Raw genomic sequence first — 215,799 nt, forward strand, 5'->3', positions numbered from 1 at the left:
GGAAGCCGACAGCCTGGCCCGGCTGGGCGTTCCCATGCCGGCCGACTTCATCGACCGCGCCCACGCCCAGCGCTGGGACGCCTGCCAGAGCCGCCTGACCGAGGTGACCGGCTGCGCGCGGGCCGTCGCCGTCCTGACCCTGCCCAAGGCGGTCGCCAGCTCCTCCGGGGCCAGGTTCCTGCGTGAGAAGCTTAAGCTGGCTGGTCTGCTCGAAGCCTTCGACCCGCACATCTATTCCGCCGACCTGGTCGCCCGCGCCAAGCCGCATCCGGACATCTTCCTGCACGCCGCCAGCGCGCTCGGCGCCGATCCCGCCCGCTGTATCGCCATCGAGGACAGCGTCAACGGCGTGCGCTCAGGCCTGGCGGCCGGGATGACCGTCTGGGCCTTTTCCGGCGGCGGCCATATGGACGGGCCGGCAGGCCGCCGGCTGATGGAAGCGGGCGCGGCGCGGATGGTCGGATCGTGGGAGGAGGCGCGGGCCCTCTTCCAGGGGCTGGCCTGAGCCCCTATACCGCACCGCATCATGTTTGAAGGTCTCTCCCCCCTCGCCCGCGACGCCAAGGCCTGGCCGTTCGAGCAGGCGCGCAACCTGCTCTCGCGGGTGCTGCGCGTGCGCCTCACCGACGGCGAGCGCGATCTCGCCGTCACCCTGATCAACGCCGGCAAGACGGACGAGGCGGTCAAAACCTTCGAAGCCCTGCAGAAGCCGGTGTTGCTGGAGACCGGCTACGGCGCCTCGGGCCTGCCGCACATCGGCACCTTCGGCGAGGTGGCGCGCACCACCATGGTCCGCTCGGCCTTCCGCGCCCTGACCGATGATGCGATGCCGAGCCGCCTGATCAGCTTCAGCGACGACATGGACGGCCTGCGCAAGGTCCCGACCAACGTTCCGAACCCCGAGATGCTGGCCGAGGATCTCGACAAGCCGCTGACCGTCGTGCGCGACCCGTTCGGCGAGTACGAGAGCTTCGGGGCGCACAACAACGCCCGCCTGAACGCCTTCCTCGACAGCTTCGGCTTCGAGTACGACTTCTATTCCTCGACCCAGTGCTACCGCTCGGGCCGGTTCGACGAGACCCTGCTCAAGGCGCTGGAGAAGTTCGACGCCATCCAGGCCATCATGCTGCCGAGCCTGGGCGAAGAGCGGCGGGCCACCTATTCGCCCTTCCTGCCGATCAGCCCGCGCACCGGCAAGGTGCTGCAGGTCCCGACCCTGGAGCGGCATGTCGACCGCGGCACCATCGTCTTCCGCGACGAGAACGGCGAGCTGACCGAGGTTCCGGTCACCGGCGGCGGGGTGAAGATGCAGTGGCGGCCCGACTGGGCCATGCGCTGGACGGCGCTGGGCGTCGACTACGAGATGTCGGGCAAGGATCTGATCGACTCGGTCCGCCTGTCGAACCAGGTTTGCAAGGTGCTGGGTGGCGTCCCGCCCGAGGGGTTCCACTACGAACTCTTCATGGACGAGCACAATCTCAAGATCTCCAAGACCAAGGGCAATGGCCTGTCGGTCGAGGAGTGGCTGCGCTATGGCGCGCCCGAGAGCCTGGCCTACTACATGTTCCAGTCGCCCAAGTCGGCGCGGAAGCTCTACTTCGACGTCATCCCCAAGGCCTCGGACGAGTATCTGCAGCAGCTGGACGCCTTCCCGCGCCAGGAGCCGGCGGCCCAGGTCAACAACCCCGCCTGGCACGTCCATGGCGGCCGCCCGCCGCAGTACGGCTCGCCCGTATCGTTCTCGCTGATGCTGAACCTGGTCTCGGCCGCCGATGCGGGGACCAAGGAAGTGTTGTGGGGGTTCCTGTCGCGCCACATCCCCGGCGCGACGCCGGAGAACCAGCCGCTGCTCGACCGCCTGGCCGGCTATGCGCTGAACTACTACGAGGACTTCGTAAAGCCGACCAAGGCCTTCCGCGCCCCCACCGACCAGGAGCGCGCCGCGATCCTGGACCTGCGCGCCCGGTTGGCGGCCCTGCCGGCCGAAGCGGACGCGGAGACCATCCAAAACGAGGTCTATGCGGTGGGCAAGGACGCCGGGTTCGAGCCGCTGCGGGCCTGGTTCCAGGCGCTCTACGAGGTGCTGCTGGGCCAGAGCCAGGGGCCGCGGTTTGGGTCGTTCGCGGAGATCTTCGGGCTGGACCGGACGATTGCGCTGATCGACGAGAAGCTGGGCTGACGCCACTAAACTCCTCTCCTCGTTAGAGGAGAGGTCGAGAGACAGGCGCCGACAGGCGCTGTCTCCGGGTGAGGAGATTCCCACGGTGGCCGCCGCAGGCGGTTCGGCTTGGCGCGAGCGAGGGGGATCAGGTACCGGCCGGCGTGGGAATCTCCTCACCCGCTCTTCGTGCTCGCGCACTCAGAGTCGACCTCTCCTCTAACGAGGAGAGGAGGCGGGTTTGGACGGCCTTCCCCGATCACAGGCGGCAAGCGATAGTGTTTGGGTAAGGGGGCCGCGCATGACAACCATCGATCTGGCAAAATCCCGTCCCGCCCCGGCCATCTGGTTCAAGCGTGCGTTCGGCGGCGGCCTCTTCCTGCTGACCCTCGCCACCCTGGTCACTCACGAAGCCTACGTCCTACGGCCGAACGACCCGCTGCTCATCCACCTGGCCCCGATGAAGTGGTGGCTGATCCCCCACATCCTCGGCGGGACCATCGCCTTCCTGGTCGCGCCCCTGCAATTCTCCACAACAATCCGGCGCGCTAACCCGGCCCTGCACCGATGGCTGGGCCGACTCTACGTGGTGTCGGTCATCATCTCCTCGATCCTGTCGGTCTGGATCGTCCTGCGCTTCGAACTTCCGGCCAACTGGGCGGTGATGGGAACGATGGGCGGGCTGTGGCTGCTGACCACGGTGTTCGCCTGGTTGGCCATCCGGAGTCGCGACATTCGCCAGCACCAACTGTGGATCGGCCGCAGCTTCGGCCTAACCTTCACCTTCGTCCTGACACGGATCATCCCCGACTTCGTGCTGCCCCACATGGACTATGTCGGAGTCACCGCCCTCTACTGGGGCTTCATTGTCGCCAGCCTGGTCCTGCCCGACATCATCCTGAATGGCCGCGCCCTGTTGCCTTGGCGCTCGAGAACCCGATGAAACTGCCTGTCTCGACATTCGCTGCCCTCCTCATGATGCTTGCGGGCGGCGGCTTCGCCTCCGCGACCGGACCAGCCGATCAGGCCGCCTCGGCCAGGGCCGGGCCGGCGAACGTCAAGCTGGACTACGCTGCCATCAAGACCAGGGAGCAGGCCGAGGCGCTCGCCGGGCAAGGCCGATTGGTCCGGGTGCTGCTATTTCCCGTCGATTTCGGCGGCCCCGACATACCGCAGAACGTTACCTACATTCCGTCCCAGTTCGCAGAGGCCGAGGCGCGGATCGTCGCTACCATCGTTGAGGCTGTGGAAAAGGACGAGGTGGACCGCCTCGACGTGAAGCCGGAATATCGCGGCGACAGCTTCATTCCGGCGCGGCTGATCTTCCGGGCCTGGCACAGCCGCAAGCCCGGCGAGATTCAGCAGACGCTCGAACTGTGGTGACCCGGGTGACGGGCCCGTTTGGCTAGGGCGCCGGAGATGCAAGATGCCGCTGGGCGCCGACCGCATAGGCTTCCGCCAGCCTGCCTCTGAACCAATCGTCGATCTGGCCTTGGTCTGTCAGCGAAAAGGCATGCAGGTGATTGCGCGGCGAGAAGGTTTCGATCCGGGTCCAGCGCGGGTCCTCGACCCGCTCGGCCAGCACCAGATGGCCGCGCAGGCCGTGGTTGCGCGGCATGACCGCCATGAAGCTCATCCGAACCTGGAAGGCGATGCGGGTCTTTTCCGGCAGCACGATCACCGGCCCGCAGGCCCGCGCCGCCTCCGTCAGGGCGTCGAACAGCGCCCGCACCGCCGTTGGCCGGCGGGCGAAGTGGTGGTCGAGGTCGTGCAGGCCGGCGCAGGTGTGGACCTGATTGCGGTTAGCGAAACCGCGGCCGCAGTCGGGGCAGGTCCACAGGCTCATCGTCCCTCCAGGCCTAGCGAAGGTGGGGCGTCACGCGGGTTTCCAGCAGCCGGATCAGAACCGGGTCCATGAACTCGTAGTCGTCGGGAATATTGAGGCAGATCACCCGCGCCGTCTTCAGGCTCGAGCGGAAGCGGCTGGACAGCTTGTTGCGGTGGGTTCGCTCCATGACGAAGATGACGTCGGCCCATTCCACCAATTCGGCCGTGACTGGGTTGCCGCAATGCGGGTCCAGCCCGGCCGACATCACCTCCAGATCGCCACGCAGGCTGAAGATCTGCTCGGCCGTTGGGCTGCGCAGTCGGTTGGCGCTGCAGATGAATAGGACGGCGGTCATGGCCGGCCGATAGCAAATCTAGACGTCGGTTGGGAAATTCCCGCTTGTTGACGTTGACGTAAAGGGGAGTAATCTTCTCCCAACGACAGCCTGCAAAAAGCCAGGGAGGATATCATGGCAAGCGAACTGCGGCGGCCTGAGCGGACCTTCACCATCCGCCAACTCTGTGTCGAATTCAAAGCAACCCCGCGCGCCCTGCGCTTCTACGAAGACAAGGGCCTGCTGTATCCGGCCCGCGAGGGCATGAACCGGGTCTACAGCTACAAGGACCGCGCCCGGCTGGTGCTGATCCTGCGCGGCAAGCGGGTTGGCCTCTCCCTCGCGGAAATCCGCGAGATCCTGGAGATGTACGACCATAGCGACAACGCCATGGCCCAGAACGCCCACTCGCTGAAGAAATTCCGCCAGAAGATCGTGGTGCTGGAACAGCAGCGCGAGGACATCGACCACGCCATCGACGAGCTGCGCACCGCCTGCGACCGGCTGGAAGCGGTGCTGGCCGAGAACCGTCCCGACCTGCTGCCCCGCGCCGCCGACTATGACCAGGTCATGCGCTCACGGGTCGATGGCCATCACGCCGAGGCGGTGACGGCCAAGTAAGGCCGTCTCCCACCTCCTCTTCACTGCTCCCTTACCTCCAGACCCTGGGATTCCCATGGCCTATCAGCCGCCTGTCCGCGACTACACCTTCCTGCTGCGCGATGTTCTGGACATCGAAAAGCATGCCAATCTGCCTGGGTTCGCCGACGCCTCGATGGACGTCGTCGAGCAGATTCTCGACGGCGCCGCCGCCTTCACCAGCGAGGTTCTGGCCCCGCTGAACAGCGTCGGCGACAAGCAGGGCTGCAAGTGGTCCCCGGACAACACGGTGAAGACGCCGGACGGTTTCAAGGCCGCCTATGACCAGATGGTCGAGGCCGGCTGGCTGGGCCTTTCAAGCGATCCGGCCTGGGGCGGCCAGGGCCTGCCGCGAGTGCTGAGCCTGGCCTACAACGAGATGTCGAGCTCGGCCAACATGGCCTTCTCGATGTATCCAGGTCTGACCCACGGGGCGTCGGAGGCGATCAACTACGGCGCTTCCGAAGAGCTGAAGCAGCGCTACCTGCCCAAGATGGTCGCCGGGACCTGGACCGGCACCATGAACCTGACCGAGCCGCAGTGCGGCACGGACCTGGGGATGCTGCGGACCAAGGCCGTGCCCCAGGCCGACGGCACCTATCGCATCACCGGCCAGAAGATCTGGATCAGCGGCGGCGAGCATGACCTGGCCGAAAACATCGTCCACCTGGTCCTGGCCCGCATCGAGGGCGCGCCGGCCGGGGTGAAGGGCATCAGCCTGTTCATCGTGCCGAAGTTTCTGCCCAAGGACGACGGCACGCCCGGCGAGCGCAACAGCCTGGTCTGCGCCGGCCTGGAAGAGAAGATGGGCATCCACGGCAACGCCACCTGCGTCATGGCCTATGACGACGCCAAGGGCTGGCTGGTCGGCGAGGAGAACGCCGGCCTGAAGATCATGTTCGTGATGATGAACGAGGCGCGGCTGGGCGTGGGTCTGCAAGGCGTGGCCCAGGGCGAGGCCGCCTACCAGGCCGCCGCCGCCTTCGCCAAGGACCGCATCCAGGGCCGCTCGCTGACCGGGCCGAAGAACCCCGACGGACCGGCCGACCCAATCATCGTCCATCCGGACGTCCGGCGGATGCTGCTGGATTCCAAGGCGGTGATCGAGGGGGGCAGGGCCTTCCTGTTCTGGACCGCCCTGCACGGCGACCTGGCCCACAGCCACCCCGACGAGGCCGTCCGCCAGAAGGCCCAGGATTACATGGGCCTGATGACCCCGGTGCTGAAAGGCTACCTGACCGACAAGGGCTTCAAGGCCTGTGTCGATGGCATGCAGGTGCACGGCGGCTCGGGCTTCACCGAGCATTTCCCGGCCAGCCAGTATCTGCGCGACTGCCGCATCGCCCTGATCTACGAGGGCACCAACGGCGTTCAGGCCCTGGACCTGGTCGGCCGCAAGCTGGCGGCTAACGGCGGGCGGGCGGTGATGAGCTTCTTCGCCGAGATCGACGGCTTCCTGGCTGAAAACGAGGGTAATGCGCAATTAAAGCCATACCTCGATGGCCTGGCCGGGGTGAAGGCCCAGCTGCAGGAGGCGACCTTCTGGCTGATGCAGAACGGCCTCTCCAATCCCGACAACGCCGGCGCCGCCTCGACCGACTACATGCATCTCTTCGGCCTGACGGGCCTCTCCTATATGTGGGCCCTCATGGCCAAGACGGCCCAGGCCAAGATTGATGGCGGCGACGCCGATCCCTTCTATGCCGGCAAGCTGACGACGGGCCGCTACTTCCTTGAGCGCATCCTGCCGGACGCGGGGGCGCACCTGACCAAGCTCAAGGCTGGCTCCGACGCGATCATGTCGCCCCCCGTGGAGTCGTTCTGATGCCCGGCGTCGCCGTTCCCAAGCCCGCCTTCATGGCCGAGGAAGACATCGTCATCTTCGAGGACGCCTGCGGCCGGTTCTTCGACGAGTTCGCCCCGGAATCCCGCACCGCCAAATGGCGCGAGGACGGCATCGTCGAGCGGGTGATGTGGAACCAGGCGGCGGAGGCGGGCCTCTCCTGCCTCTCCATCCCCGAGCAGTACGGCGGCATGGGCGGCGACTACCGCCACGAGGTCATCCTGATGGAGGCCCTGGGCAAGAAGGGCGTCGATGGCTTTGGCCTGTCGCTGCACAACGCCATCGTCGGCCACTACTTCCTCAACTACGGCACCGAGGCGCAGAAGCAGCGCTGGCTGCCCAAGATGGCGACCTGCGAATACGTCACCGCCATCGCCATGACCGAGCCCGGCGCCGGCTCGGATCTGCAGGGGATCAAGAGCACCGCCCGGCTGGACGGCGACGAGTACATCCTCAACGGCTCCAAAACCTTCATCACCAATGGCCAGACCGCCAACCTGGTCATCGTGGTCTGCAAGACCGACGCGACCCAGGGCGCGCGCGGCACCTCGCTGCTGGTGGTCGAGACCGACGGCTGCGCGGGCTTCGAGCGCGGCCGCAACCTCGACAAGCTGGGCATGGAGGCGGCCGACACCTCCGAGCTGTTCTTCAACGATGTCCGGGTGCCGAAGGAGAACCTGCTGGGCGGCGACGAGGGCCAGGGATTCTTCCAGCTGATGGGCCAGCTGCCGCAGGAGCGGCTGAACATCGCGGTCCAGGCGATTGCTTCGATGGAACGCGCGATCGACCTGACCATCGACTACGTCAAGCAGCGCAAGGCGTTCGGCAAGGCGCTGATCGACTTCCAGAACACCCAGTTCAAGCTGGCCGAATGCAAGACCGAGGCGACCGTGGCCCGGGTCTTCGTCAACCACTGCATCGAGCAGCACCTGGCCGGCAAGCTGGACGCCGCCACCGCCTCGATGGCCAAATACTGGACCACCGATCTCGAGAACAAGATCATCGACGAGTGCCTGCAGCTGTTCGGCGGCTTCGGCTACATGGCCGAATACCCGATCGCCCGCATGTATCGCGACAGCCGCGTGCAGCGGATCTATGGCGGGGCGAACGAGATCATGAAGGTGCTCATAGCCAGGACCCTCTGATGATCGACCACCTCTCCCTCGCCGTCCGCGACCTGGCCGCCAGCGCCGCCTTCTACGAGGCCCTGCTGGAGCCGCTGGGCTACCGCCGGCTGGTGGAGCGGGAGGCGACGGTGGGGTTCGGCAAGCGCTATCCGGAGATCTGGCTGAACCATCGGCCGGGCCGCGTTCCCGAGCCGGACGGCACGGGCCTGCATGTCTGCCTGCGGGCCGCCAGCCAGGAGGCCGTGCAGGCCTTCCACCAGGCCGCGCTCGACCGCGGCGGCAAGAGCGACGGCGCGCCAGGACCTAGAACGGCGGCGATGACCGGCTACTATGCGGCCTTCATCCTCGACCTCGACGGCAACAAGCTCGAAGCCGCCACCTTCCCAAAGGTTCCCGAGTAATGGCCCACAGCTATTTCGCCACCATCGACTGGAAACTGGCCGAACCGCCCGCCGACTTCCTGACCGGCCGCTACAGCCGCGCCCACACGCTCAGCTTCGACGGCGGGGCGGTGGTGCCGGGCTCACCCTCGCCGGGGATCGTGCCGCTGCCCTGGTCGGACGCCAGCGCGGTGGACCCGGAGGAGCTGTTCGTGGCGGCCCTCTCCAACTGTCACATGCTGACCTTCCTGCATAAGGCGCGGGAGGCCGGGTTCGTGGTGACGGCCTATCGCGACGAGGCCGAGGGGAAGATAACCCGCATCGCGCCGGGGCGGATGGCGGTGACCCACGTGGCGCTGCGGCCGGCGATCGTGTTCGAGGGGCGGGCGCCGACGGCGGCGGAGCTGGATCATCTGCACCATGCGGCGCACGAGGACTGCTTCATCGCCAATTCGGTGAAGACGGAAGTGGTGGTGGAGCAGGCACTCTAGAACTCCCTTCCTCCTCGATGGAGGAAGGGTTGGGGATGGTGGTGGTGGCACAGCGCTTCCGGAAGAACGCGGGGAGGCGTGGTCGCCACCCTGTGCCTCACGCTTAAGCTCCGAGCGCACACCACCAACCCTGCCCTTCCTCCATCGAGGAGGAAGGGTTCCAGAGCTAGGCCTGCTTCACCGCGTTGTGCTTCACCTGCGCCGCCCCGCGCTCGTCGAGATCCTGCCGCGTGGCCTTCAGGCTGATCGGCCCGCCCAGCGTGGCGTTGACCTCGTCCATCCCCGCCGTCACCCCCGGCGCCTTGGCGTAGAGATACCGCAACGACAGCCGCTCATTGTCCGCCGCGTCGGGCTGCGTCCCGTGCAGGGTGCAGGCGTGCCACATGGCGGCGTAGCCGGCGTCGCCGGTCAGCAGGTGCTGGCGGCAGAGCATCTCGCCGCCACGGCCATCCCCGTAGCGCCAGCCGGCGGCCTCGCGCTTCAGGTCATGCGGAAAGACGGTCGCCCCGAACTTGTGGCTGTCTTCCAGCAGGAACAGAGGCGCGTCATGGGCCCCGACCGGGTGCAGGTAGATGTAGAGGGTGATGAAATCGGCCTCGCGGTCCTTGAAGTCGATCAGGTCCTGGTGGAAGTCGATGCCGTAGAAATAGGTCACATCCCGGTATTCCGGCCGCACCCAGGCGCCCAGATTGTTGACCGGATTGCCCTCGATCCGCGCCTTCAGCCAGGCGGGAACCGCGCTGGCCGGCACGCCGCAGACCACCTTGCGGTTCACCAGCTGATAGCCCTCGCCCAGCATCGCGCCGAGGGCTTCGACGACGCCCGGATCGTGCTCGACGAAGCCCAGTCGGTCCTCGAACCGTTCCAGCAGGTTGCGGCCGGGCATGGGATTGACGCCGGTGTATTGCGGGTTGGCGTCGAACTCGGCCTCGCTCAGGAACAGCGAACCGTCGAAGGCCCGGTCGGCGCGGATGTCGGCCAGCAGGGCGCCGGCGGCGCACCTGTCGACCCCGTCCGGGAACACGTGGAACCCGTGCTCGATGAAGGCGCTGACCGCCGGATGGCCGCGCCGGGACTGCAAGGCGCTCATGGCTGCTTCTCCCAATCGACGGCAGACTCGGCCGCTTCGGTTAACGAAGCAATTCCAGCGATTGCGGCGGCGCTCGAAAATCCTCGTTTTTTCACTGAGTCTTAGGACGGGTCCGGCATTCTCACGCAAACGGGGGAGACCTCATGTCCACGGACGTTCAGGATCGGTTTGGCCTCGCTGGCGCTGTCGAGATGCGCCGCCGCCATGCCCGCGCCCGGGCGCTGACCGCCATGCTGATCGCCTCGGGCCTGACCATCGGCCAGGGCTGGTGGGCGACCTGGATCTGGGCCGGCGTCTTTATCCTGGTCCAGCATCTGGAGATGCGGTTCGCGCCGCGCGTCCTGGCCAATCCGCCCAGGACCGCCTCGGGCGCCGCCAACGCGGCGCTCTGGCTGTTCACCCCGTCCGCCATCGCCTTCGGGGCGCTGTCGCCCATCCTCTGGACCTATATCGAGCGCTACGGCCCGGCCCTGGGCGTGACCCTGATCGCCGGGGCGATGACCAACCTGGTCAGCCTCAGCCGCGGCAGCCGCGTCGCCTTCGCCGTCTCGGCCCTGCCCTATGGTCTCTATCTGCTGGTCCTGCCGTTGCTGGACGCCGGCCAGACCGCCGGGCCGCTGCTGGTCACCATGATGATCGCCGTGGGCCTGGTCATGCTCAACGTGGTCGGGGCCTGGATCACCACCGAGGACGCCCGCCGCACCCAGGACGAAGCCCTGGCCCAGGCCGAGGAAGGCCGCCGCGCCGCCGAGGCCGCCACCGCCTCCAAGTCCGCCTTCGTCGCCATGATCAGCCATGAGCTGCGCACCCCGATCAGCGCCATCAACGCCGGGGCCGGCGAGCTGCGCCGCGAGGCCAGGGACCGGGGCGCCAAGGCCCACGCCCAACTGATCATCGACGCGGGGGCGATGATGCGCACCCTGCTGGACGACCTGCTGGACCTGGCCAAGCTGGACGCCGGCCGCATGGAGGTCGAGGCCATCGCCTTCGATCCGCGCCGCGCCGTACTGGACGCCGTCCGTCTCTGGAAGCCCCAGGCCCGGGCCAAGGGGTTGCGGTTGGGCCTGTACGGGGCCCGCGCCCTGCCGGACTGGGTGGTCGGTGATCCGACCCGGCTGCGCCAGGTGCTCAACAACCTGTTCTCCAACGCCATCAAGTTCACCCGCCAGGGTTCGGTCCGCCTCACCGTGTCGGTGGACGGCGAGATGGTGAGGCTGGCCCTGGCCGATACCGGGCCGGGCATGACGGCCGATCAGATCAACCGCCTGTTCACCCCCTTCGACCAGCTCGACGCCTCGGTGGCCCGCAAGCACGGCGGCTCAGGCCTGGGCCTGGTGATCAGCCGCCAGCTGGCCCGGCTGATGGGCGGCGACCTGGTGGCCTCCAGCGCCCCCGGGGCCGGCGCGACCTTCATCGTCACCCTGACCCTGCCGCCGGCCGAGCCGGCCCTGGTTGAACCGGCCCAGCCGCTGGGCCCGCCGCCGCGGCTGCTGGTGGTCGACGACCACGCCATCAACCGCCAGGCCATCACCCTGGTCCTGGCGCCGCTGGGCATCGTGCCGGAGACCGCCGCCTCGGCCGAGGAAGGGCTGGAGCGCCTGGCCGCCGAGCCGTTCGATATCGTGCTGATGGACGTCTACATGCCCGGCATGGACGGCCGCGAAGCCACCCGCCGCCTGCGGGCCCATGCGGGGCCGAACCAGAACACCCCCGTCATCGCCATCACCGCCTCGGCCACCGCCAAGGACTGGGAGGCCTGCCTGGCTTCCGGCATGAGCGGCCACGTGGCCAAGCCGATCGAGCCGGCCCAGCTCTATGCGGCGCTGGACCAGGCGATCTCGGCAGCTAGGGCGGCGGCGTAAACTCCTCACCCGTAGGGGGAGGACGACCGCGCCAGAGCGCGGTCCGGAGGGGGTCTTCGGGCAAGGGCGCTCCCGTTGCCATCGGCCCTCGGGTGTCCTGCAATCCGCCCTGCCAAGCCGGCCAGCCCAGCCCTTGCCCGAACACCCCCACCTGGCCGGCCACGGGCGCGCTGCAGGCGCGCCTCGGGCGGGCCGTCCGCCCCCTACGGAGGCGGAGTTTGTTCTCCCAGCAGCCCGGCAAGCCGCGTCCTTAGCGCCGCCTCGTCCTTCAACTCGCACTCCCACACCGTCTCGACCCGCCAGCCCGCCGCCTCCAGCGCCGCGCGGCTGACGACGTCCCGGTCCCGGTTTCGCCCCACCTTGCCCAGCCAGTAGTCGCGGTTGGCTTTCGGGACCCGCCCCCCCCGCGCGCAGTCATGCCCATGCCAGAAGCAGCCATGCACGAAGATCGCCAGCCGCCGTCCCGGCATGACGATGTCGGGCTTGCCCGGCAGGTCGGCCCGATGCAGCCGATACCGCACCCCAAGCGCCGTCAGCAGCCGCCGCACCGTCCGCTCGGGCCCGGTGTCGCGGCTCCTGACCCGGCGCATCACCGCCGAGCGCTTCTCCGCACTGTAGACGTCCGTCAAAGGCCCTCGAACAGCGCCGTCGACAGATAGCGCTCGGCGAAGCTGGGGATGATCACCACGATCAACTTGCCGGCCATCTCGGGCCGCGCCGCGATGCTGAAGCCGGCGGTCAGGGCCGCGCCGGACGAGATGCCGACCGGGATGCCTTCGATCGCCGCGCAGCGCCGGGCCATGTCGAAGCTGTCGTCGTTGCTGACCTGGACGACCTCGTCGATGACGCTGCGGTCCAGGATGCCGGGGACGAAGCCGGCGCCGATGCCCTGGATCTTGTGCGGACCGGGCGCGCCGCCCGACAGCACGGGTGAGTTTTCCGGCTCCACAGCCACCATCCGCAGCGACGGCTTGCGGGGCTTGAGCACCTGGCCGACGCCGCTGATCGTGCCGCCGGTGCCGACGCCCGAGACGACCACATCGACCTTGCCGTCGGTGTCGTTCCAGATTTCCTCGGCGGTCGAGACCCGGTGGATCAGCGGGTTGGCCCAGTTCTCGAACTGCTGGGGCATCACCGAGCCGGGGTTTTCCGCCAGCAGCTCCTGGGCCCGGGCGACGGCGCCGCGCATGCCCTTCTCGGCCGGGGTCAGTTCCAGCCGGGCCCCCAGGATCAGCAGCATCTTGCGCCGCTCGATCGACATCGAGTCGGGCATGACCAGGATCAACCTGTAGCCCTTGGCGGCGGCCACGAAGGCGAGCGCGATGCCGGTGTTGCCGCTGGTCGGCTCGACGATGGTGGCGCCGGGCTTCAGTTTGCCCTCGGCTTCCAGGGCCTCGATCATCGAGACGCCGATACGGTCCTTCACCGACGACAGCGGGTTGAAGAATTCCAGCTTGGCGACCACCTCGCCGACCGGCCTCAGCTCGGCCGACAGCCGGGGCAGGCGGACCAGCGGCGTGTCGCCGACCAGATCGAGCACGGAATCGAAGATGCGGCCACGGCCGGCGCGCTTGTAGCGGGCGGCGTCATAGGCTTGCGGCATGGGGGCGGCTCTCATGTGGGGAAGGTGTCCCCAATCTAGGCCGCCGCGGGCTTCCTGTCAGCCTCGCCGAGCAGGGGTTCGAGCAGGTGCTCGGCCAGCCAGCGGACGACCGGCACGGCCACTCCATCGCCCACCACCTGCAGGGCCGCCGTCTGGCTGGCGGGGAGGCGATAGCTGTCGGGCAGGCCCATCAGCCGGGCCCCCTCGCGCCCGGTGAGCAGGCGCGAGCGGACCTCATCGCCTTCGGCCACCACCAGGGTCTGGCGGGATGAGCCGCCGGCGGGCGTGCGCAGGCAGCCGGCCAGGCCGTCGAACCTGGCCTCGGCCCGCTGATCGCCGCCGCGCATGCGCCGGAACACCGCCCCGACGGCGCGGCCCTTAGCGGCGGCGGTCTTGAGGCGGTCGTAATGCGTGGGATTCATCAGGCCGAGCAGCTTGCCGGTCTGTTCGGGCGTGCGCCAGTCGACCGCCGCGTCGGGCTCGAGCAGGGCGGCGAGGGTCTGATTGCGCAGCGGCGGGGCGGCCAGGCGCCACCACAGCCAGTGGCTGCGCTGCTCCATCGAAAGGTGGCTGAAGGCGGCCCGGACCGCGCGGGTATGGAAGGGGCTGGGACCGATCAGGTTGGCGGGGACCGCCTCGCGGGTGGCGATGATGAACACTCGGGGCCGCGACTGGGGCAGGAAGGCCGCGGCGTCGATCTCCAGAGCGCCGAAGCGATAGCCGCGTGAACTCAGCGCCTCGGTCAGGGCGGCGAAATCGGTGCCGCCGTGTGAGGTCATCAGGCCACTGACATTCTCGATGACCAGGGCCCGGGGCGCGCGCGCCTCGTCATCCAGGGCCTCTATCAGCCGCCAGAAGCCGAAGAAGGCCGAGGACTTGCCGCCGGTCAGTCCGGCCCGCGCGCCGGCCAGACTGAAGTCCTGGCAGGGGCTGGAGGCCCAGGCCAGGTCCGCGCGGCCCGGCAGGTCGCTGCTGGTCAGGGCCCAGACATCGCCCTCTCGCATATGGGCGTCGCCGAAATTGTCGCGATAGACGGCCGCCTTGACCGGGTCGAAGTCGTTGGCGAACAGGCAGCCCCAATGCTCGCCCAGGCCCAGCCGGGCCATGCCCCCGCCGGCGAAGAATTCATACAGGCTGAAGGGGCCGTTTCGACTCATCGTGAAAACAAGTCTAGCCTGAGCCGGACCTATTGGGAGACCTACCGATGCGCCCCATCGCCGCTGTCTTCGTTTCAGCCCTTCTGCTGGCCGCCTGCGACCAGTCCCATGACGGCCAGGACGGCCCTCCGGCCGGTCCGCCCGCCGATGCTCCGGCCCCGCCGCCGACCACCACACCACCGGCCGCCGCCTATCCGGCCGACCTGGACCTGGCCGGCACCGAACCGTTCTGGGCGGTGAAGATCCGCGGAACCGCCGTTGAGTTCTCCGAACCGGACGCCCCGGCCCAGGCCTTCGCCAACGCCGCCAAGGCCGAGGCCGGCGGCGCGGCGACCTGGACGGCCAACAACGCCACGGGTTCGATCGTGGTCAAGGTGACGGCGGGACCCTGCTCGGACGGCATGAGCGACCGGGTGTGGACCTACACCGCCGAGGTCACGCTGGGGACGCGGGTGCTGAAAGGCTGCGCGGCCGTTCCGTCAGCGCCGGGTTCGACGCAAGGGTAGCCTAGCCCTTGCCGACTTCCATGGTCGGAATCTGCGAGTGGGTAGCGTCCGGTTTCGATTGACCCGGCAGCGGCATCAACAGTCCGACGGCGATCGCCAGGGCGGCGGCGGCGGCCAGCAGAATCTTGACGGCTACGGTGGGGTCTCCGGTGTGGTCGTGTCGCATGGTGTTCAAACGGTTGCCGACGATGGGAGTTGCTCTCCCCCATACGTAGGAAGCCGTGCTTCGGATTGCTCAAATGATAACGGCGGCGAGGTTGCCCCCGCCGCCGTTTCGTCTTTCGGGCCGGTGAACTGGACCTAGAAGATCTCGAACAGCCCGGCCGCGCCCATGCCCCCGCCGATGCACATGGTCACCACGCCCAGCTTGGCGCCCCGGCGCTTGCCCTCCATCAGGATGTGGCCGGTGCAGCGGGCGCCGGTCATGCCGAAGGGGTGGCCGATGGCGATGGAGCCGCCGTTGACGTTGTACTTCTCCGGGTCGATGCCCAGGGTGTCGCGGCTGTAGAGGCACTGCGAGGCGAAGGCCTCGTTCAGCTCCCAGATGTCGATGTCGTCGACCTTCAGGCCGTGGCGTTCCAGCAGGCGCGGCACGGCGTAGATCGGGCCGATGCCCATCTCGTCCGGCTCGCAGCCGGCGACGGCGAAGCCCTTGAAGGCGCCCATCGGGGTCAGGCCCCGGCGCTCGGCCTCCTTGGCCTCCATGACCACCACGGCGGCGGCGCCGTCCGAGAGCTGGCTGGCGTTGCCGGCGGTGACGAAATTGCCCTCGCCCTTGACCGGCTGCAGGCTGGCCAGGCCTTCCAGGGTGGTGTCGGGGCGGTTGCACTCGTCCTTGTCGACCACGTAGTCGACGATGGACTCTTCCTTGGTGGCCTTGTCGATCACCTTCATCTTGGTGTTCATCGGGACGATCTCGTCCTTGAACAGCCCGGCCTGCTGGGCGGCGGCGATGCGCTGCTGGCTGCGCAGGGCGTATTCGTCCTGGTACTCGCGGCTGACGTTGTAGCGCTTGGCGACGATGTCGGCGGTGTCGATCATCGCCATCCACAGGGCCGGCTTGATCTTCAGCAGCTTCTCTTCGGTGATGCGGAAGGTGTTCATGTGGCCGCCGCCCTGCACCAGGGAGATCGACTCCACCCCGCCGCCGATGGCGACATTGGCGCCCTCGTTCTTCACATAGTGGGCGGCCGAGGCGATGGCCTGCAGGCCCGAGGAGCAGAAGCGGTTGATGGTGGTGCCCGAACTGGTCACCGGCAGGCCGGCCCAGATGGCGGCGTTGCGGGCGACGTTCATGCCGGTCGCGCCTTCCGGCCCGCCGCAGCCGATGATGACGTCCTCGACCTCGGCCCCTTCCAGCCCGGCCCGCGAGACGGCGTGCTGGATGGCGTGGCCGGCCATGGCCGCGCCGTGGGTGTTGTTGAACCCGCCCCGGTTGGACTTGGCCAGGCCCGTTCGGGCGTAGGAGACGATGACGGCGTCGCGCATGGGCGGTTCCTCTTGTGGGATTGAGTCAAACGCTAGTTTGAATTTTCAGGATTGACCCTAGGGGAGAGTTCCGCCTCGCGCCAGATGCCGCTAGCGTCAACCTTGCCCCGACTCTTGCAAGCCCACCGCGGGCTGTGATCCCTTGGCGGGCATGAAGACTCTGCTCCGCCTCACCCCCCGCCTATTCTTCACGGCCGCCCTGCTCCTCGCCCCCAGTCTCGGAGGCGCCCAGGATCTTCCGCCAGCGCCCAACGGCGGCGCCTGGATCGAGTGCAACATCACAGCCATCTCGGCCTATCGCGACCATATCGGCCTCACCTGCGCCGCCCCGCCCGGCGTCGGCCTCTCCGGCCAGTCGCCCGAGGACACGCCGCGCCAGTTCGCCGTCGAGATGACCAACGCCCTGGCCGACGCGGTTCTGCGGCTCAGCCAGCAGGCGGTGACCCTCAAGCGCCCGCTGCGCCTGCTCTACGTCATCGCCCCGGAGGGCAATCCGTCCGGCTGCCCGGCCAAGACCTGCCGGGGGATCGTGGGCGTGGAACTTCGCTAGGTCGTATCGATATTCAGGTGTGGCAGCTCCAAACCACCCTTCAACCGTCATCGCCGGGCTTGTCCCGGCGACCCATAAACACCGGCAATGACGGTTAGCGGCGGCGCTGTCCGAGAGCGGCTTGACGCACCGAGTCTATGGGTGGCCGGCACTTCGGCCGGCCACGACGGAATTTAGGTGGGAGTGTGAATCTCAGAGATCGATGAATGTCGATCGGCCCTAGCCTGTTGACGTGCGGGGAAGGCGGCGCGACATTTCCCTGAACAACGATAACTCAAGGGAGCGAGCGCCATGGAACGCGCCTATGATCTGGTCCTGCGCGGCGGGACGGTGGTCGACGGCTCCGGCGAGGCTCCCTTCCAGGCCGATATCGGGGTCAAGGACGGGCTGATCGCGGCCGTCGCGCCAAACCTGCCGGCCGGTGTGGAAGAGATCGACGCCACGGGAAAGCTGGTCACGCCAGGCTTCGTCGATGTGCACACCCATTATGACGGCCAGGCGACCTGGGACGAGCGCATGCAGCCCTCGTCCTGGCACGGGGTCACCACCGTGGTGATGGGCAATTGCGGCGTCGGCTTCGCTCCTTGCAAGCCGGAGGACCACGACCGGCTCATCAGGCTGATGGAGGGGGTAGAGGACATTCCCTTCCCGGTGATGACCCAGGGGCTGCCCTGGAACTGGGAAAGCTATCCCGACTATCTCGACGCCCTGGCCAAGCTGAAGTTCGACATCGATATCGGCAGCCAGCTGCCCCATGCCGCCTTGCGGGTCTTCGTCATGGGCGAGCGCGGCGCCAACCGCGAGCCGGCGACGCAGGCCGAGATCAACGCCATGGCCGCCATCGCCAGGCGGGCCATGGAAGCCGGCGCCCTGGGCTTCTCCACCTCGCGCACCCTCAACCACCGCACCAGCGACGGCCAGCCGACCCCGACCCTGACCGCCAGCGAGGACGAGCTGACCGGCATCGCCCTGGGCCTGAAGGCCGCCGGGCGCGGGGTGCTGCAGTTCGTCAGCGACTTCGCCCCCGACCCCCTGGCCGAATTCGCCATGCTGCGCCGCATCGTCGAGGCCAGTGGCCGGCCGCTGGCCTTCACCCTGGCCCAGAACCACCGCAACACCGTCTCCTGGAAGAAGCTGCTGGCCGCGTTGGAAGAGTCGGTCGACGCCGGCAACCCGATGAAGGCCCAGGTCTGCGGCCGTCCGGTCGGGGTGCTGTTCGGGCTGGAACTGACCCTGCATCCGTTCAGCCAGCACGAGGCCTGGAAGGAGATCGCCCACCTGCCGCCGGCCGAGCGCCGCGAGAAGCTGGCCGAGCCGATGACCCGCGCCCGGCTGCTGGCCGAGGACCTCAATGTGAAGGGCCCATTCGCCGGCTCGGCCCTGCAGGCCTGGGACATGATCTTCCCGCTGGATCCGGTCGCCCCGGACTATGAGCCGACCCAGGACAAGACCCTGGCCTCGCTGGCGGCCGCCCGGGGCGTCACGCCACAGGAAGTGGCGCTGGACCACATGCTGTCGAACGGCGGGCAGGGGATGCTCTACCACCCGTTCCTGAACTACGGCGACGGCAACCTGGACCCCAGCTTCGTCATGCTGCAGCACCGCGACACGGTGCCGGGCCTGTCGGACGGCGGCGCCCATGTCGGCACCATCTGCGACGGCAGCTTTCCGACCTACATGCTGACCCACTGGACGCGCGACCGCACCCGCGGGCCGAAAATCCCGATCGAGGCCATCGTCCGCATGCAGACCCTCGACACCGCCCGCTCGGTCGGACTGAACGACCGGGGCCTGATCGAGGTGGGCTACCGCGCCGACCTCAACGTCATCGACTACGAGACCCTGACCCTGCATTCGCCCAGCATCGCCTATGACCTGCCGGCCGGCGGGCGGCGGCTGCTGCAGCGGGCGGACGGCTATGTGGCCACCATCGTGGCGGGCCAGGTCACCTACCGCGATGGCCAGCCGACCGGCGCGTTGCCGGGCCGGCTGGTGCGTGGGCCGCAGGGCGCGCCGGTGTCCATGGCGGCGGAGTAGCTACTCCCCGAACCCTTCGCCGGGCTCGACCGGGCTCATGCGGATCAGCCGGCTGTCCTCGACCCCGGCCTGCCGGTGCCTGACCACCTCGCGATAGAGCGGGTCGGTGACCATTTCCAGGAAGGCTCCGGCGCTGGGATATTCTGCGATGAAGGCCAGGTCCCAGCGCTCATCGGTCGGGCCTGTGACCACGGTCTCGGGCTTGCCGACCCAGACCTGTCGCCCGCCGACCCGGCCGAACACCGGGGCGCTCTCGCGGCCATAGGCGCGATAGGCCTCCAGCCCGCTCATCCCCTTGCCGTGGTTGGGGTGATCCTCCGGATAGTCGGCCAGCGGCCTGAGGCGGACCAGGTTGAGCATGTGGATCGGCCTGTCGCGCGGCAGGGCCTTGAAGGCGTCGAACTGGGCGCGGGTCGGGTCGATGCTGCTCATGTCGTCACATTCACGCCGTCACGGGGCGGTCGGGCAGTTCGTTGGGGTTGCCGGCGGCGGGCGGAAAATGGGCGGCCAGGGTCTCGCCGGCCTTCTGGACGGCGACAACAAAGCCGTCGGCGGGGGCGCCGCGGCCCATGCCCTCGGTCAGCCGTTGCGCCACCTCGCTCCAGACCGCCTTGGGCGCCGCCTCGTAGATGGCCTCGTCAGCGATGACCTCGGCCCGCCGCTCGGCCACGGAGGCGAACAGCAGCACACCGGTCCGGCCCTCGGTCATGTGCAGGCCCTTGGCCAGGAACTCGGCCATGGCCGCGCGGCGCACCCGCTCGGCCTTCAGCCCGGCGGGGGTCAGCGCGCGCCGCACCGCCGGCTGGGCGACGATCAGCGCCGCCAGGATGAAGATCACCGCCTGGACCAGCACGAAGGCCGACAGCGCCGCCGACACCGGCTCGCTGGTCCACAGGGATCCCAGGCCTGCCAGCGTCCTGGGGCTGAAGACCGCGAGCAGGCCGGGCGCGACGATCGCCGCCCCCGCCGCCCAGGCGATGGGCGTCTCGCGGTAGTCGGAAACGTGCGGCGCCAGCACGCAGTAGATTTCACCGGCGGTGGTCGCTTCGGCAGCCGCCACGGCCTGGGCGATGCGGTCTTCGTCGGCTTCGCTCAACGTCATCTCACCAGCTCCCCGAGGCGCCGCCGCCCCCGAATGACCCACCGCCGCCTCGATAGCTGCTGCGGCCGCCGCTGCTTCCGCCGCCGCTGAACAGTCCCCCGCCAGAACTGCGGCCCCCGCCTCCGCCGAAGAGGCCGCCGCCGCCGCGCCCGCCGCCGCCGCCGAACCAACTGCCGTTGCGGATGCGATTGGCCAGCAGCATGCCGCCAGCGCCGGCCCCCGCCCCCATGATCAGGCCTGGGAGAACACCGCCACCGCCGCCGCCACCGCCACCGGCGTTACCCATGCCATTGTCCATGGCGGCGCCCATGATCGGCGCGCCACTGGCGTCGACCGCGCCCGCAACCGGAACCCCGGCCTGGGTCATGGGCGCGCCGGGCATGCCGGCATAGACGACCTGGGTCTTGCGGCCGCCGCCCAGCATCCGGACCAGCAACGCGACCACCACGGCAATCAGGATGACCGTTCCCAGGGAAACGCCGCCCGAGGCGGGAGCCGTGGGCGCGCCCGCCGCGCCGGCGGATGACAGCGGGCTGGCGCCGGCCGCGGCCGGTGGCGGCGAGGCGGAATCGATCTGCTTGATGATCGCCTCGGCGCCGGCGCTCACGCCGCCGTCGATGTCGCCGGCCTTGAATTTCGGGACGATGGCCTGGGTGATGATGGCGCCGGCGTCGTCGTCGGTCAGCACCGATTCCAGGCCGTAGCCCACCTCGATCCGCACCTTGCGCTGCTTGGGGGCGACCAGCAGGAGGACGCCGTCATTCGCGCCTTTGCGGCCGATACCCCATTTGCGGCCCAGCAGGATGCCGTAGTCCTCGATCTCCAATCCCTGCAGAGACGGCACGGTCACCACCACGAACTGGTGACCGGTCCGGGTTTCCAGGCCTTCCAGATCCTTCGCCAGGGTCGCTTCGGTTTCGGCCGAAAGCACCTCGGCCTGATCGACCACCCGTCCGGTCAGTTCAGGGAAGGTCGGACCGGCCAGGGCGACCTGCGCCGTGAAGGCCAGCATCAGCCCCAACACAAGTCCGCGCAGCGTTCCGCGTATCATCCGTCCCCCTGTGAAGCCGCTTGGCGCCATGCGGCGCAAACGGACTTTAACCACGGCTGGGGAGAGGGCTAGAGTCTAAAAACGGGCCTCAGGGCAACTCCACCAGCCGGTCCGGCAGTTCGTTGGGGTTGTCGGGTCCCGGCGGCACGTGCGCGGCCAGGATTTCTCCCGACCGCTGGATAGCGGCCACGAAGCCGTCGGCCGGTTTCCTGCGCTCCAGGCCGGCGATCAGCAGCTGCACCACCTCGTCCCAGACGTCTTTCGGGGCGGCGGCGTAGATGCCTTCGTCGGCGATCACCTCGGCCCGGCGCTCGGCCAGGGAGGCGAACAGCAGGACGCCCGTGCGGGCCTGGGTCAGGTGCAGGCCCTTGGCCAGGAACTGCTCCATGGCCGCCCGGTGCACCCGCTCGGCCTTGAGGCTGGCCGGGGTCAGCAGGCGCCGGACCGGCGCGGCGGCCACGATCAGGGCGGCCAGGCCGAAGACCACCGCCTGGCTCAGCCCATAGACCGCCAGGGCCGCGAAGCTGGAGCCGGAGTCATGGCCGGCGCTCCAGCCGTTGATCAGGTTCAGCAGGGTCGCAGGCCGCCAGCCGGCCAGCACGGCGAGGGCCGGCAGCACCAGGGCCGCCACCGCCGCCCAGGCGAGCGGCGTCTCGCGATAGTCCGACACCTTGGGCGCCAGCACGCAGTAGATCTCGCCGGCGGTTTTGGTTTCCGCGACCGCCACGGCGGCGGCGATACGGTCGTGTTCGGTCTCGCTCAGCGCCATCTCACCAGCCTCCCGAAGAACCGCCGCCGCCGAACGAGCCGCCGCCGCCGGAGAAGCCTCCGCCGCCGCCGAACCCGCCACCGCCGCCATCGCCGCCGCGCCAGCCGCCGCTGCTCATGCCGCCCAGGATGATCCAGGGCAGCGCTCCGCCCAGACCCCCGCGCCGCCGCCGGCCGCGCAGGCTGGACAGCACCACGAAGAAGACGACCAGCAGGATCAGGAAGGCCAAAGGCGGCGGGCCGCCGCGGGACTTGGTCTTGGCCTTGGCGGCCACCGCCTTGGCCTGGTCGTCGGGCAGGTTCAGTTGCTGGACGATGGCGTCGGTCCCGGCGATGACGCCGCCATTGAAGTCGCCCGCCTTGAATTTCGGCAGGATGGCCTGGTTGACGATGACGCTGGAGAAGGCGTCGGTCAGCACCGGCTCCAGGCCATAGCCGACCTCGATCCGCACCTTGCGGTCGTTCGGCGCGACCAGCAGGACGACGCCGTCATCCTCCTTCTCGCGGCCGATCTTCCAGGCCCGGCCCAACTGGTAGCCGTAGTCCTCGATCTCCAGTCCTTGCAGGGAGGAGACCGTGGCCACCACCACCTGATGGCTGGTGCGGCTTTCCAGGTCGGTCAGGTCCGCGTTCAGCTTCGCCTCGGTGGCGTCGGACAGGATGTTCGCCTGGTCGACGACATGCGTGCCGTTGGGCGGCGGGAAGCTTGGCGCGGCCCACGCAGCCGAGAATGGGGCCAGTTGGGCCGTGAAAGCCAGGGCAAGCCCCAGTATCACGGCCCGCGCCCGGTGCGGGATGAGCGTCACGGGTCTAGTTCGTCGCGGGCGCTGGGGTCGGAGCAGGAGCCGGCGCGGGCGCCGGATCGAAGCTCACGGTCGGCGCGGTCTGGCTGCTGGCCGTGGCCTGGAAGATCTGCGCCGGCTTCTGGCCGCCGTAGAGGGTCTTGGCCCAGATCACGCTCGGGAAGGTCCGCAACGAGGTGTTGTAGACCCGCGCGGCCTCATTGTAGTCGCGGCGGGCGATGGCGATGCGGTTCTCCGTCCCTTCCAGCTGCGACTGCAGGGCCAGGAAGTTGGCGTTCGACTTCAGGTCCGGATAGTTCTCTTGGATCATCATCAGCCGGCCGAGCACGCCCGACAGCTTGTCCTGGGCCGCCGCGTACTGCTGGAACTGCGCCGGATTGGTGATGGTCGAGGCGTCGACCTTGACCTGGGTGGCGCTGGCCCGCGCTTCGGTCACGGCGGTCAGCACCGCCTTCTCCTGGGCCGCATAGCCCTTCACGGTCGAGACCAGGTTGGGAATCAGGTCGGCGCGCCGCTGGTACTGGTTCTGCACCTCGCCCCAGGCGGCCTTGGTCTTCTCGTCGTTGGTCGGAATTGAATTGATCCCGCAGCCGGACAGCACAACGGCCACGGCCAGCGCCGGCAGCAGCCGGAGCACGGAGGTCAGTCGATTCATCGGGTCTTCCCCTTCAAAGGCGCCGCCCTTTGGCGCCCGTTGGGGGAATATAGGCACACCTGGGCGGCGGCGTGAGTGATCTGCCGCAAAATCGCGCGAGTCCGGTTGCTCCCTGGCGAGGCTCACCCTACGAAAGGGCCAGCAGGGAGCCTTGCATGTCCAACCCCTTCACCGACCATCCCAACGCGGTCAACGAGACCTATGGCGAGCATATGGGCGTGGCCTGGGGCGTCGGCGCCTCGCTGTTCGTGGCCAGCCTGGCCTGTTTCGCCCACGGCCTCTTCCCCTTCCTGTTCAAGACCACCGGCAGCCGCGCCATCGTGCGGCTCTACGGCAAGGTGACGGGCCGCAAGCCCGATGGGGCCGGGTTCGGCGACTGGTCCGGGGCGGGCGTCTAGAACAACTCCGCCCCCGGCGGGGGCGGACGGCCCGCCCGAGGCGCGCCTGCAGCGCGCCCGTGGCCGGCCCGGTGAGGGTTTCGGGGCCGTGCGGCGGTCGGCGACAGGTTTCCCCGGCTATTGTGCTTGGCGCCTAGCCCATGGGCTTCAGGTAGCTACATCTGACCACCACACGGCCTTGAAACCCTCACCGGACCTCGCTCTGGCGAGGTCGTCCGCTCCCGCCGGGAGCGGAGAGAACGAGTCGCCGCGCGGCGCGTTAGGCCGGGGCAACCCGGAGTTCCATGATGGCCGCGCGTCCCACCTGGCAGGGCCACCTGCGCCTCTCCCTCGTCTCCTGCCCCGTCGCCCTCTACACGGCGACCTCGCGGTCGGGCGAGGTGCATTTCAACATGCTGCACAAGAAGACCCACAACCGCATCCGCATGATCCCCACCGATCCGGAGCTGGGGCCGATCGAGCGGTCGGACATCGTCAAGGGCTTCGAGATTTCCAAGGACCACTATGTCGTGGTCACCCAGGACGAGATCGACAACGTCCGGCTGGAAAGCACCCGCACCATCGACATTGACCGCTTCGTCGACGAGAGCGAGATCGACCGCCTCTACTGGAACGACCCCTACTACCTGGTCCCCGACGGCAAGGTGGCGGTCGAGGCCTTCAGCGTCATCCGCGAGGCGATGGAGAAGGCCGGCAAGATCGCGCTTGGCCGGGTGGTCATGCACCAGCGCGAGCGGCTGCTGGCCATGGAGCCGCGCGACCGGGGCCTGCTGGCCTATACCCTGCGCACCCATGACGAGGTCCGCGATCCGGCCGACGTGTTCGGCGACATCCCGGCCGTGCGGCCCGACAAGGGCATGATCGACATCGCCGCCCGGATCATCGATCAGAAGGCCGGCGACTTCGACCCCAGCGATTTCAAGGACCACTACGAAAACGCCCTGCGCGACCTGATCAAGGCCAAGCAGAAGGCCCACGGCAAGACCGTGGCGGTCGAGGCGCCGCAGGAGGCCGAGGTCATCGACCTGATGGAGGCGCTGCGGCGGAGCCTGGGGCAGAAGGGTGGGGCGGGGAAGAAGCCCGCCGCGCACAAGAAAGCGCCGGCCAAAAAGCGCGCCTGAGCGGTCTCGGACCCATCCATCCGCTCATCCCCGCGAAAGCGGGGATGAGCGGAAGTGAGGGGACTGCGCTAGCGGCTCGGTTCGATGAACCTGAGCGATTTGAACAGCCTGTGCAACTGCACCACGCCGGCATAGCCATTTGAGCAGGCGTTGATCGCCAGTTTCAGGCCTGGCCGCTTCTCCGGTTCAACCCACACATAGGCCGAGGTCTCGAAGGTGCAATTCTCAACGCCCTCGATTGGCCCAGTGAAGATCACGGCCTTTCTGCCGTCGATAACCGTGTCCTCGGCGTCATAGCCGGGCTTGGATCGCAGGTAATCCATACCGGCGGCATAAAGGCCGTATTCGAAATCGAACCCAAACCTCGCACTTTCATAGTGCCCGAAAAACCCATCCTCGCTCTTGACTGGAAGAAGCTGAATGTCTGCCGGCGCCTCGAAGGTGAAGGCGTTACCCGCCTTGACCGTTATCCAGCCGTCGTCCTGCGCGAGCGCCGCCCCGCCCAACAGGCAGAGGACCAGGGCGATGGGGAGGCGGCTTTTCAGGATCGATTTCAAAGCCGCCTCCTTCATTTCCTACGCCGCCAGCGCCTGGCCGCCGGCTAGGAAGTCCATCTTGCCCAGCGGCACGCCCTGAGCGCGCAGGATGGCGTAGGCGGTGGTCACATGGAACAGGAAGTTGGGCAGCGAGAAGCCGGTCAGGAACTCCGTACCCGTGAAGGTCATGGTGCGGTTCGGCAGCTTCAGCTCGATGGTCCGGCCCTCGCCGCCGTCGACGTCCTCGCGCTTGATCGAGGCCAGGAAGGCCTGGGTCTTGGCGATGCGCTCTCTCAGTTCGGCGAAGGTGGTCTCGGTGTCGGGCATGCTGGGCGCTTCCTGTTGGGCGAAGCGGGCGGCGCCGCCCTTGGCCGCGTCGCTGGCCAGCTGGATCTGGCGGGTGAAGGAGGCCATGTCGTCGATCAGCTTGGCCTCGGCCAGGGTTTCCAGGCCGGGACCGCCGGCCTTGGCATGGGCCTCGGCCTTGTCCAGGAACGAGGCGAGGTTGCCCAGCATGCGCTGGTACACAGGGATGGAGACGTCGTAGAGGGAGAGGGACACGGGCGTTTCCTTAGTCTTGATTGAGGATGCAGGGCAGATAGGTCCTGCGCCCAGCCGCCGCCAGTGGCCGTAAGGAATTCAGCCGGCCGCCACCTCGCCCAGCCGGAAAGCCTGCAGCGCCCGGGCCAGCTTCTCGGCCAGCTCGCCGTCGACGAAGGGCTTGTGGACGATGTGGTCCTCGCTGGCCTCGACCAGGGCGCCGGCGTCGGCATAGCCGGTGGCGAACAGGATCGGCACGCCAGGGCGGCGGGTTACGATCTCGCGGGCGACCTCGGCGCCGTTCATGCCGGGCATGGCGAAGTCCAGCAGCACCGCGTCGATCCGCTTGCGGCTATCCAGGGTCCGCAGCGCCGCCCCGCCGCTGCCGGCCTCGACGATCCGGTAGCCCAGGTCGCGCAGGATGCCGGCGGTGATCTCACGCACCGCCGCGTCGTCATCGACCACCAGCACGGTCGCCCCGTCCTTGGCCCGGATCGGCGGCGGTGGCGGCGAGGCGGAGGCCTCCTGCCGGCAGGCGGCCACCGCGCGGGGCAGATAGACCCTGACCGTGGTGCCTCGGCCGAGCTCGGTGTCGATCGCCACCCCCCCGCCGGACTGCTTGGCCAGGCCGAACACCTGGGAGAGGCCCAGGCCCGAGCCCGCCCCGACGGGCTTGGTGGTGAAGAAGGGCTCGAAGGCCTTGGCGAGCACGTCTTCGGTCATGCCCGAGCCGGTGTCGCTGACCGCCACCATCACATAGTCGCCGGCGGCCGGCTCCTCGGACCGGCGTGGCTCGCCCAGTTGGCAGTTGCCGGTCTCGACGGTCAGGGTCCCGCCGACCTCCATGGCGTCGCGGGCGTTGATGGCCAGGTTCAGCACCACCAGTTCGATCTGGGTCGGATCGGCCATGGCCGGCCACAGCGCCTGGCCCAGCCGGGTCTCGATGCGGGTCGATCCGCCCATGGTCGATTGCAGCAGGTCGCGCATGCCCCGGACCGTGTCGTTGAGGTCGACGACCCGCGGCTCCAGCTTCTGGCGGCGCGAGAAGGCCAGCATCTGGGCGGTCAGCTTGGCCCCCCGCTCGGCCGCCTCGGCCATCATCGACAGGCGCCGCAGGGTGGCGGCGTCGGCAGTGGTCTTCTGCATCTGGCGGATGTTGCCCAGCACCACCATCAGGAGGTTGTTGAAGTCGTGGGCGACGCCGGAGGTGAGCTGGCCGACAGCCTCCAGCCGCTGGGCCTGGCGCAGGGCTTTTTCGGCCTTCTCGCGTTCGGCGATCTGGTCGGCCAGCTGGCGGTTGGCCGCTTCCAGTTCGGCCGTGCGCTCCTCGACCCGCAGTTCCAGCTGGGCCTCGGCGCGGCGGATTTCCTCGATGCGCTCGCGGGCCTCGTACTGCCGCAGCCGGCCGCGCAGGGCGGTGCGGACGACACTGACCAGGGTGGTGGGGTGGAAGGGCCGCTCCAGGAAGCTGACATTGCCCAGCGCCGTCGACAGCCGCTTGGCCCCGGGATTGCGCTCCAGCCCGCCGCCGCGCTGGGCCAGCAGCACGAAGGGAAAGTCCGACCAGGCCGGCTGGTTCTCGATCCAGCGCGACAGGTCGGTCAGGTCGCCGCCGCTGAGGGCTTCCTCCACCGCCACCGCCACCGCGGCCCCCCGGGTCAGTTCACGGACCAGCTCGGGCAGATCTGCGCAGATGGTGGCGTACAGGTCGGCTTCGCGCAGGATGGAAAGGGCGATAGCGGCGTCGCGGCCGGTGGGAGCCAGGACCAGGGTCCGTTCCGAAAGGGGTCCGCCCCTGCTCATGCCGAGGCGTCACCCATCAGCCCCGAACCCTGGCCAACGAAGTTGGGCACCCCGCGCAGCACCCCCTGGAAGCCGTCCAGAGGCTCGCCCAGCGACAGGCCGCGCTGGCTGATCTCGTATTCGCGGATGGTCTTCTCGTGCTGGCCCGCTCGCTTCTTGATCACCGAGACGGCGCGCCGCACGCTGCCCATCGCCTCGAAGTAGCGCAGCAGGACGACGGTGTCGGCCAGGTAGGTGACGTCGACCGGAGCCTTCATCTCGCCGACCAAGCCGTGCTGGGCGACGGTCAGGAAGGTCGTGGCCCCCTGGCGGTTCAGATACTGCAGCAGCTCGTGGATGTGCAGGACCAGGAAGTTCTCTTCCGGCATCGAGGCCTGGTAGCCGTTGAGGCTGTCGATGACGACGGTCCTGATCTTCTCCTTGTCGACACAGGCCCGCACCCGGGCGGTGAACTCACCGGGCGACAGCTCGGCGGCGTCGATCTGCTCGATGATCAGGTTGCCCTGGTCGCGCAACGCCTCGATGTCCATGCCCAGGTCCCGCATGCGGTCGAACAGCAGGCCCAGTTCCTCGTCGAAGACGAACAGGGCGGCCTTCTCGCCACGCCCGACCGCCGCGCAGGCGAAATGGATGGCGAACAGCGACTTGCCGGTGCCGGCCGGCCCCAGGATCAGGGCGCTGGAGCCGTGCTCGACGCCGCCGCCCAGCAGGGCGTCCAGCCCGGTGATGCCACTGGTCGTGCGGCCCCGCTCGAAGGGGGTGCGATGCTCGGCGGCGACCAGCCGCGGATAGACCTCCAGCCCGCCGGTCTTGATGTTGAAGTCGTGGTAGCCGCCCCGGAAGCGCCGGCCGCGATACTTGATCACCCGCACCCGCCGCCGCTCGGCGCCGTATTCGGGGGCCAGTTCCTCCAGCCTGACCACGCCATGGGCGACGCTGTGGACGGTCTTGTCCAGGCTGTCGGTGGTCAGGTCGTCGAGCATCAGCACGGTGGCGCCGTGCTTGGCGAAATAGTGTTTCAGGGCCAGGACCTGGCGGCGATAGCGCAACGAGCCCTGGGCCAGCAGGCGAATTTCCGACAGGCTGTCGATTACGACGCGGCTGGGTCTGTGACGTTCCACCGCCTCGAAGATCATCCGGGTGGTCTCGCCCAGTTCGAGGTCGGAGGAATAGAGCAGGCTCTGCTGCTGCTGCTCGTCCAGCAGGCTCTCGGGCGGCACCAGTTCGAAGACGGTGATCCCGTCCAGCGTCCAGCCGTGCGAGGTGGCGCTGGCCCGAAGTTCCTCCTCGGTCTCGGCGAGGGAGATGTAGAGACAGGCCTCGCCGAGCGCCGCCCCGGTCATCAGGAAGCTGAGCGCCGCGGTGGTCTTGCCGGTTCCCGGGCTGCCTTCCAGCAGATAGACCCGATCGCGCTGGAAACCCCCGCTGAGGATTTCGTCCAACCCGGCCACGCCGGTGGCCGCATCCTTGATAAGGTCCATCAGCCGGCTGTCGTGCATGGAAGGTTCCTGTCCGCCCCGTGTCTGGCCGTAACGCCGAAACCCGGGAACCCGTTCAACAGGAGGGAACTTTTTACGGTTCGATCGCCGCCAGGGCGCCGGTCATCGCCGCCTGCAGCACCGGCCGCAGACGCCCCGCCCGGGCCGGGTCGATGCGGGCCGGCGGGTCGTCGGCCAGGTGGGTGTGCTTGCACAGCTCCATCTGCAGCGCGTGAATCCCCCAGCCCGGCCGGCCATAGTTGCGGGTGATGAAGCCGCCCTTGAAACGGCCATCCAGCACGGCGGTAAAGTCCGACGCCTCACAGGCCGCCCAGGCCGCCGCCCGGACCAAGGGCCCGCAGGCCTTGCCGTCGGCGGTCCCCAGGTTGAGGTCGGGTAGCCGCCCCTCGAACAGCCGGGGCACGACGCCGGTGATCGAATGGGCGTCCCAGAGCAGGGCGTAGCCGTGCCGCTCGATGGAGGTCGCCAGGGCTTCGCTGAGCGCCTCGTGATAGGGCCGCCAGAAGGTTTCCAGCCGCTCGGCGGTCTCGGCCTCGGTGGGGGGATCGGCGTAGATCGGCGCGCCGTCGAAGGTCTCCAGCGGGATCAGGCCCGTGCCGTTCTGGCCGGGATAGAGGGGGGCGTTGTCAGGCGGGCGGTTGAGATCGATGACCAGCCGCGACCAGCGGGGGGTCAGGGTGGTGGCGCCCAGTTCGGCCACGAAATCGTAGAGGGCCGGCTGCTCGAAGTCGGTGTCGTCCAGCTTCAGGGCCTCACCGCTCATCCGCGCGGCGATGTCGTCGGGAATATCGGTTCCCACATGCGGGAAGCTGACGACGAGCGGCGAGGGGCCCTGGCGGACGGTGACGGTCATGCGGCGAACGCTCCCTTCAGCACCAGGCTCTGCAGCGCCGACAGGTCCGGCGCCATGTAGCGGTCGCGATCATAGCGCGGCGCGGCGGTGCGGATCAGGGCGTGGGCCGTTTCCAGGGCGTCGGAGGAGCGTAGCGGGCGGCGGAACTCGATGCCCTGGGCGGCGCAGAGCAGTTCGACGGCCACCACCCCGGCGGTGTTCTGGGCCATCATGGTCAGGCGCCGGGCCGCCCAGGTGGCCATGGAGACATGGTCCTCCTGGTTGGCCGAGGTCGGGATGGAATCGACGCTGGCCGGGTGGGCCAGGCCCTTGTTCTCGCTGACCAGGGCGGCGGCGGTGACCTGGGCGATCATGAAGCCGCTGTTGAGGCCCGGGTGTTCGACCAGGAAGGCGGGCAGGCCGCTCATATGCGGGTCGACCAGCAGGGCGGTCCTGCGCTCGCTGAGCGATCCGATCTCGGCCAGGGCCAGCGCGAGAATGTCGGCGGCGAAGGCCACCGGCTCGGCGTGGAAGTTGCCGCCCGACAACGCCTCGCCGGTCTCGGCGAAGACCAGGGGGTTGTCTGTCACCGCCTGGGCCTCGATCAGCAGGGTTTCCTCAGCGCGGTTCAGGAGGTCGAGGATGGCGCCCATCACCTGAGGTTGGCAGCGCAGGCAGTAGGGATCCTGCACCCGCTCGCAGTCGCGGTGGCTGTCGCGGATGGCGCTGCCGGCCAGCAGGCCGCGCAGGCGCTCGGCCACGGCGATCTGGCCGGGCTGGCCGCGGGCGGCATGGATGCGGGGATCGAACGGGGCGTCGCTGCCGGCGGCGGCGTCGACGCTCATGGCCCCGGCGGTCAGGGCGGCGGCGAAGGCGCGGCGGGCCAGGATCAGGCCCTTCAGGGCCAGGGCGGTGGAGACCTGGGTGCCGTTGATCAGCGCCAGGCCTTCCTTGGCGCGCAGGGTCATCGGCTGCATGCCGATCAGGGCCAGGCCTTCGCGGGCGGTGACCACCTGGCCCTCGACCTTGACCGAGCCCTCGCCGATCAGCACGGCGGCCATGTGGGCCAGCGGCGCCAGGTCGCCCGAGGCGCCGACAGAGCCCTTCTCGGGGATGACGGGCAGGGCGTCGGCTTCGAGCAGGCCCACGAGGCCCTGGATCAGTTCGGGCCGCACCCCGGAGAAGCCGCGCGCCAGGCCGGCGATCTTCAGCAGCAGGATCAGGCGGACCACATCGTCCGGGAGCGGATCGCCGAGGCCCGCGCTGTGCGACAGCAGCAGGTTCTTCTGCAGTTCGGCCAGTTGCTCGTGCGGGATCGACTGGTTGGCCAGCAGGCCAAAGCCGGTATTGACCCCATAGACGGTGCGGCCATCGGCCAGGATGGCCTCGATGGCGGCGGCCGAGGCGGCGACGGCGGCGCTGGCGGTTTCGTCGAGCACGACGCGGACAGGGGCGGCCATGACCGTCTCGATGTCGGCCAGGGTGAGGTCGCGCTTGCCGAGGAGGATCGAGTTGATCATCCGGCAGTCCTCCCCCGGAGGGGGAGGGGGACCGCGCCGAAGGCGTGGTGGAGGGGGTCAGCCACTACATCCACCTCGATCCAGCGAGTCTCAACCGATCCGCCGCGTTCTATTCTGACGCCTGCATGTAGGCTCAAACCCCCTCCACCATGCTCCGCATGGTCCCCCTCCCCCTCCGGGGGAGGATTGTATGAGACGGTGTTCATCGCGAACCCTCCAGAGACGGCAGGTCCAACCCCTTCTCCCGCGCGCAATCGATGGCGATGTCATAGCCGGCGTCGGCGTGGCGCATGACGCCTGTGCCGGGGTCGTTCCACAGCACCCGCTCCAGCCGGCGGGCCGCGTCCTCGGTGCCGTCGGCGACGATGACCATGCCGGCGTGCTGGGAAAAGCCCATCCCGACCCCGCCGCCGTGATGCAGCGAGACCCAGGTGGCGCCGCTGGCGGTGTTCAGGAGGGCGTTGAGCAGCGGCCAGTCGGAGACGGCGTCGGAGCCGTCGGCCATGGCCTCGGTCTCGCGGTTGGGGCTGGCGACCGAGCCGCTGTCCAGGTGGTCGCGGCCGATGACGATGGGGGCTTTCAGCTCGCCGGCGGCGACCATGCGGTTGAACTCCAGCCCGATGCGGTGGCGGTCGCCCAGGCCCACCCAGCAGATGCGGGCGGGCAATCCTTGGAAGGCGATGCGCTCCTTGGCCATGTCCAGCCAGCGGTGCAGGTGTTTGTCATCGGGCAGCAGGCGTTTGACCGCCGCGTCGGTGGCGGCGATGTCGGCCGGATCGCCGCTGAGCGCCGCCCAGCGGAACGGCCCCACGCCCCGGCAGAACAGCGGGCGGATATAGGCCGGCACGAAGCCGGGGAAGTCGAAGGCGCCCTCCAGCCCCTCCTCCTTGGCGACCTGGCGGATGTTGTTGCCGTAGTCGAGGGTGGGGATGCCCATGCGGTGGAAGTCCAGCATGGCCTGGACGTGCGGCACGATGCTGTCGCGGGCGGCCCGGTCGACGCTGGCGGGGTCGGCCAGCCGCGCCGCCTCCCAGCGCTCCAGGCTCCAGCCGCGCGGCAGGTAGCCGTTGAAGGTGTCGTGGGCGCTGGTCTGGTCGGTGACGACATCGGGCCGTACGCCTCGGCGCACCAGCTCGGGGAAGATGTCGGCGGCGTTGCCCAGCAGGCCCACCGACACGGCGCGGCCTTCTTGTTTGGCGCGGTCCAGGCGGGCCAGGGCGTCGTCCAGGTCCTCGGTCGCCTCGTCGAGATAGCGGGTGGCCAGGCGCCGCTCGATGCAGCGCGGCTGGCACTCGACGGCCAGCATCGAGGCCCCGGCCATGGTCGCCGCCAGCGGCTGGGCCCCGCCCATGCCGCCCAGGCCCCCGGTCAGGATCCACTTGCCGGCCAGGTCGCCGCCGAAATGCCGGCGTCCGACCTCGACGAAGGTCTCGTAGGTGCCCTGCACGATCCCCTGGCTGCCGATGTAGATCCAGGACCCGGCGGTCATCTGCCCATACATGGCCAGGCCCAGCTTATCGAGCTCGTGGAAATGCTCCCAGGTCGCCCAGCGCGGCACCAGGTTGGAGTTGGCGATCAGCACGCGCGGGGCGTCGGCATGGGTGCGGAAGATTCCGACGGGCTTGCCCGACTGCACCAGCAGGGTCTCGTCGGTCTCCAGCCGGCGCAGGGCGGCGACGATGTTGTCGAAGGCCTCCCAATTGCGGGCCGCCTTGCCGATGCCGCCATAGACCACCAGGTCCTCGGGCCGCTCGGCGACCTCGGGATCGAGGTTGTTCATCAGCATACGGAGCGCCGCCTCCGTGACCCAGGACTTGCAGGTCAGTTCCGTCCCTCGTGGGGCGCGGACGATGCGGCTGTTGGAGGCGCTCATGAGGGTCTCAATCGGTGAGGGCTTGGAGGGCGGAGCGGTAGCGGGCGGCGACGGCGTCGCGGGCGATGTGGCGGCCATCCTGGACCAGGCGCTTGCCGCCGGCCCAGACCTCGCGCACCGCCCCCTGACCGCTGAACACGAAGCTGTCGAGGATCAGGTCGTCGGCGCGGCCGGCCAGGGTGGGATGGTCGGGGTCGAGGACGACGAAATCGGCCCGCGCGCCCACGGCGATTTCGCCGACGGAGCGTCCGGTCGGGCCGGAGCCGGCCTTGGCGGCCTGGGTCCACAGCCAGGCGCCGACATTGCCGCCTTCCTCGCCGCCAAGCGTGCGGTGGCGGGCCTGCAGGCGGCGGCCGTATTCGAACCAGCGCAGTTCCTCGGCCGGGTTGGTGGAGACATGGCTGTCGGTGCCGATCCCGAACCGGCCTTCGGCGGCGAGATAGGGCGCGGCGTTGAAAAAGCCGTCGCCGAGATTGCCCTCGGTCGAGGGGCAGAGCACCGCCGTGGCGCCCGACCGGGCCAGGCCCGTGGCCTCGGCGTCGGTCATGTGGGTGGCGTGGACCAGGGCCCAGCGGCTCGACAGATCCTGATGGTTCAGCAGCCATTCCACCGGCCGCTGTCCCGACCAGGCCAGGCAGGCCTCGACCTCGCCGGTCTGCTCGGCGGCGTGGATATGGATGGGCAGGTCCGGGACGGCGGCCAGGACGGCGGCCATCTGCTCGGGGGTCACGGCCCGCAGGCTGTGGAAGGAGAGGGCCTCGGCCTTGGTTGTATCGATCAGCCTCAGGAAGCCGTCGACGTCGAAGATGAAGCGCTTCTGGCCATCGGTGGGCGGGGCGCCGCCAAAGCCGCTGGCGGTGTAGAGCACCGGGGTCAGGGTCAGGCCGATACCCGTGGTCTCGGCCGCCCGGCGGATCGCCCAGGCCATCTCGGCGGGATCGTCGTAGTGGCCCCCGTCCGGGGCGTTGTGCAGATAGTGGAACTCGCAGATCCCGGCATAACCCTGCTCCAGCAGCTCGACCTGCAGCTGGGCGGCGATGGCCTCGACCTGGTCGGGGGTCAGCCTGCCGAGGAAGCCGTACATGGCCGCCCGCCAGGCCCAGAAGTCATCCACCCCCGCCCCGCCGCGCTCGGCCAGGCCCGCCATGGCCCTCTGGAAGGCGTGGCTGTGCAGGTTGGTCATCGCCGGGATGACCGCGCCGCTGACCCGCTCGGCGTCGCCCGGCGCCGCGCCGGTCTCGACGGCGGTGATCTGGCCGTTCGCCACCGTGACGAGAACGTCTCGCGCCCAGCCGCTCGGAAGCCGCGCCTGTTGAAAGAAGAGGTTCACGTTGTCGTCGCCCTTTGCGGGCGCTAGCTAGGCTGCCCCAGGGGCAGGAGGCAAGTGGTTACGATGGAAACGATCGACCTGTTGCTGACCGGCTGCCACGCTGCGGCCATGACCGCCGGCGGAGCGCCCTACGGGGCCATCGAGGACGCCGCCATCGCGGTGTCGGACGGCGCAATCGCCTGGATCGGCCCGCGCGCCGACCTGCCCGCCGTGACGGCCCGCCAGACCCTCGATCTGGACGGCCGCTGGGTGACGCCGGGCCTGATCGACTGCCACACCCACCTGGTGTTCGGCGGCGCCCGTATCGCCGATTTCGAGCGACGGCTTGGCGGCGCAACCTATGCCGAGATCGCCGCGGCCGGCGGCGGCATCCGTTCCACCGTCGCCGCCACAAGGGCCGAGTCCGAGGCCCAGCTTACCGCCTCGGCCCGCCGCCGGCTGGAGGCCTTCATCGCCGAGGGCGTCACCACCATCGAGATCAAGAGCGGCTATGGCCTCGACCCCGAGACCGAACTGAAGATGCTGCGGGTGGCCAGGGGCCTGGCCGATCATCGCGTCTCGGTCGTCACGAGTTTCCTCGGCCTGCACACCCTGCCGGCCGGCGTCGACCGCGCCGCCTATCTCGACCAGATGATCGACGAGGTGCTGCCGGTCTGCGGCGCCGACATGGTCGACGCCTACCTGGAATCCATCGCCTTCGACGAGGCCGAGGTCGCCCGGCTGTTCGACAAGGCCATGAGCCTGGGCCTGCCCGTCCGCCTGCACGCCGACCAGCTTGAGGATGGCATGGGCGCGGCCCTCGCCGCCCGCTTCAAGGCCCTCTCGGCCGACCATCTGGAATTCACCTCCCACGCCGGGGTCCAGGCCCTGGCCCATGCCGGAACCGTCGCTGTTCTCCTCCCCGGCGCCTTCGTCACCCTGGCCGAGACCCAGAAACCCCCCGTCGCCGCCCTGCGCGCCGCCGGCGTCCCCATGGCCGTGGCCAGCGACTGCAACCCAGGCACCTCGCCGCTGCTGAGCCTGCGGGCGGCCATGCAGCTGGCCTGCGCCCAGTTCGGCCTGACGCCGGAGGAGAGCCTGGCGGGCGCGACCCGCAACGCGGCGCGGGCCTTGGGGCTTGGCGATGTCGGGACGCTGGAAGCCGGCAAGGCGGCGGACCTGGCCTGCTGGGATATCGAGCGGCCGGCCGAGCTTAGCTACTGGCTGGGAGGGGCGCTGCTGCACCGGTCGTGGAAGGCTGGGCGGTCGGTGGTTGGATGACTGGTGTAGGATGAGCAATGGCCGAGTCTGAACCGCCCCCAATCGACGATGATGCTGCCGATGCTCGCGCCGAGGCGGACTATGTCGCGGGGCGAATTGTCAGCCACGAGGCGGTCATGCGTTGGATAAAATCGTGGGGGTCGCGCAACCCGCTTCCGAGGCCGCGATTGGGTGACTAACGGCCGACCGCTCCAACTCCGCCCCCGTAGGGGGCGGACGACCGCGCCAGCGCGCGGTCCGGTGGGGGTCTTCGGGCAAGAGCTCGCACTTCGCCGTTAACGCTCGGGTGTTTTGCAGACAGCCCTCTCGAAGTCGGAACAGCCCCAGCCCTTGCCCGAACACCCCCACCTGGCCGGGCCACGGGCGCGCTGCAGGCGCGCCTCGGGCGGCCGTCCGCCCCCTACGTGGGCGGAGTTCTAGTGCCCGCCGACGAAACTCTGGCTGATCCGGTAGGCCGCCGGGATCATCAGCACCCCGATCAGACACGGGAAGATGAACAGGATCAGCGGCACCATCAGCTTGGCCGGCAGGGCCATGGCCTTTTCCTCGGCCCGCAGCATGCGCTTGGAGCGCATGTCGTCGGAGAAGACGGCCAGGGTTTCGCCCAGGCTGGTGCCCATCTCCTCGGATTGGCGCAGCATGGTGGCGAGCGAAGCGGCCTCGTCGATGCCCAGGCGCTCGGCGAAGCTGCCCCAGGCGTCCTTGCGGGAGCGGCCGGCGCGCAGTTCCAGGGTCAGGAAGCGCAGGTGGCCGGCCAGGTTGGGATAGCGGCGGCCCATCTCGTCGGCCACGCGGGCTACGGCGGCGTCGAGGCTGAGGCCCGCCTCGACCGAGGCGACCAGCAGGTCGAGCATGTCGGGGAAGCCCTCGACATATTCCAGGGCCATCTTGCGGCGGCGGGCCTTGACCACCTGGTCGGGGCCCAGAATGGCGGCGATGGCGAAAACCCCGGCCGCGCCGATGGCCGCCGGGCCGCCGATGCCGCTCATCGCCCAGGGGACGGTGAACAGGGTGGCCCCGGTCGCCAGGATCAGGGCGAAGCCCCGGGCCCCCAGGTAGAAGGCCACGGCTTCGCGGCTGTACCAGCCGGCCTGGATCAGGGTCTGGCGGATGGCCGAGATCTGGGCCGGGTCCTGGATGGCCATGCGGTCGCCCAGCCGCTTGACCGTGCTGACCACCGTGGAGACCGCGGCGCTCTCGCCCGCCCCGCCCTGGACCACCCCGCCGGGGTTAGAGAGCCGGGCCCGCCGCTTGGCCCCGAACCGGGCCTCGCGCAGCCACAGGAAGCCGCCGCCGCCGACGCCCAGGGCGATCATGCCGGTGGCGGCCCAGGTCAGCCAGGTTTGCAGTTGCGCAGCGTCCATGGCGTCAGATCCGCCCCACCTAAATACGCATGTCGATCATGCGCCGCATGACCATGTTGCCGAGGAACATCCAGAAGCCCAGGCCCGCCAGGCCCATCTGCACCGGCTTGGCGTGGATGACGTCGCCGTAGAAGTGCGGGCTGGCGACGGTCAGGATGGCCAGCACCCCGAACGGGGCGGCGGTGAGGATCAGGGCCGAAGCGCTGCCCTCGGCCGAGGCGGCCTTGATCTTGAGCCGCATCTTGTGGCGCTCGCGCACCGCCTTGGCGTTCATCTTGAGGAGGCCGGTCAGGTTGCCGCCGGACTTTTCCTGCAGGCGGATGGTGGCGGCGAAGAGGTCCATGTCCGGGTGGCGGCAGCGGTCGGCGATGCGGCCCACCGCCTGTTCCAGGGTGGCGCCATAGGCGATCTCGTCGCCGGCCATGCCGAATTCCGAGCCGATCGGATCGGGCATCTCGCGGCCGACCAGAGAGACGGCGGTCGGCACCGGGTGGCCGGCCTCCAGGCTGCGGATGATCACTTCCAGGGCGTTGGGCAGCTGCTCTCCCAGCATCTTGGCCCGTTTGCCGGCCTTGAATTTGAGGAAGAGCAGCGGCAGCACGATGCCGGCCACCGGGCCGACGCCGGCGGCGATCAGCGGGTTGTGGGCCAGCATGAAGATGGTCAGGGAGATGCTGACCGCCAGGCCGATACAGATCAGGGCCCAGCGCCTGGGCTGATAAGTGACGCCCGAGCGGAGCACCAGTTCGGAAAACCAGCGAACGCCCCGCCGGTTGCCCTTCTCGTCCAGCCCGCGCTGCTTGCGCAGTTCGAGGACCAGGTCGGCCAGGTTGCCGATCTTGTCGGCGGTGGCCAGCCGCTTGTTGACCTTGCGCTTGGCCCCGGCCACCCGCACCAGGCCCGAGGCCGCCTGCGCCGCGGTGAACACCGCCGCGGCGACCAGGATCAGGAACACCCAGCGCGGATCGATGCTCATCACGCCAGCTTCTTCTGCGGGTCGAAGTTGCCGGTGTCGTAGTTGATGCCCCGCCGCAGCAGTTCATCCAGGCATTTGGGCCGCAGGCCGCTGGCGCGGAACTCGCCAAGCACATTGCCCTCGGCGTCGGTGCCGGTGCGGTGGAAGGCGAAGATTTCCTGCATCTGGACCACCTGGCCCTCCATGCCGGTGATCTCCGAGACGCTCATCACCTTCCGCTTGCCGTCCGACAGGCGCATGACCTGGACGATCATCCCCACGGCCGAGGCGATCTGGCCGCGGATGCTCTCCGGCGTCAGCTTCAGACCCCCCATGGCCACCATCTGCTCCAGGCGGGTGATGGCGTCGCGCGGGGTGTTGGCGTGGATGGTGGCCATGCTGCCCTCGTGGCCGGTGTTCATGGCCTGCAGCATGTCGAAGGCTTCCTCGCCCCGGACCTCGCCCAGGATCACCCGGTCGGGGCGCATGCGCAGGGCGTTCTTGACCAGTTCGCGCTGGCGAATCTCGCCCTTGCCCTCGATGTTCGGCGGTCTCGTCTCCATACGGACGACATGCGGCTGCTGCAGCTGCAGTTCGCAGGCGTCCTCGATGGTGATCAGCCGCTCGCCCTCGCTGATGGCCGCCGACATGGCGTTGAGCAGGGTGGTCTTGCCCGAGCCGGTGCCGCCGCTGATCACGGTGGAGACCCGGGCCCGGATCGCCCCGTGCAGGAACTCCGCCACGCAGGCCGGCATCGCCCCCACCCCGACCAGCCGCTCGAAGCTGAGCGGCTTCTTGGAGAACTTGCGGATCGAGACGCAGGCGCCGTCGACGGTGATCGGATAGATGGCGGCGTTGACCCGGCTGCCGTCGGCGAGGCGGGCGTCGACCATGGGGCTGGACTCGTCGATGCGGCGGCCGACGGCGGCGACGATGCGGTTGACGATGCGCAGCAGGTGGTCGTTGTCGCGGAAACGGACCGGGGTCAGCTCCAGTTCGCCGCGCCGCTCGATGTAAACCTGGAACGGCCCGTTGATCAGGATGTCGTTGATCGAGTCGTCCTTGAGCAGGGGCTCGATGGGGCCGAGGCCAATCATCTCGTCGAACACCTGGGCGCCCAGCTCGTCGAGCTCGGCGCTGTTCAGCGCCATCCGCTCGTCGCGGGCGAATTCGCCGACCAGCTTGCGGACCTGCCGGCGGATTTCGCCCTCGTCCAGCTTGTCGAGGCGCGAGAGGTCCAGCTCCTCGATCAGCCGGCCGTGCAGGCGCAGGCGGATGTCCAGCATGTCGTCGGTGGGCGAGGCGTGGGCCTGCGGCTCGGGCGCGACGGCGACGGCGACCGGCGCGGCGGGGGCCGGTTCCGGAGCAGGGGCGACGGCCTTGCGGAGCGAGAAGCGGCTCATCAGGCGGCCGCCTGGCTATCGGCCCCACGGACGCTGGGCTGGGCCAGCAGGCGGTCAACCAGTTCCTCGACGTCCTTGACGATGCGCGACTTGGGCCGGTGCTGGCGGATCGGCCCGCCCAGATTGGCCGAGGCGGCGGCGGCCTCCCAGTCGGAGGTCACCCCACCGTCGCATTTGCGGCCCAGGGCCTTCTCGGCCTCGCCCATCGAGGGGGCGGGACCGAACACCCGCTTGGCCAGGCGGTTGAGCACGATGCGCGGCGGCGGGCCGGCGCCCAGGTCCTGTTCCAGCTCGCCGGCCAGGGAGCGGGCGGCCAGCAGGGCCGGGACGGTCAGTTCCGAGACCACCAGCAGCTCGTCCGAGCCGGACAGCACGTCCAGGGTCCAGGGATGGCGGTGGCGGGGGGCGTCGACGACCACGAAGTCGTAAACCTGGCAGGCGACATCCAGCATACGGATGATCACCTCGGAGGGGGTGTTGGCGAAGGCGCGGGGGTCGCGCGGCCCGGACAGCAGGTCGAAGCCGCCGGGCGCGGTGGAAGCGAAGGCTTCCAGCATGGCCGCGTCGATGCGCTCCGGAGACTGAGCGGCTCTACTCAGCAGCATGTTCGACGGCGCGCCCAGATAGGCGGCGGCGGCTCCGTCGGCGAGGTTGAGATCGACCAGGCAGACCCGGCCCTGGCTGCCCTTTCGCTCGGCGAGCGCGCAGGCCATCTCGATGGCGAGCATGGTGGCGCCGGCCCCGCCGACGGCCCCCATCACCGCCCAGCAGTGGCTGGTGGAGACATGCGGCACCACGTCCTTGGGGGCCAGCAGGGCCCGGGCGGCGTCGGCCAGGTCCTGGGCCGAGAAAGGGGCCTCCAGCACGTCGGAATGCGGCAGCTTCATCAGCGCCCGCACCAGGGCGGCCGGCAGGGCGTCGCCCGCCAGGATGGCCGGCGGCGGGGTGGCGGCCCGGCTCAGCGCCCCGATGGCGGCGGTCAGCTCCAGGGGATCGGCCGCGGCGGCGTCGATCAGCACCAGGTCGGGGGTCTCGCCGAAGGTCCAGCGGCTCTGCAGCCGCTCGGCCCCGCCCACATCGAACTGGGCGCCGACGAAGGCTTCCCGGGCCAGGGACTCCAGCCCCGGACCGACCACCAGGATGCGTCTTGCGAAACTCAGGGTCATGACGAACTCACACTCATTGCGTCACCAGGGCGGGCTCAGGCGCCGGGCTCTGGCCGACCGCCGGAGACATCGGCCGGTCCTGGGCGATGCCCTGCAGGATCATGTCCAGGGCGGTCGGCTCGGTGGTGGCGATCAGCGGCTGGGGGGCCAGCAGGCGGCTGTCGGCGGCGGTGGTCATGCGCGGGGTGACCAGGATGACCAGCTCGGTCTCCTGCTTGCGCCAGCGGGCCGAGCGGAACAGGGCGCCCAGCACCGGCAGGTCGCCGGCCCAGGGGATCTGGCGCACGGTGTTGGCATAGTCCTGCTGGAAGAGGCCGGCGATGGCGAAGGTCTCGCCGTCCTTCAGCTCGATGGTGGTGGCGGCCCGGCGGACCAAGAGGCTCGGCAGCTCGAAATTGCCGATCTTCACCGCATGGCTGGAGTCGAGCGAGGAGACCTCGGGCGCGACCTTCAGCCGGATCAGCCCGCCGTCCTGCACCGTGGGGGTGAACTTCAGGGTGACGCCGAACGGCTTGAACTCGATGGTGACGCTGTCCAGGCCGTTGGGCACCGGATAGGGGAACTCGCCGCCGGCCAGGAAGGTGGCCTCCTCGCCGGAAATGGCGGCGAGGTTCGGCCGGGCCAGGGTGCGGATGACGCCCTTTTCTTCCAGGGCCCGCAGCGTGGCGTCCAGGGACAGGGTGCCGACATTGGTCGAGATGCCCAGGGTCCCCTGGGCCGGGTTGTTGCCGACCAGGCCCGTGCCGGTGGCCAGCGTGAAGCCCGACAGGTTGTGGACGTCCAGGTTGACGCCCAGGTCCTTCAGCGAGGAGCGGGTGACCTCGATGATCCGCACCTCCAGCATCACCTGCTGGGCGGCGCGCACGGTGACCGAGGAGGAGACGTTCTGCGGCGCATAGCGCTCGGCGATCAGCTTGGCGCGGGCGGCGACCGAGGTGGTCGAGGCCTCGCCGGTCAGCATGACGCCGCCGGCCATGGCCTGGGCGCGGATGGCCTCGCCGGGCAGGGCGACGCCCAGGTCCGACTGCAGCGAAGCGATGTCGTAGCCGACCTTGACGTCGATGACCTCGGCCAGGCGGTGGTTGACGTCATAGATCAGGATGTTGGTCACCCCATAGGCCTTGCCGCGCACATAGAGGTTGCGGTCGGTGTTGGCGACGATCTCGGCGATGTCGGGCTGGGCGACGACGATCTGGCTGGCCGGGACGCTCAGGCGGAAGGCCGCCGACTTGTCCTTGGCGACCTGGATCACCCGGCTGGCCACCGAGTCGGTGGAATAGCTGAAGTCCTGGTCGGCGCGGGCGAAGACCGGCGCGGCCGGCACGCTCGCGGCCAGCAGGGCCGCCATGAAGATTGCGATGGGTTTTTTCACCAGCGGGCTCCCGAACGGTCGGTGGGCACACTCACAGTGGTGGCCTTGCCGCCTTGGGTGATGGTCAGGGTCGAGCCGGCCGGAGCAGTGGGCTTGGCGGGCGAGGTCTTGCGGGCGGGGCGGCGGGCGGCGAGGCGCGGGGCGTTGGGATCGACCAGCTTGAAGGGGCCCAGATCGGCGCTGCGGACCGGGCCGACCGCATCGACCCCGGCCGAGCCGATGCGGCGCAGGGCCAGGCTGAGAATGCCGGCCTCTCCGGCCACGGACAGTTTCTCGGCGTCGGTGACCGAGACCTCCAGGGTGGCGGTCTTGGGCAGGGCCTTGTCGACCGAGGCGGGGTCGGCATTGAGGTCCATGCCCAGCACCCGCACATCCTGGATGATGACATAGGCGACCATCAGCTTGGCGGGCGAGCCCTCGACCTTGCCGTCGCCGACCTCCTTGGCCATCAGCACGTCGACCCGGTCGCCCGGCAGGATATGGCCGCCGCCGCCATAGGTGTCGTTGACCTTGATCGTATAGGCCCGCATCCCCGGCGAGATCACCGCCGACAGCGAGGCCCGGTTGGCCCCGCCCGACACCTTCGAGGGCAGGATCGGCTCCTTGGGCGAGAACGAAGTCAAGGTCACCGCCGAGCCCTGATCCAGGCGGATCACCTCGTCGATGGTGTGGAAGGCCCCGGTCGGCGCGGCGTCGGCCGGCATGCGGACCAGCATCAGGTCTTTCGCTTCCAGCTTGTGGCCGAATGGAATGGCGGCCTTGGCGGCGACCACGGGCGTCAGGGCGATGGGCGCGGCGGCCACGGCCTTGGACGGCCCGGAATTGGCCGGCAGCCAGACCTTGGCGACAAACAGGGCGCCCACCCCCAGAACCGCCGAAGCGCTCAAGCTGACTATGGTGGCGAGACGCATTCTGTCCCCGCTCCTTCTCGTGCGCCAGTTGTTGGCGGACCCCCGAATTCAAGGGGGAGGATGCGGGATGAGGACTTGCGATATGTTCAATGAAGACAGTGAAGGGGGGTTAAGGGTGAGTGTTCAGGGGGCGGTAAGGGTAATGGGGGGTTACGGTTTATAGAATATTGGGTCGGGCCCGAAACAGACCCCGGCCTCATTCGCCCAGCGTTACAAAATCCCTGGAGAGCCACCAGGCCTGATATCAGGCGGTTCGATTGAACCGAGAATATCCTCTCGGACAGATACGAAAAGGCGGTCGAGGTTGTTCGCTACGTTCGCCGCCAATTCGCGCTGATCGGGAACGTCGCTCAGCCTCAACAGTCTGTTGTCCGGGAGAGACAACACGGCCACATCATCCGGGGCAGATCCATCCGTATATGCGGCGGACACCAGCGCGAGCGCTGCGTAGGTCATCCGCGCCGACAGTGGGACCGTCGCGGTATTCCAAACATGCACGGCCAAGGTTTGGCCTCCCAACCGGTAGCCAAAATCGGGAAGGAAGCTGATTTTGAATTCTTCGGAGGGTGAAACGTAGAGCGCCGATTGAACTGCGAGTACTTGGCCTGGATTGGCGACCCTCCAGGCGTCCAACTGTCGCAAACCAGCCTCCAAGGACCGCCTCTCTGCGGGATTTCCGAGATCGGAAGCCTCGTCAATTAGCGCCTGAAGTTCTTCGCCATCGATCATCAATCGGGCTGACTTGAGCCGAAGACTGCGATGGAAATCATACCCGCCCGTGGACGGTGAAAGTCGAACGCGCACTTCGCGCCGCTGTGGGCGCGGGTTCAGTGAAAGAAGTTTCAAGAACGCCGAGAAGCCGAATGTGGGCATAGCCATTCCTAGGAGAATGCGAGCGGGGACGCTTACTCAGGGAATCGTACGGTTCACATTTTATTCCTCACCGACCATCAGATCGAGTCCAAGCTTTGGTCGGGACTATTTTGCGCACATAGGACACCAGGTCAGCTCGCTGCCCGAGAGTGCGCGCCGACCTCCAATGACCCGCGACTCAAGCAAGTCGGGCAATCAGCACGCGGCGGCACAGGCGCGCGATAGATTGTTTCTGGTCTAAACGGGGTCAAGAATATCTGCCGCTCAGCCACCGAGGGTAAGTCGCCAACAGCTTGTCTGGCCAAGTAGACGGCGGAAATTAGCCCAGCCCAAAACGATACGCACGCTTGCGTGGGAATCAGTCCCTCAGCCGGGTCATCTTCATAGTGAAGGCATTGTGCGCAACCACTTCCGTTCGCATGGAGTGACGCCATCGCAGACCAGTGGGTGGTCGCACCGACCACAACGCGTTCCGGCCAAGCCTGCTGAACCAGCCAGCGCGTCGGAATGTGATCGACACCAACAAGGACAACTCGGGCGAATGGAGCAATCTCATCCACCGTCGAGGAATCATACCGCCTGCGGAGGGCGCGGAAATGCAGTCCGCCCCCGACCAACGTCTGCGTCAAATCTGTAGCCTTGCTCACATCACGCCCAGAGCGAAGGAGGAGCATGTAGCGGTTTAGATTCGATAGATCGGCCGCCTCTGGTTCAATGACCCGCCCCCGTCCGTTGACGCCAGGAATTCGGGCAAGGCAGTAGAGTGCCGCGTTGCTGATCGCACCGCCGCTTACGATGTCCACCTCACCCAAATCGCGGCAGAAGGGCGAATTCACGGGCGCCAGTCTCAAACGGATCGAATCGGAATCGGCGAAACGATCAGAGGTGTTATCCCGGTCTAGTGCATACGGCAGGAGCTTCTGCATGGCGGCCTTGAAGGCTTCATTCGCTGCAAGCCCGGCTGCGGCCAAGGCGCCCATCGGCCAGAAATGAACTCCCCAAGGCCGAGTCGTATCCTCTCCAGAGAGGATGCCCGCCCAGGCCTCAGCGTTGATCCAGATGCGGCGGCGAGCCGGAATTGTAATTGGAGTGTCGCCGAGGCCTATGGCCAGATCGATTTCATCGGTGGGCTCCCCTACGCCGAACTCAACGCCTGGAATCAGGTTCAATCCAACAGCGACCAACTCATCGATCAAACGCCCGGGAGAGAGCGGCGGTTGTGGACCGGACATTCTGATGTTGGGGGCTGAAAGCCACACCTTATGCCCGGATCTGGCCATCAGCGTGGCCGCGGTGACAAAGGCCGTCTGCGCGGGAGGGGAAGCGATATTTCGGCCATCGGCGACGAGCACCACGCGCGTGCAGGTGAGGGCGCTTAAAAGGACTTCGTCGGCAACCTCTCCCCCCACTTCGTCCCTCATCAACAAGAGGGTGCGACTGAGGCACTCGGCCAAGTCGTTCATATCAGAGCAATCCGCTCGCCGATGCTGATCCGCCGCCAGCACCCGTCTTCCTGGATTTCCGTCAGGTAGGCGTCCTCAAATCCCACCCGCCCCAATCCGAAGTTCGGAATCACCAGCGACAGAAATCCCACCGTATGAATAATGGGGAAGGCGTCGTCGGTCGGGGAATGGAACGCCGCTCCCGGGTGTGTGTGGACCTGAAAGCGAATTCCCAGGTTCTCGCGCGCCAATGACATCCAGAAATCATTGAGCCATCGGTCGTCGAGCACGAAGGCGGCCGCATGCGCCGTATGCTTTGGATGAACTACCTTCGTAATCGTCTGAGGCGTATCCCACGGGCTTAGCCAAAGAGCCTGACACTCTCGCCTTCCGCCGCCACAGCCGCGAAAGTGCGAGAATGTCTCCTCAAGGATAGACCTCGGCAGGTCAAAGGCGGCCATTAGCCACCCCGGACCTGGCTGGGGCGCATCAGCAGAATATCGTGGGGCGCCACGCCGGCCTCGGCGATCGTCTGGTCGTCCTTCAACTCGGCGCCATGCTGGTTGAAGAGGCCGAGCAGGTGAGCATTCGGGATCGGCCCGAAAGCCTGTTTGGCCTGATCCAACAGGCGCGCGACGGGTTCATCACGCCGCACCTCAAACGGCTTCTGGACGCCGTTATAGGTCACGATCACCTTGAACGCGTGCGGCTGCTCCTTTTCCTTGAGCGCCTCTTTGATGTCCTTCTCGGCCTTTTGGATGTCGTGCAGGGCCTTGTCCAGTTCGCGCTCGGCGTCAGCCAGCTCGGACTCGGCCGCTTCCAGTTTTTGCTCGCCATTCATGGCGCGCCTTCCTTTCTCTTCGTGGCCCTTCGGCCTGGTGGATTGCGACTTCGCAATTGGTTTGATATCTATAGAGCGGGGAATGCAATTGCAATATCGCAATCGCGTGATTAATCGCAACTGGAGACCGTGTGACGACAGACCGCTTCGAAACGGAATCGTTCTACGCCGCGCTCAACGCCGAGAGGCTAAGTCGGCAAATGACCTGGAAGGATGTTGCGGAGGAGGCCGGTGTGGCCGCGTCCACTCTTTCGCGTATGGGCCAGGGAGCAAGGCCAGATGTTAATGGCCTAGCAGCGCTTCTTGATTGGTCTAAATTGAAAGCCGAAATGTTCATACGTGGAGGCAATGGCAACGAAGGTGACGCAGAGCCGATAGCAAAGATAACGGCGCTGCTTCGCGCAGATCCGAAACTTACGCCCGACAACGCTAAGTTAATCGAAGATATTGTGGTCAGTACATATTTTAGGTTGAGGGGAAACTGAATTGGAATTTCGGCGAGGATTTAAGGCCGAGGCGAACCGTATTGCTGTTCGAGTTCGTGAGCGGATGGGCTTGGTGCCGTCTGCTGCCATCGATCCTTGGCTAATCTGTGAACACTTCGACATTGGCGTTTTGCGCCTAAGCGAAATTGATATCGATTGCTCTCAATTCTTGACCTCTGAACGCTCACCGTTTTCGGCGGTGACCGTTCCCTGCGGGCCGGCGATCGCTATCGTCCACAACGACATGCACCATCCTTACAGGCAACGAAGTAACATTTGCCACGAACTGGCCCATTGTTTTCTTGGTCACAAGGCGGTGCCTCCGCTCACCGAGGAGGGGGAAAAGAATCACGATGGGGGCATTGAGGCGGAGGCCAACTTCCTTGCAGGCTCCCTTTTGATAACGAATGAGGCCGCAATCTTCATTTTGAAGAGTGGGCTGAGCCACCAAGCTCAAGGCATCTACGGCGTCAGCCAACCGATGCTTGATTATCGGCTGAGGGTGAGCGGAGCGATGACCCGTTTCCGCCGAAGCATGGTCGCCTAATAGTCTCTGGGGCAGAAGAGGGGTCAGACACATTTCCCCCTTCCGGCAATGCAACCGCCCGGCCATCCCAGCGGCAAACCAGTCCCCCCTCAAAGATTGGCCCTGAAAAACCTGACCAACTCCCCATTCAGCCGCTCGTGAAACGCCGCCCGGTCGAAGCCCGGTGTGGGGGTGCAGATCATCGGGGCGGCGGCGGCGAGCTCGGGGGAGCAGGGCGGCAGGAAGTCGAAATGGCCGGCGCCGTCGACCCGGATGTATTCCGGCTGGCGGGGCAGGGCGTCGCGGACCGGCTCGGCGTAGAAGGGCGAGGGCAGGATCTGGTCGCTGCCCGCCTGCCACAGCTGGACCGGCTGGGTCACCCTGGCCAGGCCTTCCCGGGTGAAGGTGAAGCCCAGGGCCGGGGCGGCGATGGCCAGGGCCTTGAGGCGGGTGTCGTGCGGCAGGCGCGGCGCGACCCGGATGGCGCTCATCGCGCCCGCGAACCGGCCCACAAGGCGGCAATCGAAGAAGCCGGGATGGGCGCGGCAGTGATCGGCCAGCCGGGTCAGGTCGGGATCGCCGCCCGCCGCCGCCAGCACGGTGAAGCCGCCGGACGAGAAGCCGAACGCCCCGATCCGCTGCGGGTCGATCCCGGCCCGTCCATCCCATTGGCCCAGAATGTAGTCGATCAGCACCGACAGCTGGCGGGCGCGGCCCGCGACATCGGCGGCGCGGCTCTGGTCGCGCCAGTTGTCGCCGGTGTGGGTCAGGGTGGCGACGATGAATCCGGCCTTGGCCAGGGCCCGGGCGGTGTCGATGTGGCTGCGGAAATCGCCGCCGTTGCCATGGGAGATGACGATCATCGGCCGCGGCGCCGTGGCGCCCTGCGCCGGATACCAGACGCCCGCCTCGATCGGGGGCTGGTCGCCGTCCGTCACGGTCAGGCGGACGAAGACCACGCCGTCCCGGATCGACGGGCCGACCTGTCCGGCCGGCGGCGCGGCGGTCTGAGGCGGGCCAGGGATGGCCGGCGCCGCGGCGGCGGCGAAAGCGGCCAGCAGAACGGATGCGGTGGCGAACAGGGCGGCGGTGGACATGGCGGGGACCTTCGGCTGCGGTTGTTGGGGCTGTCTGAGACGGCCTGGGGCCCAGGCGCCAGTCCGGATGGGCGAACGGGCGAACGGGTTCGTGGCCGGGCGAACGGCTGCAATCGCCCGCGGGCCTTGCTAGGGTGGCGGCATGGCAAGGGGCGGGGCGAAGACCGGACGATGGCGCGGACTGATGGCGGGGTTCGCCGCCGCGACCGCCCTTGGCCTGACCCTGGGGGCGCTCGGTCCGTTCGGCAGCTATCTCAACGGCGCCCTGCCGGTGCGCCTGGCCTATTGGGTGGCCTGTCTGTGGGGCGGATGGCTGGTCTTCGGGGTCAGCCTGCCGATCCTGGGGCGCTGGGCGAGCGGCCGGGGTATTGCGCCCTGGCTGTGGGCGCCGCCGGCCGTCGCGGCGCTGAGCCTGCTGACCGCGACCGGCAGCCGGATGCTGGCGGTCCGGCTGTGGCCCGTGGTCGGCCAGGTCGGCTGGCTGGAATGGTATGGCCAGAACCTGGTGATCGGCGCCCTGGCGACCCTGGGCATGCTGTGGGCGACAGGGTCCCGCCGGGCCGGCCCCGCCGGGCCCGATACGGCATCGGCCGACCCGCGGGAGCGTCTGCCGCCCCGCCTGGGCCGGACCATCCTCTGCCTGCAGATGGAGGATCACTATGTCCGGGTGCACACCCCGCTGGGCTCGGCCCTGGTGCTGATGTCGCTGTCCCAGGCGATGGCGGGGCTTAAGGACGTGGAGGGCGTGCAGACCCACCGCTCCTGGTGGGTGGCGCGCGCCGCCATCGCCGGCGTGGTCGAGGACGGCCGCAGGCTGCGGCTGCGGCTGACCGGCGGCCTGGAGGCGCCCGTCTCGCGGGCCCGGGTCGGGGCTTTGCGGGAAGACGGCTGGCTGGCGGCCGCCCCGACGGCCTGACGTCGACCGCCCGCATGCTCGAGGTCCAGAACGCCATCGGCGAGGTCTTCACCGCATCCGGCTGGCCCTCCACGTCCTCGACCTCGCCCCGGCGCGGAGATCGGCGAGCGCCCCGACAGCCCCGTCATCCTGTGCGGTCCCTAGACTGACGGCCGGTATTCGAACTCGACCAGATAGACGTTCTCGCCGGGGCCGTGCTTGGCCACCTTCAGGAGATCGACCACCCCCAGGAACCCCGAGCGCCGGGCCAGGTCCGGGGTTATGTCGGCCAGGCTGATCTGGCGGATGGCGGTGACGTGGATGGCGCCCGCCCCCAGCGGGTAAGCGCCGCCGACCTTCACGCGCGGGCTCTGCCAGATGCGGACGCTGCAGGTGATCTCGCCCTGGACGACCCTGTCCCGCAGCTGTTTGGCGAACATCATCGAACGACCCCTGAGCCAGGCGCCGCAGCCTAGCCGCCATTTTGCGGTTTGACTCATTTAGCATGTACGCTAAATGTTGAGCCATGGAGGCGGCGCCCAACCCCGATGCCTATGACCTGCTGTTCGCGGCCCTGGCCCATCCGGCGCGGCGGCGGATCCTGATCAGCCTGAACTTCGCGGGCGGGACGATGAGCGCCGGCCAGATCGCCGAGCTGTTCGGCCATGCCTGGCCGACCACGACCCGGCACCTGCAGGCCATGGAGGCCGCCGGCCTGCTGCGCCATGAGCGGGTGGGCCGGACCCGTCTCTACCATCTGGACACCAGCAAGCTGGCCCTGGGCCGGGGATGGCTCGACTGGTTCGAGCGGGACCCGGTGCATGGCGGACCAAGACGGAGCAACGACCTTGAGCGAGAAAACCACGACCCCGGCGCTGTTTCGATTGAACATCGAGGTCGGCGATCTTGAGCGCGCCGCCGCCTTCTACGAAGAGCTGCTCGGCCAGCCGGGACGGCGGCAGGCGGGCGCGCGCTGCTATTTTCAGGCCGGGGCGGTGACGCTGCAGGTGGTCCAGACGCCCGAGCCGGTGCGCTTGCCCAAGGCGCTGTATTTCAGCGTCGGCGACCTGGACGGGACGCATCGGCGCGCCGCGGCGCTGGGCTGCCTGTCGGCCGAGGCCGTGCACGGCGCGCCGGCGGGGTCGCCGGTCGTGCGGCCCTGGGGCGAGCGGTCGTTCTATTGCGACGACCCCTGGGGCAACCCGCTCTGCTTCGTCGAGGACGGGACGATCTACGCCGGGTGAGTCCTAGGCCCGCTGGTGCGCCAGCCGCCCCATCACATAGGTCCGCTCCACCGCCCGGTCGTCGGCCAGCATGATCAGGGCGAAGAGCCGGCTCATCAGGTCGCCGCCCCTCTGGCTGCTTGGGGCTGTGCGGCGGGCCAACAGCGGGGTGGCGGCGGGGTCGAGGACCAGGAAGTCGGCTTCGCGGCCGGCCTGGAGGCTGCCGATGCGGTCCTGCAGGTTCAGGGCCCGCGCGCCGCCCAGGGTGGCCAGGTAGAGGGCGCGGAAGGGGTCGAGGTTGCTGCCGCGCAGCTGGCCGACCTTGTAGGCCTCGGCCAGGGTGGCGAAGAGGGAGAAGCTGGTCCCGGCTCCCACGTCGGTGCCCATGGCGACCCTCAGGCCGTGGGCGTCGCACCTTGCCAGGTCGAAGAGGCCGCTGCCCAGGAACAGGTTGGAGGTCGGGCAGAAGGCCACGGCGCTGCCGGCGGCGGCCATGCGGATGACCTCGCGGTCGCGCAGGTGGATGCCGTGGGCGAAGACCGAGCGGTCGGTGACCAGGCCGTGGCGGTCATAGACGTCGAGATAGTCCTTGGCCTCGGGGAAGCGCTCGGCGGTCAGGCGGATCTCGGTGGGGTTTTCCGAAAGGTGGGTCTGCAGCCAGACATGGTCGTGGGCGGCCAGCATCTCGCCCGCGCCGGTGAGCTGCTCGCGGGACGAGGAGAGGGCGAAGCGGGGGGTGATGGCGTAGCCCAGCCGCCCACGCCGGCTCCAGTCGCGGATCAGGGCCTCGCTGTCGGCCCGGCCGCTGTCGGGCGCATCCCGCAGGCCCTCGGGGCCGTGGTCCATCAGGCACTTGCCGGCGATCAGCCGCATGTTTCGCGCCAGGGCGGCGGCGAACAGGGCGTCGACCGAGGCCTTGTGGACGGTGCCGAACACCATGGCCGTGGTGGTGCCGTTGCGCAGCAGCTCGTCCAGGAAGACCTCGGCGAGGCGGGCGGCGTGGGCCGGGTCGACGAAGGCCTGCTCGGCGGGGAAGGTGTGAGTCTTCAGCCAGTCTAAGAGCTGGGCTCCATAACTGGCGATGATGTCGGTCTGCGGGAAGTGGATGTGGGTGTCGATCAGGCCGGGGATCAGGATGCGGCCGGGCAGGGGCTCGACCGGGACGCCCGGGTCGCCGGCGTAGGGTCCGGCCGAGACGATCTGGCCGTCCTCGACCAGCAGCAGGCCGTCCTCATGCCAGGCGACGGCGTCGGGGTTGGTGCGGGGATCGTCCAGCAGGGTGAGCAGGCTGGCTCGGAAGGCTTGCGTACTCATGCCAATCCTCCCCCGGAGGGGGAGGGGGACCGCCCGTAGGGTGGTGGAGGGGGTTTGAGCCTACATGCAGGTATCAGGACAGAACGCGGCGGGTCGGCTGAGTTTCGCCGGACAAAGGTGGATGTAGAGGCCGACCCCCTCCACCACGCCTTCGGCGCGGTCCCCCTCCCCCTCCGGGTGAGGATTCCAGGGGGGCTAGACATCCACAACCCACTGCTGATCGTCCGCCAGCTCCACCTCATCGAGATTGTCGCCGGGGCCGCCCCGGTCGACGACCAGGAAGTCGCTCACCGCGTCCAAGGCGAGGGAATAGTGGTGCCAGGTCCCGCGGGCGTAGTTCACCCCCTGGCCGGGGGCGGCGATGAAGGCGCGGATGGCGTCGGGGTCGAGGTCTCCCGGCGGGGCGACGACGACCAGGTAGGGGCGGTCCGACAGCGGCATGAAGGCCTGGCTGGAGACGGGGTGGCGCTCCATGATCTTCACACGGACGGGTCGTTCGATGGGGCTGGAGCGGAAGATGCTGATCAGCGGTTCGCCGCTGTCCTCGGCCACATCCACTTTGGCCAGATCGTGGAAGCGGGTGGTGGCGCCGTAATTGATGGCCCGCTGCTCGGCGGCGGGTCCGGCCTCGATGACGTCGCCGAACGGGGCGAAGGCCTGCGCGGTCAGGGGTTGGGGCTTGAGCGTGCGGGTCATTTGATCTTGGCGCCCTGGTCGATCCACGCGCCGAGCTTGGCCCGCTCGTTGGCGGTCATGCCGGTCTCGTTGCCGAGCGGCATGGAGGTCGACAGCACCGCCCGCTCCTTGATCCGGGCGGCGTATTTCTGCACGTCCGCGGGGCTGTCATAGACGACACCGTTGGGCGGGGCGGTGAAGCCGTCATGGGTCGGGTGGGCCGAGTGGCAGGCAGCGCAGTGCTTCCTCACCAGCGGCTGGATGTCGGCGAAGGTCACGGTCCCGGCGGGGAGGGGCTTGGGCCGTCCGAGGTCGGAGGAGGCGATGCCGGCCACGACCAGGAACAGCGCGATGCCATAGGCCCAGAAGTCGTAGCGTATCTTGCCGACGTGCTTGAGGTTGAAGAAGTGGCGGATCGAGACGCCGGCCAGGGAGAGGATGGCCAATAGCAGCCAGTTCAGCGGGTGGCCCGTGACCAGCGGATAGTGGTTGCTGATCATGATGAAGATGACCGGCAGGGTCATGTAGTTGTTGTGCACCGAGCGCTGCTTGCCCTGTTTGCCCAGGTTCGGATCGGGGGCGCGGCCGGCGGCGAGATCGGCGACGACCTTGCGCTGGTTGGGGATGATGACGAACAGCACGTTGCCGACCATGGCCGTGCCGATGATGGCCCCGACATGGATGAAGGCCCCCCGGTCGCTGAACACCCGGGTCAGGCCCCAGGCGGCGGCGGTCAGGGCGGCGAACCAGGCGACGGCGAACAGGCGCGGCCGATTGCCCAGCGCCTTGCACAGCACGTCATAGGCCATCCAGCCGACGGGCAGGCAGGCCATGCCCAGCAGCACCGCCTCGGCCTGGCTCATCGGCGCCTTGGCGGGGTCGATCAGATAGACGCTCGCCTGGGCCCAGTAGAGCACGGCCAGCAGGGCCGTCCCGGAGAGCCAGGTGGTGTAGGCCTCCCATTTGAACCAGTGCAGGGTCTCGGGCATCTCGCCGGGGGCCACCAGGTATTTCTGGCTGTGGTAGAAGCCGCCGCCGTGCACGGCCCAGAGCTCGCCGTGGACGCCCTTGGCCCCGGATTTCGAGGGTTTGAGGTTGTTGTCCAGCCAGACGAAATAGAAGCTGGCCCCGATCCAGGCGACGCCGGCGATGACGTGCAGCCAGCGGATGGCCAGGTTCAGCCAGGCGAGGATGTCGATGCTCAAGCCGGGATCTCCGAGCGGGCGGGGGTCTGGACCAGCAGCAAGAGCTGCGCGGCGACGCCGACGGCGATGACTTCCGGCGCCTTGCCGGTCAGGGCGGTGAGGCCGATGGGGCAGGTCAGGCCCGTGTCGTCGAGGCCCTCGGCCTTGAGGCGCGAGAGGAAGCGGGCGCGCTTGGTCCTGGAGCCGATCAGGCCGCAGTAGCGCGCGTCGCCCCGGCGCAGCACGGCGCGGGTCAGGGCGTAGTCCAGGGCGTGGCTGTGGGTGAAGATCAGGTAGAGGCTGGCCGGGGCGGCGAGGCCGATGGCCTCGAACTGGGCAGTCTCGTCCGCGAGCGTGGCGGGCAGGGCGAACTCGGGGCGGCTGTCGAACCAGGCGAGGTCGAAGGGCAGGGGCGCCAAGGCCCGCGCCACGGCCTGGCCGACATGACCGGCCCCGAACATCAAGAGGCGCGGGCGGGCGATGGCCTCGCGCTGGACCAGGGCCCCCACTTCCGTCGTGGGCGGCCGGGCGGCGCCGAGATAGCCGCCGTCGCGGGAGAGGGCGCGGACCGCTTCGCTTTGGCCCAGGTCCGGGCGGACGGTCTTGGCGAGCTGGGGGCCAAGGTCGGTTCGGATGGTGAAATCCTGGCCAGCGGCCTGGAACGCCAGCGCCGCCTCCAGCCAACCGGTGTCGACGACCCGCTCGATCAAGAGGCGCACATGGCCGCCGCAGCATTGCGACAGGAAGGGACCGAGCGGCCAGTCTTGCAAAGCGTAGTTGGCCTGCAGGGCGTGGCCCGCTTCGCTGGCCAGCAGCTTGCGGGCCTGGTCGATGGCCTGGTGCTCGAGGGCGCCGCCGCCAATGGTGCCGAAAGTCTCGGCGGGGGTGACCACCATGCGGGTCCCGGCCTCGCGCGGGGCCGAGCCCTGCACGGCGCAGACGCTGACCAAGGCGACCGCCTCGCCGCGCCGGGCCCGCTCCAGGGCAAAGGCGGCCCAGCCGGTCATGTTGCGGCGGCCCGGCGGCGGACGTCCTCGACAGCCAGCAGGATGTGCTCGGGCGTCGCCGGGGCGTCGAGGTCGGGGAAGACCTTGTGGTCGGCGGCGGCCGCGACCGCCTGGGTCAGGGCCGAGAACACCGAGATGGCCAGCATCAGCGGCGGCTCGCCCACGGCCTTGGAGCGGTGGATCGTGGCTTCCGTGTTCTCGCCGTCCCAGAGGTCCAGGTTGAAGATGGGCGGCCGGTCCGAGGCGCAGGGAATCTTGTAGGTCGAGGGGGCGTGGGTGCGCAGATTGCCCTTGTCGTCGAAGACCAGTTCCTCGGTGGTCAGCCAGCCCATGCCCTGGATGAAGCCGCCCTCGATCTGGCCGTGGTCGATGGCCGGGTTCAGCGAGCGGCCGACGTCGTGCAGGATGTCGACCCGCAGCACCCGGTTCTCGCCGGTCAGGGTGTCGATCACCACCTCCGAACAGGCCGCGCCATAGGCGAAATAATAGAAGGGCCGGCCGGTGTGGGTGGCGCGGTCGTAGTGAATCTTGGGCGTGGCGTAGTAGCCGGTCGAACTCAGCGAAATGCGGTTCAGATGGCAGAGGCGGGCGACCTCGCCGAAGGTCACGTCGTGTCCCGGCCCCCAGACCCGCCCATCGGCGAAGTGGATGTCGTGCGGGATGCAGCTCCAGAGGCCGGCCAGCAGCTCGACCATCCGTCCACGGATTGTTTCGCAGGCCGCCAGGGCCGCCATGCCGTTGAGGTCGGAGCCGGAGGAGGCGGCGGTGGCCGAGGTGTTGGGCACCTTGTCGGTGGCGGTGGCGCTGATCTTCACCGCCTCCAGCGGCACGCCGAAGGCGTCGGCGGCCACCTGGGCGACCTTGACGAACAGGCCCTGGCCCATCTCGGTCCCGCCATGGTTCAGCAGGATGGAGCCGTCGGCATAGACGTGGACCAGGGCGCCGGCCTGGTTGAGGTGACTGGTGGTGAAGGAGATGCCGAACTTCACCGGCGTGAGCGCGATGCCCTTCTTCAGCCAGCGGTTCGTGGCGTTGAATTCGGCCACCGCCGCGCGGCGGGCGGCGTAGTCGCAGCGGCGCTCCAGCTCGCCGATCAGCTGGGGGGCGACGTTGTCGGTGACCATCTGGTGATACGGCGTCGTGTCGCGGCCAGGGCCATAGAGGTTGGCCTTGCGCACCGCCAGCGGGTCCAGGTCGAGATGCGCGGCGATAGCGTCCATCACCCGCTCGATCCCCACCATGCCCTGCGGTCCGCCAAAGCCCCGGAAGGCGGTGTTGGAGACGGTATGGGTCCGGAACCGGTGCGAGACGATCTCGGCGGCGCCCAGGAAGTAGCAGTTGTCGGCGTGGAACATCGCCCGGTCGTTGATCGCCCGCGACAGGTCGTTGGAGCAGCCGCAGCGGCTGGCCAGGTCGAAGGCGACGCCGTGCAGCCGGCCGGTCTCGTCGAACCCGGCGTCCCAGGAGATCTCGAAGTCATGCCGCTTGCCGGTCATGATCATGTCGGCGTCGCGGTCGGGGCGGCTCTTGGCGGGCCGGCCGGTCTTGACCGCCGCCAGGGCGGCCACGGCGGCGAACAGGGCGCCCTGCGTTTCCTTGCCCCCGAACCCGCCGCCCATCCGCCGCACCTCGACCACGACCGAGTGGCTGGGCACATGCAGCATGTGGGCGACCAGGTGCTGCAGTTCGCTGGGGTGCTGGGTCGAGGAGACGATGCGGATCTCCTCGGCCTCGCCGGGGAGGGCCAGGGCGGCCTGGCTCTCCAGGTAGAAGTGCTCCTGGCCGCCGATGGCCAACTTTCCTTGCAGCCGGTGTGGGGCCGCTTCGAGCGCGGCCTTGGCGTCGCCCAGGGTCATGACCTGGGCCGGCTCCAGGGTCAGGCCGGCGGCCCGGGCCTGCGCGATGGTCAGGGCGGCGGGCAGGTCCTCGTATTCCACCACCGCCAGGGCGGCGGCGGCCCGGCCGGCCTCGCGGGTCTCGGCGGCGATGGCGAACAGCGACTGGCCGACGTAGATGACCTCGGCTTCAGCGAACACCGGGTCGCCCTTGAATACCGGACCGACATCGTTGACGCCGGGAATATCGGCGGCCGTCAGCACACAGACGACCCCCGGCGCGGCGCGCACCGCCGACAGGTCCATGCGCAGGATGCGGGCATGGGCCCGCGCGCTCATGCCGATGTGGACATGCAGCAGGCCAGGCGGTTCGGGCAGGTCATCGACATAGAGGGCCGAACCGGCGACGTGGCGCTCGGCGCTGTCATGGGCCAGGGATTTGTGGACGACGGCCGTGTCACGCATCGACCAGCCCTCCGGTCCCGACCAGGCGGATGGCCTGCCCTTGGGTTTCCGCCCACAGCTTGCGCAGCAGGCCCCGCGCGGCGGCGGCGCGATAGCCGGCCGAGGCCCGCATGTCGCTGATCGGCGCGAAGTCGCCGTCCAGGGCGGCCAATGCCGACTCCAGGGTTGCTTCGTCGAAGACCTGGCCGATCAGGGCGGCCTCGCAGGCGCCGGCCCGCTTGGGCGTCGCCGCCATGCCGCCGAAGGCGATGCGGGCGCTGGCGATCCGCTCGCCGTCCATCGTCAGCTGGAAGGCGCCGCAGAGGGCCGAGATGTCCTGGTCAAAGCGTTTGGAGATCTTCCAGGCCTTGAAGACGGCGCCGGGCTTCGGCTTGGGGATGCTGACCGACAGGACGAATTCGCCCGGCTGACGGTCCTGTTTGCCGTAGGCGATGAAGTAGTCTTCCAACGGCATCTGGCGCGTCGTCCCGCCCCGGCGCAGGGTCAGCTTGGCGCCCAGCGCGATCAGCAGGGGCGGGCTGTCGCCGATGGGCGAGCCGTTGGCGATGTTGCCGCCGATGGTGCCGCTGTTGCGGATCAGGGTGGAGCCCAACCGCCGCAGCACCTCGCCGAAATCGGGCCAGAGCTGAGTCAATCGTCCGTATGCGTCGGAATAACGGGCCCCGGCGCCGATCTCGATGGCGTCATCGGTCTCGCGCATGGCCCGCAGATCGGCCGCCTCGTTCAGCGACACCACCACATCTAGCGAGCGATGCTGCTTGGTGACCCAAAGCCCGACATCGGTGCCGCCGGCCAGGACCGTCGCGTCCGGATGAGCCATCAGCGCCTGGGCCAGCTCGTCGGCCGAGCGCGGCGCCAGGTAGCGCCGGCGGGCGCCGCTGAAGCGGTCGGTGAAGTCCAGTTCCAGCATGGCCTCGCGGCGCAGGGCCTCGAGCTGTTCGGCGATCTTGGCGTCGGCCGAGGCGTCGGCCCGGCCGCCCATGGCCTGGGCGGCGGCGATGATCGGGCCATAGCCGGTGCAGCGGCAGAGGTTGCCGGCCAGGGCGTCGTTGATCTTCGCCGCATCCTGCTCGCCGCCATTCAGCCACATCGCCATCAGGGTCATCACGAAACCCGGCGTGCAGAAACCGCATTGCGAGCCGTGGGCCTCGACCATGGCCCGCTGCACGGGGTGCAGCTCGCCGTCCTTCGACAGCCCCTCCACCGTGATGATGGCGCGGCCGTCCAGAACGGGGAGGAACAGGATACAGGCATTGACCGCCCGCCAGCGCACCGCGCCGTCGATCAGTTCGCCGACCACCACGGTGCAGGCCCCGCAGTCGCCCTCGGCGCAGCCCTCCTTGGTCCCGGTCCGGCGGGCGTCCTCGCGCAGCCATTCCAGCAGGGTGCGGGTCGGGTCGGCGCCGGCGACCTCGCGGAGCCCGCCATTCAGCAGGAAGCGGATGGTCCCGGACATCGCTAGCTGCCCCGGTAGGTGGAGTAGCCGTAGGGCGAGACCAGCAGCGGCACATGATGATGCGCCGTGACGTCGCTGATCCCGAAGTCCAGCCTGACCACGTCCAGGAAGGCCGGCTCGGCCAGGTCGACGCCCTGAGCGCGGAAATAGGCGGCGACCTCGAACTCCAGCCGGTATTTGCCAACCCCCAGCTCGGCCAGCAGCGGCGCGTCGCAGCGGCCGTCGGCGTTGGTCGTGGCCGTGCGAAGTTGCTGGCCATCGCGGTAGAGCCGCAGGGTCATGCCGGCCGCCGGGCGGCCGTGGGCCAGATCGAGGACGTGGGTGGTGAGGCCGCTCAAGGACTTATCCGGCTTGAAGCGCGTTCGGCGCGGCAAGACAGAATCCCGAATTGAAAGAGCAATTGCAAGGCTTTGCCGTCGGTGAGGCCAAGTCTGCCCAATCGCGCGGCTTGCATCCGTCCGCGAATTCCGGAACGTGGCGGGCAATGAGCCCCGACTACCCCCGCGACCTCGTCGGCTACGGCCCCAGTCCGCCCAACCCCGCCTGGCCCGGCGGCGCGCGGATCGCCGTGCAGGTGGTGCTGAACTACGAGGAGGGCGGCGAGAACTCGATCCTGCATGGCGACGCCGGGGCCGAGAGCTTTCTCTCCGACATGATCAACCCGCCGGCCATCCAGGGCGCGCGGCATATGAGCATGGAGTCGATCTACGAGTACGGATCGCGGGCTGGGGTGTGGCGGCTGCTGCGGCTGTTCGAGGAATTCAGGCTGCCGGTGACCGTGTTCGGCGTCGCCTCGGCGATGCAGCGCCATCCGCGGGTGGTCGAGGCTTTTCTCAAGGCGGGGCATGAGGTCGCCACCCACGGCTTGCGGTGGATCAACTACCAGGACATGCCCGAGGCGACGGAGCGCGAGCACCTCGAGCAGGCCATCGACCTGCACCGCCAGCTGACCGGCGAGCGGCCGCTGGGCTGGTATCTTGGGCGGACCAGCCCCAACACCCGGCGGCTGGTGGCCGAGGAGGGCGGCTTCCTCTACGACGCCGACGACTACAGCGACGACCTGCCGTTCTGGAGCCAGGTTGTGGGCAGGCCGCACCTGATCGTGCCCTACACGCTGGAGGCCAACGACATGCGCTTCTCCGGCACGGGGCTGAACACCGGCGAGCAGTTCTACAGCTATCTGAAGGACGCCTTCGACGTGCTCTACGCCGAGGGGGCCGAGGCGCCGAAAATGCTGAGTATCGGCCTGCACTGCCGCCTGGCCGGCCGGCCGGGAAAGATCGCTGGCCTGGCGCGGTTCCTGACCTATGTGACCGGGCATTCCGGCGTCTGGTTCTGCCGGCGGATCGACATCGCCCGCCACTGGCGCGAGCGCTTCCCGTATTCTGGAGTCTAGAATGAGAGCCTTCTTCGCCGCCGCCGCCGCCGGCGTCCTTCTCGTCGGCAGCGCCGCCCAGGCGGCGAAACCGCCCGCCTCGCCGATGCCCTCGCCCGCCGACCAGGCCCTGGCCCGGGACATGCTGGCCGAGCTGATCGCCATCAACACCGTCCATCCGCAGGGCACCCGCAAGGCCGCCGACGCCATCGTGGCGCGGCTGAAGGCGGGCGGCTTCCAGGACAGCGACATCCAGGTCCTGGCCCCCAAAGGCCAGGAGGCCTGGGCCAATGTGGTGGTGCGGCTGAAAGGCAAGGGCAAGGCCCGGCCCATCCTCTACCAGGGCCATATCGACGTGGTCGAAGCCAAGCCCGAGGACTGGACCCTGCCGCCGTTCCAGCTGACCGAGAAGGACGGCTGGTTCTATGGCCGCGGCGTGCTGGACATGAAGGGCGACGACGTCGCCATCCTGCTGAGCCTGATCCGGATGAAGCGCGAGGGTTTCGTCCCCGACCGCGACATCATCGTCGCCCTCACCGCCGACGAGGAGGACGGCGACGCCAACGGCCTGGACTTCCTGCTCAAGCAGCACCGCGACGTGATCGACGCCGAGTTCGCGGTCAATGTCGACGCCGGCGGCGGCGCCTATCTGAAGGGCAGGCGGATCGCCTACACCATGCAGACCAGCGAGAAGACCTACGTCACCTTCCAGCTGGAGGTGACCAATGCCGGCGGCCACAGCTCGCGCCCGCCCAAGGAGAACGCCATCTATCGCCTGGCCGCGGCGCTGGGCCGGCTGCAGGGCCTGGAGTTTCCCCTGAAGACCACGGCGACGACGCGCGGCCTGTTCACCGCCCAGGCGGGACGGGAGGAGGGCCAGCGCAAGGCCGACTTCCTGGCGGTCGCCCAGGACGCCCCCGATCCGGCCGCTGCCGCCCGGCTGGGCGAGGACCCGTTCTGGAACGCCATGCTGCACACCACCTGCACCCCCACCCTGCTGGCCGGCGGCCATGCCGAGAACGCCCTGCCGCAGCGGGCGACCGTCGCCATCCAGTGCCGGATGATGCCGGGCGACACCGAGGCCCAGACGATGGCCGTCATCGTCAAGGCGGTCGACGACCCCAAGGTCGTGGTCACGGTGATCAACCCCGCCCAGAACAGCGCCGAATCGCCGCCGACCCCGGCCCTGATGAAGACCGTCCAGGGCGTGGTCTCGGGCCTGTGGCCGGGCGTGGTCCTCAACCCGGTGATGGAGACCGGCGCCACCGACGGCATCTACAGCCGGGCGGCGGGTATTCCCACCTACGGCCTGTCGGGCATGTTCAGCGACCTGGAGGACAACCGCGCCCATGGCCGCGACGAGCGCATCCTGGTCAGCGCCTTCTACGAGGATGTCGAGTTCTCGTACCGGCTGATGAAGGCCCTGAGCCGCGCATGACCCGGGCGGAATTCCTGGCGGCCTATGGCGCGGTCTACGAGGCCTCGCCCTGGGTCGCCGAGGCGGTCTGGCCGCCGTCCGGCGATCTCGCGGCGGCGATGCGGGCCGCCGTCGATTCCGCGTCTTATGAACAGAAGCTGGCCCTGATCCGCGCCCACCCCGAGCTGGCCGGCCGCACCGCCATCGCCGGCGAAATGGCCGAGGCGTCCAAGCGCGAGCAGTCGGGCGCGGGCCTGGACCGCTGCACGCCGGAGGAGTTCGCCCAGTTCCAGCGGCTGAACGGCGCCTACAACGCCCGCTTCGGCTTTCCCTTCATCATCGCGGTGAAGGGGCTGACCCGGGCCGATATCCTGGCGGCCTTCCGCGCGCGGCTGGACAATGACCCGCAAACCGAGTTCGACACGGCCCTGGAACAGATCCACCGCATCGCGGGCTTTCGGCTCGCGGACCTGCCGGAGCCCAAAGCGTGAGCGATTTCTCCCCCGTCGGCCTGATCGACCTGGCCCAGCCCCGGCTGGGCGCCGAAGTGGTCTACGCGACCGACGACTTCTTCGCCGACAAGAGCCGGCTGATCGATCCGGCCGAGCCTGTGTTCATCCCGGGCAAGTATGACGACAACGGCAAATGGATGGACGGCTGGGAGAGCCGCCGTAAGCGCGTTCCGGGCTACGACTGGGCCATCGTGCGGCTGGGCGTTCCGGGCCGCATCGCCGGCTTCGAGATCGACACCCGCCACTTCACCGGCAACTACCCGCCGCGGGCCTCGATCGACGGCTGCTACTGTCGTGAGGCGATTCCGCCAGGGGACACGGCCTGGACCTCCCTGCTGGGCGTCACGGATTTGCAGGGCGACAGCCGCCGGCTGGCCGCCGCCGAGACCCCGGGGGTCTGGACCCATGTGCGGCTGAACATCTTCCCCGACGGCGGGGTGGCCCGGCTGCGGGTCTTTGGCCGGGTCGAGGTGGACTGGAGCGCCATCGGCGACCGCCGGGTCGACCTGCTGGCCCTGGAAAACGGCGGTCGCGGCCTGCTGGCCAACAACGAGCATTACGGCCGGGTCGAAAACCTGACCGCGCCGGGCCGGGGCAGGGACATGGGCGATGGCTGGGAAACCCGGCGGCGGCGCGAGCCCGGCCATGACTGGGCGGTGCTGGCGCTGGGTCACGCCGGCCGGATCGAGGAGATTCTGGTCGACACCCGCCACTTCAAGGGCAACTACCCCGACCGCTGCATGATCCAGGCGACGACGGAGGACGCCGGGCCGCTGGAAACCCTGGAGGCGCGGTCGGCCGCCTGGCCGGTGCTGCTGCCCGAGGTCAAGCTGCAGGCTGACGCCGAACACCGGTTCGAGGTGGCGGACTCAGCGGCAATTCGATTTGTGCGGCTGAATATCTTTCCGGATGGCGGGGTCAGCCGCCTGCGGCTGTGGGGCCGGCAGGCCTGAGGTCTGTCGCCTGAACGACGTTTACTGTCTCCGGTTGACACAGTTTCCGGCCGGAATTCGCGCCTGAGGCGAAACCCCCGTTTTTGGGGTCTCAAACCCCATGGACGAAACGTCGCAGGCGAATTAGGGTCGTGGAACGATGTTCCAATTGGGGAGGGGTGTGTCGGCCCCCTACCCATGTCTCATATAAGCCAACCTGAGGGGGTTCGCCCAATGTCTGCTTCGTCCAGCCGGTATGCTCGCCGTCGTCTGTCCCTGCTCGCCAGCTCGTCGCTGGTGGCCGCCACGCTGATGGCGGGGGTCGGCGGGGTCGCCACCCTGGCGCCCAGCACCGCCTTCGCCGCCAACGAGTGCGGCGATCCTTCGGTGAATGCCGGAGGGGCGGACAACTTCACCTGCGCTGGCGCTTATCCGGCGGGCGTAACCTATACGACCGACGGCGTTCTGACGCTCAACCTCGAGGACGGGGTCGCCATCACCGGCGGTCTGGCGGTGAACAGCGGCGCCCCGGGCTCGAACGTGACGATCTTCGCCACGACGAACGTCGCCAACTCGGGCGACCCCGTCATCGTCAACGCCGCGGGCTATGCGATCGACGTCCAGGTCGGTGACGCCGGCGGCATCGACATCGACCTGCGCAGCAACGACTTCGGCGACGCCGGGATCTCGATCTCCGGCGGCCGCGGCATCCGCGCCGACAACGGCACGGGCAATTCGCAGGTGCGGATGAACGAAGGCTCGGTCAATGCAACGGCCGGCTTCGGCATCTTCGCCGACGGCGGCATCGGCACCACGGGCGTCTTCCTGCTCGGCGGCGCGACCGTGACCTCGACCGGGACGGCGGTCTTCTCCCGTTCTACCGCGGGCAATTCGCAGGTCATCACCTCGGGCCTGATCACCAGCACCCTGGGCGATGGCATCTTCGCCAGCGGCCAGCAGGGCGTCAATGTCAGCACCGGTGCGGTCTCGGCCGCGGCCGGCAACGGCGTCTCGGCGACCTCCAGCCAGGGCGACGTTCTGGTCGTCACAGGCGGCGCGGTCAGCGGCGGCCTCAGCGGCATCACCGCCACGGCGGCGACCACCCACTCCGTCGTCGTCATTACCGGCGACACCGTCAGCAGCACCGGCGGGACCGGCATCGCCGTCAGCACCGCCCAGGGCCAGGCGACGGTCGACACCACCGGCGGCGGCCAGGTTACCGGCACGGTCGGCATCAATGTCACCACCACCGGCAATGGCGCCATCAACCTCGACACCGGCAGCGTCACCGGCACGGCCGGCTCGGCCATCGCCACCACCACCAACGGCTCTGGCCTGACCGACATCGATGTCGACGGGGCGATCAACGCCACCGGCGGCAACGGCATCACCGCCGGCGCCAACGGCAGCGGCGACATCGAGATCTCGCTGACCGCGGCCAGCACCATCAACGCCACCGGCGGGGGCATCTTCGCCCTCAGCAACAGCGGCAACGTCACGGTCGACGGCGACGGCGCCATCACCGTCACGGGCGGCTACGGCATCTACGCCAACAGCAACACCGGCAGCGTGGTGGTCAACACGGCCGCCGGCAGCACCATCGACGCCGACAACGGCTACGGCATCGCGGCGGGCGTGTTCCAGGCCGGTGGCGGCAGCGTCACCGTGGTCGCCGACGGCGACGTCGGCGGCGTGGGCAACGCGGTCGGCGCCGACGGCATCGTCGGGGTGATCTTCAACGCCGGCAACAGCTCGAACGTCAACGTCACCGTCAACGGCGATGTCTATGCCGACGGCACGGGCATCCTGGGCGCCGGCGTCGGCGCCCGGACCAGCGGCACGGGCGACGCCACGGCCACGGCCAACGGCACGGTCGTGACGACCGGCAACGTCGGCGTGCTGGCCCAGATCAACAACGGCCTGGGCGCGGGCGACGCCACGGCCACGGCCGGGGTCGGCTCGAACGTCACCGGCGGCAACTATGGCGTCGTGGCGACCACCTCCGGCACGGGCGACGCCACGGCCACGGCGGCGGCGGGTTCGACCGTCGCCGGCGGGATCGGCGGCGTGTTCGCCAATGCGAACACGGGCGACGCGGCGGCCAATGTGGGCGCGGGCGCGACCGTCACTGGCGGCCAGTTCGGCGTGTCCGCCGTCTCGGCGGGCGGCGAGGCCAGTTCGACCATCGGCGATGGCGCGATCATCGATCCGGACGACTACGGCGTGAACGACACGGCGGCGACCGACGCCACCACCACGCTGGGCAACAACGTCAATATCGACGTCAACAACACCGACGCCGACACCATCGCCATCGGCATCAACACCCAGAGCAGCGCGGCGGCCGACACCGGCGTGGGCGATCCCTCGGTGGAAGTGATGGCCGGCACCGGCCTGGTCATCAGAGTCGATGACGGCGCGGGCCTGGCGGCGGACGGCGGCATGGGCATCCGGGCCGTCAACACCGGCGGCGGTACGGGCAGCGTCTCGGTCGATATCGGCGACGGCGCCGACATCGCCGTCGTCGGCGACGGCACCGGCGGCATCGTCGGCATCACCGTTGGCTCGGGCGACGTGACCATCGTCACCGGCACCGGCTCGATTATCACCGGCTTCCCGGACGACAATGGCGTCGACACCGCCGGCAACCTGCCGGCGACCATCGGTATCTATGGCGCCTCCACCAGCGGCGACGTGTCCATCACCACCAACGCCTTCGTCAGCTCCAACGGCACGGGCGTCCCCGGGGACGTCGAAACCTACGGCATCCTGGCCACCACCGGCGGCGCGGGCACGGTGACCGTCAATACCGGCGGCAGCATCGTCGCGGCGGACGACACCGGCATTCGGGCCGTCACCACCAACGGCAATATCGACGTCACCGTCGGCGCCGGCGGCGTGCTGGGCCAGAACGAGGTCGGCGTCTCGGCCGCCAGCAGCGGCTCTGGCATCGTCACCGTCACCAACAACGGCGCGGTGAACGCCGGCACGGTCGGCATCGCGGCCAGCACCGGCAGCGGCCAGTCCAACGTCAATGTCAACGACACCGTCAATGGCGCCATCGGCGTCACCTCGACGGCCACCGCGGCCGGCGGGACCTCGACCGTCATCACCGCGGCGGGCGGCGTCGTCACCGGCAGCGCCGGCGACGGCATCCAGACCAGCACGGTGGACGGACTGAACACCGTGACCACTGGCGATAACGTCTTCGCCACCGGCGGCGACGGCGTCGACGCCTCCAGCACCAGCGGCAGCCTGGCTCTGACCCTCAACGGCACGGTGGTCACCGCCACCGGCGGCGTTGGCGTGCGGGCGGTCACCGGCGGGGCCGGCGATGTCGACATCACCGGCAGCGCCGACATCAGCGGCACGACCGGGGTCCTCGCCACCAGCGCCTCCGGCGACATCACGATGAACCCGTATTTCGGCTCCATCACCGGCACCGCCGGCGACGGCATCACCGCGACCTCGGGCTCGGGCAACATCACCCTGAACCTGTTCGACGCGACCAGCGGCACGGTCAACGGCATCAACGCCAATTCGACCAGCGGCAATATCGTCATCAGCACCGGCTTCGATCCGACCACCGGCGTCACCGGCGACGGTGTCAATGCCCTGACCGGCGGCGCCGGCTCGGTGCAGATCTTCACCTTCGGCGCGACCAGCGGCGTCATCGGCATCGACGCGGAGACGACCGGCACCGGCCTGATCCAGATCGAAACCCTGGGCCTGGGCGCGGTCAGCTCCACCGCCGGCGACGCCATCCAGGCGACCAGCAACAGCGGCGCGATCAACGTCATTCTGCGTGACGCCGCCAATGCGGTCGGCGGAGACGGCATCCATGCCACCTCCAATTTCGGCAACATCGACATCACCACGCTGGCCGCCGGCGACATCGCCGGCACGGCCAACAACGGCATCGTCGCCCTCACCGCCGGCGGCGGCGCGATCACCGTCAACACCCTCGGCGACATCGGTTCGGCCGGCGTTGGCAACGACGTCTCGGTCGACGGCATCGACACGACGATGATCAGCGGCTCGGGCGCCACCACCATCACCCAGGGCGGCGCCATCTGGGCCAACCAGATCGGGATCGATGTCTTCTCCAACGGCTCGGGCCTGACCACCGTCAACGCCAACGCCAACATCACCGCCGCGACCAATGACGGCATCCAGGTCACCTCCGGCGGCGCCGGTACGGGCGGCATCACCATCGTCCAGGCGGCCGGCACGACCATCACCGCCAGCAATGACGCCATCGAGGCTTCCGTCGGCAACGCCGCCAGCGCCGGGCTGATCGACGTCACGGTCAATGGCGCCCTGGTCGCCGACACCACGCCCAGCAGCGGCTACGGCGTGTTCGCGGTGAACGGCGGCACGGGCGGGATCACCGAACGCCTGACGGCGACCGGCTCGATCGCCGGTTCGGCGGATGTCGGCCTCTATGCCGGGGTCACCGGGACCGCCGGCGCCATCACCATCACCAACACCGGGGCCATCGGCACCGTGGGCGACTCGATCGACAACGTCGGCATCTACGCCAACCAGTCGAACGTGGCCGGCACGGGCACGATCAACATCCAGTCGACCGGCGCCTTCGGGATCTTCGCGGTCAACTCGGGCATCTACGCCACCAACTCGGGGAGCGGCTCCACCCAGGTGTTCACCTCGGGCGGCAGCGCCATCACCGTCACCGGCGTCGGCTCGACCGGCATCACCGCCATCGGCAGTGGCGGGCTGGTGCAGGTGGCCAACAACGTGGCGATCACCGCCACGACCGGCGCCGGCTCGATCGGCATCAACGCCTCCAACGTCAACGGAACGCTGTCGGTGGGCACCAGCGGGGCGGTCAGCTCCACCGGTGACGCCATCCACACCGTCAACACCGGGACCGGGACCAGCACGGTCTTCACGGTGGCGGGCGGCGTGCTGACCTCCTCGACCGGCGACGGCATGGATGTCAGCGGCGTCAACGGCCTGATCGACATCGACACCGCGGCCAACGTCACCGGCGCCCTTAACGGCATCCTGGCGGTCAACAGCGGCACGGGCGCGATCACCGTCGACACCACCGCGGCCTCGGGCGTGACCGGCAACGGCGGCGACGGCATCCATGCCCAGTCGGCCGGCGGCGCGGTCACCGTGACCACCAATGGCGCGACCGCGGGCCTGAGCGACGGGATCGAGGCTTCCTCGACCGCCGCCACCGTGACCGTAACCAACAACGGCACGGTCAACGCCACCAACGCCAACGGCATCCTGACCGGCAACACCGGCGCGGGCGTCACCAACATCAACGTCAACGCCAACGTCACCTCGACGGGCGCGGGCTTCGCGGCGGTCAACGCCGTGACGACCGGCACGGGCACCATCACGGTCGCCAGCGCCGCCAACCGCACCATCGTCGACGCCGTCGGCAGCGCGGTCCGCACCACCTCGGCGGGCGGCACGGTCAACATCACCACCAACACCGGCACCACCCTGATCGGGGCCGGCGCGGGCGTGAACGGCTGGGTCGTCGATCTGAACAACCTCGCCGGCGGCACCACCACCTTCACGGTCGGCGCCAACAGCGTGGTCCGTTCGACCGACAACACCACCACGGGCTACGACGACCTGGCCATCCGGGGCATCGGCGGCAGCGTGGTGATCAACAACGGCGGCCGTATCCAGGGCCGGGTCCTGTTCTCGGGCCTGACCGGGAACGTGGTGTTCAACAACACCTCGACCTTCTCCTGGCACACCACCGGGGCCAGCACCTTCAGCCCCGGCGCCGACCAGCTGAACAACAGCGGCATCATCTTCACCAACGCCGGCGCGGCGGCCACCTCGTTCGACTTCGGAGCGGGTGCGGACGTCTTCGCCAACAGCGGCGAACTGATCGTCGGTGAGCCCGCCGAAGGCGCGGCGACCCTGACCATCACCAACCTGGAGACCTGGAACAACTCCGGTCGGATCGTGTTCGGCTCGTCCGGAACGACCCTGACGGCGGCGTCCGACGGCTTCACCAACGACCGCATCCTCGCGGCCGGGACCACCTTCAACGGGACCGGCTCCAGCCGCCTGGTGATGGACGCCAACCTCGGCGCCACCGTCCAGACCAGCTGCGCGGTCCTGACGGCGGCCGACTGCTTCAGCCTGACCGGCGGCACCACCACCGGCAGCACCCTGGTCCTGGTCACCGACAACAGCCCCAACGCCTTCGGCGCTTTCAACCCGGGCGGCATCGTCCTGGTCGACGTCTCCGGGGCCGGGACCACGGGGGCGACCCACTTCGGCCTGGATCCGAACTCCGAGCACTGGCGGGCCGATCCCAGCTCGCCGGACGGCGTGCTGGACAAGGGTCTGTTCATGTATGACCTGATCCTGAACCCGACCAAGCAGCACCTGCTGGTCGGCGTTCCGGACGGCGAGGCCTTCGAGTTCACCACCCTGGGCCAGGCCGCCCAGTCCGTCTGGTATCAGACCACCGGCACCTGGGCCGACCGTCAGGCCGACATCCGCGATCAGGTGGGCGACATCAGCGGCAACAGCACCGGCGTCTGGGTGCGGATCACGGGCGCCAACGCCGATCGTGACCTGACCTCGACCTTCTCGCTGCTGGGCACCACCTGGACCTTCGACACCAGCTACGAGCAGAACACCTCGGCTCTGCTGACCGGCATCGACTTCGTGACCTCGACCAGCAACGGTGTGTGGCTGTTCGGCGGCATGGTCGGCTATGTCGACTCGGACGTCAGCTTCGACGCCTCGACCACCGTGGCGTCGATGGAAGGCTACGACATCGGCGGCTACGCCACCTACCTGTCGGACGGCCTGTTCCTCAACGCGATCGTCAACGCCAACAATCTCGACCTCAGCTGGCAGGCCACCAGCCTGGCCCCCGCCGGCTCGAACATCTTCCGTTCGCAGCTCAAGTCGCTGGGCGGTCAGGTCGAAGGCGGTTGGACCTACAAGCTGGGTGAGCAGGGCTTCTTCGAGCCCCTGGCCAGCCTGGCCTATGTCAAGACGGACATCGACGATGTGACCGTGCCTGGCGCCGTGATCGATTGGGACGACACCACCAGCTTCCGCGGAAGCCTGGGCGCCCGGATCGGCATGAACAGCTCCATGGACACGTTCAACGCCAAGTTCGCGCTGACCGGCCGGGTGTGGGACGAGTTCGACGGCGAGAACAACCTGACCATCCACAGCGCCGGGCCCGACCTGCTCCTGGGCGACGACTTCTCCGGCACGTTCGGTGAAATCCAGGGCAGCGTGAACCTGTTCAGCACGGTCAACGCCTTCTCGGCCTTCGCCACCGTCGGGGCCAAGTTCAAGGACGACTACCAGTCGACGGAAGGCAACGTGGGCTTCCGCTGGCGCTGGTAGGCCAGACCGGATTAAGGTGGTGGGCCGGTCGCAAGACCGGCCCACTGTCGTTTTAAGGGGTCCTGCAAGAGACCCTGTTTCCAGGAATGGGGGTTGCTGAATGCCCAGGCTCGCCGGCGAAGACATCGACCTCACCTATGAGGATCGGCCGGAACTGCTCGAAACCTTCGCCGACAACGTCCAGCGGATGAGTTTCGACGGCCGCACGCTGCGGATCGAATTCTGCGTGGCGCGGCTGGACGACCCGATCCCCGCCAAGGGATCCAAGCCCGCCAGGCGCGTCGGCAAGTCCCGCCCGGTCTGTCGACTGGTGCTGGACCTGGACGGCGCGGTGGACCTGTTCAACAAGATCAACACCCTGCAGGCCGCCATGGAACGCCAAGGCGTCATCCAGACCGGCCGCAAGGACACCTGACCCGCGCCGTCTCCGGCCTGATCAGTCTCAAGGAGTAGAAAGCCATGCGTATCGTGATCATGGGGGCCGTAATGGCCATGTTCGGCGTCGCCGCCCCGTCGGCCCAGACGCCTACGGCTCCAGCGGCCAAGCCGCCCGTCGCGCCGGCGGCCGTGGCGCCGGTCGGCCCGCCCAAGGGCCTGCCCGGCTACAGCCAGCCTGAAATCACCGCCGCCTATTGCCGCAATATCAGTCCGACCCAGACCAGCTGCACCCTGCCGGCCATGACCGCCGGCCGCTATGTGGTCCAGGCCACCGGCACCTCGACCGCCAGCGGCGCCGGCGCCGCCCAGGCGCTGGTCATCCAGGTCGGGGACCGCACCTGCGGCCGGGCCGACCGCAAGCCGGTCCCCCCGCCCAACGCCTGGACGGCCGGGGCCAAGACCATTGCCCTCAACTGCGAGCTGGTGGTGATGGCCGACAGGCCGCTGACGGTTTCCGCCCTCTATGCCGATGACAAGGCGGTCAAGGACCCCAAGGGCCCGACCCTGATCATCACCCGCGCGCCCTGGGAAGGCGTGCTCAGCGTCACGCCGTTCGCGCCGCCGCAGCAGTAGAAAACCCGCCCAGGAGGGCCTGAGATGATCAGCTTCCTGCTCCGTATCCTGTTCGCGGGCTTTGGTCTGTGGATCGCGGCCCATTTCGTGCCCGGCATCAGCTACACCGGCGGCTGGCCGACCCTGGCCATCGCCGCCTTCCTGCTGGGCATCGTCAACGCCATCGTGCGGCCGGTGGTGTTCTTCTTCACCCTGCCGATCACCGTGGTGACGCTGGGCCTGTTCCTACTGGTCATCAACGCCGCCATGCTGGGCCTGGTCGCCTTCTTCCTGAAAGACCTGACGGTGGACGGCTTCGTGCCGGCCCTGCTCGGCTCGCTGGTGATCGGCGTGATCAGCTGGTTCGGCCATATGATCCTTGGGCCACACAAGCCGCCCGAACCGCGCTAGAACAGCCCATCTTCCGCCCTAGGCGAGCCACCCCGTCGCACGGGGTGGCTTTCGTCGCACGCCTCGCGTAAAAGCGCCGCCTCCCCAACCGCCGCCAGAGCCCAAGGGGGCTCTTGCTGTCCGCCGTCCGAAAGCCCGTCCGCATGTCCTTGCGAAACATCGCCATCATCGCCCACGTCGACCATGGCAAGACCACCCTGGTCGATCAGCTGCTCGCCCAGTCCGGCATCTTCCGCGCCAACGAGGCCCACGCCGAGCGGGCCATGGACTCCAACGACCAGGAACGCGAGCGCGGCATCACCATCCTTGCCAAATGCACCAGCGTGCTCTGGCATGGCGAGGCGGGCGACACCCGCATCAACATCATCGACACCCCCGGCCACGCCGACTTCGGCGGCGAGGTCGAGCGGATCCTGGGCATGGTGGACGGCTGCGTCCTGCTGGTCGACGCCGAGGAAGGCGTCATGCCGCAGACCAAGTTCGTGCTGGGCAAGGCGCTGAAGATGGGCCTGCGTCCCATCCTCTGCCTCAACAAGGTCGACCGGCCGCACGCCGATCCCGACCGGGTGCTGAACGACGCCTTCGACCTGTTCGCCGCCATCGGCGCCACCGACGAGCAGCTGGACTTCCCGCATATCTACGCCTCGGGCAAGAACGGCTGGGCCACCCTGGACATGGCCAAGCCCAACGACACGCTGGCCCCGCTGTTCGACCTGATCGTCCGCCACGTGCCCGAGCCCAAGGCCATCGCCAAGGCCGACGGGCCCTTCCAGATGCTGTCGGTGCTGATCGAAAGCGATCCGTTCCTGGGCCGCCTGCTGACCGGCCGCATCGAGAGCGGCAAGGCCGTGCCCGGCATGGCCATCCACGCCTTGTCGCGCGACGGCAAGGAAATCGAGCGCGGCCGCATCACCAAGGTGCTGGCCTTCCGCGGCCTCAAGCGCCAGCCGATCGACGACGCCGAAGCCGGCGACATCGTCGCCATCGCCGGCCTCAGCAAGGCCACCGTGGCCGACACCCTCTGCGCCATCGACGTGACCGAGGCCCTGCCGGCCCAGCCCATCGATCCGCCGACCATCTCCATGACCGTCTCGGTCAATGACAGCCCCCTGGCCGGCCGCGAAGGCGACAAGGTGCAGAGCCGGGTCATTCGCGACCGCCTGATGAAGGAGCTGGAGCAGAACGTCGCCATCCGCGTCACCGAGACTTCCGAGAAGGACGCCTTCGAGGTCGCCGGCCGCGGCGAGCTGCAGCTGGGCGTGCTGATCGAGTCCATGCGCCGCGAGGGCTTCGAGCTGTCGATCAGCCGCCCGCGCGTGGTGTTCAAGACCGACGAGGAGACCGGCGAGAAGCTGGAGCCGATCGAGGACGTGATGATCGACGTCGACGACGAGTTCAGCGGCATCGTCATCGAAAAGCTGTCGGCCCGTAAGGCCGAGCTGAAGGACATGGGCCCCTCGGGCGCGGGCAAGACCCGTCTGACCCTGATGAGCCCCTCGCGCTCGCTGATCGGCTACCAGGGCGAGTTCCTGACCGACACCCGCGGCACCGGCGTCTTGAACCGGGTGTTCAGCCACTACGAGCCCTACAAGGGCGCCATCGAGGGCGGCCGCAAGGGCGTGCTGATCTCCAACTCCGACGGCGAGACCCAGGCCTACGCCCTGTGGAACCTGGAGGAGCGCGGCTTCATGTTCGTGGGCGGCAACGAGAAGACCTACCAGGGCATGATCATCGGCGAGAACGCCCGGATGGACGACCTGGACGTCAATCCGATGAAGGCCAAGCAGCTGACCAACGTGCGGGCCTCGGGCAAGGACGAGTCCATCCGCCTGACCCCGCCGCGCCGCCTGACCCTCGAACAGGCCATCGCCTATATCGAGGAGGACGAACTGGTCGAGGTGACGCCCAAGTCGATCCGCCTGCGCAAGAAGGTGCTGAACCCCAGCTTCCGCAAGCGCCGCGTCAAGGACGAGTAGGGCCCGCCCCTTTCCTCCAGGCCCGCAAGCGCCCTAGACTTTGCCCATGCCGGGTTCGTCCACGCCTGCCGCCGAAACGAGCCCGAGCCCGAGCCTGAGCCTGTCGCCGGGCTTCGCGGCCTGGCTGCATGGGCGGGGGGCCAGCATCGCCCTGACCACCTACCAGGCCGGCCGGCTGTTCTTCATCGGCCTTCGACCCGACGGCCAGGTGCGGGCCCATGAACGCCGCATCGACCAGTGCCAGGGCCTGTGGACCGACGGCCAGTCGCTGTGGACCAGCGACCGGGCCCGGCTCTGGCGGTTCGCCAACACCCTGCCGCCCGGCCGCGCCACCGCCAGCGGCGCCGACCGGCTGTTCGCCCCCCGCGAGGCCCGGGTCACCGGGGCCGTCGACTGCCATGACATAGGCCTGGGCGCGGACGGGGCGCCGGTCTTCGTCAACACCGCCTTCAACTGCCTGGCGACGATCAGCGACAGCGACAGCTTCAGGTCCCTGTGGCGGCCACCCTTCATCTCGGCCCTGGTTCCGGAGGACCGCTGCCACCTGAACGGCCTGGCCATGGACGGGACCCGGCCGGCCCATGTCACGGCCGTCAGCCGCTCGGACCTCGCCGACGGCTGGCGCCAGCATCGCCGCGATGGCGGGGTGGTCATCGAGGTGGCCAGCGGCGAGATTGTCGCCAGCGGCTTTTCCATGCCCCACTCGCCCCGCTGGCATGAAGGACGGCTCTGGCTGCTCAACTCCGGAACCGGTGAGTTCGGGACGCTCGATCCCGCCGACGGGACGTTCACCCCCATCGCCTTCTGCCCGGGCTATGCGCGGGGCCTGGCCTTCCTGGGCGGCTGTGCGGTGATCGGCCTCTCCCGGGCCCGCAACAACCGGGCCTTCGAGGGCCTGGCGCTGGAGGACCGGCTGGACGCCGACGGGGTGCGCGGCGGCCTGCTGATCGTCGATCTGGCCAGCGGCGAGGCGGTCCACTGGCTGCGCTTCGAGACCGTCATCGACGAGCTCTATGACGTCGCCGTCCTGCCGGGCGTGCGCCAGGCGGAGGCCATCGGCTTCCTGGGCGAGGACATCGAGCGGGTCTTCTCGATCGAAGACCCCTAGGGATCTCGCTCCGCCCGGCACGGCGCTCGAGGTCGAGCGGACCCTCGGGCTTGATCCAGGCCAAGGCGCGCGCCTGTCGCTGCGGCGAGACTGGGGCTCCAGGCTGGAGCGCGGGTCATGCGGCCATTCGAAATTCTGCTGCTGGCGGCGATGGCCGCCGGGGTGGCCGCCCTCGCGCGGCCCTGGCTGGCTCGTATTGCGGTGCTGGCCATGGTGTTCACCCTGTTCGGCCACCAGCTGGTCGACCTGCCGCGCTGGCAGATGTTTCCGGCCTATCTGCTCTGCCTGATCCTGGCCGCCGCCGTTCTGGTGCGGCAGGGGCGGCCGGCCCCTATCCCGCTGGTGATCGCCGCCGGGCTGGGCCTGGTTCTTTGCGCCGCGCCGCCCATCGCCTTCCCGGTCTTCAGCCTGCCCGCGCCGGACGGCCCCTATGCCGTCGGGACGGTGAGCTATCACTGGGTCGATGCGGACAGGGCCGAGATCTTCACCGCCGATCCCGCCGACCGCCGGGAACTGATGGTCCAGGTCTGGTATCCGGCGGCGCCGACGACCGACCCGCGCCGCGCGCCCTATGTGCCGGACACCCGCGCCCTGGCGCCCATGGCCCGCCTGCTGCGGCTGCCGGCCTTCATGATGAGCCATCTGGGCCTGATCCGCACCAACGCCGTCCCCGACGCGCCGGCGGCGGCGGGACGCTTTCCGGTGCTGGTCTTCGCTCACGGCCGGGCCGGCTACGCCCAGCACAACAGCGTCCAGGCCGAGATGCTGGCCAGCCACGGCTATGTCGTAATCGCCATGGCTCAGCCCTATGCGGCGACCGGCGTGGTGTTTCCGGATGGCCGTCGGGCCGCCTTCGACCGGCGGATGATGGACCGCCGGTTCATCGACCAGGTCATCCCGTTCCTGGCCGGGGACGCCAGCTTCGTGCTGGACGAGCTGGCCAGGCTCGACCGGGCCGACCCGGGGGGCCGCCTCACCGGCCGGCTCGACCTGTCGAGAGCGGGAATGTTCGGCCTGTCGCTCGGCGGGGCGGTGACCGCCCAGGCCTGCCGGGACGATCGGCGCTTCAAGGCCTGCCTGCCGATGGATGTCTTCATGCCGGCGGCCGTGGTGCGCTCAGGCCTGAAACAGCCGACGATGTGGCTGAGCCGCGACGCCGCGCTCATGCGCCGGGAGGGATGGGCCGAGGTCGATGTTCTGGAGACCCAGTCGACCATGCGGGCGGTGTTCGACCGCCTGCCCGGCGAGGGCTGGATCGTGCGGGCGCCGGGCTTCTATCATCAGGACTTCTCGGACATGCCGATGTTCCTCAGGCCCCCCTTGGGCCGCTGGCTGGGGCTGGATGGGCCGGTCGAACCCCGCCGGGCCCGGGCCATCGTGAACGCCTACAGCCTGGCCTTCTTCGACCACACCCTGAAGGGCCGGCCCGAGCCGCTGCTGGACGGGCCCTCATCGGCCTGGTCTGACGTGCGCCTGGAGCGACGTCGCTAGAGCGGCATCTCCATCCACACATCGCACCGCGCATAGTCGGTGCCCCGGGCCGGAATGTCGGTAAAGCCCATGGTGCGGTAGAGGCTCAGCGCCGGCCCCAGCGCCGAGTTGGTCTCCAGATAAAGCCGCGGCGCCCCGACCTCGCGGGCGCGGTCGATGCAGGCCTGCATGAGCTGGCGGCCCAGGCCCGTGCCGCGCGCCGCCTCGCTGACCGTCATCTTGATGACCTCGAAGCCGCCGTCGTCCATGGCCTTCAGCCCGCAACAGCCGATCGCCACCCCGTCCTGCTCGCCGATGAAGATGTGGCCGCCCTTGGCCAGCACCTTGCCGACCGGGTCGTCCAGCACCTGGCGGTCGGCGTCCTCGATGGCGAAATGCCTGGTGATCCAGGCCTCGTTCAACGTCTTCCAGGCCTGGGCGTGGCGGGGCTGGTAATCGAGGATCTCCATACGGTGATCCTAAACAGTGGCGCCGCCGTCCGCGACGACGGTCTGGCCGGTGATGAAGCTGCCGGCCTTGGAGGCCAGGAACACCGCCGCCCCGGCGATCTCGTCCGGCTCACCGATGCGGCGCAGCGGCACCCCGTCGGTGGAGCGCTTGAGAATCTCGGGATTGTCCCACAAAGCCTTGGCGAAATCGGTCTTCACCAGGCCGGGGGCGATGCAGTTGACCCGCACATTGTGCGGCCCGTACTCGACCGCCAGGTTGCGGGCCAGCTGGAAGTCGGCGGCCTTGGAGATGTTGTAGGCGCCGATGATGGGCGAGCCCCGGAGCCCGCCGATCGAGGAGACGATGATCACCGCGCCATCCTTGCGCTCGATCATCTCGGGCACGACCATCGAGATCAGCCAGTTGTTGGCGATGACGTTGTTCTCGAGAATCTTGCGGAAGGCGTCGTCGGTGATGCCGGCCAGCGGGCCGTAATAGGGGTTGGAAGCGGCGTTGCAGACCACGATGTCGACCTTGCCGAACGCTTCCCGGGTGGTGTCGACCAGCCGCTGCAGGTCTTCCTTGGACGAGATGTTGGCCGGGCAGGAGATGGCCGTGCCTTCGCCGTTGGCCGCATTGATCTCGGCGGCGACCTCGTCGCAGGGGCCCGCCTTGCGCGAGGAGATGGCCACCTTGGCGCCATGCTGGGCCATGCGCTCGGCGATGGCCTTGCCGATACCGCGCGAGGAGCCGGTGATGATGGCGACCTTGCCGGTCAGGTCGAACAGGTTGCCTTCAGCGGCCATGGCGTGCTCCTCCAAACAGTTGTTTGATTTCCAGCCAAACTGACCGGGGAGGTTCCCTACGTCAAGGCAGGATCAGGCGCACTTGGCCCAGCCGCCCATGTCCAGATGCAGGTGGTTGGCGTGCTCGGCATTGTAGTCTGGGGAGAGGACGGTGATGAACACCTGGCAGGCCCCGTCGCGGACCCTGTGCAGGAAGGCGCCCCTGGGGCCCGGATCGTTCCAGTCCTTCTCGACGCTGATCTGCGTCCCGTCCGCCAGACGAAAGCCGGCGACGTCCAGGGCGTTGGCGCTGGCGTGCTCGCTGACCGGCCCCTCGGCGCGGTCATAGATGCGGCGGCAGGCATAGCTGCCGTAGTGGTCGATGGCCACCACCCCCTGGCCCAGGGTGTCGAAGGCGGCGGCCTGCACCACCTTGCGCTCCCAGATGGTCACCGCCAGGGCCTCCTTGCAGGTCAGGACGGGGCGGGCGGGTTTCAGCGGCGCCAGGCCGGCGGTCAGCTCCAGGGCGTCGTGCACGCGGCAGAACTCGCCGGACGCCTGCTCCGGGGCGGCGACATAGTCCACCCCGCCCTGAGTCAGGATGGCCCGACAGGCGGCGGCGTCCTCGCCGGCCCGGGCGGCCTTGATCTTGGTGGCCAGGCCGACCGGATCGATGACGCTGAGGGTCTTCCAGGGCAGGTGCTGGGGCGGGATCACCCGGTCGGCGACGAACCCCAGGGTCAGCACGATGGCCCACAGCAGCAGCACGCCGATCCAGCGGGCGGCGCGGGTCTGGCGGCGCGCGGCCTTCTGGTTATGCGGATGGGGAACGCGGTAGGCGGCCATGGCCGCGCTTTACCATGTTCGACGGGTGGAAACTTGACCCATGGCGTCGCGCCCCGCATGAGCCAGCCATGATCCTGGACTTCAATCCCGACGCCGCCGTTGGCCCCGAGCAGCGGCGCGACATCACCGCCCGCCTGGCCGCCCTGGCGGCGGAGGAAGGCGCGCGCGTGTTGCTCTGCGTGGAGTCGGGCAGCCGCGCCTGGGGCTTTCATTCGCCCGACAGCGACTATGACATCCGCTTCCTCTATGTCCGCCCGGCCGACGCCTACCTGGCCCTGCGGCCGCCGCGCGATGTCATCGAGCGGCCCATCGTCGGCGAGATCGACATCGGCGGCTGGGACCTGGGCAAGGCGCTGCGGCTGATGGCGCGCGGCAACGCCATTGTCGGCGAGTGGCTGACCTCGCCGATCGTCTATGCCGAGGCGCCGGGGTTCCGTGAGGCCTTCACCCCGCTGGTCCAGGCCTGGCGGGGCTCGTTCGGCGACGTCGCCCACTACTACGGCCTGGCCCGCCGGCAGTGGGGCAGCTTCATCGAGAACCGCGATGAGGTGAAGCTGAAGAAGTATTTCTACGTCCTGCGCCCGGCCATCACCCTGGACTGGCTGCGGCGGCGGCCCGGCGAGCCGGCGCCGATGAACCTGCCGGCCCTGGTCGAGGGCCTGGACCTGCCGGCGGCGACGGCTGAGGCGCTACAGGCGCTGCGTGAGGCCAAGCAGGCGGCCGGCGAGGGCGTGGGGATCGGGCCACGGGTTCCGGCCCTGGACGCCTATGTGGGCGAGGTGCTGGGCTGGGCGCATGGCGCGCGTCGGCGAGGGCCGGACGCCGAGAGCGAGGGGTTGTGGGCCCGCTCGGACGCGATGTTCCGCGACTGGGTGCGGTTGGCTGGCTAGCTAGCTGGAGCCGCCGGTCCCTTACGGCGGCTCGTCGGGCAGGGTGGTGACGTCTAGCGGCGCCACCAACCCGCCGTTCTCCGGCTGGCGGATTTCGGTCGTCGGGCTGAAATGCTCGATCTGGGCGATGAAGGTTTGCTGGCCGACGCGGCTCAGGCCATGCACCAGGGTCAGGCGCCGTTCGGTCCGCGCCACCACCGACAACAGGACCGAGACATCGGCCTCTGGCGTCAGCACCACCCCCGCGCCGCCCTTGTCGCGAACAAAGCCAACCTCGACGCGGGCGATAGACGACCAGGGCAGACGGCCGAGGATCTGGCCTTCGTGGGCGATCCCCCGCTCACTCATCTTGATCTCGGTGCTGGGGGCATAGGCCATCCAGTCGCTGTACCAGGCCAGGAACAGGTCGCGGGCCAGCAGGATCACTGGCCATTTCCGCCATTCGATGGCGAGGCGCCTGGCCGGACTAGGCTGGCCGGCGGGGCGCGGCTTGGGCGGTGGCAAGGCAGGTCTGGCGCCGACCACGCCATGGTCCTGCCGGCGGCCGAACAGCCGGCGCAGGGACGCCCAGCGGTCTTCGGGTTCTTCGATCAGCATTGGTCCCGCCGCCGCCCTAGCCTGGCGCCATGTTGAACGCCGCCTGGAACTCCGGTTCGCGGATCGTGGTCTCCGGGCTGAAGCGCTCCACGGCCGCAACCAGCGCCCGGCCCGTAGGGCCGTGCCGTTGCGGCGTCAGCAGGATATGCCGGTCGGCCAACACGACCTTCGCGCCATCCTGGAGCGCGGCGTAGCCGGATTCGATGGCCTCTATCCTTGACCAGACGAACCGGCGCCCGCCGATTTGAAGTCCGTCCGCTGTCACCCGCACCGAAACCCCGTCACCGAGGGCTGGACGCAGATGGGCCCAGGTGAGCGCCGCCGTCATCCCGAGCAGACCCGATACAACCATGACGTCGAGTAGGCTTTCGGTCTGGAACCAGGGCTGGATCGTGCCATACGACGGCAAGGCGCACAGGGGATAGAACGCGCCCTGGATCAACTGGGCAATCCGGGTCGGCAGGCTCATGGTCCATAGAATGCGTGTCGGTTTCTCCTCTCGCCGCCAGCGCGGCAGAAGATTTCCGAGCAGCACCGCCCCCAGTCCGATGGCGAAGATCGGCACGGCAAAGACTTTGGGAATCGTCGTGATCAGGGTGTGGGTCCCTGTCCGGCCCAGCACCAGGGAGAGCAGGCCCAGATAGGCCGCCGCCCACAACCAGGGGACCGCCCCGCGCGCCAGCCTGTTCACCCCACCCATCATCATGCGAGCCTATCGCGGAAGCGCGCCAAGACCCAGCAGGTTCTAGGCCTCCGTCAGCGCCGCCGCCTCGGCCAGCTTGACCACATCGCCCATGATGCCGGTCAGCTTGAAATCCTTGGGCGTATAGACCCGCGCCACGCCCATCTGTTTGAGGATCAAGCTGTCCTCGGGCGGGATGATGCCGCCGACCACGACCGGCACGTCGTCCAGGCCCTCGGCGCGCATCAACCGGACCACCTCCTGCACCAGGTCCAGGTGCGAGCCGGACAGGATGGAGAGGCCGACGACATGGGCGCGGCTCTCCTTGGCGCGGGCGACGATTTCGTCCGGCGTTGAGCGGATGCCGTCATAGACCACCGCCATGCCGACGGCGGCGGCGCGGGTGGCGATCTGTTCGGAGCCGTTGGAATGGCCGTCGAGGCCGGGCTTGCCGACCAGGAAGGTCAGGGTGCGGCCCAGCGCGGCGGAGACCCGCTCGACCTCGGCCCGCACGGCATCCTCGTCCTCGCCGCCCTCGGAGGAGATGACCAGGGCCACGCCCGTCGGGCCGCGATATTCGCCGAACACCTCGCGCAGGGCGCCCGACCATTCGCCGGTGGTGACCCCGGCCTTGGCGGCGGCGATGGAGGCCTCCATGACGTTGCGGCCCTCGGACGCGGCGGTCTTCAGATCACGGAGGGCCGCGTCGGCGGCGGCCTGGTCGCGGGCGGCGCGCCAGGCCTTCAGGCGGCCGACGACTTCCGCTTCGAGCTTGGGATCGACGGTCTCGATGGAGCCTTCGCCGGCCGACAGGGGCGAGGTCTCGGTGTCGGTCCAGCGGTTGACCCCGACCACAGTCAGGTCGCCGCTCTCCACGGCCCGCACCCGCGCGGCGTTGGCGCCGACCAGGGCCTGTTTCATGTGGCCGATGGCGCCGGCCGTGCCGGCTCCGCCCAAGGCGTCGATCTCGGCGAGCTGGGCCAGGGCGCCGGCCTTCAGTTCGGCGACCTTGGCCTCGACCACATGGCTGCCGGCGAAGAGATCCTCGTATTCCAGGAGGTCGGTCTCATAGGCCAGCACCTGCTGTAGCCTGAGCGACCACTGCTGGTCCCAGGGCCGGGGCAGGCCCAGGGCCTCATTCCAGGCCGGCAGCTGCAGGGCCCGGCAGCGGGCGTCCTTGGAGAGGGTGACGGCCAGGGCCTCGATCAGGATGCGGTAGACATTGTTCTCGGGCTGCTGCTCGGTCAGGCCCAGGCTGTTGACCTGGACGCCATAGCGGAAGCGGCGGGCCTTGGGGTCCTTCACGCCATAGCGATCACGCAGGATCTCGTCCCACAGCTGGGTGAAGCTGCGCATCTTGCAGAGCTCGGTGACGAACCGGACGCCGGCGTTGACGAAGAAGCTGATCCGCGAACAGACGACGTCGAAATCCTCGTCCGGGACCTGGCCGCCCGCCTTGACCGTGTCGAGCACGGCGATGGCGGTGGCGAGCGCGAAGGCCAGCTCCTGCTCCGGTGTCGCCCCGGCTTCCTGCAGGTGGTAGCTGCAGACGTTGATCGGGTTCCACTTGGGCGTCTCGCGATAGCACCAGGCCACCATGTCGCCGATCAGCCTAAGCGACGGCTCGGGCGGGAAAATGTAGGTGCCGCGCGACAGATATTCCTTGATCAGATCGTTCTGGGTGGTGCCCTGCAGCGTGCTGCGCGGCGATCCCTGCTCGTCGGCCAGGGCGACATACAGCGCCAGCAGCCAGGCGGCCGGGGCGTTGATGGTCATCGAGGTGTTCATCCGGTCCAGCGGGATGGCCTCGAACAGGGTGCGCATGTCGCCCAGATGGCCGATCGGCACCCCCACCTTGCCGACCTCGCCGCGCGCCAGGATGTGGTCGGCGTCGTAGCCGGTCTGGGTCGGCAGGTCGAAGGCCACCGACAGGCCGGTCTGCCCTTTGCCGAGGTTGGCCCGGTAGAGGGCGTTGGACTTGGCCGCCGTGGAGTGGCCCGCATAGGTGCGGAAGATCCACGGGGCGTCGGGGGCGTGCTGGAAGTCGCTCATTGGCGGCGATAATGCGCGGGAGTCTTGTGCGGTGCAACATTGCCGCCAAGCCCCCTAATATCCGCTCATCCCCGCTTTCGCGGGATGAGCGGATTTAACAGGGTCTAACGCCGCCGGAACACCGGCTGCCGCTTCTCGGCGAACGCCGCCAACGCGTTACGATGATCCTCGCTCTCGGCCAGCGTCGCCAGTTCCTCGGCGACGATGCTGAGGGCGTCGTCCGGTTCGGTGTCGAGGGCCAGGCTGACGATGCGCTTGGTGGCCTCGACCGACAGCGGGGCGCGGGAGGCGATGCGGCCGGCCAGGGTCAGGGCGGCCTCCTGCAGGCCCTCGGGCGAGTGGGCGGCGGCGACCAGGCCGAAATTGACGGCCGAGACGGCGTCGAACGGCAGGCCGGTGAGCAGCATGGTGTTGGCATGGGCCGGGCCGATCAGCCGGGGCAGGCGGTAGGCGCTGGCGATGAGGCCGACATTGACGCCCGAGCAGGTGAAGCTGGCGTTGCTCGAGGCCAGGCGGATGTCGCAGGCCAGGGCCAGCTCCAGCCCCCCGCCCATGCACCAGCCATTGACGGCGGCGATGACCGGCACGCGCAGGGTCTCGATGGCTTCGTAGAGGGCGGCGAACTGGTCCAGGCTCTCCAGGGCGCCCTCGCCGCGCTCGGCCGCCTCCTTGAGGTCGTCGCCGGAGCAGAAGGCATTGCCGCGGCCGGTGATCACCAGCGCCCGGACATCGGTGTCACGCTCGATGGCGTCCAGCTCGGCCAGGAACCGGCGGCGGATGGCCGTGCCCAGGGCATTGGCCGGTGGCGCGTCGATCTCGATCAGGGCGACGCCGTCGTTGGGGCGGGAGACATGGAGTTCTGCGGTCATGGCGGACTCCTCGGCTCAGGCGTCGGCGGCGTCAAGCTGTCGCGCTTGCTGCGCTGCACAAGAATCCGCTTGCCAGTTTCAAACGCTTGTCACACGATCCTGCCCTCACGTCGGGTGATGGCGGGCCCTCAGGGGCAGGGATTTGCTCGCGCGAGGGGAAAATCGACGAATCGACGGTCAATTCACGCGCGAAAAGACCCAACGAGGCGCGAGCCGGAACAGAGTCCGGCGCTGCCGCATTGCAACAGGAACGCCGTCCGGACCCCACCCATGAGCACCGCAACCCTCGACAAGACCCCGGTCAAGGACCTCTACGAGCTGGGCGAAATCCCGCCCGCCTTCCATGTGCCGAAAAACATGTACGCCTGGACGGTGCGCAAGGAGCGCCACGGCCGGCCGGCGACCGCCATGCAGGTCGAGGTGGTGCCTACCTGGGACATCGGCGAGGACGAGGTGCTGGTCCTGGTGATGGCCGCCGGGGTCAACTACAACGGCGTCTGGGCGGCGCTGGGCGAGCCGATGAGCGTGCTCGACGTCCACAAGCAGCCCTATCACGTGGCCGGCTCCGACGCCTCGGGCATCGTCTGGAAGGTGGGCTCCAAGGTCCGCCGCTGGAAGTGCGGCGACGAGGTGGTCATCCACTGCAACCAGGATGACGGCGACGACGAGGAGTGCAACGGCGGCGATCCGATGTTCTCGCCCAGCCAGCGCATCTGGGGCTATGAAACCCCGGACGGCAGCTTTGCCCAGTTCTGCCGGGTGCAGTCGCGCCAGCTGATGCCGCGGCCCCAGCATCTGACCTGGGAAGAGAGCGCCTGCTATACCCTGACCCTGGCCACCGCCTATCGCATGCTGTTCGGCCACCAGCCCCATGAGCTGAAGCCCGGCCAGAACGTGCTGGTCTGGGGCGCCTCGGGCGGGCTGGGCGTCTTCGCCGTGCAGCTGGCAGCCGTCACCGGGGCCAACGCCATCGGCGTGGTCAGCTCGGAGGACAAGGTCGACTATGTGCTGAGCCAGGGCGCCAAGGCGGTGCTGAACCGCAGCGACTTCAACTGCTGGGGCCAGCTGCCGACCGTCAACGGTCCCGAGTTCGGCGACTACATGAAGGAGACCCGCAAGTTCGGGAAGGCGATCTGGCAGATCACCGGCAACAAGGACGTCGACCTGGTGTTCGAGCACCCGGGCGAGGCGACCTTCCCGGTGTCGGTCTTCCTGGTCAAGCGGGGCGGGATGGTGGCCATCTGCGCCGGGACCAGCGGCTACAACCTGACCATGGACGCCCGCTTCCTGTGGATGCGCCAGAAGCGGGTCCAGGGCAGCCACTTCGCCAACCTGATGCAGGCCTCGGCGGCCAACCAGCTGGTCATCGACCGGCGCATCGACCCCTGCCTGTCGGAGGTCTTCCGCTGGGAGGACATCCCGCTGGCCCACGAGAAGATGCTGGATAACAAGCACCTGCCCGGGAACATGGGTGTGCTGGTCTGCGCCCAGCGGCCTGGGCTGCGGACCTTCGAGGAAGTGCAGGAGCTGTCGGGGACGCCCGTCTAGAGCTTGCGGAGGAAGGGTGTCGGCTGGGCGTAGCTGAGCCGCCGCCAGACCCACTCCAGCGGGCCGTAGTGGAAGCGGGCCAGCCACAGGGGCGACCAGATCAACTGGGCGGTCCAGACGGCCAGCACGACCAGGGCGACCTGGGCCAGACTGAGCTGGCCGAACAGGCCCAGGCCCCGGCCGCCCCAGAGCAGCCCGGTCATGATCAGCGACTGGGCGATGTAGTTGCTGAACGCCATCCGCCCGACCTGGCCCAGGGCCCGCATGGCGCGCGGGACCCAGCCGGCCTTGAGGACCAGGACCACGGCGGACAGATAGCCCAACGCGACCAGGGGGGCGGCGAAGGTGTTGATTACCCAGGCGGCGGTATCCAGGGCGTCGGACCGGAAGCCGCCAGCCGCCAGCATCAGAGAGGGAATGGCGATGGCGGTCAGAGCCAGGGCGCCGACCGCCAGGCTGGTTCCATAGAAGGCGGTCGAAAGACGGCCCGCCAGGGCGCCGGTCTTCAGGAGCGCCATGCCGATCATCATCAGGCCCAGGGTAATCCAGCTGTAGAACAGGCCCATCTGCGCCCCGATCCCCAGCCAGAATTTGAAATTCATGGCCTGGGTGTGGGCGAGCCCGCCATGGAAGGCGGCGAGGCTGTGCGCCAGGGCCTTGGCGGTGACGAACCGCTCGCCGGGCTCAGCCGGCTCCAGGGCAGTCATGGTGTCGAGGGTCATGGTGAGGAGGCACAGCAAAAGCCCGCCAACCAGCAGCCAGCGCGGTCGCCAGCCCCGCACCAAGTAGGCCACGGCGCCGCAGATCGCGTACCAGAGCAGGATGTCGCCGTACCAGACAATCGCCCCATGGATCAGGCCGAACACCAGCAGCCAGGCCAGCCGCCGCCGGGCGATGGCGTTGCGGGCGCGGTCCTGGCCTTCGCCGCCGACCAGCAGCAGCGAGGCCCCGAACAGGGCGCTGAAGATGGTGACGAACTTGCCCTCGAACAGGATGGTGGTGATCAGCCACCAGGCCTGCGAGAGCGGATCGACGGGTCCCGCCGCGACCGGATTGCCCGCCAGGGAGAAGGGAAAGGCGGTCAGCAGGATGTTGACGGTCAGGATGCCCAGCACCGCCACCCCGCGGATGACGTCGATCTGGGCGATGCGTTCCGGTTGATTCATGCCGCCTCCCGAAAATCAGCCTTACGCAGTAAGGACGATATTGGATCAGTCTTGCGGCTTGCCGAAGAACGACAGCAGCAGGGCGGCCAGGCCGGCCAACAGGACGATGGGCACGGTCGCGGCGGTGACCTGGCCGGCGCTGGCGCCTGCGGTCAGCAGCTGGCCCGCCGCCAGCGGTCCCAGGGCCGAACCCAGTCGTCCCGCCGCCACCGCCGCCCCGACCCCGCGTCCGCGCACCGGCAGGGCGTAATAGTGGGGGCCGATGCCGTAGAGGCCGAACTGGCCGCCGACCAGCAGACCACCGGCGACGAAGCCCATCAGGGCGGTGGGGGCCAGGCCCACGGTGGCGCCGGCCAGGGCCTGGATGACGCCGGCCAGGGCCAGGAAGACCACGGTCAGCGGCCAGCGGCCGCCCAGGCGGTCGATGCTAAGGCCGATGAGCAGCGAGCCGGCCGCGCCGCCCAGGTTGAACAGCATCGACACCAGGGCCGCCTCGTTCTTGTCGAAGCCCCGGGCGATCAGCAGGGTCGGCAGCCAGTTGAGGAAGAGGTGCAGCACCAGGGCGGTCGCCGTATAGCCGATCCAGAGCAGCAGGGTGGTGGGCAGGCGCTCGGGCGCGAACAGCACCTTCAGGGCGTTCTGGCGGGGTGGGTCGGCGGCGGCCGGCTTGACCAGGGTCTCGGGCATCCACCACCACAGGGCAGGCGCGATGGCGATGGGCGCCAGGCCGCCGACCACGAAGATCATCCGCCAGTCCGCGCCCAGGCTGGAGCGGGCCAGCAGCCCGACCAGGGCCCCGCCCAGCGGCATGCCGGCGGCGATCAGGGTGACCATGAAGGTGCGGCGGCTGGCGCTGGCCCGCTCGGCGGCGATGGCGATCAGCATCGGCATGGCCCCGCCCAGGCCCAGGCCCGTCAGCACCCTGGCCGCGACCAGCAGCGGGTAGGTCTGGGCCGCCGCCGTCGCCAGCGAGAACAGGCCGAAGATCAGGGTGGCGGCGATCAGAACGGGGCGTCGCCCCAGCCGGTCGGCCAGCCAGCCGCCCCCGGCCGCCCCGCCCATCAGGCCGAACAGGCTGGCGCTGAACGCCCAGGCCATCTGGGATTTCGAAAGCGCCAGGGCCTTGGCGAGGCTGGGTCCGGCGACGCCCATCGACTGGATGTCGAAGCCCTCCAGCATCGAGGCCAGCAGGCAGAGGCCGATGACCAGGGCCGGGCTGGCAGTGGGACGTTGCATGGCGCTCCCCCGAGGATGCTGGGAGCGAGGCTAGGACGCTTCGCCGCCCTCAGGCAAACCGCTTGATCAGCTGCAGCGCCAGGGTCTGGGTCGCCTTGGCGCCGCCGCCGACGTCGGCGTTGGCGGCGGTGATGACGGCCAGGCCGCGCTTGGGGCCGACCGCGGCGAAGGCGTGCCAGAAGGTGTTCGAGCCCTCATGGGCCAGGGCCGGACCCTGGGCCCAGGCGCGCTGGGCGAAGGTGATCCAGCCCAGGGCGTAGCTCTGGTCGCCCGGTGTCGGCGGGGCGGTGAGATGGGCGATGGTCTCGGGCCCCAGCAGCTTGCCGCCGTCGGTGAGGAAGAGGCGGACGAACCTGGCATAGTCGGTCAGCGACATGTGCGCCGTCCCGGCCGGGCCCAGGGCGGCCGGATTGTCCGAGGGGCCATTGGGGTCGAGCGGATTGAGCATCACGCCCAGATACTGGTGACCCCAGGGCTGAGCCCCTTTTGGCGCGCCGAAGCCGGCGCTGGTCATGCCGAGCGGGTCGAACAGCTCGGCCTTGATGGTCTCTTCCCAGGAGCGTTGGGCGATGCGCTCGATGGCCGCCCCGGCGATCATGAAGTTGGCGTTGGCGTAGGCGAACTGGCCGGGAACGCCGCCGGGCCTGGCGGTCAGCGCCCTGGCGGCGAACTCGGCCCGCTGGACGGTGAGGGAGCGGGTATCGGCATGAGCGGCCCGCAGCCAGTCGCCATTGACCAGCCCGCCGTCGGAAACCCCGGCCCGGTGGCTCATCAGCGTCTCGATGGTCGCCGTGGCGAAGGCCGGGTCCAGCTTCAGGTCGGGGAACAGGCTGGCCAGGGTCGCGCCCCACCGCGCCTTGCCCTGCTCGACCAGCCGGCCATAGAGGGCGGCGGTCATGGCCTTGGTGTTGGAGCCCAGGTGCCATTTGTCGTCGGTGGTGACGGGATCAGGCTTGCCCTTGCGCCGCACGCCGGCCGCCTCGAGAAAGGCCAGACCCTCGCGCGTCACCACCGCCCCGGCCAGGGCGGGCGTTCCGGTCTCATCGACAACGCGTTGCAGGCTGCCCTCGGGCGCGTCCGAAGCCCTGGCGCAGCCGAAGCCGACCAGGCTGGCGGCCGAGGCGGTGAACATCATTCCGCGGCGATGGACTGTCATCAGGCTGTCTCCCCGACCGAAAAACCGACTAGTCTCGCGCCATGAGCTCAGATGCCCCCTGGTGGCGCGGCGCCACCGTCTATCACATCTATGTCCGCAGTTTTTATGACTCCAACGGCGACGGCCAGGGCGACCTGCCCGGGGTCCTGGCCAAGCTCGACTACATCAAGAGCCTGGGCGTCGACGCCATCTGGCTCTCACCCGTGCATCCCTCGCCCAACCGCGACTGGGGCTATGACGTCAGCGACTATAAGGGCGTGCAGCCCGACTACGGGACCGAGGCCGACCTCAAGGCGCTGGTCGACGCCGCCCACGCCAAGGGCCTGAAGGTCCTGCTGGACGAGGTGCTGGCCCATACCAGCGACGAGCACGCCTGGTTCCGCGACGCCCTGGCCGGCGGCGAAAAGAGCGACTGGTATGTCTGGGCGCCGCTCAAGGACGACGGCACGGCGCCGAATAACTGGCTGGCGGTGTTCGGCGGCCCGGCCTGGGCCTATGCGCCCGGCCGGCGGCTGGCCTATCACCACAAGTTCCTCAAGGTGCAGCCCAAGCTGAACTGGCGCAATCCGGACGCCAAGGCCGCGGCCCTGGCGGTGCTGGACTACTGGCTGGGGCAGGGGATCGACGGCTTCCGGCTGGATGTCGCCAACGCCTTCCTGCACGACGACCGGCTGCGGGATAACCCGGTCGATCCTTCGAGAGGGGGCCACCGCTGGTCGGCCGCCGCCAATTTCCAGCTGCACTACAACGACGCCAACCTGCCGGAGAACATCGCCCTGCTGGATGAGACGCGACGGGTCGTCGATCGCCACCCCGACCGTTTCGTGTTCGGCGAGTTCTCGGAAGAGGCCGAGCGCTGCGGCGGTTTCGCCTCGCCGACCGAGGGACTGCACGCCGGCTACAGCTTCCCCCTGCTGATCGCCCACAGGATGGGACCGGACTTTATCCTGAAACACTTCGCTGACCTGGCGCGCTACCCCGACCACTGGCCCTGTATCAGCTTCTGCAACCACGACATCCCGCGCACCGCCAGCCGCTTCGGCGACGGCTCCCCAAACTCTGAAAAGCCGGTCGCCAAGTTGATGCTAGCCCTGCTGCTCAGCCTGCGGGGCACCATCCTGGTCTATCAGGGCGAGGAGCTCGGCCTGCCGGAAGCCGACCTGACCCGCGAACAATTGCGCGACCCGGTCGGCGACCTCTACTGGCCGGTCCACAAGGGCCGCGATGGCTGCCGCACGCCTATTCCCTGGGGGCCGGGCGAGAACCTGGGCTTCAGCACGGGCCAGCCCTGGCTGCCCGTCGCGCCGGAGCACGAGGGCCTGACGGTGGCGGCTCAGGAGGCCGATCCGGACTCGACGCTGGCCTTCTCGCGCGCCCTGCTGGCGGCCCGGCAAGGATCGGACGCGCTGCGGCTGGGCGACATCGTCTTTCGCGAATCGCCCGCCCCGTTGCTGGCCTTCGAACGCAGCCATGGCGGCGAGCGCTGGCTCTGCCAGTTCAACATGAGCGGCGAGGCGACGGCGGCGTCCTCCGAGGGGGAGACGGTGCTGGCGACCGGCGAAATCACCGAAGGGCGTTTGGGCCCCTATGCGGCGCGCCTCTCGCGGCTCTAAGTTGCGGCAACGAAAACTCGGGGAGGGCGCGGCGATGAGCCTGGCCAGCAAGACGGCGCTGACGGCGCTGGGAGTCGTGGCGCTCGGCGTCGGCGTGGTCGCGGTCCGCACGGCGACCTACAAGCCGCCGGCCCAGGTGGACTTCAGTCAGGTCAAGCTGGCCAGCGCCCCGGCCATCGACCAGGCCAAGGCCGCCCAGCACCTGGCCGAGGCGGTGCGTATCCAGACCATCAGCCACCAACTGGTCACCGACAACGACTACAGCCAGTGGGACAGGCTGCACGCCTGGCTGCAGGCGACATACCCGGCCGCCCATACGGCCATGGCCCGCGAGATCCTGCCCAACAAGGCGCTGATCTACACCTGGCAGGGTTCGGACGCCTCGCTGGCCCCGATCATCCTGATGGCCCACCAGGACGTAGTGCCGGTGACGCCGGGCACCGAGAAGGACTGGAAGCACGCCCCCTTCAGCGGCGACATCGCCGACGGCGCCGTCTGGGGCCGGGGCAGCGTCGACGACAAGGGCTCGCTGGTGACGATGTTCGAGGCGCTCGACGCCCTGGCCGCCTCGGGCTTCAAGCCCAGGCGCACGGTGATCATCGTCAGCGGCCAGGACGAGGAGGCCGGCGGGACGGGCGCGGCGGCCGCCGCGGCGCTGCTGAAAGCCCGCGGGGTCAAGGCGGCCTGGGCGCTCGACGAGGGTCAGGCGACGGTCAAGGACTACCCGCTGACCGGCAAGCCGGTGGCGCTGATCGGCATCGCCGAGAAGGGCTACGCCACCCTGGTGGTCACCGCCCCGGCCAAGGGCGGCCACTCCTCGGCCCCGCCCAAGGTGACCGGGGTCACCACCCTGGCCCAGGCGGTGCTGAAGATTGCCGGCAACCCCTTCCCGCTGAAGTTCAAGGGTCCAGGCGCAGACTCGATCCGGGCGCTCGCCCCGCAGGCCAGCCTGATGACCCGCATCGTGGTGGCCAATACCTGGCTGTTCGGCGGCGCCCTCAAGGCCCAGATCGCCCAGAGCCCGGCCGGCGCCTCCAGCCTGCACACCACCATCGCCCCGACCATGCTCAAGGGCAGCCCCAAGGAGAACGTCCTGCCGCAGGACGCCTCGGCCTGGATCAACTACCGCATCGCCCCCGGCGACAGCTCGGCCGACATCATGGCCAGGGCCCGGGGGGCGACCAAGGGGCTGAACGTCACCTTCCGGTGGGACAAGCCGCCCCGCGAACCCTCGCCGGTCTCTTCGACCAGCTCGGACGGCTGGAAGATCATCGCCGCCCTGGCCTCGGACGGCGGGACGACGCCGGTCGCGCCAGGCCTGGTCACCGCCGGCACTGACAGCCGCTCGATGAGCATCGTCACCCCCGACGTCTACCGCTACCAGCCGCTGCTGGCCTCGCTGACCGACTTCGAGATGATCCACGGCACCAACGAGAAGATGACCTTGGAGAACCTGGGGCGGATGACGAAGTTTTACGCGGTGCTGATCGCGACGTCGGCGGGATAAGCTCGATCACTGGATAGAGGTTCAAATTAGAATGCGATCAGCGATCTTCGCGACCTCGCTGCTGTTGGCTGGGTGCGGAAATCCGGCAACGAGCGCCCCGACGGCTACGCACGCTCCGGCAGCGGTCCCCAAGCAGTTTCAAGGCGAGTGGAATGCTGACCTTGCCGATTGTGGAACAGGGTTCAACGAAACCAGACTCATAATTCGCGAGAGCGAGGTTCAGTACTATGAGAGCGGCGGCCCTGTGTTAGCCGCCGTGCCTCGCGGTCAGTTCGAACTAGCCCTTATCCTGGAGTTAACTGAGGAAGGATCGTCGTGGATGACGACCGCTCACTTCAACCTCTCGTCGGACGGCAGTCGCCTCACGGACGTGGCCCACCTTGCCGACGGCCGGAAGCTGGTCCGCTACCGGTGCCCTGCCAAGCCGTAATCGAGGAGTCATTCGGTGAATCCCGGAGTTGGGATGGCGCCAAGTTCGCGCTAAACCCACTGCATGGCTGACGGCGATCCCAAACCACGCACGACAACCGTGGCCCCGGCGCGTTTCGGGACCGGCCTCTTGCGCGACTGCTGGTATTTCGCCGCCCTCTCCAGCGAGGTGAAGACCGCCGGCCTCAAGCGCTACGAGATGCTGGGCGAGCCGGTCCTGATCGGCCGCACCCGCAAGGGCGAGGTCTACGCCCTGCGCGATGTCTGCCCGCACCGCGCCGCGCCGCTTTCGGCCGGCAAGCTGACCGCCGAGCCGGACGGGCGTGAGAGCGTCGAATGCCCCTATCACGGCTGGCGGTTCGGGACGGATGGAGGCTGCACGGCCATTCCCTCCCTGGTCGACAGTCAGGACCTCGACATCAGCCGTATCAAGGTGCGCCGCTACCCGGCCGCCGAGAGCCAGGGCATGGTCTTCGTCTGGTTCTCCAGCGATCCGCGCGGCGAGGGCGAGCCGGACGAACCGCCGCCGGTGTTTCCGGGCGCCGTCGGGGCGCCCAAGATCGTCGAGCGGATGGTGTTCGAGACCCATATGGACCACGCCGTGGTCGGGCTGATGGACCCCACCCACGCGCCCTATGTGCACGAGGCCTGGTGGGCCCGCTCGGCCAAGCGCCAGCACGACAAGGAAAAACACTTCGAGCCCGGCCCGGCCGGCTTCGTCATGACCCGCCATCCGCGCTCCAAGGCCAACCGCATCTACGACATCCTGGGCGGCCAGCCGGAGGTGGAGATCAGCTTCCGCCTGCCGGGGATGCGCTGGGAGCATATCCAGATCGGCCGGCGCCAGGTCCTGGCCCTGACCTGCCTGACCCCGGTCACCGACAGCTCCACCATCATCACCCAGATCCTGTGGTCGGATCACCCGGCCTTCATCCTGACCCCGATCATCAAGCCGTTCGTGCGGGCCTTCCTCAAGCAGGACGGCGACATGGTGAACCTGCAGAACGAGGGGCTGCGCTACGACCACAGCCTGCTGTGGATCGACGATGCCGATCGCCAGGCCAAGTGGTACCAGGCCCTGAAACGCGAATGGACCGCCAGCCGCGCCGAGGGCCGGCCCTTCGTCAACCCGGTCGAAGCCGCGACCCTGCGCTGGAAGAGCTGACCATGAACCGGGTGGCCATCCTTGGCCGCTCGGGCGGCGGCAAGTCGACCCTGACCCGGGCCTTGAGCCAGAGGCTGGGCCTGCCGGCCGTGCATCTGGACGTCCTCTACTGGCGGCCCGGCTGGGCGCCCAGCGAGACAGAGCCCTTTCGCGAGCGGCTACAGGCCGCCACCGCTGGCGAGACCTGGATCGCCGACGGCAACTTCATCACCCATGTCTCGGACCTGACCCTGGGCCGGGCGGACACCATCATCTGGATCGAGCAGCCGCGCTGGCTGTGCCTCGCCCGGGCCCTGTGGCGCGTCGTGCGCGAGCGCGGTCCCAACCGGCCGGACATGGCGCAGGGCTGCGCCGAGAAGTTCGACCCGCAGTTCCTGGCCTATATCTGGACCTGGGACCGCCTCACTCGCCCCAGAGTCGAGGCAGCCATCGCCCGGCATGCGCCGGATATCCCGGTGATCCGCCTGCGGAGCGACGCTGAGATCGCCGCCTTCCTGGCCAGGGCTTGAACAACAGGCCGACGCCCGTCACGGTGTCCGTAAAATCATCACCCTCGGGGGAGGAGACGATGAGCCGGAGCCTGCATGGCTGAGTTCATCTCCGATGGCGTCCCAATCGTCTTCGACGACCTGGGACCGCGCGACGGCCGGCCGGCCCTGCTGGTGCACGGGTTCTCCTCCAATCGCAACGAAGCCTGGAAACGCACCGGCTGGTACGCCGCGTTCGAACGGCGCGGACAGCGCGTCATCGCGCTGGATCTGCGTGGGCATGGCGAAAGCGGTAAACCGCACGAAGCCGAAGCCTATGGCCGGGCAAAGATGGTCGGCGATGTGCTGGGGCTGATGGACCACCTGGACCTCGGCCGGGTCGATCTGATCGGCTATTCCATGGGCGCCCACCTGTCGCTGGGCCTGGCGCTCAGCCACCAGGATCGGCTGAACCACCTGATCCTGGGCGGGGTCGGCGGGCGGATGTTCGAGCCGCGCGAGGAAGGGCCGTCGATGGCCGAGGCGATGCGGGCCGACGATCCCGAATCGATCGGCGATCCGATGCTGCGCAGCTTCCGCCACTTCGCCGACGAGCAGGGCGAGGATCGCCTGGCGCTGGCCGCCTGCACCGAGGCCGTGCGCTCGGTTCCGGACCGCGACGACCTCTTCGCCATCTCGGTCCCCACCCTGGTGGCCGCTGGCGCCCGGGACGAACTGGCCGGCGACCCGCACGGCCTGGCCGACGCCATCCGCGGGGCCAAGGCCATCACCCTGGCCGGCTGCGACCACTTCAACGCCATCCCCCACGCCCTGCTCAAGGCGGCGGTGTTCGACTTCCTGGATGGGTATCTGGACGAGCCTTTCGGCTAGAGCCCGTCAGGCGAAGTGTGAAGCGGTTCGCCGCCTGGACGGGCTCCAAGCATCAAGCGCCCAGCGCGTAGGGCCCGCCGCGTTCCAGCGCCTTCTTCCAGGCGGGGCGGGCGTGCAGCCGCTCGATCCAGGCCTGCATCGACGGATATTTCGGCAGCACCCCGAAGGCCTTGGCCACCTCGGCGACGAAGCTCATCTGGATGTCGGCGCCGGTCAGGCTGTCGCCGACCAGGAACTCGCGGCCCTTCAGCGCCCCGTCGACATAGCCCAGGTGATTGCCGACCTCGCTCTCGATGCGCGGCTTCAGCGGCGCGCCGGCCTCGCCCAGCCGCATGACATACATGTTGAGCATCAGCGGCAGCATGGCCGAGCCCTCGGCATAATGCAGCCACATCTGATAGCGGTCATAGTCGGCCGTGGACGGGTCGGGCGCCAATCGTCCGTTGGCGTGGCGGCGGATGACGTAGTCGATGATCGCGCCCGATTCGTAGACCGTCAGGCCGTTGTCGGTGATCACCGGTGACTTGCCCAGTGGATGGATGGCGACCAGCTCGGGCGGGGCCAGCCGGGTCTCGGCGTTGCGCTGGTGGAAGACGATGTCATAGGCGAGGCCCAGCTCCTCCAGCAGCCAGAGGATGCGCTGCGAGCGCGACTCGTTGAGGTGGTGGACGACGATCATGGGCTCAGCTCCGGTTTCGGCTCCATTGGAGCATGCGCAAATTCCTGCCCGCAAGCTCGCCGATTGTTCGCAGGCGCGGAATATCTATACTGCGGCGCACCATATTTTCGAGGGGAACTTGCGTCCATGACCGCCGTGCTGCCTGATCTCGTGCTGTCTGGCCTGACGACGCTGCTGCGCGGCGCGGCCGATGGGGCCGGGGCTTTCGTGCACGAGGCGCGCGGGGCGGTCCGGGCCAAGATCACCGTCGGCGGCAAGGTCGACCGGGCCGCCGCCGACCGCGAGCAGCAGGCGGTGCATGGCCTGGGCTGGTACGCCTCCTATGCCGAACTGATGAACCAGGTGGCCGGCTGGGCCGAGCGGCTGTCGGCAGAGGGATCGTTCGGCGAGACCGAGGCCCTGCTGGCCCAGCTCCTCTTCGCCGAATACGCCGCCCAACTGGTCGGCGGCATCCCGATGAACCTGGGCGAGATCGTCCGGCCCGCCGACCTGACCGACTCGCGCGAGACGATGAACCGGCTGTTCGCTCCGGCCCTGGTCAGGCTGATGACCGAGGGCGGCGGCCAGGGCGTCAAAAACCGCCTGGCGACCCTGCTGGCGTCGGCTCAGGGCCATGCGACGGTCGAGAAGACGGGTCTCGACGAAACCTTCGAGATGATCCGCGACCAGTTCCGCGCCTTCGCCGACGAGAAGGTGGTGCCGTTCGCCCATGGCTGGCACCTGCGTGACGAGCTGATCCCGATGGAGGTGGTGCAGGCGCTGGGCGAGCTGGGCGTCTTCGGCCTGACCATCCCGGAAGACTATGACGGGGCCGGCATGGGCAAGACCGCCATGTGCGTGGTCTCCGAGGAGCTGAGCCGGGCCTGGATCGGGGTCGGCTCGCTGGCCACCCGCTCGGAGATCGCCGCCGAACTGATCCTGACCGGCGGGACCGAGGCGCAGAAGGCCGAATGGCTGCCGCGCATCGCCACCGCCGAGATCCTGCCGACCGCCGTCTTCACCGAACCCAACACCGGTTCGGACCTGGGCTCGCTGCGCACCCGCGCGGTGCTGAACGGCGACCTCTACAGCGTGACCGGCAACAAGACCTGGATCACCCATGCGGCCCGGGCCGACGTCATGACCCTGCTGGTCCGCACCGATCCGGCCACCAGCGACTATCGCGGCCTTTCCATGCTGCTGGCCCCCAAGCTGCGCGGCGACGAGACCCAGCCCTTCCCGACCCCTGGCATGAGCGGCGGGGAGATCGGGGTGATCGGCTATCGCGGCATGAAGGAGTACGAGATCGGCTTCGACGGCTTCACCGTGCCGGCGGCCAATCTGCTGGGCGGGGTCGAGGGCCAGGGCTTCAAGCAGCTGATGGCCACCTTCGAGAGCGCCCGCATCCAGACGGCGGCCCGGGCGATCGGGGTGGCGCAGCGCGGACTGGAACTGGGGCTGGCCTACGCGCTCGACCGCAAGCAGTTCGGCCAGGCCATCTTCGAATTCCCGCGGGTTTCCAACAAGCTGGTGATGATGGCCGCCGAGATCATGGGCGTGCGCCAGCTGACCTATTTCGCCGCCCGCTCGAAGGACGAGGGCAAGCGCTGCGACCTGGAGGCCGGCATGGCCAAGCTGGTGGCGGCGCGGGTGGCCTGGGCGGCGGCGGACAACGCGCTGCAGATCCATGGCGGCAACGGCTTTGCCATGGAGTACGAGATCAGCCGCGTCCTGGCCGATGCGCGCATCCTCAACATCTTCGAGGGGGCGGGGGAGATCCAGGCCCAGGTGATCGGGCGGCGGCTGCTGGAAGACGGGCCGAACGCTTGAGCCATGCTCCCCCAGAGGGGGAGGATGAAGATCACCTAGGCTTCAGCCCGTTGAACAGCAGCAGGATCTGCCGGTCCATCAGGTCGCTCATCTCCTGGGCGGTGGCGCGCCGCTGGGCGGCCAGGCGGTAGTTCCAGCCGTAGGCGGCCATCAGCGAGGTCAGGGCCAGGTCCAGGTCGATGCTGTTGCAGACATCGCCGCGCGAAACGCCGCTCTGCAGGGTCTCCAGGATCATGCCCCGGAAGCGGGCGTTCTGGCCGTAGGGGATGACCCCTTCCTCCAGGTTGGGGCTGAAGGCGGCGGCGACATGGGCCAGGAACAGCTTGTCGCGCCGGGTCTCGAACTCATAGTGGATGGCGAAGATCGAGCAGAGCCGGTCGGCGGTGGAGCCGCGCAGGTGCGGCACGACTCGCTGCAGTTCATGGAACAGCAGGTCGACCCGGTCCTCCATCACCTGGCTGAGCAGGTGAGCCTTGCTGGAAAAGGTGGTGAAGACGCTGCCGACGGACACGCCGGCCCGCTCGGCCACCGCGCGGATGGTCGTCTCGTCGAAGCCGATCTCGTTGAACAGGTCGCGCGCGGCGTCGAGCACCTTGCGGCGCGTCTCCTGTTTCTGGCTCTCTCTTACCCCCAAACGCCTACCCCCAGCGTCCTCTCCACCCCAAGTCGGCCGACTTAAGGGGCCTCACCCTAAACGTGGCTAAAAACCGTCGCAGCCGGCGGACATACCCGAATCGGGGAATCGCTCCCGATTCGGCCGGCCCGCCGGCCGCGCCCGGACCTAAGCCCGCAGTCCGGCCAGGATCAAGGCGACCTGGTCGCGCAGCAGAGTCTGCAGATCGTCGCTCGACCAGCCATCGAACACCGCCCGGCGATAGCTGCGCACGTAGGTGTCCCAAAGCGTGCTGGCCACCAGGCGCATGTCGTGGCGCTCGACCAGCTCGCCGCGTTCGACTCCGGCCCGCAGCTGTTGCAGGATCAGGTCGCGGATCGGGCGGACGGCTTCGCGGTTGCGCTGTTCGGAGGACTCCGTCCAGGTCCAGGACACCGCCACGCCGGCCGCGAACAGCGGCAGCTGCGGATAGTGGAAATCGTAGCCGGCCTTGAACATGGCCATCAGCGCCGAATCGACCGTGGTCTTGCCCTGAGCCGCATCGCTCATGGCCTCGGTCAGGGCGGCGTGGTCGGCGGTCAGGATGTCGCCGAACAGTTCCGACTTGTCGGCGAAACTGGCGAACACCGCGCCAGTCGACATGCCGGCGGCGCGGGCGATGTCGCGGATGGTGGCGCCTTCATAGCCGCGCTCGGTGAAGAGTTGCCGCGCGGCCAGCAGGACCTTTTCCCGAGTCTGCTGTTTGGCGAGCGCCCGGCGGGTAATCTTCGCCGGACGTGTAGAAGCTGCAATTACGCGCATGGGCACATGGTTCACTGGACCGCCTCCAATCTGACGAGGGCGGCTTCTGCACGCTTCTCGAATTCCACGCAGTATTCGTCAACGACGTTCTGCAAAATCTCGGCATATCGCTGTGCGAGGTGACGCCCGTCCTGGGCGGCGTCGCGCAGGTCGGAAATCAACTGACGCACTTCACTGATAGTGTCTTCCCGATCCGCCGCCCCGGAGGCGGCGGACATCGGCTCGGCCTGGGCGACCATGCGTGCTCCGTTTCTGCCTCCCCGCGTCGAATAGGTGTTGAACAGACCCGCGGTGAGGTGTCGATCATGTTCAACGAACTGACTTCATGGAGCCAGGGTCGGGCGCAATACAGGCTGCGCGAAACTGACGCAAGCGAAAAAATAGGGCAAAAACACGGCTTTTGGAGCAGGATACCGGTAGCATCCACTCATTTCGGGGACCATGCGACAAGACGTCTCGCCGAACAGATTCGATGAACGCGCTCGTTATGGTGCAGTGCAAACCCATGTGGCGTAAGGGATTGCGGCGGACTAACCTCAGCCGATGAACCTAACGATCAATCTGGCCATAACCGTGGCGCTGGCAGCCGTGGCCACCGTTCTGGCTTTCGGCATCTACGCGCTGTTCAGGGGCGGGGATTTCGGGCGCAGCTGGTCCAACAAGCTGATGCGGCTGCGTGTAGTGCTGCAGTTCATCGCGATTCTGGTGCTGGTGGCCGCCGCCTGGTGGCGTTCGCAGGTCCACTGAGGATGGTGACTCTCAACCGCATCTATACCCGCACGGGCGACCAGGGCCTGACCCGGCTGGCCACGGGCGAACCGGTCAGCAAGGCCTCGCTGCGGGTCGAGGCGTATGGCGGGGTGGACGAAACCAATGCCTGCCTGGGCGTGGTCCGGCTGCATCTGGCCGCCGATCCCTGGCTGGACGCCGTGATGAGCCGCATCCAGAACGATCTCTTCGACCTGGGCGCGGACCTGGCCACCCCCGACACGGGCGAGAAGCCGGCCTGGGAGCCGCTGCGCATCCTCCAGGCCCAGGTCGACCGGCTCGAGGCCGAGATCGACAGAATGAACGCCGAGCTTTCCGCCCTGACCTCGTTCGTGCTGCCGGCCGGATCGCCGGCGGCGGCGTATCTGCACGTCGCCCGCACGGTCTGCCGGCGGGCCGAGCGGGCCTGCGTGGCCCTGGCGGCGGCAGAGGGGGAGGTGGTCAGCCCCGAGGCGGTGAAATACCTCAACCGCCTGTCCGACCTGCTGTTCGTCGCCGCCCGCTGGACCAACGACAAGGGCGGCGCCGACGTCCTGTGGACGCCGGGGGCCAACCGCTAGCTACCCCGCTCATTCCCGCGAAAGCGGGGACCCAGGCTTTTTGCTGTTTGGGGCGGTTCTGACAGGTCTGGGCGGCTGAAAGCCCGCTACGAAAAACGCCCGGGTCCCCGCTTTCGCGGGGATGAGCGGTATTAAGAGAGCTACTTCTTGGCCTGAGCGGGCGCGGGCGCGGGAGAAGGCGCCGGCTTGGCGGCGGGCTGAGGCGCCTTCGTCTGCGGGGGCGGCGCGTAGGGGTCGGCCGAGATCTTGCCCTGGACCAGCCGTTCGGCCTGCAGCCTGGACCAGGCCTCGCGGCTCATCCCGGCCGGCCGGCCGGTTATGCTGGGAATAAAGATGGGCATGCCGCAGACCCGCGCGTGGCTGTCCCACCAACCCCCGGCCTTGGCGCAGTCATTGGCTGGCCAGACCCAGAACAGCTGGTAGCCCCAGATGGCCACCACGGCGACGGCGAAGATGCCCATGAAGATGATCTTCAGGCGGTTGATCGATGCGTTCATGGGCCGCCCTCTACCTCACGCTTCCCCAGAGGGAAACTTGCAATGCTGGCTCAAGCCTGTATTGCCCTGACTCCGCATACTTTTCGCAACGCACAATAGGGCGGTAAACACCCATGAAGCTGCTTGTCCCGGTCAAGCGGGTGATCGATTCCAACGTCAAGGCGCGGGTTAAGCCCGACCAGACGGGCGTCGACCTCGCCAACGTCAAGATGGCGATGAACCCCTTCTGCGAGATCGCCGTCGAGGAAGCCGTCCGCCTCAAGGAGAAGGGCGTCGCCACCGAGGTGGTGCTGGTCTCCATCGGCCCGCAACAGGCCCAAGAAACTATACGAACTGGCCTGGCCATGGGCGGCGACCGCGGCATCCTGATCGTTTCCGACACCGACCCCGAGCCCCTGGCCGTCGCCAAGCTGCTCAAGGCGGTGGTCGATGAGGAAAAGCCCGACCTGGTGCTGATGGGCAAGCAGGCCATCGACGGCGACAACAACGCCGTCGGCCAGATGCTCTCGGCCCTGCTGGACTGGCCCCAGGCCACCTTCGCCTCCAAGGTCGAGATCTCCGGCGGCAAGGCCGCGGTGATCCGCGAAGTGGACGGCGGCCTGCAGACCGTGGAAGTGCAGCTGCCGGCGGTGATCACCGCCGACCTGCGCCTCAACGAGCCGCGCTACGCCTCGCTGCCGAACATCATGAAGGCCAAGAAGAAGGAAATCGCGATGAAGACGGTCGCCGATTACGGCGTCGACGTCGCGCCTCGCCTGAAGGTCCTCAAGGTCGCCGAGCCGGCCAAGCGCTCGGCCGGGGTCAAGCTGGAAACCGCCGCCGATCTGGTTGGCAAGCTGAAGAACGAAGCGGGGGTTATCTGATGGCCGTTCTCGTCGTCGCCGATAACGACAACGCGCACCTGCGCGATTCCACCAACAAGACCGTGACGGCCGCCCTGGCCGTTTCGTCCGACGTCGATGTCCTGGTCATGGGCCAGGGCGCCAAGGCCGTCGCCGACGCCGCCGCCAAGATCGAGGGCGTGCGCAAGGTGCTGCTGGCCGAGAGCGCCGACCTCGGCCACGCCGTCGCCGAAGCCCAGGCCGCCACCGTGGTGGGCCTGATGGGCGGCTATGACGCCGTGCTGGTCCCGGCCACTGCCGGCGGCAAGAACTTCGCCCCGCGGGTCGCCGCCAAGCTGGACGTGGCCATCATCTCCGACGTGCTGGCCATCGTCTCGGCCGACACCTTCACCCGGCCCATCTATGCCGGCAACGCGCTGGAGACGGTGCAGTCCTCCGACGCCAAGAAGGTGCTGACCGTCCGCGCCACCGCCTTCAAGGCGGCCGGCGAAGGCGGCTCGGCCAGCGTCGAATCGGCCTCGGCCGGCGCCGACGCGGCCAAGACCAAGTTCGTCTCCGAAGAGATGGTCAAGTCGGACCGTCCGGAACTGACCGCCGCCAAGATCGTGGTGTCGGGCGGCCGGGCTATGGGTTCGGCCGAAGAGTTCCACAAGGTGATCGAGCCCCTGGCCGACAAGCTGGGCGCCGCCGTGGGCGCCAGCCGCGCCGCCGTCGACGCCGGCTATGCGCCCAACGACTACCAGGTCGGCCAGACCGGCAAGGTCGTGGCCCCTGAGCTCTACATCGCCATCGGCATCTCGGGCGCCATCCAGCACCTGGCCGGCATGAAGGACTCCAAGGTCATCGTGGCGATCAACAAGGACGCCGACGCGCCGATCTTCCAGGTCGCCGATTATGGCCTGGTGGCGGATTACAAGAACGCCGTGCCTGAGCTGATGGACGCGCTCACCGCGATCGGAAAGTAGACAGCAAAAAAGCCGGGAGGCCGGTTTCCCGACCTCCCGCAGTGCTCGGAGCTTTGAAGAGATCTAGCGGCCGTCGGTCTTCGCACCGGCGGCCGCGATCGTTTGCGGCTCGCCCAGCCTGAAGGTCACCTTGCGACCCAGCAGTTCGTCGGGCGGGCTGGCGAATTTCAGGCCCTTGAGGGCGGCCCCGGCCGCGGCCTGGTCGTCGCGGTTGCCGCCGGTCAGCTGCAGGGCGTAGCCGCGCGGGTCGGTCGACACCTTGATCTGCACGGCGACGGGGTCGGTCAGGCCGGCGGCGGTCAGCCGGGCCTGGATCTGGCCGCGGGCCCCGGCCAGCCATTGGTCGGCGGCGGGCGAGGCGTTGGCTTGTGAGAGACTGACGACGGCGGCGAGCGCCGTCGCCGCCAGGAGAAGCGGGCGGAAGGTCATGGTCGGGGTCTTTCGGTGTGAGGGAGGAAGCGGCGCCGTGAGGAGACAGATGCGCGCTCCGACCTCGAATTACGAACGATAGCTTTTGCAGGTGCTTGTGAGTCCGGCTAACATCTCACAATGAGCCGGCTGCCGCCCTTCATCGCCCTGCGCGCCCTCGAGGCGGCGGCCCGCCATCAGAGCTACAGCCGCGCCGCCGACGAGCTGGCGGTGACCCATGGCGCGGTCAGCCAGCAGATCCGCCGGCTGGAGGAGGAACTGGGGACCACCCTGTTCGTGCGGCAGGGCAACGGCATGGTCCCCACCGCCTCGGCCCTGACCCTGGCCGGGGAGGTGTCACAGGCTCTGGCGACCCTCAGGCGCGGGGTCGAGGCGGTGCGGGAGCAGTGCAGCGGACCGCTGGTGCTCTCCACCGTGCCGGCCTTCGCCACCCGCTGGCTGGCCCCCAAGCTGGGCCGGCTGACCGCCGAGATCGACGAGACCGAACTCTTGCTGCGGGTCGAGATGCGGATGGCCGACTTCGTCACCGATGGGGTCGACGCCGGCCTGCGTCACGGCGAGGGAAACTGGCCGGGCCTGGAGGTGGCGCCGCTGTTCATGGACCGGCTGTTCGCGGTGGCGACGCCCGACTTCCTGGCCAGACACCCGATGACCTCGCCCGCCGACCTGGCCGGCGCCCCGCTGCTGCACCACACCATCTGGCCCTGGCGGCTGTGGTTTGAGCGAATGGGACTGGATCAGGCGCCGCCGGCCCGGGGGCTGGTGTTCGAGGACTCGGCCATGCTGCTGGACGCCGCCGTGCAGGGCATGGGCGTGGCCCTGGCCCGCAGCGGGCTGGTGGGTGAGGATCTGCGTTCAGGCCGCCTGGTGCGGCTGTTCGCCGACGAGCTCTGCGCCGACATGGGTTATTTCCTGGTCTGGCGCAGCGATAGTCCCAAGCTCGCCCGCATCCACCGCCTGCGCGACTGGCTGCTCGCCGAGGCGGCGCGGGAGGCGGACGGGGTCTGAGCTCCGGAAGACGTCCTCCAGTCGGGGCTGTTCGAAGACGAAGCCCAGCTCGGAAAGCCGGCGCGGCAAAACCCGCTGGCTGGCCAGGAACAGGTCGGCCATCTCGCCCATCGGTAGGCGCAGGGCCAAGGCCGGGGCGGCCAGGAAGCGGGGCCGCTTCAGCCAGCGGGCCAGGCGGTCGGCGAAGGCCTTCTGGGTGACCAGGTCCGGGGCCACGGCGTTGACCGGCCCCCGCCAGCGCGGGTCGTCCAGGGCCGCCAGCACGATGCGGATCGCGTCATGGCGGCCGATCCAGGGCGTCCACTGCCGCCCCGTTCCCATCACCATGCCCAGCCCGAACCGGAACGGCAGGCCCATCAGCGGCAGCGGGCCGCCGCGCCAGTCGAACACCATGCCGAGCCTGAGCAGACAGACCCGGATGTTCAGTTCCGAGGCCTTCACCGCCTCGGCCTCCCAGCGCCAGCACAGTTCGCTCATGAAGCCGCGCGAGGGGCCGCTGGCCTCGCTGAGCCCTTCCTCGGCGCGGTCGCCATAGTAGCCGGTGGCCGAGGCGCTGATCAGCACGGCGGGCTTGCGCTCAAGCCGCTCGGCCAGGGCCAGCAAGGCGCGGGTGACGTTGAGGCGGCTGCCCAGCAGGGTCTCGCGCCGCCCCCTGGTCCAGAGGCCGCCGATGACCGGCGCCCCCGCCAGGTTCACCAACGCATCGATGCGGGTCTCGGCCGGGAGATGATCGAGGCTCTCCAGCACCAGCACCCGCTCGCCGAACCGGGCCCGGGCCGACAGCCCGTCCCTGGTCAGGGCCATCACCCGCCAGCCGGCCGCCAGCAGGGCGTCGATCAGGGCCGGGCCCAGGAAGCCGGTGGCGCCGGTGATCAGGACGGTGCGGCCGTTGGGCGCCGCCGGCGGCGCGGCGGCTGGACTTTTCGCGCGGGCGGCCAGGGTGTCCCGCACGGCCCAGACCAGCACGCCAGCGCCCATGGCTGTCATCGCCCAGGAGCCGAGGCCGTGGTTCTGCAAAGCCAGCCCGGTCGGCAATTGACCCCAGGCGGCCAGCACCGGCGCCAGCACAGCCAGCACCGCGCCGAACACCAGGGCCATGACGGTGTGCAGCACCCGCTCGCTGGGCGGCAGGCGGCGGGTTCGGTCCTCCAGCAGGAAGTCCTTCAGGGTGATGACCACCTCGACGGCCATGATCGCCGCCAGGATCAGGGCCCAGACGCCCTGGAAGGCCAGCCAGGCCAGGCCAAGATAGACCAGGCCATAAATCCATTCGCGGGCGCCATGCAGCGCCAGTTCCGCCCGGGCCTGCGGTTTGCCCGGCAGGCCGGCCGCCAGTTCGTGATGGGCGAAGGTGTCGTAGGCGCCCAGCAGGCCCTGCAGCAGCATCAGGACGATGACGGCGGTCATTTAAAGCACTCCCTCCGGCGGGTCCCGGAACAGGCCGTCCTGGAACAGGGTCTCGCCGAACAGCGGGTGGGTGAAGATCAGGGTGAAGCGGAAGGTCCCGCCGCCCATATCGGTATGGATGACATGCGCCCGGCCCGGGCTGGTCAGCAGGGGCAGGGGGAGACGGATGGGACCGAGCGTGGCGAAATAGGCCAGGCTGCGGAAATGCAGGGCGCGGTCCTCGACCGTGACGGCCAGGGTCATGCCAAGGCCCCCGCGCACCACCTCCATCAGGGCGCCGCTGGGGCTCATCAGCTTGGCGGAGGAGACCATGACCGGCCGGTGGCCGGCGAAATCGTAGGTGCGGTCCCAGGCCAGGCCGCCGCGTTGGTCCAGATGTACGTCCACCCGCACCGGCACGTCCGCGCCGCGCCAGGGGGCCAGCGGGGTGCCGATCAGCCGGCAGACCTGGGCGAACAGCCAGCCGACCGGGTTGGCCCGCACGACCATCTCGCCGCTGTAGACCACAACGCGGTGATGGCTGGCGGTTCCGAACCTGGCCTGCACGGCCGTCGGCAGGTCGTTCCAGGCTCTACCGAGGAGTCGGGCGAAATCGGGAGTCGTTGCGTGCCTGGGCCTTGCCGGGGTCCAGGGTGGGGCCAGATCCAGAAAAGCCATCGCCGCGCTCCTCGCAGGCTATTTCTTATATTTCTGTTATTACAGAAATAGCAGCAATGCTTCGCTGTCGCAAGAGAGTCACACCTTGTTCGTTGCGGTGCAGCAAACGCTTTCCGTCGGTGGGGTTTGTCGTGTTAGAAGGTCGGCCTGTTGCGGCGAGCCCTCAGGTCGGGCGCGCCAAATCGCCAAGGAATTGGGCCGAATGGTGGATATCAGGACGGTCGGCGTCATCGGCGCGGGCCAGATGGGTCAGGGCATCGCGCATGTCTGCGCCCTTGGCGGCTATGACGTGCTGCTCAACGACATCGAGCCGGACAAGATCAAGGAAGCCCTGGCGATCATCGACGGCCATATGAGCCGCCAGGTGGCCAAGGGCGTCATCACCGACGCCGACCGCGAGGCGGCGCTGGGGCGGATTCGCTCCGCCGACCTGGCCGCCACCGGCGGGGCAGACCTGATCGTCGAGGCGGCCACCGAGAACGAAGAGGTCAAGAAGGCCATCTTCCGCTCGCTGCATCCGCACCTCAAGGCCGACGCCCTGCTGGCCTCCAACACCTCGTCGATCTCGATCACCCGCCTGGCCTCGATCACCGACCGGCCCGAGCGGTTCATCGGCCTGCATTTCATGAACCCCGTCCCGCAGATGAAGCTGGTCGAGGTCATCCGCGGCATCGCCACCGATGTGGCCACCTACGAACAGGCCGTGTCCTTCGCCCGCTCGCTGGGCAAGATCACCACCAACGCCGAGGACTTCCCAGCCTTCATCGTCAACCGCGTGCTGGTGCCGATGATCAACGAGGCCATCTACACCCTGTATGAGGGCGTCGGGACCGTCGAGGCCATCGACAACGCGCTGAAGCTGGGCGCCAACCACCCGATGGGCCCGCTGGAACTGGGCGACTTCATCGGCCTGGACACCGTGCTGTCGATCATGAACGTGCTGCACGACGGCCTGGCGGACAGCAAATACCGCCCCTGTCCGCTGCTGGTGAAGTATGTCGAGGCCGGCTGGCTGGGCAAGAAGGTCGGCCGCGGCTTCTACGACTACCGCGGCGACGTGCCGGTTCCCACCCGCTAGGGGCCTCGCGAGGCGGCAGCGCGCACAAGCCGCAGCCGCAAAGCTTTAATCATTTGGACACCATGATCGGACGCAGTCGATAATCCTTATCGATTCGTCTGGTCAGGACCCGATGCAAAGGCTCACCCTGGCGCTGTTTGGCGCCGCCTACTTCTGTATCGCTCTGACCGTGGCCGTCCTTCTGGGCCAGGGGGCGCTGCCGATTGGCGCCGCCCTGTTCGTGGGGACCCTGGCGGGGCTGGTGGCTATTCACGGCCTGATCCTGCGCGGCTTCGAAAGCGGCGCCCTGCGCGGCGAACTGGAAAACCTGCGCGAAGCCCAGCTCATTCTCGCCGGCCAGCTCGAGAAGATCGACGCCCGCATGAGCGAGCTGGTCGAAACCGTCACCGACGACGCGCTTCGCCGTTCAGAAGCGCTTTCCAGCGAGGTCCATATGCTGGAGGACATCGTCCAGCGCATGGGCGAGCGGCTGGAGCACAACCTGACCCACCAGGTGCAGGTGGCCCGTCCCGCCGCCGGACGCTCGGCCCAGTCGGCCGCCCTGCTCGACACCGTCCGCGACGCCCTGGCCGAGGGCCGGGTCGACCTCTACCTGCAGCCGGTGGTCAGCCTGCCCCAGCGCCGCACGGTCTTCTATGAGAGCTTCTCGCGGCTGCGCGACGACACCGGCCGGGTGATGATGCCGGCCGAATACCTGGCCGTGGCCGAGCCCGAGGGGCTGGTGGCGGCCATCGACAACCTGCTGCTGTTCCGCTGCGTGCAGATCGTCCGGCGGCTGGCCAAGCAGGACCGCAAGGTCGGCATCTTCTGCAACATCTCGCTGGCCAGCCTGGCCGACGAGAACTTCTTCCCGCAGTTCCTGGAATTCCTGTCCGGCAACAAGGACCTGGCCGGGGCCCTGATCTTCGAGCTGGGCCAGGCGGCCTTCGAATCGCGCGGCGCGGTCGAGGCCCGGCACATGGCCCGGCTGGCGGACCTGGGCTTCCGCTTCAGCCTCGACAAGGTCATCGACCTGGACCTCGACTTCCAGGACCTCAGCCGCGCCGACGTCAAGTTCGTCAAGGTCGGCGCCCAGATGATGCTGGACCAGCTGGAAGAGACCGACGGCCGTCTGGTCCTGCGTTCGCTGCCGGACCTGCACGCCTCCGACTTCGCCCGCCTGACCCGCCGCTACGGGGTCGAGGTGATCGCCGAGAAGGTCGAGAGCGAGCGCCAGATCGTCGACATCCTCGAGCTCGACATCGCCTTCGGCCAGGGCCACCTGTTCGGCGAACCCCGCGCCATCCGCGACGCCGTCCTGGCCGAGGCCGACCCGCCGGCCGACTTCATGCGCACCAGCCTGCTGCGTCGGGTGGGGGCGCGGTAGGGCCTTGAACCGGCGCGCGCTGCTGGCCCTTCCGGCGATCCTGACGGCCTCCTGCGCCAGCGTAGGCGGCAAGACCCTTCCCGAGGTTCCGACACCGGACTGGATCGGCGTCCGCTATACGGGCGATCCCAATGCGGCCTACGCGCCGCCGTTCGATCGGGCCAACCGCATCGACGATCTTGCCACCCGGCAGGCGCTGGCCGACTTTGTCAATGCGCGGCGCGACCGCTTCTCCGTCCCCTGGGCCGGCGCCCCGATTCCGGAAGTGACGCTGTATTTCTACCGCGGCGACAAAGATCTGATGATTGGCTTTGGCATCGGCGCGAGCTTTTTCCAGCGGGCGATCTTCGAGACCCGCCAGGCCTCGCGGGCGGAAGTGATGGAGGCCCTGCGGTTGGCTCGGATCGACCTGGCGCGCCTCAAATGGATCAAGGTCGGAGCCGGGTAGTTTTCCGGTTTGCATAGCAAGCATCGGAATGCTTCCCGGCCCGCCTGGCCTCATCATCTCCCCATCGCAAGGAGAGATCCGATGACTCAAGAAACCCTTCGCTACGCCACCGGCCGCACCGATCTCGGTCTGGTCCTGGCCGCCGTCTCCGAAACCGGCCTGCGCCTCGCCATCCTGGGCGATGACGCCAAGGCCCTGGCCGCCGACCTCGCGGCCCGCTTCCCCGCCGCTCAGCTGGTCGAGGACAACGCCGCCCTGGCTCCGGCGTTGAAAAGCCTGGCCGCCCTGGTCGCCGAGCCCGGCAAGCCCGTCGACCTGCCCCTCGATGCGGCCGGCACCCCGCTGCAGCAAGAGGTCTGGACCGCCCTGCGCGCCATCCCGGCCGGCTCGACGGCCAGCTATGCTGAGGTTGCCGCCGCCATCGGCCGGCCCAAGGCGGCCCGGGCGGTCGCCCAGGCCTGCGCCGCCAACCCTCTGGCGGTGATCACCCCCTGTCACCGGGTGGTGCGGGCGGATGGCGGGCTCTCCGGCTATCGCTGGGGCGTCGAGCGTAAGCGGGCGTTGCTGGCCCGTGAGGCGGCGCTGTGATCGATCCAGCCGACCTCGACTGGACCCGAATCGGCGCCGAGCTGGACGAGCGCGGCTGGGCGCTCACCGGCCCGGTGCTGGACGCCGCCGACTGCGAACGGCTGGCCGGCCTCTATGAGAGGCCGGCCGGCTTTCGCAAGACGATCGTCATGGCCCGGCATGGCTATGGACGGGGCGAGTACCGCTACTTCGACTATCCGCTGCCCGACCTGGTCCAGCGCCTGAGGACCGGCCTCTATCCGCAGCTCGCGGTAGTGGCCAACCGCTGGGCCGAGCGGCTGGGAACGGCGGGCGGGTTTCCGGACACTCATGAAGCCTACGCCGCCCGTTGCCATGCGGCAGGACAGCTTCGTCCGACGCCGCTGATGCTCACCTATGGTCCCGGCGACTACAACTGCCTGCACCAGGACCTCTATGGCGAGGAGGTCTTCCCCCTGCAGGCCGCATTCCTGCTCGACGAACCGCGCGCGGACTTCGAGGGCGGCGAGTTCGTGCTGGTCGAGCAGCGGCCGCGCCAGCAGTCGCGGCCCGAGGTCGTGCCGCTGACCAAGGGCTGCGGGGTCATCTTCGCCGTGCGCGACCGGCCGGCCGAGGGCAGCCGGGGGGTCCATCGCCGCATCCTGCGCCACGGCGTGGCCACCATCCGCGCGGGTCGCCGCCGGACGCTGGGGGTCATCTTCCATGACGCCACTTGATTGACGCATCGCAACATAGCCGCTACCCGCCGGGGCCATGACCGACCTCCCCGCCGGCCTCTCCGAACTCGCCGACCGCTACGACGTCCTGCTGTCGGACGTCTGGGGGGTGATCCACAACGGCCGCGAGAGCTTCCCTGTCCCCTGCGCCGCCCTGGCCAGATGGAAGGCCGAGCGCGGCCCGGTGATCCTGATCTCCAACGCCCCGCGCCCCTCCAGCGACGTGCTGCCCCAACTGGATGCGCTGAAGGTGTCGCCCGACGCCTGGAGCGCCTTCGTCTCCTCGGGCGACGCCACCCGCATGCTGCTGGCCGAGCGCGCGCCCGGTCCCGCCTGGCGGATCGGCCCCGACCGCGATGCGCCGCTCTACGAAGGCCTGGGCCTGACCTTCGCCGATGAAGCGGACGCCGCCTTCATCTCCGTCACCGGCCCCTATGACGACGAGGTCGAGACGCCCGAGGACTACCGCGCCCGCTTCATCGACGCCGCCGCCAAGGGGCTGCCGATGATCTGCGCCAATCCCGACCATGTGGTGCAGCGCGGCTCCAGGCTGATTTATTGCGGCGGCGCCCTGGCCGACCTCTACGCCCAGCTGGGCGGGCCGGTGCAGATGGCCGGCAAGCCGTTCCGGCCGATCTACGACCTGGCTCTCACCGAGGCGGAAACCTTGCTGGGCCGCCCGCTCGATCCGGCCCGGGTGCTGTGCATCGGCGACGGGACCATCACCGATGTGAAGGGCGCCCAGGACCATGGGCTGGACTGCCTGTTCATCGCCAAGGGCATCCATGGCGAGGCCGCCATGGGACCGGACGGCAAACTCAACGCCGACGCCGTCGAGGCCCTGCTGGCCGCCGAGGGCGTCAAGGCCCGCTACGCCATGGCTGAACTGACCTGGTAAGAAGGAGAGCGCCGTGAAGGGCCTGTTTCTGGAAGAGCTGAGCGTCGGCCAAAGCGCCGAACTGGTCCGCACGGTCGACGAGCGGGCCATCGAGTTGTTCGCCGAGGTCACCGGCGACAACAACCCGGTCCACCTCGACGCGGACTACGCCGCCGGCACGCCGTTCAAGGAGCGCATCGCCCACGGCATGCTCTCGGCCGGCTACATCTCGGCGGTGATCGGCACCAGGCTGCCGGGGCCGGGCGCCATCTACATGTCGCAGCAGCTTTCCTTCCGGCGGCCGGTGAAGATCGGCGACGAGGTCACCGCCCGGGCGACGATCACCGCCATCGATGCCGACAAGGCCCGGGTCACGCTGGAGACCGTCTGCCTGGTCGGCGGCAAGCCGGTGCTGTCGGGCGAGGCGCTGATCATGGTTCCCCGCAAGAGCGCCTGATGAGTTTCCGCATCATCCACGGCTGGAAGCATCTGGGCCCCGACGACCGCGGCGCGGCCGTGGCGCTGGGCAATTTCGACGGCGTGCATCTGGGCCACCAGGAGGTCATCGCCGAGGCGGCGCAGGCGGCCCGCAAGCTGGGCGCGCCGCTGGGGGTGATCAGTTTCGAGCCGCACCCCCGCCGGCTATTCCAGCCCGAGGAGCCGGCCTTCCGGCTGATGACCCCGGACCAGCAGGCCCGGGCGCTGGCGGCGCTGGGCGTCGAGCGTTTCTACGTCCTGCCCTTCGATTTCGAGATGGCCAACTTCACCGACCGGGGCTTTGCCGAGTCGGTGCTGGCCGGCGGGCTGGGCGTCAAACACGTTGCCGTCGGCTTCGACATCTCCTTCGGCAAGGGCCGCACGGGCAGCCCCGAGGCCATGGCCGAGTACGGCCGGGAGCTGGGCTTCACCGTCTCGGTCGCCGAGCCGGTCGGCGAGGAGGGCCACAAGTATTCCTCCACCGCTATTCGGCAGGCTTTGCGCGACGGCCATCCGGACGAGGCCGCCGCCATGCTGGGCCGGCCGTTCGCCATCGAGGGGGTGGTGCGGCGCGGCCAGCAGCTGGGCCGCAAGCTGGGCTTTCCCACCGCCAATGTGATGATCGCCGACTATGTGGTGCCGCGCCTGGGCGTCTACGCCACCCGCACGCGCCTGCCCGACGGCCGGGTCTATCCGGGGGTCGCCAACATCGGCAACAACCCCACCACCGGCGAGGTCGAGACCCGGCTGGAGGTCTGGCTGTTCGACTTCGACGAGGACCTCTACGGCCAGGTCATCGAGACCGAACTGGCGGCCTTCCTGCGGCCGGAGGAGAAGTTCGGGTCCATCGAACTGATGGTCGAGCAGATCCATCGGGATGAGGCGCAGGCTAGAAAGCTTCTCGGAGCCTGAAGGTTGGCGACCCTTCCTCCTCGATGGAGGAAGGGCAGGGTTGGTGGTGTTCGCTTGGAGCCTGGGCGAAAAGCTCAGGGTGGCGTGGTCGCCTCCCCGCGTTCCTCCGGAAACGCTGTGCCACCACCACCATCCCCAACCCTTCCTCCATCGAGGAGGAAGGGAGCTTATGAGGTGGCTTCTCCCCTGAGAGGTGAAACTTCGCCCCCGACCCTTGCCGCCCCTCCCATCCCGGTGTTCCCTGTTAACCAATCCAGGCGGGGGCCGACGTGAAGGGCATCAAATACCGGACTTTCGCCAAGGCCCGCCGGCCCGTTCGGCGGCGCAGCGCGTCGCTGTCCTTTCCGCCCGAGGCCAACTTCGTCTTCGATTCCCACGATGAGGCGCCGCCCCGGCCACCGACCGACCATGACCTGCTGGACGCCTATTCCAACGCCGTGGTGCGGGCGGTCGAGATCGTCGGGCCGGCGGTGGTGCGGGTCATGCCCATCACCCCCGACCAGAGCCTGATCGGCGAGGGTTCCGGCTTCGTGGCCTCGCCCGATGGCCTGATCCTGACCAACAGCCACGTGGCTCAGGGTTTCACACGTTTCGTCGTCATCACCGCCGAGGGCCGGGCCCTGACCGCCCGCATCGTCGGGGACGATCCTGACACCGACATCGCCCTGTTGCGGCTGGAACAGGGGGTGAAGCTGCCCCACGCCAGGCTCGGCGATTCCAAGAAGCTGCGGCGGGGCCAGCTGGTTATCGCCATCGGCGCGCCGCTGGGTTTCGAGGCGACGGTGACCACCGGGGTGGTCTCGGCCCTGGGCCGTTCCCTGCGCGGCGAGCGCGGCCGGCTGATCGAGGACCTGATCCAGACCGATGCGGCCCTCAACTACGGCAACAGTGGCGGACCGCTCGTCAACTCGGCTGGCGAGGTGGTCGGGATCGCCACAGCGGTGATTTCCGGCGCTCAGAATCTCTGCTTTGCGGTGGCCTCCAACACCGCCTCCTTCGTGATGGCCGAGCTGCTGGCCCATGGCCATGTGCGGCGTGGCTCCATCGGCCTGGTGGCCCAGCAGACCCCGATCCCGCCGGCCATGGCCCGGGCGGCCGGCGTGGACCAGGCCTACGGCATCTGGGTCGCGGCGCTGGAGGCCGGCGGACCGGCCGCCAAGGCGGGCCTGGCGGAGGGCGACCTGATCGTCGCGGCCGACGGCAGGCCGATCACCGGCCTGGACGATCTGCTGCGGGTGCTGGACCACCACAGCATCGACCGCCCGACCCGCTTCGACATCATCCGCGCCGGCAAGCTGATGACCGTTACGGTGACGCCCAAGGCGCGGCGCAAGAGCTAGACCTCGACGCCCATCGCCTTCAGTACCCGCGCCGGCTGGGCCTGGGTGTTTTCCAGCCGAACCTTCACGCCGTGCTTTTCGCAGCGCTCGGTGAACTCGCGCAGCACCCCGACTCCGCTGGCGTCGACCAGCGGCACGTCGGTCATGTCCAGCCGGAAGGTCCTGGGCAGTCCGCTGCCTGAGGCCAGCAGGCTCGTCAGAAGCTCGCTCAGGCCCGAGGCGGCGCCGAAGAACAGCGGCCCGCGCAGGCGATAGGTGCGGGTTTCGCCGGCCTGCTCGGCCAGGACATGGTCGTCCTCTTCCTCCTGGCCGCCCAGCGAGACGCCCTGCTCGACCCCGGCCAGCTCGGCCATGCGGTGCATGAACACCACCGCCGCCAGCACCACCCCCACGGCTATGGCCACCGTCAGGTCGACCGTCACGGTCAGCAGGAAGCTGGCCAGCAGCACCACCCGGTCGCCCATCGGGGCGCGGAGCAGGCGGCGGAAGCGCGGAATCTCGCTCATGTTCCAGGCCACCAGCACCAGGATGGCGGCTAGGCTCGCCAAGGGCACGAAGGTCATCCAGTGGCCGGCGACCAGCATGAAGACCAGCACGAAGACGGCGTGGGCCATGCCGGCGACCGGCGAGCGGCCGCCGGAGCGGACGTTGGTGGCGGTGCGGGCGATGGCCCCGGTGGCGGGCAGGCCGCCGAACAGGGCCGAGGCGAAATTGGCCGCGCCCTGGGCCACCAGCTCGGCGTTGGAGCGGTGGCGGGTGCCGATCATGCCGTCGGCCACCACCGCCGACAGCAGGCTCTCGACCCCGGCCAGGAAGGCGATGGTCAGGGCGCTGGGGGCCAGCTCCCGCAGCCGCGCCAGGCTGATCGCCGGCAGGTGGGGGGCGGGCAGGGCGGCTGACAGCTCGCCGAAGCGCGAGCCGATGGTTTCGACCGGCAGCTGGGCCAGGGCCGCGATGACCGAAGCGCCGGCGACGACGATCAGGAAGCCCGGCAGCCGCGGCGCAAACCGCCGAAACAGCACGATGGCCAGGAGGCATCCGGCCGACAATCCCACCGCCCAGGGGGTCAGGCTGTCCCGCGCAGCCCAGAAGGCCGCCCATTTGTCGAAGAAGTCGGCGGGGACGCCGGTCATGCTCAGGCCCAGCAGGTCGCGGACCTGGCTGGAGAAGATGATCACCGCGATGCCGGCCGTGAAGCCGGTGACCACCGGCTCGGGCACATAGCGGATATAGCCGCCCAGCCTGGTCCAACCCGCCACGGCCAGAATGGCGCCGGCCATCAGCGTGGCCAGGATCAGGCCGTCATAGCCGTGCTGCTGGATGACGTTGAACACCACCACCACGAAGGCGCCGGTCGGCCCGCCGATCTGCACCCGGCTGCCGCCCAGGGCCGAGATCAAGAAGCCGGCGATCACCACGGTGATCAACCCCTTGTCCGGCGTGGCGCCCGAGGCGATGGCCAGGGCCATGGCCAGCGGCAGGGCGACGATGGCCACCGTCAGCCCGGCCAGCAGGTCGGTGCGGAAGGGACCCCAGCCGTAGCCGGTGGTCAGGGTGGTGTAGAGCTTGGGAACCAGGCTGGCTCGCGCCCTCGTGGGCGGAGCGGCGGGGGAGGGCAGGTCGGTCATCGCGGAATCCGAATCGGCCGGATCGACCGGTCGGGCAAGCTTCGCGCCGTAAGACCATGTCGGGCAAGGGGTCTTTCCGTCGCGCTCAGGCGACCTTACCCACATAGATGGTGCAGCTGGACGAGCCGCCGGTCAGGGGATTGTCGAAGGTCACCACCTGGGCGCTGGGATCGAGGAAAACCTGGGCCATCAGGACCATGAAATCGGCGTCCGGCCCCTCGTCCGACCACAGGGCGAACACGCCGCCGGGGGTCAGGGCGGCCCCCATGCCTTGCAGGCCCGCCGCCGAATAGAACCGGGCATGGGCCGGGTTGAGCAGGCTGCGGGGGGAGTGGTCGATGTCCAGCAGGATGACATCCAGGCTGGCGGGCTCCAGGTCGAGGGCGAAGAAGTCGCCCAGCTGGAATTTGCAACGCGGATCGGCGCTGAGCTCGGCGCCGAGCGGGACCAGCCCTTGCCGGTGCCAGTCGACGACGGCCTCCATGGCGTCGACCACCACCACCGAGGCGGCGCGCGGATCGTCCAGGGCCGCCTTGGCCGTGTAGCCCAGCCCCAGACCGCCCACGAGAATGCGCAGCGGCCGATCCGGCGCGGCGGCCAGGCCGAGCGTCGCCAGGGCGATCTCACCGGCCGTGAACAGGCTGGACATCAGGTGCTCGTCGCCGAGCAGCACCTCATAGACGTCGGTCTCTATGGAGAGGATATGCCGCCGCCGCAGCGAGATCGGCCCCATCGGGGTCTGGCGATAGTCGATCTCTTCGAACAGCCGGCTCATGGGCCAGCCTAGGCCGAATTTCAGGGGGCGCCTAATCCGAGGGACCGTGCGTGCGGCCGCCCACGCCCAGTCCTATCGGCTGGCGCGGCAGCGGCGTTATTTCGGTGACAGTTTACTTTATTCGCTCCCGTGGCTCGCTGGCCGCCGGAGGGGGCTCAGGGCGAATAAAGTAAACTGTCACCGAAATTGCTGGCTCTTCCGATCACGCCATCTGGGCCGGGTCGTAGAAGAACCGCTCCTCGACGATCCGTTCGCCCTCCCAGCGTTGCCAGGCTACCTCCTCCAGCGTCCGGGTCTTCCCATCGATACCGGCGAAGGTCCAATGCCACTGGGCCGCGACATGGTCGCCGTCGTGCAGGACCGGGCCGACCAGGCGGCCGACCACCGAATGGGAGCGGGTCAGGCTCTTGCGTTCGTGCTCGATCAGGTTGGCCAGGCCAACCCGGGGCGGGGCGAGGTTTTCGCGCATGGTGGCGTGGTCGGCGTAGAAGGCCTCCATGGCCTCGACGAAGCGGCCGGCTTCGACTTCGGCAATGAAGGCCTTGAGGGTAGCGGGGCTGGGCATGGCGGACTCCAAATACCGACTTCAGGTCGGTATTTACCGGCCTTCGGTCGGTCTGTCCATCCTGTGCTAGGAGCAGGGCATGGCGACTCAGGCGCAGAGACGGGAGGCGACGCGGGGGGCGATCCTGGCCGCGGCGGGCGCCCTGTTCGCCGACGCCGGCTTTGCCGCGACCTCGGTGGACGACATCGCCCGGGCGGCGGGGGTGGCCAAGGGGGCTGTCTATCATCACTTCCCCTCCAAGGAGGCGGTGTTCGAGGCGGTGTTCGAGGCCGCCTCGCGCAGCCTGATCGGGCCGGTGATCAAGGCGGCGATGACCGCGTCGGACGAACTGGACTCCATCGTCGTCGGGACCGAGGCCTATTTCCGCGCCTGCGCCGACCCGGCCTTCGCCCGCATCATCCTGCGCGACGGGCCCGCCGTGCTGGGCTGGCAGCGCTGGCGCGAGATCGACGCCCAGCATTTCGGCGGCATGATCCCGGCCTCGCTCAAGTCGGCCATGCGCGATGGCTTGATGGCCGAGCAGCCGGTGGAGCCACTGGGCCGGCTGCTGGCCGGCGCGGTGACCGAGGCCGCCGTCGCCTGCGCCGCCGCCGAGGACCCGATCGCCACGGGCCTGGCCCATGTCGAGGCGCTGCGTGGCCTGTTGCAGGGGCTGCGCAAGGCCTGACGCCTTCCCCAGGCGGCAAGGCTCTGCTACAGCCCCCGCCATGGTCTCGATGCGGAAAATCTCGCGAATTATCCGCCCGGCGTAGAGCCGGGTTTGCTCCCGCATGCGCCGGGTCTTTTTGAGCCCGCACCTTTTACCGAGCCGGATGATAACGCCATGGCCGACGACGCAGCCCGCGACTACCGCGACACCGTCTTTCTTCCCGAAACCCCGTTCCCCATGCGGGGCGGCCTGCCCACCAAGGAGCCGGAGATCCTGGCCAAGTGGGCCGAGGCTGACCTCTACAACGCCATCCGCGCCAAGCGGCAGGCTGACGGCGCCCCGCTGTTCGTCTTCCACGACGGCCCGCCCTACGCCAACGGCCCGATCCATATCGGCCATTCGCTCAACAAGATCCTCAAGGACTTCATCGGCCGCTCGCGGTTCGCGCTGGGCTACGACGTCGACTTCGTGCCCGGCTGGGACTGCCACGGCCTGCCGATCGAGTGGAAGATCGAGGAGGCCTACCGCGCCAAGGGCCGGCGCAAGGACGACGTGCCGGTCGGCGAGTTCCGCGCCGAGTGCCGCGCCTATGCCGCCCACTGGATCGAGGAGCAGGGCCGCGAGTTTAGGCGCCTGGGCGTGCTGGCCGACTGGGAAAACCGCTACTCGACCATGGACTATACGAGCGAGGCGGCCATCGTCGCCGAGTTCCACCGCTTCGTGGCCTCCAACCAGCTCTACCGCGGCTCCAAGCCGGTGATGTGGAGCCCGGTCGAGCGCACCGCCCTGGCCGACGCCGAGGTCGAGTACCACGACCACAACAGCCCCACCGTCTGGGTGAAGTTCCCGGTCGTCGAAGGCCCGGACGTCGCCGACGGCGCCTCGGTGGTGATCTGGACGACCACGCCCTGGACCATCCCCGCCAACCGGGCGGTCTCCTACAATCCCGACATCGCCTATGCGGTCTATGAGGTCGAGGCGCTGGAAGAGGGGCTGGAATTCGCCCCCTGGGCCAAGGTGGGCGAGCGCTTCATCCTGGCCGAGAAGCTGGCCGCCGATGTCTTCGCCGCCGCCAAGGTGGCGAAGTTCAAGGGCGTCGACACCATCGACTGCTCGGGCATGGAGCTGGCCCATCCGCTGGCCAACCTCGACAGCTATTACGGCTTCGCCGTCCCCATGCTGTCCGGCGACCATGTCACCGACGACGCCGGCACCGGCTTTGTCCACACCGCCCCCGGCCATGGCCAGGACGACTATGTGGTCTGGCTGGCCCACGGCCATCGCGAGATCCCCGAGACGGTCGATCCGGACGGCGCCTACTACCCGCATGTCGCCCTGTTCGCAGGCCTCAAGGTGCTGGAGACCGAGGGCAAGAAGGTCGGCAAGTTCGGCCCGGCCAATCCGGCGGTGATGGACAAGCTGATCGAGGCCGGCAATCTGCTGGCCCGGGGGCGGCTGGAGCACAGCTATCCGCACAGCTGGCGGTCCAAGGCCCCGGTGATCTTTCGCAACACCCCGCAGTGGTTCATCCGCATGGACGAGCCGCTGGAGGACGCCGCCCACGCCGGCCGCACCCTGCGCGAAACGGCGCTGGAGGGGATCGAGTCGACCGCCTTCTATCCCGACGCCGGCCGCAACCGCATCCGCGGCATGGTCGAGAGCCGGCCCGACTGGCTGATCAGCCGGCAACGCGCCTGGGGCGCGCCGCTGGCGATGTTCGTCGACAAGGAAACCGGTCAGCCGCTGCACGATGCGGACGTCAACGAGCGCATCGTCACCCTGATCCGGGCCGAGGGCGCCGACGCCTGGTTCACCCGGCCGTCCGGCGACTTCCTGGGCAACCACGATCCCGAGCGCTACGAAAAGATCGAGGACATCCTCGATGTCTGGTTCGACTCCGGCTCGACCCACGCTTTCACCCTGGAGAACCGCCCCAACAGCCATTGGCCGGCCGATGTCTGCCTGGAGGGCTCGGACCAGCACCGCGGCTGGTTCCAGTCCTCGCTGCTGGAGAGCTGCGGCTCGCGCGGCCGGCCCTCCTACAAGGCGCTGGTCACCCATGGCTTCACCATGGACGAGCAGGGCCAGAAGATGTCCAAGTCGATCGGCAACACGATCGAGCCCCAGACCATCATCAAGGAGAGCGGGGCCGAGATTCTGCGCCTCTGGGCCGCGGTGGTCGACTATTCCGAGGACCAGCGGATCGGCAAGACCATCCTGGCCACCACCACCGACGCGTACCGCAAGCTTAGAAATACGGTTCGATATCTGCTGGGCGCCCTGGCCGATTTCGATGACGCCGAGCGGGTGGCCTTCGCCGACATGCCGGCCCTGGAGCGGCATATCCTGCACCGCCTGGCGGTGCTGGATGTCCAGGTGCGCCACGCCTACGAGACCTACGCCTTCCAGGAGGCGCTCAAGCCCATCCTCGACTTCTGCCAGGCGGATCTGTCGACCTTCTTCTTCGACGTGCGCAAGGATTGCCTCTATTGCGACCGGCCTGACAGTCTAAAGCGTCGGGCCTATCGCACGGTCCTGGACCTGGTCTTCGAGCGGCTGACCATCTGGCTGGCCCCCCTGACCCCCTTTACCATGGAGGAGGCCTGGCTGACCCGCTTCCCCGAGGCCGGCTCCAACTGCCTGCGGGTGTTCCCTGAGACCCCGGCCGACTGGCGCGACGAAGCGGCGGCCGGGCGCTGGGAGAAGGTGCTGAAGGTCATCGGCGTCGTCACCGGCGCGCTGGAGATCGAGCGCCGGGAGAAGCGGATCGGCGGGGCGCTGGAGGCCGCGCCGGTCGTGCACATCGCCGACGCCGACCTGCTGGCTGCCTTCGAAGGGCTGGATCCGGCCGAGTTCTTCCGCACCAGCCAGGCCACCCTGCTGGCCGGCGAGGGGCCCGCCGGGGCCTTCCGCCAGGACGAGGTCAAGGGCGTGGCCGTTGAGCCGCATAAGGCGCAGGGGCGCAAGTGCGCGCGGTCCTGGCGCATCCTGCCGGAGGTCGGCGGCGACTCACGCTATCCCGACCTTTCCTTGCGCGACGCCGACGCCGTGGCATGGTGGGACGCCCGCCATGCCGGCGCCGGCCAGGAGACCGTGGCTTGAGCGACCATTTCGACATCGATCCGACTCCGGCCGAGCCGGAGCTGCCCCATCTCTCGGAGGCCAACGCCGCCGCGGCCGCGCCCCTGCCGGAGCGCCGGCAGCTGGCCCCGGCCATCTATGCCCTGGCCCTGGCGACCATCGTGGTCGACCAGTTGGTCAAGCTGTGGATCGTCGATTCCTTCCACCTGCCGGCCCTGGGCTCGGTGCCGCTGCTGGGCCCCATCCATCTGAGCATGGTCTGGAACAACGGCATCAGCTTTGGCCTGCTGCGCCTGGACTATCCCTGGATGCGCTGGGTGCTGGCCGGGTTCGCCCTGGCCGTCGCCGCGGTGCTGGCCAGCTGGGCCCGCAAGGTCGAGCGGCCGCTGCTGGCCGCCGCGGTCGGGCTGATCATGGGCGGGGCGCTGGGCAACTTCATCGACCGCATCCGGCTGGGCGCGGTGGCCGATTTCATCGATGTCACCCGGCTGGGCTTTCCCTGGGTGTTCAACGTCGCCGACAGCGCGCTCAGCATCGGCATCGTGCTGCTGGTCCTGGATGCGGTGCGCAGCGAACTGGCCATGCGCCAGAAGGCCTGACCAGACGCCTAAAAAGCGCCTTGCTGAAGGGCGACATTCCAGCCTGTTGGCGCCCGCGCTGGTTTGGCGTATCGAGATTGCCTGAAATTGGCCGGGGGCGGCCGCTGGAGCGTTAACTCATGAAGTCCACCCACGTCATCGCCGCTGTCGCGTTGCTCGCCGCCGCCGGTCTTGGTGGTTGCCAGTCGACGTCCAAGGCGCTGGGCATGGCCAAGGTCACCCCCGACGAGTTCCGCGTGGTCACCAAGGCGCCCCTGGTCGTGCCGCCCGACTATAGCCTGCGCCCGCCGGCGCCGGGCGAGGCCAAGCCCTCGGAATTGCAGCCCGACAGCGCCGCCCGCGCCACCGTGCTGGCCCAGGCCGACGCCGTGCAGCGTTCGGACGGCGAAAAGCTGCTGGTCGCCCGGGCCGGCGTCGACAAGTCCGACCCGCTGATCCGCTATGTCGTCGACGACGAGTTCGGCGACATCGCCCACAAGGACAAGGGCTTCGCCGACACGGTGATGTTCTGGCGCAAGGACAAGCAGGAAACCCACCAGGCCGCCGTGGCCCAGGCCGGGGGCGGCATCGCCATGACCCCGCTCGACGCCGCCGGCGAAGAGGCCCGCCTCAAGGAACTGACCGGCGGCAAGGCCATCATCATCACCCGCGACAAGGGCGGGTTCGTGAAGCTGCCGGGTCTCTAGAACCTCGGCGCTTCGATATCGAAACGACGGCAAGGGCGCGGGATCATCCGCGCCCTTTTCCGTTGGGGCCCTGGGTTCCCGCCCTGACTCGGCCTAAATAGGTCCCATGCCCATCCGCCGCCTGCCCCCGGAGACCGTCAACCGCATCGCCGCCGGCGAGGTGGTCGAGCGGCCGGCCAGCGCGGTCAAGGAGCTGGTCGAGAACGCCCTGGACGCCGGGGCGACCCGGGTCGAGATCGAGGCCGACGGCGGGGGGCTGACCCGCATCCTGGTGGCCGATGACGGCCAGGGGCTGTCGGCCGACGACCTGCTGCTGGCGGTCGAGCGGCATGCGACCTCGAAACTGGCGCCGGCCGAGGACGGGACCTGGGACCTGCTGCACATCTCGACCATGGGCTTCCGCGGCGAGGCCTTGCCGTCGATCGGTTCGGTGGCGCGCCTCTCCATCTCAAGCCGCCCCAAGGCCGGCGGCAACGCCCACGCCATCCTGGTCGAGGGCGGAGCCATGGGCGAGGTCGGGCCGGCCGCCTTCGCCGGGCCGCACGGGGCGCGGGTCGAGGTGCGGGACCTGTTCTACGCCACCCCCGCCCGGCTGAAGTTCATGAAGTCCGAGCGGGCCGAGCAGATGGCCATCGCCGAGGAGGTCAAGCGCCAGGCCATGGCCCACGAGGCCGTCGCCTTCACCCTCGACATCGACGGCCGCCGGGCGTTGCGCCTGTCCGCCGAGCATCCCGGCGCCGATGGCCGCCTGGCCCGGCTGGCGGCGGTGCTGGGCCGCGAGTTCCAGGACAATGCCCTGCTGATCGACCAGGAGCGGGACGGGGTGCGGCTGACCGGGTTTGCCGGCCTGCCGACCTATAACCGCGGCAACGCCGGCCACCAGTATCTGTTCGTCAACGGCCGGCCGGTGCGCGACCGCCTGCTGCAAGGGGCGCTGCGCGGGGCCTATGCCGACTATCTGGCAAGGGACCGTCACCCGGCGGCGGCCCTCTATCTCGAACTCGACCCGCAGATGGTCGACGTCAACGTCCACCCGGCCAAGGCCGAGGTGCGCTTCCGCGACCCCAGCCTGGTGCGCGGCCTGATCGTCGGGGCCCTGCGCCACGCCCTGGCCGGGGCAGGCCACCGCGCCTCGACCACCGTCGCCGCCTCGGCCCTGGCGGGGTTCCGGGCGCAGAGTTTCCCGCCGCCGTCGGGGCCATCGCCCGCCGGCTTTTCCGCCTGGCAGTCCGGCGGCTGGACCCCGACCCGCAGCCAGCCGAGCTACAGCCTGCCCGGCATGGCCGAGGCCACGGCCCGGGTCGAGTACGAGACCCCCGAACCGGCTTCGGCCACGGTGATCGACCCCGTCGACTATCCGCTCGGCGCCGCCCGGGCCCAGGTGCATGAGACCTACATCGTCGCCCAGACCCGCGACGGCATCGTCGTGGTCGACCAGCACGCCGCCCATGAGCGGCTGGTCTATGAACGGATGAAGGGCGAGATGGCCGCCGGCGGGGTGATGCGCCAGGCGTTGCTGCTGCCCGAGGTGGTCGATCTCGACCCGGCCGAGGCCGAGCGGGTGGTGGCCAAGGCCGAGGAGCTGGCGGCCCTGGGCCTGGTCATCGAGGCCTTCGGGCCGGGCGCGGTGCTGGTGCGCGAGACCCCGGCCCTGCTGGGCGACACCGATGCGGCGGGCCTGATCCGCGACATCGCCGACGACCTTTCGGAAGGCGGCGACGCCCTGGCGCTGAAGGAGCGGCTGGAGGAGGTCTGTTCGACCATGGCCTGCCATGGCTCGGTCCGGGCCGGCCGCCGCCTCACCGCCGCCGAGATGAACGCCCTGCTGCGCGAGATGGAGGTCACCCCCCATTCCGGCCAGTGCAACCACGGGCGGCCGACCTATGTCGAGCTGAAGCTGGCGGATATCGAGCGGCTGTTCGGGCGGCGCTAGCCCCTACATCTCCGCCTCCGCGAACCGCCGCATCGCCTCGGCCAGATACTCCGTCAGCCCAGGCCGCACCGCCTCGTAGCGCGCCCTGAAGTCCGGATGTTCCAGATACAGCCCGGCCAACCCAGCGAAGGCTTCCGCCGTCGGCGGCCGGTTCCAGCTGGCGGCGATCCAGTCGCGGTGGCGGCGCATCAGGGCCCGCACCGTCTCGCAATCGGCCGGCAGGCCGTCGGCCAGGGCCTTGGCCATGGCCTGCTCGATGGCGCCGGCCTCGGCCATCAGGGCCTCGAAACCGGCCTTGCCAAGACCCTTCATCTTCGTCTTGGCCGCGTCGATCCGCTCGCGCATCGGCTCGCCGTGGCGGTCGATCAGCCAAGCCTCGTATTCCGCCTGTTTCCCGGGCGCGAAGCCCGCGTAAAGGTCCTTGTCGTCCATCGTCTGCTCTCCTTCGAGGGCGGCGAGGGTGTCGTCCAGGGTCTTGAGGAGGGTGCGATAGCGCTCGGCCTTGGCCGCCAGCCGATCACGATGCGTGCGCAGGGCGGCCAGCCGGTCGAAGCCGGGCGCGTCCAGGACCGCGGCGATCTCGCCCAGCGGCAGGTCCAGTTCACGGTGCAGCAGGATCTGCTGCAGCCGCAGCAGCTCCTCCCGCCCGTAGTAGCGATAGCCGTTCTCCCCGACGCTGGCGGGCTTGAGCAGGCCGATCTGGTCGTAATGGTGCAGCGCCCGGACCGAAACGCCCGAAAGCCGCGCCATCTGCTTGACCGTGTAGAGCCTGCTCACATCCGTATCCTCGCCGAATGGACGTCTCATCAGGCCTCACGCGGTGTGAGGGTCAAGTGGGGTGAAACCGTGGGCGGCGCCGAGGCGTTCCGCCCCGATCAACGGGAGCTACCCATGCTGGTCCAACGCGGTCGTCTGATCGACCATATCCATCTGCGCACCAAAGACCTCGACGCCGCCCGGCGATTCTATCAGGCGGTGCTGGACGCCGTGGGCGTGCCGATGACCGACGCCCCCGACCATTTCCTGGCCGACGAGCTCTGGGTCGATGTCGGCGAGCAGCCCAGCCGCGTCCACCTGGCCTTCCAGGCGGCGGACCACGAGACCGTCCAGCGCTTCCATCAGGCGGGCCTGGCCGCCGGCGGCCGCGACAACGGCCCGCCCGGCGAGCGCAGCTATCATCCGGGCTACTACGCCGCCTTCCTGCTCGATCCGGACGGCAACAATATCGAGGCGGTGTTCCACGGCCCCTCCCATCGCTCGGCCGAGAGCGTCGAGATCAGCGCCGGGCCGGGCTGAGGGGCAGAATGAAGAGTTCGTAACTTGAACCCGCGCCGGGTCGGCTCAGTATGGCGTGGGTGCGGCGGAACGCCGCATACCGGTGTTAGGTCCGCCGGGGGCGAGGCTCCCTTTTCAGTGATGTCCGCCCATGCCGTTCCGTCGTTCCGGCTTGATCGACCGTCTGCATATCCACACCCGCGACGTGGCGGCCGCCAAGCGTTTCTACCGCGCGGTGATGGGCGCCCTGGGCGTGCCGGTCGTCGAGGGCGAGGACTTCTTCTTCGCCGACCAGCTGTGGATCGACGCCGGCGAGCGGACCGGCCATGTCCACCTGGCCTTCAACGCCGCCGACCCGGAGATGGTCGACCGCTTCCAGCAGGCGGGCCTGGCGGCGGGCGGCCGCAGCAACGCCTCGCCGGAGGATGCCGGATTTCATCCGGGCCACTACGCGGTCCGGCTGATGGACCCCGACGGCAATCTGATCGAGGCCGTCTGGCGTGGTTGTCTCAGCCCCTGCGCCTGAGCTAAGAGTCGGGCTCCAACCGAGGTGTCCATGCTACCCCTTGCCATCGAGGCCGGGGCCTAAGCCAACCGCTTGAGGCCCCCTGACCACCGGCTCCCGCCGCCCGCGGGAGCGCGACCTGTCACGCCTCGATACGGACCTTCCTCCAGTGAACATCCCCAAACCGCAGCAGCGTACGCTGCACGCGCTCGCCCAGGGCGGGTGCATTGTCCTGATCCGCGACGACGCCGGCCAACTGACCCACGCCGAATGCCTGACCCGCGAGGGCTGGGTGCTGACCGACTGCACCCTGGCCGTCTTCCGCGCCCTCAAGCGCCGGCGGCTGATCTCCAGCCAGGGCGGCCAGCCCTATCGCATCAACCGCGAGGGCCTGCTGGCCCTGCGCTCGCAGCACGACAACCGGGTCTCAGTCCGAGCCTGGTAACCGTCTCAGGAAGTGGACGCGCGCGGCGCCATAGTCGCGGGCGTCCAGCACCTCATAGCCGTCCGGATGAATGTCGGCCTCGGCCGCCCCGCGCTCGACCACAACGATGGCCCCCGGGACCAGCCAGTCATGGGCGACCAGCTCGGCCAGGGCCTTTTCCGCCAGGCCTTTGGCGTAGGGCGGGTCGAGGAAGGCCAGGTCGAAGGGCGGGCCGGCGCTGCCGGGGCGGGGGCCCAGGTCCGTGGCGTCGCGGCGATGGATGCGGGTGGCGCCGAACAGGCCGAAACCCTCGATGCTCTCGCGGATCGCCCCGCGGGCGGCGTCATCGGTCTCGACGAACAGGCAGAAGGCCGCGCCCCGCGAGATGGCCTCGAAGCCCAGCGCGCCGGAACCCGCGAACAGGTCGAGCGCCCGCGCGCCATGCAGGTCGCGGGCCCAGGACGCGTGCTCCAGGATGTTGAACATCGCCTGCCGGGCCCGGTCCGAGGTCGGCCGCGTCCCCTGGCCGGGCGGGGCGGCCAGGCTGCGGCCCCGAAACTGTCCGCCGACGATGCGCAAGCTCAGGCCTTCCCGGGCTTCTTCGGCTCCATGCGCCGGCGAACGAAGGCGATCGAGAGGCTGAATCCGATCAGCAGCAACACCACCCACCAGTTTTTCGGGTTGCTGGCCATCAGGCCGGCCGCCGCCATGGTCGAGGGCACCAGCAGCAGCACCAGCAGGATGGTGATCTTCAGGGCCAGGCTCAGTTTTTCGTGCAGGATGTCGCCGATGAAGGCCGCGTAGCCCCATAGCGCCGCGTTGCTGACCCCGACAGCGGTGACCAGCCCCATATACATCATGAAGGTGTCGCCCTGCAGCCGCGCCTCGGCCAGCACGCGGTTGGCGAAGGGCATCAGGGTGATCAGGCCCAGCAGCACGAAGTTGATGGCGGTGAGGACGCCGTCCGACCGCCGGAACCGCTGGAAGGTCCGCCGGTGGCTGGCCCAGTAGATGGCGATGAGGAAGAAGGACGACACATAGGCGATCAGTTCGCCGGCGTCGGCCTCGATCAGGCCGATGAAGGTGAAGTCCCACTTCTCCGGCGGCCGAATCTCCAGGGCCAGCAGGGTGATGGCGATGGCGAACACCCCGTCGGAGAGCATGATCAGCCGCTCCAGCCCATAGTCCTTCACGCCCTTGGCGTGACCCTCCAGCAGATCCATCGACATCCGTTTGCTCCCCAGCCTGCGGCTAGTTCGCCCAGTTCGCGGCCTTCCTGCAAGCGTGTCCCGCCAGCACTATCGCGGTGATACGAATCCGGACGATTGTGCGACGGGGATGACCGCGCTTCGCACCGACCGTTTTCTGCGCCTGATCGAGCCGCCCGCCTTCCTGGCGGTGCTGGGGCCCAGGGACCGCATGCTCTGGCGCGTGGCCATCGCGCCGGTGGTGTTCGCGGTGACCGCCCTCGTCGCCGGCGTCGGCTCGGCGCAGGCCGGCGCGTGGCTGGCCACCCAGCTCGGTGGGCAGGCGGTCCGACTGGGCCTGGCCGGCGACATGATGAAGAGTTCGGAGCTGCCCTACAGCCGCTGCTTCGTTGATTCCAGCCTGGCCTGCGGAGGTCTGGGCCTGATGCAGTTCGCCCTGACGACCGCGGCCATGACCCTGGCCCTGCTGCTGACCCTGCGGCTGACCATGGGCCGGCCCATGCTGACCTGGATCACCGGGGCCGGCCGGATCCGCTGGCGGCTGTTCCTGGCCGGACTGGCGGTGGCCGGGCTGGTGCTCGGGCTGTTCGACGTTCTGGCCGCCATGCTGCCTGGCAGTCGGAACCTGCCGTCGCCCCTGCTGCGGCCCGAGGCCCTGCTGCTCAAGCTGATCTATCTGCTGATCTGCCTGACTCTGCTGCCGGTCGCGGCCCTATTCGAGGAACTGCTGTGCCGCGGCTGGCTGTTGCAGCAGACGGCGGCCTTCACCCGCAGCCTGCCGGCCATCCTGCTGGTCAATGCGGTGATCTTCTCGGCCCTGCATCTCGATGGCGACATGGGCCACAATGTCGGGCGCGCCGTTTCGGGCATCGTCTGGAGCTATGCGGCGCTGCGATTGGGCGGGCTGGAGTTCGCCGTGGGCGCACACGCGGCCAACAACATCCTGCTGAGCCTGTTCTTCAGCACCTTCCAGGAGGGCGATGCGCCCCACTCGACGGCCCTGGAGGCCGGGCTGGACGTGGCCGCCAGCCTGACCCTGCTGGCCGCCGTCGAAGTCCTCGCCCGCTGGCGGCGGCTGGCCGCCTGGGCCGGCCTCACCCCCAGCGCAACGGCGGCGCCTGGGCCTTCAGAGCCAGAAGAGACTCCCGAAGCCCATCCATGAAGGCCGTGCGGTGGCCCTCCCAGTGGAGGGGCTCGCCGACCAGAACCGCGCAGTTCATCGGCACCGGGATATGCTCCCCCTTGGGCAGCACCCGGCCGGCGCCCTGGATCCAGACCGGGGTCACCGGCGCGTCGGGGAAGGCCTCCGCCAGCCGGGCCACGCCGCTCTTCAGCCGGGCCATCTCGTCGCTGGCGTCGCCCCGCGTGCCCTCCGGGAAGACCACGATGATGTCGCCGGCCGCCAGGGCCTCTCTCGCCGGGGCCAGGATGTCCTCGCCGGTGCCGACCCGGTCGCGGGCCACCGGCACGATGCCGATCAGGTTGCGCGAGAACCAGCCGATCACCGGGTCCTTGAGGAAATAGTCGCTGGCCGCCGCCGGCCGGATTCGCAGCATGGCCCGCGAGGGGAAGATGGTCAGCAGCAGCAGGGTGTCGATATGGCTGTTGTGGTTGGCCGCTACGATGGCCGGGCCCTTGAGCGGCAGCAACTTCCTTCCTGTCACGTCGGCGCCGGTCAGGAACCGGGCGATCGGCCGGGCGACCAGCAGCAGCAGCAGGAACCGCAGGAACTTCATCTAGAACCGCCCCACCGTGAAGAAGGCCAGCAGGTGGAAGAACAGCGGCGCGGTGAAGGTCAGGCTGTCGATGCGGTCCAGCACCCCGCCGTGACCGGGGATCAGGTGGCTGGTGTCCTTGACCCCCAGGTCGCGCTTGATGGCGCTCATGGTCACGTCGCCGGCGAACCCCGCCAGGGGCAGGGTGACGGCGATAGTGGCCAGGGCCCCGCCCTGCACCGGCAGGAACAAAGGCCCGACGAACCAGATCAGGGCGGCGGTCGAGACCCAGCCGCCAATGAAGCCCTCCCAGGTCTTGTTGGGGCTGACGGTGGGGGTGATCTTGCGGCGGCCGAACAGCTTGCCCCAGACATACTGGGCCACATCGTTGAACTCGGTGGCGACCAGCAGCATGAAGACCAGCCCCGCCGGCCCGGCCGGCATGATCTCGGCGCTGGTGGCGCGCATCAGGAAGGCGGCGTAACCGACGTTGTAGACGCAGGTCATCAGCCCCCAGTGGAACATGGCGACCGCCGCCAGATAGTTCCGCGTCTGGCCCATGCAGGCCATCAGGAAGGGCGTGACCAGGAAGCAGTAGACCGGCACGAACACCAGATAGATGCCGTAGCGGTCGATGATGATGAAGAAGTAGCTGAGCGGGATGGTCAGGTAGGCGGCCAGGATGATCAGCCGGTCCTCGCGCCGGGTCGGGGCCAGGGACAGAAACTCGCGCAGGGCGATGAAGCTGACGATGGCGAACAGGATCACCACCGCCGGCCAGCCGATCAGCAGGGCGCCGGCCAGCAGGGCGATCATCACCCACCAGCTGGCGACCCGCTCGCGCAGGTTGGTGTGATCCTTGGCCGGCTGGACCAGCGGCAGGATCATCCCGGCGATGGCGCCCAGGGTGCAGAGCCCGACCACGCCGGCCAGGCCCCACAGCAGGTTGGAGGGATGGCTCAGCAGCCAGGCCAATGCCTTGTCGATGACGTCCAAGTCGCCCCCCCAAAGGGACGGCCCCGAAGGGTCGGCCGATGCGGGGGCAGCTTGCCGACTGCCGGTTGTGGGTCAAGCCTGTCGACGCCCGCGCACGGGAATGTCAGGTTGCCTCCCTCGGCGGGAGGCTGGATGAACGACCCTCAGACCCTTGAAGTCCTGCTGCGCGGCGTCGCCGCCGGGGCCAGTCTGGCCACCGGGGCGGGGTTGCTGCGCAGCGGCCGGCGCCATCCGGCCCGCTGGACGGGGGCGCTGTTCTGCGTGTCGGCGGCGGCCTTCGCCGTGCATTCGGGCGGGCCCGAGACCTCAGTGCTGGGCCCCCTCCATATTCCGGTCTGGATCGTGGCCCAGGGCGGGCTCGGCTATTTCTGGCTGTTCGCCATAACCCTGTTCGAGGACCGGCCGGTGACCTGGGAGCGCTGGATCCCGGCCGTGGTCATGACCGGCATCGGGTTCCTGGCGACCTTCGCCCCGCCCGCCATCGCGCCCGGCGTCTGGCTGGTGTTCAACCTCATGCAGCTGGGCCTGGCCGGTCATGTGCTGCTGGTCATCTGGCGCGGTCGGGGCGGCGACCTGGTGGAGGCGCGGCGGGCGCTGCGCGGCCCCATGCTGCTGGCCATCACCCTGTTCTGTATCGGCATCTCCATCCAGCAGGGCGCCGAGACCCTCCTGAACCGCCACCTTGGCTGGGCCATCTTCCTGCAGGCCGTGGTGCTGGTCCCGCTCTGCCTGGCTGCCGCCTGGGCCTTTTTGCAGGGCAGTCCGGGCCTGTTCGAAGCCCAGCGCCGCGCCACCGCGCCTGAGCCGGTCGAACCCCAGGACCGCCCGGCGCTGGCCCGGCTCGAGGCGCTGATGGGCGAGGGCCAGGCCTGGCGGCGCGAGGGGCTGACCATCGGCCAGGTCGCCGCCGAGGTCGGGGTTCCCGAGCACCGCCTGCGCCGGCTGATCAACGGTGCGCTCGGCTATCGCAACTTCGCCGACTACCTCAACGCCCGCCGCATCGAGGCGGCCCGGACGGCCCTGGCCGACCCCGCCAACGCCCGGGCCTCGATCTCGGCCCTGGCCTTCGACCTGGGCTACGCCTCGCTGGGGCCATTCAACCGCGCCTTCAAGGAGGCCACCGGCGAGACCCCATCAGCCTGGCGGGTCCAGGCGCTGGCCGCCTCGCCGGATTCGTAAAAGCTTCGCCGATTTCGAAATCGCGCGGCCGCTTTTGACCCACGGAAGCGCCAGGCCGCCGGTCCAGTCAGCCTGTCTCCAACGCAACGGAGACCACCATGGCTTTCGACCCCGCCACCCTTGTTCCCATCCTGGCCGATGTCGGCCTGCACTGGCTGATGGGAATCCAGCACGACCTGACCCGCTACATCCTGGCCGCGCCGCTGGCCTGGCTGGTGATCTGCGTCATCCTCGCCCCGGTTCTGAAGAACCGGAAAATCCGGCCCGACAGCCCGCCGGCCAAACAGATGCTGGTCGAGCTGTTCGTATCGGTGCGCTCGGTGGCGGTGTTCTCGACGGTCAGCCTGGCGACCCTGGGCCTGGAGCGGGCCGGCGTCATGTGGTGGACGGCGATCCGCGAGAGCAGCGCGCCGCTGTGGGTGATCGTCTCGTTCGCCCTGACCGTGGTCGCCCATGACGCCTATTTCTACTGGGCCCACCGGCTGATGCATCACCCCAGGCTGTTCCGGAAGTTCCACCGCCGGCATCACAAGTCCCACAACCCGACCCCGTTCACCGCCTACAGCTTCGACCTGCGCGAGGCGGCGGTGATGGCCAGCTTCACGGTGATCTGGCTGCTGCTGGTCCCGGTGTCCTGGATGGCGTTCGGCCTGTTCATGCTGCACCAGATCGCCCGCAACGTGCTGGGCCACAGCGGCTACGAGCTGTTCCCGGCCACCCGCCAGGGCCGCCCGCTGTTCGACTGGATGACCACCGTCACCCATCACGACCTGCACCATTCCCAGGCCGGTTGGAACTATGGCCTCTATTTCACCTGGTGGGATCGCTGGATGGGCACCGAGCATCCGGAATACCACGCCCGGTTCGCCCAGGTGGTGCGGCGTCCCTCCCGCGAGGTGCTGGCCGGGGTGTGAGCCCCTTGACCCTGCCGTGCCGCCCCGCGACTCTCCCCGGCGCAACCGTGTCGGGGATTTCGCATGCCGCCAGCCCTGCAGACCCTGGCCCGATCCAGCCTGGTCCATATCGCGGTCGGGTTTCTGCTGATGGGCGGCTGGGCGTTCTTCGCCAACAGCGGCCACGGCCTGGACAAGGCCTGGCTGCCCGCCCTGGCCCAGGGAACCATCTCGGGCCTGCTGACCGGCATCCTCAAGAAGACGCTGGAAATGCTCGATGGAAAAATGTCGGGCGCCCTGGCCTATGCCGTCCCGCCGGCCATCACCGCCGGCTCGATCCTGGCCTTGCTGGTGCTGGTCCATAAGCTGATCGGCACGCCTGAGCTGGTCCGCACCATCGCCTTCCCGTGGACCATGTCGACCCTCTACGCCATCGTCTACAACGCCCGCCTGGTGCGGGATCGGAGCGCCGCATGAGCGACACGCCAGAAAACCGACGGCCGCTGAAGATCCGGGGCGCCGGCTGGGCCCAGGCGCTGGCCGCCTCGCTCGGCAAGGCCGGGGCCAGCCCCGACCTGATCTCGGCGACCAGCATCGCCTTCGCCGTCACCGGGGCGGGGTTCTTCCTGGCCAGCGGGGTCAGCGAGGGGGCCTTTCGCGCCATCTGCCTGATCGTGGCGGCGACCTGCGTGCAGCTTCGCCTGCTGGCCAACATGCTGGACGGCATGGTGGCGGTCGAGCATGGCCGCGGATCGCCGGCCGGGCCGATCTGGAACGAGCTGCCCGACCGGATCGCCGACGCCTTCTTCCTGGTCGCCGCGGGCTATGCGGCGGCCGACGCGGGGGTGTCGGCCGGCGTGGCGCTGGGCTGGGCGTGTGCGGTGCTGGCGGTGCTGACCGCCTATGTCCGTGAGCTGGGCCGAGGGCTGGGCTTTCCCGCCGACTTCAGCGGGCCGATGGCCAAGCCGCACCGGATGTTCGCCCTGACCGTCACCTGCGTGGTGGCCGCCCTCGAGCCGCTATGGGGCTGGTCCGGCGAGAGCCTGGCCATCGGCTTGGCGGTCATCGCGATCGGAACCGTCTGGACCGCGGCGCGCCGCACCCGCACCCTGGCCCGGCGGCTGAAGGAAAAATCATGAGCGACCTGGTCAAGTCCGAGCGCCGCGCCGCCGCCGCCGTCATCACCTACGCCAACCCGCCGCGCGGCACGATGACCGCCGCCGGGGCCGCCCAGACCTATGCGGCGATGAAGGCGGCCGTCGAGGACGACACGGTCCGCGCCGTCGTCCTGACCGGCGGCCTGCCGGGCGTCTTCATCCGCCATTATGACGTGGGCGAGCTGGCCGACATCAGCGACGTCCTGCACGGCGTCGTGCCGCTGGTCGCCCCCGCGCCCAGCGGACCCGGCTTCGCCGACCTGGTCGACCTGATCGCCGCCGCGCCCAAGCCGGTGATCGCGGCGATCAATGGCCTGTGCATGGGCGGTGGGTTCGAGATTTCGCTGGCCTGCGACCTGCGGGTGGCCGCGCCAGACGTCGAGGCCATCGGCCTGCCTGAGACCCGTATCGGCATCTTCCCCGGTGGTGGCGGCACCCAGCGGTTGCCCCGGGTGATCGGCGAGGCGAGAGCGCTGGAGTTCATCCTGCGCGGCCGCACGGTCAGCGGCGCGGAGGCCGGCGAGATGGGACTGGTGCACGAGGTCGCCCCCGACCCGCTGGCCCGCGCCCTGGAGATCGCCGCCGAATTCGCGGTGAAGGGGGCGGAGGGCGTCGCCGCCGCCAAGCGGCTTACCCGCGCCGCTTTGGACCGCCCTTTGTCGGACGGGCTGGCGGACGAGCGGCGCTCGTTCGTGGAGGTGCTGAAGACGCGCTCCGCTCAGGACGCTCTGCGCGCGGCTTCTTCTCCGGCGGTTTCCATCCAGCAGGTCTGACCTTCTTCTTCGGCTTGGCCCAGCCGGCCTTGTAGACCTTCTTGACCTCTTCCTTGGGCGCGGCCGCCTTGCGCGCCGCCGCCGCGACGGTCGGATCGCGGCGCGAGGGGCCCGGCGAGAAGGGCTTGAAGGCCACCTTGTCGCCCTTGGGCATATTGGCCGGGGCGATATGCTCGCTCAGCAGTTCGCGGATCACCCGGGGGCCGACCTCCTCGACGCCGCCGGAGGTCATCTCGGCCAGGGCGAAGGGGCCGTAGGAGACGCGGATCAGCCGGTTGACCTTCAGGCCGATGGACTCCAGCACCCGGCGGACCTCGCGGTTCTTGCCTTCGCTGAGCGTGACGGTGATCCAGACATTGCGGCCGCTGGCCTTGTCGAGCTTGGCCTCGATGGCGCCGTAATGGACCCCCTCGACGGTGACGCCGTCCTTCAGCTTGTCGAGAATCTCCTGGGTGGTCGAGCCGAAGGCCCGGGCCCGGTAGCGGCGGATCCAGCCGTTCGACGGCATCTCCAGCTGGCGGGCGAGGCCCCCGTCGTTGGTCAGCAGCAGCAGGCCCTCGGAATTGAGGTCCAGACGGCCGATGGAGATCAGCCGGGGCAGGCCCGGCGGCAGGGCCTGGAACACCGTCGGCCGGCCCTTGGGATCGACGTGGGCGGTCAACAGGCCGACAGGCTTGTGATAGCGGAACAGACGGGTCGGCTCGGCGTCGGCGATCACCTCGCCATCGACGGTGACGATGTCGCCGGGCTCGATCTTCACCGCGGGCGTGGTCAGCACCGTGCCGTTGACGGCGACCCGGCCGGCCTCGATCAGCCGCTCGATCTCGCGGCGCGAGGCGACCCCGGCCCGGGCCAGCACCTTGGCGACGCGGTCGGTTTCGGCCGGCGGCTGGTTGTGGGGCGGTCGATTGGCGGCCATGCTTGGCGCTCCCTTCATGAGGATCAGGCCGTCTCACGACGGGCTTGGTCTTCTCCTAGCACAGACGAACATGACCGACGAAGAGCTGATGCGGCTGGCCCTGATGGAGGCCGAGGGCGCGGCCGCCCGGGGAGAGACCCCGGTCGGGGCGGTGCTGTTCGACCCGGCGTCCGGCCAGGTCGTCGCCTCCGCCGGCAACGGACCTATCGGCGCCCACGACCCCACCGCCCACGCCGAGATCGTCGCCATGCGGGCGGCGGCCGCGAAACTCGGCAACTATCGGCTCACCGGCCTGACCCTGGCCGTCACCCTGGAGCCCTGCGCCATGTGCGCCGGCGCGATCAGCCATGGCCGCATCGGCCGGCTGGTGTTCGGGGCCGAGGACCCCAAGGGGGGAGCGGTGCTGCACGGCCCGCGCTTCTTCGAGCAGCCGACCTGCCACTGGCGGCCGGAGGTGACGGGCGGGGTGCTGGCGGAGGAGGGGGCGGCGCTGCTCAAGGCCTTCTTCAAGGCCCGGCGGCGTTAACCCCGCCGCCGCGCCGGTTCGGGGTTGTCGGTCATCGGCAGCGAGATCTTCGGCCAGGGCGTCGCCGTCACCGGCGTTTGGACCGGCTCGGCGATCCCCATGCCCGACAGGAACGGAATGCCGGCGTTCACGAAGCTGTCGATCTCACGGGCGGTGCGGACATTGGTCAGGGCCGGCCAGATTCGCCGCCGCTTGTAGGCCTCGCGGTTGCGCAGGAAACGCTGGGCGACGGCCACCCGCACCGGATCGTCGGCGTCGGGCAGGGCCAGGGTGACGCTGTTGACCGCCTCGTTGGCCAGCTTGTCGATCTGGAAGTCCGGATCGGTGGTCTGCAGATCGATGAAGGCGAAGAAGGGCCGCAGCAGGGTCTGGATCTGAACGATGGCGGTATAGGGCGGATCGCGGGGCGTGTCGTAGACGGTCACCGCCAGCCGGGGCCGGGCCGCCTGTGGCAGCCGGTGCAGCCAGGTCTCCCGCGTCTGCCGCTGTCCTCGATGGATGATCGCCTGATAGGCCATCGGCACGAACAGCACGCCCGACGGCTCCGAAACGGCCAGGGCGGCGACGGTTTCGTTGATGCAGGCCTCGTCGAAGGCTTCGGCGTCGCCATCGGGCATGCAGGACGGCCCGTCGACCAGGCTGGAGCGAACCGAACCGTCGCGGCGTCCGGCCTGGACGACGCCGCCGACAAAGGTGGCGTTGCGGGTCGAATAGACGCCCCGGAAGGTCGCCTCCCAGTCCGACTCGGGAACGGTGCGGGCCGGCGGCGGCGAGGCTGTCGGCGTCGCTTGCGAGGTGGGCGGGAGCGAGGTCGGGAGTGAGGGCGGCGGGACGGCGCCGACCTCGTGGGCCGGGGCCAGGGCATAGACCCCGTCGGCGGTCACCCGCAGCAGGCGGCCTTCCAGACCCTCGACCGGTCCGGCGTGATCAAGATATTCCGCCAGGGCGGCCGGATCCTGGGCGGCGAAGCGCATCACCGCATCGGGTTCGCCCTCGAACATCAGCAGGCGCACATCGCCGTCGGTGCCCTGGCCGAACAGCTTGAAATGCAGTTCCTCGGCCAGGCTGGTCACCTCGTGGCCGTCCAGCCGGGTTGTGCGGGGATCGGCGATGACGAAGGTAAAGGGGGCGACCTCGCCCCATCGCCGCGGCCAGCGCCAGCGCGTCTCCAGAAAGGCGCCCGCCACCTTGGTCACCAGGCCGGCCAGGGTCGCCTGGTTGGCCTCGCGAACATTGGCGCCGATAAAGATTTTCAAACAGGCTATGGCGGTCATGCGGCCAGGATCGCAGGTTGTAGTTAGCGGATAACTCATGCCTGGAACGGTTTTGCGCGGCAAAAGGTCGCCTGAATTTGAGGAGGCGAGCCGCAATGGCTCAGCGCTACGCCGAGTTCGTCCCGCGGTCCGACCTGGCGGCCCATGTCCACCGCCTGTGGTTGTTCGAAGGTTCGGACTCGGACGAGGACCAGCGCATTGTCCCGGACGGCCGGCCCGAACTGATCGTCCATTACGGCCGGCCCTATCTGGAGGCGGGTTCGGATGGCGACTTCACGCGTCAGGCGCCGGTCGTCTTCGCCGGCCAGCTGACCCGGCCCCTGGTCCTGCGCAGCGACGGCCCGGCGGGGGTGATCGGGGTGCGGTTCCGGCCCGCCGGGGCCCTGGCCTATCTGGGTCGGCCGCTGTCGGACTTCACCGACCGCCGCGTCCCGCTCGATCCCGATCTGGCCGAGGGCCTGGCGGGGCTTGGCGAGGCCGACCGACTGACCCGCATCCAGGATCACGTCGCCGCGCGGCTGGCCGGTCCGCCGGACCCGGACATCGAGGCCATCGTCGAGGCCCTGGCAGACAAGCGAACCCCGCCGGCCTCGCGCGACCTGCAGCGCCGCTTCGCCCGCCAGGTTGGCGTCCCGCCCCGCAAGCTGGCCGCCATCCTGCGGTTTCGCCGGGTGTTCGACGCCCTTTCCGAGGCCGCCTCGGGGACCTGGACCGAAGCCGCCCACGCGGTCGGCTATTTCGACCATCCCCAGCTGGTCCGCGACTTTCGCCGGTTCCTGGGCTGCACGCCTGGCCAGTTCCTGCGCCAGCGGGCGGGTCTGTCCGCGAGTCTGGCGCCAACCACGTCGAAGGCTGTCGTTTCGATACAAGCCAGCCGCGCCGAGACGTGATCGGATGGGTCGTCACCGGAAACCCGCCATGCGCCTTGCCCTCGCCCTTGTCCTGCTGCTCGCCGGCCCCGTCCTGGCCGATCCGGCTCAGGCCATCGATAGCCTGGCCTTCATGGCCGGCGACTGGGCCCAGCAGGATGGAGATGTCCAGACCCGCGAGACCTGGCTGCCGGCCAAGGGCGGGGTCATGGCCGGGGTCACCCAGACCTATCGCCCGGGCAAACCGACCGAGGTCGAGTTCGCCAGGATCACCGCCCGTCCGGAGGGGCTGGTGTTCACCGCCCTGCCGGCCGGCCAGCCGCCGACCGACTTCAGGCAGATTCCCGACGCCAAGGGCCGGGCGGTGTTCGAAAACCCGGCGCACGACTTCCCACAGCGGGTCATCTACTGGCGCTGCGAAGGCGACCTCTGCGCCCGGATCGAAGGGACCATGGACGGCAAGGCCATGAGCCTGGAATGGCGCTACAGGCGTCAGCCCTGAGACGGGGCGAGCGCCGCCAGCCGCGCGTCCAGCCGATCCCGCACCGCCGGCCACTCCGCCGCCAGGACCGAGAAGTTGACGGTGTCGCGGGTGCGGCCGGTCCAGGTGATGCGGTCGGCCCGGATGATGCCCTCCTGCACCGCCCCCAGCTTCAGCACCGCCGCCCGGCTGCGGGCGTTGAGCGCATCGACCCTGTAGCCGACCCGCATGACGCCGTGGTCGAAGGCGTGGGCCATCAGCAGGCGCTTGCTTTCCGGGTTGACCCCCGTGCCGCGGACGGCCGGGTGATAGTAGGTGCCGCCGATTTCCAGGGTCCTGTTGGGCGGGTCGAGGAAGTAGCAGGAGACGCCCATGCACCGCCCCTCGACGACCACCGCGAAGGGCATGAAGACGCCCGACGCCATCCGCTTCATGGCGCCCGCCCAGTAGGGCTCGAAATGCTCGCCGGCCATCGAATAGGGATAGAGGTCCCAGATGTCAGGATCGGCCTCGCAGGCGGCGCGCAGGTCTTCCTTGTGGACCTCGGCCAGCGGCTCCAGCGTTACGAACCGGCCGGTCAGGGTTTCTGCCGGCGGACGCGCCTCGATCACGCGAACGTCTCTTGCAGCCTGAAGTCCAGGCGGTCGCGCACGGCGGGCCAGTCGTCGTCGGTGATCGAGAACACCGCCGTGTCGCGGACATGGCCGGTCCAGGTGATCTTGTGGTTGCGCAGCACGCCTTCCTCGGTGGCGCCCAGCTTCAGCACGGCGGCGTGGCTGCGGGTGTTGCGGTTGTCGACCATGAACTCCACGCGGATGGCGCCGGCGTCGAAGGCGTGGCCCAGCAGCAGGCGCTTGGATTCCGGATTGATCGGTCCCGAGCGGACCTCGGGGTTGAGGAAGGTGGCGCCGATCTCGAGCCCCTTGTGCAGCCGGCGGATGTTGAGGATCGAGGAGGTGCCGACCACCCGCTTGTCGCTGATCCGGCGGATGGCGTAGCCGATCCGCTCGCCGCGCTCGGTCTCGCCATGCAGGGCGCCCCACCAGTCCTCGAAGCCCTCGCCGCAGCCGTTCACCGACATGATCTCCCAGGCCTCGGGATCGCAGTCGACGGCGCCGCGCAACTCGTCCTTGTGCTCGGCGGTGATGGGTTCGAGCCGCACGTAGCGGCCTTTGAGAAGCTTGGGGCGCAGGTTCATGCCGCCAGCTTCGCAAAGCCGGGCGGGCTTGTGAACCGCTTAGCGTGGGATGCTATTGACTTTATATAAAACCTAAAATAATTGGCATGAAAGGATAAGGAGCAGGACCGATGACCTCCACGCCGGACACCGATTCGACACTGACGGGACAGGCCAGGACCTTCCAGGTCGTCGCCTATGTGGCGGCTGTGACCCTGGCCGTTCAGTTGCTGGTGCTGCTCAAGCTGCTGAGCCTGATCAGTCCGGCCGCCGACGCCTTCAGCCATGGCGACTGGACCGGCTTCTGGGAGGCCGCCAAGCCGGTGTTCCGGCGCCTGGTCACGTTCCTGCCGGTGGTCTGCTACCTGGGCGGATTGCTGGCCGCCGCCGAGATTTTCGGCCGGGTGTCCGAGGGCGAGCTGTTCTCGCGGGCCAATTCCAAATGCCTGTCCGAGGTAGGCTCGTCCCTGCTCTGGGGCGCGGCCGCCACGGCCCTTATCGTGCCCATCCTGCTGGGCAGCATCGACGGCGACTGGCGCTTCGGCGGTTTTCACCTTGAGCCGGAGACCTGGGTCATCGCCGTGGTCGGCGGGGCCATTCTGGTGCTGGGCCGGATGATGGCCAGGGCCCAATCGCTGTCCGGCGAGAACGCCTCGCTGAAGGCCGAGCTGTCGGACTTCATCTGACGATGCCCGTCGTCGTCACCCTCGACATCATGCTGGCCCGCCGCAAGATGCGGGCGCGGGATCTGGCCCAGCGTATCGGCCTGTCGGAAACCCAGATGTCGCTGCTGCGCACCGGAAAGGTGCGCGGGGTGCGGTTCGAAACCATAGCCGCCATTTGCGCGGTTCTGGACTGCAAGCCCGGCGACCTGCTCGACTATGACCTGGATCCCGCAGACGCGGAACGGGGCGGGGCCGCTGAGGATTAGCCACGCCCCGCTTGCCCCTTGGGTAAGGCTGGTGCATGATGCGTTCAAACAACTGTTTGAACCATCCATCCTCTAGGGAAGGGCCCTCCCATGGACTTCGATATCTCTCCCAAGCAGCGTCAGTTTCTCGACCGCGTCGTGGCCTTCATGGAAGAGCACATCCGCCCGGCCATCCCGCGCTACGAAGAGGAAATGAACGTCCTGGGCCCGGCCCGCTGGAAGGTGGTCCAGGTCGTCGAGGAGCTGAAGGTCAAGGCCAAGGCCGCCGGCCTGTGGAACTTCTTCATGCCGCCGCACAGCGGCCAGATCCATGTGGACGACACCTTCCAGTTCGAAGGCGTCCAGCTGACCAACCTCGAATACAGCATGATCGCCGAGCAGATGGGCAAGATCGGCTTCGCGTCCGAGGTGTTCAACTGCTCGGCGCCGGACACCGGCAACATGGAAGTCCTGATGCGCTACGGCACGCTGGAGCAGAAGCACCGCTGGCTGAAGCCGCTGATGAACGGCGAAATCCGCTCGGCCTTCCTGATGACCGAGCCGGCCGTGGCCTCCTCGGACGCCACCAATATCGAGACCGAAATCCGCCGCGACGGCGACGACTATGTGATCAACGGCCGCAAGTGGTGGTCCTCGGGCGTGGGCGATCCGCGCTGCAAGGTGGCCATCGTCATGGGCAAGACCGACCCGGACAACGCCAGCCGCCACGCCCAGCAGTCGCAGATCCTGGTGCCGATGGACGCCCCCGGCATCGAGATCGTCCGCATGCTGCCGGTGTTCGGCTATGACGACGCCCCGCACGGCCACGCCGAGGTGCTGCTCAAGGACGTCCGCGTCCCGATCGTCGATGGACTGCTGCTGGGCGAAGGCCGCGGCTTCGAGATCGCCCAGGGCCGCCTGGGCCCTGGCCGCATCCACCACTGCATGCGCACCATCGGCACGGCGGAAGTCGCGCTCGAGAAAATGTGCAAGCGCCTGATGAGCCGCAAGGCGTTCGGCAAATACCTCTCCGACCACAGCGTCTGGGAACAACGCGTCGCCGAGGCCCGCATCGACATCGAGATGTGCCGCCTGCTCTGCCTCAAGGCCGCCGACATGATGGACAAGGCCGGCAACAAGTCGGCCCGTCTGGAGATCGCCATGATCAAGGTTGCGGCGCCCCGCATCGCCCTGAAGATCATCGACGACGCCATCCAGGCCCATGGCGGCGCCGGGGTCACCACCGACTTCGGCCTGGCCAGCGCCTATGCCCACCAGCGCACCCTGCGCCTGGCCGACGGCCCTGACGAAGTCCACTGCCGCACCATCGCCCGCGACGAATTCGGCAAGTACGGCGACCTGAAGATGCAGCAGAAGGCCGAGCGCGAGCGCTCGCTGGAAGTGGCCGGCATCCGCTAGGATCGGCGGCGCTGAGTTGACAGACGGCGGTCCGCGGCCTTCAGGGTCGCGGGCCGTTTTCTCTTGGGGGCCCATTTTCCTTTTGGGGGTGCGATGTTTCAGGAACGCCGTTTCAGGTTCGAGGGCGAGGACGGCGCGTCCATCGCCGGCTATCGCTGGAAGGGCTTTAAAGCCGCCAAGGCGGTGCTGCAGGTCAGCCACGGGGCCGGTGAACATGCCGGCCGCTATCCCGCGCCGCTGTCGCTGCTGATCGAGGATAACTGGGACCTCTATGCCGACGACCATCGCGGCCATGGCGCGACCAGCCCTGATAGCCTGGGCGACTTCGGTCCCGGCGGCGCCTCGGCGGTGCTCGGCGACATGACCGCCCTGACCCACCGCATCCGCGAGGAGAACCCCGGCGTCCCCGTCGTCTTGATGGGCCACAGCATGGGGGCGATGCTGGCCCAGACCTGGATGCTGGATCACTCTGACCTGGTCGACGCCATCGTGCTGTCGGGCACCTGCGCCTTCGAACTGCTGCCGCCGGATATCGATTTCAACGCCGGCTTCGAGGGTCGCACGGCCTATGACTGGCTGAGCCGCGACCCCGCCGCGGTCGACCGCTACGTCGCCGACAAGCGCTGCGGCATCAATTTCACCGACGCCTCCCGCGCCAGCTTCGAGCCCGTGGTCCTGCGCCAGGCGGCGCCGGACGCCCTGGCCAAGGTGCGCAAGGACCTGCCCATCTATGTGGTGGTCGGCGACGAGGATCCGCTGAACGACCATCTGGCCCGGCTGCAGCCGGTGCTGGACCGCTTCAAGGCGGCGGGCCTGACCAACGTCACCCTGAAGGTCTATCCCGGCGGCCGCCACGAGATGCTCAACGAGACCAACCAGATGGAGGTGGTCCAGGACCTCAAGGCCTGGCTGGAAGCGGCGGTCGGGGTTTAGAACTCCGCCTCCGTAGGGGGCGGACGGCCCGCCCGAGGCGCGCATCGAGCGCGCCCGTGGCCGGCCAGGTGGGGGTGTTCGGGCAAGGGCTGGGATTATCCCGTTTGGGCCGGGCGGACTGCAAGACGCCCGCGAGTCATAGGCGAAGGCCGCGCCCCTGCCCGAAGACCCCCTCCCCGGACCGCGCTCTGGCGCGGTCGTCCCCCCCTACGGGTGAGGAGTTGGAGCCGTCCTGGCAACCAAAGAAAAGGGGCTGGCCCGCCCGCGCGCGCCAGCCTCTCAAGTTGGATCGGGCCGCTGTTATCGTTCTGGGGTCAGTTGGGATAGACCATCGCTTCGGTGACCGAGGCTCCCTCGGCCGGGACCGCCACCTTGACCTCGTCGAAGGTCGGCTTGCTGGTCATCGAGGGGCTGCCGCTCATCGACCAGCCTTCCTTGGGCATGCCGTTGTCGGCCATGGCCATCTGGAAGTTGCTGTCCTCGTCATGCATGACCACCACGGCGTAATCGCCGGCAGCCACGTCCTTGATCGTCACGGTCATGTCGCCGGCCGTGGCCGGAGCCTTGGTCCCGTAGGCGGCGGTCGGCTGCATGAACTGGTCGCGCTTCTGCAGCGAGACCAGCACCTGGCCGCCCTTGGCCTGCACCCCGGTCAGGGTCACCGTCACATCGCCCGCCAGGGCCTGTCCGGCGAAGGCCAGGGCCGCCACCGCCACAACGCTTGCAATCGCCTTCATCGGTCGTCTCCATTCGAGTTGATGAAGAACTTTGTATCACAAAGTTATCTGTCGTCAACGGGTTTTTCGAGGGCGCGCGGCGGCGCCGCCTCCTGGGGTCTCAGGGTCCCGTGTAGCCGGCGAAGGGCTGGATGCGGCTGTAGGTCCAGTAGAAGCCGATGGCGTGCAGGGCAAAGCTGCTTGGGTCGTCGTTCATCACGCCGAACAGCCCGCTCAGCACGGCCGAGGCGCCGTCCGGACCGTTCGAGGTGAACGGGAAGGGACCCGTGCCGTCGTCTCCGCTTCGATAGGCGCCGATGTCGTAGCCATCGGGATTGGGGAAGCTGGTGCGGAACTGCAGACTCTTGAGGCCATGGTCCCAGGCCCCGAACGCCGCCGTGATGGCCCGGTCCGCGCCGTTCAGTCCGGCATAGGAAACCGTTGGCTGATTGACTGCCCAGTAGCCGTATTTCTGGCTGGACTTGTCGGAGAAGCCGATCTCCAGCCCGTTCACCCCACTGAGCGTGAGGTCGGTGACATAGGCGCCCGGCGCGGGCGGCTTGTAGCCCTCGGCGGGATTGTTGGTGTCGAAGTGAAAACACTCATGGTCGCCCTGGGTGTCCTTGAGCTCTCCGGTCAGGGTCATCTGGTTGCCGCCCCAGGCGCCCATCTTCACCTGCACCGTGGCCTGGGCCAGGGGCGTGCCGGCCGGCTGGTCGAAATAGGTCCAGTAGTCGAGAATTTCCCGATAAGGCGCGAACAGGGCGTCGAAGGTCGGGCCGGCGTAGTTGTCCTGGTAGAACTTGACGTCGGTGGCCCCCGTCGTCGGGTTGGTGGAATAGCCGGTATAGGTCTGCAGGTAGGGGTCGGTCGCGGCGTCGCCGACCACGCTCACCTTGGCAAGCCGCTGCTGCTTCGCGAACTCGATGCCCGCGCCGACCGCCTGGCGCAGCTGGGCGATGTAGCTGGTCACCCATTTCAGGTTCGCGTCCTTGAGGGTGTCGTCGCCATAGATCTGGGCGCAGTTGGTGTAGCCCACCCGCAGGACCACCAGGGCCACGGTGCCGAACAGCACGATCTTGTCCAGCGCCCCGGCGGCGGCGGGCGGCGACAGTCCGGCGAAGAAGGGCAGGTTGGTCCCGATCAGCTGGTTGAACAGATAGGCGTAGTCCTGCTCGATCCTGCCGGCGCCGGCCGCGGCGCCGTCGCTGAGCCGGGTCAGCAGGTTGTAGAGGCCGTTGATCTGATCCTGGCTGAGGGTGTTCTCCTCCGCGATGGCCAGGTCGGAGACCAGGCTCTCGACCCAGTCCTGGATGCCGCCCCAGATCTCCTCGTCGGTGGGCTTGTTGTCCGGCCAGAGCAGCGAGATCATCCTGCCCAGAAACTCGCCGACCTCCGGAATTTCGCCGACCGCGTCCTTGCAGAGGTCCTTGATCTTCTCGTTGACCGAGGCCCGGCCCAGATCGCTGAGGATCGAGCCCCGCCACAGGGACGGCGTCTTGGCGGGCGCCGTGGTTCCCGGCCAGTCGGCGGGGCGCTCGGCGCACAGCTTGAGGCTGGAGAGGTTCTTGCCGAACGGCTTGCCGTCCACTTCGACGCTGGTCAGGTCGGCGAAGGCGGTGTTGGGGCCGATATAGAGGGCCGGGCCCGCCCAGTCGACGTCGGTGTAGGCGACCGCCCAGGTGCTCGGACCGGTGGCCAGCGAAGCCGCCCAGTCGTTGGCGTTGGGCGCGTCGGGCGCCTTGATCTGGGTCAGATCCTTGGCGTCGCCGGTGAACAGGATCTGGTGGTCGCGGAAGTTGTCGGTTTCCCAGATCGTCAGATATGCGCCCGGATCGCTCATCGCCGCCTCCCCCCTTAGGCCACTCCGGCGGACATCGCCGGACGTGTTCGCCTATGGGTAGAACCGACGGCGACGCCGATCAATTCCAAATCATGGGCCTGGGCCGATGGCGCTAGAGGTAGTTGCTAGAGGTAGTTGATCGAGCGGGCGGCCGCGTGGCCCAGACGCAGGAAGGGGGCCAGCAGCAGGGCGGCCATGCCGATCTCGGCGAGCGCCATCCACAGATTGACCCGCTCGCTGGCCTGGCCTCGGGCCATGGAGAGGCCGTGGCCGGCGGCGGCGCCGAACCACAGGAAGGAAAGGGTCAGGGCCATCGCTGAGCCGAGGGCCGGGGCATAGCCCAGGAAGGCGGCCGTCGCCCCGTGGCTGACCAGCAGCATGGCCCCGATCACCCGCGCCTGCACCCGCCCCGCCTCCTCGCCCCAGGGACCGGCGGCGATGCGGATCGCCGCCTGGTCTGGCCGGGCCAGCACGAAGCCGCCCAGGGCGCCGCCCAGGCTGCAGGCCAGGATGGCGAGGAGAATCGAAAACATCATTCACGGGTCTCAGGCGGGCCGGACTTCAGGCGGGGGCGTGGCAGACCGCTTCGACATTGAGGCCGTCCGGGTCAAGCACGAATGCGCCATAGTAGTTGGGGTGATAATGTGGCCGAAGCCCCGGCGGGCCATTGTCCCGCCCGCCCGCGGCCATCGCGGCCTTGTAGAAGGCGTCCACGCCGGCCCGGTCCGGGGCGCTGAACGCCACATGCAGCCGCCCGGTGTCCGGCCCGCCGCCGCCCACCCAGAAATACGGCCTGCCCTGCGAGCCGTAGCCGATATAGGCCTGGCCGCCCGTCACCTCGGCGCTGACCTGCATGACGATGCCGATGCCCAGCGGGGCGAGGGCGGCGTCATAGAAGGCCTTGGCGCGGCCGACGTCGCTGACGGTGATGCCGATATGGTCGAGCATGATGATCCTCCCTGGCCTCCACCCTGGGGCCTGACCTGAACATATAGGCGCCGTCCGCCGGCCCGGCGCCTTGACTCTGATCAGTCCCGACCCTACCTCCCAGCCTGCGTTGGCACTCACATGGCCCGACTGCTAACAGCGGTCTGCCTGAGCGCCGGCCACCCCTTTCGCATCCACGTTCGGACGGAGACGACCCGATGAAATTTCGCCCCCTCGGCGACCGCGTGCTGGTGAAGCGCGTCGAAGAAGAAGCTAAGACCAAGGGTGGGATCATCATTCCCGACACCGCCAAGGAAAAGCCCCAGGAAGGCGAAGTCGTCGCCGTGGGCCCCGGCGCCCGCGACGAAAGCGGCAAGGTCCAGCCCCTGGAACTGAAGGCCGGCGACAAGATCCTGTTCGGCAAGTGGTCGGGCACCGAAGTGAAGGTCGACGGTGAAGACCTGATCATCATGAAGGAAAGCGACGTCCTGGGCGTGCTGGCCTAACAGCCGCCGCCGCGACGATCCCTCCTCCCCACATTTCAAAGAAAAGAGAACAACGAGATGGCCGCTAAAGACGTCTATTTCTCCTCCGACGCGCGCGACAAGATGCTGCGCGGCGTCAACATCCTCGCCAACGCGGTGAAGGTGACCCTAGGCCCCAAGGGCCGCAACGTCGTGATCGAAAAGTCCTTCGGCGCCCCGCGCTCGACCAAGGACGGCGTCTCGGTCGCCAAGGAAATCGAACTGTCCGACCGTTTCGAGAACCTCGGCGCCCAGCTGATCCGTGAAGTCGCCTCCAAGACCAACGACAAGGCCGGCGACGGCACCACCACCGCCACCGTCCTGGCCCAGGCCATCGTCGTGGAAGGCCTGAAGTCGGTCGCGGCCGGCATGAACCCGATGGACCTGAAGCGCGGCATCGAAAAGGCCGTGATCAAGGTCGTGGCCGAGATCAAGTCGATCTCCAAGAAGGTCACCACCAACGAAGAAATCGCCCAGGTCGGCACCATCTCGGCCAACGGCGACGCCGATGTCGGCGCCATGATCGCCAAGGCCATGGACAAGGTCGGCAACGAAGGCGTCATCACGGTCGAAGAGGCCAAGAGCCTGGAAACCGAACTGGACGTCGTCGAAGGCATGCAGTTCGACCGCGGCTACCTGTCGCCCTACTTCATCACCAACGCCGACAAGATGGAGGTCGTCCTCGAAGACCCGCTCATCCTGCTGTCGGAAAAGAAGCTCTCCTCGCTGCAGCCCCTGCTGCCGGTGCTGGAAGCCGTCGTTCAGTCGGGCCGTCCCCTGCTGATCATCGCCGAGGACATCGAAGGCGAAGCCCTGGCCACCCTGGTGGTCAACAAGCTGCGCGGCGGCCTGCGGGTCGCGGCCGTCAAGGCGCCGGGCTTCGGCGATCGCCGCAAGGCCATGCTGGAAGACATCTCCATCCTCACGGGCGGTGAAGTCATCAGCGAGGACCTGGGCATCAAGCTCGAGAACGTCACCATCGAAATGCTCGGCAAGGCCAAGAAGGTCACCATCACCAAGGACGACACCACCATCGTCGACGGCGTGGGCGACAAGGCCGGCATCGAGGCCCGCATCGGCCAGATCAAGAAGCAGATCGAAGACACCACCAGCGACTACGACAAGGAAAAGCTGCAAGAGCGTCTGGCCAAGCTGGCCGGCGGCGTCGCGGTCATCCGCGTCGGCGGCTCGACCGAAGTCGAAGTGAAGGAAAAGAAGGACCGCGTCGACGACGCCCTCAACGCGACCCGCGCGGCCGTGGAAGAAGGCATCGTTCCCGGCGGCGGCGTCGCCCTGCTGAAGGCCTCCAAGATCCTGGCCGACATGGTTGGTGACAATGACGACCAGACGGCCGGCATCGCCATCGTCCGCCGCGCCCTGCAGGCCCCGATCCGTCAGATCGCCGAAAACGCCGGCGTCGAAGGCTCGATCGTGGTCGGCAAGGTGCTGGACAACGCCTCGGCCACCTTCGGCTTCAACGCCCAGACCGAGAAGTATGTCGACCTGGTCGCCGACGGCGTCATCGACCCCGCCAAGGTGGTCCGCACCGCGCTTCAGGACGCCGCCTCGGTGGCCGGCCTGATGATCACCACGGAAGCCGCCATCGTCGAAGCCCCCAAGAAGGGCGGCGCCGCGCCGCAGATGCCGGGCGGCGGCATGGGCGATATGGATTTCTAAGAAGTCTGAGACATCGAGACGAGAGAGGGCGGGGCCGAAAGGCTCCGCCCTTTTCTTTGGCTTGACCCGGCCGTCCTGGGCGACCAGCGTGCCGGCCAATCTTTCTGGGAGTATCCGTTTTGATCTTTCGTCTAGTTCTCGCCGCGGCCCTGGTCGCCAGCGCCGCCCCCGCGTTCACCCCCTCCACCGCCCAGGCCGAAGCCAAGCCCCGCACGATCTGCCAGGGTTTCCGGCCGCTGTCGGGCATCCCCACCTACCTGCGCACCGTCGACTTCTATGAGGGCGCGGTAACCGACAACGCCACCCTGGCTCCCGAAAGCTCGGGCGAGACCGACGGCAAGCTGGTCAACAAGTGGAGCTTCAGCGCCGGCCAGAAGATCACCCTGGTCTGTGGCTACGGCGGCTCCAAGCAGGTTCGCATCCTGCCCAAGACCATCACCTTCTGCACCGCCACCTTCGAGGCGGCCAGGCGCACCACCAACTGGCAGCCGGTCGACGTCTCCTGCGGCTAGCCTTTCCTTCTCCGCTTCGCGGGGAGGAAAGGGCGCGCGGTTGAAATCGCCGACGTCTTGCTCTATACGCCCCGCTTCCGCCGCCCGGCTCCGCCAGGCGACGGTCCTGTTTGAGAACTGCGGAACGCCGGGGTCACCGGCGCTGTAATCGAGGAAGAGCCCTTCCTCGCCGTCGGGAGACAGGGATAGCGACGCCGGTTCGCCGGGCTCCATTGCGGGCCCGATCCCGGCCGACTTTCCTTGGGACAGGTCTGACGACGCCCGCTTGGGAGCGATCCCGCGTGGACGTTTACGGCGTTCGGATGGTCCGAACGCCGAGAAGAGTAGGAGACCGCAATGGACCGCGCACAAAAAGCGGAAGCGATCGAAGCCCTAAAGGGCGTCTTCGCGGATGCCGGCGCCGTGGTCGTGACCCACTATATGGGTCTGACCGTTGCGGAAATGACGGACCTGCGTCTGCGCCTCCGCAAGGATGGCGCGGCGCTGAAGGTGGTGAAGAACACTCTGGTTCAGAAGGCCCTCGGCGGGTCGGTCGGCGAAGCGGGCGACGCCCTCTTCTCGGGCCCGGTCGCCATCGCCTATGCGCCGGACGCCGTCACCGCCGCCAAGGTCACGGCCCAGTACGCCAAGGAGAACGACAAGTTCACCGTCATTGGCGGCCTGATGGGCCAACAGGTCCTGGACGCCAAGGGCGTCGATACGCTGGCCAAGCTGCCTTCGCTCGACGAACTCCGCGGCAAGATCGTGGGCCTTCTCCAGGCTCCGGCGACCAAGATCGCCGGCATCCTGCAGGCTCCGGCCGGCCAGCTGGCCCGCGTCGTTGGCGCCTATGCCGCCAAAGACGCCGCCTGACCGTCATCTTCGCACAATCGACAAACACACCCTCAAGGAACCTATCCCATGTCCAAGCTTGAAAAGATCGTCGACGAACTGTCGACCCTGACCGTCCTGGAAGCCGCTGAGCTGTCCAAGATGCTGGAAGAAAAGTGGGGCGTCAGCGCCGCCGCCCCGGTGGCCGCCGCCGCCGCCGGCCCGGCCGCCGCCGCCCCGGCTGAAGCCGCCGAAGAGCAAACCGAGTTCACCGTCGTCCTGACCGGCGGTGGCGACAAGAAGATCAACGTGATCAAGGAAGTCCGCTCGGTTCGTCCGGACCTCGGCCTGAAGGAAGCCAAGGACCTGGTCGAAGGCGCTCCGCAGAACGTCGTCGAGAACGTCTCCAAGCAGGTCGCCGACGAAATCAAGAAGAAGCTCGAAGAAGCCGGCGCCTCGGTCCAAGTGAAGTAGCCGATGGGGCGCATCGAGCCCCACGAGCTATCCCCGCGAAAGCGGGGATCCAGCGCCTAAAGTTGACGGCCTCGGGGCTTCCCCGGGGCCGTTTTCTATTTCACGGGCAGACTGAACGCATTCGGCAGCAGGGCCTGCAGGCTGACCCGCTCCATGGTCCCGCCCGACCCCACCATCACCACCTCGCACCCTTCCGGAGACGCCAACTCGGCGATGCGCTGGCGGCAGGCGCCGCAGGGCTGGACGGCGATCCGCTCGCCGGCGGTTTCGGCGGTGACATAGACGGTGCGGGCCCGCCGCGCCCCGCCGGCCGCGATCATCGCCGCCAGGGCCGAGACCTCGGCGCAGTTGCCGATCGGATAGGCGGCGTTCTCGACATTGCAGCCGGCGTGCAAGGCCCCCTGGTCGTCCTCGACCACCGCCGCGACCTGGAATTTGGAATAGGGGCAGTAGGCGTTGGCCAGCTGGGTTTCCAGGCGGCTCAGCAGGTCTGCGGCGATCACGGATGGACGTCCCATGCCGAACTCCAGCTCAAGGGACGAGCATGGATGGCCCGGCTTTCCTTTCGCGTCAATGCCTTGCCCTTAGGTGAGCCTTGACCTCTCCGGGCGTGGCGCGATTGTGCGGCCCATCGGGAGGAAGACCATGAGCAACGACCTGGAAGCCGACTACATCATCGTCGGGGCGGGCAGCGCCGGCTGCGTGCTGGCCAACCGGCTGAGCGCCGACGGCAAGACCCGGGTCCTGCTCCTGGAAGCCGGCGGCGACGATCGGCCGACCAAGGAGCCCTCGCAGTTCCTCTCCAACCTGATGATCCACGTGCCGGTCGGCTACGCCCAGACCCTGAAGGATCCCAAGGTCAACTGGCTCTATCCCACCGAGCCCGATCCCGGCACGGGAGGCCGGGTCCATATGTGGCCGCGCGGCAAGGTGCTGGGCGGGTCGTCCTCGATCAATGGCCTGCTCTATATCCGCGGCCAGCATGCCGACTATGACGGCTGGCGCCAGCTGGGCTGCGAGGGCTGGAGCTGGGACGATGTGCGGCCCTACTTCCTGCGCGCCGAGCACCAGGAACGCGGGGCGGGCGATTTCCACGCCACCGGCGGGCCGCTGAACGTCTCGGACGTCACCACCACCCATGAGGTGTCGGACGCCGTGGTCGAGGCCTGTGTCGAGGCCGGCATTCCGCGCAATCCGGACGTCAACGGCGCCGACCAGGAGGGGGTCTGCTACTACCAGCTGACCGTCAAGAACGGCCAGCGCTGCTCGGCCGCCGTCGCCTATCTGCACCCGGCCATGGGCCGCGCCAACCTGCGCGTCGAGACCCGGGCCCTGACCGGCAAGGTATTGTTCGAGGGCAAGCGCGCCGTCGGGGTCGAGTTCACGCAAGGCGGCGTCACGCGCACCGCCAAGGCGGCCAGGGAGGTCATCCTCTGCGGCGGGGCGATCAACTCGCCCCAGCTGCTGCAGCTCTCGGGCATCGGCCCGGCGGCTCTGCTGAAACAGCATGGCATCGAGGTCCTGGTCGACGCTCCCGGGGTCGGGGAGAACCTGCAGGACCACTATGTGATGAGCGTCACCTATCGCCTGAAAGCCGGCACGGTCTCGGTCAACGAGCTGACCAAGGGGCCGCGTTTCCTCGGCGAGGCGATGAAATACCTCTTCCAGCGCAAGGGCCTGCTGACCCTGTCGGCCGCCCATATCGCGGCCTTCTGCAAGTCGCGTCCGGACCTGTCGTCGCCGGATATCCAGTTCCACATCCTGCCGGCCACCATGGACGTCGAGAAGCTGGTCAACGAGCAGAAGATGGAGCTGGAGGGCGCGCCCGGCCTGACCATCGCCCCCTGCCAGGTGCGACCGGAGAGCCGCGGCGCGATCCGCATCGTCTCGGCCGATCCGACCGTCTATCCCTCGATCCAGCCCAACTACCTCTCCAACCCGCTGGACCAGGAGGTGGCGGTGGCCTCGCTTAAATGGTCGCGCGCGATCGCCAGCCAGCCGGCGCTCAAGCCCTATGTCGAGCATGAACTGATGCCGGGTCCCGACTTCCAGTCGGACGAGGCGCTGCTGGAGTTCGCCCGGATGAGCGGCTCGACCATCTACCACCCGGTCGGCACCTGCCAGATGGGCCATGGGCCTGGCGCCGTGGTCGATCCGCAGCTCAACGTGCGGGGGGTCGAGGGTCTGCGGGTCGTCGACGCCTCGGTGATGCCGCGCCTGGTCTCGGGCAACACCAACGCCCCCACCATCATGATCGCCGAAAAGGCGGCCGACATGATCCTCGGCAAGACGGCGGCGCTGGCGGCATAAGGGTTTGATGAGGGCGGGTGTGAATCCGCCCTCAACCCTATTTCCCAGGATTTCCTTGTTCGTCCAGCCTATTCATGAGATACGACTTAAATCGAACATCGAAATGGCGCGGCTCGCAACTTCGGATCATCCCTTCGGGGACCGAGATCGCCCTCCAAAACCCTCGAGATTTTTGATCGCTCGGCCGCATCTCGCGGGCTGAATACAATCTACGCAAGGTTATCATCTATGGCTACCGGCACCGTTAAGTGGTTCAACGCGCAAAAAGGCTTCGGCTTCATCGCTCCCGATGAAGGCGGCGGCGACGTGTTCGTCCACATCTCCGCGGTCGAGCGCTCCTCGCTCGGCTCGATCCATGAAGGCCAGAAGCTCAACTATGAGCTCGAGCGCGACGCCCGCAACGGCAAGATGTCGGCCGGTCAACTGTCGGCCGGCTAAGGCCCGCTGACACTACCGTCTGTTTAAACGGGCCGGCCCTGCGCCGGCCCGTTTTTCTTTGTCCCCGCCCAATGTCACCGATCCGACGCATTAAATCCCTGTGGGGACCCCAGGCGTGATAGGATCATCTCAAATCTGGAGCCTTCGTCATGAGCCGCGCATCGTCCAAGGCGGTTCTGCCGCCCCAGCCCCTCGGCATCGGCGGCCTGCGTAACGCCATCCAGACCGCGGAGGCGGCCGGCGGCAAGCGCGGCGCCATGACCCTGCACCTGACCTTCCGCGACGCGGCGCTGATCAAGCGCAGCCGCGAGGTCAGCGTCGACGAGGTCCGCTTCACCGACGGGGTGATGCACTTCATGGACGTCAAGGTCGTCATTGGCGACGTGGCCATGAGCAACCTGCAGGCCGACTAGCTGCTCTTGGTCCAGGGATGGGCCGCCAGGATCGGGTCCTTGGCCATCCGCACCACCGCCTGCTGAGGCAGGTCCAGCATGCCGCGCAGCTCCGGGCCCATCAGGGCCTCGGCGAAGGCGTGGTTGGCGACATTCAGCACCAGCCGCCGCACCTGGACGCCGTCATAGTCGGGCAGGTCGCGGAACGGGGCCTCCAGGGCCGAGACCAGGGCGCGGATCTGGCCCCCGATCGGCGACAGCTGCTGGGTCTCGTCGTTCAGGGCCAGCCAGGCGGCCAGCTTGGCCGCCCCGCCCTCCGCGAAGGCCTTGAAGACGATATCCACCGGCGCGCCCGGCTCGGCCGCCCCCTCGCGCACCGCCGCCACCGCCGCCTCCAGGGCCGCGACCAGGTCGCTGACCATCGAGGCCATCAGGGCCGCCTGCAGTTCGCCGGCGCTGCCGAAATGATGCAGCAGGTTGCCGTGGCTCATGCCCAGCTTGGCCGCCACCGCCTTGAGCGTCACCGCCGCCGGTCCCGCCTCCAGCAGGATGTCGCGCGCCGCCGCCACCGCCTCGGAGCGGGCCGCCTCCGGGGAACGCCGCCGTCTCACTGTTGACATTTTTGTCAGTAGAATCCATTCTATCTCGGTCAGGGGGACTATGGAGAAGCCGCATGATCGACGCCAGCCGCACCCCCGCCGATCTGACCATCCAGCCCCGAAACTATCGTTTCCAGTCAGAACAGGCCGAGGGCCGCTGGTGGCTGAACGGCGATCCGCTGGCGACGGCCTGGCACAATGCGCTCAGCGGCACCTTTCCCGAGGGCGAGAAGCTGTTCATCGAGGCGGTGGCCCGCTTCAAGGACCGGGTGGGCGAACCTCTGCGCGGCCAGATCGCCGCCTTTGTCCGCCAGGAGGCGGCCCATACCCGCGAGCACCTGGCCTTCAACCAGGCCCTGGCCAGGCGCTACAACATGAGCGGTATCGAGATCCGCACCCTGAACCGGGTGGCCTTCGCCCGCACCCGGCCCCATCTGGGCCAGCTGGCCGCGACGGCGGCGCTGGAGCATTTCACCGCCATCCTGGCCCATGACGCCCTGACCCATCCCGAGGATTTCGACGGGGCGCCCGAGGCGTTGGTCAAGCTCTGGCGCTGGCATGCGGTCGAGGAGATCGAGCACAAGGCGGTGGCCTTCGACGTGCTGGCGGCGGTGATGGCCGACCTGCCGCCGGTCCGCCGCTGGATGATGCGGTCGATCAGCATGGCCCTGATCACCCTGGCCTTCGGCCACTCGATGATCGTCAACACCGCCGACCTGCTGCGCCAGGACGGCATCGAGCCCAGGTCGATGCGCGGCGCGGCCTGGCGCTATTTCGTGTTCGGCAAGCCGGGCGTCCTGCGCCGCATCCTGCCGCATTACCTGGCCTGGTACCGGCCGGGCTTCCATCCCTGGCAGAAGGACGACCGCGCCCTGCTGGCCGGGATCGAGGACAGCCTGGTTCCGGCGGCGGCCGTTTAGCCGGCCTTGCAGATACCCTTGTCGTAGACCCCGACCGTACGGATCACCTGGTCGGGCTTGGCCTCGACCCGCTGGCCCGAGACCAGCGAGGCCAGCACCCGGCTGAGCAGGCCATTCAGTTTGCTGACCTGGTAGCAGTTCACCTCCGGGTCCCTGTGCGGCAGGCCCACCCCGCTGTCGTCGGTCAGGAAGACGTAGCGGCTCTGGGTCAGGGCGGCCATGGCCCGCATCTGGAACTCGGCGGTCGGGTTGGTGCTGCTGGCCGCCACCGGCAGGATATGGAGGCCCCGCCAGCGGGCCTGGATGGCGGTTCCCCAGGTCGCGGGAATGTCGGCGTCGTGCGGCGGGGCGTCGGCGACCAGCATCAGCACCTTGGCCGCGTCCGGCCGCCAGTCGTAGCCCATGGCCTTGGCCAGGGCCTGGTCCATGGCCTCGGGCTCGTCGCCCCCGCCGTTGGCCCGCTGCCTGGCGAAATCGGCCTGCAGCGCCTTGATGTCGCGGGTGAAGGCGAAGTCGCGTAGCACGTACTCGTCCTGCTTGTCGCGATAGACGATCAGACCCACCCGCACATCCACGCCTGGCAGGATGCGGTCCAGGTCGCCGACGATCGAGGTCAGTTCGCTCTGCAGATAGGTCATCTCGTCGCCCATGCTGCCGGTGGCGTCGACCACCAGCAGCAGATCCAGCTTGGCGACCGGCGCCGAGGGCGAGGACAGGGTCAGGTTCACCTGCCGCTTGCCCTTCAGGCTGGCCAGCACGACGTCGGACCGGGCTTCGGCCCCGCCGGCCAGCGGCGTCGCGGTGACCTGGAAGCGCTCGGGCAGGCGATCGAGATTGGGGTAGAGGGTCACCGTGCCATTGGCCGCCGTGGTCATCACCAGGGCCGCGTCGTCGCCCCGGTTGACCACCACCCTGGCCAGGGCGGCCGGCTTGCCGGCGGCGTCGCGCACCAGGATGGTGATCCGGCCCAGGGTGTCGGGATAGGGCAGGGACTGGGCGTTGATCTGCCGGGGATGGCGCTTGACGTAGGCGGCGTACATGCCGGGGTTCAGCAGGTCGTCATAGTCGCCGGCGGTCAGGAGGCCGGCCTGGGGTAGCGGGCGCGGCGGCTCCGGCGCCGGGGGAATTGCCGGCGCCGCCGGGTCGGCCTTCGGCGCGTCGACAAGGCCTTCGGAGGTCGTGACAGCCACCGGCAAATCCATCACCGCAGGGGGGGCAAACGACGCCGGGGGCGGCGGCGGCGGAGGCGGCGGAGGAGGAGGAGGCGGTGGCGCCGGCGGCGCGGTTTCACCACGGCTCCGCCTGCTGTCGCCCGACCCCGGCTTCCTGGAGCCGGTCACCACCACGCTCCCGACCTCGGTGTCTCCGCCGCCGGTTGCGACGGTGTCCTCGCCGGATTTGACGCCGCCGACATGCTCGCAGCCCGCCAGGGGCAGCGAGACCGCCAGGCAGGCGGCCAGGCCCAGACCCATCCAAACCTTGCGCATGCGACGGCCCCCCAAGTTGTCCGTCCACTATTGGCCAGCCGGCGGCGCGCGTAAACCGCGCTTGCTCGGCGGCCGGCTGGGTCTAGGTTGCGCGCATCGTTTTGATGAGTCCCGCCGCCATGTCCGCACGCCGTTTCAGCCTCGTCGCCCTGGCCCTCGTCCTGCTGCCCCTGGCCGCCTATGCCGCGACGCTGCAGAAGGGTTCCGGCCCGATCAGCCCCGGGCGGCTGGCCGGCGTCGTCAAGACCCTGGCCTCCGACCCCTTCGCCGGCCGAGCCCCGGCCGGCCCCGGCGAGCAGAAAACGATCGACTACCTGGTGAAGCGCTTCAAGGCGCTGGGGCTGCAGCCGGCGGGGCCGGGCGGGTCCTGGACCCAGGAGGTGCCACTGCTCAAGACCCAGGTCGAGCCGGACTCGACGGCGGCGCTCATCGAGGGCGGGGCCGAGGTTCCGCTGGTCATCGGCCAGGACATCTATCTCTCCACCGTCCAACCGAAGGACCAGATCAAGGTCGACGACGCGCCGCTGGTCTTCGTCGGCTATGGCGTCTCCGCCCCGGAACGCGGCTGGGACGACTTCAAGGGCGTCGACCTGAAGGGCAAGATCGTTGTCTTCCTGGTCAACGACCCGGACTTCGAGGCCAAGGCCGGCGAGCCGGTCGCCGGCAGGTTCGGCGGCAAGGCCATGACCTATTACGGCCGCTGGACCTACAAGTACGAGGAGGCCGCCCGGCGGGGCGCGGCCGGGGCGCTGATCGTTCATGAGACCCCCGGCGCCGGCTATGGCTGGGTGACGGTGGCCGCCCCGAAGGGTGAGATGTTCGACGTCGTCCGCGAGGACGGCGGCAAGGGCCGCGTGCCCTTCCAGGGCTGGATCCAGCGCAACACGGCCGACGCCATGTTCCTGGCGGCGGGCCTCAATCTGGAGGCCCTCAAGGCCCAGGCGCGCACGGCCGGCTTCAAGCCTGTGACCCTGGAGGGCGTGCGGTTCCGCGCCGATCTGAAGGTCACCCAGGCCCAGGTGGTCAGCCACAACATCCTGGCCAGGCTGCCCGGCGCCAAGCGGCCGGACGAGAGCGTGATGTTCTCGGCCCACTGGGACGCCTACGGCATCGCCCCGACCCCCGACGCCACCGGCCAGACCATCCGTCGCGGCGCCGCCGACGACGCCATCGGGGTGGCGGGCCTCCTGGAACTGGCCCGGGCCTTCGCCAAGGGCCCGCGTCCGGACCGCAGCCTGGTGTTTGGGGTATGGACGGCCGAGGAGCGCGGCCTGCTGGGCTCGGAATACTGGGCCCAGCATCCGACCGTGTCCCTGTCACGCATCGCCGGCAGCTACACCATGGATGTGCTGCAGACCGCCGGCCCGGCCCGCGACGTGGTGCTGGTCGGGGCCGGCCAGAACGACCTGGAGCGGGGCCTGGCCGACGCCGCCGCCCGCCAGGGCCGGACGGTGACGCCCGACGCCAGGCCCGAGCGCGGTCTCTTCTATCGCGCGGACCACTTCTCCCTGGCCAAGCGCGGCGTGCCGGTGCTGCTGCTGATGGGGATCGGCGGCGGGGCCGACCTGGTCAAGGGCGGTCGCAAGGCCGGCGACCAATGGGTCAGCGACTACACCGCCAACTGCTATCACCAGACCTGCGACAGCTTCAGCTCCAAGTGGGACCTGCGCGGGGCGGCCCAGGATGTCGAGCTGCTCTATGTGGCGGGCGGGGCGCTGGCCAACAGCCGGGTCTGGCCCGACTGGAACACCGGCTCGGAATTCGCCGCCATCCGCGCCCAGAGCAGCGGCGAGCGGCGACAGCGCTAGTTGAAGCCCTCGAGCGTCGCGCCTGGCAGTTCGCCCTTTAGCGCCTTGAGCTCGACATAGATGGCGGCCGGGACCACCGAGCCGCCGGCCAGCAGCACGACGATGGCCGCCATGTAGAGCAGCAGGTCGAGCACCCCCAGTCCGACGGCCAGCGGGTTGGCGTCGGCGGCCGCCTCGTAGATGGCCGGCATGGTGGCGCCGACCAGCAGACTCACGATCAGCAGGGTGGCCGCCACCACTCCAAACCCGATCACGCCCATGACCAGCCGCAGCCCGAAGATGGCCAGGCGGTTGTTCTCGGTGAGCGCGATGCTGTTCGAGAGGGACTCCATGACGCCGGTGTCTTCCCAGACCTGGCAGGGGGTGGCGGCGGCCCAGACGGTGGCCAGCGCCAGGCCGGGGATGACCAGGAACCAGGCCCCGGCCCAGACCCCCAGCATATAGAGCGCCCCGACCCCGGCCACCGGCAGCATGTGGCGCCAGCCGGCCCGCAGGCACTGGCCGACGCCGGGCTTCTTGCCGGTCAGGTCGCTGATCGAGCCCCAGACCACCATGGCGTGGACAAAGGCCAATGGCAGCAGAAAGCCCAGGATGCAGAGGATGCCCAGCCCACCGAAAAAGCCGTGGCTGAGCCACTCGTTGCGGTGCTGGGGACTGACGGCGGTGGCGGCGGCCAGGGAGGCGCCCAGCTCGATCGCGGCGGTCAGCAGCCAGACCATGAAACCGGCCACCCCGAAAGTGACGGCGTTTCTCTTGAAAGTTGTGAATACCCGTCCGATGACCCGGCCGATGTCGAAGGTCTGGCCTATGCGATCATCGGTCGTCACGGCCATGGGGCCTCTCATCGGTGGCACGGCCTGACGGCCTCCGGGCAGTGCTCGCGGTCGGGGAAGCTAACCCCCGTCATATGTCGAGCGCCAGTCACAATCACCTGTCAGGAGAAACGGTCGCAGTCAGCGGGTCCTCGGCCAGGACCTTGAGCAGCCAGTCGCGGAAGGCGGCGATCTTGGGCGAGCGGCGGCGGTCGGCGGGATAGGCCAGCCAATAGCCCCGGCCATAGTCGATGACCGTTGGGAACGGCCGGACCAGCTGGCCGCGGGCGATCTCACCGCTCCACAGGATGGGCGAGGCCAGGGCCACCCCCTGTCCGGCCAGGGCCGAGGCGACTTCGATGGCCTGCAGGTCCGCCTCCAGCCGGAGGCCGCCGCGCCGCGTTTGGGGCGGCGTGACGCCGGCCGCCTCGAACCATTCCGCCCACTCCCCCTCGTTGCCGATGCGGGGCGCGTCCAGCAGATCCTCGGGCCGGGCCAGGCCGCCCAACTGCTCGCGCATCGCCGGCGTGCAGACCGGCGTGCCCTGGGAGGAGAACATCCGATGGGTCTCCAGGCCCGGCCATTGGCCGTCGCCGCCGCGCAGGGCCAGGTCGATCGGTTCGTGGTTCAGGTCGATCACCCGCGAACTGGTCTCCAGCCGCACGGCGATCTTCGGGTGGGCCAGCTGGAAACCGCCCAGCCGCGGCGCCAGCCATTGGGTGGCCAGGGACTGCAGGGTCGAGATGGCCAGCACCCCCTCGCCGGTCTCGGTCAGGTCGGCCAGGGCCGTGCGCAGCAGCCCGACCGCCTCGCTGGCCGCCCGGGCCAGCCGCTCGCCGGCGGGCGTGAGCGCCACTTCGCGGGGGAGACGCCGGAACAGCGGCTGGGCCAATCGCTGCTCCAGCGCCTTCACCTGCCAGCTTACCGCCGCCTGGGTGACGCCCAGTTCGTCGGCCGCCCTTGTGAAGCTTTTCAGCCGCGCCGCGGCCTCGAAGACCCGGATGGCGCTGAGCGGGATAGTGGCGAGCAGGTCTGACATAAGCAGCCCTGATGGATAGAGCAGGAGGACGCGTTTGTCACGCGGGGGCTTCGGCGCGACAACGCTCTCACAAATTCACCTCGAACCAGGAGCGCCCGTCATGGAAATGCCCCATGCCACCCATAAGCAAACCACCTTCGGCTGGCTGCTGATGCTGCAACAGGCCCTGGCCGCCCGCGCCGAGCGCCGCCGCATCGCCGAGGCCTCGCTGCACACCGAACCGGTGCGGACGGCCCGCCCGGCCGCCGGCCTGTTCAACCTGGCGGCGCCGCACTGAGAGCCGCCATGGGGCGCGGCTACTTGGCCGCCTTCATCTGGTCCTTGATGGCCAGGATCTGGCCGGTGAAGTAGGGCGGGTGGCCCTGCTTGATCAGGCCGCGGTCGAAGGATTCCAGCAAGTCGAGCGCTTCCTGCGGCTTGCCCTGCTTGACCAGTTCTCCCGCCAGGGAGCCGCGCACATCGACCAGGGTCGGGACCAGGTCCAGGGAGCGGCGATTGTATTTGATCGCTCCGTCCAGGTCGCCCGTCGCCTCCAGGCTCTCGGCATAGAAGGCGTAGAAGTCATAGGTCCCGACGCCCGCCTGGGCCGCCTTGTTGTACCAGTAGATGGCGTCCTTGTGGGCGCCCTGCTTGGTCAGGCTGAACGCCTCCATGGCCATGGCGTGGGTGTCGTTCGGATAGAGCTTCAGATAGCCGTAGAAGTTCTGCGCCGCGCAGCCGTAGTGGCCGTCCTTGAAGCACTGCTCGCCGGTGTTCAGGTCGGCCGGCATGGGCTCGGGCGGAGCCGGTTTGCACGCCGCCAACAGCACCAGCGCCACGCCGCCGGCCCAAATCGATCTGAACATGGGCTCGCCCCTCAAAAATACCCGCCTCGGAGGAGCCTCGCCGATTGCCGGGCCAAAGGGAAGGCGTCGGCGGTCCGACTGGCCGACACACGGCCATCTAGGACAGCAGCAGGAACCAGCTCAGCGCCGCCGCGCTGGCCGCCACAAGGCCCAGTCCGATCAGGTCCGAGGCGGTCAGCCGGGCCGGCGGCGGCGCGCCGTCCTGGACCGCCAGCCGCATTTCCCGCGCGATCAGGAACAGCGGGAAGGTGACGCTGATCGCCACCAGATAGCCGAAGATCACATACAGCCAGACGAAGCGGATCTTCAGCTTGCGGGCCTCGACCACCATCCAGACCGCGGCGGCCAGTAGGAAAAAGCCGATATCGACGGTGATCGAGCGGCTGGCCGGATTGGCCTTGGTCTCGATCAAGAAACGGACGAAAGCGTCCAGCGGCCCGCCGCCGAAATAGGCCAGGTTCTGGCTCCAGGTGGCGATCAGGGCGAGGGCCGCGATCAGGCCATAGGCCAGGCAAAGTCCGCGCTGAGTGGCGGTCATGGGTCGTCCTCCCGGCTCTTTGCGGCTGGCTAGCACGATTTCGCCCCAAAAAAATCGGCCGAACCCTCTTCCCTTTTCAGGCGATAAGCCTTATCTCGCCCCTCTCGCGAAAATTCTGTTCGATTGAGACGCAATTTCGCGCGCGTAACGCCCGATGGCCGACCCCCCACCCTGGGGCTCGTGCGAAGGGGCGGCCCCTGAACGCCAGGGGTGATGTCAGCGTCCGGTGATTCTCATCACCGAGGGTGGACGCGAAGACAAACTGCGCGCGGGGACTCCCGTGCGCCACAGGGAAAAACATGGCGCAATCCTTCACCGGCAAGAAGCGGATCCGCAAGTCGTTCGGCCGCATCCTCGAAGCCGTGCAGATGCCGAACCTGATCGAGGTTCAGCGGTCCTCCTACGAGCAGTTCCTGCAGCGCGAAGTCCGCGCCGGGTCGCGCCGTGACGAGGGCATCGAGGCGGTCTTCAAGTCCGTCTTCCCGATCAAGGACTTCAACGAGCGCGCCGTGCTCGAATACGTGTCCTACGAGTTCGAAGATCCCAAATACGACGTCGAGGAATGCATCCAGCGCGACATGACCTATGCGGCGCCGCTGAAGGTCAAGCTGCGCCTGATCGTGTTCGAGATGGAAGAAGAGACCGGCGCCAAGTCGGTCAAGGACATCAAGGAGCAGGACGTCTACATGGGCGACATCCCGCTCATGACGGACAAGGGCACCTTCATCGTCAACGGCACCGAGCGGGTGATCGTCTCGCAGATGCACCGTTCGCCCGGCGTGTTCTTCGACCACGACAAGGGCAAGACCCACTCGTCGGGCAAGCTGCTGTTCGCCGCCCGCGTCATTCCCTACCGCGGCTCGTGGCTGGACTTCGAGTTCGACGCCAAGGACATCGTCTACGTCCGTATCGACCGCCGCCGTAAGCTGCCCGCCACCACCTTCCTCTACGGCCTGGGCATGGATGGGGAAGAGATCCTCACCACCTTCTACGACGTCGTTCCCTTCGAAAAGCGTCCCGGCGGCTGGGCCACGCCCTACAAGCCCGAACGCTGGCGCGGCGTGAAGCCGGAGTTCGCCCTCATCGACGCCGACACCGGCGAAGAAGTGGCCCCGGCCGGCGCCAAGATCAGCGCCCGCGCCGCCAAGAAGCTGGCTGACGGCGGTCTGAAGACCCTGCTGCTGTCGCCCGAAGCCCTGATCGGCCGCTACCTCGCCCGTGACGAAGTCAACTTCGAGACCGGCGAGATCTACGCCGAGGCCGGCGACGAGCTGGACGCCACCTCGATCCAGGCCCTGGAAGAAAAGGGCTTCACCACCATCGACGTGCTGGACATCGACCACGTCACGGTTGGCGCCTACATGCGCAACACCCTGCGCGTCGACAAGAACGCCGTCCGCGAGGACGCCCTGTTCGACATCTACCGCGTCATGCGTCCGGGCGAGCCGCCGACGGTGGAAGCCGCCGAGGCGATGTTCAAGTCGCTGTTCTTCGATTCCGAGCGCTACGACCTCTCTTCGGTCGGCCGCGTGAAGATGAACATGCGCCTGGAGCAGGAAACCGACGACGAGGTCCGGGTCCTGCGCAAGGAAGACGTCCTGGCCGTGCTGAAGGTCCTGGTCGGCCTGCGCGACGGCCGCGGCGAAATCGACGACATCGACAACCTGGGCAACCGCCGGGTCCGTTCGGTGGGCGAGCTGCTGGAAAACCAGTACCGCGTCGGCCTGCTGCGCATGGAACGCGCCATCAAGGAGCGCATGTCGAGCGTCGACATCGACACCGTGATGCCGCACGACCTGATCAACGCCAAGCCGGCCGCGGCCGCGGTGCGGGAGTTCTTCGGCTCCTCGCAGCTGTCGCAGTTCATGGACCAGACCAACCCGCTGTCGGAAATCACCCACAAGCGCCGCCTCTCGGCGCTTGGCCCGGGCGGTCTGACCCGCGAGCGCGCCGGCTTCGAAGTCCGCGACGTGCACCCGACCCACTACGGCCGGATCTGCCCGATCGAGACGCCGGAAGGCCCGAACATCGGCCTGATCAACAGCCTGGCGACCCACGCCCGCGTCAACAAGTACGGCTTCATCGAGAGCCCCTACCGCCGGGTCACCGACGGCAAGCCGCAGGACGAAGTCGTCTACATGTCGGCGATGGAAGAGGCCAAGCACGTCATCGCCCAGGCCAACATCCGCATGGAAAACGGCATGATCGCCGACGATCTGGTCCCCGGCCGGATCAACGGCGAACCGACCCTGCTGCAGCGTGAAGCCGTCGACCTGATGGACGTCAGCCCCAAGCAGGTGGTCTCGGTGGCCGCGGCCCTGATCCCCTTCCTGGAAAACGATGACGCCAACCGCGCCCTGATGGGCTCGAACATGCAGCGTCAGGCCGTGCCGCTGGTGCAGTCCGACGCCCCGCTGGTCGGGACCGGCATGGAAGACGTGGTGGCCCGGGATTCCGGCGCTGTCGTCGTCGCCCGCCGCTCCGGCATCGTCGAGCAGATCGACGGCACCCGGATCGTCATCCGCGCCACGGAAGAGACCGACCCCACCAAGCCGGGCGTCGATATCTACCGCCTCTCGAAGTTCCAGCGCTCCAACCAGAACACCTGCATCAACCAGCGTCCGCTGGTGCGGGTGAAGGACAAGATCGTCGCCGGCGACATCATCGCCGACGGTCCCTCGACCGAGCTGGGCGAACTGGCCCTGGGCCGCAACGCCCTGGTCGCCTTCATGCCCTGGAATGGCTACAACTTCGAAGACTCGATCCTGATCTCCGAGCGGATCGTGCGCGATGACGTCTTCACCTCGATCCACCTCGAGGAATTCGAAGTCATGGCCCGCGACACCAAGCTGGGTCCGGAAGAAATCACCCGCGACATCCCCAATGTCGGCGAGGAAGCCCTGCGCAACCTCGACGAGGCGGGCATCGTGGCCATCGGCGCCGAGGTCCTGCCGGGCGACATCCTGGTCGGCAAGGTGACGCCGAAGGGCGAAAGCCCCATGACCCCGGAAGAGAAGCTGTTGCGCGCCATCTTCGGCGAGAAGGCTTCCGACGTGCGCGACACCAGCCTGCGCCTGCCCCCGGGCGTCGCCGGCACGGTGGTCGAGGTTCGGGTGTTCAACCGGCATGGCGTCGATAAAGACGAACGGGCCCTGGCCATCGAGCGCGCCGAAATCGACCGCCTGGGCAAGGACCGCGACGACGAGTTCGCCATCCTGAACCGCAACATGACCGCCCGCCTGCGCGACCTGATCGTCGGCAAGGTCGCCGTCTCGGGTCCCAAGGGCCTGGGCCGCGGCGAGGTCAGCGCCGAGAAGCTGGAAGAGATCGCGCCGGGTCTCTGGTGGCAGGTCGCCCTGGAAGACGAGAAGGCCATGGGCGAGCTGGAGGCCATGCGCCGCCAGTTCGACGAGGCCCGCAAGCGTCTCGACCGTCGTTTCGAGGACAAGGTCGACAAGCTGCAACGCGGCGATGAACTGCCTCCGGGCGTCATGAAGATGGTCAAGGTCTTCGTGGCGGTGAAGCGCAAGCTGCAGCCCGGCGACAAGATGGCCGGCCGTCACGGCAACAAGGGGGTCATCTCCAAGATCCTGCCGATCGAAGACATGCCGCACCTGGAAGACGGCACCGCCGTCGACGTGGTGCTGAACCCGCTGGGCGTGCCCTCGCGCATGAACGTCGGCCAGATCTTCGAAACCCACCTGGGCTGGGCCGCCGCCGGTCTCGGCAAGCAGATCGCGGCCCTGCTGGACGCCTGGCAGCACGGCGGTCAACGCGCCGAGCTGGTCAAGCGCCTGACCGAGATCTACGGCCCCGAACAGGAGCTGCCGGACTCGGACGAGGACCTGGTCGAACTGGCCAGGAACCTCTCCAAGGGCGTGCCCTTCGCGACCCCGGTCTTCGACGGCGCCCATATCGGCGATATCGAGGACCTGCTGGAATCGGCCGGGCTCAACCGATCGGGCCAGTCGATCCTGTTCGACGGCCAGTCGGGCGAGCAGTTCAAGCGTCCGGTCACGGTCGGCTACATCTACATGCTGAAGCTGCACCACCTGGTGGATGACAAGATCCACGCCCGCTCGATCGGCCCCTACAGCCTGGTCACCCAGCAGCCGCTGGGCGGCAAGGCCCAGTTCGGCGGCCAGCGCTTCGGGGAAATGGAAGTGTGGGCGCTCGAAGCCTACGGCGCCGCCTACACCCTGCAGGAAATGCTGACGGTGAAGTCGGACGACGTGGCGGGCCGGACCAAGGTCTACGAGTCGATCGTCCGTGGCGACGACACCTTCGAGGCGGGCATCCCGGAAAGCTTCAACGTGCTGGTCAAGGAAATGCGTTCCCTGGGCCTGAACGTCGAGCTCGAGAACAGCTGATCGGAACCCACCGGGTGGCGTGATCGCCACCCGGAGTTCTCCACCCGATCAAACTGAATTTTTAAGCGGGTCATCCCGCACTGAGGCTACCGATGAACCAGGAAGTCCTGAACATCTTCAATCCGGTCCAGGCCGCTCCGACCTTCGACCAGATCCGTATCGCCCTCGCCAGCCCGGAAAAGATCCGGTCCTGGTCGTTCGGCGAGATCAAGAAGCCCGAGACCATCAACTACCGGACCTTCAAGCCGGAGCGCGATGGCCTGTTCTGCGCCCGTATCTTTGGCCCGACCAAGGACTACGAATGCCTGTGCGGCAAGTACAAGCGCATGAAGTACAAGGGCATCATCTGCGAAAAGTGCGGCGTCGAGGTCACCCTGGCCCGCGTCCGGCGCGAGCGGATGGGCCATATCGAACTGGCCAGCCCGGTCGCCCACATCTGGTTCCTGAAGTCGCTGCCCAGCCGCATCGCCATGATGCTGGACATGCCGCTGAAGGACATCGAGCGGGTCCTCTATTTCGAGCACTACATCGTCACCGAACCCGGTCTGACGGCGCTGAAGGTCAATCAGCTGCTGTCCGAAGACGAATTCATGCGCTTCCAGGACGACTTCGGCGATGACAGCTTCACCGCCGAGATCGGCGCCGAAGCCATCTTCAACCTGCTCAAGGCCATCGACCTGCCGGCCGAAGCCGAAAAGCTGCGCGAAGAGCTGGGCGGCACCCCGTCCGAGATCAAGCAGAAGAAGGCGTCCAAGCGCCTGAAGATCATCGAGGCCTTCATGGAATCCGGCAACAAGCCGGAATGGATGATCCTCACCGTGGTCCCGGTCATCCCGCCGGAACTGCGTCCGCTGGTGCCCCTGGACGGCGGCCGTTTCGCCACCTCCGACCTGAACGACCTCTATCGCCGGGTCATCAACCGCAACAACCGTCTCAAGCGCCTGATCGAGCTGCGCGCCCCCGACATCATCATCCGCAACGAAAAGCGGATGCTACAGGAAGCCGTCGACGCCCTGTTCGACAACGGCCGTCGCGGCCGGGTCATTACCGGCGCCAACAAGCGGCCCCTCAAGTCGCTGGCCGACATGCTGAAGGGCAAGCAGGGCCGGTTCCGCCAGAACCTGCTGGGCAAGCGCGTCGACTATTCGGGTCGTTCGGTCATCGTGGTCGGTCCCGAACTGAAGCTGCATGAGTGCGGCCTGCCCAAGAAGATGGCGCTGGAGCTGTTCAAGCCGTTCATCTACGCGCGGCTGGACGCCAAGGGCCTGTCGGGCACCGTCAAGCAGTCCAAGCGGATGGTCGAGCGCGAGCAGCCGCAGGTCTGGGATATCCTCGAAGAGGTGATCCGCGAGCACCCGGTCATGCTGAACCGGGCCCCGACCCTTCACCGCCTGGGCATCCAGGCGTTCGAGCCCAAGCTGATCGAGGGCAAGGCCATCCAGCTGCACCCGCTGGTCTGCGCCGCCTTCAACGCCGACTTCGACGGCGACCAGATGGCCGTGCACGTCCCGCTGAGCCTCGAGGCCCAGCTGGAAGCGCGCGTCTTGATGATGTCGACCAACAACATCCTCAGCCCCGCCAACGGCCGCCCGATCATCGTGCCCTCGCAGGACATCGTGCTCGGCCTCTACTACCTCTCGCAATCGCGTGAGAACGAGCCGGGCGAAGGCAAGATCTTCTCGGATCTGGGCGAGATCGAAGCGGCGCTCGACGCCAAGGTCGTCACCCTGCACTCCAAGATCAAAGCCCGGTTCAGCGAAAGCAACGCCGACGGCACCGTGGTGCGCAGCCTGATCGAAACCACCCCTGGCCGGATGAAGATCGCCGCCCTGCTGCCCCAGCACCCGGCCATCGGCCACCGGCTGATCGCCAAGGCGCTGACCAAGAAGGAGATCGGCAACCTGATCGACGTGGTCTATCGCCACTGCGGCCAGAAGGCGACGGTCATCTTCGCCGACCAGATCATGGGCCTGGGCTTCAAGGAAGCGGCCAAGGCCGGCATCTCCTTCGGCAAGGATGACATCATCATCCCGGAATCGAAGAAGACCATCGTCGCCGACACCCGCAAGCTCGTGGAAGAATACGAGCAGCAGTACGCGGACGGCCTGATCACCAAGGGCGAGAAGTACAACAAGGTCGTCGACGCCTGGGCCAAGTCCACCGACCTGGTCGCCGACGCCATGATGAGCGAAATCTCGACTCCCAAGGTCGGGGCGGACGGGCGCGAACTGGAGATCAACTCGATCTTCATGATGGCCCACTCCGGCGCCCGGGGCTCGCAGGCCCAGATGAAGCAGCTGGGCGGCATGCGCGGCCTGATGGCCAAGCCGTCCGGCGAGATCATCGAGACGCCGATCATCTCGAACTTCAAGGAAGGCCTGACCGTTCAGGAATACTTCAACTCCACCCACGGCGCCCGTAAGGGCCTGGCGGACACGGCGCTGAAGACGGCCAACTCCGGCTACCTGACCCGTCGTCTCGTCGACGTGGCCCAGGACAGCATCATCACCGAGGAAGACTGCGGCACCACCCGGGGCATCACCCTGCGGGCCGTGGTCGAGGGCGGCGACGTGCTGGTCAGCCTGGGCAACCGCATCCTGGGCCGCTACACGGCCGAGGCCATCAAGGACCCGGGCACCGGCGAGATCATCTTCCCGGCCGACACCTATATGGTCGAGGACCTGATCGAGGTCGTCGAGGCCGCCAGCGTCCAGTCGGTCAAGGTCCGCTCGGTCCTGACCTGCGAAGCCAAGGTCGGCGTCTGCGGCGCCTGCTACGGCCGCGACCTGGCGCGGGGCACCGCGGTGAACATCGGCGAAGCGGTGGGCGTCATCGCCGCCCAGTCGATCGGCGAGCCCGGCACCCAGCTGACCATGCGGACCTTCCACATCGGCGGCACCGCCCAGGTGGCCGAGCAGTCCTTCTTCGAAGCCACCAACGACGGCGTGATCAAGATCGTCGGCGGCTCGACCGTGCAGGACTCCAAGGGCGAATTCGTCGTCATGAGCCGCAACCTGGTCATCTCGGTCCAGGTCGACGGCAAGGACCGCGAGTCCTACAAGCCGCCCTACGGCGCCAAGCTGAAGGTCAAGGACGGCGGCAAGGTCAAGCGCGGCGAGCGCCTGGCCGAATGGGACCCCTACACCACCCCGATCATCACCGAAGTCGCCGGCAAGATCCGCGCCGAGGACCTGGTGGACGGCATCTCGGTGCGTGAAGAGACCGACGAAGCCACCGGCATCGCCAACCGGGTGATCGCCGACTGGCGCGCCTCGGCCCGCGGTTCGGACCTGCGTCCGGCCCTGGCCGTGCTCGACGCCGACGGCGCCTACAAGCGCATCGCGTCCGGCGGTGAAGCCCGCTACCTGCTGCCGGTGGCCGCGGTTCTGTCGGTGGGCGACGGCGACGAGGTCAAGCCGGGCGAGGTCATCGCCCGTATCCCGACCGAAAGCGCCAAGACCCGCGACATCACCGGCGGTCTGCCGCGCGTGGCCGAACTGTTCGAGGCCCGCCGGCCGAAGGACTGCGCGGTCATCGCCGAGATGGACGGCCGGGTGGAGTTCGGCAAGGACTACAAGAACAAGCGCCGCATCAAGATCACCCCGGAAGACGGTGGCGACGCGGTCGAGTTCCTGATCCCCAAGGGCAAGCACATCGCCGTCCACGACGGCGACGTCATCCACAAGGGCGAGTACATCATCGACGGCAACCCGGACCCGCACGACATCCTGCGCATCCTGGGCATCGAGGAGCTGGCCAACTTCCTGGTCAACGAAATCCAGGAGGTCTACCGACTCCAGGGCGTGCCGATCAACGACAAGCACATCGAGGTCATCGTCCGGCAGATGCTGCAGAAGGTCGAGATCGTCGAGCCCGGCGACACCGGCCTGATCAAGGGCGACCACCTCGACAAGAGCGAGTTCGACATCGAGGACGCCAAGGCCACCGCCCGCGGCGGCCGTCCGGCGGTCACCCAGCCGGTCCTGCTGGGCATCACCAAGGCCTCGCTGCAGACCCGCAGCTTCATCTCGGCCGCCTCCTTCCAGGAGACGACCCGGGTGCTGACCGACGCCTCGGTGCACGGCAAGGTCGATACGCTGGAAGGCCTGAAGGAAAACGTCATCGTCGGCCGGCTCATCCCGGCGGGCACCGGCGCTTATCTCCGGACCATGCAGAAGATCGCCGCCAAGCGCGACGAGGCCCTCTCGGCCTCCCGCGAAGAGGCCATGGAGCCGCTCCCGGTGGAAATCGCCGAGACGGTCGAAGGCTAAAGGCTGATCGCCTGAGAAGTTGGAACGGCCCGGGGTCAAACCCGGGCCGTTTTCATTTCCGGTGCGGCGGCCGCCACCTGAGCCGTTAGCGCCGCACCCCCGCGTAATCGTCCCCAAGCCCGGTGTTCTTCCCCGGGTCGTTGCCCGGCGTCACCCCGGGCGGCATGTTGCCCTGCTTGTAGCGCCGATAGGCCTCGTCCTTGGCCGCCTGGGCGTCGTAGCCGGCGCGCTTGGCGGGGTCCATCGGGGCGGGGATGAAGGTTGCGGTCTGCGAGCCGCGGCCCAGCCGCTCGTCGCAGGCCTCGCGCTCGCGGCGGGTCAGGCCCACGGCGTCGCGGTCGCGGCAGCCGGGGGTGAAGCCGCGCAAGGCCTTCTTCAGGTCGAGATCGGGGCCGGGCGGGGCGGGGACTGCGGCATAGCCCGAGCCGATACTGGCGCCGCCGCGCGGGGCCGCCGGGGCGGGCGGCAGGGGCAGGGTGGCCACGCCCCTGGGCGGAGCGGGTGTGGGGCGGGGCTGGACCGGGACGGGCTTGGCGGCCGAGGTCGGCGGCGCGGTGCGCGGCCGCTCCACCAGGTCCAGCTCCATCGTCTGCTGGGGCGGCAGAATCATCTGGCGCAGCTGCGGAACCTGCAGGCCGACCAGGGCGAAGAGCGCCAGGTGGCCGAGCGCCGACAGGGCGACGATCACGCCCCGCCGATGGCGATTCAACGCCGTCCTGATGCCTGCCCATCCCGCCATGGCCCCCAGAGTCCGGGCCGGTCGGGGCCAAATCGTGTCTGCGGCGCGGCGGCGAGGGGGTTTCTTGCCGCACCACCAGTGGGATAGGGGGTTTAGGGGGCCCCGCGCCCTTGACCTTGGGCCCCCTCGCGAGTATCTAGCGCCCTCTTTTCGAGGCCGGGTTAATTCCTCTGCCCCGATGGACCGATGTCCCGCCACAAGACGGGCAGGCCCGCCGGAACGCTCCAAGACGCGAGCCGGCGAGTTTTCGCGTTCAGACGGGACCTCGCTAAGTCGAAGAACGAACACAACAAGGACCCTGAGACGCTTCGGCCGAAAGGCACACGTCTCCACCGAGCACAGAGAAGAATGCCCACAGTCAACCAGCTCATCCGCAAGCCGCGCCGGCCCAAGCCCACCCGCAACAAGGTGCCCGCCCTGAAGGGCTGCCCCCAGCGCCGTGGCGTCTGCACCCGCGTCTACACGACGACCCCGAAGAAGCCGAACTCGGCGCTGCGTAAGGTCGCCAAGGTCCGTCTGACCAGCGGCATCGAAGCCGTGTGCTACATTCCCGGCGAAGGCCATAACCTGCAGGAGCACTCGGTGGTGCTGATCCGCGGGGGCCGCGTGAAGGACCTTCCCGGCGTCCGCTACCACATCCTGCGCGGCGTTCTCGACACCCAGGGTGTCAAGGACCGCAAGCAGCGCCGTTCGCTCTACGGCGCCAAGCGCCCGAAGTAAGGAATATCTGAATGTCCCGCCGCCGCCGCGCAGAGAAGCGTCAAGTCCTGCCCGACCCCAAGTTCGGGGATCTGGTCGTGACCAAGTTCATGAATTACGTGATGTACGAGGGCAAGAAGGCCGTCGCCGAGAACATTCTCTACGGCGCCTTCGACATCCTGGGTGACAAGCGCAAGGACCAGGGCCCCCTGGAAACCTTCCACTCGGCCCTGGAAAACGTCGCCCCCGCCATCGAAGTCCGTTCCCGCCGGGTCGGCGGCGCCACCTACCAGGTGCCCGTCGAAGTCCGTCCGGACCGCCGCAAGGCCCTGGCCATCCGCTGGCTGGTGACCGCCGCGCGCAAGCGTGGTGAGAACACCATGACCGAAAAGCTGGCCGGTGAGCTGCTCGACGCCTCCAACAACCGCGGCACCGCGGTCAAGAAGCGCGAAGACACCCACAAGATGGCCGAAGCGAACCGCGCCTTCTCCCACTACCGCTGGTAAAAGCCGGCGCCTTCCAGATCAAGGCGCGGGCGGTTTGATCCAAACCGCCCGCGCCGCGCATTTGGGGGACGCTTTTAGACCTAAGCCTGTCCCGATCTGATCCGTCCGAAAGCCGAGCAATCCTATGCCCCGCGTCCATCCTCTCTCCGACTACCGCAACTTCGGCATCATGGCCCACATCGATGCGGGCAAGACCACGACGACCGAGCGGATTCTGTACTACACCGGCAAGAGCCATAAGATCGGTGAAGTCCATGACGGCGCGGCCACCATGGACTGGATGGACCAGGAGCAGGAGCGTGGCATCACCATCACCTCCGCCGCCACGACCGCCTTCTGGAACGGTCACCGGCTGAACATCATCGACACCCCCGGGCACGTGGACTTCACCATCGAAGTCGAGCGCAGCCTGCGCGTGCTGGACGGCGCGGTCGCCGTGCTGGACGGCAACCAGGGCGTCGAGCCGCAGACCGAAACCGTCTGGCGCCAGGCCGACAAGTACAACGTCCCGCGCATCGTGTTCGTCAACAAGATGGACAAGACCGGCGCCGACTTCGACATGTGCCTGACTACCATCCGCGACCGCCTGGGCGTCAAGGCCGTGCCGATCCAGATCCCGATCGGTTCGGAAGCCGCCCTGAAGGGCGTCGTCGACCTGGTCCGCATGAAGGCCATCGTCTGGGACAGCGAAGGCCTGGGCGCCAACTACCACGACGAAGAAATCCCGGCCGACATGAAGGCCAAGTGCGAGGAAGCTCGCCACTACATGATCGAGAACGCCGTCGAGCTCGATGACGAGGCGATGGAAGCCTATCTGGGCGGCGAAGAGCCCTCGGAAGCGGTGATCAAGAAGTGCATCCGCAAGGCCGTGCTGACCGGCGCCTTCTATCCGATCCTGGCCGGCTCGGCCTTCAAGAACAAGGGCGTGCAGCCCCTGCTCGACGCCGTCGTCGACTATCTGCCCTCGCCCCTGGACATCCCGCCGACCAAGGGCATCGACTTCCGCACCGAAGAAGAAGTCGTGCGCAACGCCTCGGACGACGAGCCGCTGTCGGTCCTGGCCTTCAAGATCATGGACGACCCCTTCGTCGGCTCGCTGACCTTCTGCCGCATCTATTCCGGCAAGCTGGAAACCGGCATGAACCTGCTGAACTCGACGCGCGACAAGCGCGAGCGGGTCGGCCGCATGCTGCTGATGCACTCCAACAACCGCGAAGACATCAAGGAAGCCTATGCCGGCGACATCGTCGCCCTGGCCGGCCTGAAGGACACCCGCACGGGCGACACCCTGTGCGATCCCAACAAGTCGCCGGTCATCCTGGAGCGCATGGAGTTCCCGGACCCCGTCATCGAGATCGCCATCGAGCCCAAGTCCAAGGCCGACCAGGAAAAGCTGGGCGTCGCCCTGGCCAAGATGGTCGCCGAAGACCCCTCCTTCACCGTCTTCACCGACCAGGAGTCGGGCCAGACGATCATGAAGGGCATGGGCGAGCTGCACCTGGACATCAAGGTCGACATCCTCAAGCGCACCTACAAGGTCGAGGCCAACATCGGCGCGCCGCAGGTGGCCTACCGCGAGAGCCTGGGCCGCAAGGCCGACATCGACTACACCCACAAGAAGCAGACCGGCGGCACGGGCCAGTTCGCCCGCGTCAAGATCATCTTCGAGCCGGGCGAGCAGGGCACGGGCTTCGTGTTCGAGTCCAAGGTCGTCGGCGGCAACGTGCCCAAGGAATTCATCCCCGGCGTCCAGAAGGGCATCGAGTCGGCCAAGGACAACGGCCTGCTGGCCGGCTTCCCGGTCATCGACTTCAAGGCGACGCTGTATGACGGCGGCTACCACGACGTCGACTCCTCGGTCCTGGCCTTCGAAATCGCCGGCCGCGCCGCCTTCCGCGAACTCCGCGAAAAGGGTTCGCCCAAGCTGCTCGAGCCGATCATGAAGGTCGAGGTCGTCACCCCCGACGAGTATATGGGCGACGTCATCGGCGACCTGAACAGCCGCCGTGGCCAGATCCAGGGCTCGGAAACCCGCGGCAACGCCCAGGTGGTCACCGCCATGGTGCCGCTGGCCAACATGTTCGGCTATGTGAGCAACCTGCGCGGCATGTCCCAAGGGCGCGCCCAGTTCACCATGACCTACGACCACTACGAACCGGTGCCGCAACACGTCGCCGACGAAGTCATCAAGAAGTACGCTTAAACCCTCACCCCAGACAAAGACGCCCCGCTGGGGCTGGAGCTAGAGAAAATGGCCAAGGAAAAATTCGAACGCACCAAGCCGCATTGCAACATCGGCACGATCGGTCACGTTGACCATGGCAAGACGACGCTGACGGCGGCGATCACCATGATCCTGGCCAAGTCGGGTGGTGCGACGGCGAAGAAGTATGAGGACATCGACGCGGCGCCGGAGGAGAAGGCGCGCGGGATCACCATCAACACCGCGCACGTGGAGTATGAGACGCAGAACCGTCACTACGCCCACGTCGACTGCCCCGGGCACGCCGACTATGTGAAGAACATGATCACCGGCGCCGCTCAGATGGACGGCGCGATCCTGGTGGTGTCGGCCGCCGACGGCCCCATGCCGCAGACCCGCGAGCACATCCTGCTGGCCCGCCAGGTCGGCGTGCCGGCCCTGGTGGTCTACATGAACAAGGTAGACCTGGTCGACGACGAGGAGCTGCTGGAACTGGTCGAGATGGAAGTGCGCGAGCTGCTGTCGAGCTACAACTTCCCGGGCGACGACATCCCGATCGTCAAGGGTTCGGCCAAGGTGGCCATCGACGGCGGCGACGCCAAGATCGGCGAAGACTCGATCCTGGAGCTGATGACCCAGGTCGACGCCTACATCCCGCAGCCGGAACGTCCGCTGGACATGCCGTTCCTGATGCCGGTGGAAGACGTCTTCTCGATCTCGGGCCGCGGCACCGTGGTCACGGGCCGGGTCGAAAAGGGCATCGTCAAGGTCGGCGAGGAAGTCGAGATCGTCGGCATCCGCCCCGTCCAGAAGACGGTCTGCACGGGCGTGGAAATGTTCCGCAAGCTGCTGGACCAAGGGCAAGCCGGCGACAACGTCGGCGTGCTGCTGCGCGGCACCAAGCGTGAAGACGTCGAACGCGGCCAGGTGCTCTGCAAGCCGGGTTCGATCACCCCGCACACCGAGTTCACCGCCGAGGCCTACATCCTGACCAAGGAAGAGGGCGGCCGTCACACCCCGTTCTTCACCAACTACCGTCCGCAGTTCTACTTCCGCACCACGGACGTGACCGGCATCATCCACCTGAAGGAAGGTGTCGAGATGATCATGCCCGGCGACAACGCCGAGCTGAACGTCGAGCTGATCACCCCGATCGCCATGGACCAGGGCCTGCGCTTCGCCATCCGCGAAGGCGGCCGCACCGTCGGCGCCGGCGTCGTGGCCAAGATCATCAAGTAGGGTTCTTCACCCCGCTGATCTGCAGAGAGCCCCGGAGGGAAACCTCCGGGGCTTTTTGCTGGGCCGGCTCCGGGCGTTGGGCGCGGCTACCCATAATGGTGCGACATTCTGGCAGAATCGGATAAATATAACGACGTTATCCCTAAATTATAAGAGCCAGAACCTAGGTATAAAGCCGCCATACCCGGATTGAGTATTGCGCCGGACGTGCGACATATTGGCAATATTAAACTATAGAATGCCACATTAACTCCACATTCTCGAATTGGGACCAGATATCGCCTCGTTAAGCCCGCGTTGGGGCGAAGGAACTGGCGAATGCGCAATCGCAAGAAGCAACTCATCACGGCATTGACGATGTCACTGGTCATGGCCTTCCCCTTGGCCAGCCATGCCGATCCGGCCAAGAACCTGGCGGTTGCCGGCCGCGCCTTGACCTTCCTGGAAAACGGCCCGAGCGGCTCGGCGGTGCTGGGCGTGGTCTTTGACCCGTCCAAGCCGGGCTCGGTGGCTGAGAAGAACGCCATCATGGCGGCTCTGGGCGGCGGCTACGCGGCCGGCTCGCTCAAGCTCACCGGCAAGCCGATCGAGGTCTCCGCCGTGGGCGGCGCCAGCGGCGTGGCGGCCCTCTATGTCACCTCCGGCGTCAACTACGCCGCGGTGGGCGGGGCGGCCAAGGCCCGCAAGCTGATCACCATCGGCTCGGACCCGGCCTGCGCCGCCTCCGGCGCCTGTGTGATGAGCGTGGCCACCGACCCCAAGGTCGACATCGTCGTCAACCGGGCCACGGCCGCCGCCGTCGGCGTCGCCTTCAAGGCCGCCTTCCGCATGATGATCCGCGAAATTTAAGCCCGCCCAGCGGCAAAGGAAACTCCATGAACAAGCAAATCCTGATGGCCGGCGTCGCCGCCGGTCTCGCCCTCGCCGCCTCCGCGGCCCAGGCTCAGTCGGTCGACTACGGCTCGCTCCAGCAGCTGTTCGACGAGCCGGTCACCACCAGCGCCACGGGCTCGCCGCAGCGCTCGACCGAAGCCCCGGCCGACATGCAGATCATCTCGCAGGACGAAATCCGCCGCTCCGGCGAAACCAGCATCCCCGGCATCCTGCAGCGGGTCGCCGGCATCGACGTCCTCAACTTCTCGGTCGGCCAGTCGGACGTCAATGTCCGCGGCTACGACCAGATCTCCTCGCCCCGCCTGCTGGTGCTGATCAACGGCCGCCAAGTCTATCTCGACCACTATGGCCTGACCATTTGGCAGACCCTGCCGGTGCAGCTGTCGGAAATCCGCCAGATCGAAGTGGTCAAGGGCCCCAACAGCGCCCTGTTCGGCTTCAACGCCGTGTCGGGCGTGATCAACATCATCACCTTCAATCCCAAGTTCGACGACCTCGACGTCGCCAGCGTGCGGGTCGGCGACCACGGTTTCCGTGACTATTCGCTGGCCACCACCTTCAAGCTGGGCGAGGCGATCTCGGCCCGGGTGTCGGGCGGCTCGCGGCAGCAGGACGAATGGGCCCGCACCGGCCCGTTGCCGCTGGCCTCGGACGTTACCGATCCCAACACGGTTCAGGCGGCCATCGATGTTGTCGCTCAGCTGAACCCCAAGACCGACCTGCGCGTCGAAGGGTCCTGGTCGAGCTCCCACCAGGACGGCCTGGCGGTCAACACCTACACCACCGACAAGATGATCACGACCTCGATCAAGGCGACCCTGACGGCCGACACCGACTTCGGGCTCATCCAGGTCCAGGGCTATCAGAACGGCCTGACCGCCAAATACCCGTTCGCGCTGTGGAACAACACAATCACCGTGTTCAGCGCCCAGGATCTGTTCAAGATCGGCGCCGACAACACCATCCGCCTCGGCGCCGAATATCGCCACAACACCCTGAACACGGCGCCGCTAACCGGCGGCGAGGTCAGCTATGACGTCTACTCGGCGTCGGGCATGTGGAACTGGGCGATCACCGAGCAACTGACCACCACCGCGGCCCTGCGGGTCGACAGCCTGAAGCTGAAGCGCGAGGGAACCTTCCCCAACCGCATCCCGCTCGACGACAACAGCAACTGGGACCGCACCATCACCAAGCCCAGCGTCAACCTCACGGCCGCCTGGCGCCCGACGGCCAATGACACCTTCCGGCTGTCCTACGCCCAAGGCGTGCAGACCCCCAGCCTGATCGAACTGGGCGGCGTTCAGCTGGCCAGCACGCCGTTCCCTGGCTTCACCATCGACATCATGGGCAATCCCAACCTCAAGCCCTCGATCGTCAGCAACTACGAGCTGGCCTATGACCGCCAGTTCTCGGCGGCCAAGATCGGGGTCCGTCTGTTCGAACAGGACTGGAAGGATATCAAGAGCGGCACCGACACCTCGGGCCTGGTTCTGCCGCCCACGGCCACTCACAACGCCGCCATCTATTATATCAACGCGTCCGACTCCAAGATGAAGGGCCTCGAACTGACCGCCTCGGGGAGCTTCCTGCCCGGCTTCAACTGGCGCGCCGACACCACCTATACCGACGTCAAGGACAGCCCGTTTGCGGGGGTCAACGTCACCAAGAAGTATGTGGCCTTCCAGTCCACGACGCCCAAGTTCCGGGGCAATATCGGCCTGGACTGGACCAAGGGGCCCTGGGAAGCCGACGCCAACCTGCACTATGTCAGCGAATTCAAATTTTACAGCATGGCCGCGGTCACCCTCGAGCCGGTCAAGGCCTACGCCTCGCTGTCCGCCCGTCTTGGCTACCGGTGGGATAACGGCCTGGCCCTGGCCCTGAGCGGCCAGAACCTGCTCAAGGAGCGTCAGGAACAGACCCGCGGGCTCGAAGCCGAGCGCCGCGTCCAGGTTTCGCTAAGCAAGTCCTGGTAGGTAAGAGAGCCGGCCTCGCGGGAACCCCGCGGGGCCGGCGCCTTTTGGAGACAAGAGATGAAGCGCTTCCGACTGATCAATCTGTCGCTGGTCCTCAAGATGGGCTTCGCGCCCGCCTTCGCGGTCCTGATGATGGCCCTGGCCGCCGGCGGCGCCTATTGGAGCCAGACCCAACAAACGGTGGCCATAGACCGGATCGTCAGCCAGGACATGGCCATCAGCCTGGATCTGGCCGGCATCTCCAAGCGCATCACCGCCGTGCATGGCAAACTCTATCTGCTGATGACCAATCACGCCGCGGCGCCGACCACGGACAGCACCGCCGATCTCCAGAAGCTGATGACCGACGTCGACGCCATCAAGGCCGAGCTGGTCAAGGTCAAGACCCAGATGCCCAAGGCCAAACAGGCGCAGTTCGATTCCATCATCAAGGACCTGACCGACTATCGCGGCGGCATCGAAGTGGTCGGCTCGATGCTCGGCATCGACTTCAACACGGCGGCGGCCTTCGTCGCCCCCTTCGAAGTCCAGTACGACCGGATGACCAAGTCCCTCGACGCTGCCACCGCCGAGGTGCAGGCCGAGGCCAAGCAACACGCCGAGGCCAGCGCCGCCCAGGCGAGCATGACCGGCAACCTGGTCCTGATCGGCACCCTCCTGACCCTGCTGGCCGTGGCCGGCATCGCGGCGGCCTCGATCCTGGGCGTTCGCAAGGCGATCAAGGGTATCGCCGGCGCGACGGAAGCCCTGGCCGGCGGCGACGATCGCCTGGACCTGGAGAGCCTGGCCCGCGGCGACGAGCTGGGGGCCATCGTCACCTCGCTGAACGTGTTCCGTGACAACCAGCGGCGCATCGTCGGCATGCGCAGCGAACAGGAGGTCATGCAGGCCCGCGAGCTGGAGACCCGCACCACGGTCGAGCGCGAGCGCGGCGAGGCCCAGGCGGCCCAGTCCGCCGTGGTCAGCGCCCTGGCCGATGGGCTCTCGCGCCTGTCGGTGGGCGATCTGACCCATCGCCTCGACATCCCTTTCCCCGCCGAATACGAATCGCTGCGCACGGACTTCAACGCGGCGATCGACAAGCTGCGCAGCGTCATGCAGGTGATCGTCGGCACCACCGGCCAGATCGGGTTCGGCACCGAGGAGATCGCCGGCGCCGCCGAGGATCTCTCGCGCCGCAGCGAGCAGCAGGCCGCCGCCCTGGAAGAAACCGCCGCCGCCCTCGACGAGATCACCGCCACGGTGAAGAAGTCGGCCGAAGGGGCCGGGCACGCCCAGGCGGTGGTCCAGACCGCCAAGGCCGGCGCCGCCTCGGGCGGCGACATCGTCCGCCAGGCCATCCACGCCATGGGCGAGATCGAGCAATCGTCGAACCAGATCGGCCAGATCATCGGGGTGATCGACGAGATCGCCTTCCAGACCAACCTGCTGGCGCTCAACGCCGGGGTCGAGGCCGCCCGGGCCGGCGACAGCGGCCGCGGCTTCGCCGTGGTGGCGCAGGAGGTGCGCGCCCTGGCCCATCGCTCGGCCCAGGCCGCCAAGGAGATCAAGGAACTGATCTCAGCCTCGTCCAGCCATGTCGGAACCGGCGTCCAACTGGTCGGACGAACGGGCGAAGCACTGGCGGCCCTGGTCACCCAGGTGGAGCAGATCGATGGCCTGGTCGGGGCGATCGCCGCCTCGGCCAAGGAACAGGCCGTCGGCCTCAACGAGGTCAACGCCGCCGTCAATCGGATGGATCAGGTCACGCAGCAGAACGCGGCCATGGCCGAGGAATCGACCGCCGCCACCCACGCCCTCAAGTCGGACGCGGTGGAACTGGGCCGGTTGATGAGCGAGTTCCGCACAGGGGCCGATAACGCTCCGGTCCGGCCGGCTTCGTCCCAGGGCCGCAGCCGCCCCCAGATGGCGACGGCGACCTCCCGCCCGTCCGCTTCTCCGCCCCGGCGCATGGCCGACAAGCTGCGCGCCAGCTTTGGCGGCGGCGCGGCCACAGCGGCCAAGGAGTGGGAAGAGTTCTGAGCAGGCTGGCGACCGGCTCGACAAGCCGGGTCCGCGCCCCTTACTAACTGTTCCATGACCGCCGCTCCCGCCAAGCGCATCCGCCGCGCGCCCGCCGACCTGCGGGCCGAGGCCCTGGCCGCGGCCCGGCGGCTGATTGTCGAGGGCAAGGAGCCGGTCCTGACCATGCGGGCGGTGGCCGACGCCATCGGGGTCACCTATCCCAACCTCAGCCACCATTTCGGCTCGGCCGCCGGCCTGCACGCCGCCATCGCCGAGGACCTGGTCCGCGAACTGCTCGACAACATCAGCGCCATCGGGCGGGAGATGGAGCACAACGACTCCGACTTCACCCGGCTGGTGGATCGGGTGTTCGACCTCTTCGACCGCGACGGCCTGGGCCATGTCATCGGCTGGCTGGTCCGCTCGGGCGACAACGCCACCATCGAGCCGGTGCGGGCCCTGCTGGCCGACTTCATCGACGAGCGCCGCCGCCGGGCCGGCGAGGCGAGCGGCAAGCGCATCGCCGAGATCGCCCTGATCATCACCTTCGCCGCCTATGCGGAAGCTTCAGCGGGGACGCTGCTGGGCCTGGCCTTCGGGGTGGACGCCGACCAGCGCCGGGCGGTGGTCGCCAGCGCGCTCAACGCCGTGCGCAACACCCGGCTGTTGACGGGCACATAAATAGTAATTGACGTTGGCATAAATAGTGGTTACGGAGGCTCAACAGCCTGGAGCCCTGCCATGTCCGTCACCAGCCACACCCCCGCCGACCTGACCATCACCCCGCGCAACCTGACCTTCGGCCGCAGCCAGGCGCCGGCCCATTGGTGGTATGGCGGCCAGGTCGCCCCGACCGCCTTCTACAACGCGCTGTCGATGACCTTCCCGGCCGGCGAGAGCTTCTTCATCCGCAGCGTCCGCCACTATCGCGACGACGTGGCCGAGCCCCTGAAGAGCCAGATCGGCGACTTCATCGCCCAGGAAGCGGTCCACAGCCGCGAGCACGTGCATTTCAACCGCCAGGTCGCTGACAGCGGCTATGACATGGCCGACAGCCAGAAGGCCTTCGAACAGCGCATGGCCGATACCCGGGACCGGCCGCCGCTGTTCAACCTGACGGCCACCGTCGCCTTCGAGCACTTCACCGCCATCCTGGCCCACGCCTGGCTCAAGCATGACCGCTACTTCAAGGGCGCCCCGGCCGAGACCACCCGGCTGTGGCGCTGGCACGCGTTGGAAGAGGTCGAGCACAAGGCCGTCGCCTACGACACCTTCCTGGCGGTCACCGGCGGCATGCCTGGCTGGAAGCGCTGGATGCTGCGCGCCAACGTCATGCTGCGGATCACGCCCCGCTTCCTGAAGAGCCGGCTGGCCGACATGAAGCTGATGTTCCAGCAGGACGGCGTCGACACCGCCTCGACCTGGCTGAAGGTGTTTGGCTACCTGGTCATCTATCCGGGCCTGCTGCGCCAGGTGCTGCCGCTGTGGCTGATGTTCTTCCGCCCCGGCTTCCATCCCTGGATGCACGACGACCGCGACCTGCTGGCCGCGGCCGCCGGTCAGCTGGGTGACAGCGCGCCGTCGGAGCGCGCCGCCGCCTAGCGGACGCTGAGCGCCTTGCCGGACGGCAGGCGCACGGTAACGACGGTCGGGGTGACGGTGGCGGCCTGGGCCAGGCCGCTGGTTTCGGCGCCGTTGAAGGTCTTGCTGTTGAAGCTGACGCCATTGAGCTTGGCGCTGTTGAAGACGAAGCCGTTGACCCTGAGTCCGTTGGTCCTGAGCCCGTTGAATCCGAAGCCGTTCAGGGTGACGCCATTCAGAGTGACGCCATTGGCTTGCTCGGCGGCCCTGGCGGGCAGGGCGGCGGCGGCCAGGACGGCGGCCAGGGCGGCGATGGTGAGAGTCTTTTTCATGCGGAATTCCTCCGAGAAGCGTGGGGTTCGATAGGGGGTGGGGCGGCCGCGCCGAAGCCGCGCGAAATCACAGGTTGGACAGAGTCACTTCGACCCGCCGGTTCTGGGCCTTGCCGCCCCGTTTGGGCGGCTTGGCCGACAGCGTGGCGTCCGATCCGGCTGGCGTGGCCTCGGCAGCGTCGGTCAGATCGCCAGTCCCGTCGTCCGCGACTATCCCTTGGGGGAAGGCGGCGGCGGGGGCGGAGGCGGCGGCGGTGAGGGACGGGGTCCCGGATCCGTTTCGCCCGGAACGTCACCCAGGCCCAGCAGGCAGATGCGCGCCGAGGGCGCGGCCACGCCTGGCTTGGACGCGCCCTTTTTGGGCGGCGGCGGCGGCGGCGGCGGGGGCGGCGGAGACGAGCCGCCGGCTTCGCGAATCTTCTGGATGTCCGGGAGCAGGAGGCCCGGCAGCACCTCGCTCTTGCTGGGCTTGCTCAGCGTGGGGGAAGCGGGCCGGGCGGGCTCGGCCATGACGGATGCGGCGGAGGCGGCGGAGAAGGCGACGGCCATGGTCGCGAGAAGCAGGGTCTTGTTCATTCAAGGGTTCCTCAGAACAGGTGGGAGCCCGACAGGTCGTGTTCTTGTTGTTGGCGGGGCTTTTGCCGGCGCCCGACCGTTGCGGGCAGTTGCAGCGGCATGCAGCGAACGGCGCTCGGCTACCCAGAATGGTTGCATGAAGTTGCACGGCCGGTGCAGACTGGCGCCATGGCGACTCCCTTCTCGGCCAAGCTGGAACTGGTGCTGAAAATTCTCTCGCTCAGCCGCGCCCGGCTGGCGGCGGACCTGGCGGTGGACAAGTCGGTGGTCGGCCGCTGGGTGTCCGGGGCGGTGGTTCCCTCGCCCCACAACATGACCGCCCTGACCCGCTATGTGGCCCAGCGCGCGAGCGGCTTCACCATGCTGGACTGGGACCGCGAGCCAGCCGACCTCGCCGCCGCCCTGGGGGTCGAGACGCCGGGCGGCCCCGCGCCGCTGCCCCAGATCGACGGCCTGCCGCTGTCGCTGCTGCCGCAGATCCGCGAGGCCACCGCCGCCCGGGCCGCCGACCTGCAGTGCTTCTTCCGCACCACCCGCCCCGCCGAAGCGGCGCCGGGCCATTTCGTCCATGACCAGGGTATCGTCCGCCTGCACGACTGCGGGCTGCTCGAGGTGAGGATGGGGGTGGGCGAGACGGTGTTCGAGGGCTGGCTGCTGCCCTTGCGGGCCCAGTTGACCTGTATCGCCACCGAAAAGCACACCGGGGCCATGGTCTTCGCCATCTTCAACGCCGGCGGGGTCAGCGGCCGGCCGCGCCGGCTGGACGGGGTGCTGCTGGGCACCAGCCAGGGCTCGCTACCCGGCGTCGCCGCCGCCCCCATCGTCCTGGACCGCATCGGCGAGCTCAGCGGCGACCGCGAGGCCGACGAGGCTCACTACCACGCCCTGCTGGCCCAGAACCCCCTGGCCCCGCCCGGCTCGCTGCCGCCGGAGGTCGAGGCCCAGCTGTCCCGCGATTTCGGCCCGGCCCAGATCGAGAGCGGCGGCGACTGGGTGCTGCGTTCGCCCTACCACCGCTCGATCACGACGGTGGAATGAGCGGCGCCCGAGCGTTTTTTCGGCCAATCCTGACTTCGCCCCCTGACGCTACGTCGCCTCAGACGTTATGACAGCGCTCCCGGAACCTGCGAGGCCGCCCCATGCCCGACCCGTCCCCGACCCTCGTCCTGCTTGGCGGCGGTGGTGATCTGGCCCGGCGGATGCTGTTGCCCTCGCTCTGTCACCTGGACATGGACGGGCTGCTGCCGGAGGGCCTGCGGATCGTCGGGGTCGGCCGGGCCGAGGGCGATGCGGCCAGCTACCGCGAGGAGGCCCGCCAGGCGGTCGAGTCCCGGGAAACCATCAAGGCCAAGGCCTGGGAGCAGTTCGCCCAGCGCCTCGACTACTGTCCCGCCGACGTCACCAAGCCGGACGGGGCCAAGGCCCTGGCCGAGCGGATCGGCGAAACGGGGCCGCTGGTCATCTTCTTCGCCCTGTCGCCCAGCCTCTACGCCCCGGTCTGCAAGGCGCTGCAGGCGGCGGGCCTGACCGGCGAGAACACCCGGCTGGTGCTGGAAAAGCCCATCGGCCATGACCTCGATTCCTCGCTGGCCATCAACGCCGCCGTCGCCGCCGTGGTCCCCGAGGAGCGGACCTTCCGCATCGACCACTATCTGGGCAAGGATACCGTCCAGAACCTGATCGCCCTCAGATTCGGCAACATCCTCTTCGAGCCGCTTTGGACCAGCCGGGTCATCGACCATGTGCAGATCACCGTCGCCGAGACCGAGGCCGTCGCCGACCGCTGGCCCTATTACGACGCCTTCGGGGCGATGCGGGACATGCTGCAGAACCACATGCTGCAGCTGCTCTGCCTGGTGGCCATGGAGCCGCCGATCAATCTCGATCCCGACGGGGTGCGGGACGAGAAGGTCAAGGTGCTCAAGTCCCTGCGCCGCATCCAGCCCAACACGGTGCGCGAGGACACCGTGCGCGGCCAGTACGGCCCGGGCAATGTCGGGGGCAAGCCGGTCAAGGCCTATGCCGACGAGGTCGGCCAACCGACCCGCACCGAGACCTTCGTGGCCATGCATCTGAGCATCGACAACTGGCGCTGGGCCGGCGTGCCCTTCTTCCTGCGCACCGGCAAGCGGCTGCCCGAGCGGCGCACCAACATCGTCATCCAGTTCAAGGACCTGCCCCACTCGATCTTCGGCCCGGCCGCCCAGGGCGACCTGGTGGCCAACCGCCTGGTCATCGACCTGCAGCCGGACGAGGACATCAAGCTGACCCTGATGAACAAGTCCCCCGGCATCGGCGGCGAGGGCATGCGGCTGCAGGCCCTGCCGCTGTCGCTCAGCCTGGCCGGGGCGCTGGGCGAGAAGCCCGACCGCCGCCGCATCGCCTATGAGCGGCTGTTGCTCGATGTGTTCCGGGGCGACCGCACCCTGTTCGTTCGCCGCGACGAGGTCGAGGAGGCCTGGCGCTTCGTCGACGCCGTCGCCGACGCCTGGGACCAGACCGGCATGGTTCCCAAGACCTACGCGGCCGGGACCTGGGGGCCGAGCGGGGTCTATGGCCTGATCGAGCGGGATGGCCATGGCCGGACCTGGCATGAGTAGGCCAACTATCGAGCCCTGCGCCGACGCCGGCGCCGCGGCCGAAATCGCCGCCGCCGCCATCGAGGAGGCGCTGGTCCGGGCCGTCCAGGCGCGCGGGGAGGGGGCCTTCATCGCCACCGGCGGGACTTCGCCGGGCGAGACCTATGACCGCCTCGCCCAGGCCGAACTGCCCTGGGCCAAGATCGCCGTCACCCTATCGGACGAGCGCCGCGTGCCGGTCAGCGATCCGATGTCCAACGAGGGCCAGCTTCGGGCCCGGCTGCTGGTCGGCAAGGCCGCCGCGGCGCGGTTCATCCCGCTCGAGGAAGAGGCCATCGCCGCCGCCGAGCCCTTCGACGTCGCCCTGCTGGGCATGGGCGAGGACGGCCATTTCGCCTCGCTGTTCCCGGACAGCCCGCTGCTGGCGGAAGGCCTCGACCCGGCCGACGGTCGCCGCCGGGTCATCGAGGTCCCGGCCGGCGAACCGGCCCCGCCTCAGCCGCGTTTAAGCCTGACCCTGCCAGTCATCGCGGCCTGCGACCTGATCCTGATCCTCACCAGAGGCGAGGCCAAGCGGCGGATCCTGGAAACCGGGTCCGGCCTGCCGGTCCACACCCTGCTTGCCCGGTCCCAGGGCCAAGTCCGCCTGATCTGGCATCCCTAGGAGGCCTTGCATGCCCGTTACCGCCGCCATCGCCGAGGTCACGGCCCGTATCGCCGAGCGCAGCCGCGAGACCCGCGCCGCCTATCTGGCCCGCATCGATGACGCCCGCCAGTCCGACCCCGGCCGCGCCAAGCTCTCCTGCGCCAACTGGGCCCACGCCTTCGCCGCCAGCCCGGTCGGCGACCGGGTGCGGGCCATGGACCCCAACGCCCCCAACCTGGCCATCGTCAGCGCCTATAACGACATGCTCTCGGCCCACCAGCCGCTGGAACGCTACCCCGACCTGATCCGCGCCGCCGCCCGCGCGGCCGGGGCCACGGCCCAGTTCGCCGGCGGGGTGCCGGCCATGTGCGATGGCGTGACGCAAGGCCGGCCCGGCATGGAGCTGTCGCTGTTCAGCCGCGAGGTCATCGCCATGGCCACGGCCGTCGCCCTGACCCATGACGCCTTCGACGGCGCCCTGATGCTGGGGGTCTGCGACAAGATCGTGCCGGGCCTGGCCATCGGGGCCCTGGCCTTCGGCCACCTGCCGGCCATCTTCGTCCCCGCCGGCCCGATGACCAGCGGCCTGCCCAACAAGCAGAAGGCCAAGGTCCGCGCCCTCTATGCCGAGGGCAAGGTCGGCCGCGACGAACTGCTGGCCGCCGAGCAGGCCAGCTATCATGGCCCCGGCACCTGCACCTTCTATGGCACCGCCAACTCCAACCAGATGCTGATGGAGATGATGGGCCTGCATCTGCCCGGCAGCGCCTTCATCCACCCCAATACCCCCCTGCGCGACGCTCTGGTCGGGGCCGCCGCCAGGCGCTGCGCCGCCATCGGGCCGCGTTCCAACGACTGGATCCCGGTCGGCCACGTCTATGACGAGAAGGCGGTGGTCAACGGGGTGGTGGGGCTGATGGCCACCGGCGGCTCGACCAACCACTGCCTGCACCTGGTGGCCATGGCCGCCGCCGCCGGCATTCATCTGGCGCTGGAAGACCTCGACGCGATTTCGAAGGTCGTGCCGCTGATGGCCCGGGTCTATCCGAACGGCAGCGCCGACGTGAACCAGTTCCACGCCGCCGGCGGCATGGCTTTCGTCGTCCGCGAACTGCTGGCGGCGGGCCTGGCCCATGACGACGTGCTGACCGTCGCCGGCCGGGGCCTGGGTCACTACGCCAAGGAGCCCTTCCTGGACGGCGAGACCCTCACCTGGCGCGACGGCGCGACGGAGAGCGGCGACACCGACATCCTGCGGCCGGTCTCAGACCCCTTCGAGCCCGACGGCGGCATCCGCCTGCTCGACGGCGCGCTTGGCCGGGCGGTGATGAAGATCTCCGCCGTCGCCGCCGACCAGCAGCAGATCACCGCCCCCGCCGCCGTCTTCGACAGCCAGGACGCGCTCATGGAAGCGTTCAAGAGCGGTGGGCTGGACCGCGACGTCATCGCCGTCGTCCGCTTCCAGGGCCCCAAGGCCAACGGCATGCCCGAGCTGCACAACCTCAGCCCGCCGCTCAGCGTGCTGCAGGACCGCGGCTACCGCGTCGCCCTGGTCACCGACGGGCGCATGTCCGGCGCCTCGGGCAAGGTAGCCAGCGCCATCCATGTCACCCCGGAAGCGGCCGACGGCGGCGCCCTGGCCTATGTCCGCGACGGCGACGTCATCCGCCTGGATCCGCACGCCGGCGTCCTGGAAATCCAGGCCGACCTGAAGGGCCGCGAGCCCGCGCCCGCGCCATCGGCCGGATCGGGCTATGGCCGCGAGCTCTTTGCGCCGTTCCGGGCCCTGGTCGGGGCGGCCGACCGGGGCGCTTCGGTCTTCTAAGTCCAGGCTGTGCGCAATCCGGCGGATTTCGGCGGCAAATGGCGAGAGCTCGCCCCTGCCCAAGCGACTGATTCTATGGAAGCCTGAGCTCCGGATCGTCCTCCCTCTTTTCTCAGATCGCCCATGGTCGCGGCGCCTCGCCTCCTGTCGCTTGTTCTGGCCGGCGCGCTGACGCTTGGCCTCAGCGGCGCGGCCTCGCCGGCCGATCCGCGCCGCGCGGCCCTGGTGCTGTGGGCCTGGGACCGGCCCGAGGACCTGCGCTTCGCCCAGCCAGGCGATGAAGTGGCCGCCGTGGTCGGGGTGATCACCCTGTCGGGCGAAGCGGTGGTGGCGCGGGGCCGCACTGTGGCGCTGAAACTGCCGCCGGGGGTGCGCCGGACCGCCGTGGTCCATGTCGAGATCGACCCCCATAACCCCGCCGCCTGGACGCCGCGCCAACGGGCCGCCGCCGCCGCCGCGGTCCTGGCCTACAGCGACCTGGGCTGGGAGGCGGCGCAGGTGGATTTCGAGGTCCGCGCCTCGCAGCGGCCCATCCTGCTGGACCTGCTGACCGACGTGCGAGCCGGCCTGCCGTCTGGCCAGCGGCTGTCGATGACCGCCCTGGCGTCCTGGTGCGACACCGAGCAATGGATGAGCCAGGCTCCAGTGGACGAGGTGGTCCCCATGCTGTTCCGCATGGGACCGGGCGGGCAGGGCCTGCGCCGACGCCTGGAGGCCGGCGGCGACCTGCGCGAGCCGCGTTGCCGGGCCGCCATGGGCATGGCCGTCGACCAGCCGCTCAGCCGCCTGCCGCCCGGCCGGCGGCTCTATCTGTTCAACCCCAGGCCCTGGAGCCAGCCGGCTCTGGACGAGACCCGCGCGAGGATCGCCGCATGGCGCAACTGACTGTTCGATCGCTTCTGACGGCGCTCGCCGTGCTGGCGCTGGCAGGGCCGGCCCAGGCCTCGGGCGACGGGTTCATCGCCCCGCCGGTCCTGGACGTCTTCGGCGGTCCGCCCGGCGATCAGGCGCGCTTCTTCGCCGGCCAGCCGGGGGTGATCATGGCCAAGGCCCCGGAGGCGCGGCTGTTCATGGCCTGGCGGCTGCTGCACGGCCAGACCGTCGGGGCCACGGCCGGAGCGGGGCTGTCGATGCCCTGCTGCGACCCGGCCGTGGATCGGGACTATCAGGCGCTCGTCGCCTGGCAGGCGGCCCGCAAGCTGGTTCCCGGCGCACCCTCCAACGACCCGTGGGTCAGGATGGACCGGCCCCTGGGCAGCGGCGAGAGCCGGCCAAACTGCTTCGGCTCCGCTCTGGAGGGGGCCAGCGTCACCTTGAAGGCCCGCATCGCCCGTTGGGGCGCGGCCGACCCCGCCGTCCGGACCTGGCTGGCCGGCCAGGACGCGGTGTTCGAGGCCTGCGCCGGCAACCGCGTCCCGCTGCCGAGCCTGGCCGGCGCGCCCGACTGGCTGCTCAAGGACGGCGCCTACCAGGCCGCCGCCCAGCAGCTCTATCTGGGCGACAATCTGGGCGCCGCCCAGGGCTTCGCCGCCATCAGCCGCGATGCGGCCTCGCCCTGGCGGCGGCCCGGGCTGTATCTCACCGCCCGGGCCCTGCTGCGCGACGCCCTGGCCCGCCGCACGCCAGTGGCCGAGGCCAGCGCCCGCAAGGTGCTCGAGACCCTGGCCGCCTCGCCGCCCGGCAGCTGGGCGTACCGTGAGGCGGCGGCGCCGATGCTGCGTACGCTGGACTACTATCTCAAGCCCGATCTGCGCCGCGGCCAGCTCAAGACCGCCCTGGAAGGCCCGACCCTGCGGGCCGACGCCGCCGCCGATTTCCGCGACTATCTGGGCCTGAGCTTCAAACGGGCGGATCGCTCGGAAGTCTTCGACTGGATCGCCGCCCTGGAGTCGGGACCTTCGGAGCCGCGCAGATGGGACATCCCCGACGACCGCGCCTGGCGGGCCCCGGCGCTGGCCAAGGCGGCCGTGCGCTGGTCGGTGGGCCAGGATCCTGCCTGGCTGATCGCAGCCCTTAGCTTGGCAGAGCCGGCCGATCGCCAGACCGCCGCCCTGCTGATCGCCGCCCACAAGATCGCCCCCGACTCGCCGGCCTACCTGACCGTGGTCTGGCAGATGACCCGCCTGGAAATGGCCAGCGTCCCGGCGGCGAAGCTGCGGGCGCGGCTGGACGGCGTTTTGAAGCGCACGGACCTGTCGGCCACCGACCGCAACCTCTTCCTCGGCGAGCGGCTGCAGGTGGCCGCCGATGTCGCCGACTTCGCCCGCCTGGCGCCGCGCCAGCGTCTCTGCATCGCCGAAACGGTGGACGCCTGTCCGCGCTACGCCTGGCTGATGGGCGAGGGTGTCGAGACGGGGGTGGACCCCCAGACCCTGACCTGGGCCACCCAGCAGCTGATCGACCGCACGCCGCTGGCCGACCGCATGGCGCTGGGCGAGGCCCCCGGCCTGCCGGCGCCCCTTCGCCTCGACATCACCCTGACCAACTGGGCCCGGGCGGTCCAGCTGCAGGACAATGCCGCCATCGACAGGCTGTCCATGCGCCTGGTCACCCGTCTGCCGGCGCTGGCCGCCGACTGGCGGCGCATCGCCGCCACGCCGCCGGGGCCGGACAAGCGCTTCGCCGAGTTCCTGGTCCTGGCCAAGACGCCCGGCCTGCGCAGCGACCTGACCTCGGCCTATGTGCGGCCGGAGGGGACGGTGCGGCAGTTCCAGGGCTTCTGGCCGGACTGGCTGATCGCCACCAAGCCGCTGCCGCCCGCAACCAAGGGGCCGTCCTGGTGGGGCTTCGAAGGGGTCGACCAGACCTGCGAGGATCGCTGCGGCGCGGGCGCCTTCCCGCTGGCCGCGCCGGCCTTCATCCAGGCCGGGGCCGCGCGCATGGCCCGGGAGCGGGGCTATTTCGCCTATCTGCGCGGCGAGGAAACCGACGAGCGGATCACCAACGGCAAGCCCTATGCCGCCACACCGCCCGGCGCCGTCTCGGCCTGGGAGGAGGTGCTGGGCTGGGCCAGGGCCCACCCCGACGATCCGCGCTCGCCCGAGGCCCTCTACTGGCTGATCCGGGTCAGCCGCAAGGGCGCGAGCCACGACGGTTCAGGCCAAAGGGCATTCCGGCTGCTGCACAGCCGCTACCCCGGGTCGGACTGGACCAGGCGCAGTCCCTACTACTACGACTAGCTTCTAGCGGGCGTAGGCGTCGATGGCCGCCTGGTCGAAATACTCGTCCAGGCGGGTGATCTTGCCGTCCTCGACCTGGCAGACGATGCAGGCGGTGACCTCGGCCGTGGTCCCGTCGGGCCGGGGCCGGGTCAGGCGGTGCTGCTGCACGAAGCCGCCGGGGATGGCGTGGGTGCGGCGGTCCTCGTAGCGGCGGCCGGGCAGGTGTTTCACGAACAGGCCCAGGACCTTGAGATTGTCGGCCTTGCTGGTCTCGATCCCGTCGGTGTTGTGCCAGATCACCGCGTGGTCGGCGTAGCAGTCGGCGACGGCAGCGACATCGCCCGCCTCGATGGCGTCGAAGAAGCGCCTGGCCAGAGCCACCGTGTCGGTCATTGCACCCCCCTATTGTCCTGCGGCCCTGGCCACGATCCGGCACAGGCGGTCGACCGTCGTCAGATAGTCGGCCTCCTCGCGCATCTCCTGCTTCAGCCCACCGGCGATGGACGCCAGGCTCTGGCCAAACCCCGCCGGCCCGTCGAAGCTCGAAAGATCCAGTCCCGGTTCGGCGGCGATCTTCTCGGCCAGCAGGCTGGAAAAGCCCTCGTCGAGACGGCAGACCGAATGGCTGCTCAGCGTCATGCAGGCGGCCAGCAGTTCGGCTCCGTGCGCCGAGGCATGCAGCAGGCGGAAGAGGCGCAGGTCCTTGGCCAGGATGGTCGCCTTCAGGTTCTCGGCCAACGGCGCGCCTGGCCGCCACGCGCCGCCCGCCGCGGCCAGGGCCTCCTCGACCATGCGCTCGGTCAGGGCCTGGAACAGGGTCGCCTTGTCCTTGTGATGCAGGTAGAGCGCCGCCCGGCTGATTCCCGCCTCGCGCGCCACGTCGGCCATGCTGCTCCGCTGATAGCCGTAGCGCGAGAAGACCGTGACGGCGGCCTCAAGCGCCCGGTCGGCGGCGGATGTGGACGAAGTAGACATTTTATATCTAATCTGTCTAATCTGGCTCGAAGGCAAGCGGGAGACGGAAGATGGCGGACGACAAGGGTCTGGTATTGGTGAGCGGCGGCTCAGGCTATATCGCGGGCTTCTGCATCGCCCAACTCCTCGCGGAGGGCTGGTCGGTGCGGGCCACGGTCCGCAGCCTCGCCCGCGAGGCCGAGGTGCGCAAGCAGCTGTCGGCCATCGCCCCCGATCTGTCGAAACTCTCCTTCGCCGCCGCCGACCTCAATGCCGACGCCGGCTGGCCCGAGGCGGTCGCCGGCTGCCAGTATGTGCTGCATGTCGCCTCGCCCCTGCCGATCGCCAACATCAAGTCCGACGACGAGTTGGTCCGGCCGGCCCGCGACGGCGCCCTGCGGGTGCTGAAGGCGGCGCGGGACGCCGGGGTGAAGCGGGTGGTGATGACCGCCTCGACCGCCGCCATCGCCTACGGCCACGGCTCACGCAAGACGCCCTTTACCGAGGCCGACTGGAGCGACGAGACCAACCTCAAGGACACCTCGGCCTACGAGCGCTCCAAGACCATCGCCGAGAAGGCCGCCTGGGCCTGGCTGGCGGCGGAGGGCAATGGCCTGGAGCTGGTGACGATCAACCCGGTGCTTGTGCTGGGGCCGGTGCTGGGCAGTGACTTCTCCGGCTCCATCGAGGCGGTGAAGAAGATGCTGGAAGGCAGCTTCCCGGGCATCCCCAACTTCGGCTGGGCCATTGTCGATGTCCGCGACGTCGCCGACTTGCATTTGCGGGCCATGACCGACCCGGCGGCCAATGGCGGCCGGTTCATCGCCTCGAGCGAGTTCTGGTGGATGCGCCAGATCGCCGACCTCCTGAAGGCGCGCCTGGGCAAGGCCGCCGCCAAGGTCCCGACCCGCCAGCTCCCCGACTGGCTGATCCGCATCGTCGGCCAGTTCGACCCGGTGGTGAAGGAGCGGCTGTTCGAACTGGGGAAGGAGCGCCCGGTCTCGGCCGAGAAGGCCAGGACCCTGCTGGGCTGGCGGCCGCGCTCCAACGAGGAGGCGGTGATGGCGACGGCGGAGAGCCTCCTGGCCCTTGGCTTGGTGAAATAACAAACCACGTCATCCTGGGCCCTGTGCCCAGGATCCCGCGTTCCACTCGCTGGAACAGACGGGAATAACGCTGAACCGGCGCCGCTCGAGGGCCTTCCGCCCTTGCGGCCGACAGCGGGATTCCAGGCACAAGGCCTGGAATGACGGCTATTGGGGTTGCGCCACCTGAGCCGGAGCCTTCACCAGCCTGGCGTTGAGCAGGTTGGCCAGCCGCACCCCGGCCAGCTCGATCCGCTTCTGGGCCACCGAAACCACCCGGTTGCGGTAGGAGGCGGTCAGCACGTACGGCCCCGTCCCGTTCTCCACCGGATCGACATAGCCCGTCGACCGCGCCAGATCGGCGCTTTCCTGGAACCAGACGTCGGGATCGCCGATGGCGGCCAGGGCGTCGGGCGCCTTGGCCAGCCCCTCGGCGGTGTCCAGCACCGAGTCGATGTCGCGCGGCTTGCCCAGGGCATTGTCCCAGATGCTGTGCAGGTTGTCGGCGTCCTTCACCGCGCAGGCCTGGAAGCAGACCTTGACGAAATTGCCGCCGCTGTCGCCCTTGTTGTCGGCCAGGTAGCGGGTGGTCGAGTGCAGCGGCTGGTGGATGTCGCCGACCAGATGGATCAGCCAGGTCAGGTCGTAAGATCGCACGTCATCGCTGTCCGAGGCCGTCAGGGCGTCGGAAAAGACCTTGATCCGGCTGACGGCATTGACCTCTGGCGGCGTCGGAACGGCCGCGCCGGTCGGAGCGTAGGGCGCGTCGGCGAAGTGCCAGTAGCCGTGCACGTATCTGTCGCTGTAGCCGAGGTTCTGGCTGGCGATCGGTTCGACCGGGACATAGCCGTCCATGGTGTAGCTGCCGCGGACATCGTCAGGCCAGGCCGAGGCCTTGATGAAGGCGACCTGGTCCCGTTTCGACGCCGGCACGCCCGCGGTCCAGGTCGCATAGGCTGGATTGAGCTTGAGCAACCGCCCCGCCTCGGCCCGCGCCTCGGGGGTCATGTTGTCCCAGGCAACGGCCGCGACCAGCATGTGGCCCCGCCCGTTCCAGGCCGCCGCCGGCGTGGCCGCAGCCGCTAGCGCCAACGCGGCCGTCGCCGCCAGAATAAGCTTCCGCATGAAACCCTCCCGCTTATCGCGTCCCCGATGGACGATACACGCGTTGGGGGAATTGAAAACCTAGGCCAGCGACGTCGCCCGCGCCACCGGGTGGCTGCTCGACAGGCCGCCGTCGACCGCGATCGCCTGGCCGTTGACGTAGCTCGCCTCATCGCTGGCCAGGAACAGCGCCATGGCCGCGATCTCCTTCGGCTGGCCCGCCCGGCGCAGAGGGTTGAGCTGGCCGATCTTGTCGTCGGTGCCCTTGGCGCGGGCGCGGTCGAAGATGGGGGCGGTCATGCCGGTTTCGATCAGGCCCGGGCAGATGGCGTTGACGCGGACGCCGCTGCCGCCGAGCTGCTGGCAGGTGGTCTGGACGATGCTGATCACCCCGGCCTTGGAGGCGGAGTAGGGCGTGCCCCCCGCCCCGGAGCGCAGGCCGGCGACGCTGGCGGTGCAGATGATCGAGCCCTTGCCCTTGGGCACCATGACCCGGGCGGCGTGCTTCACCAGCAGGAAGGCGCCGATCAGGTTGACCCTTAGCAGGGCTTCCCACTGCTCGCCGGTCGATTCCATCATCGGGGTGAAGCCGCCCGACACCCCGGCATTGGCGAAGGCCACGTCCAGGCCGCCGAATTCGCTGACCGCCCGGTCGACCAGGGCGCTGACCTCGGCTTCCGAGCCGGCGTCGCCCTGGATGGCGATGGCCTTGCCGCCGGCGTCCTTGATCATCTGGACCGTGGTCTCGACGTCGGGCGAGCGGTCGAAGGCGACGATATTGGCGCCTTCCTGGGCGAACAGGATGGCGCTGGCCCGGCCGATGCCGCTGGCGGCGCCGGTGATGATGGCCGTGCGGCCCGCGAGGCGGCTCATGGTGTGTCTCCGTCAAACAGTTGTTTGGTTTATGCCGGGCGTGGCGGGAACAAGTCAACGCGAGCTTCCCTCGCGGCGCCCTCGCACGCCTGAAGCATTAACGTCCTGTCACTTGCGACCCAGGCGGGGCGGGCCTACGCCAGACCATCCCTTTCCGGAGCGTTTGCCGTGACCCTCGACCGCCGCCAACTGATGCTCACCGCCACCGCCGGGCTGGCGGTCGCCTCGCCCGCGCTTGCCGCGAGCGCCAAGAAGAAGCCGGTTCCCAGCCCCAACGCCCGGTCCGACGCCCTGATGGACCGGTTCGCCAACGAGATCATCGACGAGAGCCCGACGACCGCCACCGGCCTGGGCCTCGACAAGGGCAAGCGCGCCGCCCTGAAGTTCAAGCTGGGCGACCGCTCCTGGGCCAGCGTCGAGAAGGAGGCGGCCGAATGCGCCGTCCGCCTCAAGCGGATGAAGGCCATCGACCGCAAGCGCCTCTCCGGCCCCGCCTCGGTCGTCTATGACTCGGTGGCCTATGCCAATGAGCTGGGGGTCGAGGCCGGGCGGTTCAAATACGGCGACAACTCGCTGACCTCGGCGATGAGCGAGACGGCCACGCCCTATGTCGTCAGCCAGCAGGGCGGCGCCTTCAGCGAGGTCCCGGAATTTCTCAACAGCCAGCACCTGATCAACGCCCCCGTCGACTGCGAGTCGTACCTGGCCCGCATGGAGGCCTTCGCCGTCGTGCTCGACCAGGAAACCGACCGGGTGAAGCGCGACACGGGGCAGGGGGTGATCGCGCCGACCTACATCCTCGACAACGCCCTGGGCCAGTTGACGGGTTTCCGCGCCACGCCGCCGGCCGAGGCGTCGCTGACCCAGTCGCTGGCGACGCGGGCCAAGGCCAAGGGCTTTGCCGGCGATTGGGGCGGCAAGGCGGTCGCCCTCATCGAGGACAGGATCAACCCGGCCCTGGACCGCCAGATCGCCGCCCTGACGGCGGCCCGCGGCAAGGCCAACGAGGACGCCGGCGTCTGGAAGCTGCCGGACGGCGAGGCCTATTACGGCTGGCTGCTCAAGGTCGGCACCAGCACGCCGCACACGGCCGATGAAATCCATCGGATGGGCGTGGAGCAGAACGCCCAGATCGAGGCCCGCATGGACGCCCTGCTCAAGAAACAGGGCCTCACCCAAGGCAGCGTCGGCGAGCGGGTCCAGGCCCTGACCAAGGACCCGAAATTCCTCTACCCCAACACCGACGAGGGCCGGGCCAAGGTGCTGGCCTATCTGAATGGCCGCATCGCCGCCGCCAGAGCCGCCCTGCCGAAGATGTCCCGCCTGAAGATGAAGGCCCCGGTGATCGCCAAGCGGGTGCCGCCCGACATCCAGGACGGGGCGGGCCTGGGCTACATGAACTCCGGCTCGCTGGATGGCTCGCGGCCGTCGATCTACTACATCAACCTGAAAGACACGGGGAACTGGCCGATCTTCGCCCTGCCCAGCCTGACCTATCACGAGACCCTGCCCGGCCACGCCTGGCAGGGCGCGTACCTGGCCGAGCACAACGCCCCGCTGATCAACTCGCTGATGGGCTTCAACGCCTATGTCGAGGGCTGGGCCCTCTATGCCGAGCAGCTGGCCGACGAGATGGGCCTCTATGCCGACGATCCGTTCGGCAAGCTGGGCTACCTGCAGGCCCAGCAGTTCCGCGCCTGCCGTCTGGTGGCCGACACCGGCCTGCACGCCAAGCGCTGGACGCGGGTGCAGACCATCGACTTCCTCAGCAACGCCACCGGCCGGGCCCGCGGCGCGATGACCAGCGAGACCGACCGCTATATCGGCACCCCCGGCCAGGCCTGCGGCTACAAGGTCGGCCACTCCGAGATCAACCGCCTGCGCGACGGCGCCAGGAAGAAGCTGGGCAAACGCTTCGACCTGCGCGACTTCGATGACGCGGTGGTGGAGGCGGGCTCGGTGCCGCTGACCGTGCTGGCGACGGTGGTGGACACCTACGTGGCCAAGACCCTGGCGGCGAAACCCAACGCCAGGACGTGATCCACGACTGGGTCTTCTACGCCCTGGCCATCCCGGCGGTGATCCTGCTGGGCCTGGCCAAGGGGGGCTTCGCGGGGCTGGGGGTGGCGGCGGTGCCGCTGATGGCGCTGGCGACTTCGCCCGTCGAGGCGGCGGCCATCACCCTGCCGATCCTGATCGTGCAGGACGTCGTTTCGGTGTGGTCGTTCAGGAAGACCTGGAGCGGCAGGATCTTGTTGATCATGCTGCCGGGCACGGCCGTGGGCATCTTCCTCGGCTATAGCCTGGCCGCCTTCGTCAAGCCGGCGGTGGTCGAGCTGATGGTGGGGACCATCGCCGTGGCCTTCTCGGCCTATCGCCTGTGGGCCGACCGCCGCGGACCGCTGGCCCTGCCGACCGCCGGCCTGCCGGTTTGGCTCGACCGCGCGCTGGGCTTTGGCGCGGGCATCCTGGCCGGCTTCACCAGCCAGATCAGCCACGCCGGCGGCCCGCCGTTCCAGATCTATGTCCTGCCCAAGCGCCTGGCCCGCGACATCTTCATCGGCACCAGCGCCATCTATTTCGCGGTGACCAACTGGATGAAGGTCCCGGCCTATCTGGCGCTGGGCCAGTTCACCCGCGAGAGCCTGCTGACGTCCGCGGTGCTGCTGCCCCTGGCCATCGCCTCGACCTGGGCCGGGGTGTTGCTGGTGCGGCGAGTGTCAGGGGAGAAGTTCTACACGGTGATCTACGCCCTGCTGATCGTGGTGGGCGGCAAGCTGGTCTGGGATGGCGTGGCGGGGCTGGTCTAGACAGTAACCTCACCCAGCGTCGTGAGCCCGGCGAGGGTTTCCAGTCGCAGGCGATAGCGGCCTGGCCGCACCAGGAAATTGGCCTCCTTGGCGCCGACTGGCGGGAGATACTGATCGGCGGGCACGCTGGCGGCAGGATCGGCCGCATGGAAGGCTTGGACCAGCGCCAGGCCCTCGAACGGCGGCAGCGGCGCCGTCACGCGGCGACGGCCCGGCGCGGCGGCCAGCCAACCTGGGCGGCCGAACTGGTCGGGCAGGGCCGGGTGGAACACCGCCAGGTCCGCTGTCTCCATGCCCGCGCCGATGCAAACGCCTGCCGAAGTCTCGACGATGATCGGCCGCTGGGGCGCGAAGCGGGTCAGGACTTCCTGGGTGAGGCGACCGTCGGGGGCATGCGGGCCGAACGACCCGGTGCTCGACTGGCTGACCGTCAGGGGATCGATGCCGGTTGTTTCCTTCAGCCGGCGCGCCATCCAACTTTTGCCGCCGTCGTCCAAGCCTTCGCGCAGGTGTGAGTATCCGACATGGATCAGCAGGCGCGCCTTCGGATTGGCGGTCAGGAAGGCGGCCAGGTTGGCGGCCTCGGCCGCCTCACGCTGAGCAATCGCCTCGACCATGGCTGTCTTGGTCGGATCGCGCTGATCCTCTCGTATCTCGTACGAAGCCAGACGATAGCCCAGCTCCAGGGAATAGCGCACGGCCTCCGCGAAGACTGGATCCAGCGTGTAGTTTCCCATCTCGGGGTTGAAGGCGTCGCCCGCGGCCAGGCTGGATACGTTCGGCCAGTCGGGCTCGTTGACGAAGGTTTCCGCCGCGAAATGGGTGAAACCTTCAAGCCGCAGCGCTTCCAGTACGCACGCCAGAAAGGCCCTGTGGCGCGAACAGACATGGGCTTCATTTAGAATGACGACCCGCCGGCCTCGGGAAGCCTGCACGATACGCTGGATGGCGTCGGTGACCGTCAAGTTCTCGGCCGGCAGGCTCAGCGCCGGATTTTGCTGCTTGGCGGCCCCAGCCAGGGCCGTGACTTCGTCGCCCAGATAGGCGGCGAACTGGATGGAATAGCTGGGGCTGGCCTTGACGGTCTTGTCCTGCAGCCCCTGCCAGAACGGCAGATAGCGGCCCTGGCCATAGAGCAGGTCCGATGGGTCTTCCGCCGCACGGGCCAGGCTGGATATCGCCAGGGTCGGGCCAACGGCGGCCAGGAACGCGCGACGGTTAATCATGGAGCCCCCAGAACTACTGATTGAGCGCCAGAAGACCTCAGCGCGAGGGATCGGTCCAGCCTAGACCTTGACCATCCGCTTGCCGATGTTCTCCCCGGCCAGCAGTCCGATCAGCGCCGCCGGCAAATTCTCCAGCCCCTCGATGACATCCTCCCGCACCTTCAGCTCCCCCGAGGCCACCCAAGCCTGCAGGTCGGCCAGGGCCTGGCTGCGCTGGTCGTCGAAGTCGGAGACGATGAAGCCAGTTAGATGCAGGCGCTTGGTGACGATCAGGCCGGGGATGCCGCGCGGGCCGTGGGCCGGGGCGGCGCCGTCATACTGCGAGACCGCCCCGCAGCAGGCAATGCGGCCGTGGACGTTCATGCCGAACAGGCAGGCCTCCAGGATGTCGCCGCCGGTATTGTCGAAATAGACGTCGATACCGCCCGGGCAGGCGGCCCGCAGCGCCTGGCGCAGATTGCCGCCCTTGTAGTCGACGGCCTCGTCGAACCCGAGCTCGGTCTTGAGCAGGGCGCACTTGGCCTCGCCGCCGGCGACGCCGACCGTGCGGCAGCCCTTGATTTTGGCGATCTGGCCGACGATCGAACCGACCGAGCCGGCGGCGGCGGAGACCACGACGGTCTCGCCGGCCTTGGGCTTTCCGCATTCGAGCAGGCCGAAATAGGCGGTCAGGCCCGCCACGCCATAGACGCTGAGCAGGTGGGTCAGCGGTTCCATCTTCGGGATGGCCGCCAGCCGCTTGGCGTTCAGGGCCGCATAGTCCTGCCAGCCGGTGTCGGCGAACACCAGGTCGCCGGGCTTGAGGTGGGCGGCCCCGCTCTCGACCACCTCGGCCAGCGATCCACCGGCCATCACATCGCCCGCCTGCAGGGCCGAGCGGTAGGTCGCCCCCTGCATCCAGGCCCGGTTGGCGGCGTCCAGCGACACGTAGCGGGTCTTGACCAGCACCTGGCCGTCCTCGGGCGAGGGGACGGCGGCCTCGGTCTGGCGGAAGTGCTCGGGGCCCAGCCGGCCCTGCGGCAGTTCGGCCAGGACGATCTGACGGTTGGTGGGCATGGCGGCCTCCCTGATGTGGCGGCTCACTCTGCCCGCTTGCGTCCGGCCCGGGTAGGCCTATCTTGGGTGTGGGGACGGCATGCACGAGGTCAAACGATGTTGAAATCTGCTCTCTTCGCAATCATCGCCACGGCAGCCGGGATCGCCGGCGCAGCCCAGGCCACGCCGGCCGACCAGCCGGCCACGCGCAGCTGCTTCTTCATCAACCAGTGGCGCGGCTGGTCGGCGCCCGACAACCAGACCCTGCTGCTCAAGGTCGGCAACCGCGACGTCTACAAGGTCACCCTGACCGCCGGCGGTTCGGCCTCGATCAACTGGCCGGGCGTCCATCTGGTCTCGCAGGTCCGCGGCTCGAACTCGGTCTGCTCGGCCCGGGACCTCGACCTGTCGGTGTCGGACAGCAATGGCTTCCGCGAGCCGCTGTTCCTGGGCCAGATGACCAAGCTCAGCCCCGAGGAAGTCGCCGCCCTGGCCCCCCGGGACCGGCCGTAACCCTAGTCGGGATGCGCCGCCGCTGATGGCGGCGGTGTATGCGGCGGGCCCGCCATCGGTTCGTATTTCGCCTGGGCCCGCTCGAACCGGGCCTGCATCTCGGCCGCCTTGTCCGGCCGGGTGAGGACCAGGCTGTAGGTCTCGCCCGGATCGGTCTCCAGGTCGAACAGCAGCGGATAGCGGTTGGCCGCCAGCGGCACGTCGTAGGTGCGGTAGTAGGACTGCGCCACATACTTCCAGCGCCCGGCCCGCACCGCGGCGACCTTGGCGTTGTTGAACAGCACCAGTTCCTCATGCGGCGACAGGGCGTCCTCGGTCAGCACGGCTGAAATGTCCGCCCCGTCCAGCTCACCCGGCGCCGGCGGCCGGCCGGCCATGGCCAGCAGGGTCGGCAGCAGGTCCAGATTGCTGGCCACCGCCTCGCTGACCCGTCCTGCCGGGATGGTCCCCGGCTGGCGGGCGATGAACGGCACGCGGAAGCCGCCTTCCCAGGCCCCGCCGCCCTTGCGGTCGCGATAGGGGCCGGAGCTGCCCTCGAACCAGGGGCCGTTGTCGGAGGTGAAGAGGGTCAGGGTGTCCTGCTCCAGCCCCAGTTCCGCCAGACGGGCGTGCAGGCGGCCGACATTGAGGTCGATCTCCTCGACCACCTCGCCATAGGCGCCGGCGGGCGAGCCGGTAAGGTCGTCGGGGTTGGGCTTGAGCGGCACATGCGGGGCGGTGAGGGCCAGCAGGACGAAGAAGGGCCGGTCGCGGTTGGCCTCGGCGAAGGCCAGGGTTTCCTGGAAGAACAGTTCGGTCAGCTTGGTGAAATCGGGCTTGGCCTCGGTGACGGTCTCGCCGTCGTAGAGGCTGAGCGGCTTCATGTCGTGGCTGTAGGGCAGGCCCCTGAAGACATCGAAGCCATAGCGGGTGGGCGGCCAGTGCGGGGCGACATGGCCCAGGTGCCATTTGCCGATCAGGGCGCTGGCGTAGTCGGGCGACAGGCCCTTGGGAATGGTGAAGGCGTCGGGCGGCAGGCCCTTGGTGTCGGCCGGCTGCAGCACCTCGTGGGCCAGGCCGTTGCGGATGGCGTACTGGCCGGTGAGCAGTCCGGCCCGCGAGGGCGTGCAGACATTGGCCGAGGCGTAGAAGTCGGTGAGCCTGACCCCCTCGGCGGCCATGCGATCCAGGTTGGGCGTGCGGATCAGCGTCCCGCCGTCACAGCCGAGGTCGCCATAGCCCAGGTCGTCGGCCAGGATGATGATGAAGTTGGGCGCGCGCATGGGGAGAGGATGCCTGCCCTACTGCCCAATACAAGATGGCTCTCAGGAATGCGCAAGAAGCTCCCTTCCTCCTCGATGGAGGAAGGGTTGGGGATGGTGGTGGTGGCAGTGCGCTTCCGGAAGAACGCGGGGAGGCGACCACGCCACCCCTCGCTTTTCGCCCAAGCTCCGAGCGAACACCACCAACCCTGCCCTTCCTCCATCGAGGAGGAAGGGTTCTAAGGAGCAGCTTCGCTAGTTGAAGTTCCGGGTCACCGTGATCCCGAAGGTGCGCGGGGCGTTGAACACCCGATAGCCCATGCCCAGGCCGTCGTCGGTGGCCTGGGTCACGTAGCGCTCGTCGCCGAGGTTCTTGCCCCAGACCGACAGGTCCCAGTCGCCATTGCTGATCCCGGCCCGGGCGTCGAACAGCCAGTAGCTGTCGGCGCTGAGGTAGGGCGTGTTCAGCGCCTCCTTGTAGACGGCGTCGCTGTAGTGGCCCGAGCCCTGGACCGAGGCGGTCCAGTCGCCGGCCAGGCTCCACTCATAGCGGGCCGAGCCGTTGAAGGTGAGGTCCGGGGCGTTGGGCAGCTTGTTGCCGGCCGGGACCGGGGTTCCCGGGCCAAGGCTGAAGCTGCCGAGCTTGGTGTCCAGCAGCCCCAGGCCGCCGCGCAGGGTCAGGCCGCGAACCGGCTTCCAGGTCACGGTCAGGTCGGCGCCCTTGACCGTGGCGGTGTCGACATTGCCCAGCTTGATCAGGGTGACGGCCCCGACGGTGGTGAACACCTGGGTCTGCAGGTTGGTGTAGTCGTAATAGAAGACACTGGCGTCGATCAGCATCGAGCGGTCGAACAGCTGGGCCTTCCAGCCGGCCTCGTAGTCGGTGAGCTCCTCGGGCTTGTAGGGGGCGAGCGCGGCGTTGCTGGTGCTGACGCCGTTAAAAAAGCCGCCGCTCTTCACGCCGCGGGCGACCGCCACATAGAGCAGGGTGTCGCTGCTCGGCTTGTAATCCAGGCCCACGCGCCAGGACCAGTTCTGGTCGCTGATGCTGTCGTCGGTGAAGGTCAGGACGTGTTGGCCCGGGTTGGGTGGGAAGCCGCAGGCGCCGGCGACAAAGCACAGGAAGCTGGAGCTGAAGGGGTTGGTGTCGGTGGTGCCGCCGACATAGTCGCGGTCCTCGCTGGTGTAGCGCAGGCCGGTGGTCAGGCTGAGCGTCTCGCCCAGGCGCCATTTGACCTGGCCGAACAGGGCCTGGGTGCGGGTCTCCTGGTCGGCGGTGATCAGCACATGGGTGACGAAGAGGCTGTCCAGGAAGCCGGGGGTGTGGGTCTGCACCCGGTCCCAGCTGTAGTAGCCGCCCAGCAGCCATTCGGCCGAACCGGCCTCACCCGACAGGCGGATCTCCTGGGTGAACTGGCGGACCTTGTCGTTCTGGTCGAACTCGACATCGGTGGTCGGGGCGGCGTCGGCGTCGATATAGAAGCCGCGCTTGAAGTCGATATAGCCGGTCACCCAGGCCAGCTTGGCCCAGCCCAGGTCGCTGTCGATATGCAGCGTGGCGTTCCACTGGTCGACGTCATAGGGGGCGTCGTGGTTCCAGTCGCCGGTGAAGGGGTCGCGGCTGGTGTCGGTATAGCCATGCTGGTCGACGCAGACCGCCGGGTTGTTGAAGTTGGGGCAGGTAATCCCCGGCCCGGTCGGGATGGTGCCGAAGAACTTGCCGACGCCCAGGGATGAACGGCTGCGCTCGCCTTCGAGCTTGAGCTTGACGGTGGTGGCCTCGGTCGGGGTCCACAGCATCTGGGCGCGGCCCAGCAGCAGGTTCTGTTCGCCCAGGTCGTCGTTCAGCACCCGGCTGCGCCAGTAGCCCTCTTCCTGCTGCACGGTCTTGGCGGAGAAGCGGAAGGCCAGGTTGTCCGAGACGACGAGGTTGGCGTAGCCGTCGGCCTCGAAGGTCTGGAAGTTGCCGTAGCCGACGCTGACCTGGCCGCTGTTGCCAGCCATCGAGGGGGCGGCCGAGATGATGTTGATGGCCCCGGCGGTGGAGTTGCGGCCGTAGAGGGTGCCTTGCGGGCCCTTCAGCACCTCGACCCGCTCCAGGTCATAGAAGTTGAAGTCCATCTGGGCGAACGAGGCCAGGAAGACGTCGTCGACATAGACCCCGACCGTGGAATTGTTGGTCGAGGAGAAGTCGTTCAGTCCTACGCCCCGCACCGTGACGATGGCCTGGGCGCCGGGGATGTTCTGCTTGACGTCGACATTGGGCACCTGGCCGGTCAGGTCGGTGGTCTGGCTGACCCGCGCTTCCGAGAGCTGGGTCGAATCGATGCTGGTCACGGCCAGGCCGACATCCAGCAGCCGCTCGCTCTTCTTCTGGGCGGTGACGACGATCTCGCCGATCGTGGTGTCCTGATTTGCGGGCGGTTCTGCCGCCCATGCCAGAGCCGGCGCCGCCGTCAGGGCGGTGGCCGCCAGTAAGGCGATGCGGTGATTGCGGGTCATGTCGTTCCTCCCCTAACCGGCTCTGTTGGCCGATTTGACACTTGCGTATGTGGATATAACCCCCTGTCGAATTCACTTGTCAAACAATTTGACAGATGGGTAGGTTCTTGAAACGAAATGTCAGACTGACGAAGATGGGAGCGATGCTGCAGCCTGGACCCGACGCCCTGGAGCGGATGGCGCGCGAGAAGCGGGCCGCCCGGCTCGACGCTCTGCTCGAAGGCGCGGCGCGGGAGTTCAACGCCCGTGGCCTGGCCGGCGCCTCGCTCAGCCGGATCGCCAGGTCCGTCGGCCTGACCCGGGCGGCGCTCTACTACTACGTCAAGGACCGCGAGGCCCTGGCCCTGCTGGCCTACCAGCGCAGCTGTGAGCGGATGGCGCAGGACCTGGCTCTGGCCGAGGCGGCCGAGGACGGCCTGGGGGCGGTGACCGCCTATCTGCGCGCCGCCCTGGCCCCGGATCGACCGGCGACGGCGGTGCTCAGCGAACTGGACGCCCTGGCCGAGCCGGGGCGCACGGCGGTGGCCGGCGTCCACGCGGCCAATGTCGAACGGCTGCGGGCCCTGATCCGGCGCGGAATCGCCGACGGCTCGATCCGCCCCTGCGACGACGAGGTGATCGCCCAGGCCCTGGTCGGCGCGGTTTCCTGGGCTCCCCTGTCGGAGGCCTGGGTCGAGGGCGACCACACCGCCTTCCGGGCCCGCGGGGCCGACACCCTGGTCGACATGGTCACCCTGGGCCAGGCGGCCGATCCCAGCCAGGCCTTCGTCTCGCCCGTGGCCATCGAGCAGTTCTTCCCCCGCCCGCCCAACGCCTTCGACCGCGAGGCCATGAGCGGCGCCAAGCTGGAACAGGTGCTGATGACCGCCTCGCAGCTGTTCAACCGCCGGGGCGTGGCGGGCGTGTCGCTGGACGACATCGCCGCCGCCCTGGGGGCGACCAAGGGCGCCGTCTACCACTATCTCGACAACAAGACCGAGCTGGTCGTGCGCTGCTACGAGCGCGCCTTCGACCTCTATGAGCGGTTCGCCAAGGCCGGAGAGGCGGGCCGCAATGGCCTCGAACAGGGGCTGATCAGCCTGCGCCTCAACGTCCTGGCCCATGCCAGCGGCCTGGCCCCGCTGATCCAGATGGCCGGCGCCGACGCCCTGCCGGCCAAGGCCCGGCGCGACCTGCAACGGCGGGCCCGGGCGCTGCAGGTGCATTTCCACGGCCTGGCCCGCCAGGGTCTGGCCGACGGCAGCCACCGGCCGATGGACTTCGACACCGCCGCCGAGATCGGCGCGGGGGTGTTCGAATGGCTGCCCAAATGGCTGGATCCCAACGATCCGCGCGCCGCCGGCGCCGTGGCCGACGAGATCTGCCTGCTGTTCATCGCCGGCCTCAAGCGGCGCAATTCCAGGGTGGCGTCATGAGTTCTCCGATCCAGGGAACCGTCGCGCCGGGATTCGAGGCCGTCCGCGCCGCCTTCGAGGCCAACTTCCTGCGCGAGGGCGACTATCAGGAGCTGGGCGCCGCCCTGGCCGTCTATCACCGCGGCGCGTTGGTCGCCGACCTCTGGGGCGGCTGGGCGGACAGGGCCCGGACCCGGCCCTGGCGGCGGGACAGCCTGATCAACGTCTGGTCGGCCACCAAGGGCGCGGTCGCCGTGGCGGTGGCCAGGCTGGTCGATACCGGGCTGCTGACCTACGAGGACAGGGTCGCCGACCATTGGCCGGAATTTGGCCAAGCCGGCAAGGGCGACACGACGGTGGCGCAGCTGATGTCCCACCAGGCCGGCCTGCCGGGGTTCGCCGAGCCCACCAGCGTCGACGACCAGCTGGACTGGGCCGGTTGCGTCGGAAAGCTGGAGCGCCAGGCGCCGCTCTGGCCGCCGGGCGAGGCCAGCTCCTATCACGCCATGACCTATGGCTGGCTGGCGGGGGAGTTGATCCGGCGGGTCACCGGCCAGACGCCGGGCGATTTCCTGGCCGAGCAGGTGGCCGGGCCGCTGGGCGCGGACATCTTCGTGGGACTGCCCCCGGCGCTGGAGGACCGGGTCGCCGAGATCGTCGGGCCCACCGCCCCGCTCGACGAAGCCCTGCTGGCGGCTCTACCGCCGGCGGCCCTGATGGCGCTCAGCAACCCCCAGCAGGACCCGGAATCGCCCAACAGGCGAGAATGGCGCGCCGCGCAGGTCCCTGCGGCGAACGGTCACGCCTCCGCCCTTGGTTTGGCCAAACTTTATGCCGCGCTTGTGTTCGACGGGTTGGACGGTGTGAGGGTGCTGTCGGCAGGCGCGGTGCGGCGGATGCTGCAGCCTGCCGTAGGGGCAGGCAGGGTGGATATGTTCCTGGGTTTCGACGACTGCTGGTCGATGGGCATGGCCCTCAACCGGCCCGGAATTTACGGGCCCAATTCAGAGGCTTACGGACATTCCGGATGGGGCGGATCGTTCGGCTGCGCCGACCCGGACGCCGAGGTCGCCATCGGCTATGTCTGTAATCGCATGGGTCCCGAGCTGGTCGGCGACCCGCGCACGGGCGGACTTTGCGAGGCTGTTCTGGGCGCCGCCAAGGCCCGCTGACATTCCCCACAGCTTGGACGCTGGGCCGCGAACCGGTTGACGCGAAGTCAAAACATACCGCATTCTCGAAACGCGACGGCGTTATCCCAACGCCGTGAATCGAATCGGCCAAGGGGGTTGCTTGGCAGGCGGGCTGTCTTTGACGGCAAGACCTCAGCGCGGGATGCGTCCCGACGCGTCGGTTCCCTGTTCCCCCAAATCCTCCACTCCTCTGCATACGGCGGGTGTTCCCGCTCATGCTCCAAGGCTTTCGAAGCGCGCCAGGGCGGCGCCGCGAAGGCGACCATGGGGCTCAAGGTTCGGACCACGGCTATCGCCGTGGGGCTTCAAAAGCGGCGCAAAGCCCAGGCCCAAGTCCGAATAGACAAAAGCACAGTGAAAAAAACATCAGGGAGGGAGTTATGCGGAGGATTGCTTACCTAGCGAGCGGGTCTGCGCTTGCGATTGCGTTATCCATCAGCGGCGTCGCAGCCGCTCAGGGCACGGAACCGGTCGACGTCGAGGCCGTCATCGTCACGGGCTCGCTGATCGCCGGCACGCCGGAAGACGCGGCCCTGCCGGTCGACGTGATCGGGCAGGAAGAACTGGCCAAGCAGGGTTCGCCCAGCACGGTCGAACTGCTCAAAGGCCTGTCGGTCTCGAACGGGGTGCTCGGCGACACCAACCAGTTCGACGCCCGCGCTCAGGGCTCGGAAGGCTCGGGCTCGGTCAACCTGCGCGGCCTCGGCCCCACCCGCACCCTGGTGCTGCTGAACGGCCGGCGCATGCCGATCAACCCGTTCGGCCTGGCCGGCGCCGGCGCGGTCGACACCAACATCATTCCGTCCGCGGCGCTCGCCCGGGTCGAAGTGCTGAAGGACGGCGCGGCGGCGACCTACGGCTCCGACGCCATCGGCGGCGTGGTCAACTTCATCACCCGCAAGAGCTTCGATGGGGCCGAGGTCAGCGGCAGCTACAAGGTCATCGACGGTTCCGACGGCGACTATACCGGCAGCATCGTCTGGGGCTGGGGCGACGATCGCCAGAGCATCCTGCTGACCGCCGGCTACCAGCACCGCTCCGAACTGAGCATGACCGAACGTGACTGGTCGCAGCTCGACTATACGCAAAACCCGGAAGGCGGCTGGTCCGCGGCGGGCAATCCCTCGACCTTCGTGCCACTCGGCACCCTGGCCCCTTTCCGGGATGACCAGTGCAGCCCCCTTGGCGGCTTCGCCGGCTTCAGCGGCACGACGCCGGTCTGCTACTGGCGCTACAACAGCTACGACAATCTGGTCGAGAAGGAAGACCGCTACCAGCTCTTCGCGTCCTGGGATGTCGATCTGACGGCGACGACCAAGTTCCACCTGGAAGGCCTCTATGCCTCCACGGACGTGCCGAATTGGAAGACCTCACCTTCCTATGCTCTGCTGGCCACCCCAAATAGCGTCACAGCGCCGGCGCCGTCGGCCTCCGGTCGCTACTATGTGCCGGTCACCAACCCCGGCTTCGCGGCCTACATTGCCGCCCATCCCGGCGGGGTCCCGGGCTCCACCCAGGCTCAATTGGCGACCGGCACCTCGGTCTTTTTCCCGGGGGTGGCCCCGGGCGCCTTCGTGGTTGCCAACCGGCCCTACGCCCTGGGCGGCAACCCGATGTTCAACTACGGGGCTTCGGAAGGCAGCCGTGGGTTCCACGCTTGGCGTTTCGTCGCCGATCTGAATGGCGAATGGGAAAACGGCATCGGCTGGGACGTCAGCGCCACCTGGGGCCAGGAGCGTGGCACACGGACCGGCTATGACACCGTGGTCAGCCGTTTCCAACTGGCCCTACGCGGGCTTGGCGGTCCGGGCTGCGACTACCTGACAGGGACGCCTGGCGTGGGCCCTTGCCAGTGGTTCAATCCCTTCTCCAACGCCATCCCCTCCAACGCCATAACCGGTCAGACGAACGCCACCTACAACCCCGCCCTGGCTAACAGCCCAGCCCTGACCCGCTGGTTCTTCCAGAAACTGGAGACCGAACAGACCACCAGCGTGTTCGTGCTGGAAGCCGTCCTCAACGGCAAGGCCTGGACCATGGGCGGCGGTGACGCGGCCTGGGCGCTGGGGGCGCAGTATCGTCGCCAGACGTTCGACGCCAGCTACAACGATCTCTCGAACCGCGCGCTGAATCCCTGCGTCGACACCCCGATCAACGGCAACAAGGTCTGCGCCAACGGCCAGGGACCGTTCGCCTTCCTGGGCGTCGGCAACGAGGTCAGCCTCGACCAGGGCGTCTATTCGGTGTTCGGCGAACTGAGCCTGCCGTTCTCCGACAACTTCAACGCCTCGCTCGCGGCGCGTTATGAAGACTACGGCGGCGCGGTGGGATCGACCTTCAATCCCAAACTGTCGGTCCGCTGGCAGGTGGTCGAGCCGTTCGCCCTGCGGGCTTCGGTGGGCACCACCTTCCGGGCTCCGCCGCCGGTGTCGCTGAACAACGACTTCATCACCTCGCTGCAGTCGATCAACGGCACCTTCCGCGCGGTCGACATCTACGGCAACCCGAACCTCCAGCCCGAGAAGGCCACGACCTACAGCGTCGGCGCCATTTTCGAGCTCGGCGGCTTGAAGGCGACGCTCGACTACTGGAACTTCGACTTCCAGGATCCGATCACCACCGACCCGGTGTCCGGCATCGTGGCGGCCCTGTTCCCGAACGGCGCCGCCTTGCCCAACAACTGCGGCAACCCAACCTATGCCAGCATCCAGGCGCTGTTCACCTTCAACGGCGCCTGCTCGTCGGCCAACATCACGCGCCTGCGGACCAATACGGTCAACGGCGCCGGGGTGAAGACCTCGGGCCTGGACTTCCTGGCCGACTGGAAGTTCGACGACATCATGGGCGGCACGTTCACCGTCGGTGGCGGCGCGACCTACGTGCTGGAATACAAGACCGAAGCCACTCAGGTGGCGGGCATCACCGTCGCCCCGGCCTTCGATGCGGTGGGCCACCTGAACTACCAGACGACGGCCTATCCGCTGCCGCAGTGGAAGGGCAACGTCTATTTCGAGTACAATAATGGCCCGCATAACCTGCGTTGGACCGTCCGCTACATCGGCGAATACACCGATCTGCGCGGCGGGCCGGCTGGCAACAAGGGCATCTTCTGCACCGTGGTCAGCGCCAGCACCTGTGCGGCTCTGCCCTACAAGCTGGAGAACGGCACGCCCTTCGGGCTGGACAAGGGCTATACGATCGACGCCTTCGTCACCAGCGACCTGACCTACCGCGTGTTCCTGCCCTGGGATACGACGGCCGTGGTCTCGGTGGACAACCTCTTCGACGAGGATCCGCCGTTCGCCCGTCTGGACCTGAACTACGACCCGTTCACGGCCAGCGGCCTGGGCCGGACCTACAAGTTCAGCCTGACCAAGCGTTTCTGATCCTCGCTGAGGATCGGTCGGGGACGGGGCGGCGCAAGCCGCCCCGTTTTCGTTTGGGGTAGAGAGGGGCGGCGCAAGCCGCCCCGTTTTCGTTTGAAGAGACGCTCAAATCCCCCCCTCCGGGGGAGGATTTGTGGGATTACCGCGCGAACAACCCGGCCAGCAGCGGCCGCACGAACAGCGCCCCGGCCTCCTCGCGGCTGACCCCCGGCGCCCAGGCCCCCAGCGACGCCGCCGCGTTGAGCATCGAGTTCAGCATGTGGGCGGCGATCAGCGGGTCGACCGGGCGGATCGAGCCCTCGGCGACGCCGTCGGCGATCATGCCGGCGAAACGGTCGGAGACGCGGTTGTAGCGCTCGACCATCTCGTGGCGGATGTCGGTGGGCAGGGCGCCCATGGCCGAGGCGCGCAGCAGCGGTCCCCGGTCCGACAGCTGGAACTCCACCAGGGCGGCGGCGGCCGAGGCCAGGCGGGTCCACTGGTCGGTCGGCAGGTCGCGGGCCGCCAGCTGGGCCCGGCGCATGATGGTGAAGGTGCGCTCGAAGCAGGCGATGACCAGGTCATCCTTGGCTTCGTTGTGATGGTAGAAGCTGCCCTTGGTGACGTTGAGCTGGGCCGAGATGTCCTCGACCGAGGCCCCGCGATAGCCCTTCTGATTGATCAGCCGGGTGGCGGCGACCAGGAAGGTCTCCTGGCCCGGATCGCGGACCTGGTCCGCCTCGCCGGGCAGCGGGTCGGCGAGGTCGGGCAGGGCGTGCGGGGACCAGCTGGGCGAGCCGCTGGCCAGGCCCCCGGTCAGGATGTCGAACATCCGGTCGCGGATGCGGGGATAGTCCTCGACGTCGTAGCGGCGGGTCCAGGCGACCGTCCAGAAGGTCTGTTCCAGCAAAAGGTGGGTGCGGGCGCTGGCCTCGGCCCGCTCCATCCCGGCGAACTCGGGCGTTTCGAAGAGGCCGCGCACCCGGCGGAACAGGTCGTGGAAGGCGCCGGTCACCGTGGTCCGGTGCGGCTCCTTGAGGGTGCGCATCTCGGTGAAGCTGACGATCGGCGGCGCCTCATGATGGCGGATGCGGGTCGCCATCTCGAAGAACAGTTCCAGGAACCGCCGCAGCCGCTCGCGCGCGCCGCCCTGGGCGGCAGTCGCCTCGACCGCCAGCTGGTCGAAGATCTCGATGCCGCGCAGGAAGCAGGCGGCGGCCAGGTCTTCCTTCTTGCGGAAATAGTAGGTGACGCTGGTGGTGATCAGCCCCACGTCCTGGGCCACCCCGGCCAGGGTCATGCCCTTGACGCCCTGGCGGTTGAGGATGGTGGTGGCGGCCGCCAGGATGGCCTCCTTCTTGGCGGCGAACCGCGCCGTCGCGCCGCCCACGTCGCTCTTGGGCGCGTCGTTGGCGGGGGCGAGAGGTTCGGCAGCGGCGCCTGGGCTGACCATAAGGTCAACCTAACGGAAGCCACCCGCCTTGCAACGGTTTGCACGGAAAAGCGGCAGCGGAACTGCCGCAAATCTCACGCCGCTTCCGTTTCCTGAACCTCGGCCAGGATCTCGGCGTATTTCTCCAGGGCGTCCTCGCGCTGCTGCGGGATGCTGTAGGACGGGAACAGCTCGTTCGAGGGCTGGATGCGCTTGAGCAGCTGGCGGGCCAGGGTGACCTGGTGGACCTCGGTGGGGCCATCGGCGATGCCCATCACCAGGCTGCCGATCACCTGGCCGACGAACGGCATCTCGTTGGAGACCCCCAGGGCGCCATGGATGTGCAGGGCCCGGGTGGCGATGGCGTTGTAGACCCGGGGCATGGCCACCTTCACCGCCGCGATGTCCTTGCGGACCTTCCGATAGTCCTTGTACTTGTCGATCTTCCAGGCGGTGTGCAGCACCAGCAGGCGGAACTGCTCCAGCTCGATCCAGCTGTCGGCGATCTGCATCTGCACCGCCTGCTTGCTGGCCAGGGGGCCATCGCGGGTCTGGCGTGAGACGGCCCGCTGGCACATCAGGTCCAGCGCCTTCCTGGCCTGGCCTACCGTGCGCATGGCGTGGTGGATGCGCCCGCCGCCCAGCCGCGTCTGGGAGATGACGAAGGCGCCGCCGCGCTCGCCCAGCAAGGCCTCGCCCGGCAGCCGCACGTCGGTGTAGCGCATGTAGCCCTCGGAACCCTCGCCGGCATAGCCGACCCCGACATTGCGGACGATCTCGACGCCGGGCGTGTTGGTCGGGACCAGCAGCATCGACATCCGCTGATAGGGGGCCGCGTCCGGGTCGGTGACGGCCATGACGATCAGGAACTCCGACCATTTGGCGTTGGTCGAGAACCACTTCTCACCATTGAGGATCCAGCCGCCCTCGCCGTCCGGCTCGGCCCGGGTGGTGAAGGTCAGCGGGTCGGAACCGCCGGTCGGCTCGCTCATCGAGAAGGCCGAGACGATCTCGTTGTCCAGCAGCGGACGCAGATAGCGGTCCTTCTGTGCCTGAGTGCCGTAATGGGCGATGATCTCGGCGTTGCCGGTGTCGGGGGCCTGGCAGCCGAACACCGAGGAGGCGAAGTGCGAGCGCCCCAGGATCTCGTTCATCAGGCCCAGCTTCACCTGGCCATAGCCCTGGCCGCCCAGCTCGGGCCCCAGGTGGCAGGCCCACAATCCCTTGGCCTTGACCTGCGCCTGCAGCGGCCGGACCAGGCGGTTGTAGAGGGGGTTCTTAACGTCGGCGGGATGCAGCTTCAGCCGGTCGAGCGGCTCGACCTCGTCGCGGACGAAGCCGTCCATCCAGTCGAGCTTTTCCTGGAAGTCCGGGTCGGTTTCAAAATCCCAGGCCATGGTCCGTCCTCTCCCTTGGTGTTTGGGGTGAGTTTAGAATGACCGGTATGGCGGAGGAAAGGCCAAACGGCCTCAGGCGGCGTCGGTCCGCTGCTCTTCCGCCTCGCTCGCCAGCCGGGCGATGGTGGCGATCAGGGCCGCCGGGCTGAGCGGCTTGGCCACCGAGGCGTTCATGCCGGCCGCCAGATAGGACTGCACCTGGTGGGCCAGGGCGTTGGCGGTCATGGCGATGATCGGGATCTGGCACAGCGGCGCGGGCAGGGCGCGGATGTGGCGGGTGGCCTCCATCCCGTCCATCACCGGCATCTGGATGTCCATGAAGATCAGGTCGAACCCGACCTGGCCGGCGGCGGCCAGGGCCTCGGCCCCGTCCTCGGCCGTCTGAACCTGGGCGCCCAGGTTCTCGAGCATGCGGGTGGCGATCAGGCGGTTGGTGGCGTTGTCGTCCACCACCAGCACCGAAAGGCCCTCGAGCAGGTCGCCGGTCTCGGACGGGCTGGCGGCCCGGCCCGCCACGCGCGGGGCGGCCAGTTCGACCCAGAAGGTCGAGCCGCTGCCGGCCTCGCTGGCGAAGCCGATCTCGCCGCCCATCAGGTCGGCCAGGCGGCGGGTAATGGCCAGGCCCAGGCCCGAACCGCCGAAGCGGCGGGTGGTGGAGCCGTCGGCCTGATGGAAACGCTGGAACAGCCCGGCCTGGGCGGTCTCGCTGATCCCGACTCCGGTGTCCTGCACCTCGATCCGCAGCCGCGCATCCCGGTGGCTCAGCCGCACCTCGACCCCGCCCTCCAGGGTGAACTTCACCGCGTTGCCGATCAGGTTGAACAGGATCTGGCGCAACCGCACCGGATCGATGTCCACCCAGCCCAGGTCCGGCTGGGCGATGGCGCGCAACCACAGGCCCCGGCTCTCGGCCTGGGGCCGCAGCAGGTCGGCGACGCTGGTCAGCAGGATCCCGGCCTCGACCGGTTCGGGATGCAGTTCCAGGTGGCCGGCCTCGACCTTGGAGAAGTCGATGACGTCGTTGAGCAGTTCGGCCAGCATCTGGCCGCAGCCCACCGCCTCCTCGAGCAGGCGCCGGCCGTCCGCCGACAGGGCCTCGCCCTTGAGCAGGTGCAGCACCCCCAGCACCCCGTTCATCGGCGTGCGGATCTCGTGGCTCATATTGGCCAGGAACTGCGACTTGGCCTCGGCCGCGGCCTGGGCGGCGCGCTCGCCCTCACGGGCGGCGTCGCGGGCCTCGGCGACCTCGGTGACGTCCTGGGTGATGCCCAGGATTTCCCATTTGCCGCTGTCCAGCCGCCGCAGGCCGCGCCAGGCGGCCCGCAGCCGGGCGACCGGGCCGCCCTCGACCTGGTGACGGTATTCGATGACCTGCGGCTCGCCGGTGGCCAGGGTGGTGGCGAAGGCCGTCCACATGTCGGCCCGGTCGTCCTTGTGGATCTCGGCGCCCATCTGGTCGGCCGACAGCACCCGGCTGCCGGGGCCGCCCGGCGTGGTCTGGGCGGGCAGGTCGGCGTCGACCAGGTAGATGCCGGTGTCGGGGTTGAACTTCCAGGTGAAGATGCCGGCGGCGTTGCGCAGCAGTTCGCTGGTGCGGTGGGCGGTCTCGGCGGCCTCGGCCTCCTCGTGCTCGGCGGTGACGTCCTTGAGGACGACGATGGTGGCGCCGTCGGCGCTGCGCTTGGCGCGGCTCTTGACCCACAGCCAGTCGCCGTTGCTGTGGGCCAGGCGGTGCTCGGCCAGGGCCGAGCCGCTGGCGTTCAGGTCATCGATGACCTGCTGGACCGAAACGCCGTCATCGGGATGCAGGAAGTCCTCGATCGCGCGGCCGACGGTGTCGGCGTCCGACCAGCCGGCCAACGCCGTCCAGGCCGGATTGATCCGGGTGATCAGCGAGCCTTCGAGCACCAGAAAGACGTCGTCCGTGTTCTGGAAGAACCAGCGCGCGGCTTCGATGTCCAACTCAGACGGCGCCCGGGACCCGATCTCGTCGGGGGTCTTCTCGGCCATGCGTGTTTCCTCTGGGTGAGGAATTTGCCGCATCAAGGTAAAGTTTGAGTTGCCCCATACCTGATCTTCGATAAGCCGATCAAAACGTCAGGGAGTTTTTGAGAGATGTCCAAGCCCGAGTCCGTAGGCCTGTCGTCCGATCGCCTGGCCCGCATCGACCGCTTCCTCGACGAGCGCTACATCAAGACGGGCAAGCTGCCCTGCGCCCAGGTCAAGGTCTGGCGGGGCGGCAAGCTGGCCCATTCGACCCTGCTGGGCTCGGCCGATATCGAGCGCGGCAAGCCCCTCAGCGAGGACAGCATCTTCCGCATCTATTCGATGACCAAGCCGGTGACCTCGGTGGCCTTCATGATGCTGGTCGAGCAGGGGCTGGTGGCGCTGGACGATCCGGTGGCCAAGCACATCCCCGCCTGGGCCAACCTGGGCGTCTATGACGGGGGGACCGTCGACGGCTTCCGCACCAAGCCCTGCGCGCGGCCGATGCAGATCGTCGACCTGCTGCGCCATACCTCGGGCCTGACCTACGGCTTCCAGCAGATGACCAATGTCGACGCCGCCTATCGCAAGCTGAAGGTGGGCGAGTTTGTCGACGCCGGCAGCCTGGACGACATGATCGCGGACCTGGCCAGGCTGCCGCTGGAGTTCTCGCCGGGCGAGGCCTGGAACTATTCGGTCTCGACCGACGTGCTGGGCTATCTGGTCGGCAAGATCAGCGGCCGGCCGTTCCCGGTCTATCTGGAGGAGGAAATCTTCAAGCCGCTCGGCATGAAGGACACCGCCTTCCAGGTGCGCAAGGGCGAGGAAGGCCGGCTGACGGCCTGCTATGCGGTCGGCGCGCTCGGCTCCAAGCAGGTCGCGGACAAGCCAAAGCTGCAGGAGGACCCGACCAAGAGCGTCTATCTGCGCGCGCCCGAGCTGGTGTCGGGCGGCGGCGGGCTGGTTTCGACCGCCGAGGACTATCTGCGCTTCTGCCGCATGCTGCTGAACGGCGGCGAGCTGGACGGGGCGCGGCTGCTCAGCCCCAAGACCCTCCATCTGATGACCGCCAACCACCTGCCCGGCGGCCAGGACATGGCCACCATGTCCCGCTCGCTGTTCAGCGAGGCCAACTATGCCGGCGTCGGGTTTGGCCTGGGCTTCGCGGTGACCGTCGATCCGGCCCTGCCGCTGATCCCCGGCAGCGCCGGCGACTTCTTCTGGGGCGGGGCGGCCAGCACCTTCTTCTGGGTCGATCCGCTCGAGGACCTGACCGTGGTGTTCCTGACCCAGCTGCTGCCGTCCTCGGCCTATCCGGTGCGGCGTGAGCTGCGGACCCTGGTCTATTCGGCCATCACCGAGAGTTTCGCCTAGGTCGTATCGACATTCAGCGTAGCCAGATGACGATTGCGGCGAGGTGAGTGAAGGCCAGGAAGTGTATGGCTCGTCGATCGTATCGGGTGGC

Annotated in this window: 206 protein-coding genes and 2 pseudogenes (1 of these 208 only partly in view); 112 read left to right on the forward strand and 96 right to left on the reverse strand. The window is 68.5% G+C overall.

Annotation, left to right across the window (positions count from 1 at the left end; all coding sequences use genetic code 11):
* From QO010_RS12185 to QO010_RS12200, 4 genes are all read left to right on the forward strand, one after another.
* On the forward strand, nucleotides 1–505 hold the 3' portion of the coding sequence (locus QO010_RS12185; protein ID WP_307349476.1) for an HAD family hydrolase. It extends 173 nt beyond the left edge of the window; the window shows 505 of its 678 coding nt (coding positions 174–678); the start codon falls outside the window, past its left edge; its stop codon occupies nucleotides 503–505.
* Between the two features lie 21 nt (nucleotides 506–526).
* A complete protein-coding gene (locus tag QO010_RS12190) occupies nucleotides 527–2,179 on the forward strand; it encodes a lysine--tRNA ligase (RefSeq protein WP_307349478.1) in 1,653 nt (550 codons plus the stop codon).
* A 280-nt stretch (nucleotides 2,180–2,459) separates the two neighbouring features.
* Nucleotides 2,460–3,101 (forward strand): DUF2306 domain-containing protein, encoded by a 642-nt coding sequence (locus QO010_RS12195; protein WP_307349480.1) that lies wholly within the window; start codon nucleotides 2,460–2,462, stop codon nucleotides 3,099–3,101.
* The gene (locus QO010_RS12200) at nucleotides 3,098–3,541 is read left to right on the forward strand and encodes a hypothetical protein (protein ID WP_307349481.1); all 444 of its coding nucleotides are present in this window, start codon (nucleotides 3,098–3,100) and stop codon (nucleotides 3,539–3,541) included. Before QO010_RS12195 ends, QO010_RS12200 begins: the two co-directional genes overlap by 4 nt.
* Before the next feature lie 22 nt (nucleotides 3,542–3,563).
* Here the strand turns inward: QO010_RS12200 and QO010_RS12205 are convergent, their stop codons facing one another.
* Nucleotides 3,564–4,004, reverse strand: a complete 441-nt coding sequence (locus QO010_RS12205; protein ID WP_307349482.1) for a DUF5655 domain-containing protein — start codon at nucleotides 4,002–4,004, stop codon at nucleotides 3,564–3,566.
* Between the two features lie 13 nt (nucleotides 4,005–4,017).
* Entirely contained in the window at nucleotides 4,018–4,341 is a 324-nt protein-coding gene (locus QO010_RS12210) for a low molecular weight protein tyrosine phosphatase family protein (protein ID WP_307349483.1), read from the reverse strand.
* A 114-nt stretch (nucleotides 4,342–4,455) separates the two neighbouring features.
* Here QO010_RS12210 and QO010_RS12215 point away from each other — a divergent pair, with 114 nt between their 5' ends.
* The 5 genes from QO010_RS12215 to QO010_RS12235 are packed head-to-tail and all read left to right on the forward strand — an operon-like array spanning nucleotide 4,456 to nucleotide 8,800.
* Nucleotides 4,456–4,941, forward strand: a complete 486-nt coding sequence (locus QO010_RS12215; protein ID WP_307349485.1) for a MerR family transcriptional regulator — start codon at nucleotides 4,456–4,458, stop codon at nucleotides 4,939–4,941.
* A gap of 55 nt (nucleotides 4,942–4,996) precedes the next feature.
* A complete protein-coding gene (locus tag QO010_RS12220; RefSeq protein ID WP_307349487.1) occupies nucleotides 4,997–6,784 on the forward strand; it encodes an acyl-CoA dehydrogenase C-terminal domain-containing protein in 1,788 nt (595 codons plus the stop codon).
* A complete protein-coding gene (locus QO010_RS12225; protein WP_307349488.1) occupies nucleotides 6,784–7,947 on the forward strand; it encodes an acyl-CoA dehydrogenase family protein in 1,164 nt (387 codons plus the stop codon). The genes QO010_RS12220 and QO010_RS12225 overlap by 1 nt, the downstream gene beginning before the upstream one ends.
* Complete coding sequence (locus QO010_RS12230; RefSeq protein WP_307349489.1) at nucleotides 7,947–8,330, forward strand: VOC family protein; 384 nt, start codon at nucleotides 7,947–7,949, stop codon at nucleotides 8,328–8,330. Before QO010_RS12225 ends, QO010_RS12230 begins: the two co-directional genes overlap by 1 nt.
* Entirely contained in the window at nucleotides 8,330–8,800 is a 471-nt protein-coding gene (locus QO010_RS12235) for an OsmC family protein (RefSeq protein ID WP_307349492.1), read from the forward strand. The genes QO010_RS12230 and QO010_RS12235 overlap by 1 nt, the downstream gene beginning before the upstream one ends.
* Nucleotides 8,801–8,966: 166 nt before the next feature.
* Here the strand turns inward: QO010_RS12235 and QO010_RS12240 are convergent, their stop codons facing one another.
* Complete coding sequence (locus tag QO010_RS12240) at nucleotides 8,967–9,890, reverse strand: phytanoyl-CoA dioxygenase family protein (RefSeq protein WP_307349494.1); 924 nt, start codon at nucleotides 9,888–9,890, stop codon at nucleotides 8,967–8,969.
* 143 nt (nucleotides 9,891–10,033) lie between these two features.
* On the opposite strand from QO010_RS12240, the gene QO010_RS12245 reads away from it, so the two are divergent.
* A complete protein-coding gene (locus QO010_RS12245; RefSeq protein ID WP_307349495.1) occupies nucleotides 10,034–11,752 on the forward strand; it encodes an ATP-binding protein in 1,719 nt (572 codons plus the stop codon).
* 203 nt (nucleotides 11,753–11,955) lie between these two features.
* Here QO010_RS12245 and QO010_RS12250 read toward each other — a convergent pair whose 3' ends face one another.
* The 3 genes from QO010_RS12250 to QO010_RS12260 are packed head-to-tail and all read right to left on the reverse strand — an operon-like array spanning nucleotide 11,956 to nucleotide 14,512.
* Nucleotides 11,956–12,381, reverse strand: coding sequence for a very short patch repair endonuclease (locus tag QO010_RS12250; RefSeq protein WP_307349497.1), 426 nt, complete (start codon nucleotides 12,379–12,381; stop codon nucleotides 11,956–11,958).
* Nucleotides 12,378–13,355, reverse strand: coding sequence for a cysteine synthase A (cysK, locus tag QO010_RS12255; protein WP_307349498.1), 978 nt, complete (start codon nucleotides 13,353–13,355; stop codon nucleotides 12,378–12,380). The genes QO010_RS12250 and cysK overlap by 4 nt, the downstream gene beginning before the upstream one ends.
* Before the next feature lie 35 nt (nucleotides 13,356–13,390).
* Nucleotides 13,391–14,512 carry a DNA cytosine methyltransferase gene (locus QO010_RS12260; protein ID WP_307349500.1) on the reverse strand — a complete coding sequence of 374 codons (1,122 nt, stop codon included), beginning with the start codon at nucleotides 14,510–14,512 and terminating at the stop codon, nucleotides 13,391–13,393.
* 47 nt (nucleotides 14,513–14,559) lie between these two features.
* Between QO010_RS12260 and QO010_RS12265 the strand changes: the two genes are divergently transcribed.
* Nucleotides 14,560–15,018, forward strand: a complete 459-nt coding sequence (locus tag QO010_RS12265) for a COG3650 family protein (protein WP_307349502.1) — start codon at nucleotides 14,560–14,562, stop codon at nucleotides 15,016–15,018.
* A 1-nt stretch (nucleotide 15,019) separates the two neighbouring features.
* Here QO010_RS12265 and QO010_RS12270 read toward each other — a convergent pair whose 3' ends face one another.
* Together QO010_RS12270 and QO010_RS12275 are read right to left on the reverse strand one after the other, a co-directional pair.
* The gene (locus tag QO010_RS12270; protein WP_307349504.1) at nucleotides 15,020–15,184 is read right to left on the reverse strand and encodes a hypothetical protein; all 165 of its coding nucleotides are present in this window, start codon (nucleotides 15,182–15,184) and stop codon (nucleotides 15,020–15,022) included.
* A 134-nt stretch (nucleotides 15,185–15,318) separates the two neighbouring features.
* On the reverse strand, nucleotides 15,319–16,506 hold the full coding sequence (locus QO010_RS12275; RefSeq protein ID WP_307349505.1) for an acetyl-CoA C-acyltransferase: 1,188 nt from the start codon (nucleotides 16,504–16,506) through the stop codon (nucleotides 15,319–15,321).
* A gap of 151 nt (nucleotides 16,507–16,657) precedes the next feature.
* Here QO010_RS12275 and QO010_RS12280 point away from each other — a divergent pair, with 151 nt between their 5' ends.
* Together QO010_RS12280 and QO010_RS12285 are read left to right on the forward strand one after the other, a co-directional pair.
* A complete protein-coding gene (locus QO010_RS12280; RefSeq protein ID WP_307349507.1) occupies nucleotides 16,658–17,056 on the forward strand; it encodes a hypothetical protein in 399 nt (132 codons plus the stop codon).
* A gap of 291 nt (nucleotides 17,057–17,347) precedes the next feature.
* Entirely contained in the window at nucleotides 17,348–19,093 is a 1,746-nt protein-coding gene (locus QO010_RS12285) for an N-acyl-D-amino-acid deacylase family protein (RefSeq protein ID WP_307349509.1), read from the forward strand.
* On the opposite strand, the gene QO010_RS12290 is transcribed toward QO010_RS12285, so the two are convergent.
* From QO010_RS12290 to QO010_RS12315, 6 genes are all read right to left on the reverse strand, one after another.
* A complete protein-coding gene (locus tag QO010_RS12290; RefSeq protein ID WP_307349511.1) occupies nucleotides 19,094–19,525 on the reverse strand; it encodes a DUF1330 domain-containing protein in 432 nt (143 codons plus the stop codon).
* Nucleotides 19,526–19,535: 10 nt separating this feature from the next.
* Nucleotides 19,536–20,195: a TPM domain-containing protein gene (locus tag QO010_RS12295; RefSeq protein ID WP_307349512.1), complete on the reverse strand. Its 660-nt coding sequence runs from the start codon at nucleotides 20,193–20,195 to the stop codon at nucleotides 19,536–19,538.
* Between the two features lies 1 nt (nucleotide 20,196).
* Nucleotides 20,197–21,246 carry a TPM domain-containing protein gene (locus QO010_RS12300; protein WP_307349513.1) on the reverse strand — a complete coding sequence of 350 codons (1,050 nt, stop codon included), beginning with the start codon at nucleotides 21,244–21,246 and terminating at the stop codon, nucleotides 20,197–20,199.
* A gap of 88 nt (nucleotides 21,247–21,334) precedes the next feature.
* Nucleotides 21,335–22,015, reverse strand: a complete 681-nt coding sequence (locus QO010_RS12305; RefSeq protein WP_307349515.1) for a TPM domain-containing protein — start codon at nucleotides 22,013–22,015, stop codon at nucleotides 21,335–21,337.
* A gap of 1 nt (nucleotide 22,016) precedes the next feature.
* On the reverse strand, nucleotides 22,017–22,820 hold the full coding sequence (locus QO010_RS12310; RefSeq protein WP_370873752.1) for a TPM domain-containing protein: 804 nt from the start codon (nucleotides 22,818–22,820) through the stop codon (nucleotides 22,017–22,019).
* Nucleotides 22,821–22,824: 4 nt separating this feature from the next.
* Nucleotides 22,825–23,472 (reverse strand): LemA family protein, encoded by a 648-nt coding sequence (locus QO010_RS12315; protein WP_307349517.1) that lies wholly within the window; start codon nucleotides 23,470–23,472, stop codon nucleotides 22,825–22,827.
* Between the two features lie 155 nt (nucleotides 23,473–23,627).
* On the opposite strand from QO010_RS12315, the gene QO010_RS12320 reads away from it, so the two are divergent.
* Together QO010_RS12320 and ku are read left to right on the forward strand one after the other, a co-directional pair.
* Nucleotides 23,628–23,870 (forward strand): DUF6356 family protein, encoded by a 243-nt coding sequence (locus tag QO010_RS12320; protein ID WP_307349518.1) that lies wholly within the window; start codon nucleotides 23,628–23,630, stop codon nucleotides 23,868–23,870.
* Between the two features lie 287 nt (nucleotides 23,871–24,157).
* Nucleotides 24,158–24,991: a non-homologous end joining protein Ku gene (ku, locus tag QO010_RS12325; RefSeq protein ID WP_307349519.1), complete on the forward strand. Its 834-nt coding sequence runs from the start codon at nucleotides 24,158–24,160 to the stop codon at nucleotides 24,989–24,991.
* A 68-nt stretch (nucleotides 24,992–25,059) separates the two neighbouring features.
* Here the strand turns inward: ku and QO010_RS12330 are convergent, their stop codons facing one another.
* The 8 genes from QO010_RS12330 to QO010_RS12365 all read right to left on the reverse strand — a co-directional run bounded on the left by QO010_RS12330 (nucleotide 25,060) and on the right by QO010_RS12365 (nucleotide 34,924).
* The gene (locus QO010_RS12330; protein ID WP_307349520.1) at nucleotides 25,060–25,548 is read right to left on the reverse strand and encodes a hypothetical protein; all 489 of its coding nucleotides are present in this window, start codon (nucleotides 25,546–25,548) and stop codon (nucleotides 25,060–25,062) included.
* Between the two features lie 18 nt (nucleotides 25,549–25,566).
* Nucleotides 25,567–26,088, reverse strand: a complete 522-nt coding sequence (locus QO010_RS12335; RefSeq protein WP_307349522.1) for a DUF1993 domain-containing protein — start codon at nucleotides 26,086–26,088, stop codon at nucleotides 25,567–25,569.
* Nucleotides 26,089–26,166: 78 nt separating this feature from the next.
* On the reverse strand, nucleotides 26,167–27,870 hold the full coding sequence (locus QO010_RS12340; protein ID WP_307349523.1) for a response regulator: 1,704 nt from the start codon (nucleotides 27,868–27,870) through the stop codon (nucleotides 26,167–26,169).
* Nucleotides 27,867–29,369, reverse strand: a complete 1,503-nt coding sequence (locus tag QO010_RS12345; RefSeq protein WP_307349524.1) for an ATPase domain-containing protein — start codon at nucleotides 29,367–29,369, stop codon at nucleotides 27,867–27,869. The genes QO010_RS12340 and QO010_RS12345 overlap by 4 nt, the downstream gene beginning before the upstream one ends.
* Before the next feature lie 73 nt (nucleotides 29,370–29,442).
* The gene (gene hutG, locus QO010_RS12350) at nucleotides 29,443–30,222 is read right to left on the reverse strand and encodes an N-formylglutamate deformylase (RefSeq protein WP_307349526.1); all 780 of its coding nucleotides are present in this window, start codon (nucleotides 30,220–30,222) and stop codon (nucleotides 29,443–29,445) included.
* Nucleotides 30,219–31,721, reverse strand: a complete 1,503-nt coding sequence (gene hutH, locus QO010_RS12355) for a histidine ammonia-lyase (RefSeq protein WP_307349528.1) — start codon at nucleotides 31,719–31,721, stop codon at nucleotides 30,219–30,221. Before hutH ends, hutG begins: the two co-directional genes overlap by 4 nt.
* A 202-nt stretch (nucleotides 31,722–31,923) precedes the next feature.
* Entirely contained in the window at nucleotides 31,924–33,594 is a 1,671-nt protein-coding gene (hutU, locus tag QO010_RS12360) for a urocanate hydratase (protein WP_307349530.1), read from the reverse strand.
* Between the two features lie 7 nt (nucleotides 33,595–33,601).
* Entirely contained in the window at nucleotides 33,602–34,924 is a 1,323-nt protein-coding gene (locus QO010_RS12365) for a formimidoylglutamate deiminase (RefSeq protein ID WP_307349531.1), read from the reverse strand.
* 63 nt (nucleotides 34,925–34,987) lie between these two features.
* Here QO010_RS12365 and hutI point away from each other — a divergent pair, with 63 nt between their 5' ends.
* Both hutI and QO010_RS24070 read left to right on the forward strand, forming a co-directional pair.
* On the forward strand, nucleotides 34,988–36,184 hold the full coding sequence (gene hutI / locus QO010_RS12370) for an imidazolonepropionase (RefSeq protein WP_307349533.1): 1,197 nt from the start codon (nucleotides 34,988–34,990) through the stop codon (nucleotides 36,182–36,184).
* Between the two features lie 17 nt (nucleotides 36,185–36,201).
* Entirely contained in the window at nucleotides 36,202–36,363 is a 162-nt protein-coding gene (locus QO010_RS24070; protein WP_503128609.1) for a CopG family transcriptional regulator, read from the forward strand.
* A gap of 237 nt (nucleotides 36,364–36,600) precedes the next feature.
* Here QO010_RS24070 and QO010_RS12375 read toward each other — a convergent pair whose 3' ends face one another.
* The 10 genes from QO010_RS12375 to QO010_RS12420 all read right to left on the reverse strand — a co-directional run bounded on the left by QO010_RS12375 (nucleotide 36,601) and on the right by QO010_RS12420 (nucleotide 46,511).
* Entirely contained in the window at nucleotides 36,601–37,548 is a 948-nt protein-coding gene (locus QO010_RS12375) for a type II secretion system F family protein (protein ID WP_307349535.1), read from the reverse strand.
* A 19-nt stretch (nucleotides 37,549–37,567) separates the two neighbouring features.
* Entirely contained in the window at nucleotides 37,568–38,524 is a 957-nt protein-coding gene (locus QO010_RS12380; protein WP_307349537.1) for a type II secretion system F family protein, read from the reverse strand.
* On the reverse strand, nucleotides 38,524–39,906 hold the full coding sequence (locus QO010_RS12385) for a TadA family conjugal transfer-associated ATPase (protein WP_307349539.1): 1,383 nt from the start codon (nucleotides 39,904–39,906) through the stop codon (nucleotides 38,524–38,526). Before QO010_RS12385 ends, QO010_RS12380 begins: the two co-directional genes overlap by 1 nt.
* Complete coding sequence (locus tag QO010_RS12390; RefSeq protein WP_307349541.1) at nucleotides 39,906–41,072, reverse strand: CpaE/TadZ family protein; 1,167 nt, start codon at nucleotides 41,070–41,072, stop codon at nucleotides 39,906–39,908. The genes QO010_RS12385 and QO010_RS12390 overlap by 1 nt, the downstream gene beginning before the upstream one ends.
* A 13-nt stretch (nucleotides 41,073–41,085) precedes the next feature.
* Nucleotides 41,086–42,444 (reverse strand): type II and III secretion system protein family protein, encoded by a 1,359-nt coding sequence (locus QO010_RS12395; protein WP_307349543.1) that lies wholly within the window; start codon nucleotides 42,442–42,444, stop codon nucleotides 41,086–41,088.
* Nucleotides 42,441–43,355, reverse strand: coding sequence for a Flp pilus assembly protein CpaB (gene cpaB, locus QO010_RS12400; RefSeq protein WP_307349545.1), 915 nt, complete (start codon nucleotides 43,353–43,355; stop codon nucleotides 42,441–42,443). The genes QO010_RS12395 and cpaB overlap by 4 nt, the downstream gene beginning before the upstream one ends.
* A gap of 210 nt (nucleotides 43,356–43,565) precedes the next feature.
* Nucleotides 43,566–44,228 (reverse strand): hypothetical protein, encoded by a 663-nt coding sequence (locus tag QO010_RS12405; RefSeq protein WP_307349547.1) that lies wholly within the window; start codon nucleotides 44,226–44,228, stop codon nucleotides 43,566–43,568.
* 131 nt (nucleotides 44,229–44,359) lie between these two features.
* Complete coding sequence (locus QO010_RS12410) at nucleotides 44,360–45,691, reverse strand: BilD N-terminal domain-containing protein (protein ID WP_307349549.1); 1,332 nt, start codon at nucleotides 45,689–45,691, stop codon at nucleotides 44,360–44,362.
* The gene (locus QO010_RS12415) at nucleotides 45,688–46,131 is read right to left on the reverse strand and encodes a hypothetical protein (protein ID WP_307349550.1); all 444 of its coding nucleotides are present in this window, start codon (nucleotides 46,129–46,131) and stop codon (nucleotides 45,688–45,690) included. Before QO010_RS12415 ends, QO010_RS12410 begins: the two co-directional genes overlap by 4 nt.
* Nucleotides 46,131–46,511 carry a ubiquitin-like domain-containing protein gene (locus QO010_RS12420; RefSeq protein ID WP_307349551.1) on the reverse strand — a complete coding sequence of 127 codons (381 nt, stop codon included), beginning with the start codon at nucleotides 46,509–46,511 and terminating at the stop codon, nucleotides 46,131–46,133. Before QO010_RS12420 ends, QO010_RS12415 begins: the two co-directional genes overlap by 1 nt.
* A gap of 131 nt (nucleotides 46,512–46,642) precedes the next feature.
* On the opposite strand from QO010_RS12420, the gene QO010_RS12425 reads away from it, so the two are divergent.
* Entirely contained in the window at nucleotides 46,643–46,996 is a 354-nt protein-coding gene (locus QO010_RS12425; RefSeq protein ID WP_307349552.1) for a helix-turn-helix domain-containing protein, read from the forward strand.
* Between the two features lies 1 nt (nucleotide 46,997).
* Nucleotides 46,998–47,543: an ImmA/IrrE family metallo-endopeptidase gene (locus QO010_RS12430; RefSeq protein ID WP_307349554.1), complete on the forward strand. Its 546-nt coding sequence runs from the start codon at nucleotides 46,998–47,000 to the stop codon at nucleotides 47,541–47,543.
* A gap of 89 nt (nucleotides 47,544–47,632) precedes the next feature.
* On the opposite strand, the gene QO010_RS12435 is transcribed toward QO010_RS12430, so the two are convergent.
* The gene (locus QO010_RS12435) at nucleotides 47,633–48,619 is read right to left on the reverse strand and encodes an alpha/beta hydrolase family protein (RefSeq protein ID WP_307349557.1); all 987 of its coding nucleotides are present in this window, start codon (nucleotides 48,617–48,619) and stop codon (nucleotides 47,633–47,635) included.
* Nucleotides 48,620–48,803: 184 nt separating this feature from the next.
* Between QO010_RS12435 and QO010_RS12440 the strand changes: the two genes are divergently transcribed.
* Entirely contained in the window at nucleotides 48,804–49,535 is a 732-nt protein-coding gene (locus tag QO010_RS12440; protein ID WP_307349560.1) for a LytTR family DNA-binding domain-containing protein, read from the forward strand.
* 140 nt (nucleotides 49,536–49,675) lie between these two features.
* On the opposite strand, the gene QO010_RS12445 is transcribed toward QO010_RS12440, so the two are convergent.
* The gene (locus QO010_RS12445) at nucleotides 49,676–49,957 is read right to left on the reverse strand and encodes an ASCH domain-containing protein (protein ID WP_307349562.1); all 282 of its coding nucleotides are present in this window, start codon (nucleotides 49,955–49,957) and stop codon (nucleotides 49,676–49,678) included.
* An 83-nt stretch (nucleotides 49,958–50,040) separates the two neighbouring features.
* On the opposite strand from QO010_RS12445, the gene QO010_RS12450 reads away from it, so the two are divergent.
* The gene (locus tag QO010_RS12450; protein WP_307349563.1) at nucleotides 50,041–50,424 is read left to right on the forward strand and encodes an ArsR/SmtB family transcription factor; all 384 of its coding nucleotides are present in this window, start codon (nucleotides 50,041–50,043) and stop codon (nucleotides 50,422–50,424) included.
* The gene (locus tag QO010_RS12455; RefSeq protein WP_307349565.1) at nucleotides 50,363–50,758 is read left to right on the forward strand and encodes a VOC family protein; all 396 of its coding nucleotides are present in this window, start codon (nucleotides 50,363–50,365) and stop codon (nucleotides 50,756–50,758) included. The genes QO010_RS12450 and QO010_RS12455 overlap by 62 nt, the downstream gene beginning before the upstream one ends.
* Before the next feature lie 3 nt (nucleotides 50,759–50,761).
* Here QO010_RS12455 and guaD read toward each other — a convergent pair whose 3' ends face one another.
* From guaD to uraH, 7 genes are all read right to left on the reverse strand, one after another.
* Entirely contained in the window at nucleotides 50,762–52,051 is a 1,290-nt protein-coding gene (gene guaD / locus QO010_RS12460) for a guanine deaminase (protein ID WP_307349567.1), read from the reverse strand.
* A gap of 195 nt (nucleotides 52,052–52,246) precedes the next feature.
* The gene (locus QO010_RS12465) at nucleotides 52,247–52,747 is read right to left on the reverse strand and encodes an ureidoglycolate lyase (RefSeq protein WP_307349569.1); all 501 of its coding nucleotides are present in this window, start codon (nucleotides 52,745–52,747) and stop codon (nucleotides 52,247–52,249) included.
* Complete coding sequence (locus QO010_RS12470) at nucleotides 52,744–53,931, reverse strand: urate hydroxylase PuuD (RefSeq protein WP_307349571.1); 1,188 nt, start codon at nucleotides 53,929–53,931, stop codon at nucleotides 52,744–52,746. The genes QO010_RS12465 and QO010_RS12470 overlap by 4 nt, the downstream gene beginning before the upstream one ends.
* On the reverse strand, nucleotides 53,928–54,917 hold the full coding sequence (gene xdhC, locus QO010_RS12475; protein WP_307349573.1) for a xanthine dehydrogenase accessory protein XdhC: 990 nt from the start codon (nucleotides 54,915–54,917) through the stop codon (nucleotides 53,928–53,930). Before xdhC ends, QO010_RS12470 begins: the two co-directional genes overlap by 4 nt.
* Complete coding sequence (gene xdhB / locus QO010_RS12480; protein WP_307349574.1) at nucleotides 54,914–57,217, reverse strand: xanthine dehydrogenase molybdopterin binding subunit; 2,304 nt, start codon at nucleotides 57,215–57,217, stop codon at nucleotides 54,914–54,916. The genes xdhC and xdhB overlap by 4 nt, the downstream gene beginning before the upstream one ends.
* On the reverse strand, nucleotides 57,210–58,673 hold the full coding sequence (gene xdhA, locus QO010_RS12485; RefSeq protein ID WP_307349576.1) for a xanthine dehydrogenase small subunit: 1,464 nt from the start codon (nucleotides 58,671–58,673) through the stop codon (nucleotides 57,210–57,212). Before xdhA ends, xdhB begins: the two co-directional genes overlap by 8 nt.
* Nucleotides 58,674–58,675: 2 nt before the next feature.
* Nucleotides 58,676–59,011 carry a hydroxyisourate hydrolase gene (gene uraH / locus QO010_RS12490; protein WP_307349578.1) on the reverse strand — a complete coding sequence of 112 codons (336 nt, stop codon included), beginning with the start codon at nucleotides 59,009–59,011 and terminating at the stop codon, nucleotides 58,676–58,678.
* 146 nt (nucleotides 59,012–59,157) lie between these two features.
* On the opposite strand from uraH, the gene puuE reads away from it, so the two are divergent.
* From puuE to QO010_RS12545, 11 genes are all read left to right on the forward strand, one after another.
* Nucleotides 59,158–60,069 carry an allantoinase PuuE gene (puuE, locus tag QO010_RS12495; protein ID WP_307349580.1) on the forward strand — a complete coding sequence of 304 codons (912 nt, stop codon included), beginning with the start codon at nucleotides 59,158–59,160 and terminating at the stop codon, nucleotides 60,067–60,069.
* 1 nt (nucleotide 60,070) lies between these two features.
* Entirely contained in the window at nucleotides 60,071–61,486 is a 1,416-nt protein-coding gene (locus tag QO010_RS12500) for a M20/M25/M40 family metallo-hydrolase (protein WP_307349581.1), read from the forward strand.
* Nucleotides 61,483–61,956, forward strand: a complete 474-nt coding sequence (gene uraD / locus QO010_RS12505) for a 2-oxo-4-hydroxy-4-carboxy-5-ureidoimidazoline decarboxylase (RefSeq protein WP_307349583.1) — start codon at nucleotides 61,483–61,485, stop codon at nucleotides 61,954–61,956. The genes QO010_RS12500 and uraD overlap by 4 nt, the downstream gene beginning before the upstream one ends.
* The gene (gene alc, locus QO010_RS12510; protein WP_307349585.1) at nucleotides 61,953–62,930 is read left to right on the forward strand and encodes an allantoicase; all 978 of its coding nucleotides are present in this window, start codon (nucleotides 61,953–61,955) and stop codon (nucleotides 62,928–62,930) included. Before uraD ends, alc begins: the two co-directional genes overlap by 4 nt.
* A 213-nt stretch (nucleotides 62,931–63,143) precedes the next feature.
* Nucleotides 63,144–70,280: a hypothetical protein gene (locus tag QO010_RS12515; protein ID WP_307349587.1), complete on the forward strand. Its 7,137-nt coding sequence runs from the start codon at nucleotides 63,144–63,146 to the stop codon at nucleotides 70,278–70,280.
* 100 nt (nucleotides 70,281–70,380) lie between these two features.
* Complete coding sequence (locus tag QO010_RS12520) at nucleotides 70,381–70,695, forward strand: hypothetical protein (protein WP_307349589.1); 315 nt, start codon at nucleotides 70,381–70,383, stop codon at nucleotides 70,693–70,695.
* A 44-nt stretch (nucleotides 70,696–70,739) separates the two neighbouring features.
* Entirely contained in the window at nucleotides 70,740–71,291 is a 552-nt protein-coding gene (locus QO010_RS12525) for a hypothetical protein (RefSeq protein ID WP_307349590.1), read from the forward strand.
* 24 nt (nucleotides 71,292–71,315) lie between these two features.
* Nucleotides 71,316–71,681, forward strand: coding sequence for a phage holin family protein (locus tag QO010_RS12530; protein WP_307349591.1), 366 nt, complete (start codon nucleotides 71,316–71,318; stop codon nucleotides 71,679–71,681).
* Nucleotides 71,682–71,824: 143 nt separating this feature from the next.
* Complete coding sequence (gene typA / locus QO010_RS12535; protein ID WP_307349593.1) at nucleotides 71,825–73,657, forward strand: translational GTPase TypA; 1,833 nt, start codon at nucleotides 71,825–71,827, stop codon at nucleotides 73,655–73,657.
* Between the two features lie 46 nt (nucleotides 73,658–73,703).
* Nucleotides 73,704–74,765, forward strand: a complete 1,062-nt coding sequence (locus QO010_RS12540) for a TIGR03032 family protein (protein WP_307349595.1) — start codon at nucleotides 73,704–73,706, stop codon at nucleotides 74,763–74,765.
* 117 nt (nucleotides 74,766–74,882) lie between these two features.
* Nucleotides 74,883–76,256, forward strand: a complete 1,374-nt coding sequence (locus QO010_RS12545) for an alpha/beta hydrolase family protein (RefSeq protein WP_307349597.1) — start codon at nucleotides 74,883–74,885, stop codon at nucleotides 76,254–76,256.
* On the opposite strand, the gene QO010_RS12550 is transcribed toward QO010_RS12545, so the two are convergent.
* From QO010_RS12550 to QO010_RS12560, 3 genes are all read right to left on the reverse strand, one after another.
* Nucleotides 76,253–76,705, reverse strand: a complete 453-nt coding sequence (locus tag QO010_RS12550) for a GNAT family N-acetyltransferase (RefSeq protein ID WP_307349598.1) — start codon at nucleotides 76,703–76,705, stop codon at nucleotides 76,253–76,255. The genes QO010_RS12545 and QO010_RS12550 overlap by 4 nt on opposite strands.
* A 9-nt stretch (nucleotides 76,706–76,714) precedes the next feature.
* The gene (locus QO010_RS12555) at nucleotides 76,715–77,491 is read right to left on the reverse strand and encodes an SDR family oxidoreductase (protein ID WP_307349600.1); all 777 of its coding nucleotides are present in this window, start codon (nucleotides 77,489–77,491) and stop codon (nucleotides 76,715–76,717) included.
* 72 nt (nucleotides 77,492–77,563) lie between these two features.
* Nucleotides 77,564–78,316, reverse strand: coding sequence for an extensin-like domain-containing protein (locus QO010_RS12560; RefSeq protein WP_307349602.1), 753 nt, complete (start codon nucleotides 78,314–78,316; stop codon nucleotides 77,564–77,566).
* A gap of 68 nt (nucleotides 78,317–78,384) precedes the next feature.
* On the opposite strand from QO010_RS12560, the gene QO010_RS12565 reads away from it, so the two are divergent.
* Nucleotides 78,385–79,206 (forward strand): nucleotidyltransferase domain-containing protein, encoded by an 822-nt coding sequence (locus QO010_RS12565; protein WP_307349604.1) that lies wholly within the window; start codon nucleotides 78,385–78,387, stop codon nucleotides 79,204–79,206.
* Between the two features lie 21 nt (nucleotides 79,207–79,227).
* On the opposite strand, the gene QO010_RS12570 is transcribed toward QO010_RS12565, so the two are convergent.
* The 4 genes from QO010_RS12570 to QO010_RS12585 form a co-directional block, all read right to left on the reverse strand.
* Nucleotides 79,228–79,803, reverse strand: a complete 576-nt coding sequence (locus tag QO010_RS12570; RefSeq protein WP_307349606.1) for a hypothetical protein — start codon at nucleotides 79,801–79,803, stop codon at nucleotides 79,228–79,230.
* Between the two features lie 16 nt (nucleotides 79,804–79,819).
* Nucleotides 79,820–80,509 carry a hypothetical protein gene (locus tag QO010_RS12575; protein WP_307349608.1) on the reverse strand — a complete coding sequence of 230 codons (690 nt, stop codon included), beginning with the start codon at nucleotides 80,507–80,509 and terminating at the stop codon, nucleotides 79,820–79,822.
* A gap of 39 nt (nucleotides 80,510–80,548) precedes the next feature.
* Nucleotides 80,549–82,537: a methylmalonyl-CoA mutase family protein gene (locus tag QO010_RS12580; protein ID WP_307349610.1), complete on the reverse strand. Its 1,989-nt coding sequence runs from the start codon at nucleotides 82,535–82,537 to the stop codon at nucleotides 80,549–80,551.
* 104 nt (nucleotides 82,538–82,641) lie between these two features.
* Nucleotides 82,642–83,406, reverse strand: a complete 765-nt coding sequence (locus tag QO010_RS12585; RefSeq protein WP_307349612.1) for an enoyl-CoA hydratase/isomerase family protein — start codon at nucleotides 83,404–83,406, stop codon at nucleotides 82,642–82,644.
* Between the two features lie 270 nt (nucleotides 83,407–83,676).
* Here QO010_RS12585 and ccrA point away from each other — a divergent pair, with 270 nt between their 5' ends.
* Nucleotides 83,677–84,954: a crotonyl-CoA carboxylase/reductase gene (ccrA, locus tag QO010_RS12590; RefSeq protein WP_307349615.1), complete on the forward strand. Its 1,278-nt coding sequence runs from the start codon at nucleotides 83,677–83,679 to the stop codon at nucleotides 84,952–84,954.
* On the opposite strand, the gene QO010_RS12595 is transcribed toward ccrA, so the two are convergent.
* From QO010_RS12595 to QO010_RS12605, 3 genes are read right to left on the reverse strand one after another with little or no spacing between them, the layout of a single operon-like run.
* Entirely contained in the window at nucleotides 84,951–86,120 is a 1,170-nt protein-coding gene (locus QO010_RS12595) for a DUF418 domain-containing protein (RefSeq protein WP_307349618.1), read from the reverse strand. The two genes, ccrA and QO010_RS12595, sit on opposite strands and share 4 nt — an antisense overlap.
* A gap of 45 nt (nucleotides 86,121–86,165) precedes the next feature.
* Nucleotides 86,166–87,356, reverse strand: a complete 1,191-nt coding sequence (locus tag QO010_RS12600) for an MFS transporter (RefSeq protein WP_307349619.1) — start codon at nucleotides 87,354–87,356, stop codon at nucleotides 86,166–86,168.
* A gap of 49 nt (nucleotides 87,357–87,405) precedes the next feature.
* Nucleotides 87,406–88,512 (reverse strand): serine hydrolase domain-containing protein, encoded by a 1,107-nt coding sequence (locus tag QO010_RS12605; RefSeq protein ID WP_307349620.1) that lies wholly within the window; start codon nucleotides 88,510–88,512, stop codon nucleotides 87,406–87,408.
* Between the two features lie 41 nt (nucleotides 88,513–88,553).
* Here QO010_RS12605 and QO010_RS12610 point away from each other — a divergent pair, with 41 nt between their 5' ends.
* The 5 genes from QO010_RS12610 (at nucleotide 88,554) to QO010_RS12630 (ending at nucleotide 94,584) form a co-directional block, all read left to right on the forward strand.
* The gene (locus QO010_RS12610; protein WP_307349622.1) at nucleotides 88,554–90,125 is read left to right on the forward strand and encodes an alpha-amylase family glycosyl hydrolase; all 1,572 of its coding nucleotides are present in this window, start codon (nucleotides 88,554–88,556) and stop codon (nucleotides 90,123–90,125) included.
* Nucleotides 90,126–90,159: 34 nt separating this feature from the next.
* Entirely contained in the window at nucleotides 90,160–91,632 is a 1,473-nt protein-coding gene (locus tag QO010_RS12615) for a M20 family peptidase (protein ID WP_307349623.1), read from the forward strand.
* 493 nt (nucleotides 91,633–92,125) lie between these two features.
* Complete coding sequence (locus QO010_RS12620) at nucleotides 92,126–93,226, forward strand: Rieske 2Fe-2S domain-containing protein (protein ID WP_307349625.1); 1,101 nt, start codon at nucleotides 92,126–92,128, stop codon at nucleotides 93,224–93,226.
* Nucleotides 93,227–93,228: 2 nt separating this feature from the next.
* Nucleotides 93,229–93,735, forward strand: a complete 507-nt coding sequence (locus tag QO010_RS12625) for a P-loop NTPase family protein (RefSeq protein ID WP_307349627.1) — start codon at nucleotides 93,229–93,231, stop codon at nucleotides 93,733–93,735.
* 75 nt (nucleotides 93,736–93,810) lie between these two features.
* Nucleotides 93,811–94,584 (forward strand): alpha/beta fold hydrolase, encoded by a 774-nt coding sequence (locus tag QO010_RS12630; protein WP_307349629.1) that lies wholly within the window; start codon nucleotides 93,811–93,813, stop codon nucleotides 94,582–94,584.
* A 52-nt stretch (nucleotides 94,585–94,636) separates the two neighbouring features.
* On the opposite strand, the gene QO010_RS12635 is transcribed toward QO010_RS12630, so the two are convergent.
* A complete protein-coding gene (locus tag QO010_RS12635; RefSeq protein ID WP_307349630.1) occupies nucleotides 94,637–95,263 on the reverse strand; it encodes a glutathione S-transferase family protein in 627 nt (208 codons plus the stop codon).
* A 126-nt stretch (nucleotides 95,264–95,389) separates the two neighbouring features.
* Between QO010_RS12635 and QO010_RS12640 the strand changes: the two genes are divergently transcribed.
* Complete coding sequence (locus tag QO010_RS12640) at nucleotides 95,390–97,072, forward strand: acyl-CoA dehydrogenase family protein (protein WP_307349632.1); 1,683 nt, start codon at nucleotides 95,390–95,392, stop codon at nucleotides 97,070–97,072.
* Nucleotides 97,073–97,103: 31 nt separating this feature from the next.
* Here QO010_RS12640 and QO010_RS12645 read toward each other — a convergent pair whose 3' ends face one another.
* From QO010_RS12645 to QO010_RS12655, 3 genes are all read right to left on the reverse strand, one after another.
* Nucleotides 97,104–97,706 carry a TetR/AcrR family transcriptional regulator gene (locus tag QO010_RS12645; RefSeq protein ID WP_307349634.1) on the reverse strand — a complete coding sequence of 201 codons (603 nt, stop codon included), beginning with the start codon at nucleotides 97,704–97,706 and terminating at the stop codon, nucleotides 97,104–97,106.
* A gap of 147 nt (nucleotides 97,707–97,853) precedes the next feature.
* Complete coding sequence (locus tag QO010_RS12650; RefSeq protein ID WP_307349635.1) at nucleotides 97,854–98,486, reverse strand: TetR/AcrR family transcriptional regulator; 633 nt, start codon at nucleotides 98,484–98,486, stop codon at nucleotides 97,854–97,856.
* 11 nt (nucleotides 98,487–98,497) lie between these two features.
* Nucleotides 98,498–98,704, reverse strand: a complete 207-nt coding sequence (locus QO010_RS12655; protein WP_307349833.1) for a CC0731 family SpdR-regulated protein — start codon at nucleotides 98,702–98,704, stop codon at nucleotides 98,498–98,500.
* Between the two features lie 325 nt (nucleotides 98,705–99,029).
* Between QO010_RS12655 and QO010_RS12660 the strand changes: the two genes are divergently transcribed.
* Both QO010_RS12660 and QO010_RS12665 read left to right on the forward strand, forming a co-directional pair.
* Nucleotides 99,030–99,233, forward strand: a complete 204-nt coding sequence (locus QO010_RS12660) for a twin transmembrane helix small protein (RefSeq protein WP_307349636.1) — start codon at nucleotides 99,030–99,032, stop codon at nucleotides 99,231–99,233.
* A 2-nt stretch (nucleotides 99,234–99,235) separates the two neighbouring features.
* Nucleotides 99,236–99,814 (forward strand): cob(I)yrinic acid a,c-diamide adenosyltransferase, encoded by a 579-nt coding sequence (locus QO010_RS12665; RefSeq protein WP_307349637.1) that lies wholly within the window; start codon nucleotides 99,236–99,238, stop codon nucleotides 99,812–99,814.
* A gap of 140 nt (nucleotides 99,815–99,954) precedes the next feature.
* On the opposite strand, the gene QO010_RS12670 is transcribed toward QO010_RS12665, so the two are convergent.
* Nucleotides 99,955–100,311 (reverse strand): hypothetical protein, encoded by a 357-nt coding sequence (locus QO010_RS12670; RefSeq protein ID WP_307349640.1) that lies wholly within the window; start codon nucleotides 100,309–100,311, stop codon nucleotides 99,955–99,957.
* A gap of 113 nt (nucleotides 100,312–100,424) precedes the next feature.
* Between QO010_RS12670 and QO010_RS12675 the strand changes: the two genes are divergently transcribed.
* Together QO010_RS12675 and QO010_RS12680 are read left to right on the forward strand one after the other, a co-directional pair.
* Nucleotides 100,425–101,174 (forward strand): electron transfer flavoprotein subunit beta/FixA family protein, encoded by a 750-nt coding sequence (locus QO010_RS12675; RefSeq protein WP_307349641.1) that lies wholly within the window; start codon nucleotides 100,425–100,427, stop codon nucleotides 101,172–101,174.
* Nucleotides 101,174–102,118: an electron transfer flavoprotein subunit alpha/FixB family protein gene (locus QO010_RS12680; protein WP_307349643.1), complete on the forward strand. Its 945-nt coding sequence runs from the start codon at nucleotides 101,174–101,176 to the stop codon at nucleotides 102,116–102,118. Before QO010_RS12675 ends, QO010_RS12680 begins: the two co-directional genes overlap by 1 nt.
* Before the next feature lie 63 nt (nucleotides 102,119–102,181).
* On the opposite strand, the gene QO010_RS12685 is transcribed toward QO010_RS12680, so the two are convergent.
* The gene (locus tag QO010_RS12685; protein WP_307349645.1) at nucleotides 102,182–102,547 is read right to left on the reverse strand and encodes a hypothetical protein; all 366 of its coding nucleotides are present in this window, start codon (nucleotides 102,545–102,547) and stop codon (nucleotides 102,182–102,184) included.
* 120 nt (nucleotides 102,548–102,667) lie between these two features.
* Between QO010_RS12685 and gcvA the strand changes: the two genes are divergently transcribed.
* Complete coding sequence (gcvA, locus tag QO010_RS12690) at nucleotides 102,668–103,555, forward strand: transcriptional regulator GcvA (RefSeq protein ID WP_307349647.1); 888 nt, start codon at nucleotides 102,668–102,670, stop codon at nucleotides 103,553–103,555.
* Between the two features lie 15 nt (nucleotides 103,556–103,570).
* Here gcvA and QO010_RS12695 read toward each other — a convergent pair.
* Nucleotides 103,571–104,962: pseudogene (locus QO010_RS12695) on the reverse strand (TIGR01777 family oxidoreductase); the annotation flags it as partial.
* Entirely contained in the window at nucleotides 104,963–105,619 is a 657-nt protein-coding gene (locus QO010_RS12700; protein WP_307349649.1) for a DUF4166 domain-containing protein, read from the reverse strand.
* 202 nt (nucleotides 105,620–105,821) lie between these two features.
* On the opposite strand from QO010_RS12700, the gene QO010_RS12705 reads away from it, so the two are divergent.
* The 9 genes from QO010_RS12705 (at nucleotide 105,822) to QO010_RS12745 (ending at nucleotide 113,400) form a co-directional block, all read left to right on the forward strand.
* Nucleotides 105,822–106,697 (forward strand): 3-hydroxybutyryl-CoA dehydrogenase, encoded by an 876-nt coding sequence (locus QO010_RS12705; protein WP_307349651.1) that lies wholly within the window; start codon nucleotides 105,822–105,824, stop codon nucleotides 106,695–106,697.
* Nucleotides 106,698–106,809: 112 nt separating this feature from the next.
* Complete coding sequence (gene tipF / locus QO010_RS12710; protein ID WP_307349653.1) at nucleotides 106,810–108,063, forward strand: flagella assembly cyclic-di-GMP phosphodiesterase TipF; 1,254 nt, start codon at nucleotides 106,810–106,812, stop codon at nucleotides 108,061–108,063.
* Nucleotides 108,064–108,067: 4 nt separating this feature from the next.
* The gene (locus QO010_RS12715) at nucleotides 108,068–108,511 is read left to right on the forward strand and encodes a hypothetical protein (RefSeq protein WP_307349654.1); all 444 of its coding nucleotides are present in this window, start codon (nucleotides 108,068–108,070) and stop codon (nucleotides 108,509–108,511) included.
* A gap of 81 nt (nucleotides 108,512–108,592) precedes the next feature.
* A complete protein-coding gene (locus QO010_RS12720; RefSeq protein WP_307349656.1) occupies nucleotides 108,593–109,099 on the forward strand; it encodes a methylated-DNA--[protein]-cysteine S-methyltransferase in 507 nt (168 codons plus the stop codon).
* Nucleotides 109,099–109,794, forward strand: a complete 696-nt coding sequence (locus QO010_RS12725; protein WP_307349837.1) for a 2OG-Fe(II) oxygenase — start codon at nucleotides 109,099–109,101, stop codon at nucleotides 109,792–109,794. The genes QO010_RS12720 and QO010_RS12725 overlap by 1 nt, the downstream gene beginning before the upstream one ends.
* A gap of 37 nt (nucleotides 109,795–109,831) precedes the next feature.
* Complete coding sequence (locus QO010_RS12730; RefSeq protein ID WP_307349658.1) at nucleotides 109,832–110,692, forward strand: TIGR01459 family HAD-type hydrolase; 861 nt, start codon at nucleotides 109,832–109,834, stop codon at nucleotides 110,690–110,692.
* A gap of 13 nt (nucleotides 110,693–110,705) precedes the next feature.
* The gene (locus QO010_RS12735; RefSeq protein ID WP_307349659.1) at nucleotides 110,706–111,128 is read left to right on the forward strand and encodes a MaoC family dehydratase; all 423 of its coding nucleotides are present in this window, start codon (nucleotides 110,706–110,708) and stop codon (nucleotides 111,126–111,128) included.
* Nucleotides 111,128–112,060 carry a bifunctional riboflavin kinase/FAD synthetase gene (locus QO010_RS12740; RefSeq protein ID WP_307349661.1) on the forward strand — a complete coding sequence of 311 codons (933 nt, stop codon included), beginning with the start codon at nucleotides 111,128–111,130 and terminating at the stop codon, nucleotides 112,058–112,060. Before QO010_RS12735 ends, QO010_RS12740 begins: the two co-directional genes overlap by 1 nt.
* 269 nt (nucleotides 112,061–112,329) lie before the next feature.
* Complete coding sequence (locus tag QO010_RS12745) at nucleotides 112,330–113,400, forward strand: S1C family serine protease (protein WP_307349663.1); 1,071 nt, start codon at nucleotides 112,330–112,332, stop codon at nucleotides 113,398–113,400.
* On the opposite strand, the gene QO010_RS12750 is transcribed toward QO010_RS12745, so the two are convergent.
* The 3 genes from QO010_RS12750 to QO010_RS12760 form a co-directional block, all read right to left on the reverse strand.
* Nucleotides 113,397–115,028: a SulP family inorganic anion transporter gene (locus tag QO010_RS12750; RefSeq protein ID WP_307349665.1), complete on the reverse strand. Its 1,632-nt coding sequence runs from the start codon at nucleotides 115,026–115,028 to the stop codon at nucleotides 113,397–113,399. The two genes, QO010_RS12745 and QO010_RS12750, sit on opposite strands and share 4 nt — an antisense overlap.
* Before the next feature lie 85 nt (nucleotides 115,029–115,113).
* Nucleotides 115,114–115,803, reverse strand: a complete 690-nt coding sequence (locus QO010_RS12755; RefSeq protein WP_307349667.1) for a polyamine aminopropyltransferase — start codon at nucleotides 115,801–115,803, stop codon at nucleotides 115,114–115,116.
* Nucleotides 115,804–116,005: 202 nt separating this feature from the next.
* On the reverse strand, nucleotides 116,006–116,368 hold the full coding sequence (locus QO010_RS12760) for a nuclear transport factor 2 family protein (RefSeq protein WP_307349669.1): 363 nt from the start codon (nucleotides 116,366–116,368) through the stop codon (nucleotides 116,006–116,008).
* Between the two features lie 79 nt (nucleotides 116,369–116,447).
* Between QO010_RS12760 and QO010_RS12765 the strand changes: the two genes are divergently transcribed.
* The 5 genes from QO010_RS12765 to mutL all read left to right on the forward strand — a co-directional run bounded on the left by QO010_RS12765 (nucleotide 116,448) and on the right by mutL (nucleotide 123,316).
* On the forward strand, nucleotides 116,448–117,035 hold the full coding sequence (locus QO010_RS12765; protein ID WP_307349671.1) for a TetR/AcrR family transcriptional regulator: 588 nt from the start codon (nucleotides 116,448–116,450) through the stop codon (nucleotides 117,033–117,035).
* 156 nt (nucleotides 117,036–117,191) lie between these two features.
* A complete protein-coding gene (gene ileS / locus QO010_RS12770) occupies nucleotides 117,192–120,119 on the forward strand; it encodes an isoleucine--tRNA ligase (protein ID WP_307349673.1) in 2,928 nt (975 codons plus the stop codon).
* Nucleotides 120,116–120,697 (forward strand): signal peptidase II, encoded by a 582-nt coding sequence (gene lspA, locus QO010_RS12775; protein ID WP_307349675.1) that lies wholly within the window; start codon nucleotides 120,116–120,118, stop codon nucleotides 120,695–120,697. The genes ileS and lspA overlap by 4 nt, the downstream gene beginning before the upstream one ends.
* Before the next feature lie 119 nt (nucleotides 120,698–120,816).
* Nucleotides 120,817–121,383: a DUF3035 domain-containing protein gene (locus QO010_RS12780; protein WP_307349677.1), complete on the forward strand. Its 567-nt coding sequence runs from the start codon at nucleotides 120,817–120,819 to the stop codon at nucleotides 121,381–121,383.
* 106 nt (nucleotides 121,384–121,489) lie between these two features.
* Complete coding sequence (gene mutL / locus QO010_RS12785; RefSeq protein WP_307349679.1) at nucleotides 121,490–123,316, forward strand: DNA mismatch repair endonuclease MutL; 1,827 nt, start codon at nucleotides 121,490–121,492, stop codon at nucleotides 123,314–123,316.
* Between the two features lie 3 nt (nucleotides 123,317–123,319).
* Here the strand turns inward: mutL and QO010_RS12790 are convergent, their stop codons facing one another.
* Entirely contained in the window at nucleotides 123,320–124,123 is an 804-nt protein-coding gene (locus tag QO010_RS12790) for a MerR family transcriptional regulator (protein WP_307349681.1), read from the reverse strand.
* A gap of 84 nt (nucleotides 124,124–124,207) precedes the next feature.
* Between QO010_RS12790 and QO010_RS12795 the strand changes: the two genes are divergently transcribed.
* The 3 genes from QO010_RS12795 to QO010_RS12805 all read left to right on the forward strand — a co-directional run bounded on the left by QO010_RS12795 (nucleotide 124,208) and on the right by QO010_RS12805 (nucleotide 125,541).
* Nucleotides 124,208–124,612 (forward strand): VOC family protein, encoded by a 405-nt coding sequence (locus QO010_RS12795; protein ID WP_307349683.1) that lies wholly within the window; start codon nucleotides 124,208–124,210, stop codon nucleotides 124,610–124,612.
* Between the two features lie 130 nt (nucleotides 124,613–124,742).
* On the forward strand, nucleotides 124,743–125,117 hold the full coding sequence (locus QO010_RS12800; RefSeq protein WP_307349685.1) for a VOC family protein: 375 nt from the start codon (nucleotides 124,743–124,745) through the stop codon (nucleotides 125,115–125,117).
* Nucleotides 125,118–125,265: 148 nt separating this feature from the next.
* Complete coding sequence (locus QO010_RS12805; RefSeq protein WP_307349687.1) at nucleotides 125,266–125,541, forward strand: YjhX family toxin; 276 nt, start codon at nucleotides 125,266–125,268, stop codon at nucleotides 125,539–125,541.
* Here QO010_RS12805 and rsmD read toward each other — a convergent pair.
* Nucleotides 125,524–126,099 (reverse strand): 16S rRNA (guanine(966)-N(2))-methyltransferase RsmD, encoded by a 576-nt coding sequence (gene rsmD / locus QO010_RS12810; protein WP_307349688.1) that lies wholly within the window; start codon nucleotides 126,097–126,099, stop codon nucleotides 125,524–125,526. The genes QO010_RS12805 and rsmD overlap by 18 nt on opposite strands.
* Nucleotides 126,100–126,101: 2 nt before the next feature.
* Nucleotides 126,102–126,749 carry a TMEM175 family protein gene (locus QO010_RS12815; RefSeq protein WP_307349689.1) on the reverse strand — a complete coding sequence of 216 codons (648 nt, stop codon included), beginning with the start codon at nucleotides 126,747–126,749 and terminating at the stop codon, nucleotides 126,102–126,104.
* 109 nt (nucleotides 126,750–126,858) lie between these two features.
* Here QO010_RS12815 and QO010_RS12820 point away from each other — a divergent pair, with 109 nt between their 5' ends.
* Entirely contained in the window at nucleotides 126,859–127,890 is a 1,032-nt protein-coding gene (locus QO010_RS12820; RefSeq protein WP_307349691.1) for a CPBP family intramembrane glutamic endopeptidase, read from the forward strand.
* Here the strand turns inward: QO010_RS12820 and QO010_RS12825 are convergent.
* Both QO010_RS12825 and QO010_RS12830 read right to left on the reverse strand, forming a co-directional pair.
* A complete protein-coding gene (locus tag QO010_RS12825; RefSeq protein ID WP_307349693.1) occupies nucleotides 127,823–128,464 on the reverse strand; it encodes a lysophospholipid acyltransferase family protein in 642 nt (213 codons plus the stop codon). The genes QO010_RS12820 and QO010_RS12825 overlap by 68 nt on opposite strands.
* Nucleotides 128,465–129,439, reverse strand: a complete 975-nt coding sequence (locus QO010_RS12830; protein WP_307349695.1) for a phosphatidate cytidylyltransferase — start codon at nucleotides 129,437–129,439, stop codon at nucleotides 128,465–128,467.
* A gap of 132 nt (nucleotides 129,440–129,571) precedes the next feature.
* Here QO010_RS12830 and QO010_RS12835 point away from each other — a divergent pair, with 132 nt between their 5' ends.
* From QO010_RS12835 to QO010_RS12855, 5 genes and pseudogenes are all read left to right on the forward strand, one after another.
* Nucleotides 129,572–130,618, forward strand: coding sequence for a helix-turn-helix domain-containing protein (locus tag QO010_RS12835; RefSeq protein ID WP_307349696.1), 1,047 nt, complete (start codon nucleotides 129,572–129,574; stop codon nucleotides 130,616–130,618).
* Between the two features lie 98 nt (nucleotides 130,619–130,716).
* Nucleotides 130,717–131,532, forward strand: a complete 816-nt coding sequence (locus tag QO010_RS12840; RefSeq protein WP_307349698.1) for a sterol desaturase family protein — start codon at nucleotides 130,717–130,719, stop codon at nucleotides 131,530–131,532.
* Nucleotides 131,533–131,595: 63 nt separating this feature from the next.
* A complete protein-coding gene (locus tag QO010_RS12845) occupies nucleotides 131,596–131,988 on the forward strand; it encodes a hypothetical protein (protein ID WP_307349699.1) in 393 nt (130 codons plus the stop codon).
* The gene (locus QO010_RS12850; RefSeq protein WP_307349701.1) at nucleotides 131,985–132,650 is read left to right on the forward strand and encodes a CDP-alcohol phosphatidyltransferase family protein; all 666 of its coding nucleotides are present in this window, start codon (nucleotides 131,985–131,987) and stop codon (nucleotides 132,648–132,650) included. Before QO010_RS12845 ends, QO010_RS12850 begins: the two co-directional genes overlap by 4 nt.
* Nucleotides 132,651–132,721: 71 nt before the next feature.
* Nucleotides 132,722–133,339 (forward strand): annotated as a pseudogene (locus tag QO010_RS12855) (enoyl-CoA hydratase/isomerase family protein); the annotation flags it as partial.
* On the opposite strand, the gene QO010_RS12860 reads toward QO010_RS12855, so the two are convergent.
* Nucleotides 133,299–134,360 (reverse strand): pseudouridine synthase, encoded by a 1,062-nt coding sequence (locus QO010_RS12860; RefSeq protein ID WP_307349702.1) that lies wholly within the window; start codon nucleotides 134,358–134,360, stop codon nucleotides 133,299–133,301. The pseudogene QO010_RS12855 and the gene QO010_RS12860 overlap by 41 nt on opposite strands.
* A 70-nt stretch (nucleotides 134,361–134,430) precedes the next feature.
* On the opposite strand from QO010_RS12860, the gene tadA reads away from it, so the two are divergent.
* Nucleotides 134,431–134,886, forward strand: a complete 456-nt coding sequence (tadA, locus tag QO010_RS12865) for a tRNA adenosine(34) deaminase TadA (RefSeq protein WP_307349704.1) — start codon at nucleotides 134,431–134,433, stop codon at nucleotides 134,884–134,886.
* On the opposite strand, the gene QO010_RS12870 is transcribed toward tadA, so the two are convergent.
* Nucleotides 134,883–136,160, reverse strand: a complete 1,278-nt coding sequence (locus QO010_RS12870; RefSeq protein ID WP_307349706.1) for a hypothetical protein — start codon at nucleotides 136,158–136,160, stop codon at nucleotides 134,883–134,885. The two genes, tadA and QO010_RS12870, sit on opposite strands and share 4 nt — an antisense overlap.
* 95 nt (nucleotides 136,161–136,255) lie before the next feature.
* Between QO010_RS12870 and QO010_RS12875 the strand changes: the two genes are divergently transcribed.
* Nucleotides 136,256–137,050, forward strand: a complete 795-nt coding sequence (locus QO010_RS12875; protein ID WP_307349708.1) for an AraC family transcriptional regulator — start codon at nucleotides 136,256–136,258, stop codon at nucleotides 137,048–137,050.
* Between the two features lie 28 nt (nucleotides 137,051–137,078).
* Entirely contained in the window at nucleotides 137,079–137,531 is a 453-nt protein-coding gene (locus QO010_RS12880) for a DUF6265 family protein (RefSeq protein ID WP_307349710.1), read from the forward strand.
* Here QO010_RS12880 and QO010_RS12885 read toward each other — a convergent pair.
* The gene (locus tag QO010_RS12885; protein ID WP_307349712.1) at nucleotides 137,522–138,121 is read right to left on the reverse strand and encodes a GNAT family N-acetyltransferase; all 600 of its coding nucleotides are present in this window, start codon (nucleotides 138,119–138,121) and stop codon (nucleotides 137,522–137,524) included. The two genes, QO010_RS12880 and QO010_RS12885, sit on opposite strands and share 10 nt — an antisense overlap.
* Entirely contained in the window at nucleotides 138,118–138,708 is a 591-nt protein-coding gene (locus tag QO010_RS12890) for a GNAT family N-acetyltransferase (protein ID WP_307349714.1), read from the reverse strand. The genes QO010_RS12885 and QO010_RS12890 overlap by 4 nt, the downstream gene beginning before the upstream one ends.
* 110 nt (nucleotides 138,709–138,818) lie before the next feature.
* On the opposite strand from QO010_RS12890, the gene QO010_RS12895 reads away from it, so the two are divergent.
* The 4 genes from QO010_RS12895 to QO010_RS12910 all read left to right on the forward strand — a co-directional run bounded on the left by QO010_RS12895 (nucleotide 138,819) and on the right by QO010_RS12910 (nucleotide 141,949).
* Nucleotides 138,819–139,373, forward strand: coding sequence for a DUF2975 domain-containing protein (locus QO010_RS12895; RefSeq protein WP_307349716.1), 555 nt, complete (start codon nucleotides 138,819–138,821; stop codon nucleotides 139,371–139,373).
* 2 nt (nucleotides 139,374–139,375) lie between these two features.
* Nucleotides 139,376–139,618 (forward strand): helix-turn-helix domain-containing protein, encoded by a 243-nt coding sequence (locus QO010_RS12900; protein ID WP_307349718.1) that lies wholly within the window; start codon nucleotides 139,376–139,378, stop codon nucleotides 139,616–139,618.
* Between the two features lie 90 nt (nucleotides 139,619–139,708).
* Nucleotides 139,709–141,016 carry an acyl-CoA dehydrogenase family protein gene (locus QO010_RS12905; RefSeq protein ID WP_307349720.1) on the forward strand — a complete coding sequence of 436 codons (1,308 nt, stop codon included), beginning with the start codon at nucleotides 139,709–139,711 and terminating at the stop codon, nucleotides 141,014–141,016.
* 93 nt (nucleotides 141,017–141,109) lie between these two features.
* Entirely contained in the window at nucleotides 141,110–141,949 is an 840-nt protein-coding gene (locus tag QO010_RS12910) for an alpha/beta fold hydrolase (protein WP_307349723.1), read from the forward strand.
* 314 nt (nucleotides 141,950–142,263) lie between these two features.
* On the opposite strand, the gene QO010_RS12915 is transcribed toward QO010_RS12910, so the two are convergent.
* The 4 genes from QO010_RS12915 to QO010_RS12930 all read right to left on the reverse strand — a co-directional run bounded on the left by QO010_RS12915 (nucleotide 142,264) and on the right by QO010_RS12930 (nucleotide 145,456).
* A complete protein-coding gene (locus QO010_RS12915; RefSeq protein WP_307349725.1) occupies nucleotides 142,264–142,686 on the reverse strand; it encodes a DUF2141 domain-containing protein in 423 nt (140 codons plus the stop codon).
* A gap of 100 nt (nucleotides 142,687–142,786) precedes the next feature.
* Nucleotides 142,787–144,508 (reverse strand): hypothetical protein, encoded by a 1,722-nt coding sequence (locus tag QO010_RS12920; RefSeq protein WP_307349727.1) that lies wholly within the window; start codon nucleotides 144,506–144,508, stop codon nucleotides 142,787–142,789.
* A gap of 125 nt (nucleotides 144,509–144,633) precedes the next feature.
* Nucleotides 144,634–145,044, reverse strand: coding sequence for a DUF4345 domain-containing protein (locus QO010_RS12925; RefSeq protein WP_307349729.1), 411 nt, complete (start codon nucleotides 145,042–145,044; stop codon nucleotides 144,634–144,636).
* Nucleotides 145,045–145,069: 25 nt separating this feature from the next.
* On the reverse strand, nucleotides 145,070–145,456 hold the full coding sequence (locus tag QO010_RS12930) for a VOC family protein (RefSeq protein ID WP_307349731.1): 387 nt from the start codon (nucleotides 145,454–145,456) through the stop codon (nucleotides 145,070–145,072).
* Nucleotides 145,457–145,653: 197 nt separating this feature from the next.
* Here QO010_RS12930 and groES point away from each other — a divergent pair, with 197 nt between their 5' ends.
* The 5 genes from groES (at nucleotide 145,654) to rplL (ending at nucleotide 149,432) form a co-directional block, all read left to right on the forward strand.
* The gene (groES, locus tag QO010_RS12935) at nucleotides 145,654–145,941 is read left to right on the forward strand and encodes a co-chaperone GroES (RefSeq protein WP_307349733.1); all 288 of its coding nucleotides are present in this window, start codon (nucleotides 145,654–145,656) and stop codon (nucleotides 145,939–145,941) included.
* Nucleotides 145,942–145,998: 57 nt separating this feature from the next.
* Complete coding sequence (gene groL, locus QO010_RS12940; RefSeq protein ID WP_307349735.1) at nucleotides 145,999–147,636, forward strand: chaperonin GroEL; 1,638 nt, start codon at nucleotides 145,999–146,001, stop codon at nucleotides 147,634–147,636.
* 119 nt (nucleotides 147,637–147,755) lie between these two features.
* Nucleotides 147,756–148,148, forward strand: coding sequence for an STY0301 family protein (locus QO010_RS12945; protein ID WP_307349737.1), 393 nt, complete (start codon nucleotides 147,756–147,758; stop codon nucleotides 148,146–148,148).
* A gap of 336 nt (nucleotides 148,149–148,484) precedes the next feature.
* Entirely contained in the window at nucleotides 148,485–149,000 is a 516-nt protein-coding gene (gene rplJ / locus QO010_RS12950) for a 50S ribosomal protein L10 (protein ID WP_307349739.1), read from the forward strand.
* A gap of 48 nt (nucleotides 149,001–149,048) precedes the next feature.
* Nucleotides 149,049–149,432, forward strand: coding sequence for a 50S ribosomal protein L7/L12 (rplL, locus tag QO010_RS12955; protein ID WP_307349741.1), 384 nt, complete (start codon nucleotides 149,049–149,051; stop codon nucleotides 149,430–149,432).
* A 95-nt stretch (nucleotides 149,433–149,527) separates the two neighbouring features.
* Here the strand turns inward: rplL and cdd are convergent, their stop codons facing one another.
* The gene (gene cdd / locus QO010_RS12960) at nucleotides 149,528–149,950 is read right to left on the reverse strand and encodes a cytidine deaminase (RefSeq protein WP_307349743.1); all 423 of its coding nucleotides are present in this window, start codon (nucleotides 149,948–149,950) and stop codon (nucleotides 149,528–149,530) included.
* Nucleotides 149,951–150,077: 127 nt separating this feature from the next.
* Between cdd and QO010_RS12965 the strand changes: the two genes are divergently transcribed.
* From QO010_RS12965 to QO010_RS12975, 3 genes are all read left to right on the forward strand, one after another.
* Complete coding sequence (locus QO010_RS12965; RefSeq protein WP_307349745.1) at nucleotides 150,078–151,742, forward strand: GMC family oxidoreductase; 1,665 nt, start codon at nucleotides 150,078–150,080, stop codon at nucleotides 151,740–151,742.
* Between the two features lie 228 nt (nucleotides 151,743–151,970).
* Nucleotides 151,971–152,180, forward strand: coding sequence for a cold-shock protein (locus QO010_RS12970; RefSeq protein WP_307349747.1), 210 nt, complete (start codon nucleotides 151,971–151,973; stop codon nucleotides 152,178–152,180).
* A 149-nt stretch (nucleotides 152,181–152,329) separates the two neighbouring features.
* The gene (locus QO010_RS12975) at nucleotides 152,330–152,593 is read left to right on the forward strand and encodes a hypothetical protein (RefSeq protein WP_307349749.1); all 264 of its coding nucleotides are present in this window, start codon (nucleotides 152,330–152,332) and stop codon (nucleotides 152,591–152,593) included.
* Here the strand turns inward: QO010_RS12975 and QO010_RS12980 are convergent.
* Nucleotides 152,590–153,183, reverse strand: a complete 594-nt coding sequence (locus QO010_RS12980) for a TetR/AcrR family transcriptional regulator (RefSeq protein WP_307349751.1) — start codon at nucleotides 153,181–153,183, stop codon at nucleotides 152,590–152,592. The two genes, QO010_RS12975 and QO010_RS12980, sit on opposite strands and share 4 nt — an antisense overlap.
* Nucleotides 153,184–153,245: 62 nt before the next feature.
* On the opposite strand from QO010_RS12980, the gene QO010_RS12985 reads away from it, so the two are divergent.
* Nucleotides 153,246–154,091, forward strand: coding sequence for a metal-dependent hydrolase (locus QO010_RS12985; RefSeq protein WP_307349753.1), 846 nt, complete (start codon nucleotides 153,246–153,248; stop codon nucleotides 154,089–154,091).
* Here QO010_RS12985 and QO010_RS12990 read toward each other — a convergent pair.
* Nucleotides 154,088–155,578 (reverse strand): VWA domain-containing protein, encoded by a 1,491-nt coding sequence (locus tag QO010_RS12990; protein ID WP_307349755.1) that lies wholly within the window; start codon nucleotides 155,576–155,578, stop codon nucleotides 154,088–154,090. The genes QO010_RS12985 and QO010_RS12990 overlap by 4 nt on opposite strands.
* Before the next feature lie 119 nt (nucleotides 155,579–155,697).
* On the opposite strand from QO010_RS12990, the gene QO010_RS12995 reads away from it, so the two are divergent.
* Complete coding sequence (locus QO010_RS12995; RefSeq protein WP_307349757.1) at nucleotides 155,698–157,386, forward strand: M28 family metallopeptidase; 1,689 nt, start codon at nucleotides 155,698–155,700, stop codon at nucleotides 157,384–157,386.
* On the opposite strand, the gene QO010_RS13000 is transcribed toward QO010_RS12995, so the two are convergent.
* Complete coding sequence (locus tag QO010_RS13000) at nucleotides 157,383–158,219, reverse strand: hypothetical protein (protein WP_307349758.1); 837 nt, start codon at nucleotides 158,217–158,219, stop codon at nucleotides 157,383–157,385. The genes QO010_RS12995 and QO010_RS13000 overlap by 4 nt on opposite strands.
* Nucleotides 158,220–158,313: 94 nt before the next feature.
* Nucleotides 158,314–159,237, reverse strand: a complete 924-nt coding sequence (locus tag QO010_RS13005; RefSeq protein ID WP_307349760.1) for a LysR substrate-binding domain-containing protein — start codon at nucleotides 159,235–159,237, stop codon at nucleotides 158,314–158,316.
* A 100-nt stretch (nucleotides 159,238–159,337) separates the two neighbouring features.
* Between QO010_RS13005 and QO010_RS13010 the strand changes: the two genes are divergently transcribed.
* A complete protein-coding gene (locus tag QO010_RS13010; protein WP_307349761.1) occupies nucleotides 159,338–159,514 on the forward strand; it encodes a hypothetical protein in 177 nt (58 codons plus the stop codon).
* A 19-nt stretch (nucleotides 159,515–159,533) separates the two neighbouring features.
* Here the strand turns inward: QO010_RS13010 and QO010_RS13015 are convergent, their stop codons facing one another.
* Together QO010_RS13015 and QO010_RS13020 are read right to left on the reverse strand one after the other, a co-directional pair.
* Nucleotides 159,534–160,082, reverse strand: a complete 549-nt coding sequence (locus QO010_RS13015) for a tetratricopeptide repeat protein (protein WP_307349763.1) — start codon at nucleotides 160,080–160,082, stop codon at nucleotides 159,534–159,536.
* A 97-nt stretch (nucleotides 160,083–160,179) separates the two neighbouring features.
* Nucleotides 160,180–160,620: a DUF2834 domain-containing protein gene (locus QO010_RS13020; protein WP_307349765.1), complete on the reverse strand. Its 441-nt coding sequence runs from the start codon at nucleotides 160,618–160,620 to the stop codon at nucleotides 160,180–160,182.
* Nucleotides 160,621–160,919: 299 nt separating this feature from the next.
* Here QO010_RS13020 and rpoB point away from each other — a divergent pair, with 299 nt between their 5' ends.
* Nucleotides 160,920–164,990 carry a DNA-directed RNA polymerase subunit beta gene (gene rpoB, locus QO010_RS13025; protein WP_307349766.1) on the forward strand — a complete coding sequence of 1,357 codons (4,071 nt, stop codon included), beginning with the start codon at nucleotides 160,920–160,922 and terminating at the stop codon, nucleotides 164,988–164,990.
* 92 nt (nucleotides 164,991–165,082) lie between these two features.
* The gene (gene rpoC, locus QO010_RS13030) at nucleotides 165,083–169,261 is read left to right on the forward strand and encodes a DNA-directed RNA polymerase subunit beta' (RefSeq protein WP_307349768.1); all 4,179 of its coding nucleotides are present in this window, start codon (nucleotides 165,083–165,085) and stop codon (nucleotides 169,259–169,261) included.
* A gap of 85 nt (nucleotides 169,262–169,346) precedes the next feature.
* On the opposite strand, the gene QO010_RS13035 is transcribed toward rpoC, so the two are convergent.
* A complete protein-coding gene (locus QO010_RS13035; RefSeq protein WP_307349769.1) occupies nucleotides 169,347–169,949 on the reverse strand; it encodes a hypothetical protein in 603 nt (200 codons plus the stop codon).
* 399 nt (nucleotides 169,950–170,348) lie between these two features.
* Here QO010_RS13035 and rpsL point away from each other — a divergent pair, with 399 nt between their 5' ends.
* The 9 genes from rpsL to QO010_RS13080 all read left to right on the forward strand — a co-directional run bounded on the left by rpsL (nucleotide 170,349) and on the right by QO010_RS13080 (nucleotide 181,126).
* The gene (rpsL, locus tag QO010_RS13040; RefSeq protein ID WP_307349770.1) at nucleotides 170,349–170,720 is read left to right on the forward strand and encodes a 30S ribosomal protein S12; all 372 of its coding nucleotides are present in this window, start codon (nucleotides 170,349–170,351) and stop codon (nucleotides 170,718–170,720) included.
* An 11-nt stretch (nucleotides 170,721–170,731) separates the two neighbouring features.
* On the forward strand, nucleotides 170,732–171,205 hold the full coding sequence (rpsG, locus tag QO010_RS13045) for a 30S ribosomal protein S7 (RefSeq protein WP_307349771.1): 474 nt from the start codon (nucleotides 170,732–170,734) through the stop codon (nucleotides 171,203–171,205).
* A gap of 124 nt (nucleotides 171,206–171,329) precedes the next feature.
* Nucleotides 171,330–173,408, forward strand: coding sequence for an elongation factor G (gene fusA / locus QO010_RS13050; RefSeq protein WP_307349772.1), 2,079 nt, complete (start codon nucleotides 171,330–171,332; stop codon nucleotides 173,406–173,408).
* A gap of 48 nt (nucleotides 173,409–173,456) precedes the next feature.
* The gene (gene tuf, locus QO010_RS13055; RefSeq protein WP_307349774.1) at nucleotides 173,457–174,647 is read left to right on the forward strand and encodes an elongation factor Tu; all 1,191 of its coding nucleotides are present in this window, start codon (nucleotides 173,457–173,459) and stop codon (nucleotides 174,645–174,647) included.
* 318 nt (nucleotides 174,648–174,965) lie between these two features.
* A complete protein-coding gene (locus QO010_RS13060; RefSeq protein ID WP_307349776.1) occupies nucleotides 174,966–175,496 on the forward strand; it encodes a hypothetical protein in 531 nt (176 codons plus the stop codon).
* Between the two features lie 26 nt (nucleotides 175,497–175,522).
* Nucleotides 175,523–177,520, forward strand: a complete 1,998-nt coding sequence (locus tag QO010_RS13065) for a TonB-dependent receptor plug domain-containing protein (RefSeq protein ID WP_307349777.1) — start codon at nucleotides 175,523–175,525, stop codon at nucleotides 177,518–177,520.
* A 57-nt stretch (nucleotides 177,521–177,577) separates the two neighbouring features.
* On the forward strand, nucleotides 177,578–179,542 hold the full coding sequence (locus QO010_RS13070; RefSeq protein ID WP_307349778.1) for a methyl-accepting chemotaxis protein: 1,965 nt from the start codon (nucleotides 177,578–177,580) through the stop codon (nucleotides 179,540–179,542).
* 54 nt (nucleotides 179,543–179,596) lie between these two features.
* Nucleotides 179,597–180,205: a TetR family transcriptional regulator gene (locus tag QO010_RS13075; protein ID WP_307349779.1), complete on the forward strand. Its 609-nt coding sequence runs from the start codon at nucleotides 179,597–179,599 to the stop codon at nucleotides 180,203–180,205.
* 60 nt (nucleotides 180,206–180,265) lie between these two features.
* Nucleotides 180,266–181,126 (forward strand): metal-dependent hydrolase, encoded by an 861-nt coding sequence (locus QO010_RS13080; protein WP_307349780.1) that lies wholly within the window; start codon nucleotides 180,266–180,268, stop codon nucleotides 181,124–181,126.
* On the opposite strand, the gene QO010_RS13085 is transcribed toward QO010_RS13080, so the two are convergent.
* Both QO010_RS13085 and QO010_RS13090 read right to left on the reverse strand, forming a co-directional pair.
* A complete protein-coding gene (locus QO010_RS13085; RefSeq protein ID WP_307349781.1) occupies nucleotides 181,123–181,437 on the reverse strand; it encodes a hypothetical protein in 315 nt (104 codons plus the stop codon). The two genes, QO010_RS13080 and QO010_RS13085, sit on opposite strands and share 4 nt — an antisense overlap.
* Before the next feature lie 210 nt (nucleotides 181,438–181,647).
* Complete coding sequence (locus QO010_RS13090) at nucleotides 181,648–182,013, reverse strand: hypothetical protein (protein ID WP_307349782.1); 366 nt, start codon at nucleotides 182,011–182,013, stop codon at nucleotides 181,648–181,650.
* Nucleotides 182,014–182,181: 168 nt separating this feature from the next.
* Here QO010_RS13090 and QO010_RS13095 point away from each other — a divergent pair, with 168 nt between their 5' ends.
* The 6 genes from QO010_RS13095 (at nucleotide 182,182) to QO010_RS13120 (ending at nucleotide 190,242) form a co-directional block, all read left to right on the forward strand.
* The gene (locus QO010_RS13095) at nucleotides 182,182–183,051 is read left to right on the forward strand and encodes a hypothetical protein (protein ID WP_307349783.1); all 870 of its coding nucleotides are present in this window, start codon (nucleotides 182,182–182,184) and stop codon (nucleotides 183,049–183,051) included.
* A 101-nt stretch (nucleotides 183,052–183,152) separates the two neighbouring features.
* Entirely contained in the window at nucleotides 183,153–184,613 is a 1,461-nt protein-coding gene (zwf, locus tag QO010_RS13100) for a glucose-6-phosphate dehydrogenase (RefSeq protein ID WP_307349784.1), read from the forward strand.
* Entirely contained in the window at nucleotides 184,606–185,256 is a 651-nt protein-coding gene (gene pgl, locus QO010_RS13105; RefSeq protein ID WP_307349786.1) for a 6-phosphogluconolactonase, read from the forward strand. Before zwf ends, pgl begins: the two co-directional genes overlap by 8 nt.
* A 10-nt stretch (nucleotides 185,257–185,266) precedes the next feature.
* Nucleotides 185,267–187,063, forward strand: a complete 1,797-nt coding sequence (gene edd, locus QO010_RS13110) for a phosphogluconate dehydratase (protein ID WP_307349787.1) — start codon at nucleotides 185,267–185,269, stop codon at nucleotides 187,061–187,063.
* Nucleotides 187,064–187,186: 123 nt separating this feature from the next.
* Nucleotides 187,187–187,948, forward strand: a complete 762-nt coding sequence (locus QO010_RS13115; RefSeq protein WP_307349788.1) for a hypothetical protein — start codon at nucleotides 187,187–187,189, stop codon at nucleotides 187,946–187,948.
* Nucleotides 187,936–190,242, forward strand: a complete 2,307-nt coding sequence (locus tag QO010_RS13120) for a hypothetical protein (RefSeq protein WP_307349790.1) — start codon at nucleotides 187,936–187,938, stop codon at nucleotides 190,240–190,242. The genes QO010_RS13115 and QO010_RS13120 overlap by 13 nt, the downstream gene beginning before the upstream one ends.
* Before the next feature lie 3 nt (nucleotides 190,243–190,245).
* Here the strand turns inward: QO010_RS13120 and QO010_RS13125 are convergent, their stop codons facing one another.
* Together QO010_RS13125 and QO010_RS13130 are read right to left on the reverse strand one after the other, a co-directional pair.
* Nucleotides 190,246–190,617, reverse strand: coding sequence for a nuclear transport factor 2 family protein (locus QO010_RS13125; protein WP_307349792.1), 372 nt, complete (start codon nucleotides 190,615–190,617; stop codon nucleotides 190,246–190,248).
* A gap of 9 nt (nucleotides 190,618–190,626) precedes the next feature.
* Nucleotides 190,627–191,199: a TetR/AcrR family transcriptional regulator gene (locus tag QO010_RS13130; RefSeq protein ID WP_307349794.1), complete on the reverse strand. Its 573-nt coding sequence runs from the start codon at nucleotides 191,197–191,199 to the stop codon at nucleotides 190,627–190,629.
* Between the two features lie 50 nt (nucleotides 191,200–191,249).
* On the opposite strand from QO010_RS13130, the gene QO010_RS13135 reads away from it, so the two are divergent.
* Nucleotides 191,250–192,284 carry an SDR family oxidoreductase gene (locus QO010_RS13135; protein WP_307349796.1) on the forward strand — a complete coding sequence of 345 codons (1,035 nt, stop codon included), beginning with the start codon at nucleotides 191,250–191,252 and terminating at the stop codon, nucleotides 192,282–192,284.
* 147 nt (nucleotides 192,285–192,431) lie between these two features.
* On the opposite strand, the gene QO010_RS13140 is transcribed toward QO010_RS13135, so the two are convergent.
* Both QO010_RS13140 and QO010_RS13145 read right to left on the reverse strand, forming a co-directional pair.
* Nucleotides 192,432–193,388 carry a S1/P1 nuclease gene (locus tag QO010_RS13140; RefSeq protein WP_307349798.1) on the reverse strand — a complete coding sequence of 319 codons (957 nt, stop codon included), beginning with the start codon at nucleotides 193,386–193,388 and terminating at the stop codon, nucleotides 192,432–192,434.
* A gap of 60 nt (nucleotides 193,389–193,448) precedes the next feature.
* Complete coding sequence (locus QO010_RS13145; protein WP_307349800.1) at nucleotides 193,449–194,240, reverse strand: SDR family NAD(P)-dependent oxidoreductase; 792 nt, start codon at nucleotides 194,238–194,240, stop codon at nucleotides 193,449–193,451.
* Between the two features lie 168 nt (nucleotides 194,241–194,408).
* On the opposite strand from QO010_RS13145, the gene QO010_RS13150 reads away from it, so the two are divergent.
* Both QO010_RS13150 and QO010_RS13155 read left to right on the forward strand, forming a co-directional pair.
* The gene (locus QO010_RS13150) at nucleotides 194,409–196,280 is read left to right on the forward strand and encodes a DUF885 domain-containing protein (protein WP_307349802.1); all 1,872 of its coding nucleotides are present in this window, start codon (nucleotides 194,409–194,411) and stop codon (nucleotides 196,278–196,280) included.
* Nucleotides 196,277–197,050, forward strand: a complete 774-nt coding sequence (locus QO010_RS13155; protein WP_307349805.1) for a sulfite exporter TauE/SafE family protein — start codon at nucleotides 196,277–196,279, stop codon at nucleotides 197,048–197,050. The genes QO010_RS13150 and QO010_RS13155 overlap by 4 nt, the downstream gene beginning before the upstream one ends.
* Here QO010_RS13155 and QO010_RS13160 read toward each other — a convergent pair.
* Nucleotides 197,047–198,276, reverse strand: a complete 1,230-nt coding sequence (locus QO010_RS13160; protein ID WP_307349807.1) for a hypothetical protein — start codon at nucleotides 198,274–198,276, stop codon at nucleotides 197,047–197,049. The two genes, QO010_RS13155 and QO010_RS13160, sit on opposite strands and share 4 nt — an antisense overlap.
* Nucleotides 198,277–198,336: 60 nt before the next feature.
* On the reverse strand, nucleotides 198,337–199,332 hold the full coding sequence (locus tag QO010_RS13165; RefSeq protein WP_307349809.1) for an NADP-dependent oxidoreductase: 996 nt from the start codon (nucleotides 199,330–199,332) through the stop codon (nucleotides 198,337–198,339).
* A gap of 96 nt (nucleotides 199,333–199,428) precedes the next feature.
* Between QO010_RS13165 and QO010_RS13170 the strand changes: the two genes are divergently transcribed.
* Nucleotides 199,429–199,824 carry a hypothetical protein gene (locus tag QO010_RS13170; protein ID WP_307349810.1) on the forward strand — a complete coding sequence of 132 codons (396 nt, stop codon included), beginning with the start codon at nucleotides 199,429–199,431 and terminating at the stop codon, nucleotides 199,822–199,824.
* Between the two features lie 2 nt (nucleotides 199,825–199,826).
* Here QO010_RS13170 and QO010_RS13175 read toward each other — a convergent pair whose 3' ends face one another.
* Together QO010_RS13175 and QO010_RS13180 are read right to left on the reverse strand one after the other, a co-directional pair.
* Nucleotides 199,827–201,086 (reverse strand): sulfatase family protein, encoded by a 1,260-nt coding sequence (locus QO010_RS13175; RefSeq protein WP_307349811.1) that lies wholly within the window; start codon nucleotides 201,084–201,086, stop codon nucleotides 199,827–199,829.
* 234 nt (nucleotides 201,087–201,320) lie between these two features.
* Nucleotides 201,321–203,567, reverse strand: a complete 2,247-nt coding sequence (locus QO010_RS13180; RefSeq protein ID WP_307349813.1) for a TonB-dependent receptor — start codon at nucleotides 203,565–203,567, stop codon at nucleotides 201,321–201,323.
* 143 nt (nucleotides 203,568–203,710) lie between these two features.
* Here QO010_RS13180 and QO010_RS13185 point away from each other — a divergent pair, with 143 nt between their 5' ends.
* From QO010_RS13185 to QO010_RS13195, 3 genes are all read left to right on the forward strand, one after another.
* Entirely contained in the window at nucleotides 203,711–204,982 is a 1,272-nt protein-coding gene (locus tag QO010_RS13185; protein ID WP_307349814.1) for a TetR/AcrR family transcriptional regulator, read from the forward strand.
* A complete protein-coding gene (locus QO010_RS13190) occupies nucleotides 204,979–206,133 on the forward strand; it encodes a serine hydrolase domain-containing protein (RefSeq protein WP_307349815.1) in 1,155 nt (384 codons plus the stop codon). The genes QO010_RS13185 and QO010_RS13190 overlap by 4 nt, the downstream gene beginning before the upstream one ends.
* 401 nt (nucleotides 206,134–206,534) lie before the next feature.
* Nucleotides 206,535–209,540: a TonB-dependent receptor domain-containing protein gene (locus QO010_RS13195; RefSeq protein WP_307349817.1), complete on the forward strand. Its 3,006-nt coding sequence runs from the start codon at nucleotides 206,535–206,537 to the stop codon at nucleotides 209,538–209,540.
* 139 nt (nucleotides 209,541–209,679) lie between these two features.
* Here QO010_RS13195 and QO010_RS13200 read toward each other — a convergent pair whose 3' ends face one another.
* From QO010_RS13200 to QO010_RS13210, 3 genes are all read right to left on the reverse strand, one after another.
* The gene (locus QO010_RS13200) at nucleotides 209,680–210,972 is read right to left on the reverse strand and encodes a TetR/AcrR family transcriptional regulator (RefSeq protein ID WP_307349818.1); all 1,293 of its coding nucleotides are present in this window, start codon (nucleotides 210,970–210,972) and stop codon (nucleotides 209,680–209,682) included.
* Between the two features lie 74 nt (nucleotides 210,973–211,046).
* Nucleotides 211,047–212,348: an acyl-CoA dehydrogenase family protein gene (locus QO010_RS13205; protein WP_307349820.1), complete on the reverse strand. Its 1,302-nt coding sequence runs from the start codon at nucleotides 212,346–212,348 to the stop codon at nucleotides 211,047–211,049.
* A 72-nt stretch (nucleotides 212,349–212,420) separates the two neighbouring features.
* Complete coding sequence (locus QO010_RS13210; protein ID WP_307349821.1) at nucleotides 212,421–214,358, reverse strand: ATP-binding protein; 1,938 nt, start codon at nucleotides 214,356–214,358, stop codon at nucleotides 212,421–212,423.
* A 105-nt stretch (nucleotides 214,359–214,463) separates the two neighbouring features.
* Here QO010_RS13210 and QO010_RS13215 point away from each other — a divergent pair, with 105 nt between their 5' ends.
* The gene (locus QO010_RS13215; RefSeq protein WP_307349824.1) at nucleotides 214,464–215,708 is read left to right on the forward strand and encodes a serine hydrolase domain-containing protein; all 1,245 of its coding nucleotides are present in this window, start codon (nucleotides 214,464–214,466) and stop codon (nucleotides 215,706–215,708) included.
* Nucleotides 215,709–215,799 lie beyond the last annotated feature (91 nt).

The sequence above is a fragment of the Caulobacter ginsengisoli genome (assembly GCF_030814835.1).
Classification (GTDB): Bacteria; Pseudomonadota; Alphaproteobacteria; order Caulobacterales; family Caulobacteraceae; genus Caulobacter; species Caulobacter ginsengisoli.

What these genes read in the sequence shown, in the direction of transcription:
- hutH (WP_307349528.1), bottom strand. Translation starts at nt 31,721, where the DNA reads ATGATCAACTCGATCCTCCTCGGCAAGCGCGACCTCACCCTGGCCGAC.
- ccrA (WP_307349615.1), top strand. Translation starts at nt 83,677, where the DNA reads ATGAGCACCGCAACCCTCGACAAGACCCCGGTCAAGGACCTCTACGAG.
- QO010_RS12385 (WP_307349539.1), bottom strand. Translation starts at nt 39,906, where the DNA reads ATGAGCCGCTTCTCGCTCCGCAAGGCCGTCGCCCCTGCTCCGGAACCG.
- QO010_RS13005 (WP_307349760.1), bottom strand. Translation starts at nt 159,237, where the DNA reads ATGTCAGACCTGCTCGCCACTATCCCGCTCAGCGCCATCCGGGTCTTC.
- QO010_RS12265 (WP_307349502.1), top strand. Translation starts at nt 14,560, where the DNA reads ATGCGCCCCATCGCCGCTGTCTTCGTTTCAGCCCTTCTGCTGGCCGCC.
- QO010_RS12995 (WP_307349757.1), top strand. Translation starts at nt 155,698, where the DNA reads ATGTCCGCACGCCGTTTCAGCCTCGTCGCCCTGGCCCTCGTCCTGCTG.
- ku (WP_307349519.1), top strand. Translation starts at nt 24,158, where the DNA reads ATGGCCGCGCGTCCCACCTGGCAGGGCCACCTGCGCCTCTCCCTCGTC.
- groL (WP_307349735.1), top strand. Translation starts at nt 145,999, where the DNA reads ATGGCCGCTAAAGACGTCTATTTCTCCTCCGACGCGCGCGACAAGATG.
- QO010_RS12445 (WP_307349562.1), bottom strand. Translation starts at nt 49,957, where the DNA reads ATGATGTTCGCCAAACAGCTGCGGGACAGGGTCGTCCAGGGCGAGATC.
- QO010_RS12765 (WP_307349671.1), top strand. Translation starts at nt 116,448, where the DNA reads ATGGCGACTCAGGCGCAGAGACGGGAGGCGACGCGGGGGGCGATCCTG.
- QO010_RS12540 (WP_307349595.1), top strand. Translation starts at nt 73,704, where the DNA reads ATGCCGGGTTCGTCCACGCCTGCCGCCGAAACGAGCCCGAGCCCGAGC.
- QO010_RS12275 (WP_307349505.1), bottom strand. Translation starts at nt 16,506, where the DNA reads ATGCGCGACGCCGTCATCGTCTCCTACGCCCGAACGGGCCTGGCCAAG.
- QO010_RS12415 (WP_307349550.1), bottom strand. Translation starts at nt 46,131, where the DNA reads ATGGCCGCCTTTGACCTGCCGAGGTCTATCCTTGAGGAGACATTCTCG.
- QO010_RS12670 (WP_307349640.1), bottom strand. Translation starts at nt 100,311, where the DNA reads ATGAACGCATCGATCAACCGCCTGAAGATCATCTTCATGGGCATCTTC.
- QO010_RS13080 (WP_307349780.1), top strand. Translation starts at nt 180,266, where the DNA reads ATGTCCGTCACCAGCCACACCCCCGCCGACCTGACCATCACCCCGCGC.
- xdhB (WP_307349574.1), bottom strand. Translation starts at nt 57,217, where the DNA reads ATGCGTGACACGGCCGTCGTCCACAAATCCCTGGCCCATGACAGCGCC.
- QO010_RS12575 (WP_307349608.1), bottom strand. Translation starts at nt 80,509, where the DNA reads ATGATGATGGGTGGGGTGAACAGGCTGGCGCGCGGGGCGGTCCCCTGG.
- QO010_RS12620 (WP_307349625.1), top strand. Translation starts at nt 92,126, where the DNA reads ATGGCTGACGGCGATCCCAAACCACGCACGACAACCGTGGCCCCGGCG.
- QO010_RS12285 (WP_307349509.1), top strand. Translation starts at nt 17,348, where the DNA reads ATGGAACGCGCCTATGATCTGGTCCTGCGCGGCGGGACGGTGGTCGAC.
- fusA (WP_307349772.1), top strand. Translation starts at nt 171,330, where the DNA reads ATGCCCCGCGTCCATCCTCTCTCCGACTACCGCAACTTCGGCATCATG.
- QO010_RS12610 (WP_307349622.1), top strand. Translation starts at nt 88,554, where the DNA reads ATGAGCTCAGATGCCCCCTGGTGGCGCGGCGCCACCGTCTATCACATC.
- QO010_RS12530 (WP_307349591.1), top strand. Translation starts at nt 71,316, where the DNA reads ATGATCAGCTTCCTGCTCCGTATCCTGTTCGCGGGCTTTGGTCTGTGG.
- cysK (WP_307349498.1), bottom strand. Translation starts at nt 13,355, where the DNA reads ATGCCGCAAGCCTATGACGCCGCCCGCTACAAGCGCGCCGGCCGTGGC.
- QO010_RS12515 (WP_307349587.1), top strand. Translation starts at nt 63,144, where the DNA reads ATGTCTGCTTCGTCCAGCCGGTATGCTCGCCGTCGTCTGTCCCTGCTC.
- QO010_RS13090 (WP_307349782.1), bottom strand. Translation starts at nt 182,013, where the DNA reads ATGAACAAGACCCTGCTTCTCGCGACCATGGCCGTCGCCTTCTCCGCC.
- QO010_RS12625 (WP_307349627.1), top strand. Translation starts at nt 93,229, where the DNA reads ATGAACCGGGTGGCCATCCTTGGCCGCTCGGGCGGCGGCAAGTCGACC.
- QO010_RS12650 (WP_307349635.1), bottom strand. Translation starts at nt 98,486, where the DNA reads ATGCGCGTAATTGCAGCTTCTACACGTCCGGCGAAGATTACCCGCCGG.
- QO010_RS12820 (WP_307349691.1), top strand. Translation starts at nt 126,859, where the DNA reads ATGACCGCGCTTCGCACCGACCGTTTTCTGCGCCTGATCGAGCCGCCC.
- QO010_RS12500 (WP_307349581.1), top strand. Translation starts at nt 60,071, where the DNA reads ATGAGAGCCTTCTTCGCCGCCGCCGCCGCCGGCGTCCTTCTCGTCGGC.
- QO010_RS12665 (WP_307349637.1), top strand. Translation starts at nt 99,236, where the DNA reads ATGGTGACTCTCAACCGCATCTATACCCGCACGGGCGACCAGGGCCTG.
- QO010_RS12465 (WP_307349569.1), bottom strand. Translation starts at nt 52,747, where the DNA reads ATGACCCGCACGCTCAAGCCCCAACCCCTGACCGCGCAGGCCTTCGCC.
- rpoC (WP_307349768.1), top strand. Translation starts at nt 165,083, where the DNA reads ATGAACCAGGAAGTCCTGAACATCTTCAATCCGGTCCAGGCCGCTCCG.
- QO010_RS12375 (WP_307349535.1), bottom strand. Translation starts at nt 37,548, where the DNA reads ATGGACGCTGCGCAACTGCAAACCTGGCTGACCTGGGCCGCCACCGGC.
- QO010_RS13190 (WP_307349815.1), top strand. Translation starts at nt 204,979, where the DNA reads ATGAGTTCTCCGATCCAGGGAACCGTCGCGCCGGGATTCGAGGCCGTC.
- QO010_RS13135 (WP_307349796.1), top strand. Translation starts at nt 191,250, where the DNA reads ATGGCGGACGACAAGGGTCTGGTATTGGTGAGCGGCGGCTCAGGCTAT.
- ileS (WP_307349673.1), top strand. Translation starts at nt 117,192, where the DNA reads ATGGCCGACGACGCAGCCCGCGACTACCGCGACACCGTCTTTCTTCCC.
- QO010_RS12975 (WP_307349749.1), top strand. Translation starts at nt 152,330, where the DNA reads ATGAGCCGCGCATCGTCCAAGGCGGTTCTGCCGCCCCAGCCCCTCGGC.
- QO010_RS12245 (WP_307349495.1), top strand. Translation starts at nt 10,034, where the DNA reads ATGTCCACGGACGTTCAGGATCGGTTTGGCCTCGCTGGCGCTGTCGAG.
- QO010_RS12895 (WP_307349716.1), top strand. Translation starts at nt 138,819, where the DNA reads ATGACCTCCACGCCGGACACCGATTCGACACTGACGGGACAGGCCAGG.
- QO010_RS13175 (WP_307349811.1), bottom strand. Translation starts at nt 201,086, where the DNA reads ATGCGCGCGCCCAACTTCATCATCATCCTGGCCGACGACCTGGGCTAT.
- QO010_RS13180 (WP_307349813.1), bottom strand. Translation starts at nt 203,567, where the DNA reads ATGACCCGCAATCACCGCATCGCCTTACTGGCGGCCACCGCCCTGACG.
- QO010_RS12655 (WP_307349833.1), bottom strand. Translation starts at nt 98,704, where the DNA reads ATGTCCGCCGCCTCCGGGGCGGCGGATCGGGAAGACACTATCAGTGAA.
- QO010_RS13195 (WP_307349817.1), top strand. Translation starts at nt 206,535, where the DNA reads ATGCGGAGGATTGCTTACCTAGCGAGCGGGTCTGCGCTTGCGATTGCG.
- QO010_RS13145 (WP_307349800.1), bottom strand. Translation starts at nt 194,240, where the DNA reads ATGAGCCGCCTCGCGGGCCGCACGGCCATCATCACCGGCGCCGCCAGC.
- QO010_RS12870 (WP_307349706.1), bottom strand. Translation starts at nt 136,160, where the DNA reads ATGACCGCCATAGCCTGTTTGAAAATCTTTATCGGCGCCAATGTTCGC.
- rpsL (WP_307349770.1), top strand. Translation starts at nt 170,349, where the DNA reads ATGCCCACAGTCAACCAGCTCATCCGCAAGCCGCGCCGGCCCAAGCCC.
- QO010_RS12340 (WP_307349523.1), bottom strand. Translation starts at nt 27,870, where the DNA reads ATGAGCAGGGGCGGACCCCTTTCGGAACGGACCCTGGTCCTGGCTCCC.
- QO010_RS13020 (WP_307349765.1), bottom strand. Translation starts at nt 160,620, where the DNA reads ATGACCGCCACTCAGCGCGGACTTTGCCTGGCCTATGGCCTGATCGCG.
- rpsG (WP_307349771.1), top strand. Translation starts at nt 170,732, where the DNA reads ATGTCCCGCCGCCGCCGCGCAGAGAAGCGTCAAGTCCTGCCCGACCCC.
- QO010_RS12320 (WP_307349518.1), top strand. Translation starts at nt 23,628, where the DNA reads ATGTCCAACCCCTTCACCGACCATCCCAACGCGGTCAACGAGACCTAT.
- rpoB (WP_307349766.1), top strand. Translation starts at nt 160,920, where the DNA reads ATGGCGCAATCCTTCACCGGCAAGAAGCGGATCCGCAAGTCGTTCGGC.
- QO010_RS12900 (WP_307349718.1), top strand. Translation starts at nt 139,376, where the DNA reads ATGCCCGTCGTCGTCACCCTCGACATCATGCTGGCCCGCCGCAAGATG.
- QO010_RS12585 (WP_307349612.1), bottom strand. Translation starts at nt 83,406, where the DNA reads ATGACCGCAGAACTCCATGTCTCCCGCCCCAACGACGGCGTCGCCCTG.
- QO010_RS12205 (WP_307349482.1), bottom strand. Translation starts at nt 4,004, where the DNA reads ATGAGCCTGTGGACCTGCCCCGACTGCGGCCGCGGTTTCGCTAACCGC.
- QO010_RS13140 (WP_307349798.1), bottom strand. Translation starts at nt 193,388, where the DNA reads ATGCGGAAGCTTATTCTGGCGGCGACGGCCGCGTTGGCGCTAGCGGCT.
- QO010_RS12850 (WP_307349701.1), top strand. Translation starts at nt 131,985, where the DNA reads ATGAGCGACACGCCAGAAAACCGACGGCCGCTGAAGATCCGGGGCGCC.
- QO010_RS13130 (WP_307349794.1), bottom strand. Translation starts at nt 191,199, where the DNA reads ATGTCTACTTCGTCCACATCCGCCGCCGACCGGGCGCTTGAGGCCGCC.
- QO010_RS12700 (WP_307349649.1), bottom strand. Translation starts at nt 105,619, where the DNA reads ATGGCTTTTCTGGATCTGGCCCCACCCTGGACCCCGGCAAGGCCCAGG.
- QO010_RS12965 (WP_307349745.1), top strand. Translation starts at nt 150,078, where the DNA reads ATGAGCAACGACCTGGAAGCCGACTACATCATCGTCGGGGCGGGCAGC.
- QO010_RS12915 (WP_307349725.1), bottom strand. Translation starts at nt 142,686, where the DNA reads ATGAAGGCGATTGCAAGCGTTGTGGCGGTGGCGGCCCTGGCCTTCGCC.
- QO010_RS12290 (WP_307349511.1), bottom strand. Translation starts at nt 19,525, where the DNA reads ATGAGCAGCATCGACCCGACCCGCGCCCAGTTCGACGCCTTCAAGGCC.
- QO010_RS12545 (WP_307349597.1), top strand. Translation starts at nt 74,883, where the DNA reads ATGCGGCCATTCGAAATTCTGCTGCTGGCGGCGATGGCCGCCGGGGTG.
- hutI (WP_307349533.1), top strand. Translation starts at nt 34,988, where the DNA reads ATGGAAACGATCGACCTGTTGCTGACCGGCTGCCACGCTGCGGCCATG.
- QO010_RS13215 (WP_307349824.1), top strand. Translation starts at nt 214,464, where the DNA reads ATGTCCAAGCCCGAGTCCGTAGGCCTGTCGTCCGATCGCCTGGCCCGC.
- QO010_RS13085 (WP_307349781.1), bottom strand. Translation starts at nt 181,437, where the DNA reads ATGAAAAAGACTCTCACCATCGCCGCCCTGGCCGCCGTCCTGGCCGCC.
- QO010_RS12630 (WP_307349629.1), top strand. Translation starts at nt 93,811, where the DNA reads ATGGCTGAGTTCATCTCCGATGGCGTCCCAATCGTCTTCGACGACCTG.
- QO010_RS12730 (WP_307349658.1), top strand. Translation starts at nt 109,832, where the DNA reads ATGACCGACCTCCCCGCCGGCCTCTCCGAACTCGCCGACCGCTACGAC.
- QO010_RS12305 (WP_307349515.1), bottom strand. Translation starts at nt 22,015, where the DNA reads ATGGCGCTGAGCGAGACCGAACACGACCGTATCGCCGCCGCCGTGGCG.
- QO010_RS12685 (WP_307349645.1), bottom strand. Translation starts at nt 102,547, where the DNA reads ATGACCTTCCGCCCGCTTCTCCTGGCGGCGACGGCGCTCGCCGCCGTC.
- QO010_RS13060 (WP_307349776.1), top strand. Translation starts at nt 174,966, where the DNA reads ATGCGCAATCGCAAGAAGCAACTCATCACGGCATTGACGATGTCACTG.
- QO010_RS13065 (WP_307349777.1), top strand. Translation starts at nt 175,523, where the DNA reads ATGAACAAGCAAATCCTGATGGCCGGCGTCGCCGCCGGTCTCGCCCTC.
- QO010_RS12720 (WP_307349656.1), top strand. Translation starts at nt 108,593, where the DNA reads ATGACTCAAGAAACCCTTCGCTACGCCACCGGCCGCACCGATCTCGGT.
- QO010_RS12990 (WP_307349755.1), bottom strand. Translation starts at nt 155,578, where the DNA reads ATGCGCAAGGTTTGGATGGGTCTGGGCCTGGCCGCCTGCCTGGCGGTC.
- rplL (WP_307349741.1), top strand. Translation starts at nt 149,049, where the DNA reads ATGTCCAAGCTTGAAAAGATCGTCGACGAACTGTCGACCCTGACCGTC.
- QO010_RS12705 (WP_307349651.1), top strand. Translation starts at nt 105,822, where the DNA reads ATGGTGGATATCAGGACGGTCGGCGTCATCGGCGCGGGCCAGATGGGT.
- QO010_RS12840 (WP_307349698.1), top strand. Translation starts at nt 130,717, where the DNA reads ATGGCTTTCGACCCCGCCACCCTTGTTCCCATCCTGGCCGATGTCGGC.
- QO010_RS12550 (WP_307349598.1), bottom strand. Translation starts at nt 76,705, where the DNA reads ATGGAGATCCTCGATTACCAGCCCCGCCACGCCCAGGCCTGGAAGACG.
- QO010_RS12755 (WP_307349667.1), bottom strand. Translation starts at nt 115,803, where the DNA reads ATGAGCCGGCTGTTCGAAGAGATCGACTATCGCCAGACCCCGATGGGG.
- QO010_RS13000 (WP_307349758.1), bottom strand. Translation starts at nt 158,219, where the DNA reads ATGGCCGTGACGACCGATGATCGCATAGGCCAGACCTTCGACATCGGC.
- QO010_RS12640 (WP_307349632.1), top strand. Translation starts at nt 95,390, where the DNA reads ATGACCGCCGTGCTGCCTGATCTCGTGCTGTCTGGCCTGACGACGCTG.
- QO010_RS12970 (WP_307349747.1), top strand. Translation starts at nt 151,971, where the DNA reads ATGGCTACCGGCACCGTTAAGTGGTTCAACGCGCAAAAAGGCTTCGGC.
- QO010_RS12435 (WP_307349557.1), bottom strand. Translation starts at nt 48,619, where the DNA reads ATGTCCACCGCCGCCCTGTTCGCCACCGCATCCGTTCTGCTGGCCGCT.
- QO010_RS12760 (WP_307349669.1), bottom strand. Translation starts at nt 116,368, where the DNA reads ATGCCCAGCCCCGCTACCCTCAAGGCCTTCATTGCCGAAGTCGAAGCC.
- QO010_RS12555 (WP_307349600.1), bottom strand. Translation starts at nt 77,491, where the DNA reads ATGGCCGCTGAAGGCAACCTGTTCGACCTGACCGGCAAGGTCGCCATC.
- QO010_RS12920 (WP_307349727.1), bottom strand. Translation starts at nt 144,508, where the DNA reads ATGAGCGATCCGGGCGCATATCTGACGATCTGGGAAACCGACAACTTC.
- hutG (WP_307349526.1), bottom strand. Translation starts at nt 30,222, where the DNA reads ATGACCGTCACCGTCCGCCAGGGCCCCTCGCCGCTCGTCGTCAGCTTC.
- QO010_RS12815 (WP_307349689.1), bottom strand. Translation starts at nt 126,749, where the DNA reads ATGTCGATGGATCTGCTGGAGGGTCACGCCAAGGGCGTGAAGGACTAT.
- QO010_RS12215 (WP_307349485.1), top strand. Translation starts at nt 4,456, where the DNA reads ATGGCAAGCGAACTGCGGCGGCCTGAGCGGACCTTCACCATCCGCCAA.
- QO010_RS12880 (WP_307349710.1), top strand. Translation starts at nt 137,079, where the DNA reads ATGCGCCTTGCCCTCGCCCTTGTCCTGCTGCTCGCCGGCCCCGTCCTG.
- QO010_RS13010 (WP_307349761.1), top strand. Translation starts at nt 159,338, where the DNA reads ATGGAAATGCCCCATGCCACCCATAAGCAAACCACCTTCGGCTGGCTG.
- QO010_RS12795 (WP_307349683.1), top strand. Translation starts at nt 124,208, where the DNA reads ATGCTGGTCCAACGCGGTCGTCTGATCGACCATATCCATCTGCGCACC.
- gcvA (WP_307349647.1), top strand. Translation starts at nt 102,668, where the DNA reads ATGAGCCGGCTGCCGCCCTTCATCGCCCTGCGCGCCCTCGAGGCGGCG.
- QO010_RS12790 (WP_307349681.1), bottom strand. Translation starts at nt 124,123, where the DNA reads ATGAGACGTCCATTCGGCGAGGATACGGATGTGAGCAGGCTCTACACG.
- QO010_RS12525 (WP_307349590.1), top strand. Translation starts at nt 70,740, where the DNA reads ATGCGTATCGTGATCATGGGGGCCGTAATGGCCATGTTCGGCGTCGCC.
- QO010_RS12750 (WP_307349665.1), bottom strand. Translation starts at nt 115,028, where the DNA reads ATGACCGACCTGCCCTCCCCCGCCGCTCCGCCCACGAGGGCGCGAGCC.
- QO010_RS12565 (WP_307349604.1), top strand. Translation starts at nt 78,385, where the DNA reads ATGATCCTGGACTTCAATCCCGACGCCGCCGTTGGCCCCGAGCAGCGG.
- QO010_RS12875 (WP_307349708.1), top strand. Translation starts at nt 136,256, where the DNA reads ATGGCTCAGCGCTACGCCGAGTTCGTCCCGCGGTCCGACCTGGCGGCC.
- QO010_RS12190 (WP_307349478.1), top strand. Translation starts at nt 527, where the DNA reads ATGTTTGAAGGTCTCTCCCCCCTCGCCCGCGACGCCAAGGCCTGGCCG.
- QO010_RS13205 (WP_307349820.1), bottom strand. Translation starts at nt 212,348, where the DNA reads ATGGCCTGGGATTTTGAAACCGACCCGGACTTCCAGGAAAAGCTCGAC.
- QO010_RS12780 (WP_307349677.1), top strand. Translation starts at nt 120,817, where the DNA reads ATGAAGTCCACCCACGTCATCGCCGCTGTCGCGTTGCTCGCCGCCGCC.
- QO010_RS12860 (WP_307349702.1), bottom strand. Translation starts at nt 134,360, where the DNA reads ATGGCCGCCAATCGACCGCCCCACAACCAGCCGCCGGCCGAAACCGAC.
- QO010_RS13070 (WP_307349778.1), top strand. Translation starts at nt 177,578, where the DNA reads ATGAAGCGCTTCCGACTGATCAATCTGTCGCTGGTCCTCAAGATGGGC.
- cdd (WP_307349743.1), bottom strand. Translation starts at nt 149,950, where the DNA reads ATGGGACGTCCATCCGTGATCGCCGCAGACCTGCTGAGCCGCCTGGAA.
- guaD (WP_307349567.1), bottom strand. Translation starts at nt 52,051, where the DNA reads ATGAGTACGCAAGCCTTCCGAGCCAGCCTGCTCACCCTGCTGGACGAT.
- cpaB (WP_307349545.1), bottom strand. Translation starts at nt 43,355, where the DNA reads ATGCGTCTCGCCACCATAGTCAGCTTGAGCGCTTCGGCGGTTCTGGGG.
- QO010_RS13125 (WP_307349792.1), bottom strand. Translation starts at nt 190,617, where the DNA reads ATGACCGACACGGTGGCTCTGGCCAGGCGCTTCTTCGACGCCATCGAG.
- QO010_RS13015 (WP_307349763.1), bottom strand. Translation starts at nt 160,082, where the DNA reads ATGTTCAGATCGATTTGGGCCGGCGGCGTGGCGCTGGTGCTGTTGGCG.
- QO010_RS12570 (WP_307349606.1), bottom strand. Translation starts at nt 79,803, where the DNA reads ATGCTGATCGAAGAACCCGAAGACCGCTGGGCGTCCCTGCGCCGGCTG.
- QO010_RS12845 (WP_307349699.1), top strand. Translation starts at nt 131,596, where the DNA reads ATGCCGCCAGCCCTGCAGACCCTGGCCCGATCCAGCCTGGTCCATATC.
- QO010_RS12410 (WP_307349549.1), bottom strand. Translation starts at nt 45,691, where the DNA reads ATGAACGACTTGGCCGAGTGCCTCAGTCGCACCCTCTTGTTGATGAGG.
- QO010_RS12450 (WP_307349563.1), top strand. Translation starts at nt 50,041, where the DNA reads ATGGAGGCGGCGCCCAACCCCGATGCCTATGACCTGCTGTTCGCGGCC.
- QO010_RS12380 (WP_307349537.1), bottom strand. Translation starts at nt 38,524, where the DNA reads ATGAGCATCGATCCGCGCTGGGTGTTCCTGATCCTGGTCGCCGCGGCG.
- QO010_RS12260 (WP_307349500.1), bottom strand. Translation starts at nt 14,512, where the DNA reads ATGAGTCGAAACGGCCCCTTCAGCCTGTATGAATTCTTCGCCGGCGGG.
- uraD (WP_307349583.1), top strand. Translation starts at nt 61,483, where the DNA reads ATGACCCGGGCGGAATTCCTGGCGGCCTATGGCGCGGTCTACGAGGCC.
- QO010_RS12680 (WP_307349643.1), top strand. Translation starts at nt 101,174, where the DNA reads ATGGCCGTTCTCGTCGTCGCCGATAACGACAACGCGCACCTGCGCGAT.
- QO010_RS12560 (WP_307349602.1), bottom strand. Translation starts at nt 78,316, where the DNA reads ATGGCCGCCTACCGCGTTCCCCATCCGCATAACCAGAAGGCCGCGCGC.
- QO010_RS13115 (WP_307349788.1), top strand. Translation starts at nt 187,187, where the DNA reads ATGGTCGCGGCGCCTCGCCTCCTGTCGCTTGTTCTGGCCGGCGCGCTG.
- QO010_RS12740 (WP_307349661.1), top strand. Translation starts at nt 111,128, where the DNA reads ATGAGTTTCCGCATCATCCACGGCTGGAAGCATCTGGGCCCCGACGAC.
- QO010_RS12235 (WP_307349492.1), top strand. Translation starts at nt 8,330, where the DNA reads ATGGCCCACAGCTATTTCGCCACCATCGACTGGAAACTGGCCGAACCG.
- QO010_RS13160 (WP_307349807.1), bottom strand. Translation starts at nt 198,276, where the DNA reads ATGATTAACCGTCGCGCGTTCCTGGCCGCCGTTGGCCCGACCCTGGCG.
- QO010_RS12890 (WP_307349714.1), bottom strand. Translation starts at nt 138,708, where the DNA reads ATGAACCTGCGCCCCAAGCTTCTCAAAGGCCGCTACGTGCGGCTCGAA.
- QO010_RS12295 (WP_307349512.1), bottom strand. Translation starts at nt 20,195, where the DNA reads ATGACGTTGAGCGAAGCCGACGAAGACCGCATCGCCCAGGCCGTGGCG.
- QO010_RS12240 (WP_307349494.1), bottom strand. Translation starts at nt 9,890, where the DNA reads ATGAGCGCCTTGCAGTCCCGGCGCGGCCATCCGGCGGTCAGCGCCTTC.
- QO010_RS12520 (WP_307349589.1), top strand. Translation starts at nt 70,381, where the DNA reads ATGCCCAGGCTCGCCGGCGAAGACATCGACCTCACCTATGAGGATCGG.
- QO010_RS13095 (WP_307349783.1), top strand. Translation starts at nt 182,182, where the DNA reads ATGGCGACTCCCTTCTCGGCCAAGCTGGAACTGGTGCTGAAAATTCTC.
- xdhA (WP_307349576.1), bottom strand. Translation starts at nt 58,673, where the DNA reads ATGTCCGGGACCATCCGCTTCCTGCTGAATGGCGGGCTCCGCGAGGTC.
- QO010_RS12210 (WP_307349483.1), bottom strand. Translation starts at nt 4,341, where the DNA reads ATGACCGCCGTCCTATTCATCTGCAGCGCCAACCGACTGCGCAGCCCA.
- pgl (WP_307349786.1), top strand. Translation starts at nt 184,606, where the DNA reads ATGAGTAGGCCAACTATCGAGCCCTGCGCCGACGCCGGCGCCGCGGCC.
- QO010_RS13120 (WP_307349790.1), top strand. Translation starts at nt 187,936, where the DNA reads ATGGCGCAACTGACTGTTCGATCGCTTCTGACGGCGCTCGCCGTGCTG.
- QO010_RS12635 (WP_307349630.1), bottom strand. Translation starts at nt 95,263, where the DNA reads ATGATCGTCGTCCACCACCTCAACGAGTCGCGCTCGCAGCGCATCCTC.
- tuf (WP_307349774.1), top strand. Translation starts at nt 173,457, where the DNA reads ATGGCCAAGGAAAAATTCGAACGCACCAAGCCGCATTGCAACATCGGC.
- QO010_RS12835 (WP_307349696.1), top strand. Translation starts at nt 129,572, where the DNA reads ATGAACGACCCTCAGACCCTTGAAGTCCTGCTGCGCGGCGTCGCCGCC.
- QO010_RS12905 (WP_307349720.1), top strand. Translation starts at nt 139,709, where the DNA reads ATGGACTTCGATATCTCTCCCAAGCAGCGTCAGTTTCTCGACCGCGTC.
- QO010_RS12390 (WP_307349541.1), bottom strand. Translation starts at nt 41,072, where the DNA reads ATGACCCTGAGTTTCGCAAGACGCATCCTGGTGGTCGGTCCGGGGCTG.
- QO010_RS13210 (WP_307349821.1), bottom strand. Translation starts at nt 214,358, where the DNA reads ATGGCCGAGAAGACCCCCGACGAGATCGGGTCCCGGGCGCCGTCTGAG.
- QO010_RS12825 (WP_307349693.1), bottom strand. Translation starts at nt 128,464, where the DNA reads ATGAAGTTCCTGCGGTTCCTGCTGCTGCTGCTGGTCGCCCGGCCGATC.
- QO010_RS13075 (WP_307349779.1), top strand. Translation starts at nt 179,597, where the DNA reads ATGACCGCCGCTCCCGCCAAGCGCATCCGCCGCGCGCCCGCCGACCTG.
- QO010_RS12270 (WP_307349504.1), bottom strand. Translation starts at nt 15,184, where the DNA reads ATGCGACACGACCACACCGGAGACCCCACCGTAGCCGTCAAGATTCTG.
- QO010_RS12615 (WP_307349623.1), top strand. Translation starts at nt 90,160, where the DNA reads ATGAGCCTGGCCAGCAAGACGGCGCTGACGGCGCTGGGAGTCGTGGCG.
- QO010_RS24070 (WP_503128609.1), top strand. Translation starts at nt 36,202, where the DNA reads ATGGCCGAGTCTGAACCGCCCCCAATCGACGATGATGCTGCCGATGCT.
- QO010_RS12595 (WP_307349618.1), bottom strand. Translation starts at nt 86,120, where the DNA reads ATGAATCAACCGGAACGCATCGCCCAGATCGACGTCATCCGCGGGGTG.
- puuE (WP_307349580.1), top strand. Translation starts at nt 59,158, where the DNA reads ATGAGCCCCGACTACCCCCGCGACCTCGTCGGCTACGGCCCCAGTCCG.
- QO010_RS12195 (WP_307349480.1), top strand. Translation starts at nt 2,460, where the DNA reads ATGACAACCATCGATCTGGCAAAATCCCGTCCCGCCCCGGCCATCTGG.
- QO010_RS12675 (WP_307349641.1), top strand. Translation starts at nt 100,425, where the DNA reads ATGAAGCTGCTTGTCCCGGTCAAGCGGGTGATCGATTCCAACGTCAAG.
- QO010_RS12200 (WP_307349481.1), top strand. Translation starts at nt 3,098, where the DNA reads ATGAAACTGCCTGTCTCGACATTCGCTGCCCTCCTCATGATGCTTGCG.
- typA (WP_307349593.1), top strand. Translation starts at nt 71,825, where the DNA reads ATGTCCTTGCGAAACATCGCCATCATCGCCCACGTCGACCATGGCAAG.
- QO010_RS12225 (WP_307349488.1), top strand. Translation starts at nt 6,784, where the DNA reads ATGCCCGGCGTCGCCGTTCCCAAGCCCGCCTTCATGGCCGAGGAAGAC.
- mutL (WP_307349679.1), top strand. Translation starts at nt 121,490, where the DNA reads ATGCCCATCCGCCGCCTGCCCCCGGAGACCGTCAACCGCATCGCCGCC.
- QO010_RS12925 (WP_307349729.1), bottom strand. Translation starts at nt 145,044, where the DNA reads ATGATGTTTTCGATTCTCCTCGCCATCCTGGCCTGCAGCCTGGGCGGC.
- QO010_RS13170 (WP_307349810.1), top strand. Translation starts at nt 199,429, where the DNA reads ATGTTGAAATCTGCTCTCTTCGCAATCATCGCCACGGCAGCCGGGATC.
- QO010_RS12600 (WP_307349619.1), bottom strand. Translation starts at nt 87,356, where the DNA reads ATGCAACGTCCCACTGCCAGCCCGGCCCTGGTCATCGGCCTCTGCCTG.
- QO010_RS12660 (WP_307349636.1), top strand. Translation starts at nt 99,030, where the DNA reads ATGAACCTAACGATCAATCTGGCCATAACCGTGGCGCTGGCAGCCGTG.
- tadA (WP_307349704.1), top strand. Translation starts at nt 134,431, where the DNA reads ATGACCGACGAAGAGCTGATGCGGCTGGCCCTGATGGAGGCCGAGGGC.
- xdhC (WP_307349573.1), bottom strand. Translation starts at nt 54,917, where the DNA reads ATGACCGGCTGGGCCGCCTTTGCCCTGGAGCGGGCCCGGCGCGGCGAG.
- QO010_RS12605 (WP_307349620.1), bottom strand. Translation starts at nt 88,512, where the DNA reads ATGACAGTCCATCGCCGCGGAATGATGTTCACCGCCTCGGCCGCCAGC.
- QO010_RS12315 (WP_307349517.1), bottom strand. Translation starts at nt 23,472, where the DNA reads ATGAATCGACTGACCTCCGTGCTCCGGCTGCTGCCGGCGCTGGCCGTG.
- zwf (WP_307349784.1), top strand. Translation starts at nt 183,153, where the DNA reads ATGCCCGACCCGTCCCCGACCCTCGTCCTGCTTGGCGGCGGTGGTGAT.
- QO010_RS13200 (WP_307349818.1), bottom strand. Translation starts at nt 210,972, where the DNA reads ATGGTCAGCCCAGGCGCCGCTGCCGAACCTCTCGCCCCCGCCAACGAC.
- QO010_RS12930 (WP_307349731.1), bottom strand. Translation starts at nt 145,456, where the DNA reads ATGCTCGACCATATCGGCATCACCGTCAGCGACGTCGGCCGCGCCAAG.
- QO010_RS12280 (WP_307349507.1), top strand. Translation starts at nt 16,658, where the DNA reads ATGAAGACTCTGCTCCGCCTCACCCCCCGCCTATTCTTCACGGCCGCC.
- hutU (WP_307349530.1), bottom strand. Translation starts at nt 33,594, where the DNA reads ATGAGCGCCTCCAACAGCCGCATCGTCCGCGCCCCACGAGGGACGGAA.
- QO010_RS12910 (WP_307349723.1), top strand. Translation starts at nt 141,110, where the DNA reads ATGTTTCAGGAACGCCGTTTCAGGTTCGAGGGCGAGGACGGCGCGTCC.
- QO010_RS12220 (WP_307349487.1), top strand. Translation starts at nt 4,997, where the DNA reads ATGGCCTATCAGCCGCCTGTCCGCGACTACACCTTCCTGCTGCGCGAT.
- QO010_RS13165 (WP_307349809.1), bottom strand. Translation starts at nt 199,332, where the DNA reads ATGCCCACCAACCGTCAGATCGTCCTGGCCGAACTGCCGCAGGGCCGG.
- QO010_RS12580 (WP_307349610.1), bottom strand. Translation starts at nt 82,537, where the DNA reads ATGAGCGACTTCCAGCACGCCCCCGACGCCCCGTGGATCTTCCGCACC.
- QO010_RS12420 (WP_307349551.1), bottom strand. Translation starts at nt 46,511, where the DNA reads ATGAATGGCGAGCAAAAACTGGAAGCGGCCGAGTCCGAGCTGGCTGAC.
- edd (WP_307349787.1), top strand. Translation starts at nt 185,267, where the DNA reads ATGCCCGTTACCGCCGCCATCGCCGAGGTCACGGCCCGTATCGCCGAG.
- QO010_RS12800 (WP_307349685.1), top strand. Translation starts at nt 124,743, where the DNA reads ATGCCGTTCCGTCGTTCCGGCTTGATCGACCGTCTGCATATCCACACC.
- rplJ (WP_307349739.1), top strand. Translation starts at nt 148,485, where the DNA reads ATGGACCGCGCACAAAAAGCGGAAGCGATCGAAGCCCTAAAGGGCGTC.
- QO010_RS12405 (WP_307349547.1), bottom strand. Translation starts at nt 44,228, where the DNA reads ATGCCCACATTCGGCTTCTCGGCGTTCTTGAAACTTCTTTCACTGAAC.
- groES (WP_307349733.1), top strand. Translation starts at nt 145,654, where the DNA reads ATGAAATTTCGCCCCCTCGGCGACCGCGTGCTGGTGAAGCGCGTCGAA.
- QO010_RS12230 (WP_307349489.1), top strand. Translation starts at nt 7,947, where the DNA reads ATGATCGACCACCTCTCCCTCGCCGTCCGCGACCTGGCCGCCAGCGCC.
- QO010_RS12440 (WP_307349560.1), top strand. Translation starts at nt 48,804, where the DNA reads ATGGCGGGGTTCGCCGCCGCGACCGCCCTTGGCCTGACCCTGGGGGCG.
- QO010_RS13185 (WP_307349814.1), top strand. Translation starts at nt 203,711, where the DNA reads ATGCTGCAGCCTGGACCCGACGCCCTGGAGCGGATGGCGCGCGAGAAG.
- tipF (WP_307349653.1), top strand. Translation starts at nt 106,810, where the DNA reads ATGCAAAGGCTCACCCTGGCGCTGTTTGGCGCCGCCTACTTCTGTATC.
- QO010_RS12985 (WP_307349753.1), top strand. Translation starts at nt 153,246, where the DNA reads ATGATCGACGCCAGCCGCACCCCCGCCGATCTGACCATCCAGCCCCGA.
- QO010_RS12345 (WP_307349524.1), bottom strand. Translation starts at nt 29,369, where the DNA reads ATGCACGACAGCCGGCTGATGGACCTTATCAAGGATGCGGCCACCGGC.
- QO010_RS12300 (WP_307349513.1), bottom strand. Translation starts at nt 21,246, where the DNA reads ATGATACGCGGAACGCTGCGCGGACTTGTGTTGGGGCTGATGCTGGCC.